The 227,814-nt window shown below is 67.6% G+C and carries 206 protein-coding genes and 4 tRNA genes (2 of these 210 only partly in view); 113 read left to right on the top strand and 97 right to left on the bottom strand.

What is annotated here, in order from left to right; translation table 11 throughout:
• The 3 genes from NPJ82_RS08235 to NPJ82_RS08225 form a co-directional block, all read left to right on the top strand.
• Nucleotides 1-310 carry the 3' portion of a MerR family DNA-binding transcriptional regulator gene (locus NPJ82_RS08235; protein WP_267348387.1) on the top strand. 104 nt of this gene lie to the left of the window's left edge, so the window shows 310 of its 414 coding nt (coding positions 105-414); the start codon falls outside the window, past its left edge; the stop codon is at nucleotides 308-310.
• Nucleotides 311-445: 135 nt separating this feature from the next.
• Nucleotides 446-1,300, top strand: a complete 855-nt coding sequence (locus tag NPJ82_RS08230; protein ID WP_164727753.1) for a manganese catalase family protein — start codon at nucleotides 446-448, stop codon at nucleotides 1,298-1,300.
• Nucleotides 1,301-1,344: 44 nt separating this feature from the next.
• Nucleotides 1,345-1,887: a DUF4142 domain-containing protein gene (locus NPJ82_RS08225; RefSeq protein ID WP_342656971.1), complete on the top strand. Its 543-nt coding sequence runs from the start codon at nucleotides 1,345-1,347 to the stop codon at nucleotides 1,885-1,887.
• Between the two features lie 42 nt (nucleotides 1,888-1,929).
• On the opposite strand, the gene NPJ82_RS08220 is transcribed toward NPJ82_RS08225, so the two are convergent.
• Nucleotides 1,930-3,327 carry a hypothetical protein gene (locus NPJ82_RS08220; RefSeq protein WP_342656970.1) on the bottom strand — a complete coding sequence of 466 codons (1,398 nt, stop codon included), beginning with the start codon at nucleotides 3,325-3,327 and terminating at the stop codon, nucleotides 1,930-1,932.
• A gap of 152 nt (nucleotides 3,328-3,479) precedes the next feature.
• Here NPJ82_RS08220 and glf point away from each other — a divergent pair, with 152 nt between their 5' ends.
• Complete coding sequence (gene glf / locus NPJ82_RS08215) at nucleotides 3,480-5,756, top strand: UDP-galactopyranose mutase (RefSeq protein ID WP_342656969.1); 2,277 nt, start codon at nucleotides 3,480-3,482, stop codon at nucleotides 5,754-5,756.
• Between the two features lie 4 nt (nucleotides 5,757-5,760).
• Here the strand turns inward: glf and NPJ82_RS08210 are convergent, their stop codons facing one another.
• Both NPJ82_RS08210 and NPJ82_RS08205 read right to left on the bottom strand, forming a co-directional pair.
• Nucleotides 5,761-7,263, bottom strand: coding sequence for a tryptophan halogenase family protein (locus NPJ82_RS08210; protein WP_342656968.1), 1,503 nt, complete (start codon nucleotides 7,261-7,263; stop codon nucleotides 5,761-5,763).
• Nucleotides 7,264-7,331: 68 nt separating this feature from the next.
• Nucleotides 7,332-10,409 (bottom strand): TonB-dependent receptor, encoded by a 3,078-nt coding sequence (locus tag NPJ82_RS08205; RefSeq protein WP_342656967.1) that lies wholly within the window; start codon nucleotides 10,407-10,409, stop codon nucleotides 7,332-7,334.
• 360 nt (nucleotides 10,410-10,769) lie between these two features.
• On the opposite strand from NPJ82_RS08205, the gene NPJ82_RS08200 reads away from it, so the two are divergent.
• The 3 genes from NPJ82_RS08200 (at nucleotide 10,770) to NPJ82_RS08190 (ending at nucleotide 12,946) form a co-directional block, all read left to right on the top strand.
• Entirely contained in the window at nucleotides 10,770-11,804 is a 1,035-nt protein-coding gene (locus NPJ82_RS08200; protein ID WP_342656966.1) for an AI-2E family transporter, read from the top strand.
• Nucleotides 11,801-12,589 (top strand): formate/nitrite transporter family protein, encoded by a 789-nt coding sequence (locus NPJ82_RS08195; RefSeq protein ID WP_342656965.1) that lies wholly within the window; start codon nucleotides 11,801-11,803, stop codon nucleotides 12,587-12,589. Before NPJ82_RS08200 ends, NPJ82_RS08195 begins: the two co-directional genes overlap by 4 nt.
• A 114-nt stretch (nucleotides 12,590-12,703) precedes the next feature.
• Nucleotides 12,704-12,946, top strand: coding sequence for a hypothetical protein (locus NPJ82_RS08190; protein WP_112383952.1), 243 nt, complete (start codon nucleotides 12,704-12,706; stop codon nucleotides 12,944-12,946).
• A gap of 42 nt (nucleotides 12,947-12,988) precedes the next feature.
• On the opposite strand, the gene NPJ82_RS08185 is transcribed toward NPJ82_RS08190, so the two are convergent.
• Nucleotides 12,989-14,014, bottom strand: coding sequence for a polysaccharide deacetylase family protein (locus tag NPJ82_RS08185; RefSeq protein ID WP_342656964.1), 1,026 nt, complete (start codon nucleotides 14,012-14,014; stop codon nucleotides 12,989-12,991).
• Between the two features lie 9 nt (nucleotides 14,015-14,023).
• Nucleotides 14,024-15,808, bottom strand: a complete 1,785-nt coding sequence (locus tag NPJ82_RS08180) for a hypothetical protein (RefSeq protein ID WP_342656963.1) — start codon at nucleotides 15,806-15,808, stop codon at nucleotides 14,024-14,026.
• Nucleotides 15,809-15,996: 188 nt separating this feature from the next.
• Between NPJ82_RS08180 and NPJ82_RS08175 the strand changes: the two genes are divergently transcribed.
• The gene (locus NPJ82_RS08175) at nucleotides 15,997-16,464 is read left to right on the top strand and encodes an Lrp/AsnC family transcriptional regulator (RefSeq protein WP_112383955.1); all 468 of its coding nucleotides are present in this window, start codon (nucleotides 15,997-15,999) and stop codon (nucleotides 16,462-16,464) included.
• A 444-nt stretch (nucleotides 16,465-16,908) separates the two neighbouring features.
• Here NPJ82_RS08175 and NPJ82_RS08170 read toward each other — a convergent pair whose 3' ends face one another.
• Nucleotides 16,909-18,204, bottom strand: coding sequence for a hypothetical protein (locus NPJ82_RS08170; RefSeq protein WP_112383956.1), 1,296 nt, complete (start codon nucleotides 18,202-18,204; stop codon nucleotides 16,909-16,911).
• Nucleotides 18,205-18,361: 157 nt separating this feature from the next.
• Between NPJ82_RS08170 and yaaA the strand changes: the two genes are divergently transcribed.
• From yaaA to NPJ82_RS08150, 4 genes are all read left to right on the top strand, one after another.
• On the top strand, nucleotides 18,362-19,102 hold the full coding sequence (yaaA, locus tag NPJ82_RS08165; RefSeq protein ID WP_342656962.1) for a peroxide stress protein YaaA: 741 nt from the start codon (nucleotides 18,362-18,364) through the stop codon (nucleotides 19,100-19,102).
• On the top strand, nucleotides 19,099-19,788 hold the full coding sequence (locus tag NPJ82_RS08160) for an SDR family NAD(P)-dependent oxidoreductase (RefSeq protein ID WP_342656961.1): 690 nt from the start codon (nucleotides 19,099-19,101) through the stop codon (nucleotides 19,786-19,788). The genes yaaA and NPJ82_RS08160 overlap by 4 nt, the downstream gene beginning before the upstream one ends.
• A 149-nt stretch (nucleotides 19,789-19,937) precedes the next feature.
• Nucleotides 19,938-22,688 carry a DNA gyrase subunit A gene (gyrA, locus tag NPJ82_RS08155; RefSeq protein WP_112383959.1) on the top strand — a complete coding sequence of 917 codons (2,751 nt, stop codon included), beginning with the start codon at nucleotides 19,938-19,940 and terminating at the stop codon, nucleotides 22,686-22,688.
• On the top strand, nucleotides 22,685-23,035 hold the full coding sequence (locus tag NPJ82_RS08150) for a DUF952 domain-containing protein (protein ID WP_342656960.1): 351 nt from the start codon (nucleotides 22,685-22,687) through the stop codon (nucleotides 23,033-23,035). Before gyrA ends, NPJ82_RS08150 begins: the two co-directional genes overlap by 4 nt.
• A 73-nt stretch (nucleotides 23,036-23,108) precedes the next feature.
• Here NPJ82_RS08150 and NPJ82_RS08145 read toward each other — a convergent pair whose 3' ends face one another.
• Nucleotides 23,109-25,526 carry a TonB-dependent receptor gene (locus tag NPJ82_RS08145; protein WP_342658986.1) on the bottom strand — a complete coding sequence of 806 codons (2,418 nt, stop codon included), beginning with the start codon at nucleotides 25,524-25,526 and terminating at the stop codon, nucleotides 23,109-23,111.
• 610 nt (nucleotides 25,527-26,136) lie between these two features.
• Complete coding sequence (locus NPJ82_RS08140; RefSeq protein WP_342656959.1) at nucleotides 26,137-27,312, bottom strand: 1,4-beta-xylanase; 1,176 nt, start codon at nucleotides 27,310-27,312, stop codon at nucleotides 26,137-26,139.
• A 164-nt stretch (nucleotides 27,313-27,476) separates the two neighbouring features.
• Between NPJ82_RS08140 and NPJ82_RS08135 the strand changes: the two genes are divergently transcribed.
• From NPJ82_RS08135 to NPJ82_RS08060, 16 genes are all read left to right on the top strand, one after another.
• The gene (locus NPJ82_RS08135) at nucleotides 27,477-30,356 is read left to right on the top strand and encodes a TonB-dependent receptor (RefSeq protein ID WP_342656958.1); all 2,880 of its coding nucleotides are present in this window, start codon (nucleotides 27,477-27,479) and stop codon (nucleotides 30,354-30,356) included.
• 21 nt (nucleotides 30,357-30,377) lie between these two features.
• Nucleotides 30,378-31,343 (top strand): family 43 glycosylhydrolase, encoded by a 966-nt coding sequence (locus tag NPJ82_RS08130; protein WP_342656957.1) that lies wholly within the window; start codon nucleotides 30,378-30,380, stop codon nucleotides 31,341-31,343.
• Between the two features lie 121 nt (nucleotides 31,344-31,464).
• On the top strand, nucleotides 31,465-31,749 hold the full coding sequence (locus NPJ82_RS08125; protein WP_211368606.1) for a DUF2934 domain-containing protein: 285 nt from the start codon (nucleotides 31,465-31,467) through the stop codon (nucleotides 31,747-31,749).
• Nucleotides 31,750-31,800: 51 nt separating this feature from the next.
• Entirely contained in the window at nucleotides 31,801-33,921 is a 2,121-nt protein-coding gene (glgX, locus tag NPJ82_RS08120) for a glycogen debranching protein GlgX (RefSeq protein WP_342656956.1), read from the top strand.
• Nucleotides 33,918-35,612, top strand: coding sequence for a malto-oligosyltrehalose trehalohydrolase (treZ, locus tag NPJ82_RS08115; protein WP_342656955.1), 1,695 nt, complete (start codon nucleotides 33,918-33,920; stop codon nucleotides 35,610-35,612). The genes glgX and treZ overlap by 4 nt, the downstream gene beginning before the upstream one ends.
• The gene (gene malQ / locus NPJ82_RS08110; protein WP_342656954.1) at nucleotides 35,609-37,489 is read left to right on the top strand and encodes a 4-alpha-glucanotransferase; all 1,881 of its coding nucleotides are present in this window, start codon (nucleotides 35,609-35,611) and stop codon (nucleotides 37,487-37,489) included. Before treZ ends, malQ begins: the two co-directional genes overlap by 4 nt.
• Nucleotides 37,486-39,873: a malto-oligosyltrehalose synthase gene (gene treY, locus NPJ82_RS08105; RefSeq protein ID WP_342658942.1), complete on the top strand. Its 2,388-nt coding sequence runs from the start codon at nucleotides 37,486-37,488 to the stop codon at nucleotides 39,871-39,873. Before malQ ends, treY begins: the two co-directional genes overlap by 4 nt.
• A 9-nt stretch (nucleotides 39,874-39,882) precedes the next feature.
• Nucleotides 39,883-40,845, top strand: coding sequence for an alpha/beta hydrolase (locus NPJ82_RS08100; protein WP_342658941.1), 963 nt, complete (start codon nucleotides 39,883-39,885; stop codon nucleotides 40,843-40,845).
• A gap of 10 nt (nucleotides 40,846-40,855) precedes the next feature.
• A complete protein-coding gene (gene pncB / locus NPJ82_RS08095; RefSeq protein ID WP_112383969.1) occupies nucleotides 40,856-42,160 on the top strand; it encodes a nicotinate phosphoribosyltransferase in 1,305 nt (434 codons plus the stop codon).
• Nucleotides 42,157-42,726 (top strand): DNA-3-methyladenine glycosylase, encoded by a 570-nt coding sequence (locus NPJ82_RS08090; protein ID WP_342658940.1) that lies wholly within the window; start codon nucleotides 42,157-42,159, stop codon nucleotides 42,724-42,726. Before pncB ends, NPJ82_RS08090 begins: the two co-directional genes overlap by 4 nt.
• 51 nt (nucleotides 42,727-42,777) lie before the next feature.
• Nucleotides 42,778-42,966, top strand: coding sequence for a hypothetical protein (locus NPJ82_RS08085; RefSeq protein WP_112383971.1), 189 nt, complete (start codon nucleotides 42,778-42,780; stop codon nucleotides 42,964-42,966).
• A gap of 141 nt (nucleotides 42,967-43,107) precedes the next feature.
• Nucleotides 43,108-43,737: a TIGR02281 family clan AA aspartic protease gene (locus NPJ82_RS08080; protein ID WP_112383977.1), complete on the top strand. Its 630-nt coding sequence runs from the start codon at nucleotides 43,108-43,110 to the stop codon at nucleotides 43,735-43,737.
• A gap of 45 nt (nucleotides 43,738-43,782) precedes the next feature.
• Nucleotides 43,783-46,857, top strand: coding sequence for a PAS domain-containing protein (locus tag NPJ82_RS08075; protein WP_342658939.1), 3,075 nt, complete (start codon nucleotides 43,783-43,785; stop codon nucleotides 46,855-46,857).
• 128 nt (nucleotides 46,858-46,985) lie between these two features.
• Nucleotides 46,986-47,840 (top strand): manganese catalase family protein, encoded by an 855-nt coding sequence (locus NPJ82_RS08070; RefSeq protein WP_342658938.1) that lies wholly within the window; start codon nucleotides 46,986-46,988, stop codon nucleotides 47,838-47,840.
• 116 nt (nucleotides 47,841-47,956) lie between these two features.
• The gene (locus tag NPJ82_RS08065) at nucleotides 47,957-48,694 is read left to right on the top strand and encodes a Crp/Fnr family transcriptional regulator (protein WP_112382307.1); all 738 of its coding nucleotides are present in this window, start codon (nucleotides 47,957-47,959) and stop codon (nucleotides 48,692-48,694) included.
• Nucleotides 48,687-49,985, top strand: coding sequence for a sensor histidine kinase (locus NPJ82_RS08060; protein ID WP_342658937.1), 1,299 nt, complete (start codon nucleotides 48,687-48,689; stop codon nucleotides 49,983-49,985). The genes NPJ82_RS08065 and NPJ82_RS08060 overlap by 8 nt, the downstream gene beginning before the upstream one ends.
• Here NPJ82_RS08060 and NPJ82_RS08055 read toward each other — a convergent pair.
• The 5 genes from NPJ82_RS08055 to NPJ82_RS08035 form a co-directional block, all read right to left on the bottom strand.
• A complete protein-coding gene (locus NPJ82_RS08055; RefSeq protein ID WP_342658936.1) occupies nucleotides 49,964-50,389 on the bottom strand; it encodes a response regulator in 426 nt (141 codons plus the stop codon). The genes NPJ82_RS08060 and NPJ82_RS08055 overlap by 22 nt on opposite strands.
• A 4-nt stretch (nucleotides 50,390-50,393) precedes the next feature.
• A complete protein-coding gene (locus tag NPJ82_RS08050; protein WP_342658935.1) occupies nucleotides 50,394-51,512 on the bottom strand; it encodes a histidine kinase dimerization/phosphoacceptor domain -containing protein in 1,119 nt (372 codons plus the stop codon).
• Nucleotides 51,513-51,669: 157 nt separating this feature from the next.
• A tRNA-Ala gene (locus NPJ82_RS08045) sits at nucleotides 51,670-51,745 on the bottom strand.
• 44 nt (nucleotides 51,746-51,789) lie between these two features.
• Nucleotides 51,790-51,865: transfer RNA gene (locus tag NPJ82_RS08040), tRNA-Ala, on the bottom strand.
• A gap of 114 nt (nucleotides 51,866-51,979) precedes the next feature.
• Entirely contained in the window at nucleotides 51,980-52,297 is a 318-nt protein-coding gene (locus NPJ82_RS08035) for a TIGR02300 family protein (protein WP_112382623.1), read from the bottom strand.
• 100 nt (nucleotides 52,298-52,397) lie between these two features.
• Between NPJ82_RS08035 and aroA the strand changes: the two genes are divergently transcribed.
• From aroA to NPJ82_RS08000, 7 genes are all read left to right on the top strand, one after another.
• Complete coding sequence (aroA, locus tag NPJ82_RS08030; protein ID WP_342658934.1) at nucleotides 52,398-53,732, top strand: 3-phosphoshikimate 1-carboxyvinyltransferase; 1,335 nt, start codon at nucleotides 52,398-52,400, stop codon at nucleotides 53,730-53,732.
• Nucleotides 53,729-54,367: a d(CMP) kinase gene (locus NPJ82_RS08025; protein ID WP_149681513.1), complete on the top strand. Its 639-nt coding sequence runs from the start codon at nucleotides 53,729-53,731 to the stop codon at nucleotides 54,365-54,367. Before aroA ends, NPJ82_RS08025 begins: the two co-directional genes overlap by 4 nt.
• A 426-nt stretch (nucleotides 54,368-54,793) precedes the next feature.
• Complete coding sequence (gene rpsA / locus NPJ82_RS08020) at nucleotides 54,794-56,503, top strand: 30S ribosomal protein S1 (RefSeq protein WP_112382313.1); 1,710 nt, start codon at nucleotides 54,794-54,796, stop codon at nucleotides 56,501-56,503.
• A gap of 136 nt (nucleotides 56,504-56,639) precedes the next feature.
• Nucleotides 56,640-56,918, top strand: coding sequence for an integration host factor subunit beta (locus tag NPJ82_RS08015; RefSeq protein ID WP_342658933.1), 279 nt, complete (start codon nucleotides 56,640-56,642; stop codon nucleotides 56,916-56,918).
• Between the two features lie 61 nt (nucleotides 56,919-56,979).
• A tRNA-Leu gene (locus NPJ82_RS08010) sits at nucleotides 56,980-57,063 on the top strand.
• Between the two features lie 59 nt (nucleotides 57,064-57,122).
• Entirely contained in the window at nucleotides 57,123-58,478 is a 1,356-nt protein-coding gene (locus NPJ82_RS08005) for an ABC transporter substrate-binding protein (RefSeq protein WP_342658932.1), read from the top strand.
• A 5-nt stretch (nucleotides 58,479-58,483) separates the two neighbouring features.
• Nucleotides 58,484-58,897, top strand: a complete 414-nt coding sequence (locus tag NPJ82_RS08000) for a DUF4112 domain-containing protein (RefSeq protein ID WP_342658931.1) — start codon at nucleotides 58,484-58,486, stop codon at nucleotides 58,895-58,897.
• Between the two features lie 9 nt (nucleotides 58,898-58,906).
• Here the strand turns inward: NPJ82_RS08000 and NPJ82_RS07995 are convergent, their stop codons facing one another.
• The 7 genes from NPJ82_RS07995 to rhmD form a co-directional block, all read right to left on the bottom strand.
• Complete coding sequence (locus tag NPJ82_RS07995; protein ID WP_267348405.1) at nucleotides 58,907-59,620, bottom strand: ribonuclease T; 714 nt, start codon at nucleotides 59,618-59,620, stop codon at nucleotides 58,907-58,909.
• A 2-nt stretch (nucleotides 59,621-59,622) separates the two neighbouring features.
• Nucleotides 59,623-60,015, bottom strand: a complete 393-nt coding sequence (locus NPJ82_RS07990; protein WP_112382316.1) for a hypothetical protein — start codon at nucleotides 60,013-60,015, stop codon at nucleotides 59,623-59,625.
• Nucleotides 60,016-60,076: 61 nt separating this feature from the next.
• Nucleotides 60,077-60,922 (bottom strand): carboxylating nicotinate-nucleotide diphosphorylase, encoded by an 846-nt coding sequence (gene nadC, locus NPJ82_RS07985; RefSeq protein ID WP_342658930.1) that lies wholly within the window; start codon nucleotides 60,920-60,922, stop codon nucleotides 60,077-60,079.
• A 69-nt stretch (nucleotides 60,923-60,991) separates the two neighbouring features.
• Nucleotides 60,992-61,897 (bottom strand): amidohydrolase family protein, encoded by a 906-nt coding sequence (locus NPJ82_RS07980; protein WP_342658929.1) that lies wholly within the window; start codon nucleotides 61,895-61,897, stop codon nucleotides 60,992-60,994.
• A gap of 11 nt (nucleotides 61,898-61,908) precedes the next feature.
• On the bottom strand, nucleotides 61,909-62,658 hold the full coding sequence (locus NPJ82_RS07975; RefSeq protein ID WP_342658928.1) for an SDR family NAD(P)-dependent oxidoreductase: 750 nt from the start codon (nucleotides 62,656-62,658) through the stop codon (nucleotides 61,909-61,911).
• Nucleotides 62,655-63,512: a fumarylacetoacetate hydrolase family protein gene (locus NPJ82_RS07970; RefSeq protein ID WP_342658927.1), complete on the bottom strand. Its 858-nt coding sequence runs from the start codon at nucleotides 63,510-63,512 to the stop codon at nucleotides 62,655-62,657. The genes NPJ82_RS07975 and NPJ82_RS07970 overlap by 4 nt, the downstream gene beginning before the upstream one ends.
• Before the next feature lie 17 nt (nucleotides 63,513-63,529).
• Nucleotides 63,530-64,723, bottom strand: coding sequence for an L-rhamnonate dehydratase (gene rhmD, locus NPJ82_RS07965; protein ID WP_342658926.1), 1,194 nt, complete (start codon nucleotides 64,721-64,723; stop codon nucleotides 63,530-63,532).
• Nucleotides 64,724-64,816: 93 nt separating this feature from the next.
• Between rhmD and NPJ82_RS07960 the strand changes: the two genes are divergently transcribed.
• The 7 genes from NPJ82_RS07960 to NPJ82_RS07930 are packed head-to-tail and all read left to right on the top strand — an operon-like array spanning nucleotide 64,817 to nucleotide 72,838.
• Complete coding sequence (locus tag NPJ82_RS07960; protein WP_342658925.1) at nucleotides 64,817-65,614, top strand: (Fe-S)-binding protein; 798 nt, start codon at nucleotides 64,817-64,819, stop codon at nucleotides 65,612-65,614.
• The gene (locus NPJ82_RS07955; protein WP_342658924.1) at nucleotides 65,611-67,005 is read left to right on the top strand and encodes a lactate utilization protein B; all 1,395 of its coding nucleotides are present in this window, start codon (nucleotides 65,611-65,613) and stop codon (nucleotides 67,003-67,005) included. The genes NPJ82_RS07960 and NPJ82_RS07955 overlap by 4 nt, the downstream gene beginning before the upstream one ends.
• The gene (locus tag NPJ82_RS07950) at nucleotides 67,005-67,622 is read left to right on the top strand and encodes an LUD domain-containing protein (protein WP_342658923.1); all 618 of its coding nucleotides are present in this window, start codon (nucleotides 67,005-67,007) and stop codon (nucleotides 67,620-67,622) included. The genes NPJ82_RS07955 and NPJ82_RS07950 overlap by 1 nt, the downstream gene beginning before the upstream one ends.
• 39 nt (nucleotides 67,623-67,661) lie before the next feature.
• Complete coding sequence (locus tag NPJ82_RS07945; RefSeq protein WP_342658922.1) at nucleotides 67,662-69,278, top strand: NAD(P)/FAD-dependent oxidoreductase; 1,617 nt, start codon at nucleotides 67,662-67,664, stop codon at nucleotides 69,276-69,278.
• Complete coding sequence (locus NPJ82_RS07940) at nucleotides 69,275-69,817, top strand: pseudouridine synthase (protein WP_342658921.1); 543 nt, start codon at nucleotides 69,275-69,277, stop codon at nucleotides 69,815-69,817. The genes NPJ82_RS07945 and NPJ82_RS07940 overlap by 4 nt, the downstream gene beginning before the upstream one ends.
• Entirely contained in the window at nucleotides 69,814-70,176 is a 363-nt protein-coding gene (locus tag NPJ82_RS07935) for a reverse transcriptase-like protein (RefSeq protein WP_342658920.1), read from the top strand. Before NPJ82_RS07940 ends, NPJ82_RS07935 begins: the two co-directional genes overlap by 4 nt.
• A 37-nt stretch (nucleotides 70,177-70,213) precedes the next feature.
• Entirely contained in the window at nucleotides 70,214-72,838 is a 2,625-nt protein-coding gene (locus NPJ82_RS07930) for a M1 family aminopeptidase (RefSeq protein WP_342658919.1), read from the top strand.
• 18 nt (nucleotides 72,839-72,856) lie between these two features.
• On the opposite strand, the gene NPJ82_RS07925 is transcribed toward NPJ82_RS07930, so the two are convergent.
• The gene (locus NPJ82_RS07925; RefSeq protein WP_162527073.1) at nucleotides 72,857-73,327 is read right to left on the bottom strand and encodes an Lrp/AsnC family transcriptional regulator; all 471 of its coding nucleotides are present in this window, start codon (nucleotides 73,325-73,327) and stop codon (nucleotides 72,857-72,859) included.
• A 94-nt stretch (nucleotides 73,328-73,421) separates the two neighbouring features.
• Between NPJ82_RS07925 and phhA the strand changes: the two genes are divergently transcribed.
• Nucleotides 73,422-74,279: a phenylalanine 4-monooxygenase gene (gene phhA, locus NPJ82_RS07920; protein WP_149681535.1), complete on the top strand. Its 858-nt coding sequence runs from the start codon at nucleotides 73,422-73,424 to the stop codon at nucleotides 74,277-74,279.
• A gap of 259 nt (nucleotides 74,280-74,538) precedes the next feature.
• On the opposite strand, the gene NPJ82_RS07915 is transcribed toward phhA, so the two are convergent.
• The 3 genes from NPJ82_RS07915 to NPJ82_RS07905 form a co-directional block, all read right to left on the bottom strand.
• Nucleotides 74,539-75,234 carry a carbonic anhydrase gene (locus NPJ82_RS07915; RefSeq protein WP_112382329.1) on the bottom strand — a complete coding sequence of 232 codons (696 nt, stop codon included), beginning with the start codon at nucleotides 75,232-75,234 and terminating at the stop codon, nucleotides 74,539-74,541.
• A gap of 68 nt (nucleotides 75,235-75,302) precedes the next feature.
• Complete coding sequence (locus NPJ82_RS07910) at nucleotides 75,303-76,640, bottom strand: ATP-binding protein (protein WP_112382330.1); 1,338 nt, start codon at nucleotides 76,638-76,640, stop codon at nucleotides 75,303-75,305.
• Nucleotides 76,637-77,347, bottom strand: a complete 711-nt coding sequence (locus NPJ82_RS07905) for a response regulator transcription factor (protein ID WP_112382331.1) — start codon at nucleotides 77,345-77,347, stop codon at nucleotides 76,637-76,639. The genes NPJ82_RS07910 and NPJ82_RS07905 overlap by 4 nt, the downstream gene beginning before the upstream one ends.
• A gap of 215 nt (nucleotides 77,348-77,562) precedes the next feature.
• Here NPJ82_RS07905 and NPJ82_RS07900 point away from each other — a divergent pair, with 215 nt between their 5' ends.
• Nucleotides 77,563-78,330, top strand: coding sequence for a class I SAM-dependent methyltransferase (locus tag NPJ82_RS07900; RefSeq protein ID WP_342658918.1), 768 nt, complete (start codon nucleotides 77,563-77,565; stop codon nucleotides 78,328-78,330).
• 9 nt (nucleotides 78,331-78,339) lie between these two features.
• On the opposite strand, the gene NPJ82_RS07895 is transcribed toward NPJ82_RS07900, so the two are convergent.
• Nucleotides 78,340-78,867 carry a gamma carbonic anhydrase family protein gene (locus NPJ82_RS07895; RefSeq protein ID WP_342658985.1) on the bottom strand — a complete coding sequence of 176 codons (528 nt, stop codon included), beginning with the start codon at nucleotides 78,865-78,867 and terminating at the stop codon, nucleotides 78,340-78,342.
• A 149-nt stretch (nucleotides 78,868-79,016) separates the two neighbouring features.
• Here NPJ82_RS07895 and NPJ82_RS07890 point away from each other — a divergent pair, with 149 nt between their 5' ends.
• Entirely contained in the window at nucleotides 79,017-79,946 is a 930-nt protein-coding gene (locus NPJ82_RS07890; RefSeq protein WP_342658917.1) for a DUF808 domain-containing protein, read from the top strand.
• 269 nt (nucleotides 79,947-80,215) lie between these two features.
• Entirely contained in the window at nucleotides 80,216-82,687 is a 2,472-nt protein-coding gene (locus NPJ82_RS07885; protein ID WP_342658916.1) for an EAL domain-containing protein, read from the top strand.
• Between the two features lie 4 nt (nucleotides 82,688-82,691).
• Here NPJ82_RS07885 and NPJ82_RS07880 read toward each other — a convergent pair whose 3' ends face one another.
• Together NPJ82_RS07880 and NPJ82_RS07875 are read right to left on the bottom strand one after the other, a co-directional pair.
• A complete protein-coding gene (locus NPJ82_RS07880; protein ID WP_342658915.1) occupies nucleotides 82,692-83,621 on the bottom strand; it encodes an AEC family transporter in 930 nt (309 codons plus the stop codon).
• A gap of 570 nt (nucleotides 83,622-84,191) precedes the next feature.
• Nucleotides 84,192-85,109 (bottom strand): FAD/NAD(P)-binding protein, encoded by a 918-nt coding sequence (locus NPJ82_RS07875; RefSeq protein ID WP_342658914.1) that lies wholly within the window; start codon nucleotides 85,107-85,109, stop codon nucleotides 84,192-84,194.
• 160 nt (nucleotides 85,110-85,269) lie between these two features.
• Between NPJ82_RS07875 and NPJ82_RS07870 the strand changes: the two genes are divergently transcribed.
• From NPJ82_RS07870 to NPJ82_RS07850, 5 genes are read left to right on the top strand one after another with little or no spacing between them, the layout of a single operon-like run.
• Entirely contained in the window at nucleotides 85,270-85,731 is a 462-nt protein-coding gene (locus NPJ82_RS07870) for a MarR family transcriptional regulator (protein WP_342658913.1), read from the top strand.
• Between the two features lie 3 nt (nucleotides 85,732-85,734).
• Complete coding sequence (locus NPJ82_RS07865; RefSeq protein WP_342658912.1) at nucleotides 85,735-87,657, top strand: FUSC family protein; 1,923 nt, start codon at nucleotides 85,735-85,737, stop codon at nucleotides 87,655-87,657.
• The gene (locus NPJ82_RS07860; protein WP_112382337.1) at nucleotides 87,654-87,887 is read left to right on the top strand and encodes a DUF1656 domain-containing protein; all 234 of its coding nucleotides are present in this window, start codon (nucleotides 87,654-87,656) and stop codon (nucleotides 87,885-87,887) included. Before NPJ82_RS07865 ends, NPJ82_RS07860 begins: the two co-directional genes overlap by 4 nt.
• A complete protein-coding gene (locus NPJ82_RS07855) occupies nucleotides 87,884-88,756 on the top strand; it encodes an HlyD family secretion protein (RefSeq protein WP_342658911.1) in 873 nt (290 codons plus the stop codon). The genes NPJ82_RS07860 and NPJ82_RS07855 overlap by 4 nt, the downstream gene beginning before the upstream one ends.
• Nucleotides 88,753-90,177, top strand: a complete 1,425-nt coding sequence (locus NPJ82_RS07850) for an efflux transporter outer membrane subunit (protein WP_342658910.1) — start codon at nucleotides 88,753-88,755, stop codon at nucleotides 90,175-90,177. The genes NPJ82_RS07855 and NPJ82_RS07850 overlap by 4 nt, the downstream gene beginning before the upstream one ends.
• Here the strand turns inward: NPJ82_RS07850 and NPJ82_RS07845 are convergent.
• Both NPJ82_RS07845 and NPJ82_RS07840 read right to left on the bottom strand, forming a co-directional pair.
• Complete coding sequence (locus tag NPJ82_RS07845; protein WP_342658909.1) at nucleotides 90,174-92,447, bottom strand: DPP IV N-terminal domain-containing protein; 2,274 nt, start codon at nucleotides 92,445-92,447, stop codon at nucleotides 90,174-90,176. The genes NPJ82_RS07850 and NPJ82_RS07845 overlap by 4 nt on opposite strands.
• Nucleotides 92,444-95,518, bottom strand: coding sequence for a glycoside hydrolase family 2 TIM barrel-domain containing protein (locus NPJ82_RS07840; protein ID WP_342658908.1), 3,075 nt, complete (start codon nucleotides 95,516-95,518; stop codon nucleotides 92,444-92,446). The genes NPJ82_RS07845 and NPJ82_RS07840 overlap by 4 nt, the downstream gene beginning before the upstream one ends.
• 138 nt (nucleotides 95,519-95,656) lie before the next feature.
• On the opposite strand from NPJ82_RS07840, the gene NPJ82_RS07835 reads away from it, so the two are divergent.
• Nucleotides 95,657-96,634 carry an alpha/beta hydrolase gene (locus NPJ82_RS07835; RefSeq protein ID WP_342658907.1) on the top strand — a complete coding sequence of 326 codons (978 nt, stop codon included), beginning with the start codon at nucleotides 95,657-95,659 and terminating at the stop codon, nucleotides 96,632-96,634.
• Nucleotides 96,635-96,636: 2 nt separating this feature from the next.
• Here the strand turns inward: NPJ82_RS07835 and NPJ82_RS07830 are convergent, their stop codons facing one another.
• On the bottom strand, nucleotides 96,637-98,505 hold the full coding sequence (locus NPJ82_RS07830) for a rhamnogalacturonan lyase (protein WP_342658984.1): 1,869 nt from the start codon (nucleotides 98,503-98,505) through the stop codon (nucleotides 96,637-96,639).
• A 173-nt stretch (nucleotides 98,506-98,678) separates the two neighbouring features.
• On the opposite strand from NPJ82_RS07830, the gene NPJ82_RS07825 reads away from it, so the two are divergent.
• The 8 genes from NPJ82_RS07825 (at nucleotide 98,679) to NPJ82_RS07790 (ending at nucleotide 108,848) form a co-directional block, all read left to right on the top strand.
• A complete protein-coding gene (locus NPJ82_RS07825) occupies nucleotides 98,679-99,464 on the top strand; it encodes an IclR family transcriptional regulator (RefSeq protein WP_342658906.1) in 786 nt (261 codons plus the stop codon).
• A 23-nt stretch (nucleotides 99,465-99,487) separates the two neighbouring features.
• Nucleotides 99,488-100,252 carry an SDR family NAD(P)-dependent oxidoreductase gene (locus NPJ82_RS07820; protein WP_342658983.1) on the top strand — a complete coding sequence of 255 codons (765 nt, stop codon included), beginning with the start codon at nucleotides 99,488-99,490 and terminating at the stop codon, nucleotides 100,250-100,252.
• A gap of 26 nt (nucleotides 100,253-100,278) precedes the next feature.
• Nucleotides 100,279-101,724: a right-handed parallel beta-helix repeat-containing protein gene (locus NPJ82_RS07815; RefSeq protein WP_342658905.1), complete on the top strand. Its 1,446-nt coding sequence runs from the start codon at nucleotides 100,279-100,281 to the stop codon at nucleotides 101,722-101,724.
• 75 nt (nucleotides 101,725-101,799) lie between these two features.
• Nucleotides 101,800-102,114, top strand: coding sequence for an L-rhamnose mutarotase (locus NPJ82_RS07810; RefSeq protein ID WP_342658904.1), 315 nt, complete (start codon nucleotides 101,800-101,802; stop codon nucleotides 102,112-102,114).
• A complete protein-coding gene (locus NPJ82_RS07805; protein WP_342658903.1) occupies nucleotides 102,107-105,121 on the top strand; it encodes a beta-galactosidase in 3,015 nt (1,004 codons plus the stop codon). Before NPJ82_RS07810 ends, NPJ82_RS07805 begins: the two co-directional genes overlap by 8 nt.
• A gap of 1 nt (nucleotide 105,122) precedes the next feature.
• The gene (locus tag NPJ82_RS07800; RefSeq protein ID WP_267350921.1) at nucleotides 105,123-106,235 is read left to right on the top strand and encodes a glycoside hydrolase family 88 protein; all 1,113 of its coding nucleotides are present in this window, start codon (nucleotides 105,123-105,125) and stop codon (nucleotides 106,233-106,235) included.
• 118 nt (nucleotides 106,236-106,353) lie between these two features.
• Nucleotides 106,354-107,889 (top strand): MFS transporter, encoded by a 1,536-nt coding sequence (locus NPJ82_RS07795; protein WP_267350923.1) that lies wholly within the window; start codon nucleotides 106,354-106,356, stop codon nucleotides 107,887-107,889.
• Complete coding sequence (locus NPJ82_RS07790; RefSeq protein WP_342658902.1) at nucleotides 107,886-108,848, top strand: glycoside hydrolase family 43; 963 nt, start codon at nucleotides 107,886-107,888, stop codon at nucleotides 108,846-108,848. Before NPJ82_RS07795 ends, NPJ82_RS07790 begins: the two co-directional genes overlap by 4 nt.
• 4 nt (nucleotides 108,849-108,852) lie before the next feature.
• On the opposite strand, the gene nadA is transcribed toward NPJ82_RS07790, so the two are convergent.
• The 9 genes from nadA to NPJ82_RS07745 all read right to left on the bottom strand — a co-directional run bounded on the left by nadA (nucleotide 108,853) and on the right by NPJ82_RS07745 (nucleotide 114,635).
• Entirely contained in the window at nucleotides 108,853-109,851 is a 999-nt protein-coding gene (gene nadA / locus NPJ82_RS07785) for a quinolinate synthase NadA (RefSeq protein ID WP_342658901.1), read from the bottom strand.
• The gene (locus NPJ82_RS07780; RefSeq protein ID WP_342658900.1) at nucleotides 109,848-110,576 is read right to left on the bottom strand and encodes a DUF4230 domain-containing protein; all 729 of its coding nucleotides are present in this window, start codon (nucleotides 110,574-110,576) and stop codon (nucleotides 109,848-109,850) included. Before NPJ82_RS07780 ends, nadA begins: the two co-directional genes overlap by 4 nt.
• A complete protein-coding gene (locus NPJ82_RS07775; protein ID WP_342658899.1) occupies nucleotides 110,558-111,415 on the bottom strand; it encodes an MBL fold metallo-hydrolase in 858 nt (285 codons plus the stop codon). Before NPJ82_RS07775 ends, NPJ82_RS07780 begins: the two co-directional genes overlap by 19 nt.
• 59 nt (nucleotides 111,416-111,474) lie before the next feature.
• Nucleotides 111,475-113,076, bottom strand: a complete 1,602-nt coding sequence (locus NPJ82_RS07770) for a M56 family metallopeptidase (protein ID WP_342658898.1) — start codon at nucleotides 113,074-113,076, stop codon at nucleotides 111,475-111,477.
• The gene (locus NPJ82_RS07765; RefSeq protein ID WP_112382351.1) at nucleotides 113,073-113,441 is read right to left on the bottom strand and encodes a BlaI/MecI/CopY family transcriptional regulator; all 369 of its coding nucleotides are present in this window, start codon (nucleotides 113,439-113,441) and stop codon (nucleotides 113,073-113,075) included. Before NPJ82_RS07765 ends, NPJ82_RS07770 begins: the two co-directional genes overlap by 4 nt.
• 97 nt (nucleotides 113,442-113,538) lie before the next feature.
• Nucleotides 113,539-113,685 carry a hypothetical protein gene (locus NPJ82_RS07760; protein ID WP_342658897.1) on the bottom strand — a complete coding sequence of 49 codons (147 nt, stop codon included), beginning with the start codon at nucleotides 113,683-113,685 and terminating at the stop codon, nucleotides 113,539-113,541.
• A 54-nt stretch (nucleotides 113,686-113,739) separates the two neighbouring features.
• Nucleotides 113,740-114,066 (bottom strand): Grx4 family monothiol glutaredoxin, encoded by a 327-nt coding sequence (gene grxD, locus NPJ82_RS07755; protein WP_112382636.1) that lies wholly within the window; start codon nucleotides 114,064-114,066, stop codon nucleotides 113,740-113,742.
• 5 nt (nucleotides 114,067-114,071) lie between these two features.
• Nucleotides 114,072-114,308, bottom strand: a complete 237-nt coding sequence (locus NPJ82_RS07750) for a BolA family transcriptional regulator (RefSeq protein WP_149681557.1) — start codon at nucleotides 114,306-114,308, stop codon at nucleotides 114,072-114,074.
• 3 nt (nucleotides 114,309-114,311) lie between these two features.
• Nucleotides 114,312-114,635: a DUF1476 domain-containing protein gene (locus NPJ82_RS07745; RefSeq protein ID WP_112382353.1), complete on the bottom strand. Its 324-nt coding sequence runs from the start codon at nucleotides 114,633-114,635 to the stop codon at nucleotides 114,312-114,314.
• Nucleotides 114,636-114,800: 165 nt separating this feature from the next.
• Here NPJ82_RS07745 and NPJ82_RS07740 point away from each other — a divergent pair, with 165 nt between their 5' ends.
• The gene (locus tag NPJ82_RS07740) at nucleotides 114,801-114,932 is read left to right on the top strand and encodes a hypothetical protein (RefSeq protein ID WP_342658896.1); all 132 of its coding nucleotides are present in this window, start codon (nucleotides 114,801-114,803) and stop codon (nucleotides 114,930-114,932) included.
• Between the two features lie 16 nt (nucleotides 114,933-114,948).
• Here the strand turns inward: NPJ82_RS07740 and NPJ82_RS07735 are convergent, their stop codons facing one another.
• From NPJ82_RS07735 to NPJ82_RS07710, 6 genes are all read right to left on the bottom strand, one after another.
• On the bottom strand, nucleotides 114,949-115,947 hold the full coding sequence (locus NPJ82_RS07735) for an NADPH:quinone oxidoreductase family protein (RefSeq protein ID WP_342658895.1): 999 nt from the start codon (nucleotides 115,945-115,947) through the stop codon (nucleotides 114,949-114,951).
• On the bottom strand, nucleotides 115,910-116,539 hold the full coding sequence (gene leuD / locus NPJ82_RS07730) for a 3-isopropylmalate dehydratase small subunit (protein ID WP_112382354.1): 630 nt from the start codon (nucleotides 116,537-116,539) through the stop codon (nucleotides 115,910-115,912). The genes NPJ82_RS07735 and leuD overlap by 38 nt, the downstream gene beginning before the upstream one ends.
• 110 nt (nucleotides 116,540-116,649) lie before the next feature.
• Nucleotides 116,650-118,086, bottom strand: a complete 1,437-nt coding sequence (gene leuC, locus NPJ82_RS07725) for a 3-isopropylmalate dehydratase large subunit (protein ID WP_342658894.1) — start codon at nucleotides 118,084-118,086, stop codon at nucleotides 116,650-116,652.
• Between the two features lie 98 nt (nucleotides 118,087-118,184).
• A complete protein-coding gene (locus tag NPJ82_RS07720) occupies nucleotides 118,185-118,832 on the bottom strand; it encodes a 3-oxoacid CoA-transferase subunit B (protein ID WP_149681559.1) in 648 nt (215 codons plus the stop codon).
• A gap of 1 nt (nucleotide 118,833) precedes the next feature.
• On the bottom strand, nucleotides 118,834-119,658 hold the full coding sequence (locus tag NPJ82_RS07715; protein WP_342658982.1) for an HAD family acid phosphatase: 825 nt from the start codon (nucleotides 119,656-119,658) through the stop codon (nucleotides 118,834-118,836).
• Between the two features lie 143 nt (nucleotides 119,659-119,801).
• The gene (locus NPJ82_RS07710) at nucleotides 119,802-120,509 is read right to left on the bottom strand and encodes a CoA transferase subunit A (RefSeq protein WP_342658893.1); all 708 of its coding nucleotides are present in this window, start codon (nucleotides 120,507-120,509) and stop codon (nucleotides 119,802-119,804) included.
• A 98-nt stretch (nucleotides 120,510-120,607) separates the two neighbouring features.
• Between NPJ82_RS07710 and NPJ82_RS07705 the strand changes: the two genes are divergently transcribed.
• Entirely contained in the window at nucleotides 120,608-122,260 is a 1,653-nt protein-coding gene (locus tag NPJ82_RS07705; protein WP_342658892.1) for a thiamine pyrophosphate-binding protein, read from the top strand.
• Here the strand turns inward: NPJ82_RS07705 and NPJ82_RS07700 are convergent.
• The 3 genes from NPJ82_RS07700 to thiS form a co-directional block, all read right to left on the bottom strand.
• The gene (locus tag NPJ82_RS07700) at nucleotides 122,238-122,936 is read right to left on the bottom strand and encodes an EAL domain-containing protein (RefSeq protein WP_342658981.1); all 699 of its coding nucleotides are present in this window, start codon (nucleotides 122,934-122,936) and stop codon (nucleotides 122,238-122,240) included. The two genes, NPJ82_RS07705 and NPJ82_RS07700, sit on opposite strands and share 23 nt — an antisense overlap.
• Before the next feature lie 243 nt (nucleotides 122,937-123,179).
• Entirely contained in the window at nucleotides 123,180-123,362 is a 183-nt protein-coding gene (locus NPJ82_RS07695; RefSeq protein ID WP_112382359.1) for a CsbD family protein, read from the bottom strand.
• Nucleotides 123,363-123,456: 94 nt separating this feature from the next.
• Nucleotides 123,457-124,464 carry a sulfur carrier protein ThiS gene (thiS, locus tag NPJ82_RS07690; protein ID WP_276589524.1) on the bottom strand — a complete coding sequence of 336 codons (1,008 nt, stop codon included), beginning with the start codon at nucleotides 124,462-124,464 and terminating at the stop codon, nucleotides 123,457-123,459.
• A gap of 90 nt (nucleotides 124,465-124,554) precedes the next feature.
• On the opposite strand from thiS, the gene aroQ reads away from it, so the two are divergent.
• The 6 genes from aroQ (at nucleotide 124,555) to glnA (ending at nucleotide 129,424) form a co-directional block, all read left to right on the top strand.
• Nucleotides 124,555-124,989: a type II 3-dehydroquinate dehydratase gene (gene aroQ / locus NPJ82_RS07685; RefSeq protein ID WP_149681563.1), complete on the top strand. Its 435-nt coding sequence runs from the start codon at nucleotides 124,555-124,557 to the stop codon at nucleotides 124,987-124,989.
• Nucleotides 124,990-125,003: 14 nt separating this feature from the next.
• Nucleotides 125,004-125,492, top strand: coding sequence for an acetyl-CoA carboxylase biotin carboxyl carrier protein (gene accB / locus NPJ82_RS07680; RefSeq protein ID WP_112382360.1), 489 nt, complete (start codon nucleotides 125,004-125,006; stop codon nucleotides 125,490-125,492).
• Between the two features lie 5 nt (nucleotides 125,493-125,497).
• Nucleotides 125,498-126,850, top strand: coding sequence for an acetyl-CoA carboxylase biotin carboxylase subunit (gene accC, locus NPJ82_RS07675; protein WP_112382361.1), 1,353 nt, complete (start codon nucleotides 125,498-125,500; stop codon nucleotides 126,848-126,850).
• Between the two features lie 241 nt (nucleotides 126,851-127,091).
• Complete coding sequence (arsC, locus tag NPJ82_RS07670; RefSeq protein WP_342658891.1) at nucleotides 127,092-127,427, top strand: arsenate reductase (glutaredoxin); 336 nt, start codon at nucleotides 127,092-127,094, stop codon at nucleotides 127,425-127,427.
• 160 nt (nucleotides 127,428-127,587) lie between these two features.
• Nucleotides 127,588-127,926, top strand: a complete 339-nt coding sequence (locus NPJ82_RS07665) for a P-II family nitrogen regulator (RefSeq protein ID WP_112382363.1) — start codon at nucleotides 127,588-127,590, stop codon at nucleotides 127,924-127,926.
• An 85-nt stretch (nucleotides 127,927-128,011) separates the two neighbouring features.
• Nucleotides 128,012-129,424 (top strand): type I glutamate--ammonia ligase, encoded by a 1,413-nt coding sequence (glnA, locus tag NPJ82_RS07660; RefSeq protein WP_112382364.1) that lies wholly within the window; start codon nucleotides 128,012-128,014, stop codon nucleotides 129,422-129,424.
• Between the two features lie 53 nt (nucleotides 129,425-129,477).
• Here the strand turns inward: glnA and NPJ82_RS07655 are convergent, their stop codons facing one another.
• Genes NPJ82_RS07655 through NPJ82_RS07645 form a run of 3 tightly spaced genes read right to left on the bottom strand, consistent with a single transcriptional unit; the run spans nucleotide 129,478 to nucleotide 136,596 of the window.
• On the bottom strand, nucleotides 129,478-130,452 hold the full coding sequence (locus NPJ82_RS07655; protein WP_342658980.1) for a quinone oxidoreductase: 975 nt from the start codon (nucleotides 130,450-130,452) through the stop codon (nucleotides 129,478-129,480).
• 19 nt (nucleotides 130,453-130,471) lie between these two features.
• Entirely contained in the window at nucleotides 130,472-134,641 is a 4,170-nt protein-coding gene (locus NPJ82_RS07650) for a translocation/assembly module TamB domain-containing protein (RefSeq protein WP_342658890.1), read from the bottom strand.
• Nucleotides 134,638-136,596, bottom strand: coding sequence for an autotransporter assembly complex family protein (locus NPJ82_RS07645; RefSeq protein ID WP_342658889.1), 1,959 nt, complete (start codon nucleotides 136,594-136,596; stop codon nucleotides 134,638-134,640). Before NPJ82_RS07645 ends, NPJ82_RS07650 begins: the two co-directional genes overlap by 4 nt.
• Nucleotides 136,597-136,707: 111 nt before the next feature.
• On the opposite strand from NPJ82_RS07645, the gene NPJ82_RS07640 reads away from it, so the two are divergent.
• Entirely contained in the window at nucleotides 136,708-136,884 is a 177-nt protein-coding gene (locus NPJ82_RS07640) for a hypothetical protein (RefSeq protein WP_162843993.1), read from the top strand.
• On the opposite strand, the gene NPJ82_RS07635 is transcribed toward NPJ82_RS07640, so the two are convergent.
• Nucleotides 136,881-137,501: a S24 family peptidase gene (locus NPJ82_RS07635; RefSeq protein ID WP_342658888.1), complete on the bottom strand. Its 621-nt coding sequence runs from the start codon at nucleotides 137,499-137,501 to the stop codon at nucleotides 136,881-136,883. The two genes, NPJ82_RS07640 and NPJ82_RS07635, sit on opposite strands and share 4 nt — an antisense overlap.
• An 89-nt stretch (nucleotides 137,502-137,590) precedes the next feature.
• On the opposite strand from NPJ82_RS07635, the gene NPJ82_RS07630 reads away from it, so the two are divergent.
• From NPJ82_RS07630 to NPJ82_RS07595, 8 genes are all read left to right on the top strand, one after another.
• On the top strand, nucleotides 137,591-137,767 hold the full coding sequence (locus NPJ82_RS07630; RefSeq protein WP_162843994.1) for a hypothetical protein: 177 nt from the start codon (nucleotides 137,591-137,593) through the stop codon (nucleotides 137,765-137,767).
• A gap of 423 nt (nucleotides 137,768-138,190) precedes the next feature.
• Nucleotides 138,191-140,359 carry a TonB-dependent receptor gene (locus NPJ82_RS07625; protein ID WP_342658887.1) on the top strand — a complete coding sequence of 723 codons (2,169 nt, stop codon included), beginning with the start codon at nucleotides 138,191-138,193 and terminating at the stop codon, nucleotides 140,357-140,359.
• A 98-nt stretch (nucleotides 140,360-140,457) separates the two neighbouring features.
• On the top strand, nucleotides 140,458-141,642 hold the full coding sequence (locus NPJ82_RS07620; RefSeq protein ID WP_342658886.1) for an acyl-CoA dehydrogenase: 1,185 nt from the start codon (nucleotides 140,458-140,460) through the stop codon (nucleotides 141,640-141,642).
• Between the two features lie 11 nt (nucleotides 141,643-141,653).
• Nucleotides 141,654-142,781 (top strand): CaiB/BaiF CoA-transferase family protein, encoded by a 1,128-nt coding sequence (locus tag NPJ82_RS07615; protein WP_342658885.1) that lies wholly within the window; start codon nucleotides 141,654-141,656, stop codon nucleotides 142,779-142,781.
• Between the two features lie 67 nt (nucleotides 142,782-142,848).
• Complete coding sequence (locus NPJ82_RS07610) at nucleotides 142,849-143,586, top strand: class II aldolase/adducin family protein (RefSeq protein WP_342658884.1); 738 nt, start codon at nucleotides 142,849-142,851, stop codon at nucleotides 143,584-143,586.
• 26 nt (nucleotides 143,587-143,612) lie between these two features.
• On the top strand, nucleotides 143,613-144,170 hold the full coding sequence (locus tag NPJ82_RS07605; protein WP_342658883.1) for a (2Fe-2S)-binding protein: 558 nt from the start codon (nucleotides 143,613-143,615) through the stop codon (nucleotides 144,168-144,170).
• A gap of 94 nt (nucleotides 144,171-144,264) precedes the next feature.
• Nucleotides 144,265-144,990, top strand: coding sequence for an RcnB family protein (locus NPJ82_RS07600; RefSeq protein ID WP_112382374.1), 726 nt, complete (start codon nucleotides 144,265-144,267; stop codon nucleotides 144,988-144,990).
• Nucleotides 144,991-145,046: 56 nt separating this feature from the next.
• On the top strand, nucleotides 145,047-145,724 hold the full coding sequence (locus NPJ82_RS07595; protein WP_112382375.1) for a 2OG-Fe(II) oxygenase: 678 nt from the start codon (nucleotides 145,047-145,049) through the stop codon (nucleotides 145,722-145,724).
• A gap of 52 nt (nucleotides 145,725-145,776) precedes the next feature.
• On the opposite strand, the gene NPJ82_RS07590 is transcribed toward NPJ82_RS07595, so the two are convergent.
• Entirely contained in the window at nucleotides 145,777-147,384 is a 1,608-nt protein-coding gene (locus tag NPJ82_RS07590) for a phosphoenolpyruvate carboxykinase (RefSeq protein ID WP_342658882.1), read from the bottom strand.
• A gap of 203 nt (nucleotides 147,385-147,587) precedes the next feature.
• On the opposite strand from NPJ82_RS07590, the gene NPJ82_RS07585 reads away from it, so the two are divergent.
• Genes NPJ82_RS07585 through NPJ82_RS07555 form a run of 7 tightly spaced genes read left to right on the top strand, consistent with a single transcriptional unit; the run spans nucleotide 147,588 to nucleotide 152,749 of the window.
• A complete protein-coding gene (locus NPJ82_RS07585; protein ID WP_342658881.1) occupies nucleotides 147,588-148,307 on the top strand; it encodes a response regulator transcription factor in 720 nt (239 codons plus the stop codon).
• Nucleotides 148,276-149,844, top strand: coding sequence for a stimulus-sensing domain-containing protein (locus NPJ82_RS07580; protein ID WP_342658880.1), 1,569 nt, complete (start codon nucleotides 148,276-148,278; stop codon nucleotides 149,842-149,844). The genes NPJ82_RS07585 and NPJ82_RS07580 overlap by 32 nt, the downstream gene beginning before the upstream one ends.
• A gap of 17 nt (nucleotides 149,845-149,861) precedes the next feature.
• Nucleotides 149,862-150,296: an HPr kinase/phosphatase C-terminal domain-containing protein gene (locus NPJ82_RS07575; protein ID WP_112382378.1), complete on the top strand. Its 435-nt coding sequence runs from the start codon at nucleotides 149,862-149,864 to the stop codon at nucleotides 150,294-150,296.
• On the top strand, nucleotides 150,293-151,219 hold the full coding sequence (rapZ, locus tag NPJ82_RS07570; protein ID WP_112382379.1) for an RNase adapter RapZ: 927 nt from the start codon (nucleotides 150,293-150,295) through the stop codon (nucleotides 151,217-151,219). Before NPJ82_RS07575 ends, rapZ begins: the two co-directional genes overlap by 4 nt.
• A 50-nt stretch (nucleotides 151,220-151,269) precedes the next feature.
• Nucleotides 151,270-151,677 (top strand): PTS sugar transporter subunit IIA, encoded by a 408-nt coding sequence (locus NPJ82_RS07565; RefSeq protein WP_112382380.1) that lies wholly within the window; start codon nucleotides 151,270-151,272, stop codon nucleotides 151,675-151,677.
• Complete coding sequence (locus NPJ82_RS07560) at nucleotides 151,674-151,949, top strand: HPr family phosphocarrier protein (RefSeq protein WP_149681582.1); 276 nt, start codon at nucleotides 151,674-151,676, stop codon at nucleotides 151,947-151,949. Before NPJ82_RS07565 ends, NPJ82_RS07560 begins: the two co-directional genes overlap by 4 nt.
• Nucleotides 151,949-152,749, top strand: a complete 801-nt coding sequence (locus NPJ82_RS07555; protein ID WP_342658879.1) for an RNA methyltransferase — start codon at nucleotides 151,949-151,951, stop codon at nucleotides 152,747-152,749. The genes NPJ82_RS07560 and NPJ82_RS07555 overlap by 1 nt, the downstream gene beginning before the upstream one ends.
• Before the next feature lie 190 nt (nucleotides 152,750-152,939).
• On the opposite strand, the gene NPJ82_RS07550 is transcribed toward NPJ82_RS07555, so the two are convergent.
• The 4 genes from NPJ82_RS07550 to recR all read right to left on the bottom strand — a co-directional run bounded on the left by NPJ82_RS07550 (nucleotide 152,940) and on the right by recR (nucleotide 156,412).
• On the bottom strand, nucleotides 152,940-153,704 hold the full coding sequence (locus NPJ82_RS07550; protein ID WP_342658878.1) for an AAA family ATPase: 765 nt from the start codon (nucleotides 153,702-153,704) through the stop codon (nucleotides 152,940-152,942).
• Nucleotides 153,705-153,706: 2 nt separating this feature from the next.
• Entirely contained in the window at nucleotides 153,707-155,149 is a 1,443-nt protein-coding gene (gene rmuC, locus NPJ82_RS07545; RefSeq protein WP_342658877.1) for a DNA recombination protein RmuC, read from the bottom strand.
• Between the two features lie 113 nt (nucleotides 155,150-155,262).
• Nucleotides 155,263-155,784 (bottom strand): peptide deformylase, encoded by a 522-nt coding sequence (def, locus tag NPJ82_RS07540; RefSeq protein WP_112382385.1) that lies wholly within the window; start codon nucleotides 155,782-155,784, stop codon nucleotides 155,263-155,265.
• Between the two features lie 31 nt (nucleotides 155,785-155,815).
• Nucleotides 155,816-156,412, bottom strand: a complete 597-nt coding sequence (gene recR / locus NPJ82_RS07535; protein WP_342658876.1) for a recombination mediator RecR — start codon at nucleotides 156,410-156,412, stop codon at nucleotides 155,816-155,818.
• 53 nt (nucleotides 156,413-156,465) lie between these two features.
• Here recR and fmt point away from each other — a divergent pair, with 53 nt between their 5' ends.
• Entirely contained in the window at nucleotides 156,466-157,374 is a 909-nt protein-coding gene (fmt, locus tag NPJ82_RS07530; RefSeq protein ID WP_342658875.1) for a methionyl-tRNA formyltransferase, read from the top strand.
• Complete coding sequence (truA, locus tag NPJ82_RS07525; RefSeq protein WP_342658874.1) at nucleotides 157,371-158,111, top strand: tRNA pseudouridine(38-40) synthase TruA; 741 nt, start codon at nucleotides 157,371-157,373, stop codon at nucleotides 158,109-158,111. Before fmt ends, truA begins: the two co-directional genes overlap by 4 nt.
• Before the next feature lie 9 nt (nucleotides 158,112-158,120).
• Here the strand turns inward: truA and NPJ82_RS07520 are convergent, their stop codons facing one another.
• The 11 genes from NPJ82_RS07520 to dapA all read right to left on the bottom strand — a co-directional run bounded on the left by NPJ82_RS07520 (nucleotide 158,121) and on the right by dapA (nucleotide 170,731).
• The gene (locus tag NPJ82_RS07520) at nucleotides 158,121-159,302 is read right to left on the bottom strand and encodes a class I SAM-dependent RNA methyltransferase (protein WP_342658873.1); all 1,182 of its coding nucleotides are present in this window, start codon (nucleotides 159,300-159,302) and stop codon (nucleotides 158,121-158,123) included.
• Nucleotides 159,303-159,307: 5 nt separating this feature from the next.
• On the bottom strand, nucleotides 159,308-160,708 hold the full coding sequence (locus NPJ82_RS07515) for an NAD(P)H-hydrate dehydratase (RefSeq protein ID WP_342658872.1): 1,401 nt from the start codon (nucleotides 160,706-160,708) through the stop codon (nucleotides 159,308-159,310).
• Entirely contained in the window at nucleotides 160,705-161,076 is a 372-nt protein-coding gene (locus NPJ82_RS07510; RefSeq protein WP_342658871.1) for a hypothetical protein, read from the bottom strand. Before NPJ82_RS07510 ends, NPJ82_RS07515 begins: the two co-directional genes overlap by 4 nt.
• Complete coding sequence (ilvD, locus tag NPJ82_RS07505; RefSeq protein ID WP_149681593.1) at nucleotides 161,057-162,778, bottom strand: dihydroxy-acid dehydratase; 1,722 nt, start codon at nucleotides 162,776-162,778, stop codon at nucleotides 161,057-161,059. The genes NPJ82_RS07510 and ilvD overlap by 20 nt, the downstream gene beginning before the upstream one ends.
• Before the next feature lie 207 nt (nucleotides 162,779-162,985).
• Nucleotides 162,986-163,336, bottom strand: a complete 351-nt coding sequence (locus NPJ82_RS07500; RefSeq protein ID WP_112382393.1) for a response regulator — start codon at nucleotides 163,334-163,336, stop codon at nucleotides 162,986-162,988.
• A 14-nt stretch (nucleotides 163,337-163,350) separates the two neighbouring features.
• Nucleotides 163,351-165,768 carry a response regulator gene (locus tag NPJ82_RS07495; protein WP_342658870.1) on the bottom strand — a complete coding sequence of 806 codons (2,418 nt, stop codon included), beginning with the start codon at nucleotides 165,766-165,768 and terminating at the stop codon, nucleotides 163,351-163,353.
• Nucleotides 165,769-165,920: 152 nt separating this feature from the next.
• Nucleotides 165,921-167,987 (bottom strand): M13-type metalloendopeptidase, encoded by a 2,067-nt coding sequence (locus tag NPJ82_RS07490; protein ID WP_342658869.1) that lies wholly within the window; start codon nucleotides 167,985-167,987, stop codon nucleotides 165,921-165,923.
• Nucleotides 167,988-168,079: 92 nt separating this feature from the next.
• Nucleotides 168,080-168,664, bottom strand: a complete 585-nt coding sequence (locus NPJ82_RS07485; protein WP_267349068.1) for a DUF2062 domain-containing protein — start codon at nucleotides 168,662-168,664, stop codon at nucleotides 168,080-168,082.
• Nucleotides 168,664-169,143 carry an SsrA-binding protein SmpB gene (smpB, locus tag NPJ82_RS07480; protein WP_112382396.1) on the bottom strand — a complete coding sequence of 160 codons (480 nt, stop codon included), beginning with the start codon at nucleotides 169,141-169,143 and terminating at the stop codon, nucleotides 168,664-168,666. Before smpB ends, NPJ82_RS07485 begins: the two co-directional genes overlap by 1 nt.
• A 62-nt stretch (nucleotides 169,144-169,205) precedes the next feature.
• Nucleotides 169,206-169,508 carry a hypothetical protein gene (locus NPJ82_RS07475; RefSeq protein ID WP_342658868.1) on the bottom strand — a complete coding sequence of 101 codons (303 nt, stop codon included), beginning with the start codon at nucleotides 169,506-169,508 and terminating at the stop codon, nucleotides 169,206-169,208.
• A gap of 323 nt (nucleotides 169,509-169,831) precedes the next feature.
• Nucleotides 169,832-170,731, bottom strand: coding sequence for a 4-hydroxy-tetrahydrodipicolinate synthase (gene dapA / locus NPJ82_RS07470; protein WP_342658867.1), 900 nt, complete (start codon nucleotides 170,729-170,731; stop codon nucleotides 169,832-169,834).
• 79 nt (nucleotides 170,732-170,810) lie between these two features.
• On the opposite strand from dapA, the gene NPJ82_RS07465 reads away from it, so the two are divergent.
• Genes NPJ82_RS07465 through NPJ82_RS07450 form a run of 4 tightly spaced genes read left to right on the top strand, consistent with a single transcriptional unit; the run spans nucleotide 170,811 to nucleotide 174,393 of the window.
• Entirely contained in the window at nucleotides 170,811-172,832 is a 2,022-nt protein-coding gene (locus NPJ82_RS07465; protein WP_342658866.1) for a lytic transglycosylase domain-containing protein, read from the top strand.
• Between the two features lie 11 nt (nucleotides 172,833-172,843).
• Complete coding sequence (greB, locus tag NPJ82_RS07460) at nucleotides 172,844-173,329, top strand: transcription elongation factor GreB (RefSeq protein WP_342658865.1); 486 nt, start codon at nucleotides 172,844-172,846, stop codon at nucleotides 173,327-173,329.
• A gap of 54 nt (nucleotides 173,330-173,383) precedes the next feature.
• A complete protein-coding gene (locus tag NPJ82_RS07455; protein WP_112382401.1) occupies nucleotides 173,384-173,623 on the top strand; it encodes a hypothetical protein in 240 nt (79 codons plus the stop codon).
• Between the two features lie 8 nt (nucleotides 173,624-173,631).
• On the top strand, nucleotides 173,632-174,393 hold the full coding sequence (locus NPJ82_RS07450) for an NYN domain-containing protein (RefSeq protein WP_342658864.1): 762 nt from the start codon (nucleotides 173,632-173,634) through the stop codon (nucleotides 174,391-174,393).
• Nucleotides 174,394-174,470: 77 nt separating this feature from the next.
• Here the strand turns inward: NPJ82_RS07450 and rpmE are convergent, their stop codons facing one another.
• The 10 genes from rpmE to pyrH form a co-directional block, all read right to left on the bottom strand.
• Nucleotides 174,471-174,701 carry a 50S ribosomal protein L31 gene (gene rpmE / locus NPJ82_RS07445; RefSeq protein ID WP_112382645.1) on the bottom strand — a complete coding sequence of 77 codons (231 nt, stop codon included), beginning with the start codon at nucleotides 174,699-174,701 and terminating at the stop codon, nucleotides 174,471-174,473.
• Between the two features lie 100 nt (nucleotides 174,702-174,801).
• The gene (gene fabZ / locus NPJ82_RS07440; RefSeq protein WP_342658979.1) at nucleotides 174,802-175,254 is read right to left on the bottom strand and encodes a 3-hydroxyacyl-ACP dehydratase FabZ; all 453 of its coding nucleotides are present in this window, start codon (nucleotides 175,252-175,254) and stop codon (nucleotides 174,802-174,804) included.
• A 32-nt stretch (nucleotides 175,255-175,286) separates the two neighbouring features.
• Nucleotides 175,287-175,949 (bottom strand): OmpH family outer membrane protein, encoded by a 663-nt coding sequence (locus NPJ82_RS07435; protein WP_342658863.1) that lies wholly within the window; start codon nucleotides 175,947-175,949, stop codon nucleotides 175,287-175,289.
• A complete protein-coding gene (gene bamA / locus NPJ82_RS07430; protein WP_342658862.1) occupies nucleotides 175,949-178,678 on the bottom strand; it encodes an outer membrane protein assembly factor BamA in 2,730 nt (909 codons plus the stop codon). Before bamA ends, NPJ82_RS07435 begins: the two co-directional genes overlap by 1 nt.
• A 68-nt stretch (nucleotides 178,679-178,746) precedes the next feature.
• The gene (gene rseP, locus NPJ82_RS07425) at nucleotides 178,747-179,880 is read right to left on the bottom strand and encodes an RIP metalloprotease RseP (protein WP_342658861.1); all 1,134 of its coding nucleotides are present in this window, start codon (nucleotides 179,878-179,880) and stop codon (nucleotides 178,747-178,749) included.
• Nucleotides 179,877-181,034 carry a 1-deoxy-D-xylulose-5-phosphate reductoisomerase gene (locus NPJ82_RS07420; protein ID WP_112382405.1) on the bottom strand — a complete coding sequence of 386 codons (1,158 nt, stop codon included), beginning with the start codon at nucleotides 181,032-181,034 and terminating at the stop codon, nucleotides 179,877-179,879. Before NPJ82_RS07420 ends, rseP begins: the two co-directional genes overlap by 4 nt.
• Nucleotides 181,034-181,801 (bottom strand): phosphatidate cytidylyltransferase, encoded by a 768-nt coding sequence (locus NPJ82_RS07415; protein ID WP_342658978.1) that lies wholly within the window; start codon nucleotides 181,799-181,801, stop codon nucleotides 181,034-181,036. Before NPJ82_RS07415 ends, NPJ82_RS07420 begins: the two co-directional genes overlap by 1 nt.
• A gap of 26 nt (nucleotides 181,802-181,827) precedes the next feature.
• Nucleotides 181,828-182,496: an isoprenyl transferase gene (locus tag NPJ82_RS07410; protein ID WP_205411606.1), complete on the bottom strand. Its 669-nt coding sequence runs from the start codon at nucleotides 182,494-182,496 to the stop codon at nucleotides 181,828-181,830.
• An 89-nt stretch (nucleotides 182,497-182,585) separates the two neighbouring features.
• Nucleotides 182,586-183,143: a ribosome recycling factor gene (gene frr / locus NPJ82_RS07405; RefSeq protein WP_112382407.1), complete on the bottom strand. Its 558-nt coding sequence runs from the start codon at nucleotides 183,141-183,143 to the stop codon at nucleotides 182,586-182,588.
• 3 nt (nucleotides 183,144-183,146) lie between these two features.
• Entirely contained in the window at nucleotides 183,147-183,869 is a 723-nt protein-coding gene (gene pyrH, locus NPJ82_RS07400) for a UMP kinase (protein ID WP_174236598.1), read from the bottom strand.
• Between the two features lie 235 nt (nucleotides 183,870-184,104).
• On the opposite strand from pyrH, the gene NPJ82_RS07395 reads away from it, so the two are divergent.
• The 3 genes from NPJ82_RS07395 to NPJ82_RS07385 are packed head-to-tail and all read left to right on the top strand — an operon-like array spanning nucleotide 184,105 to nucleotide 186,588.
• Nucleotides 184,105-184,662: a TadE/TadG family type IV pilus assembly protein gene (locus NPJ82_RS07395; RefSeq protein WP_342658860.1), complete on the top strand. Its 558-nt coding sequence runs from the start codon at nucleotides 184,105-184,107 to the stop codon at nucleotides 184,660-184,662.
• Nucleotides 184,663-184,670: 8 nt separating this feature from the next.
• A complete protein-coding gene (locus NPJ82_RS07390) occupies nucleotides 184,671-185,192 on the top strand; it encodes a TadE/TadG family type IV pilus assembly protein (protein WP_342658859.1) in 522 nt (173 codons plus the stop codon).
• Complete coding sequence (locus NPJ82_RS07385; protein ID WP_342658858.1) at nucleotides 185,179-186,588, top strand: vWA domain-containing protein; 1,410 nt, start codon at nucleotides 185,179-185,181, stop codon at nucleotides 186,586-186,588. Before NPJ82_RS07390 ends, NPJ82_RS07385 begins: the two co-directional genes overlap by 14 nt.
• 50 nt (nucleotides 186,589-186,638) lie before the next feature.
• On the opposite strand, the gene NPJ82_RS07380 is transcribed toward NPJ82_RS07385, so the two are convergent.
• The gene (locus NPJ82_RS07380) at nucleotides 186,639-189,221 is read right to left on the bottom strand and encodes a M1 family metallopeptidase (RefSeq protein ID WP_342658857.1); all 2,583 of its coding nucleotides are present in this window, start codon (nucleotides 189,219-189,221) and stop codon (nucleotides 186,639-186,641) included.
• Between the two features lie 321 nt (nucleotides 189,222-189,542).
• Here NPJ82_RS07380 and NPJ82_RS07375 point away from each other — a divergent pair, with 321 nt between their 5' ends.
• The gene (locus NPJ82_RS07375) at nucleotides 189,543-190,502 is read left to right on the top strand and encodes a nitronate monooxygenase family protein (protein ID WP_112382413.1); all 960 of its coding nucleotides are present in this window, start codon (nucleotides 189,543-189,545) and stop codon (nucleotides 190,500-190,502) included.
• A 24-nt stretch (nucleotides 190,503-190,526) separates the two neighbouring features.
• Here the strand turns inward: NPJ82_RS07375 and NPJ82_RS07370 are convergent, their stop codons facing one another.
• From NPJ82_RS07370 to NPJ82_RS07360, 3 genes are all read right to left on the bottom strand, one after another.
• Nucleotides 190,527-191,621, bottom strand: coding sequence for a zinc-binding dehydrogenase (locus NPJ82_RS07370; protein WP_342658856.1), 1,095 nt, complete (start codon nucleotides 191,619-191,621; stop codon nucleotides 190,527-190,529).
• A gap of 119 nt (nucleotides 191,622-191,740) precedes the next feature.
• On the bottom strand, nucleotides 191,741-192,193 hold the full coding sequence (locus tag NPJ82_RS07365; RefSeq protein WP_342658855.1) for a DUF1465 family protein: 453 nt from the start codon (nucleotides 192,191-192,193) through the stop codon (nucleotides 191,741-191,743).
• 105 nt (nucleotides 192,194-192,298) lie between these two features.
• Complete coding sequence (locus NPJ82_RS07360) at nucleotides 192,299-192,496, bottom strand: DUF465 domain-containing protein (RefSeq protein WP_112382650.1); 198 nt, start codon at nucleotides 192,494-192,496, stop codon at nucleotides 192,299-192,301.
• A 186-nt stretch (nucleotides 192,497-192,682) separates the two neighbouring features.
• On the opposite strand from NPJ82_RS07360, the gene NPJ82_RS07355 reads away from it, so the two are divergent.
• Nucleotides 192,683-192,838 (top strand): YdcH family protein, encoded by a 156-nt coding sequence (locus NPJ82_RS07355; protein WP_112382651.1) that lies wholly within the window; start codon nucleotides 192,683-192,685, stop codon nucleotides 192,836-192,838.
• A 92-nt stretch (nucleotides 192,839-192,930) separates the two neighbouring features.
• Here NPJ82_RS07355 and NPJ82_RS07350 read toward each other — a convergent pair whose 3' ends face one another.
• Entirely contained in the window at nucleotides 192,931-193,308 is a 378-nt protein-coding gene (locus NPJ82_RS07350) for a PilZ domain-containing protein (RefSeq protein WP_112382415.1), read from the bottom strand.
• 123 nt (nucleotides 193,309-193,431) lie between these two features.
• Nucleotides 193,432-193,893, bottom strand: a complete 462-nt coding sequence (dksA, locus tag NPJ82_RS07345) for an RNA polymerase-binding protein DksA (protein WP_112382416.1) — start codon at nucleotides 193,891-193,893, stop codon at nucleotides 193,432-193,434.
• A 415-nt stretch (nucleotides 193,894-194,308) separates the two neighbouring features.
• On the opposite strand from dksA, the gene NPJ82_RS07340 reads away from it, so the two are divergent.
• Entirely contained in the window at nucleotides 194,309-195,331 is a 1,023-nt protein-coding gene (locus NPJ82_RS07340) for a hypothetical protein (protein ID WP_342658854.1), read from the top strand.
• 92 nt (nucleotides 195,332-195,423) lie between these two features.
• On the opposite strand, the gene NPJ82_RS07335 is transcribed toward NPJ82_RS07340, so the two are convergent.
• Nucleotides 195,424-195,939 (bottom strand): host attachment family protein, encoded by a 516-nt coding sequence (locus NPJ82_RS07335; protein ID WP_112382417.1) that lies wholly within the window; start codon nucleotides 195,937-195,939, stop codon nucleotides 195,424-195,426.
• A gap of 112 nt (nucleotides 195,940-196,051) precedes the next feature.
• Here NPJ82_RS07335 and serS point away from each other — a divergent pair, with 112 nt between their 5' ends.
• From serS to NPJ82_RS07310, 5 genes are all read left to right on the top strand, one after another.
• Nucleotides 196,052-197,329 carry a serine--tRNA ligase gene (gene serS, locus NPJ82_RS07330; protein WP_342658853.1) on the top strand — a complete coding sequence of 426 codons (1,278 nt, stop codon included), beginning with the start codon at nucleotides 196,052-196,054 and terminating at the stop codon, nucleotides 197,327-197,329.
• Between the two features lie 3 nt (nucleotides 197,330-197,332).
• Nucleotides 197,333-198,097 (top strand): 5'/3'-nucleotidase SurE, encoded by a 765-nt coding sequence (surE, locus tag NPJ82_RS07325; protein WP_112382419.1) that lies wholly within the window; start codon nucleotides 197,333-197,335, stop codon nucleotides 198,095-198,097.
• A 16-nt stretch (nucleotides 198,098-198,113) separates the two neighbouring features.
• Entirely contained in the window at nucleotides 198,114-199,202 is a 1,089-nt protein-coding gene (locus NPJ82_RS07320) for a M23 family metallopeptidase (protein ID WP_342658852.1), read from the top strand.
• Nucleotides 199,203-199,258: 56 nt separating this feature from the next.
• Nucleotides 199,259-200,485: a tyrosine--tRNA ligase gene (gene tyrS, locus NPJ82_RS07315; RefSeq protein ID WP_342658851.1), complete on the top strand. Its 1,227-nt coding sequence runs from the start codon at nucleotides 199,259-199,261 to the stop codon at nucleotides 200,483-200,485.
• Between the two features lie 125 nt (nucleotides 200,486-200,610).
• Nucleotides 200,611-200,928 carry a PilZ domain-containing protein gene (locus NPJ82_RS07310; RefSeq protein WP_342658850.1) on the top strand — a complete coding sequence of 106 codons (318 nt, stop codon included), beginning with the start codon at nucleotides 200,611-200,613 and terminating at the stop codon, nucleotides 200,926-200,928.
• A 6-nt stretch (nucleotides 200,929-200,934) separates the two neighbouring features.
• Here NPJ82_RS07310 and recG read toward each other — a convergent pair whose 3' ends face one another.
• On the bottom strand, nucleotides 200,935-202,983 hold the full coding sequence (recG, locus tag NPJ82_RS07305) for an ATP-dependent DNA helicase RecG (RefSeq protein WP_342658849.1): 2,049 nt from the start codon (nucleotides 202,981-202,983) through the stop codon (nucleotides 200,935-200,937).
• Nucleotides 202,984-203,055: 72 nt separating this feature from the next.
• On the opposite strand from recG, the gene NPJ82_RS07300 reads away from it, so the two are divergent.
• Nucleotides 203,056-203,322 carry a succinate dehydrogenase assembly factor 2 gene (locus tag NPJ82_RS07300; RefSeq protein WP_342658848.1) on the top strand — a complete coding sequence of 89 codons (267 nt, stop codon included), beginning with the start codon at nucleotides 203,056-203,058 and terminating at the stop codon, nucleotides 203,320-203,322.
• Between the two features lie 146 nt (nucleotides 203,323-203,468).
• Nucleotides 203,469-206,930 carry a transcription-repair coupling factor gene (gene mfd, locus NPJ82_RS07295; RefSeq protein ID WP_342658847.1) on the top strand — a complete coding sequence of 1,154 codons (3,462 nt, stop codon included), beginning with the start codon at nucleotides 203,469-203,471 and terminating at the stop codon, nucleotides 206,928-206,930.
• Nucleotides 206,931-207,214: 284 nt separating this feature from the next.
• Here mfd and NPJ82_RS07290 read toward each other — a convergent pair whose 3' ends face one another.
• The gene (locus tag NPJ82_RS07290) at nucleotides 207,215-207,562 is read right to left on the bottom strand and encodes a nuclear transport factor 2 family protein (protein ID WP_342658846.1); all 348 of its coding nucleotides are present in this window, start codon (nucleotides 207,560-207,562) and stop codon (nucleotides 207,215-207,217) included.
• Nucleotides 207,559-209,223, bottom strand: a complete 1,665-nt coding sequence (locus NPJ82_RS07285) for a GGDEF domain-containing phosphodiesterase (protein ID WP_342658845.1) — start codon at nucleotides 209,221-209,223, stop codon at nucleotides 207,559-207,561. The genes NPJ82_RS07290 and NPJ82_RS07285 overlap by 4 nt, the downstream gene beginning before the upstream one ends.
• A gap of 101 nt (nucleotides 209,224-209,324) precedes the next feature.
• On the opposite strand from NPJ82_RS07285, the gene moaA reads away from it, so the two are divergent.
• The 6 genes from moaA (at nucleotide 209,325) to NPJ82_RS07255 (ending at nucleotide 212,742) form a co-directional block, all read left to right on the top strand.
• On the top strand, nucleotides 209,325-210,317 hold the full coding sequence (gene moaA, locus NPJ82_RS07280; protein ID WP_267349500.1) for a GTP 3',8-cyclase MoaA: 993 nt from the start codon (nucleotides 209,325-209,327) through the stop codon (nucleotides 210,315-210,317).
• Nucleotides 210,314-211,093: an NAD kinase gene (locus tag NPJ82_RS07275; RefSeq protein WP_112382426.1), complete on the top strand. Its 780-nt coding sequence runs from the start codon at nucleotides 210,314-210,316 to the stop codon at nucleotides 211,091-211,093. The genes moaA and NPJ82_RS07275 overlap by 4 nt, the downstream gene beginning before the upstream one ends.
• Nucleotides 211,094-211,164: 71 nt before the next feature.
• Nucleotides 211,165-211,239 (top strand) — tRNA-Asn (locus tag NPJ82_RS07270).
• Nucleotides 211,240-211,509: 270 nt separating this feature from the next.
• Nucleotides 211,510-211,920: a hypothetical protein gene (locus tag NPJ82_RS07265; protein WP_342658844.1), complete on the top strand. Its 411-nt coding sequence runs from the start codon at nucleotides 211,510-211,512 to the stop codon at nucleotides 211,918-211,920.
• Nucleotides 211,921-211,945: 25 nt separating this feature from the next.
• Nucleotides 211,946-212,320 (top strand): helix-turn-helix transcriptional regulator, encoded by a 375-nt coding sequence (locus NPJ82_RS07260; RefSeq protein WP_342658843.1) that lies wholly within the window; start codon nucleotides 211,946-211,948, stop codon nucleotides 212,318-212,320.
• 41 nt (nucleotides 212,321-212,361) lie between these two features.
• Entirely contained in the window at nucleotides 212,362-212,742 is a 381-nt protein-coding gene (locus tag NPJ82_RS07255; RefSeq protein ID WP_342658842.1) for a hypothetical protein, read from the top strand.
• Between the two features lie 41 nt (nucleotides 212,743-212,783).
• Here the strand turns inward: NPJ82_RS07255 and NPJ82_RS07250 are convergent, their stop codons facing one another.
• Nucleotides 212,784-213,041: a hypothetical protein gene (locus tag NPJ82_RS07250; protein WP_342658841.1), complete on the bottom strand. Its 258-nt coding sequence runs from the start codon at nucleotides 213,039-213,041 to the stop codon at nucleotides 212,784-212,786.
• On the opposite strand from NPJ82_RS07250, the gene NPJ82_RS07245 reads away from it, so the two are divergent.
• On the top strand, nucleotides 213,027-213,356 hold the full coding sequence (locus NPJ82_RS07245; protein ID WP_342658840.1) for a hypothetical protein: 330 nt from the start codon (nucleotides 213,027-213,029) through the stop codon (nucleotides 213,354-213,356). The genes NPJ82_RS07250 and NPJ82_RS07245 overlap by 15 nt on opposite strands.
• Before the next feature lie 465 nt (nucleotides 213,357-213,821).
• Here NPJ82_RS07245 and NPJ82_RS07240 read toward each other — a convergent pair whose 3' ends face one another.
• Nucleotides 213,822-214,199: a glycine zipper 2TM domain-containing protein gene (locus NPJ82_RS07240; protein WP_112382655.1), complete on the bottom strand. Its 378-nt coding sequence runs from the start codon at nucleotides 214,197-214,199 to the stop codon at nucleotides 213,822-213,824.
• A 91-nt stretch (nucleotides 214,200-214,290) separates the two neighbouring features.
• On the opposite strand from NPJ82_RS07240, the gene NPJ82_RS07235 reads away from it, so the two are divergent.
• A complete protein-coding gene (locus NPJ82_RS07235) occupies nucleotides 214,291-214,710 on the top strand; it encodes a secondary thiamine-phosphate synthase enzyme YjbQ (RefSeq protein WP_342658839.1) in 420 nt (139 codons plus the stop codon).
• 110 nt (nucleotides 214,711-214,820) lie between these two features.
• Nucleotides 214,821-215,408, top strand: coding sequence for a hypothetical protein (locus NPJ82_RS07230; RefSeq protein WP_112382428.1), 588 nt, complete (start codon nucleotides 214,821-214,823; stop codon nucleotides 215,406-215,408).
• A gap of 69 nt (nucleotides 215,409-215,477) precedes the next feature.
• Here NPJ82_RS07230 and secA read toward each other — a convergent pair whose 3' ends face one another.
• The 3 genes from secA to NPJ82_RS07215 all read right to left on the bottom strand — a co-directional run bounded on the left by secA (nucleotide 215,478) and on the right by NPJ82_RS07215 (nucleotide 219,057).
• Entirely contained in the window at nucleotides 215,478-218,222 is a 2,745-nt protein-coding gene (gene secA / locus NPJ82_RS07225; RefSeq protein ID WP_112382656.1) for a preprotein translocase subunit SecA, read from the bottom strand.
• Between the two features lie 104 nt (nucleotides 218,223-218,326).
• A complete protein-coding gene (locus NPJ82_RS07220; protein WP_342658838.1) occupies nucleotides 218,327-218,584 on the bottom strand; it encodes a hypothetical protein in 258 nt (85 codons plus the stop codon).
• Between the two features lie 38 nt (nucleotides 218,585-218,622).
• On the bottom strand, nucleotides 218,623-219,057 hold the full coding sequence (locus NPJ82_RS07215; RefSeq protein WP_342658837.1) for an energy transducer TonB: 435 nt from the start codon (nucleotides 219,055-219,057) through the stop codon (nucleotides 218,623-218,625).
• 157 nt (nucleotides 219,058-219,214) lie between these two features.
• On the opposite strand from NPJ82_RS07215, the gene argJ reads away from it, so the two are divergent.
• Nucleotides 219,215-220,435 (top strand): bifunctional glutamate N-acetyltransferase/amino-acid acetyltransferase ArgJ, encoded by a 1,221-nt coding sequence (gene argJ / locus NPJ82_RS07210; protein ID WP_342658836.1) that lies wholly within the window; start codon nucleotides 219,215-219,217, stop codon nucleotides 220,433-220,435.
• A 40-nt stretch (nucleotides 220,436-220,475) separates the two neighbouring features.
• Here the strand turns inward: argJ and trxA are convergent, their stop codons facing one another.
• The 4 genes in view from trxA to NPJ82_RS07190 are tightly spaced (at most 56 nt apart) and all read right to left on the bottom strand, a layout consistent with a single transcriptional unit that may run on beyond the window.
• Nucleotides 220,476-220,796: a thioredoxin gene (gene trxA / locus NPJ82_RS07205; protein ID WP_112382432.1), complete on the bottom strand. Its 321-nt coding sequence runs from the start codon at nucleotides 220,794-220,796 to the stop codon at nucleotides 220,476-220,478.
• Between the two features lie 56 nt (nucleotides 220,797-220,852).
• On the bottom strand, nucleotides 220,853-224,287 hold the full coding sequence (gene addA / locus NPJ82_RS07200) for a double-strand break repair helicase AddA (protein ID WP_342658835.1): 3,435 nt from the start codon (nucleotides 224,285-224,287) through the stop codon (nucleotides 220,853-220,855).
• On the bottom strand, nucleotides 224,271-227,213 hold the full coding sequence (locus NPJ82_RS07195) for a PD-(D/E)XK nuclease family protein (RefSeq protein ID WP_342658834.1): 2,943 nt from the start codon (nucleotides 227,211-227,213) through the stop codon (nucleotides 224,271-224,273). The genes addA and NPJ82_RS07195 overlap by 17 nt, the downstream gene beginning before the upstream one ends.
• On the bottom strand, nucleotides 227,206-227,814 hold the 3' portion of the coding sequence (locus NPJ82_RS07190) for a nucleotidyltransferase family protein (protein ID WP_267349508.1). The gene runs 147 nt beyond the window's last position; the window shows 609 of its 756 coding nt (coding positions 148-756); its start codon lies beyond the right edge, outside the window; its stop codon occupies nucleotides 227,206-227,208. Before NPJ82_RS07190 ends, NPJ82_RS07195 begins: the two co-directional genes overlap by 8 nt.

The following is a 227,814-nucleotide window of genomic DNA, read 5'->3' as shown; positions in this document are numbered from 1 at the left end:
CGAGCCGCGCCGGGTGGGCACCGCGCGCGTCTATACCCGGCGCGAGACCGGGCGGATGCAGTTGATCCTGCGCGGCAAGCGGCTGGGCTTCTCGCTGCGCGAGATCGAGGAGTTCCTCGACCTGTACGATGCCGATCCCCAGCATGTCGAACAGATGCGCGCGCTTGCCGAGCGCTGCCGCGAGCGGATCGAGGAGCTGAACCAGCAGAAGATCGCCATCGTCCAGACGCTGGCGGAGCTGGAGACGATCGAGCGCGAGGCGATGGAACGCGTCACCGCCGCCCTGACCGAAACACCGGCAGTTCCGTAACTTCTTTATCTACATCAATAGCTTATAACGTTCTGCCGCGTTCCCGCCACGCCGTGGCGACCGTTGCGGTGACGCAACAAACCTTGGTGGTCCTGTGACGTTCAGCCGGCGCCATTCACGCTGGGAGGACCACCCATGTATTATCACGACAAGCGGCTTCAGTACCCGGTCACCGTCGACAAGCCCGATCCCGCCTTTGCACGCATGCTGCAACAGGCGATCGGCGGCGTGGAGGGCGAGATCCGCGTGTGCATGCAGTATTTCTTCCAGGCCTGGGGCAACCGGGCGCCGACGCCGAAATATCGCGACATGCTGCTCCACACCGCGACCGAGGAGATCGGCCATATCGAGATGCTGGCGACCGCGGTCGCGCTCAACCTCGACAAGGCGCCTGCCTCGCTGCAGGAAGAGGGTGCCGCCGACGGCATCGTGGGCGCGGTGATGGGCGGCGGCAACGGCCGCCACGCGATCGAGGGCATGATCCACAAGAACCTGCTGTCGACCGGTCTTGCCGCAATGCCGGTGGACTCCGACGGCGTGCCCTTCAACATGAGCCACATCTATGCCAGCGGCAACATCGCCGCCGACATGTATTGCAACGTGGCGGCGGAAAGCACCGGGCGCGTGCTGGCGGTGCGCCTGTTCAACGCCGCGCATGACGAGGGCATGAAGAAGATGCTCCACTACATGATCGCGCGCGACACCATGCACCAGCAGCAGTGGCTGGCGGTGCTGGAGGAACTGGGCGGCCCCTCGGCCAACCTGCCCGTCCCCAACTCCTTCCCGCAAGGTATGGAGGATCAGGCGAACAACTACAACTTCTACGCCACCGCCGCCGACGGATCGGTGCCGGAGGGACGCTGGACCGATGGCCCGACCATCGATGGTCGCGGCGACTTCACCGTCTTCCAGAACAAGCCGCTGGGCGAGGAGCCCATTCTCGGCCCCGCCCGCCCCGACAGCGCGGCGCAAAGCCAGCAGATCGGGTGAGGCGAACGCCCGCCCCACCCCCTCACGCTTCGAAGGTTTCGAACATGACCAGATACATGCGCATCTCGATTGCGCTGCTGCTCGTCGGCACCTCCCTGTCCGCCGCGGCGCAGACGCCGCCCCCGCCGCCCCCGGCCGAGGCCAAGACGCAGGCCGAGCCCTATGTGACCGCGGCCGGGCGCAGCGACCTGTACGAGATCAACTCCAGCCAGGTCGTGCTGGAAAAGTCGCAAAATCCCGCGATCCGGCGTTACGCCGACATGATGATCAAGCATCATCAGAAGACTACCGCAGCGACGCTGGCCGCGGCTACCAAGGCCGGCCTGGCCCCGCCGCCCCCTGCGCTCGATCCGGGGGCGACCGCCTCTATCAACGAACTGCAACTGGCATCGGCCGGCGACGTCGACCGGCTGTACCTGGCGCAGCAGGTGCCCGCCCATCGCGCCGCGCTGGACCTGCACCAGGGGTACGGTTCGGGCGGCGATCAGGCGCCACTGCGCGCAACCGCCAAAAAGGCGGTGCCGATCGTCCGCCAGCATCTCGCCGAGGCCGAGCGGATGCAGCAGGGCGCCGGCGGCGGCATGTGACGGACCGGGGTCGGCCGCCACTCCCGGCGGCCGGCCCCGCCCTCAACCGATCCTGCGCACCGCAAAGGCCCGGTCACCGCACACCGCCTCCGCAGTGAAACGGAGCAACCCACCGGACGCGACATGCTCGGCGCTGGCGATCACCCGCCCCGCCTCGGTATCCCAGTCCGTCACCCGGTAGCGCCCGTTCGGCCTCGCGAGTTCCACCCTGGCCGGCTTTCCCGGCGCCCGGTCGACCCGCCCGTCCGGCAACAAGGCCCGCCGCCGCACGATCCAGGCGACCGCCTGGGCATCATCGCCGCATGCAAAGCCGTGATGGCCCCGCGCCGAAATCGCCACCGGCACCCGCCGCATGTGTCGCCAGTCGATCAGCGACAGGAACGCCGCCATCGCCCGCTGCGCCTGGCGCATCCCCGGCGTCAGCACATGGGGATGCCGGTTGGGCCAGCGCATCCCGCCGCCCACCCCGCCAGCCGCCAGATGCGCCCAGCTCATATGCCGGAAATACTCGTCGTCGAACGCTTCGGGCAGCGTCTGATGCTTGTCCTTGAAGCGGTGGATGGGACCGTGTTCGGTGTCCAGGAAGGGGCGGCCGTCGGTGATCTCCGCCAGGCATTGCTGCACCACCTCGCCCATCGCCAGCGCCGGCGCGACGGTGTCGCGCGGATCGTCGATCGCGCCGTGGCGATAGATGTGGATCGATGCGAAATCGAGATCGGGGTGGCGAAAGATCGGCTCGGCGATCGGCAGGTCGGGCCGGGTCCACCATTCCGGCCCGAACAGCGAGACGGTTTGCGGATGCGACCGGCCATAAAGCCGCTGTTCCAGCCGGCGGACATGCTGCGACAGGTCGGCGATGAACGCCCCGAAGCCGTCCGCCCTGCCCTGCGCCTGTGCGGGATGGATTTCGTTCCACAGGTCCCAGGCGAACAGCGCGCCCGATCCGCCCCAGCGCTCGACGATGAACGACAGCCGCGCCTTGATCGCGGCGCGGGTCTCTGGGCACAGCAACAGGCGCGACGGGTGATCCAGCGGCCCACCATGCGCCGCGTTCCACGGGTGGTGCCGCCAGTGCAGCCACATCCAGAACGTATCCACCGGGGTCAGCAGGATGCGCATCCCCACCCGCTCGCACATCGCGAACAGGTCGTCCCACAGCCGCACCATCGCGGGCACCGCGGTGCCGGCCGGCCGTTCGAAATAACGATGCCGCACCTGCGCATATTCGATCATCAGCCGCAGGCAGGTGACGCCGTGTTCGACCAGCCAGCGCAGATGCGCCTCCACCGCGGGCAGGTCGCGGCGCCGGAACAGCCCTGCGAGTTCGGGCCAGCTGATCGCGTCGTTCTGCCCGATCGGGGTCCAGTCGCCGCCGTCCCCGTCGATGAAATAGGGCGCGTCCGGGGCGACGGCGATCCACGACAGGCTGTTTTTCGACATAGCCGTGCTGTGCCAGCGCCGGACCGAGGGGCCAACGGCCAAGTTGTTGACATCGGTTAGCGTCTGTCGCCGCGGGACGCGCTACGCCCGGTACGGGCGGGGGCCCGGGAGATACAGATTTGCGCATTCCGCCTGTCGCTGACGACATGCCCATGGGTGGCCTTCCTACCGGCGGCGTCGCGCCGCTGCTGCTGTGCTTCTGCCACTTGCGCTGGGATTTCGTGTTCCAGCGTCCTCAACATCTGATGACGCGGTTTGCCGCCACCCACCGGGTGGTGGTGTGGGAAGAGCCGATCGTCGGTGGCGACGACGCGCCGCGTCTCGCCCTGCGTGCCGCCGGGCCGCTCCATGTCGTCACGCCGCATCTGCCCCACGGCCTGTCCGGCGAGGATGCGAACACCGCCCTGCGCCGCCTGCTCGACGACTTTCTGGCGCTGGAAGGTACCGTGGCGATCCGCTGGTACTACACACCGATGATGCTCAGCTTTTCGCGCCATGTCGGCTCGGCGTGCACCGTCTATGACTGCATGGACGAGCTATCCGCGTTCCGCTTCGCGCCGCCCGAACTGCTGGCGCTGGAAACCGAGCTGCTCGCCGCGGCCGATCTGGTCTTCACTGGCGGCTACAGCCTGTACGAGGCCAAGCGGGAGCGTCATCCGGATGTGCGCCCCTTCCCGTCCAGCGTCGACGTCGCCCATTTCGCCACCGCGCGCGATGTCGAACCGGGCCGGGCGCCGGCCGCGCGCTTCGGCTTCTACGGCGTGCTGGACGAACGCATGGACCTCGACCTGCTCGCCGAGCTGGCCGATGCCCGTCCCGACTGGACGATCGAGATGGTCGGCCCGGTCGTAAAGATCGACCCCGCCGACCTGCCGCAGCGGGCCAACATCGTCTATCCGGGCCAGCGCAGCTATGACGAGTTGCCCGCCACCATCGCCCGCTGGGACGTGGCGCTGATGCCGTTCGCGCTGAACGAGGCGACCCGCTTCATCAGCCCGACGAAAACGCCCGAATATCTCGCTGCCGGCCGCCCGGTCGTGTCCACCCCCATCGTCGATGTCGCGCGGCATTACGGCACGCTCGACGCGGTCAAGATCGCCGGCCGGGGTGCTCGCTTCATCCAGGCGTGCGAAGAGGCGCTGGCACTGGTTCGCGGCAACACTCGCGACTGGCGCGATGCCGCCGATACCGTCCTCGCCGCCACCTCCTGGGACGCGACAGCGGCCGAGATGATGGCGGCGATCGACGAGGCGACCGCCGCCAGCGCGCATCTGGCCGCGCAGGGGCAGCGCCCGCATTACGATTATCTGGTGGTCGGCGCGGGTTTTGCCGGCGCGGTGATGGCCGAGCGGCTCGCGGCGGACGGCGGCAAGCGCGTGCTGGTCGTCGATCGGCGCCCGCACATCGCCGGCAACGCCTATGACGTGGCGGATGCCGCCGGCATCCTGATCCACCAATATGGCCCGCACATCTTTCACACCAATTCGGATGAGGTGTTCGCCTATCTGTCGAACTTCACCCGGTGGCGCGCCTATGAGCACCGGGTGCTGGCCGATGTCGACGGCCGGCGCGTTCCCGTGCCGATCAACCGCACGACGCTGAACGCGCTCTACGATGCCGGGCTGGAAACCGATGCGGACGCCGCCGCCTTTCTTGCCGCCCGCGCCGAGCCGGTGGCGCAGGTGCGCACGTCGGAGGATGTGGTCGTCTCGGCGGTCGGGCATGAACTCTACCGCACCTTCTTTCGCGGCTATACCCGCAAGCAATGGGGGCTGGACCCGAGCGCGCTCGACAAATCGGTCACCGCGCGCGTGCCGACCCGCACCTCGACCGACGATCGCTATTTCACCGACCGGCATCAGGCGATGCCCGCCGCCGGCTTCACCGCGATGTTCGCCGCGATGCTGGATCATCCCAACATCACCGTGCTGACGGGCACCGACTTCGCCGAGGCGGCGGCGGCGGTGTCCTATGACCGGCTGGTCTATACCGGGCCGATCGACGAATATTTCGGCTATTGCCACGGCCGGCTGCCGTATCGCTCGCTTCGCTTCGAACACCGGACGCTGCCCGTCGAGCGGCATCAGGAGGTCGCCGTCGTCAACTATCCGGACGAGGCGGTGCCGCACACACGCATCACCGAATACAAGCACCTGACCGGGCAGCGCTCACCGGTCACCAGCATCACGATCGAATATCCGGCGGCCGAGGGCGATCCCTATTATCCGATCCCGCGGCCCGAAAACTATCAGCTTTACAAGCGGTACGAGGCGCTTGCCCTGGCCGTGCCCGACGTGATCTTCGTCGGCCGCCTCGCCACCTACCGTTACTACAACATGGACCAAGTGGTCGGACAGGCGCTCGCCACCTACCGCCGCCTGAAGACCGGGCACGCCGACATCGCCCCCGCCTCCGCCGCCCCCGCCTGACGCTTCAACCCGCCGCCACGCGCGCCAGAAACCGGTCATGCCGCTCCCCATGCGCCAGCACCCGCGCGATCGACGCGCGGATGCTGGCCAGGTGCCCCGACAGGGCCGGCATCGGATAAGCGTCGGCCAGCATGCTATGGTGCGCCGGCAACTGGTTCAGCCCGGCATAGAGGCTGAGCCAGCTCGGATCCTGGAAGCTTTCCCATTCATAGCGCACGAACTCGCCGCAGGCGCGCCAGCCGTCCAGCTTCATCCGCAGGTGGTCGGGTGGCTCGATCGCGCGCATCCGGTCCCAGAAGGGTTCGCCGATACGGCGGTTGAACATGTAGTGGATCAGCAGGAAATCGCGGATCCGCTCGAACTCCAGCACCGACTGCCGGTTGTAGACGGCCGCCAGACGGGGATCGATATCCCGCTGCGGCCAGAGCTGGACCAGGCGTTGCAGGCCGGACTGGACGAGCGAGATGCTGGTCGATTCCAGCGGTTCGAGGAACCCCGACGCCAGACCGACGCCGACGACATTGCGGTGCCACACCTCGGCGCGGTGGCCGGGGGTAAAGCGAAGCCGGTTGGCATTGCCGAGCGGCGCGCCCTCCAGCCGGTCGCGCAGCGTCTGCTCCGCCTCGTCGTCCGTCACATGGTCCGAACAATATACATACCCATTGCCGATCCGGTGCTGCAACGGGATATGCCACTGCCACCCCGCGGGCAGCGCCGTCGCGGTCGTGCGCGGATGCATCGTCGCACCCGCCGGCGCGCACGGCATCGCCACCGCGCGATCACAAGGCAACCATTCCCGCCAGTCGCGATACGGAACGCCCATCGCCTCGCCCAGCAACAGGCTGCGAAATCCCGAACAGTCGATCCATAGATCGCCTTGGACGACGGCTCCCGACTCCAGCCGCACGCCGCTTACGTCACCGCTTTCCGGATCACGCATCACCGCATCGATGCGGGCGGGGACATGGCGCACGCCATTGGCGATGGCCAGGCGGCTGAGCAGATGGGCAAAGCGCACCGCGTCGAAGTGCAGCGCAAAGTTGAAATGGCCCAGGTCGTTCTCGGGCCGGTCGGGCGGCGCGAGGAACAGGCCGTGGTCGGCAAGCTGCGTCGCCAGGCAATAGGCGTCGAGCGGCGTCGCGTCGCCCGCTGCCCGTGCACGCAACCAGTGATGATGGAAGGGCACGCCCCCGGCCGGCACCCCGTACAGGCCAAAGGGATGAAAGAAGGCATGCCCCTTCGTCCGCCAGTCGACGAAGCGGATGCCGTATTTGATCGTGCCCTCGGTTTCGCGCAGCACCTCCGGCTCGCCGAGTTCGACCGCGGCCAGGAAATCGCGGATCGCCGGCACCGTCGCCTCGCCGACGCCGACCGTGCCGATCGCCGGGCTCTCGATCACCGTGATGTCGGGGCGCAGATGCGACAGGCGCCGCGCCAGATAGGTGGCGGCCATCCATCCCGCGGTGCCCCCGCCGACGATGACGATGGAGCGTAACGGATCGCTCATGCACTGGGCTCCTGACGCCGGCTGTGCTGCCCGTCATAGACGAACGGCGCAGCCGGCCAAGGGGCGTTTCAGAAGCGTGCGCGCACGCCCGCGATGAAGCGACGCTCGTAGATGTTCTCGTTGAACACCTGGTCCTTCCACGTCAGGTAATAGCGCTCCGTCTCGCCGGTCAGGTTCGACGCCTGGCCATAGATCGTCAGATACGGCAGGATGTCGTAGCTGACCGAGGCATCGAGATAGTTGGTCGGCTGCTGATACTGGGCCAGCCCCGAGATGCCGCCGTAATCGGAAGAAACGAGACGCTTCGAGCGATAGTTATAGGCGACGCGCGCCTGGAAGCCATCTTGCTCGTACCAGAGCGCGGCGTTCACCTGATGCTTGGAATTGTCCTGGAAGGGCTGCTTGTTGCCCGCCAGATCGACCCGGCCCGTCTCGCCCAGCGACAGGGTATAGTTGGCATCCACGCCGAAGCCGCCGAACAGGCCGTTCACGCCGTAATCGGCCAGCGACTGCCGCGCCGAGACCTCGATGCCCTTCAGCGTACCGCCATCGCCCTGCACCGACGTGCTGACCGGCACCTCGCGGCGGATCACGCCGTCATTGTCGGGAATGTCGTTGCGGAACACGGTGGCGTGGGCGATGAAGCTGTCCACCGCGATGTGGAACGCGCCGATCGCGACCAGGCTGGAGCGGCCGGTATAATATTCCAGGCTCGCCTCGACATTGTCCGCACGCCACGGGTTGAGCTGCGGATTGCCGCCGAGCGAGGCCGACTGCGCCTCGAACCGCGACGGCGTGATCGAGGTGTTGATCGCATAGTTGACGTTCAGCGCGCCGCCCCACTGGTCGAAGTTCAGCAGCGTCATCGTCTTGGCATAGGAACCGCGCAGGCGCAGCTTCTCGGTCAGATCGAACGCGATGTTGAACGCCGGCAGGAAGTCGGTGAACTCACGCCGCGTCAGGATGTCGCCGGCGTCCTGCCCCGACACGCCGTAGGGCTGCGGCAGGCCGACGATGTTCTGGCGCACGGTGAAGCGCGTGTTGACGATGCGCAGGCCGCCATTAGCGCGGTAGGGCAGGCCCAGCAACTCGCCCTCGCCGCTCACCTCGGCATAGCCCGAGGCCTGGCGCAGATCGATGTCGAACGAGTTGGCCGGGTTCACATTCTCGCGCAGGCCCGGATAGAAGTTGCCGATGAACGCCGCGGGATTGTCCAGCGCCTTGGGATCGATCGTGTAGACCTGCGGCGCGCCGGAGGCGGGCAGGCTGACGCGCTTCAGGATTTCGGCGAAACGCGGGTCGTTGGCCTGCGCGGCGAAGCCCGCGGTGTAGGGCAGGCCGGCGGAATCGGCGACGCGGCATGCGCCATCGGCCAGGTTCACGTCGATCGCCAGCCACTTGACCAGGCAACCGCCGGCCGGGTTCGCCGGATTGTCGGTGTTGCCGGCATAAAGCGGCGCGACGCGCTCGAAATTATACTGCGACACGCTGCGCTCGCTGTAGCGGCCGCCGAACTTCACCTTGATCTGGTCGGTCGGGCTCCACTGCGCATCGGCACGCAACGCCCAGATGTCGCCCTGGCGCCGGAAGTTGTTTTCCGACGACATGGTCTTGAAGCCATAGCGCGACGGGTCCTCGACCTGCGACAGGAACGAGGCCGGATAGGTGAAGACCGGCTGGCCGCTGCTATAGTCGATCGTCGCCTGCTGGCTGTAGGCCTGATAGCCGCCGGGGTTGAACGCAACGTCGCCGGTCGGATAGTTGCCGATGCCGTTATAGCCCCATTGCGACCCGTTGCCGAGGACGAAGGTGGCATAGCCATTGTCGATGCGCTGCGTCGCCTTGCCATAGATGCCGCGAACGGTGGCGGAGAAGGAGTCGCTCGGCTTCCAGTCGAGTTGCAGATTGTAGTTCTGCGACTCGCCCACCGTCTTGCGGTTCTCCGAATAGGCTTCGACATTGGCGAGATCGTACAGATAGGTCTGCACGGTGTTGATGTTGTAGCCGTTGCGATCGACCGCACCCGTGTCGCGCGACCGCGTCGGCAGATAGGGCGACGACATCCAGTCGATCGCGTTGAACGCCAGGCCGGACAGCCGGTCATATTGCGTCTGCTTGGTATAGAAGCCATCGGCGGTCAGGCGCAGTGCGTCGTTGACCTCGAACTGCAGCGACGCGTTGGCGCCGAAGCGCTTGCGGCTGGTGATCCGGTTCCACGCGTTGTGGTTCTGCGGCGTGATGAAGGAGTCGTTGGCATCGCCGTCGCCGTTCACGTCGTAACCGGTGATCGCGCCCGCCGCATTGCGCACCGGCGTACCGCGGCTGACACCGTTGCGGCCGACTGCGAAGTCGCCCGGATTGGTGGCGCTGCCGCCTTCGTTGCGCAGCATCACGCCGAAATCCTGGATGCCGCGGAACGAGTTCGCCAGCGTCAGGTCGCTATAGGCGGCCGAGGCGAGCAGGCCGAAGCGACCCGAATTGTACGAGATCAGGCCATTGACCGATGGATTGAACTTCTCGGTCCGGTCGCCATACTGCGCCTCGGCCGCTGCCGCGACCGTCAGCCCCGGCTTCATGTCGAACGGCCGCCGGGTCAGCAGGTCGACCGTGCCCGACAACCCCGCCTGTTGCAGCGACGCCGTCGGCGTCTTGAACACGGTCGCGCCCGAGAAGAGCTGCGAGGGAATGTCGTTGAAGTTCGGCTGAACCGTGGTGACCGAGTTGGCGCCGAGGAATTCCTCGCCGTTGAACAGCGTCGTCACCTGCGGCAGGCCGCGGATGTTGATCGCGCCGCCCTCACCCGCTTCACGGCGGATCTGCACGCCGGGGATGCGCTGCAACGAGTCCGAGATGGTGACGTCGGGCAGCTTGCCGATATCCTGCGCGCTGATCGCCTCGACCACGCTGTCGGCGTTACGCTTCACCTCGATCGAGCGTGCCTGCGACGCACGAATGCCGGTGACGACGATGTCCGGTGCACTGTCGTCGGATTGGGTTGGCGCGGCGACCGGGTCCTGCGACGTGGTCGTCGCCTCGATCGTACCACCGGCGGTCTGTGCGGATGCCGATCCCAGCAATGCCGTCATCGCGATCGGCGAGGCCGCAGCCAGCATGACGAAGCGAAGCGGTGCCAACTTACTGGACATCAAGTCATCCTCCCTTTGGAACGTGATCGGTTCGACCATTATTATCGCGATTTGCTTTAATTAGCGGCCGTCAGAACTGTCAAGCGGCGGCGATCCCCCTAAAGGATGACAGCCACGTCGTTTTCACGTCCACGGAGGGTGCTAGGCTTCCCCGGTGTCAGGATGCCGCCCGAACCGCCTCAACCCTGCAGGCAACCAAGCGTACGAAGCGCGCGGGGGAACCGTTGCGGACCTTTCCGATCACCATTCGGTTGTATGAACTCCAGACACTGCAATCAACGCCATCCCGGCCCATGCAGGGGGCCTGCGCGACACCGGCAGACGTATGCACGTCACGCGACGGGAAGGTGAGAAGGGTTGATGAACATTCCCGACCGGCCGTCCCCACCATCCGATCGCAAGCAGATGGTTGCCGATTTTGCGTTACGGACCGTTGTGGCGATCGCCCTTGCGGCGTTGGCGTTGCTCCTGTGGTGGCTCCACGACATCGTGCTGCTGGTCTTCGCGGCCATTCTGGTCGCGGTCATCCTTCACGCCGCGGCAGCCGGCATCTGCCGCATCGTCCGTTTGCCGCGCAGTATTGCCCTGATCCTGGCAGGGCTGGTGATCGTCGCGGTGCTTGCCGGGGGCACCATGCTGTTCGGTCGGGAGATCGGCAGCCAGCTCGGCAAGCTGGGTGACAGCCTGCCGGCTGCGTGGCAGCGGTTCGCGCAGTGGATCGGCGAGGACCGGGTCAGGTCGGTGATGAACACCGCCATGCCAGACGGGTCCACCCTCGCCTCGATGGTGCAATCCGCGTTGGCCGTGGCATCCAGCGCGGTCTCCGGCCTGATCCTCGCCATTCTTGGCGGCATCTATCTGGCGGCCGACCCGGACAATTACCGGCGCGGCATGTTGGCGATGCTTCCGCACAGCGCGCAAGGCCCCGTGGGTGAGGCATCCGACGCTACCGCCAGGGCGCTGCGCAACTGGTTGCTGGGTCAACTGGTGTCGATGGCGGCGACCTTCACGGCCGTCCTGATCGGCCTCAGCGTTATCGGGGTGCCGTCCGCCCTGGCACTGGCGATCGTCGCCGGGCTGCTGGAATTCATCCCGCTGGTCGGTCCCTTTCTAGGCGCCATTCCGGCCTGTCTGCTTGCCCTGACCCTCGGGGTCGAGAGCTTTGCCTGGACGGTCGGCTTCTTCGTCGTCTGGCAACAGATCGAGGGCAACGCGATGGCGCCGCTGGTCATGCGATACGCGGTGTCGATCCCGCCGGCGGTAACGCTGTTTGCCTTGTTCATCGCCGGCGGCCTGTTCGGCGTGGTCGGCATCCTCCTCGGTGGTCCATTGACGGTCGCGGCTTGGGTGATGGTCAAGCATCTATGGGTGGATACGCGAAAGGCGAGCGCATGAACGATCCGACCGGCGCGAAGATCGCGCAAGCCGCGCCCGATGCCCTTGCCGACAAGGCGGAATTACCCTGGGCTCGGATGATGGTGCTGGCGATGCTGGCGGGAATGTTCATCGGCTTCGGCTCGATCGCCTTTCTGATCGTGCAGGCCAATGCGTATCCGATGACCAGCCCGGCCCAGCTTCTGTCCGGCGCCGCCTTTTCCGTCGGTCTGATCCTGGTGATGCTGACCGGTGCGGAGTTGTTCACCGGCAACACCATGTTCACCCTGCCCGCCGCCATGCATCGGCTGACCGGCCGGCGATTGTTCGCCGCCTGGATCGTCGCCTGGGCAGGCAATCTGGTCGGCAGTGTCGCGCTGGCGGCGCTGTTCACCGCAGCAGGCGGGCTGGAGGGATTGGAGGGCCATGTCGGCGAGGCGGCGGCCCGGGTGGCTCAGGACAAGCTCGATAAGGCGCCAGCCACGATCTTCGCCTCGGGTGTGCTGGCCAATATCCTCGTCTGTCTGGCGGTCTGGATGGCGATGTCCGCTGGCAGCATTCCGGCAAAGATACTGGCGATCATCGGGCCCGTGACGATCTTCGTGGCCGCTGGGTTCGAGCATTCGGTTGCCAACATGTCGCTGATCCCTATCGGCCTGATGGCCGGAACGAACGGCGGTGCTGTTTCGATCGGATCGAACCTCATTGTCAGCACGATCGGCAACATCGTCGGCGGCAGTCTGGTGTCACTCGCACTTGGCGTCGGTCACGGACAATCATTGTCAGGTGATGATCATGAAGAATAGGATTTGACGCCGATTCCGCATCCTGCGTTGTTTTTTTGATGATTTGCAGGAACACTGCGCGCGCTCGTCAGTTTACCGGGCGGGCGCGCACTGCGCAAAAAAGGGAGTTCCAGTATGAAGAAGCTTATCGGTTCGGCCATGGCTCTGTCGATGATCGCAACCCCGGTTGTCGCAGCCGCTGCTCCGGCCAACCCCGCTGCCAAGCTGTCGGTCGGCAAGGCACGTGCAGGCACTCCTTCGGCCAAGAGCAACAAGCTCGGCGGCGGCGGCATCCTCGCCGCGGTTCTGCTGGCTGGCATCGTTGCCATTCCGGTGATCGATATCGTCCGCAGCGACGACGATTCGGACAGCAACTAAGACCAATACGCCGGGCCGGAATGACTTCCGGCCCGGTTTGCCCTACCCCGTCACTGTCCGATCCGCCCCCGCCGGGCGTCGATCCAGCGACGCTAGAACGTCGTCCAGACTAGTCGGCACGGCACGCCTTCTTGCCAGATGATCCAAGATCATCTCCCACCATTCCCAAAACGCCGACAGGTCGCGCGCATCACGCACATAGGGTGTGTGTCCGGGGGCCAGCGACGGCGAATGGAATGAGAAGACCAGCAACTGCTCGCCCCCGGCAAGCAGGGCGTCGATTGCTGCAATAACCGCAGCCACCGGCATCCCCTCCGGGGTCAGTGCAACACGCGACATCATGCCGCTCCGCGCCATGCCTCCCCGAACGAGCGGCAAACGTGCGAGCTTCGGATAAATCCACGGCCCCTGACTGCGCGCCGCGCCGATGAATGCGGTGCTCAGCGGCAGTTCCAGCATGCCGTCGCGAACAAAGGCGGCAGGGCCGATCGCAGCGAAGTCCGGCCCATGGTGGTCACTGTAATCATGATAGGCGCGCACCGAACTGTCGATCCGGTATCCCCGCGCCGCCAGCATCCCCAGGGTGGATGGCCCCAGGCCATATCGACCGGAGCGAAAGGCAATGGGCGGCTGGCCAAACGCCTCGGTCAGCGCGTGGGTCAGATGATCGATCTTCGCCGCTTCCAGCGCGGGCGGCAGATTGCCGGCATAGCTGTTCCGCACACCGACCACTTCCTCGAACGGCGGCGTCACCCATCCATGAAGCTGCGCGCCGATCTTTGAGCGGCCGTCACCCGCCACGTCGCGCAGAATCGCGATGGCTCGGGGATCGGCCGCCATCGGCGCATCGACCATCATAGTCAGGGCCACGCCGGCGTCGGCAAATCGGCGATGTGCCGCCGGAAGGGCGCGGATGGCGGTCGTCGTATGGTCTGACCGGGTGAACGGCGCCGCCCAGTCGAACTCCTCCTCGACATCGACGAAGACCATGAACCGCCGGCCGAAATCGGCTGGCCAGCGCACCCGTTCGCCCCGCTCTACGGCCGGCATGCGAAAGGGGCCGCGCACCTGCGCCGCCTACAGCGTCGACGCCTGCTCCATCGGGCGCCCTGCCGCCGCGACCGGCAGACGCAGCGTCAACCGGTGCGTCCCGATCATCAGCCCGCCCCCCATCTCCGCCGCCAGCTTCTGCGCCAGACGCAGCGCGAAACCGGTACCCAGCAACGGCCCGCCCTCGCCCTCGCTCTCCTCCGGTGCCGCATCGAGCGACAGCAGCGACGCATCACCGTCGACCGGCAGCGCGATCGGCCGGTCGATCGTGATCGCTACCGCCCCGTCGCCCGCATCCGCCGCCACGATCCCGATCCGCTCCCCGATCACGCACGCGGACACCAGCGCCGCCATCAGACGCGCCACCAACCGCTCCACCGCCCGATCATCCGCCGCGACCGCCAGTCGAGCATCCGCCCCGTCCAGCACCACCTCACAATGCCGCAACCCCGCCAAAGGCGCCAGATCAGCCATGATCCGGTTCAGCAAAGGATACACCGGAACGACGCTAGGCCGCAGGTCCAGCGCATGCCCCTCGATCCGTGCGGCCGTGTCCAGATCCTCGACCGCCGCCAGCAGATCGCCGGCCAGTTGCCGGATCTCGGCTGCACGCGCGCGGTAGACGGCCGACACCGGACCCAGCAATTCGCTTTCGATCAACTCGGCGAAGCCGGCGACGGCGTTGGTGGGGGTGCGGAGTTCGTGGACGAGTTGGCGCAGGGAGTCTGAGGCAGTGGCCGGGGATGTGGGCGCGGTGCATTCGTCGGGGCGGGGGCGGCGGGCGGTGCCCTGGAGGCCGAGGAAGCGTCCGGTGAGGGGGTCGAAGGAGGGGACGCCCGAGACGCGCCAGGAGCCGGCGGCGTCGGAGCGGCCGCCAACCTGTAACCGCGCGTCGCGAAAGGCGGAACGCCGCCGGAACGCACCCGTGGCGACGCCGTCGAACTGCACATGGCCCTGCGCACTGGCGAGCGCGAAGCTGGCACCGACCAGGGCCGCGCGGGCGACGCCGTCGACCCAGCGGATGACGCCCTGCGCATCGGTTTCGAACCGGAAACGATCCTGCTCGGGTTCTTCGGAAAGCGGCGGCGGCGACACGCGCGGCTCCGCTTCGCGCTGACGGTTGAACGCGTCGATGCGGGCGACAAGATCGGCAATCTCGAAGCGTTGCGGCGGCCCCGCCGGCTCGGGCAACGGATCGGCACCGAGCGGCGCCTGCGTATCGGCGTGGAGCCGGGCGCGGGCGATAAGCGGCAGATCGCGGGCAACATCGCCGAGCGCCACGAACGAACTGTCCGAACGGGGGGTGGCGGGATCCGGGAACGGAGCGGATACAGCCGCCGGAGCAGGAGCCGTGGCCGCGGCGGCCACGGGCGCCTCCACCGGCTGATAGGGCAGGACGAAGTCGGTCGGCCCGAAGCTTTCCAGCCCGCGGCGCACCGCCTGCGACAGGTCGCGGCGGTGGCGCAGGACCGAGCGGCCTGCCGGCGTCAGCCGGGGCAGCAGGGCAAGCCAGTCCCCGTCATCCAGCGTTACGGTGCGCAACACGGGGCCGGTGATGGCGGGCAGGTCCTGTGCGAAGAAGGCGACCAGGGCAATCGGGGGCGTCGTCAGGGCCAGGGCGCGTGCGCTGGCGGCCCGCACCGCATCGGGCACATGCGGGCGCAGCGCGCGCAGACGCTCAATCGCGGCATCGTCGGCGGGAACGCGGCCACGGCCGATCAGGTCGACCAACTGGCGCCATGACGACTGCGCGCCGAATCCGGTCGCCGTTTCGGCGGAAAGAACCGTCTTCAGGCTGTCGTCGAACCGCACGTGCTAACCCCTTGGCCGGACTGCCGAGCGCAGCACCGATACTTCCGTCCTTACGCACGTCCGGTGCCGGGTGCAAAGGCTCAAAATAAGCACGTCGCAATGTGGGACAATTGCGTTTGTCCGCAATTTTCTTATGTATCGACGTTCCTATGGATTGGGAATGACGAGTATATGTGGAGTTTCGCGTAATGGCCTTTGATCGCATCGACCGGCAAATCCTGGCTTTGCTGCAAGATGACGGGCGGATGACCAATGTCGACCTGGCCGAACGCGTCGGACTGACCGCCCCGCCCTGCCTGCGCCGGGTTCGCGCGCTGGAGGAAGCCGGGGCGATCCGCGGCTATCATGCCGATCTGGATGCGGCACGACTGGGCTTCCCGATTACCGTCTTCGCGATGGTGTCGCTGCGCAGCCAGGCCGAGCATGATCTGGCCGCGTTCGAGAATCACGTCGCGGGCATCCCCGAGGTTCGCGAATGTCACATGCTGAACGGTGAAATCGACTTCATTCTGAAGATCGTCGCGTCGGACCTGAAGAGCTTCCAGGAAATCCTGACGACGCACCTGACGCCGGCCCCCAATGTGGCGAGCGTCAAGACGTCGCTGACGATCCGTACCGCCAAGCAGGTTTCGGGGATTCCGGTCACGGTGGATTGAGGCGCGGGGGCCTGTCTCTCGATACGATGAACAGGTCGGATCGCCCCCCGGACGATCCTGAACATGCTGGGAGCATGTTCACCTGTTCATCTCGGTACGCAGCTTTGCTGCTACTCGACAGCTACTCGAGACGAACGGACTTAAGGGCGCTTGTCACGCGATTGATCGACGCCTGGGTGAGCCGCGGGGGATGTGCTTCGACTTCGCTCAGCACGAACGGATCAGAGTGGATTTCGATCGCCTTCGGTCACCCTCACCCTTCCGCGGCTGCGCCGCTCCCTCCAGCATCGGGAGAGGGAAAAGACGCTGAAGGCGGCGAAGGGTGAGCGCAACTACATCTGATCGAATTCGACCCTAGATGTGTGAGGCATCGCCTCACCACACTCCAGAAGCAAAAAGGGGCGGCCCGCGAGGACCGCCCCTTCTTCGTTGCCGGCTGCCTGATCAGGCGGCCTGCGAGTCCAGCCAGGTCGTCCAGAAGCCGGCCAGGTCGGCGCGGGGCGCCCCCTTGACGTTGGCGAAGGCGGCCTTGGCTTCGGCCTTGTTGCCCTGTGCTGCCAGCGCGATGCCGAGGCGGGTGTTGACCTCGTCGGCGTTCACGCCCCCCTTTTGCAGCGCGGCGCGGTACAGCTCGACCGCCTTGGCGTAGTTGCCCTGCCCGTAATAGGCCTCACCGGTGACTGCGGCGAGCTTGCCGTCGGCCGCGGCCAGGGCCTTCTTCTCGGTCGGGGCCAGCGATCCTTCCGCCTTGGCCTTGGCCGCGGAGTCCGCCAGCATCGCCTTCGCTGCGCTGTTGCCGGCCGGGATCTTGCCCGAGGCGGTGCCTTCGCGCAGCACGGCCTCCGCCTCTGCCGGCAGGCCCTTTTCCGACACGTTCTGGGCATATTCCAGATAGTCGTTCTGGTCGGCGAGCGACTTGGAGGTGCGCATCAGGCGGAACAGGTCGATCTTCTGGTTCTTGTCCAGCGTGGCGAGCGAGCCGGGCTGGAGACCATAGATCACCAGCGCGTCACGCCAGTTCTTCGAGGTCGGATAGGCAGCGATCCACTTGCGCATCCAGCCAAGCGTTTCCGGTACCATCTTGCGCTGGTTCGAACGCGCGATGGCGTAGCGGTAATAATCCTCCGGCGCCTTCTGGCCCGACGCGTTGATCTGCTGGATCGCGGCATCCAGATCGGCATTGGCACCCGCCACATCGCCGGTTTCCATCTTGGCCTTGACCATCAGGAGCGGCATTTGCGGATCGTTGTAGCCGAGCTGCTTGGCCTGCTGGAACATCTGCAAGGCGACCGGATACTGCTTGCCGTTATAGGCGAGCGCACCGCGACGGAACGCATAGCGCGCCTTGTCGGCCGGCGGGGTCGAGGCGTTGGCGATCAGCGTGTCGAGCGGCTTGGCCAGCACCGTTTCGTCGAGCGGCGCGTTAGGATTGGCGGCCTGCGCGCCGTACAGCTTGCCCGATTCCAGATCGTAGCGGAGCGCGGCGGCGATATACTTGTCGTCCTCGGTCTTGGCCGCGGCCTCGACGGCGGCGACCGCCGGCTCTGCCGCGGCATAGTCCTTGGCCTGGAGCAGCGGCTGCGCGGTCTGCGCGGCCTTCAGGGCATCCGGGCTCAGCTTCAGGCCGCCGGCTTCTTCCTTCTTGTTCTTCTGAGCAGCGGCCACCGGTGCCGTGACGGCAATCGTGCTGACGCCCGTGGCAAGCACCGCCATCAGTGCCAGCTTCGAGAACATCTTCATGCGGAATCTCTCCTGTTGAGCATCTTGCGCGTGGAAAAGGGTTAGGGCGCTTCTAGAGGCAGCCGCCCACCCATTCAAGCGAACCACCCCCTTTTGCCGATCGAACGCTGAACGCGGATTGAATAGCGAAGCTCCCGCCTGTAGCGCCGCTTTCACCATGATTGCCGTTATTTCGCCCGCCAAGACGCTCGATTACGACACCCCGCTGCCCGTCGATACCCGCACCCATCCGCGCCTTGCCGGGGACGCACAGACACTGGCCGCTGCTGCCGCAAAGCTGGGGGCCGAGGCGCTGGGCAGCCTGATGCGGATCTCCCCGGCGCTGGCGACGCTGAACGCGGAGCGCTTTCGCGACTTTGCCGATGCGCCCGAGCGGCCGGCGATGTTCGCCTTTGCCGGCGACGTCTATTCGGGGCTCGATGCCTATACGCTGGACGAGGCGCAGGTGGCGTTCGCACAGGATCATCTGCGGATGCTGTCGGGCCTGTACGGCCTGCTGCGCCCATTGGATGCGATGCGCCCCTACCGGCTGGAAATGGGAACGCGCTGGGCACCGGGGGGCACGAAGCTGACCGAATGGTGGGGGGACCGGATCGCGACCCTGCTGGAAGAGGATGTGGCGGCGGAAGGATCGGGAACGGTGCTGAATCTGGCGAGCCAGGAATATTGGCATGCGGTCAAGGGCCGCCTGCCCGCCGACATCCGCGTGATCGCGGTGGATTTCCGCGAAGGCGACCGTTTCGTCAGCTTCCACGCCAAGAAGGCGCGCGGGCTGATGGCACGCTGGCTGGTCGAGCACCGGGTGACCGACACGGACGCGATGCGCGGCTTCGATGCCGATGGCTATGCCTATGACGCGGCCGCGAGCAGCGCCGACCAGTGGACCTTCCGGCGATGAGCGCGAAACAGGCCGTGGTAATCGGCGCATCCGGCGGGATCGGTGCGGCGCTGGTCGAGGCGCTTCGCGACGAGGATATCGCAACCCGCGGCTTTGCGCGGTCCTTTGCCGGCGCGGATCATATCGACCTGGAGGACGAGGCCAGCATCGCGGCAGCGGCGGCTTCGCTCTCCAGCGCGCCCGATCTGGTGATCGTCGCGACCGGCCTGCTGCACGCGAGCGATCGGGGTCCCGAGAAGAGCATCGCGCACCTCGATCCCGCCTGGCTGCACCGGCAATTCGCGGTCAACGCGATCGGCCCCGCGCTGGTCGCCAAGCATTTCCTGCCGCTGATGCCGCGGGCCGGGCGCACCGTGTTTGCCGCCCTCTCCGCCCGCGTCGGCTCGATCTCCGACAACCGGCTCGGCGGATGGTATGGATACCGCGCCTCCAAGGCGGCGCTGAACCAGTTGGTGCGGACCGCCTCTGTCGAGGAGAAGCGACGCAACGACCGCTCCATCGTGGTCGCGCTGCACCCCGGCACGGTCGATACCGCATTGTCCAGGCCCTTTCAGGCCAATGTCCAGGCCGGGCGGCTGTTCGACGCCGGGCGCGCGGCGGTGCAGTTGCTGGACGTGATCGACGGGTTGCGGGTGATCGACAGCGGCAAGCTGTTCGACTGGGAGGGAAAAGAGGTTTCACCCTGACGGTGGCGGGGGCCTTGCGACAGTGTTTGCAACGACTTGGCCCCTGCCCCGCCCCCTCGCGCAGGCGCGCGTGCGCGGGGGTGGTCAGGCGCCTTCGGAGCGGCTAGGGATGTCGTTTCCCAACTGACACAAGCCTGAAAGTAGCTGCTTTGGCCGACGAGACGATGCTCGCGGAACCCTCCGACATTTCGACGATCTCGATCGTCGACGAAATGAAGTCGAGCTATCTCGACTATGCGATGAGCGTCATCGTGGCGCGTGCGCTGCCCGACGTGCGCGACGGCCTGAAGCCGGTGCATCGTCGCATCCTCTATTCGGCCGCGGAAAGCGGCTTCGTCGCCGGGCGCCCCTACCGCAAGTCCGCCCGCATCGTCGGCGACGTGATGGGTAAATACCACCCGCACGGCGACAGCGCGATCTATGACGCCCTGGCGCGCATGGCGCAGGACTGGTCGATGCGGGTGCCGTTGATCGACGGCCAGGGCAATTTCGGATCGATGGACCCCGATCCGCCCGCCGCGATGCGCTACACCGAGGCGCGCCTCGCCAAGGTCGCCAACACGCTGCTGGACGATCTGGACAAGGACACGGTCGACTTCCAGCCCAACTATGACGGGTCGGAGCGCGAGCCGCAGGTGTTGCCGGCGCAGTTCCCCAACCTGCTGGTCAACGGCGCGGGCGGCATTGCGGTCGGCATGGCGACCAACATCCCGCCGCACAATCTGGGCGAGGTGGTGAACGCCTGCCTCGCCTATATCGACAATGGCGCGATCACGATCGAGGAACTGATCGACATCGTCCCCGGCCCCGACTTCCCGACGGGCGCGGTGATCCTGGGGCGGGCCGGCGCGCGGTCGGCCTACAATACCGGGCGCGGCTCGGTCATCGTGCGCTCGCGCTACGAGATCGAGGAAGGGCGCGGCGACCGCCGCTCGATCGTGCTGACCGAGATCCCCTACCAGCAGGGCAAGAACGCGCTGGTCGAGAAGATCGCCGAGGCCGCCAAGGAAAAGCGGATCGAGGGCATCAGCGACATTCGCGACGAGTCGAACCGCGAAGGCGTGCGCATCGTCATCGACCTGAAGCGCGACGCGACGCCGGAGGTGGTGCTGAACCAGCTCTGGCGGCACACGCCTGCGCAATCGAGCTTTGCCGCCAACATGCTGGCGATCCGCGGCGGCCGCCCCGAGCTGCTCAACCTGCGCGACATCATCCAGGCTTTCGTGCAGTTCCGCGAGCAGGTGATCACCCGCCGCTCCAAATACGAGCTGAACAAGGCGCGCGAGCGGGCGCATATCTTGCTGGGTCTGGTCATCGCGGTGACCAATCTGGACGAGATGGTGCGGATCATCCGCGGATCGTCCTCGCCCGCCGCCGCGCGCGAGGCGCTGCTGGCGCGCGAATGGCCGATCGCCGAGATCGCGCCCTATATCCGGCTGGTCGAGGCGGTCGACGTCGAGGTGACGGGCGACAGCTACCGCCTGTCGGACACGCAGGTGCGTGCGATCCTCGACCTGCGCCTCCACCGCCTGACTGCGCTGGGCCGCGACGAGATCGGCGAGGAACTGCAGGCGCTGGCCGCCTCGATCGCCGAGCTGCTGGAAATCCTGGCGAACCGGGCCAAGCTGTACGAGGTGATGCGCGGCGAGCTGGTGGCGGTGCGCGACCAGTTCGCGACGCCGCGCCGCTCCGAGATCGCCGCGGCCGCCGACGGCATCGATGACGAGGATCTGATCGAGCGCGAGGACATGGTCGTGACCGTGACCATGCAGGGCTATATCAAGCGCACCTCGCTCGACAGCTTCCGCGCGCAGAACCGCGGCGGCAAGGGCCGCTCGGGCATGGCGACCAAGGACGAGGATGTCGTCACGCAGTTGTTCGTGACCTCGACGCATACGCCGGTGCTGTTCTTCTCCACCCACGGCAAGGTCTATCGCTACAAGGTCTGGCGCCTGCCCGAGGGCGGCCCCGCGACGCGCGGGCGGCCAATGGTCAACCTCCTGCCGCTGGCGCCGGGCGAGACGATCTCGACGGTGCTGCCGCTGCCCGAGGACGAGGCGGAATGGGGTGCGCTGCACGTCATGTTCGCCACCGCCCGGGGCGCGGTGCGGCGCAACTCGATGGACGCGTTCACCAACGTGCCCTCGAACGGCAAGATCGCGATGCGGTTCGAGGAGGAGAGCGAGGACCGGCTGATCGGCGTCGCGCTGCTGGGGGCGGGCGACGACGTGCTGCTCGCCACCCGCTGCGGCAAGGCGATCCGCTTCGCCGCCGACGATGTGCGCGAGTTCCAGAGCCGTACCGCGACGGGCGTGCGCGGCATCGCGCTGAAGGGCGAGGACGAGGTGATCTCGCTGTCCGTCCTCCACCGGGTCGGCACCACCTCCGAGGAGCGCGAGGCGTATCTGCGCTTCGCCCCCTGGAAGGGGGAGAAGGAAGGCGAGCCGGAGCTGCCGCCCGAGCGGTACGAGGAACTGCGCGCCGCCGAGCAGTTCATCCTGACGGTGTGCACCAACGGCTATGGCAAGCTCAGCTCGGCCTATGAATATCGCCGCACCGGCCGCGGCGGCCAGGGGATCACCAACATCGACAACATCGCCCGCAACGGCGATGTCGTCGCCAGCTTCCCGGCGACCAAGGGGCACCAGTTGATGCTGGTGACCGACCAGGCCAAGCTGATCCGCATGTCGCTGGCATCCCTGCGGGTCATCGGTCGCGGCTCGGCGGGCCTGCGCCTGTTCAACGTGGCGGCGGACGAGCATGTCGTGTCGGCGGCGCGGATCGAGGAAACCGAGGACGAGGCGGAGGCCAATCTGGCCGATGAGACCCCGGTGATCGATGCACAGGACGATGCAACGGTCGGCGACGACCTGAGCCAGGGCCCGGAGGATGGCGAATGACGCACCCGACCACTGCATACAAGGTGCTGACCGCCGAGCAGATGGCGGCGCTGGAGACCGACGGGGTGTTCACCGGCGCACCCGTCGATCGGCAGGACGGCTACATCCACCTGTCCACCGCCGCGCAACTGACGGAGACGGTGGACAAGCATTTCGCCGGGCAGAGCGACCTGCACGTCGCGGCCGTCGATCTGGAGGCGATGGGCGACGCGGTACGATGGGAGGAAAGCCGCGGCGGACAGCTGTTCCCGCATCTTTATGCCGATCTGCCGCTGAATGCGGTCGTCGCCTACAGCCCGCTGAAGCGCGACGACGACGGCACCGCGCGCCTGCCGGTTACCGGATAAGTCGTCCCGGCAGCAGGAAACACGCGAAGCGCGCGACACTTGGCCGGTGTCGCGCACTTCGTCGTTTCGGCGATTACCAGTTCAGGCCCAGCCGTGCGTAAAGATACCGCCCGTTGAAGCCGAAGGGCGAATAATAGGGGAAGCCGAGCACGCCGCTGGGATTGTTGGCGAGCGGCGTTTCACGCGGATAGACGTCGAACAGGTTGCTGACGCCCAGGCCGATCTGCGCGCCCTTGGTCGCGGCATAGCGCAGTTCCAGGTCGGTGATCGCGCGGTTGCCGGTGAACACGTCCGCCGCCGGGGTGGTGCCCGCCTGATTGACGTTGCCGTAATAGGTGACGCGGGCGAGCGCCCCCAGCCGGTTCAGCGACCAGTCGACGGTGCCCGTCACCTTCTGCTGCGGGGTGCCGTCCTCCAGCGTCAGGATGCGACTGCGCGCGAACAGCGTCGGCGCGGGGTTCAGCGTCGCGGTGCTGGTCGGCACGCGCGTCACCTTCACATCGTTGATGTTGCCCGCCAGCGTGAAGTCGAACGCGCCCGCCGCCGCGGTCCGCCAGCGATAATGCGCGACCACGTCGATGCCCTTGGTCGTGGTCGCCAGCCCGTTGATGAAGAAGCGCGCCGCCGACACGCCGAAGGGTTGCAGCAGGCCGGCGACCGCCGGGCTGAACGACGCCTGGATGTTTTCCGACAGGCCGATCTGGTTGCGGATATGGATGCGATAGGCGTCCACCGTCAGGTCGAACCCGCCCGAGCGGATCACCGTGCCGACCGACAGGTTGGTCGACTTTTCCGGCTCCAGCGGCAGGCCGCCGAGTGCGGTGCCGACCGCGCTGACCGACGGATAGGTGCCGGTCTGGATCGGCACGCCGTTCTGCACCACCTGCGCGATCTGGGTGAAATATTGCTGCTGTAGCGACGGCGCACGGAAGCCGGTGGAGGCGGTGCCGCGCAGCGCAAACCAGTCGGCCACGTCGTAGCGCAGCGACAGCTTGCCGTTCACCGTGCTGCCGAAGTCGGAATAGTCCTCGACGCGGCCCGCAAGCCCGGCAAGGAACTTGTCGGTCACCTGTGCCTCGATATCGACATAGGCGCTGACGTTGCGGCGGCTGCGCTCGGTTTCGTTGAGCGGCGAGAAGCCGCCGAACCCTTGCGCACCGGGCGCCGCATTGGCCGCGGCCCCCGTCACCGTCCCCGCGGGCGGATAGCCATAGGAGGCCTGCTCGCCCGCCTGGATCTTGTATCCCTCGCGGCGGCCTTCCAGACCGAAGGCGACGTTGAGCGACTGGAACACGTCGAAGCGGCGCGTCGCATCCAGCCCGACGATATACTGGTCGTAGATCAGCGCCCCGTCGCTGAAATCGCGCGGCGTCGCGCTGCCATAGGCGTAGTTGGCCGAGTTGAGCGTGCGGAAGCCGATCTTGTTCCGGCCATAGCTGAACGACAGGTCGACATCGAACCCGCCGAGATTGCCGCGCAGACCCGCGGCCGAGTTCAGGTCCTGCACCTTGGTATTGATGATCGGCAGGAAGCCGTTGGGATACCCCGCCAGAGCGGTCGTCGCACTGGCCAGCCGCGGGAAGGCCGCGCTGCGCGTATCGCGGTCCTGATAACCGCCGAACGCGTACAGGCTCCAGTCGTCGGTCAGCGAGGTGCCCGCGTTGACGAAGCCGGTATACTGCTCGACTTCCGGGTCGCCGTAACGACCGGTGATGCGGTTGGGCGTCACGCGCCGGTCGAAGTCCGCACGGTTGGTCGGGCTGCGCTTCAGATATTCGCCGGAGACGGTCAGGAAACCGTCTTCGCCGAACCCGATCCCCTGCCACAGCGAGGCGGTGACCGCGTTCTCGCCCGTCACCGAGCGTCGGCCGTTCGCGGTGTCCACGTCGGTGTTGTAGAAGCCGTAATTGACCTGTGCACCGCCGCCCGACCGGGCTTCGCGCAGACGCAGGTTGACGACGCCGGCGATCGCGTCCGAGCCATATTGCGCGGAGGCGCCGTCGCGCAGCACCTCGATCCGGTCGAGTGCCACGGTCGGAATGGTGTTGAGGTCGACCGCCGCCGATCCCCGACCCACGGTGCCGTTGGTGTTGAGCAGGGCCGAGGTATGGCCGCGGATGCCGTTGATCAGCACCAGGGTCTGGTCCGGCGACAGGCCGCGCAGCGTCGCCGGGCGGATCGCGTCGGTGCCGTCATTGGCGGCAGGCCGCGGGAAATCGATCGACGGGGCGACCGCCGACAGCGCGGTGGCCAGCTCGGTCGTGCCCTGTCGCTGCAGGCTGGCGCCGCTCAGCACATCGACGGGCGAGGCGCTGTCCAGCCGGGTGCGCCCCTCGGCACGCGTACCGGTGACGACGATGACGTCGCCCTCCTCTTCCGGCGTCGCGGCATCGGCGACGGGTGCGGCCTGCGCTTCCTGCGCAGGCGGCGCCGCCTGTGCGGCAAGGGCGAGCGCGGAACTGGTGGCGAGCAGCGATGTGCAGAAAAGCAGCACTATCAACCCCTTGTTTTTCTTGTTTGGTGGGACGGTCCCTGACCGGTGCCATAATCCATCAAAGCGGGGGATGATCCGTAGAAATTCTTGGGGGTGCCCTTTGGATAAAAATTGCCTCCGACATCAGTGACAAGGGGGTCAGCCCGGATGGAAGGGCGATGATTTGGCCATGCGCTTTTCTTCGATGGTGAGCCCGATCTGGTCCGTTGGGAATTTCAGAGGCACCGATCACCACCGCGCGCAACGCCGATCGACATGCGGGTGCACGGAGCCGACGGCCACACGCTGTCCGGAACGACCATCCACGTCCTCGCGATGGGCGGGAGTTGGGAGGCGTGCGTCTCAGGATGCGGTGGGACATCGCCTTCACGGCCCGGACGATGAACGTGCCAGTCTGCGCGGTTCACCGATCAGCACCCTGTACGCGCCTGCGCACATTCCTTTTGTCTCAGCAGGCGCGAAGGCCGGCCGATGCCGGTCCCGCTTCCCCCGCCGCGTCAGGCAGCCCCGCCGGGCGAGGCGGCGACGTGTCGTTCGATACATCGCCGCGATAGGAACGAGGGGTGGTCAACCCGGGGTCATCCGGATCGAGCCCCCCTCGCCCCGATCACCGGCGCGCGCGCCGCGGCGGCGGTGCATCTGCGCCAGCAGCCGCCGGCACCACGCCCTTGGGCGCCGCGCTCAGCCGCCGGATCAGGTCCGTCTCCGCCGCCCGGTACGGCGTGCCATCGCCGCGGAACACCTCGTGGAACCAGATGGTCGGCTCGTCCTGCGTATAGGGCTTCTTCCAACTGTCCCAGGGCAGGCGCGTCTGCGTCTTGCCGTCGACAAAGCCCCAGTTCATCATCGCGACATTGTAGCGCTTGCCGATCGGCAGGCTGTTGTCGAAGGTCGATCCGTTCCCCCGCGCCATATATTCGGTGCACAGCAGCGGCCGATTATAGGGCAGCAATTGCCGCACCCGCCGCTCGAACGTTTCCGGCCAGCTGTAATCGTGGAACGAGATGACGTCGGACTGCCCCAGTTGCAGCTTTTCCATCGGCGAGCCGCGCCCGCCCGGCGTCCAGTCGTCGCCGATCCACACGCCCGACGTCAGCGGCTGCGACGGCTCGGCCGCGCGCGCCCAGTCGAACACCTGCGCCAATAGCGCGCGGACCAGCGGCTCCTTGCCCTCCTGCCCCTTATACTGGTCGGCGCCGTTGTCGGGCTCGTTCCACAGGTCCCAGCCCAGCACGCGAGGATCGTTGGCAAAGGCGCCGATCACCCCTTGCACATAGGCCTTGTAGCGCGGCCAGCCGGCACGGTCGCGCAGGCCCGCCATGCCAGGCGACTGGACCCAACCGGAATTGTGCACGCCCGGTATCGGCGGATGCTGCGGCCCCGCCACCGGGTTCGGATCCCAGCAACTGTCGAACAGCACGAACAGCGGCTTGATATTGTGCCGCTGCGCGATGGTCAGGAACGCGTCGATGCGCTGGCGGAATCCCTCCGGGTCCTTGGTCCATAGCTGATCGTGCAGGAACACGCGCATCGTGTTCATGCCGATGCCCTGTGCCAGCCCCAGTTCGTAATCGATCCGCTTGGGGTCCCAGGTTTCGGCCTGCCACATCTCGAACTGGTTGATCGCATTGGCGGGTGCGAAATTGGCACCGACCAGCCAGGGCTGTTTCGCGTACCAGGCGTTCGCCTGCGCCTCCGTCCACCGGCCCCGCGCCTCGGCGGGCACAGCGACCAGCAACGCACTGGTGGCAAGCCCCGTCATCATCGTGACGATCAGCTTCATCGATCCTCTCCTGCTTTTGCTCTCTGCCGCCGGTCTAGCCCCATCCCGAATTGTCTTACAAGCGGACGCGCTATTTTTATCCCGTGGTCCGTTTGGCTTACCGTTCAAATCTCACTTGTCACCTCCGACAAATGCGGTAATTGCCTGTGATCCAAGGCGCAAAGATGCCGGGCACGAAACAGGGGTTGGATATCATGAAGGACAAGGCGCTGCTCCGCGCATCGACCGCGATGCTTGTCGGACTTTTCGCTGCCATGCCGGCACACGCTCAGGTGGCGCAGGAAACCCCCAAGCCCGACACGCCCAGCGACCTGTCCGCCAATCCCAGCGTCCCGGCCCCCTCCAGCCAGCAGGGCCCCGCCGACGATGGCGAGATCGTCGTCACCGGCCTGCGTCGCAGCCTGGAGTCGGCGCAGGCGCTCAAGCGCAACTCGGACGGCATCGTCGATGCCATCGTCGCGGAGGATATCGGCAAGCTGCCCGACACCTTCGCCTCGGCCGCCCTCGCCCGCGTCTCGGGCGTGCAGGTGACGCGCGGCGCCGGCGAGGCGGCGGGCGTGCAGATCCGCGGCCTGCCCGACATCAGCACCACCTATAACGGCCGCGAGATCTTCACCGCCGAGGGCCGCTTCGTCGCGATCCAGGACTTTCCCGCCGGCACCGTCGCCGCGCTGGAGGTGTACAAGAACGGCACCGCCAATCTGATCGAAGGCGGCATCGGCGGGCAGGTCAACGTCCGCGGTCGTCGCCCGTTCGACTTCAACGGGTTCGAAGTTTCGGGTTCGCTCAACGGCGTTCACTGGGAGCAATCGGGCAAGCCGACATGGAACGGCAATTTGCTCGTCAGCGACCGGTGGGATACCGGCATCGGTGAGATGGGCCTGCTGGTCAACGCCTCCTATGTCGGCCTCAACTATCTTGATGCGACCCGTGAACAATCGGTCGTGATCGGCACCACCACGGCCGAAAGCGCGCCCGGTGCCGGCGCCGGCATCCGCTACCCGGATGCGCAGGGACGCTTTACCAGCAACGGCAACCGCTTCCGCCCCTCGGCCAACGCCGCATTCCAGTGGCGTCCCAGCCCCGAACTGGAGGTCTATGTCGACGGGCTCTACCAGGGGTATCGCAGCCACGACGAAAACCAGTGGATGTTCGTCCCGATCTTCGGCGGCCCCGACTTCCAGTTGCAGAATCTGACGACGCGGCCCGGCGCGGCCAATGTGGCGCAGGGCGCCACCGTCGTCGGCGGCAGCATACCCGATGGTTATTACACGTCGGCATCCGGCCGTACCAATACCTACCAGATCGGTGGCGGCATGGTATGGCAAAGGGATCGGCTGCAATGGTCGGTCGACGGCGCCTACACGCGCTCGACCTATGATTTCAAACTCTACAATATCGACTATCTCTTCGCCCGTTCGCCGACGCGCACGGTGTTGTTCGACGGGCCGGATGGCGGACCGACGTTCAACTTCGTCGATTTCGATCCCAGCGACCCGAACAATTTCAATGTCCGCGGTTTCTTCCAGGAACATCTGAAGGTCGGCGGCAAGGACATCCAGCTTCGCGGCGACACCCAATATGATTTCGACGAGGGCAGCTTCATCAAGCGGATCCAGGCGGGTCTGCGCTACAATGATCGCGATGCCAATCGTGATCGCGGTGCCCCCTATATCGATCGTTTGAACAACGATCCCGCCAACGCGCTGTATCGCGATCTGAACATCCCGATTTCCGCGCTGCCGGCGACCGTCCGGCAGACGCGGCCCGCCTTCAGCTTCAACAATAATTTCCCGGTCTATTCGTTCGCCGGGCTTTCCGAGGAAAGCATCCGCAACAATATCGATCAGCTGCGCGCCTATTTCGGCGCCCCGGAAGGATTGCCCGCATTCAATCCGACCGAAAACTTCCAGGCCAACGAGCGTGCGCTCGCCGCCTATGCGCAGGTGAAGTACGGCGCCGATCTGAACGACAGCATTTCGGTCGACGGCTTGCTCGGCATCCGGGCGATCCGGACCAAGGTCAGCATCAGCGGGTTCGTGCGGGACGAGACCTCCGGCGCGGCAACGCCGACATTCGACCCGATCACGGCCAGGAACGAATATACCGACTATCTGCCCAATGCGAGCGCCCGCTTCCGCTTTGGCGATGAGCTGCAACTGCGGCTGAACTACAATCAGACCCGCACCCGCCCCAACTTCTTTGACCTGAACCCGACGCTGACGGTAGGCCCGCCGCCCACCATCTCGCCCGAATGCCAGGCCGACCCGTCGCTGCCGCAGTGCATCAACAGCAATCTGCGTAACATCAGCGGCGGCAATCCGAACCTCAATCCGCTGACGTCGAACAACTACGACATCAGCCTGGAATGGTATTTTTCGCGTGCGGGGTCGATGACCGCGGCCTTGTTCCGGCGCGATGCACAGGGCTTTATCTCGCGCGTCAATCGCGAGGGCGTCGATGTCGGCTTCGGCCCGTCGCGGCTGAACCTGCCCGAAAATACCGGCCAGACGCGTTTCCAGGGTGCCGAGGTGCAGTTCACCAGCTTCCTCGACATAGACGGGCTACCCGACTGGGCGAAAGGCTTCGGCGTCCAGGCCAACGCGACCTATGTCGATTCGGAGGGCGACCTGGCCAGCGATCTGGGCAGCAACCCGAACGTCGCCGGGCGTGGGCTGCGCTTCACCGGCGTTTCGAAATGGTCGGGCAACCTTGTCGGGTTGTACGAACGTCCCTTCTTCTCGGCACGACTGGCGTATAACTACCGCTCGAACTTCGTGTTCGAATATGGCCAGGTCAATCTGGACGTCGATGCCAACGGCGCGCCGCGCACCGGGGCGATCGTGGAAAAGGGCCGCGGCCAGCTCGATTTCTCGACCACGGTCACGCCGATGCCCAACATCACCGTCGCGTTCGATATCGTGAACCTGCTCGGCAACCCGCTGCGTCGTTACCGCGAGTTCAACGATGCGGGCGACCAGTATGCGCGGCAGATCGTCTATCTGGAACGGACCTATTCGCTGGGCATCCGGTTCCGCTTCTGAACGGCCATTGGGGATATGCTGATGAAGAAAAGGCACTGGTTTGCCGCCGCCATGGCGCTCACCCTGGCGGGCGGCGCACTGGCGGACAATCCGCAGTTCCAGGGCGCCGATCCGCACGCGATGATGATCGACGGCGAATTGTGGGTCTTCCCGACCGGCGGCCCCGGCGGAAGCTGGGCTGCGGACCGCTTCGGCGCTTTCTCGTCCAAGGACCTGAAGACCTGGCGCAACCGCGGCGAGTTGATCCGCCGCGACCAGATCCGCTGGATCGGCGATGACGGCGCGCCCGAGCATTTCCTCTGGGCCCCCGGCGTCGCCACCCGCGACGGCAAGTGGTTCCTTTATTACTCGGTCGGCCCGCAAAACCCGACCCCCAGCCGCATCGGCGTCGCGGTCGCCGACCGGCCGGAGGGACCGTACCGCGACAGCGGCGCCCCGCTCGTCACCGGCGGACAGGGATTCGAGGCGATCGACCCGATGGTGTTCGTCGACCCGAAGGACAACAAGGCCTATCTTTATGCCGGCGGCAGCGCGGGATCGCGGCTGCGCGTCTGGGAGATGGCGCCGGACATGATCCATGTCGCGCGCGAGGTGCCGGTCGACAACCCGCCCGAGTTCACCGAAGGCGCCTTCATGCACGAGCGTGACGGCATCTATTACCTGTCGTACAGTCATGGCCGCTTCAACGGTCCGGACTATTCGGTGCACTATGCCACCGCATCGTCGCCGACCGGTCCCTGGAAGTATCGCGGCGCGATCCTGACCAGCGACAAGCACCGCAAGGGGCCGGGCCACCACAGCATCGTGCAGGCGCCCGATGGCCGCTGGCTGATCGTCTATCACCGCTGGGAGCGGCCGGGCAGCCCACCGCCGTTCCGCGGCGAACGACAGGTCGCGATCGACCGCCTGGACTATGCCCCGGATGGCACGATCCGCCGCGTGACGATGACCGACGCCCGCGCACCACTGTTGCAACCCGCGCACTGACCGGGGGCACGGCCCCCTCCCCCCAAAGAATTTCGGATCGTCGCGGAGCCGAAACGGCCGATCACCGTTTCGTCTTCCGTGGCGCACCATTTCGTGTGCCCGGCAAGAGGGAGACGTCAGGGTGGCCGAACGCGAGAACAAGGTCCGCGACCGCGCATATGCTTTGTGGCAGGCCGAAGGTGAGCCGCATGGCCGCGACCGGGATCACTGGACCCAGGCCGAACTCGAATTGGGCGACGACGATGCCGCCGCCGCCGAACCCGCCGATTCCCCGGCCGCCGATACGCCCCTGACCGATACGCAGGACACGGCCCCCGCGGCCGAGCCCGCCGACTCGCCCGCCGCGCCCAAGCCGCGCGCCACCCCCGCCCGCAAGCCGCGCAAGCCCCGCGCCAAGCAGGCCTGATCCAGCACAATCACCGAATCCCCGCGACACTAAACGCCGGAGACCCATTCTTTGCACGCACTCCCCGACCGGCTCGAGGCCGGATCGCCTTACCCGCTCGGCGCGACGTTCGACGGGGAGGGCGTGAACTTTGCCGTCTTCTCCGCAAACGCGGACGCGATCGAACTCTGCATCTTCGACCCCCAGGGCAAGCGTGAGCTGAAGCGTTTCGCGCTGCCCGAGTGCACGGACGAGGTGTGGCATGGCTATCTGCCGGACGTCGGCCCCGGCCTTCTCTACGGCTACCGCGCGCACGGCCGTTACGAGCCGGAGGCGGGACACCGCTTCAACCCGCACAAGCTGCTGCTCGACCCCTATGCGCGCAAGCTGCACGGCACGATCAAGTGGACCGATGCGCTGCACGGCTATCAGATCCGCTCGAAAAAGGAGGATCTGAGCTTCGACAAGCGCGACAGCGCGCCCGCCATGCCGAAATGCGTCGTGGTCGACGATCATTTCGACTGGTCACGCGACAAGCGGCCGAACACCCCCTGGTCCGAGACGGTGATCTATGAGGCGCACGTCAAGGGCCTGACCAAGCTGATGGAACTGGTGCCGCCGCGCGAACGCGGCACCTATGCCGGGCTCGGCCACCCCGCCGTCATCAAGCATCTGAAGCGCATCGGCGTGACCGCGATCGAGCTGCTGCCGATCCACAGCTTCACCCAAGACCGGTTCCTTCAGGAAAAGGGCCTGCGCAACTATTGGGGCTACAACACGCTCGGCTTCTTCGCGCCGGAACAGGCCTATTTTTCCAGCGACAGCCAGGACGAACTGCGCCGCGCCGTCCACCGCCTGCACAAGGCGGGGATCGAGGTGATCCTAGACGTGGTCTACAACCACACCTGCGAAGGGTCGGAAAAGGGGCCGACGCTGTCTTGGCGCGGGCTGGACAATGCCAGCTATTACCGGCTGGTGCAGGATAACCCGCGCTACACGATCAACGACACCGGCACCGGCAACACGCTGAACATGTCGAAGGCGCGGGTCATCCAGATGGTGGCGGACAGCCTGCGCTACTGGGCGACCAGCTTCGGCGTCGACGGCTTCCGCTTCGATCTCGGCCTGACGCTGGGGCGCGAGGCGGATGGCTTCGACCCCGGCTCCGCCTTTTTCGACGTGCTGCGCCAGGACCCGGTGCTGGGCCGGCTGAAGCTCATCACTGAGCCCTGGGATGTCGGCCCCGGCGGCTATCAACTGGGCAACTTCCCGCCCGGTTTCGCCGAATGGAACGACAAGTACCGCGACACGGTGCGCGAATATTGGAAGGGCGAACCCGGCAAACGCGGCGATCTGGCCGCGCGCCTGTCCGGCTCGGGCGACCTGTTCGATCGCCGGGCGCGCCGCCCCTGGGCCAGCGTCAACCTGCTCGCCGCGCATGACGGCTTCACGCTCGCCGATACCGTAATGTACGAGGAACGGCATAACGAGGCCAATGGCGAGGATAACCGCGACGGCCATTCGCACAACGCATCGTGCAACTGGGGTGTCGAAGGGCCGACCGACGATGCATCGGTCAACGACGCGCGCGGCCGCGTCATGCGGTCGATGCTGACCACGCTGATGTCCTCGCTCGGCACGCCGATGCTGGTCGCGGGCGACGAGTTCGGGCGGACGCAGGGCGGCAACAACAACGCCTATTGCCAGGATAACGAGATAAGCTGGCTCGACTGGAAGGCGGCCGACACGCCCGAGGGTCAGGCGCTGATCGACTTCACCGGCCGGCTGGCGGCGTTGCGCCGCCGCTATCCGGTGCTGCGCTCGAATACCTTCCTCTACGGACAGGATACGCCCGGCCACGGCATCAACGACATCGAATGGTGGGACGAACAGGGCAAGCAGTTGAGTTCGGAGGATTGGGACAATCCCGAGGGCCGCGCGCTGATGATGCGCCGCGCCAGCCGGACGGAGGACGGCCAGGTCGAGGCGGTGTCGCTGCTGCTCAATGCTTCGGGCGATCCGATCACCTTCCAGCTTCCGCCGCCCCATGCCCAGCGCATGGTGCTGGTCGACAGTGCGAAGCCGGATCAGGGCGAGATCGAGATCGGCGACAGCTACGAGGTCGCACCGCAGGGTGCGGTTCTGCTGACCTGGCTCAGCACTTTCGAGCAATCGGAGCCGGACGAGCAATGAGCGCCTGGGGACCGACGCCGACGGAGGGCGGTCGCGCCGCCTTCCGCCTCTGGGCACCCGACCGGGACACGGTGACGCTGGAAATCGATGGCGGCGATGCCACCCCGATGCAGCGGCATGACGATGGCTGGTTCACCGCCGAGGCTCAGGCCCCGGCGGGCACCCGCTACCGGTTCCGGCTGGGCCCGGACCTTGCGGTCCCCGATCCCGCCTCCCGTCTCCAGGATGGCGGCGTGCACGGCTGGAGCGTGGTCGTCGACCCCGCCCATGGCTGGCGGCATCCTGACTGGCGCGGCCGGCCATGGGCCGAAACCGTCGTCATGGAGCTGCATGCCGGCGTCCTTGGTGGCTTTGCCGGCGTGATGGAACGCCTGCCCGAATTTGCCGCGCTCGGCGTCACCGCGATCCAGTTGATGCCGGTGAACGCGTTCGGCGGCACCCGCAACTGGGGCTATGACGGCGTGCTGCCTTATGCGCCGGCGGAGGCCTATGGCACGCCCGCCGAATTGAAGGCGCTGGTCGATGCCGCGCATGGCCACGGCCTGTCCGTGTTCCTCGACGTGGTGTATAATCACTTCGGCCCCGACGGGAATTACCTGGGCGCCTATGCCGGCGCCTTCTTCCATCAGGATGTCGATACGCCGTGGGGCGGCGCGGTCGCGGTCGATGCCGATCCCGTTCACCGCTTCTTTGTCGACAATGCGCTGATGTGGCTGGACGAATACCGGTTCGACGGCCTTCGCTTCGATGCCGTCCACGCCATCGCCAACGATGGGTTCCTCGACCGGATGGCGCGGGAAATCCGTGCCGCCCTGCCCAACCGCCATGTCCATCTGGTCTTGGAAAACGAGAATAACGATGCCGACCGATTGGCGGACGGCGTGTATGACGCGCAGTGGAACGACGACTTCCACAACGTCCTCCACGTCCTGCTGACCGGCGAGACCAGCGCCTATTACAGCGACTTCGCCGACAAGCCGGCACAGCGCCTCGCCCGCTGCCTGCATCAAGGCTTCATCTATCAGGGTGAGGGGTCGCCCAATCATGACGGCAAGCCGCGCGGCAAGCCCTCCGGCCATCTGCCCGCCACCCGGTTCGTGTCCTTCCTCCAGAATCACGACCAGATCGGCAACCGTGCGATGGGCGAGCGCCTGACCCTGCTCACCAGCTCCGACAAGCTGCGCGCCGCCACCGCGCTGTTGCTGCTCTGCCCGCAAATCCCGCTGCTGTTCATGGGCGACGAGACGGGCAGCGAGGCACCCTTCCTGTTCTTCACCGATTTCCACGACGAACTGGCCGATGCGGTGCGCGAAGGCCGGCGCAAGGAATTCGCCAAGTTCGACGCCTTTGCCGATCCCGAGGCACGCAAGCGTATTCCCGATCCCAATGCGCAGGATAGCTTCCGCCGCTCCGCCCCCACGCCCGGCCCGGACGCAGGCACCTGGCGCGATCTTTACACGCGGCTGCTCGCCCTGCGCCGCGACCGCATCGTCCCGCGCCTGTCCGGTGCGAAGGGCATCGCCGCGCAGGCGCTGGGCGATGCGCGGGTTGAGGCACAGTGGCGCCTCGCCGACGGTGCAACGCTCACCATCGTCATCGACCTTGCCGATACGCCCGAGCCGCTGCCCGATCATCCCGGCGAGCGCTTGCATGCCGAGGGCAACCGTTTCGGCGCGTGGCTCAGCGCATGACCGACCTCACCGCCCGCGCCGAGGCCGCGGGATTGTGCGTCGAATGGGAAGACGCGGACGGCCGCCAGCAGCGTGTTTCGGACGCGGTGCTGGAAGCGATCCTCGCCTGCCTTCGCACGAATGGCGATGCCGCGCCCTTCGTCACGGCGGATGTCGGTCGGCCCATCGCATTGCCCGCGCATCTGGCGGGGCTGACAGGCGAACTCGATCTGGAAGACGGCACCCGCCGCAGCGTGGCGATCGGCGGGGACGGCGCCCTGCCCCCGATCGCCGAGCCCGGCTATCATCGGTTGCTCGCCGGGGGAGAGACCTGGACGATCGCCGTCGCCCCGCTGCGCTGCCCCGCCGTTCCGGGGGAGGCGCTATGGGCCACCGCGATGCAGCTGCCCTCGCTCCGCGGCGACACCCCCGGCGCTTTCGGCGACTTCGGCACGCTGGCGCAGGCGATGCGCGCGTTCGGCGAAGCTGGCGCCGCTGCCGTCGCGATCAGCCCGACGCACGCGCTCTTTCCCGCCGATGCCACCCGCTACAGCCCCTATGCACCGTCCAGCCGGCTGTATCGCAACGTGCTGTTCGCCCCTGCCGGTGCCGCTGTACCCTTGGGTGGCGACGACCTGATCGACTGGTCGGCGGCGATCCCCGATCGGTTGCGGGACCTGCGCATCGACTATGACCGGCGCTCGCAGGAGGACCGCGCGGCGGTTGCCGCCTTCCGCACGCCCGAACGCCACGCGCACGCCACCTTTGATGCGCTTCACAGCTATTTCCACCAGCGCGACCGTGCCACAGGCTGGCGCGACTGGCCGGAGGCGTTTCACGATGCGGGCGGCCCCGCCGTCGCGCGCTTCGTCGCCGATCATGCCGATGCGATCGACTTCTATCTCTACCTGCAATGGCGTGCCGAAACCGCGCTCGCCGCCGCGGGGGAGGCCGGTCGCGCGGCCGGCATGCCGATCGGCCTCATCGCCGATCTCGCCATCGGCGTATCAGGCGACGGCAGCGACGGCTGGAGCCGCCGCGACGAGCTGCTGACCGGGCTCAGCATCGGTGCACCGCCCGATCCGCTGGGGCCGGACGGGCAGAATTGGGGCATCACCGCGCTTTGCCCCTTTGCGCTGCGCCGCACCGGCTTTGCTCCCTTCATCGCCACCCTGCGCAGCGCCTTTGCCCATGCCGGTGGCCTGCGCATCGACCATGCCCTCGGCCTCAAGCGCCTGTGGGTGATCCCGGAGGGCGAAAGCGCGGACAAGGGCGCCTATCTCCAGATGCCGTTCGAGGATCTGTTGCGCATCCTGAAGATCGAGGCGCACCGCGCCGGCGCGATCGTCATCGGCGAGGATCTGGGCACCGTTCCGCCCGGTTTCCGCGATACCATGGCAGAGGCCGGTCTGCTCGGCATGCGGGTGCTGCCGTTCGAGCGCGACGAGGATGGCGGCTTCGTGCCGCCGGCGGAATGGGACCGCGAGGCCGTGGCGATGACCGGCACGCATGATATCGCCACCGTCGCCGGCTGGTGGCTGGGCCGCGACATTGCGTGGCGGGCAAGGATCGCCGACCGCTCGCCCGAACCCGATATGGCGCTGCGCGTGGACGATCGTACCGCTTTGTGGCGCGCCTGTGCGGGCGACGCGCCGGAGCCCACCGATCCGCAACTGGTGGTCGACGCCGCGATCGCGCGCGTCGCCGCCACCCCCTGCCCGGTCGCGCTGATCCCGGTCGAGGATCTGCTGGGGCTTGAGGAACAACCCAATCTGCCCGGCACCATCGATGAACACCCCAACTGGCGCCGCCGCCTGCCCGACACCACCCCCGCCCTGCTAGCCAGACCGGCTGTGGCCGCCCGTATCCACACCCTAAACCACCGGACCCCCGCATGACCCCCCGCGCCACCTATCGCCTCCAGTTCCACGAAGGGTTCGGCTTCCAGGATGCGGAGGCGCTGGTTCCGTATCTCGACCGGCTCGGCATCAGCCACGTCTACGCCTCGCCGATCACCGTCGCGGCCAAGGGTTCGACCCACGGCTATGACGTGATTGATCCCACCCGGATCAATCCCGAACTGGGCGGCGAGGAGGCGTTCCGGTCGCTTGTCGCGGCACTGCGCGCGCGCGGCATGGGCGTCATCATCGACATCGTCCCCAACCATATGGGCGTCGCGGGCGGCGGCAATGCGTGGTGGAACGACGTGCTGGCGAGGGGACAGGGCAGCCGCTACGCCCGGTTCTTCGACATCGACTGGTCGCACCGCCTCGTCTTGCCGATCCTGGGCGCCCCGCTTGCCGAGGTATTGGCGGACGACCAGATCGCGGTGGAAAGCCATGACGGCCGCGCCTGCCTGGTCGCCTATGGCGAACACCGCCTGCCCATCCGCGACGACGACCAGGCCGCCGCACGGACGCTCCCCCTCCCCGAGCTCCTCGCCCGCCAACACTACCGCCTCGCCTCCTGGCGCACCGCCAACGACGAACTCAACTGGCGCCGCTTCTTCACGATCAGCGAGCTTGCCGGCCTGCGCATCGAAGACCCGGCCGTGTTCGAGGAAACGCATGCGCTCTACTTCCGCCTGTACGAAGAGGGCATGATCGACGGCGTCCGCATCGACCATGTCGACGGCCTGACCGACCCTGCCGGCTATTGCCGTATGCTGCGCGAACGGCTCGACGCGCTGCCGCGCGCAGCGGACGCTCCGGCCGGCCCCGCCTATATCGTGGTGGAAAAGATACTCGCCGCCGACGAGCCGATGCCCACCGACTGGGGCGTTGACGGCACCAGCGGATATGACTTCATGGAGGAGGTCGCCGCGCTGCTCCATGACCCGGACGGCGCGGAGCCCCTCGGTACGCTATGGTCCGAGATCAGCGGCGGCAGCGAGGATTTCGCGCCGGAGGAACTGCGCGCGCGACAGGACATGCTCGCCTGGCAATTCTCCGGGCAACTGGACGGATGCGTCGCTGCGTTCGTAAAGCTCGCCGGCACCGCGGCCGAAACCTCCGCGCACACGCCCGCCATGTGGCGCCGCGCCATCGAACGGTTGCTCTGGGTCTTTCCGGTGTACCGCACCTATGGCCCCGATGCGCCGGCAACCGACAAAGCCATCCGGGCCGAGGCCCGTCGGCGCGTCCAGCGCTTCATCCCGCCCGGCGAGACCGCCATTCTCGAACAGGTGCTGGAGTGGCTGTCCGGCGAGGGCCCCGGCGATCCCGCATTGAAGGTGGAGGCGGTGCGTCGCTTCCAGCAACTCTCCGCCCCGATCGCCGCCAAGTCGGTCGAGGATACCGCCTTCTACCGCTACGGCCGGCTGCTTTCGCGCAACGACGTCGGCTTCGATGCCGCGCGTATGGCGCTCGATATCGCTACGTTCCACGACCGGATGCAGGGCCGCGCCGAACAGTTCCCCTGCGCGATGCTGACCACCGCCACGCATGATCATAAACGCGGCGAGGATGTCCGCGCCCACCTGTCGGTGGTGAGCGCGGTGCCGCACCTGTGGCGCGATCAGGTACAGCAATGGCGCGACCTCACCCGGCAGGATGCCGAGGGTGTCGACCCGGCCGACTGGTACATGCTGATCCAGACGCTGTTCGGTGCATGGCCCGATGACGACGACCTCGCCACCTTTGCGGAACGCGTACAGGGTTGGCAGGAGAAAGCGTTGCGCGAGGCCAAGCTGCGTTCGTCCTGGGAGGCACCGGACGAAGCCTATGAAGCACGTGCGCAAAAGCTGGTGGAGGCGCTGCTCACCGAACCGGCCGGTGCCGAGTTCCGCCGATCGATGGCCGAGTTCGTCCAGCGGCTCGCCCCCGCCGCCGATGCGACGGCTCTGGCACAGGCGGCACTGCGCTGCACGGTGCCCGGTGTCCCGGACTGCTATCAGGGCAGCGAGGATCGCGACCTGAGCCTTGTCGATCCCGACAACCGCCGCCCCGTCGATTACGCCCGGTTGCAGCGTCTGCTGGATACCCGCGGCAGCGCCAAGCAGGCACTGATCGCCGATCTGCTCGACCTGCGTCGCGAACAGGCGTTCGAGGGGTATCAGCCGCTTTCCGTCACCGGCACCTGGCAGGACCGGGTGATCGCCTTCACCCGGACGCTCGGCGGCCGCCGCTTCGTCTGCGCCATCGCGGTCCGCCATGCCGAGGCGCTGATCGATGGCGGGCGACCCGACTGGTGGGGCGATACCGCGGTCATGCTGGACGGCGAGGCCTTGTCGGCCATCACCCTGTTCGCCGACGGCCCCGTCTGGCACCGGGTCGAAGGGTAAGGCGCCGATATGATCCGAAACCGTCCCTTGATCACCGGCGGCTTCGCCGCATCGCTCGGTATGGCGGGACTGGCGGCCTATTCGCGCCGTGTCGGTCGTGTCGCCGAAGCGCTCGTCCCACCGGATGGCGATTTCGCCGAGGTCGAGGGCGCGCGCCTCCATTACGTCGACAAGGGGCCTCGGGGCGCCCAGGCCCCTGTTATCGTGCTGATCCACGGCCTTGCCGGCCAGATGCGCAACTTCAACTATGAGGTTGCCGACCGGCTGGCCGAAACCCACCGCGTCATCCTTGTCGATCGCCCAGGGTCGGGGCATTCGCTGGCCGCCCCCGGCACGCATCCCGGGCTCCGCGCGCAGGGGGCTCTGATTGCGGCGTTTCTCGATCGGATGGAGATCGAACGCCCGTTGCTGGTTGGTCATTCGATGGGCGGTGCCGTGTCGCTGGCGGCCGCGCTGGCAGCACCCGGCCGGATTGGCGGCCTGGCGTTGCTTGCTCCGCTCACCCAGCCACAGCCCTTCGGGTCGGCTGCGGTGCAGGAGTTCTTCCGCGGTGGCGCCCCGCTTCGCCGCCTTGTCGCACACACCATCGCGGTTCCGATCCTTCAGTTGCGCAGTCGTCGTGCCGTGCGCCGGGCATTCATGCCCGAACACGCGCCGGACGATTTCGCCATCCGTGGCGGCGGCATATTGTTGCTGCGACCAGAGACGATCGACATCGCCGCCACCGAACTGGTCCATGCCAATCCGGACCTGAGCGAGATGGCCACGCTCTACCCGACCCTGGACCTGCCGAGTGCGATCCTGTTCGGTGCGCAGGACGCGGTGCTGGACCCGGAAAGGGATGGCGCACCCACCGCCGCGGTGATCCCCGGCTGTCGATACGAGGTGATCGAGGGGGGCCACATGATCCCGGCAACCCAGCCGGATCGCATTGTGCGATTCATTCTGGACACGGCCGCCCGCATCCGCTGACAGGAATCTCATGGCGTTCACCGATATCGCGACCCGCGTCTGGGACCATGGCTGGCGGCTGGACCCCATCGTCCGCAGCCTGCTCGACACCGATTTCTACAAGCTCCTGATGCTGCAGATGATCCGGCAGCGTCATCCGGACGTACGCGCCACCTTCTCGCTCATCAACCGCACCACGCGCATCCGGCTGGCCGACGATATCGACATCGCCGAACTGCGCGCGCAACTCGATCATGCGCGCACGCTGCGCTTCTCGCACAAGGAATTGATCTGGCTGGCCGGCAACAGCTTCTATGGTCAGAACCGCATGTTCGCGCCCGACTTTCTCGCGTGGCTCGCCCGCTTCCGCCTGCCCGAATATGATCTGCGCGTCGTCGATGGCCAGTTCGAGCTGCATTTCGAGGGGCTGTGGTGCGAAACCACGATGTGGGAGATCCCCGCACTCGCCATCGTCAACGAACTGCGCTCCCGCGCAGCGATGGCGGACAAGGGACGTTTCGCGCTCGACGTGCTTTATGCCCGCGCCAAGGCCAAGCTGTGGGACAAGGTGGAACGGCTGCGCGAACTACCCGACCTCGCCATCTCCGATTTCGGTACGCGGCGGCGGCATGGGTTTTTGTGGCAGCGTTGGTGCGTGGAGGCGTTGAAGGAGGGGCTGGGGGACCGTCTGATCGGGACGTCGAACGTCCTGCTCGCCATGGACAATGATCTGGAGGCGATCGGCACCAACGCGCATGAATTGCCGATGGTCGCTGCGGCCCTGGCGGACAGCGACGAGGAACTGGCGCAGACCCCCTACCGCGTCCTGCGCGAATGGCAGGAGCTGTATCAGGGCAATCTGCTGATCGTCCTGCCCGATGCGTTCGGCACCGCCGCCTTCCTCCGCGATGCGCCGCCCTGGGTGGCGGACTGGACCGGGTTTCGCCCCGACAGCGCGCCGCCGATCGAGGGGGGCGAGGCGATACTCGACTGGTGGCGCGCGCAAGGCCGCGACGCCCGCCAGAAGCTGCTGATCTTTTCCGACGGCATGGACGTCGACAGCATCGAGCAGGTCTATCGCCATTTCCATGGCCGGGTGCGGATGAGCTTCGGCTGGGGCACCAACCTGACCAACGACTTTCGCGGCTGCGATCCCGACGGCGACGACGGTCTTTCCCCCATCTCTCTGGTCGCCAAGGTCATCAGCGCCAATGGCCGCCCGGCGGTCAAGCTGTCCGACAATCCGGCCAAGGCAACCGGCGCGCCCGAGGAAATCGCGCGCTATCTGCGCGTTTTCGGCGATGACGGGCGGCAGGCGCGCACCCCCGAGATATGACGCTGCCGGCCGATTTCTTCGCACGCGACGTGGTCACCGTCGCGCGCGCATTGATCGGCGTCACGCTGCTGGTGGACGGGGTCGGCGGCCCCATCGTCGAGACCGAGGCCTATGCCGCGCACGAACCCGCCTCGCACAGCTTCCGCGGCCCCTCCCCCCGCAATGCCGCCATGTTCGGCCCCGTGGGCCACGCCTATGTCTATCGCATCTACGGGCTGCACTGGTGCCTGAACACGGTATGCGGCGCCCCCGGCAGCGCCGTGCTGATCCGTGCGATCGAGCCGGTGCACGGCATCGAACGGATGACCGCGCGACGCGGCGACATGCCGCTGCGCCAGCTTTGCGCCGGGCCGGGCCGGCTGTGCCAGGCCCTGGGCATCGGCGGTGCGCTGGACGGCCACAGGCTCGACGCCGCGCCCTTCGATCTGGTTGATGCGCCATTGACGCCGGACCTGCACATCGGCCCGCGCATCGGCATCACCAAGGCCGCCGAACTGCCCTGGCGTTTCGGCCTAGCCGGCTCCCCGTTTCTCAGCCGTCCATTCCCTCGCGAACAAGCGTCTTGATCTTTTCGAAGCGACGCGGGAAGCTGTTCGAATAATAATAAGGAAGCGAACATGGAGTGGATCAAGATTCTGGCGCTCGCCGCCATGGTCTATGGCGTGTGGGCGACGTACAAGGCGCTGGGGACGCCGGTCCGGTATCAGGGCCATCGCTACTTCCCCCAATCCGACGGCACCTTCAAGCGCTGGTATGGCGGGCGACGTTTCGCTCCCAGCGAGATCGGGATGGCCGATCCGGGCTGATCGCGCCCGATCCACGAACGATTTCGGCCGTCGACGGTCTCTACGCTCTGCCAAGGGCTGGCATTTGCGGGGCGCATCGCCATCTGTTGATGGACGCTGCAGCCGCCGCCTTGCCGTAGGATAGCCGATCCCGTGTTCGTGATGCCCGATCTGGGTCCCTATGGCCCCTTGTACCTGCTGCTCGCGGCCGTCCTGCTGGCCGGGGTGATCGTGCGGCGGGTGCCGATCCTGCGCACGATCGTCAACCTCGCCAGTTGGGGACTGGTCGCGCTCGTGCTCTTTATCGCGATCGACCAGCGCGGCCGTTTCGATCCCTATTTCCAGCGCATCACCGAGCGGATCTTCCCCGACCAGCAACAGGTGGTCGGGGACGAGGTCCGCATCCGCATGTCGCCGGACGGACATTTCTGGGCGCGGGCCACTGTCGACGGGGTGGAACGCCGTATGTTGATCGACAGCGGCGCGACGCTGACCGCCCTGTCGGAGGATACCGCCGCGGCCGCCGGGCTGGAGCCGCGCGACGAACTCGTCCCCGTGCTGCTCAACACCGCCAACGGCACGATCCGCGCCAAGACCGCGACCGTCGCCCGGCTTCAGCTTGGCGCCATCCGTGCAGGGGGACTGCCCGTCGTCGTCTCTCCCGCATTCGGGCGGACCGACATCCTCGGCATGAATTTCCTGTCCCGGTTGAAATCCTGGCGCGTGGAGGATCGCACGCTGATCCTGGTGCCGCATCATCCCCGGCCCGTCGCATCATCGACCCCGGCCTGACCGGTTACATTGACACGTTTTCTCGGGTTTAGCATGCGATCCTCCATGACAGTCCGCCCTTCGCACACCATCACCCTTTCACCCGATACGGCCCGGCTGCTCGATGCCGCGATTGCGGGCGGCCAGTATGATGGGGTGGATGCGGCCATCGCCGCGGCACTCGCCAGGCTCGGCCGGGCCACGCCCGTGCCGCAGGACTGGCTGCCGGGCGGCGGCGAATGCGGCGACCTGATCCGCGCGCGCGACTGGAGCGCGACGTCGCTCGGCCCGCGCGAGCACTGGCACCCGGCGCTGCGCTCCACCGTGTCCAACATCATCAACTCGCCGATCGCGAAGGTGCTGATGTGGGGGCCCGACCACATCATGCTGTATAACGACAGCTATCGCGAGATCGCCGGGGCCCGTCACCCCCAGGCGCTGGGCGGCACGGTGCCCGGCATCTGGCCCGAGATCTGGGATTGGAACCGTCAGGTCCTCGCCGCCGGCTTCCAGGGCGAGGTCCTGTCCTATCGCGACCAGCGCATGGTCCTGACCCGCAACGGCATGGCGGAGGAGGTCGTGTTCGACCTGTTCTATACGCCCATCTATCAGGACGGCGCGGTCGCCGGCGTCATGTGCACCGTGCTGGACAATACGCCGCGCATCGTGGCCGAACGACGGCTGGCGGACAGCGAGGCCGAGTTGCGGATCATCACCGACTCGCTGCCGGTGCTGGTCGCCTTTGTAGACCGCGACGGCGTGTACCGCTTCGCCAACAGCTTCTATCAGGACTTTCTCGGCATCGCGCCCGAGCAGGTGGTGGGGCGCACCATCGCGCAGGTGCTGGGCGAGGAAAGTCATGCCGTCCGCCAGCCGCTGATCGCCCGCGCGCTGGCCGGAGAGACGGTGGTCGCCGACGTGTCGATCCGCCACCGCGACGGTGGCATCCGCCGGGCCGAGACCCGTTACCTGCCCCGTCGCGGCGACGATGGCGAGGTTCTCGGCTTCCACGTCCTGGTCTTCGACGTCGACGAGCGCATTCGCCATGCCGCGGCGCTGGAACAGAGCAACGGCCGTTTCCGCGCGGCGATGGATGCGGTGCACGGCGTGCTGTGGACCAACAGCGCCGATGGCCAGATGCTGGGCGAGCAGCCCGGATGGGCGGCGCTGACCGGACAGGCCTTTGAGGAATATCAGGGCTTCGGCTGGGCGCAGGCGGTCCATCCCGACGACATGGCCGCCACCGTCGCCGCCTGGCGGACCGCGGTCGCCGAGCGGTCGATGTTCGTCCATGAACACCGCGTCTGCCGGCATGACAAGATCTGGCGCACCTATGCCATCCGCGCGCTGCCCATCTTCGGGGCGGACGGCGCCTTGGTCGAGTGGGTCGGCGTCCACACCGACATCACCGAGCAGCGCGAGGCGGAGCAGGCGCTGCGCGATCAGGCCTCGATCCTGGCGCGGCAGGTCCGTCACCGCGAACGCGCCGAGGCCCAGTTGCGGCAATTGAACGAGACGCTGGAGGCGCGCGTCATCGCCGAGATCGCCGAGCGCCGGCAGGCGGAGGTGGCGCTCGCCCAGGCGCAGAAGATGGAGACGATCGGCAAGCTGACCGGCGGCGTCGCCCATGACTTCAACAATCTGTTGCAGGTCGTGTCGGGCAATCTCCAGCTTCTCGCCACCGACGTGCACGGCAACGAGCGTGCCGAGCGCCGCATCACCAATGCCATGGCCGGCGTCACGCGCGGATCGAAGCTGGCGGCGCAACTGCTCGCCTTCGGTCGGCGTCAGGCGCTCGAACCCAAGGTCGTCAACGTCACCCGCTTCGTGCAGGGGATGGACGACATGCTGCGCCGTGCGATCGGCGAGGGGATCGAGATCGAGACGGTCGTCGGCGGCGGGCTGTGGAACACCTTTATCGATCCGACGCAGGTCGAGAATGCGTTGCTCAACCTGGCGATCAACGCGCGCGATGCGATGGAGGGTACCGGCCGGCTGACCATCGAACTCGGCAATGCCCATCTCGATGACGACTATGCCCGCACCCATGACGAGGTGGTCCCCGGCCAATATGTCATGCTCGCCGTGTCCGATACGGGCAGCGGAATGAGCGCCGAGGTGATGGCCAGGGTGTTCGAGCCCTTCTTCTCGACCAAGAGCGAGGGCAAGGGCTCCGGGCTTGGCCTGTCGATGGTCTACGGCTTCGTCAAACAGTCCGGCGGCCATGTGAAGATTTATTCCGAGATCGGGCACGGCACCACGATCAAGCTGTACCTGCCGCGTGCGATGGAAGCCGAGGATGTCGAGGTCGCGGTCGATACCGGCCCGATCGCGGGCGGCACCGAAACGGTGCTGGTGGTCGAGGACGACGATGCGGTGCGCGCCACCGTGGTCGAGCTGTTGTCCGAACTCGGCTACCGCGTGCTGAAGGCGGTGGATGCGCAAAGTGCGCTGAGCGTGATCGAAAGCGGCATTCCGATCGACATGCTGTTCACCGACGTGGTGATGCCCGGCACGCTGAAAAGCCCCGAGCTGGCGCGCAAGGCGCAGGAGCGGCTGCCCGACATCGCGGTGCTGTTCACCTCCGGCTATACTGAAAACTCGATCGTCCATGGCGGCCGGCTCGACAAGGGGGTCGAGCTGTTGTCCAAGCCCTACACGCGCGAGGCGCTGGCGCGGAAGTTCCGCCACGTTCTCGCCAATCAGAGCCAGCGTCGCCTGGCCGAGCGCCCGCGCATGCCCGCCACCGCGACACCGCTGGCGGACGGCCTCACCATCCTGCTGGTCGAGGATGACGAATTGATCCGGACCAGCACGGCCGAGGCGCTGCAGGCGGGCGGCTTCGTCGTGGTCGAGGCGGGCAGCGCGGAGGAAGCGCTGACCGCGCTACAGACCGCGCCGATCGAGGTGCTGGTCACCGACATCAACCTGCCCACCATGTCCGGGATCGAACTGGCGCAGCGGGCACGCGCGGTGCGGCCGCTGGCGGGGATCGTCTTTGCCACCGGCGATGCCGCCGCCGTTCGCGACGCCATGCCGCCCGAGGCGATGCTGCTCACCAAACCCTATGGCGCGGACCGGATGATCGAGGCGATCCGCAGCGTCGCGGCGCGGCGCGAACGCACCGGCGCGACCGTCTGAACATCTTCCACATCATCTTAGATCAATGACCTACGTTACTGATAAATAACGCAGTCGCGCTGCGACTTCGCTTGGCGTGGACGGTTTATCCTTCGCACGGACGTGTGAAACGTTGCGGAGGACCATCCATGTATTATCACGACAAGCGGCTTCAGTATCCGGTCACCGTCGACAAGCCCGATCCCGCCTTTGCACGCATGCTGCAACAGGCGATCGGCGGCGTGGAGGGCGAGATCCGCGTGTGCATGCAGTATTTCTTCCAGGCCTGGGGCAACCGGGCGCCGACGCCGAAATACCGCGACATGCTGCTCCACACCGCGACCGAGGAGATCGGCCATATCGAGATGCTGGCGACCGCGGTCGCGCTCAACCTCGACAAGGCGCCTGCCTCGCTGCAGGAAGAGGGTGCCGCCGACGGCATCGTGGGCGCGGTGATGGGCGGCGGCAACGGCCGCCACGCGATCGAGGGCATGATCCACAAGAACCTGCTGTCGACCGGTCTTGCCGCAATGCCGGTGGACTCCGACGGCGTGCCCTTCAACATGAGCCACATCTATGCCAGCGGCAACATCGCCGCCGACATGTATTGCAACGTGGCGGCGGAGAGCACCGGGCGCGTGCTGGCGGTGCGCCTGTTCAACGCCGCGCATGACGAGGGCATGAAGAAGATGCTCCACTACATGATCGCGCGCGACACCATGCACCAGCAGCAGTGGCTGGCGGTGCTGGAGGAACTGGGCGGCCCCTCGGCCAACCTGCCCGTCCCCAACTCCTTCCCGCAGGAGATGGAGGATCAGGCGAACAACTACAACTTCTACGCCACCGCCGCCGACGGATCGGTGCCGGAGGGACGCTGGACCGACGGGCCGACCATCGATGGTCGCGGCGACTTCACCGTCTTCCAGAACAAGCCGCTGGGCGAGGAGCCCATCCTCGGCCCCGCCCGCCCCGACAGCGCGGCGCAAAGCCAGCAGATCGGGTGAGGTTGTGCGCGGCCCCCATCATCGGGGCCGCGCATTTCAGTTCATTCCCAAGCCATTAACCTATGTACGAGCGGCAGTTTCTGTGCCCTTCATGATCGATCGTGAAGGGACCCACCATGAATAACCCACTGATCCGGAAGCTGGAACAGTTCACGCGACTGTCCGGCTCGGACCGCACGATACTCGACGAATTGGCCAGCACCGGCATCCGCCGGCTCTCGGCCCGTCGCGACCTGGTTCGCGAAGGCGAAAAACCACGCGCGATCAACCTGATGCTCGACGGCTGGGCGTTCCGTTACAAGATGCTGGAGGATGGCCGGCGGCAGATCATCTCGTTCTTCCTGCCCGGCGACCTGTGCGACCTGAACATCTATCTGCTGCGCGAGATGGACCATTCCATCGCCGCGCTCACCCCGCTGACCTTCTGCGAAATCCCGCGCGATACCTTCGAACAGGTGACCGAGCGCCCGCGCATCGTGCAGGCGCTGTGGTGGGATTCGCTCGTCGCCGCCGCGATCCAGCGCGAATGGACGGTCAATCTCGGCCAGCGCAACGCGCTGGAGCGGATCTCGCACCTGATCTGCGAACTCTTTTTCCGCATCCGCGGCGTCGGCCTGAACGACGACACCAGCTTCTTCTGCCCGATCACCCAGAACGACCTGGCGGAAGCGACCGGCATGACCTCCGTCCACGTCAACCGCACCTTGCAGGAACTGCGCGGGCGCGGCCTCGTCCATTGGAAGGGCAAGCAGGTGGAGATACCGGACCTCGGGGCCTTGTGCCAACTGGCTCTCTTCAACCAGAACTACCTCCATCTCGACCGCGAAGGAGCGCATCTGGACGCCAATGACTGAAACGCTGCGCCTCCAGCCCGGTCCATCCCCCGAAGCCAGGACATGGCGCGTGCTGGCGCGTGCCGAGGCGGAGGGCGCGGATCTCTGGCAGGTGCTGTCCGATCAGATCGCCCGGTCGGGACTGGCGGAGTCGGTTGCGGTGGCGGCGAACAGACCTGAGCCGGGGTGGGTTGCCCATGCCGGCCCATGGCGCCCGGCGGACGGCGTCGCCCCGCCGCGCCTGCCCAACCAATGCGGCCTGCTGGCCGCCGAAGCGGCGGAACCGGCAGCTTTCCGGCCCGACGGATCGATCGACCGCGCCATATTGGTGGTTTCGCCTGAGGCCGCGTCGCAAACGGTCTGGCTGTTTGCGGATACCTTTACGCCCGCCGCTACCGCGCTCATCGTGCGGCTGGTCGAGGGGGTCGCGGATGGCGATGATCCCCGCTGCGTGGTCGGTTACGGCGTCGACGGCATCCCTGTGGTGCGTGAGGTCAATGCCGCCTTCTGCCGCCGCACCGGTCTGGCCGTCTGGCCGGGAACGCCGCTGTCCGGCGTATCGCCCCGCTTCCTCCAGATGGGCATGCGCAATCCGCTCACCGTGATGGTGGAGGGCTGGCCACAACCCTTCCGCCTGTTCGCCTGTCCCGTCGCCGGCGATCCCGAGCCTCTGGTGGCACTGGTTCCCGCACCATGCTGGGGAACATCGCCGACGCACGCCACCACCATCGCGACGCCGCAACCGCGCGTCGATCATCAGCATCACGTCCGCAACATGCTGGCCGTCGTCCGCTCGATCGCGCGGCGGACGCGCAGCAGCGACGGCGAGGCCTGGGACCATCTGGACGGGCGCCTGAACGCCTTTACCCGTATCCAGGCGCTGATGACCTATGGCACCGACGACGCCATCGACCTGCACGCGATCGTCGACGACGAACTGCGCGTGCAACCCGGCGACCGGGTCAGCGTCAGCGGTCCCAGGGTCTGCCTGCCGCCGCGCATCGCGGAACGCCTCGGCCTCGCCATCCATGAATTGACCACCAATGCCGTGAAGTTCGGCGCGATGGGACAGGACGGCGGGCGGTTGTCGGTGCGCTGGACGGCCGGCGAGATGCTGACGCTGCACTGGCAGGAAAGCGTGATCGACCCCCTGCCCCCGCCCGGACCGCCGGGGTTCGGCACCGAACTGATCGAGGAACTGCTACCCTATGAGTTGCAGGCCGAATGCACGCTGGACCTGCATGCGCGCGGCCTTTCCTGCACGATCACCATACCCCTGCCGCAGGGCGCTCAGGCGGGCAGTTCGCGATAAAGCCGCAAGGCGGCGGGCACCTGTTCCGGCGTCTCACCGCGTGCGATGGCGTAGGCGGCCTGCACGGCCGCGCCCAGGCTGCCGGTATGGAACGGCTTGGCGACGCAGCCGATGATCAGCGGATGGCCCCCATCCGCTGGACAATTGCCGCTGAGGAATATGCACGGCACGCCGCGATCGGCCAGCGCCGTGGCCGCCGTAATCCCGCTGTCGCCATCGGCCAGCTTCACGTCGCACACCACCAGATCGGGCCGATCCTGTTCGGCCAGGTCGAGCGCGCTGGCAACGGTATCGGCGATGCCGACCACCCGATGCCCGTGCAGCGTCAACGCATCCTCGACCAGCATCGCGACCAGCGCCTCGTCTTCGATCACCAACAGGTCGAGCGTCCGCGCTTCGGTCATCAGATCAGCCGCGATCGGCATAGGGCATCACGACGACCAGCCGGTCGTCCCCTTCGGCATGAACGTCGGCGCGCACCTGATGCCGCAAGCCGGCGAACATCCGGGCGTCCGCACCGGACAAGGTATCTAGCCCCCACATAGCGCCGTCAAACGACAGGCGCATGGCTTCGTTCCCGCTGGGGCCGACGCTTATCCGTGGTTTGTCGCCATGCCGCTTCAACAGCGCGTGGAAAAGCAGCGCAGCCGCCGCGGCCTGTTCCACCGGCGCCTCGAACCGCCCGGCCACGGCGATGCCCGCCTCCGCGCCATGCACCTGCTGGAATACCCCGGTGAACAGCGCCGCCAGATCGACCTCGCCCAGCCCCACCGTGTCGTAGAGCGGGCGATGGGCGCTCGCCAGCACCTGCAGCCGCTCGGTCGCCCGGTCGAGCGCCGCTCGCGCCGGCTGGTCGGCCTGGGCGCGTGCATCGACCGCCACCAGCCCGATCGCCACCTGCAGCGCGTTGCGTACCCGGTGGTTCAGCTCCTCCAGCAACCGCGCCTGCGTCTCGATACCCGCCCGCAACGCTTCCTCGATGCGCAGGCGATGCTTCGCCAGGGCAACATAGTGGCAGATCGTGTGGAGGAACCGCAGTTCGTCCTCGGTGAACCGGTCCGCCCAGCGCCGGCCGAAGCCCAGCGTACCCAGCAGGTCGCTGCCATGGATAAGCGGCGCACAGGCATAGGCATCCAGTCCCAGGTTGCGCACGAAGTCATAGAGCGAGTCGCTCGATCGCTGCACGCCGACCGCGTGAATGGCCTTTCGCGTGCTGGCCGCACAGCCGCACACCGCCTGCCCCAAGGCCAGTTCGCGGCCGTGATCGGCCTCCTGCGCCGTCAGCCCGCCATGCGCCTCCAGGACTAGGCGATCACCCTCCAACCGATAGTTGAAGAAGACGTCCAGTCGCAATTCGGTACGGATCAGCTCGAAGAGGTCGTCGATCATCCGGGCGGGATCGTCCGCGCCCATCAATCGGTCGGTCACCTCTGCGATCAGCGTCAGATATCGCCGCGGAAGCGAGGGGTCGATCGCTGCATCGTCAGTCGGCGTAGCGGTGGTGTCGTTCCACACAGGTCCAGCCATGGACGTGCGGATAATCCGATCGGGTCATGCTGCGCAACCGTTTCGACGAGAATAATTGTCGAGCTATTGCAGCAGCTTGCACGCATCTCGGCGGACAGCCGCCGTGCGGCATCAGCGTCATGGGTCGGCGCGCGGCCGGATCGGGTCAGGATTGGAATGGTGGAGCCGAGGGGGATCGAACCCCTGACCTTCGCAATGCCATTGCGACGCTCTCCCAGCTGAGCTACGGCCCCGGTTTCGCGCGGAACCACGCGAAGATATGGTCGGACGGTCGGGATGGTGGAGCCGAGGGGGATCGAACCCCTGACCTTCGCAATGCCATTGCGACGCTCTCCCAGCTGAGCTACGGCCCCTTATCCGTCCGGGAGGCAGCCCAGTAGCGGGGCCGCCCGATCTTGGCAAGCGCCCTTTCGGGGCGCCTGCCAAGTTATCCACAATTATCGCGGATCAACCGCGATATCGGTCGATCAATGCTCGTCGTCTTCCTTGGACGCCTCGACGCCCAGATCGTCGTCACCGCCCAGATCGACCTCGTCGTCGGCCGAGGGCTCTTCGTCCTCACCGGTGATGTCCAGATCCTCGTCGTCCCCGCCCAGATCGGAATCGGGCTTGGCATCGGGCTTGGCCTGCTCGAAGGGCAGCGGCTGCTTGGACTTCAGGATCGGCTCCGGCTCCCACTGCGTGCCGCAGTTGATGCAGGTGACGGGATCGTCCTTTTCGAGGTCGTAGAAACGCGTCGCGCATTTCGGGCACGTACGCTTCGTGCCCCATTCCGGCTTGATCATGCCGTTCAACACCTTTCGGATTGGGATTTCGCGGGAGGTTCCCCCACGAACTGGTGCGCGCCTTGCCATAGCGCAAGGCGGCTGTCAAAAGCCCGCGCCCATGGCGCATTCTTCTTCGCAACCCCGCACGATCGCATCCCGCGGCCCCTTGAACGGCACCGTCGCGGTACCCGGCGACAAGTCGATCAGCCATCGCTCGCTCATGCTGTCCGCGCTGGCGATCGGTGAAAGCCGCGTCGACGGCCTGCTGGAGGGCGAGGATGTGCTTGCCACCGCCGCCGCGATGCGGGCAATGGGGGCGGACATCGTGCGCGAGGACAGCGGCACCTGGCGCATCTACGGCGTCGGCGTCGGCGGGCTGCTCCAGCCGGCGGGCGCCCTCGACATGGGCAATTCCGGCACCTCGACCCGGCTGCTGATGGGACTGGTCGCCTCCCATCCGATCACCGCCACCTTTGTTGGCGACGCTTCGCTCTCCGCGCGCCCGATGGGCCGGGTGATCGAGCCGCTGGCCGCGATGGGCGCCAGCTTCTCGGACACGCCGGGCGGGCGCCTGCCGCTGATGGTGCGCGGCATCGCACCGGCGGTGCCGATCCGGTACACGCTGCCCGTCGCCTCCGCTCAGGTGAAGTCGGCCATCCTGCTCGCCGGGCTCAACACGCCCGGCGTGACCGAGGTGATCGAGCCGATCGCGACGCGCGATCATAGCGAGCGCATGCTGCGCGGCTTCGGCGCGGACCTGACCGTGGAGGATATGCCGGAGGGCAAGCGCATCGCGATCCGCGGGCAGGCGGAACTGCGTCCGCAGGCGATCACCGTGCCCGGCGATCCCTCGTCCGCCGCATTCTGGCTCGTCGCCGGCTCGGTCGTGCCGGGATCGGACATCACCATCACCAATGTCGGCATGAACCCGACGCGCACCGGTATCATCACCGCGCTGAGGATGATGGGCGCCGACATCACCGAGATCGCGCCGCGCACCGTCGGCGGCGAGCCGGTGGCCGATCTGCGCGTCCGCCATGCGAGCCTGACCGCGATCGAGGTGCCGCCCGAACTGACGCCGAGCATGATCGACGAATATCCCGTGCTGTTCGTCGCCGCCGCCTTTGCGACCGGCACCACCGTGGCGCGCGGCGCGCACGAACTGCGCGTCAAGGAGTCGGACCGCATCGCCACCATGGCCGCCGCCCTGAACGCCTGCGGGGTCACCACGCGCGAGTTCGAGGATGGCCTTGCCGTCGACGGATCGGGCGGCGATCCCCTGCCCGGCGGCGCGACCATCGCCACCAGGCTCGACCACCGCATCGCAATGAGCATGACGGTCGCGGCGCTTCATGCGCGAGCGGCGATCACGCTGGACGATGCCGCGCCGGTCGGCACCAGCTACCCGATCTTCTTCGCCACCCTCGATCGCCTGATGGGAACGGACGCATGATCATTGCCGTCGATGGACCCGCCGCCAGCGGCAAGGGAACGATCGCCAAGGCGCTCGCCCGCCATTTCGGCTTGCCGCATCTGGATACCGGGCTGCTCTACCGGGCGGTCGCCGCCACCGTTCGCCGGCTCGACCTTGACCCCTCGCGCGAGGCGGATGCGGTTGCCGCCTGCGATTTCGACGAACTGACGCTGGCCGATCCGTCCCTGCGCGATGACGAGACCGGGCAACTCGCCTCGATCGTGTCGGCGCATCCGCTGGTCCGCGCGGCCCTTCTCCAGCGGCAGAAGCGGTTCGCGCATCAGCCCGGCGGCGCGATCCTCGACGGGCGCGACATCGGCACCGTCATCGCGCCCGACGCCGATGCCAAGCTGTTCGTGAAGGCCAGTCCCCAGGTGCGCGCCCGCCGCCGCCACGCCGAACTTACCGGCCGCGGCAGCGAGGCGAGCTTCGACCAGGTGCTTGCCGACATCCGGGCCCGCGACGCCCGCGACAGCGCCCGCGCCACCGCCCCCCTCACCCAGGCCGCCGACGCCGCCGCGCTCGACACCAGCAACCTGACGATCGACGCCTCCGTCGCCCGCGCCATCGCCCTGGTCGAGGCCCGCCTCGCCGCCCGCGCCGCCGACGCCTGAGAGGCTGCTTGGAAATTGGCGAAAGAGCCAATTTCGGGCGGTGCCGGCCCGCTCCCCCACCCGACCTCCCATCAAGGATACTCTGTGGGAGGTCGGGTGGGGGAGCGGGCTGGCACCGCGAAATGCGCCCACAGCGCATTTCCAAACGGACTCTGAGTCCACGCCGGGGCCGACCTTGCCCCAGGCTCCGATTTGACGTATATCAATGGCATCCTGCGGGCTCGGACTCGCGGAGGCAGGCGCGTCGGGCATGGCCCCACGCGCCATTTTCGCATTGATGACCGAATGATCGTCGGTGCGGGCCTTTGCGGGAAAACGGTCCGTATGGATGCCGCATCGGCATGGGGCCGGCGCGGCAGTTTGTGGCCAAGACCAGCGGAACCAACCGCTTGGCCGGAAACGACCAACCAGGAACGTTAAACCCTTATGGCAACCCAGGTACAGCCCACCCGCGACGATTTCGCGGCGATGCTCGATGACATGTTCGGCGGCGCCGACAGCTTCGAGGGTCGCGTCGTGCACGGCACCGTGACCGCGATCGAAAACGACCTCGCCGTCATCGACGTCGGCTTGAAGTCCGAAGGCCGCGTGCCGCTCCGCGAGTTCGCCGCCCCCGGCCAGAAGGCCGATCTGAAGGTCGGTGACGAAGTCGAAGTCTATGTCGACCGCGTCGAGAACATGCATGGCGAAGCGATGCTCAGCCGCGATCGCGCCCGCCGCGAAGCCGCATGGGACAAGCTGGAACTCGAATTCTCGAAGTCGGCCCGTGTCGAGGGCGTGATCTTCGGCCGCGTGAAGGGCGGCTTCACCGTCGACCTGAACGGCGCGGTGGCCTTCCTCCCCGGCAGCCAGGTCGACATCCGCCCCGTGCGCGACGTCACCCCGCTGATGGACATTCCGCAGCCCTTCCAGATCCTGAAGATGGACCGCAAGCGCGGCAACATCGTCGTGTCGCGTCGCGCCGTTCTCGAAGAAACCCGCGCCGAGCAGCGTTCGGGCCTCATCCAGAGCCTCGCCGAGGGTCAGATCATCGAGGGCGTCGTCAAGAACATCACCGATTACGGTGCGTTCGTTGATCTCGGCGGCATCGACGGCCTGCTGCACGTCACCGACCTCAGCTACAAGCGCGTCAATCACCCGTCCGAGATGATCAACATCGGCGACACGGTGAAGGTGCAGATCATCCGCATCAACAAGGACACGCAGCGCATCTCGCTGGGCATGAAGCAGCTCGAGAGCGATCCGTGGGACGGCGCGAGCGCGAAGTACCCGGTCGGCGCCAAGCTGTCGGGCCGCGTCACGAACATCACCGAATATGGTGCCTTCGTCGAGCTGGAGCCGGGCATCGAGGGCCTGGTCCACGTGTCGGAAATGTCCTGGACCAAGAAGAACGTCCATCCGGGCAAGATCGTGTCGACTTCGCAGGAAGTGGACGTGGTGGTGCTCGAGGTCGATCAGGACAAGCGCCGCATCTCGCTGGGCCTGAAGCAGGCACAGGCCAATCCGTGGGAGGCGTTCGCCGCCGCCCATCCGATCGGCTCGACCGTCGAGGGCGAAGTCAAGAACGCGACCGAGTTCGGCCTGTTCATCGGCCTGGACAACGATGTCGACGGCATGGTCCACATGTCCGACATCGCGTGGGGCGTCTCTGGTGAGGACGCGCTGGCGCTGCACCGCAAGGGTGAGAGCGTCCAGGCGATCGTGCTCGACATCGATCCGGAGAAGGAGCGCATCTCGCTCGGCATGAAGCAGCTCGAGCGTGGCGGCCCCGTCGTCGGCAGCCCGGCAGCCGCCGGCGACCGCCTCGGCAAGAACCAGGTCATCACCGTCACCGTGCTCGAAGTCCGCGACGCGGGCCTCGAAGTGCAGGCGGGCGACGATGGTTCGACCGGCTTCATCAAGCGTACCGATCTGGGTCGCGACCGTGACGAGCAGCGCCCCGAGCGCTTCCAGGTCGGCCAGAAGTTCGACGCGATGGTGACCGGCTTCGACCGCTCCAAGAAGCCGACTTTCTCGGTCAAGGCGATGCAGATCGCCGAAGAGAAGCAGGCTGTGGCGCAGTACGGCTCGTCCGACTCGGGCGCGTCGCTGGGCGACATTCTGGGTGAAGCACTGAAGGCCCGCGGCCAGAAGTAATTTACCTCAAGGCAGGCGCCTTGTGCTTTTATGGCACAGGGCGCCTGCTTTTTTTGCATGCGAAGACATTTTCACAGAGCAAATTATTCATTATAACGTTTGCATAGGGGGATGATAATCGGAGGGGATGTTGTCGATGATCCGGTCGGAATTGGTGCAAAAGATCGCGGGCGAAAATCCGGAACTCACGCCGAGCGAAGTTGAGTTGATCGTGACGACGTTTTTCGACTCGATCACTGGGCGTTTGAGCGAGAATGGTCGCGTGGAACTGCGCGGCTTCGGCGCCTTCTCCACCCGCCCCCGCGATGCCCGCACCGGTCGGAACCCGCGCACCGGCGAACAGGTCGCCGTCGATGCCAAGCGCGTACCCTATTTCAAACCCGGCAAGGAAATGCGCGCACGCCTGAACGTGTGACGGATGGATGTCGATCACGGCTTGACGCGCGCGTCGCGCTCGTCTTGGTCAGACATCGTGTGCGGGCGTGGCGGAATCGGTAGACGCTGCCGACTTAAAATCGGCTTCCCATGGAGTGCGGGTTCGAGTCCCGCCGTCCGCACCATTGCGGTCGCGCTGGCTCTTTTGTCCTCCGGCTGCGAACGCCGCCGTGACAGCGGCCCGGTGATCGTCAGTGCCATCGGGCAGCCGCCGGCTGCCGATCACCGCGATTGGCCGCAGCGACTGCTGGTCGATGCCACCGCCCAGGGTCTGGTGCGCTTCGATGCCGCCGGGCAGATCGAGCCCGGGCTGGCCGAGCGCTGGATCGTCACCGACAATGGTGGCTCCTACATCTTCCGCCTGCGCGAGGCGAGCTGGGCGGATAGTCGCCCGGTGACCGCCGAACAGGTGGTGGATATCCTGCAGGGTCGTCTGCGCGCCGCGGCCGATCATGCGCTGCTGCCGTTCCTGACCGCGATCGATGAGGTTGTGGTGATGACGCCGCAGGTGATCGAGGTCCGCCTCGCGCGTCCGCGCCCCGATCTGCTCAAGCTGTTCGCGCAACCCGAACTCGCCATCATCCGCTCGCGTGCCGGTGGCGGCACCGGCCCGATGCGCGTCTCCGCGCTACGCTCCGCCGCCCCCCTCCTCCGCCCCATTCCCGACCCCACCCGCGCCGAACCCGAAGACAGCCCCACACCCACGCCGGAGGAAGAGGTCAGGCTGATCGGCGAGCGGGCGTCGCTGGCGTTGGTGCGGTTCGGGCGGCGGGAGTCGGATCTGGTGAGCGGGGGCACGATCGCCGACTGGCCGCTCGTCGCGCTGAGCGGAGCGCCGCCGGCGACGGTGCGGCTCGATCCGGCGGCCGGTCTGTTCGGGCTGGCGGTGGTGCGGCGCGAAGGCTTTCTGGCCGATGCGGCGAACCGTCAGGCGCTGTCGCAGGCGTTCGACAGGGCGACGCTGGTGGCGAGCCTGGCGCGCGGGTGGGAGCCAATGGACAGGCTGCTGCCCGAGGCGCTGGACTCGGGCGCGCCGCCGCAAGTGCCGGGCTGGTCGCTGCAAACGCTTGATCAGCGCCGCGCCGATGCGCGCACGCGGGTCGCCGGCTGGGGCAGCCCGGTGCGGCTGGCGATCGCCCTTCCCGACGCGCCGGGCACCCGGCTGCTTTATGCGCAGATCGCCGCGACCTTGCAGGCGATCGGCATCGGCAGCGTCCGGGTCAAACCCACCGAGCCGGCCGATTTGCGACTGGTGGATGCGGTGGCGCCGTATGACAGCGCGCGCTGGTATCTCGCCACCGCCTGCCGCCCGTGCAGCGAGGCGGCGCAAGCGGCGCTGGAACAGGCGCGGCTGGCCCCGACGCTTGGCGATCGGGCACAGGCGCTTGCTGCTGCCGATATCGCGATGAACCAGGACACGGCCTTTATCCCGCTGGCACGCCCACTGCGCTGGTCGCTGGTGGCATCGCGGCTGCGGCAATGGCAACCCAATGCGCGGGCCTGGCATCCATTGAACCGGCTGCGTGCCGACACCAATTGATCGTCATGACCGCACGCATCGATCCCCGCATCTTCGACAGCCTTCCTATGGGTCGCGACGTGGCTTCGGTCCGGCGCCGGATCGAGGCGCTGGAGGCCGTGCTGGAGCGGATGTTCGTCATTCCTGGCATCAACCGTCCGGTCGGGCTCGACGTGCTCGTCGGCCTGATCCCGGTGGTCGGCGACGTCATCGCGGCGGCCATGGGAAGCTGGCTGGTCTGGGAAGCGCGCAACCTGGGGTTGTCCAGGTTCCAGATGGCGCGGATGATGGGCAATGTCGGCTTCGACGCCGTGCTGGGCCTAATGCCGTTCGTCGGCGATGCGGCCGACATCTATTTCCGGTCGAACACCCGTAACCTGCGCATCATCAGGCGCCATCTGGACAAGCATCACCCCGCCGGCGTCGTGCTGGAGGGGTGAGCCGGTCGGTCAGCGTCCGCCGCGCCAGATCCTGAGCGACGACGAGGGGCTGACCCCGCCCTGATGCGCCGGGCAGCGCGTGTAGCGGAACGCGGTGTCGAGGCAGATCCACAGTTCGTCCAGCCAGCCGTCGCGGGTGGCGGTGACCCGCATCATGTCCGCCCGCAGGCCCGGATTGGCCCGCGCCATCGCCTGCGCAAAGCCCCCCGCGGTCAGGTCGCGCCGCGACAGCGCCTCCATGTCGGGATAGCGCAGCCGCCCGTAAAGCGCGTTGGATTGACGGAAGTAGCGCGCCGGGCTGTACCCGCTCATGCAGGTGCCATGCTTGGCCCATTCATGCTGCATCAACTGCGCCGATGGGGTCGCACAGATATGCCGGCGAACCACCGCAGCGGGGATCAGCCCGGTGGGGCGGCAATATTGCGGCCACGTTGCCCCCTTGCCGTCGGGCCAAAGCCCATGCAGCGTGAAGCCGAAACGATTGGCCGAGCCGCATTGAAACGACCCGCCATCGCCATGATCCCGGCAATATTGCGGGCTCCAGGTGATCGCCAGCGTATAGCTGCCGATGGGAACCACACGGCGCGGCTGCTTGTCGGTGGGCAGGTCGGGCCGGATACGCTGCGGCGCCTGCGGCGCGGAGCAGCTATAGGCCTGCGCCTGCGCCGCGACCGGCGACAGCAGCGCGGCAGCCGCCAGCCCGCGCAGGATCATATGCTTCATCGTCATGCCACAGCCTCCGCCCGGGCCCGGAACCAGGCGCGCGCATTGGGCCGGAACAGCAGCACCAGCCCGGCAAAGGTCAACAGCCCCTGCACCGTGTTGAGCACGCCGAGCAGGCCGATCGCCAGCACACCGGTGGCGACCTGGTACAGCAGCGACACCAGCCCCAGCACGGTGAGCGCCGCAAGCAGCCCCAGCGCCACCCGGCTGCCGCCCCGCGTCGTGCACAGGATCAGCAGGATATACAGACCGACCAGAAAGGCGGTGATGCCCGCGGTCAGCCCCGCACCGTACAGCGCCACCATCTCGCTCCACGCCATCGCCGATGTTATGATCAGCAGCAGCGTCGCGGCGAGGTACAGCCACTCCGCCGATATGATTGCCTTGGGACGCACCCGGATAGTCTCCCTTGATTGATGGCGGACGATAGCGCCGCCGGACCGGAGCACGCAATCGTCAGAGCGCGGCGAAATCCAGTCCGATGTCGGAGGCCGGCGCGGACTGGGTCAGGCGACCGACGCTGACATAGGTGACACCCGCCGCCCCGATCGCGCCGATCGTCTCCAGCCGGACACCGCCCGAGGCCTCGGTCGGCACGCGGCCATCCACCACTGCCACCGCCTCGCGCAGCGTCGCGGGGTCCATATTGTCGAGCAGCAGGTGGGTGGCACCGGCGGCGATCGCCGGCTCGATCTGGTCGATCCGGTCGACCTCCACGATGATGCGGGCGATGCCCGCGGCGCGCGCCCGCTCCACCGCCGGTGCGACGCCGCCTGCGACCGCGACATGGTTGTCCTTGATCATCGCCGCATCCCACAGTCCCATGCGGTGGTTCTGCGCGCCGCCGGTCCGGGTGGCGTATTTTTCCAGCAGGCGCAGGCCGGGGATCGTCTTGCGGGTGTCGAGCAGGATCGCACCTGTGCCAACCAGCGCATCCACATAGGTCGCGGTCATGGTGGCGATGCCCGAGAGATGCTGCACCGTGTTGAGCGCGGAGCGCTCCGCGGTCAGCATCGCGCGCGCGCGCCCCTTCAGCCGGAGCAGCGGCGTGCCGGGTTCGACGCGGGCACCGTCCTCCGCCAGCCGCGTGATGGCGACCTCCGGATCGAGATGGCGAAAGAACGCCTCGGCCAGCCAGAGCCCGGCAACGACAATCGCATCGCGGCTCGCCATCGTGCCGACGAACCGCGCATCGGCTGGGATGACCGCGGTGGAGGTGATATCCCCCGCCGGCCCCATATCCTCGGCCAGCGTGGCGGCGACGAATGCGTCCCGGTCGAATCCGGGCAGGTCGGGGGTCATGGCAGCGGGCACCTATTGCAACTCTCGGGCCGTGCCGATGCCACGCGCGGACGGCCTGCGCCAGTCAGATCATAGCGCCAGCCCGGCCCGGTAGATGCGATTGGCATTGCGACCGAACAGGTCGCGCCGTTCGTCGTCGCCGAAATCCGACAGGATGGCGTGAAGCGTGTCCATGTAGCGATCGATGGGCGCGAACAGCATGTCGGTGGGCGCGTCGCTGGCGACCATGCAACGCTGTGTCCCGAACAGGTCGATGGCCTGGCAGACGAACGGGCGGACCTGTTCCTGCGTCCAGTCGCGCGCGATGAAGCCGAGGCCCGACAGCTTGATCGACACCTGCGGCAAGGTCGCAAGGGCGGCGAGGCCGGCGCGCCATGTCGCGATACCGTCCGGATCGGACAGCACCGGCATGCCCAGATGATTGACGATGACGGGCACCCGGGGGTTGTCGGCGAACAGGGGCACCAGCCCCGCCATCTGCCCGGGATAGCATTGCAGGTCGAACGACAGGCCATGATCCGCCAGCTTCCCGAAGCCCGCGCGCCAGCCATCGTCCCGCGTCAGGTCGCGGGGCGTGTAGCTGCGCCCGGCATCGGGGTGCCAGTTGACGATGTGCCGGATGCCGCGCACGCGAGGGTGCCGAGCCTGTGCGGCCAAATGCCCGTCGATCGCGGGATCATCCAGCGCGGCAAAGGCGACGATCGCGTCGGGCAGGCCCGACGCCCCGGCCATCTCCTCCAGCCATGCCGTCTCCGCCAGCGCGTCGCCGGGGTCGGCCCCCGCATCGACATGCACCGCACCGACGACCTGCCACCGCGCCAGCGCCGCGCGGTAGTCGGCGGCGCCGAAATCCTGCGCGATCGCGGCCACGCTGCCGTTCGGCCCGTCCTCGGCAAAGGGCGGGGTCAGCCATGGATAGCGCAGGCGTGACAGATCCCACAGATGGATATGCGCATCGAGAAAGGGAACCGTCATGCCCCGCGCCCTCAGAAGGTGGTTCGCCCGCCCGACGTGTCAAAGGTCGACGCCGTGGTGAAGCTGCATTCCTCCGACGCCATGAAACACACCATCGCGGCGGACTCATGCACTTCGCCCAACCGGCCCATCGGGATCTTGCCGCGCATGTAATCGACCTGGCTTTGCGGCAGTTGCGCCAGGATCGGGCTTTCGAAGGTGGCCGGGGTCAGCGCATTGGCGATCACCCCCTTGCCCGCCAGTTCCTTGCCCAGCGACTTGGTCAGGCCGATCACCGCGGCCTTGCTGGCGGAATAGGCGGACGCGTTCGGGTTGCCCTCCTTGCCGGCCACCGAGGCGACGTTGACGATCCGGCCATAGCCATGGTCCAGCATCAGCGGCACCACCGCGCGACAGCAATAGAACAGGCCGTTGACGTTGATGTCGATCACCCGCCGCCAGCTGTCCAGCGGATATTCGTGGACCGGTCCGGTCGCCCCGGTGATCGCCGCCGAGCAGACCAGGATGTCGACCCGGCCCAGCGCCTCCGCGCTCGCCGCCGCCGCCGCAGCCACCGCATCCGCGTCGGTCACGTCGAGGGCCACGACATGGGTGGCGCCCGTCTCGGCCTGCGCCTCGGCCAGCCTGTCGGTATCGACATCCCACAAGGCGGCCGTTCCACCCTCTGCGATGATGCGGCGGGCGACTTCCTTGCCCAGCCCCGACGCACCGCCGGTGACGATCGCGGCGCGCCCCGTGAAGCGCCCGGGAAACAGGCTCATGCCGGCACCCCCTCGCCCAGGTCGCGCCAGGCGATCACGTCCTGCCGCTGCGTGCCGAGGCCCGCTATCCCCAGTTCCATGACGTCGCCCGCCTTCAGATACACGGCCTGCGGCTTCTTGCCCTCGCCGACGCCGGGCGGGGTGCCGGTGATCAGCAGGTCGCCGGGATACAGCGTGATGTAGCGGCTGACATAGGCGATCAGCTGGCGGATGGTGAAGATCATCGTCCGGGTGTTGCCGGTCTGCATCCGCTGGCCGTTCACGTCCAGGTGCATGTCCAGGTCCTGCGGATTGCCCACCTCGTCGGGCGTCACCAGCCATGGACCGACGGGGCAGAAGGTGTCATGGCCCTTGCCCTTCGACCACTGCGTGCCCCGCTGCTTCTGGTTGAAGCGTTCGGACACGTCGTTGGCGAGGACATAGCCGGCAACGCGGTCCAGCGCCTCGGCCTCGGAGACATAGCGGCAGGTGCGCCCGATGATGACGCCCAGTTCCACCTCCCAGTCGCCATGGGAGGCGTCCTGCGGCAGCATCACGGGATCGTTGGGCCCGTTCAGGCTCGACACCGCCTTCATGAACATCATCGGCTCGGTCGGGATCGGCAGATTGGATTCGATCGCGTGATCCTCGTAGTTCAGCCCGATCGCGACGATCTTGCCGATGCCGTTCACCGGCACGCCGTAGCGCGGGGTGCCCTCCACCACCGGCAGCGTCGCCGGATCGGCGACGCGCGTGCGTGCCAGCGTTTCCACGGTGATGTCGTCGACCACGCCGGACAGGTCGCGGATCGTGCCGTCCTCGCTGACGAGGCCGGGCTTTTCCTGGCCGGGCTGGCCAAAGCGGCAAAGCTTCATGGCAATGTCTTTCGCAATCAGTGGGTGTAGGGGCGATGCATGGCGATGTCGCGGTTCAGCTCGACGCCGAAGCCGGGCGCATCCAGTGCGGAGGCGCGCAGGCGCCCGTTCTCCGGCACCGGCTCGCCCAGCAGTTGCGGCGCGAACATCGGCACCACCTCGGTCGGGCCCGGATGCATCATCAGGAACTCGGCAAAGGGCGAGTTGTGGCGCGTCACCACGAAATGATAGCTGTAGACCGACGATCCGTGCGGCACGACCATCTTGCCATGCGCATCGGCCAGCGCGCTGATCTTCAGCAGCTCGGTGACGCCGCCGCACCAGCCGACATCGGGCTGGATGATGTCGCAGGCGTCCATCTCCAGCAGCATGCGAAAGCCCCAGCGCGTCGCCTCATGCTCGCCGGTGGTGACCAGCATGCCCTTGGGCACGTTGCGCTTGAGCTGTTGATAGCCCCAATAGTCGTCGGGGCTGATCGCCTCCTCGATCCATTTCAGGCCATGTTCGTGCGCGGCGATGGCGAGACGGGTGGCATAGTCCACGTCCAGCGCCATCCAGCAGTCCCACATCAGCCAGAAGTCCGGGCCGACCCGCGCGCGCATCTCGGCCAGCTCGGCGATGTTCTTCTTCAACCCCTCGATCCCCTCGGCGGGGCCGTGATGGAGCGGCATCTTGCCGCCGATGAAGCCCAGGTCCCTGGCGATGTCCGGCCGCGCGCCGGTGGCGTAGAATTGCAGCTCGTCGCGCACCGCACCGCCCAGCAGATGATAGACCGGCTCCTGCCGGAGCTTGCCGAGCAGGTCCCAAAGTGCCAGATCGACGCCGGAAATGGCGTTCACCACCAACCCCTTGCGACCATAATATTGGGTCGAGAAATACATCTGGTCCCAGATCTTCTCGTAATCGGTGGGCGCCCGCCCCTCCAGGAACCGCGCAAGATGCTTCTCGACGATATAGGCCGCCGGCTCGCCCCCCGTCGTCACCGCAAAGCCGATCGTGCCGTCCTCCGCCTCGATCTCCACCACCAGCGTGCCCAGCACGTTGATGCCGAAGCTTTGCCGGGACTGGCGGTATTCCGGATAGCGGCTCATGGGGGTGGCGATATGGTCGTCGATCCAGTGTCCGGCGCCCTGGTCATGGTAATCCGCGCCGCCACCGCGCACGGTGAACGCACGAACATGCTTGATCTTGGGCAATTGCGCGATCGGCACGCTATGAACCTCCCCGTTTACGGATCGGGCCGCGAATGCGACCCTGACCTTGGAACTGGCTATTTCTCATTTTGTGGAATAGAGATTTAATTGATGGAAACTGCCACGTCAAACCCCGACATGGGCTCGCGCGTCGAAAAACCGACGGTGGCGCTGTTCGTTACCTGCCTGGTCGATGCGATGCGCCCGCAGATCGGCTTTGCCGCGCTGCGTACGCTGGCGGCGGCGGGCTGCGAGGTGGTGGTGCCGCGCGCGCAGACCTGTTGCGGGCAGCCGGCGCTCAATTCCGGCGACCGCGCCACCGCGATCGACCTGGCGCGGCGGACGATCGCCGCGCTGGAGGGCTATGACCATGTCGTCATCCCGTCGGGCTCCTGCGCCGCGACGATCCGGGTGCATTACCCCGAAATCCTGCACGACGATCCCTTATGGTCGCCGCGCGCCGAAGCACTGGCCGCGCGAACCTGGGAAATTCTCGCCTATCTGGACGAGGTGCGCGGCTGGCGGCCCGACGCGGTATCCCTGCCCGCCACCGCTACCTATCACGACAGCTGCTCGGGGCTTCGCGAGCTGGGCGTCAAGCGCCAGCCGCGCCGCCTGCTCGGCGCGGTCGCCGGGCTCTCGCTCAAGCCGCTCACCGGCGAGGAAAGCTGCTGCGGCTTCGGCGGCACCTTCTGCGTCAAATATCCCGCCATCTCGAACGCGATCGTCGGCGAGAAGGCGGCGGCAATCGATGCCACCGGCGCGGACCTGCTGCTGGCGGGCGACCTTGGCTGCCTGATGAACATGGCCGGCAAGCTCCACCGCGAGGGCTCGGCCGTGCGCGCCTTCCACACCGTCGAGATACTGGCGGGCATGGGCGGCGGCCCGGCCATCGGGGAAGAGGCATGACCGGCTTCAAGACGCGCACCGCCGCCGCGCTGGCCGACCCGCTGCTGAAGGTCGCGGTGGAGCGCACCGCCGGCACCGCCGAGGCCAAGCGCGCGCTGGCCGTCGATGCCTTTGCCGGGTTCGAGGATGCCCGTACCCGCGCCGCGGCGATCAAGGATCATGTGATCGCCAATCTCGACACCTATCTGGAACGGTTCGAGGCGAACGCGACCGCCGCCGGCGCCACCGTCCACTGGGCGCGCACCGCGGACGAGGCCTGCGCGATCGTGGTCGACCTGTGCCGCCGCGCCGGGGCAAGGACCGTCGCCCGCTCCAAATCGATGCTGGGCGAGGAGATCGGCCTGCCCCATGCACTGGCCGAGGCGGGCATCCACCGGATCGAGACCGACCTGGCCGAACACATCATCCAGCTGGCCGACGAGCGTCCCTCGCACATCATCTGGCCGGCGATGCACAAGACGCGCGAGCAGGTCTCCGCCCTGTTCACGCAGCACCACCGCGCCCCCCATATCGAGGAAACCGTGGCCGCGATGGCGGAAAGCGCCCGGCGCGAACTGCGCAGCGGCATGCTGGGCGCCGATGTCGGCATATCGGGCGCCAACTTCCTTGTCGCCGATACCGGCGCGATCTGCACCGTCACCAACGAGGGCAATGCCGAACTGTCGCTGGTGCCCCCGCGCATGCATATCGTGACGGCGGGGATCGAGAAGATCGTCCCCTCCATGGCGCATGCCACCCATATGCTGCGCCTGTTGTCGCGCTCTGCCACCGGTGCGGCGATGAGCCAATATACCACCTTCTATGCCGGGCCGCGGCGCGCAGGGGATCGCGACGGGCCGGAGGAAATGCACATCGTGCTGGTCGATAACGGCCGCAGCCGGATGCGGGACGAAGGGCTGGCGGAGATGCTGCGTTGCATCCGCTGCGGCGCGTGCATGAACCACTGCGTGGTCTTTCGCCAGATCGGCGGCCATGCCTATGGCAGCACCTATCCCGGCCCGATGGGCGCGGTCCTGACCCCGGCGCTGGACGGGCTGAAGGGCAATCAGGACCTCGCCAGCGCCTGCACGCTCAACGGCAAGTGCCAGGAGGTCTGCCCGGTCAAGATCCCGCTACCGACGCTGCTGCGCGGCTGGCGCGAGCGAAGCTGGCGCGAGGGGCTGGAGCCGATGAGCGTGCGGCGGGGCATCGCCGCCTGGGCCTGGGTCGCGCGGCGCCCCGCCTTGTACCGGCTGGCGGTGGGCAGCGCGCTGCGGGCGATGCGGCTGACGGCGGGCGCAGGCGGCTGGGCGAGGCGCCTGCCGCTTGCCGGCGGCTGGACCGACCACCGCGACTTCCCCAAGCCGGCGGCAAAAAGCTTCATGGATCGCTACGGTGCGGGAGAACGCTGATGACCGCACGTGAGGCCATTCTCGGCGCCCTGCGCGGCGCGCCCGTCGATCCCGCACGGCTGGATGCGGAGGCTGCGGCGCTCGTCGCCCGGGTCGAGCGGCCCGCGGTCGATCCGGGCGCGCTGTTGCCCGCCTTTCTCGATCGGCTGGCGCAGCCGGGCCTCGGCGCGACGGTGGCGCCGATCACCGGTTTCGACGCGCTCCCCGCTGCGGTTGCCGCCTATATGGCCGAACATGGCCTGCCGCGTGCGCTCTACCTGCCGCCCGATCCGCGGCTGACGGCCGTGGACTGGCGCGACTTCGACCTGCGCCCGTCCTCCGCGCCCGACGAGGCGGTGGTGGTCGCCGTCGCGCGCTGCGGCGTGGCCGAAACCGGCTCGCTGGTCATGGAAACCGCGCCCGCCGCGCCGATGCTGCCCAACTTCCTCGGCCTGCATCATCTGGTCGTCGTGCCACGCATCGTCGCCCATCTGGAGGATGCGTTACGCTCCGTTCCAACACCGCGCGCGCATTACTGGATCACCGGCGTATCCGGCACGACCGATATCGAGGGCAGCTATGTCCGCGGCGCGCATGGCCCGCGCTTCCTTCACGTCCTGCCACTGGATGGTGCCTGACCGATGGAAAGCCGCTCCGTCACGCGGTAAGGCGCGGCGATGATCCGCGTCACCGAACTGAAACTGCCGCTCCACCACCCCGACGAGGCGCTGGCCGCCGCGATCCGCCAGCGGCTGCGCATCACGCCGCGCGACATGATCCGCTTTGCGGTCGCGCGCCGCGCCCATGACGCGCGGGACAAGACCAACATCCTGCTCGTCTACTCGGTCGACGTCACGCTGAAGAACGAGGCGGCGGTGCTGGCCCGCTTCCGCAAGGACCGCAACGTGCAGGTGACTCCGGACACGCGCTACCGCCCGGTCGGCACCGCCGCACCCGACGCACAGCGCCCGGTGGTGATCGGCGCCGGCCCCTGCGGCCTCTTCGCCGGGCTGATCCTGGCACAGATGGGATACCGCCCGATCATCCTCGATCGCGGCAAGGTGGTGCGCGAACGCACGCAGGACACCTGGGGCCTGTGGCGGCGCAGCAAGCTGAACCCGGAATCGAACGTGCAGTTCGGCGAGGGCGGCGCCGGCACCTTTTCCGACGGCAAGCTCTACAGCCGGATCAAGGACAACCGCCATCTCGACCGCAAGGTGCTGACCGAGTTCGTGAAGGCCGGCGCACCGCCTGAGATTTTGACGGAGGCGCATCCGCATATCGGCACCTTCCGCCTGGTGAAGATGGTCGAGAATCTGCGGCAGACGATCGAGGATCTGGGCGGCGAATATCGCTTCTCGACGCGCGTCGACGGGCTGGACGTGGAAACCGACGGCACGGGCCAGCGCCATGTCCGCGGGCTGCACCTGCATGACGGCGGCTATCTGGCGGCATCCCGGGTCGTTCTCGCCATCGGCCACAGTGCGCGCGACACCTTCGCCATGCTCCACGAAGCGGGCGTCTTCGTCGAGCCCAAGCCCTTCTCGATCGGCGTGCGGATCGAACATCCGCAAAGCTGGATCGACCGCTCGCGCTTCGGCGCCGATGCGGGCCACCCCATACTCGGGGCGGCGGAATATCACATCTCGCATCACTGCTCGAACGGGCGCACCGTCTACAGCTTCTGCATGTGCCCGGGCGGCACCGTGGTCGCCGCCACCTCCGAAGAGGGCCGCGTCGCCACCAACGGGATGAGCCAATATTCGCGCAACGAGCGCAACGCCAATTCCGGTTTCGTCGTCGCGATCGACCCGGCGCGCGACTATCCCGGCGATCCGCTCGCCGGCATCGCGCTGCAACGCGACCTGGAACAGCGCGCCTTCGTCGCCGGCGGGTCGAACTACAAGGCGCCGGCGCAGCGTCTCGGCGACTTTCTCGCCGGGCGTCCCTCGATCACGCTCGGCTCGGTCGTGCCCTCCTACCGGCCCGGCGTGACGCCGACCGACCTCGCCGAATGCCTGCCCGACTTTGCGGTGGCGGCGATGCGCGAGGCACTGCCCGTGTTCGGTCGCCAGATCGAGGGGTATGACCATCCCGACGTGGTGATGACGGGCGTGGAGACGCGCACCTCCTCCCCCGTCCGCTTCACCCGCAACGAAGGCTTGCAGAGCCTCAACACCGCCGGCCTGTTCCCCGCCGGCGAGGGCGCGGGCTATGCCGGCGGCATCCTGTCCGCCGCGGTGGACGGCATCAAGGTCGCCGAGGCGGTCGCGCGCAGCATGGCGGCGGCATGAGCCGGGTCATCCTGTTCAACAAGCCCTATGACGTACTGAGCCAGTTCACCGACCGGAGCAGCCCCAGCCCGCGCGCCACGCTGTCGGACTATGTGCAGGTGCCGCACGTCTACCCCGCTGGCCGGCTGGACCGTGACAGCGAGGGGCTGTTGCTGCTCACCGACGACGGCCGCCTTCAGGCCCGCATCGCCGACCCGAAGTTCAAGGCGCCCAAGACCTATCTCGTCCAGGTGGAGGGTATCCCGGATGACAATGCGTTGGCGGCTCTTCGCGGCGGCGTGTCGCTGAAGGACGGCCCGACCCGCCCCGCCGAGGTCGAGCGCATCGACGACCCCGCGCTGTGGCCGCGCGATCCGCCGATCCGCGTCCGCCTCAGCATCCCCGACAGCTGGCTGCGCCTGACGATCCGCGAGGGCCGCAACCGGCAGGTCCGCCGGATGACCGCCGCGCTCGGCCACCCGACGCTGCGCCTGATCCGCTGGCGCATCGCCGACTGGACGCTGGCCGACATCGCGCCGGGCAGCTGGCGCGACGCATGAAGCTGTTCTTCGACGGTGGCCTGCGCCCGCATGGCATGGAGCTGGCCGTGGTCGTCGGCGGGCACAGCATCGTCCAGCAGGGTCTCGGCCCCGGCACCAGCATGGACGCCGAATGGCTGGCCCTGATCCATGCGGTGCGCACCGCCCATCGGATGAAGCTGGCCGGCGCCGTCCTGCTCGGCGACGCCGCCGCCGTGATCGCGCAGGCGAACGGGACGCAGCGTATTCCCGCATCCTGCGTCGCCCACCACCATCTGTTCCAGACGATGGAAAAGCCCGGCGGCCGCCTGCGCATCCGCTACATCAAGCGTACGCAGAACCTCGCCGGCATCGCGCTTGCCCGGTTGCACGAACGCTGAATTTGCCGATTGCCGCATCTGCCGCCATGAAGCGGCCATGCATCTCGTCACCGACCGCCGCCGCCTGATCACTACCGGGCTCCTGCTGTCCTCCTCCGGCTGGGCCGGCGCGGCGTCGGCGCCGTCGCTCGCCGGCCCCGGCATCGCGCTGGCCCTCGCCCGCGCCCGCGCCGCGGCAATCTCGGACATCCGCTACGACCTCGCGCTCGACGTCACCGCCGCCGACCGCGCGACGGGCACCGTCACCACCAGTTTCCAGCGCCACGCGAACAGCGGCGACCTGGTGCTCGATTTCCGCGGCCCCCTGCTCGGCGACGTCATGGTCAACGGCCGTCCCCTTGCTGCCGACACCCGCCGCGACGGTCATCTGGTCCTGCCGCAGCGCCTGTTGCGCACCGGCCGCAACACGCTGTCCGCCCGGTTCGAGACGCCGATCGCCGCCGCGGGTGCGGCCATCATCCGCTTCCACGACGATACCGACGACCGGACCTATCTCTACACGCTGCTCGTGCCGTCCGACGCCAACCTGCTCTTTCCCTGTTTCGACCAGCCGGACCTGAAGGCCCGTTTCCGCTGGCACCTGACCACCCCCGCCGACTGGACCGGGATCGCCAACGGCGCGCTGGAGACGAAGACCACCACCGGCTCCGTAACCCGCTGGCAGTTCGCGGAAACCCAGCCCATCTCCACCTATCTCGCCGCCTTCTCCGCCGGCCCCTGGACGCACTGGACCTCCGCCCCCCCGAACGAACAGCCGATCACCCTCTACGCCCGCGCCTCCCGCCGTGCCGAGGTCGATGCCGAGGCCCAGATCGCCACCAACCGCGCCGCCGTAGACTGGCTCGCCGCCTGGTTCGCCGTACCCTTCCCCTTCGCCAAGCTCGACCTCCTGCTCGCTCCCGCCTTCCCCTTCGGCGGCATGGAACATGTCGGCGCCGTCTTCTACAACGAGGACCGCTTCGTCTTTCGCGAGCCGCCGACGCTGCCCCAGCGCCTCGGCCGCGACCAGACCATCTATCACGAGATCTGCCACCAATGGTTCGGCGATCTCGTCACCATGCGCTGGTTCGACGATCTGTGGCTGAAGGAGGGCTTCTCCACCTTCATGGCCGCACGTCTTCAGGCCGAGTTGCAGCCGGACAGCGACGCCTGGACCACCTTTTTCCTGTCGGTAAAGACGCAGGCCTATCGCGCGGACCAGACCAGCGGCACCTCTCCCCTGTGGCAATCGCTGGACAATCTCGACGCTGCCAAGAGCAATTACGGCCCGATCGTCTATTTCAAGGCGCCCGGCATCATCAAGCAACTGGCGTTCCTCGTCGGTGAGGACGGCTTTCGCCGCGGCCTCCACCTTTTTCTCCAGCGTCACGCCTATGCCAATGCGACGTGGCAGGATCTGCTCGGCGCGGTGGGCGAGGCATCGGGCATGTCGCTGGAGGCGTTCGGCCGCCAATATGTGCTGCGCGCCGGCATGCCGCGCATCGACACGCGCCTTGCGCTCGACGGCGCACGCATCGCCTCGCTGCGGCTGGTCCAGCGCCCGGTCAGGGCATTGCCGGGCGATCCCGGCGGGACATGGCCGATGAAGGTTCGCGTGCGCCTCGGCTATCATGACCGCGACGACGTGATCCTCGATGTGCAGTTCAGCGGCACCACCGCCGATGTCGCGGCCGCCGCCGGCCTGCCTGCCCCCGATTATGTCTGGGCCAATGACGGCGACCATGGCTACGGCCTGTTCCTGCCCGATGCGCGCACCACCGAATGGATTGCGGCGCATGTCGGCACCGTCACCGACACCCTGCTGCGCGCGATGCTGTGGGCCGCGCTCTGGGACGTGGTGCGCGAGGCGGCGCTGCCCCCGGCCCGCTACCTGACGATCCTGCTCGATGCGCTGCCGGCCGAGCATGACGAGCAATTGTCGCGCACCATCCTGCTGCGCGGGGCCGCCGCGCTCGACATCTACCTGCCCGAGGCAAAGGCCGCGCCGCTCCACCCCCGGTGGGAGGCGGCGCTGATCGCGCGCATGGACGATCCCGCGCTCGGCTATGGACTGCGCAAGGATGCGATGGACCGGCTGATCGCCACCGCCCGCACGCCGCTCGCCATGGACCGCCTGCGTGCGCTGCTCGCCGGCCGTGCCACCCTGATGGACAAGCCGGTCCGCCAGCCGACCCGCTGGGCGATCGTCCGCCGCCTGATCGCGATCGGCGCGACAGGTGCCGATGCGCTGTTCGCCGAGGAGCAGCGCCACGATCAGTCGTCGGAGGCGATGAAGGACGCCTTTGTCACCCGCGCCGCCACGCCGGCCCCGGCAGTGAAGGCCGAGTATTTCCGCCGCTACTTCGACGATCCCGCCCTCAACGAAGCCTGGGTCAGCGAAAGCCTGGGCGCGTTCAACACGGTCGAACAGGCGGCATCGACGCTGCCCTTCCTCCGCCCGGCGCTGGAGCGGCTGGAATGGATACGCCGGAACCGCCGCATCTTCTTCCTGCCCGGCTGGATCGACGCGTTCATCGGCGGACAGGTCAGCCGCGAGGCGCTGGCTACGGTCGACGCCTTCCTGTCCGCGCAAAGGGCGCTGCCCATCGATGTCCGCCGCAAGATCCTGCTCGCCCGCGACGAGCTGGACCGGACGGTGCGGATCCGGGAGGCGGCGCAATAAGTCGGCGCGCCGCCACCCCTACAGGGGCAGGGCCGTCGTATATTTCGTCATCGACAGCGCAAAGTGCGACGACGCGCCTGCGACCGACGGGTGCCCCAGCAAGGTCTGCATCAGAAAGCCGTTATAATCCGCCACATCGGCCACGACGATGCGGAGCAGATAATCCCATTCGCCCGACATCGAGAAGCATTCCACCACCTCCGGCCGTGCATCGACGAAGCGTTCGAACTCCTGCCGCGCGTCCATCGAATGGCTGCGGATGCGGACGTTGCACAGCACGTTGACGCCGCGCCCCACCGCCGCCGGATCGACCAGCCGCACCGTCGCACCCAGCAGCCCGCTCGTCTCCAGCGCCCGCACCCGTCGCCAGCACGAGGCCGCGGAGGCACCGACCCGCTCCGCCAGATCGGCATTGGTCAGCGTCGCATCCGCCTGCAACAGCGCCACGATGCGCCGGTCGATCGCATCCAGCGTGCGAGCCTCGTTCACGAACGGCACCCCATCCGAAATATCCTCTCACGAAACCGGCTTAAACTTGCCAGAATGATAGGCATTCATCGCGGATTTCTGCAACGATCCCGTCATGGCCGACGCAGAACTCATCCGCCCGGAGGGCACCGCCGCCGACTGGACCATCCCGCAAGGCTGGGACCGGTACACGCCCGAGGAACATGCCACCTGGGACACGCTGTTCGAGCGACAGGCCAGGATGCTGCCCGGCCGCGTCACGCCTGAATTCATCGCCGGCCTCGACGTGCTGCGCCTGTCCCGCCCCGGCATTCCCGATTTCGAGGAACTGTCCGAACGGCTGACCAGGGCGACCGGGTGGAGCGTCGTCGCCGTGCCCGGTCTGGTCCCCGACGACGTGTTCTTCGACCATCTCGCCAATCGCCGCTTCGTCGCGGGCAACTTCATCCGCCGCCCGGACCAGCTCGATTATCTTCAGGAACCGGACGTCTTTCATGACGTGTTCGGCCATGTGCCCCTGCTCGCCAATCCGGTCTTTGCCGATTACATGCAGGCTTATGGCCAGGGTGGGCAGCGCGCGGGTGCGATGGGCGCGATCCAGCGCTTGTCGCGGCTCTACTGGTACACGGTCGAGTTCGGGCTGGTCCGCTCCGGCGGCGACCTGAAGCTGTACGGGGCCGGAATCGTCTCGTCCTTCACCGAATCGGTCTTCGCACTGGAAGACCCTTCGCCCAACCGGCTGGGCTTCGATCTGAAGCGGGTGATGCGCACCAAGTACCGGATCGACGATTTCCAGCAGAATTATTTCGTGATCGACAGCTTCGAGGATCTGCTCGACCAGACGCTGAATACCGACTTCGCCCCACTTTACGCGGAGATGGCGAACGAACCGGATATCGAGATCGAGACGATCCTGCCGGAGGACACCGTCATCACCCGCGGCACGCAGGCCTATGCGCGGGGGCAAGGATAAGGCGTGGCCCTCTCCCTGTCGGGGAGAGGGCCACGCCCAAAAAAAAAAGGGCCGCCTCGCGGCGGCCCCAATAGGCGGGGGCTGTTATTCGGGCCGGTACGGGGAGGAATCCGCCCGGCCTCCTCTCCTATCTGGCTTTCCACCCTTCCAGTGCGGCAAACGCGATGATCACGGCCAGCACCAGCAGGGCACCTTGCAATTCAAGCGATGTCAAATCGAACTCCATCGATCGCATAAGTGTCTCCTGATCGTTCGAGGGTTATTCCGCGGCGTCCTGATACAGGAAGTCCGCCGCGAGACGGGGGGTAGCGGCAAGCGCGACGGGCAGCGGGCGATCCTCCCGCAGCGTCACGAAGCGACCGGTTTCGCCGTCCAGGCCCAGCACGCTGCCGGCATGGATGTCGATGAACCAGCCGTGGAGCGCGATGTCGCCGCGTGCGATCCCGGCCGCCACCGACGGATGGGTGCGCAGATGCTGCAACTGCAACGCCACATTTTCCAGGCTGGCCGCGCGGACCGCATCCCCTTCCGACATTTCCGGATAGGATGCGTGCACCACGCTGTGCGCCGCATGGCTGTGACGCAGCCACGAGGCGACGTTGGGCACGCCGGCCAGCGTTTCGGGCTTCATCAGCGCCTTCATCGCGCCGCAGTCCGAATGGCCACACACGATGATGTCGCGCACGCCCAGCACCGCCACGGCATATTCGACGGTCGCCGTCACGCCGCCATTGGCCTGTGCGAAAGGGGGCACGATGTTGCCCGCGTTGCGGCAGACGAACAGGTCGCCCGGATCCGCCTGCATCACATGCTCGGGCACCACGCGGCTGTCCGCGCAGGAGATCATCAGCGCTTTGGGGCTCTGCCCCTGGGTCGTCAGCTTGTTGTACAGTGCGCTCTGGTTAGGAAACACCTGCTTTTCAAAGCTGAAAACCCGACCGATCACCTCGTTCATACCATACGCTCCTGTGCTCGTCGCATCAGGATATACGCACCGGACTTTGCTGCCGTGCAGCGGCTGCGTTACAAATTGTTGCTGCGCTGCGCCCTGGCGACGGGCAGGCAGATTTCGGCGCACAGCCCCCCTTCCGGCCGGTTCGCCAGGGTCAGCCGCCCTCCTTCGGCCTGCACCGTGCGCGTCACGATCGACAGGCCGAGGCCGAAGCCCACCGTGTCCCGCCGCCGTGCCGTGTCCAGCCGCACGAACGGCTCCAGCACCAGCGCCAGCGATTCCTCGGGAATGCCGGGGCCGTCGTCCTCCACCCGGATAAAGGTCGCCTTGGCCGTCGGCTCCAGCGTGATCGTCACCCGTTCGCCGTAATGCAGCGCATTCTCGACCAAGTTGGTTAGCGCGCGCTTCATGCCAAACCGGCGCAGCCGCATGTCGAAATGATCCGGCCCCGCATAGGATACGTCGCGCCCGCGATCGGCGGCATCGTCGGCCAGGTTGGCGCACAGGATCGCCAGATCGGCCAGCACCGGCTCCTCGGCCTCTTCCTCGCCGCCCAGGAACGCCAGCATCGACCCGACCATCGCCTCCATCTCGACGATGTCGTCGCGGATCGCGTCGCGCACCTCGGGCTCGGCCACCCCGTCCGCGCGCAGCCGCAGCCGGGCGAGCGGCGTGCGCAGATCGTGGCCGACCGCGGCCAGCGAGCGGGTGCGCTCGTCCATCAGCCGGGTGATGCGCGCCTGCATCCGGTTGAACGCTGCGGTCACCCGCCGCACCTCGCCCGGGCCGCGTTCGGGCACCGGTTGCGGCGCGCCCGGCCCGATCTCGTCGGCGGCGCGCGCCAGCAGGCGCAGGGGTTGCAGGATGCGCCCGATCAGCGCGCCGCTGACCAGCATCAGCGCGATCGCCGGCACCAGCGCCAGCAGCACGCGGCCCAGTGCCAGGTCCCAGGTCTGGAGCGGCTCGCGCATTCGGAACAGCAGACGGGTGTCGTCATCCAGCCGCAGGTCGCCCCCGATCATCGACCGCCGGCCGAGCGACCCCAGCCGCAGGTGCAGGTCGGTCGCCGCCAGGGTCGGCTCCCATTCGACGATCTGCTCGCGCATGCCGTCCAGCTCGGGCGAGATCGGCGCGCGCTCAGGGATCTCGACCGACCAGCGCACCGTATAGCGATCGGTCGTCAGCTCGTCCGCCACCTCGTCCCGCTCGGCCGCCGGCCGCTCGTTCAGCACGCGCCTCGCCACCACCAGATGCTCCGCCAGCCGCCGCGCCTCGTCATCGCGCACCGACACCTGGCTCGCCTGCTCGTACAGAAAGGTGGACACCGCAAACTCGATCGTCACCGCCAGCAGCAGGATCGCCACGATCCGGCCCAGCACCCCCACCGACGGGCGCAGGAAGCGTGTCACTGCCGCTCGACCGGCACGTTCAGCATGTAGCCGACGCCGCGCACCGTCACGATCGGCGCCGCGCCGCCCGCACCGGACAGCTTGCGCCGCAAACGGCTGACCAGCACGTCGATGCTGCGGTCCGAACTGTCGCCGATCCGCGCCCGCGACAGCTCGATCAGCCGCTCGCGCGCGACGATGCGCTGCGCATTGTCGAGGAACGCGATCAGCAGGTCGAACTCGGCACCGGTCAGTTCGACCAGCGCGCCGGTGGGCGAGATCAACTCGCGCCGCGCGATATTGGCGGTCCACCCGTCGAAGCGCAGGATACCCGCCTCGCGCGCCGTCGCCTCCTGATCCAGCGTACCCCGGCGCAGCACCGCGCGGATACGCGCGACCAGCTCGCGCGTGCCGAAAGGCTTGGGCAGATAATCGTCCGCGCCCAGCTCCAGCCCGACCACCCGGTCCATCTCGCTGCCCTTGGCGCTGATGAAGATGATCGGCACGTGATTGCGCTGGCGTATCTGGCGGCACAGGTCGATGCCGCTGGTGCCCGGCAGCATGATGTCGAGCAGGACCAGGTCGACCGTGCCGGTATCCAGTGCCTGCCACATTTCGGGCGCGGCATTGGCCAGGCGGACGGCAAAGCCGTTCTCCTGCAGGGCGCGCGCGGTCAGGGTCCGGAGGGCGGGGTCGTCCTCGACGATCAGGATGGTGGGTGCGGTCACGCATCCACCGCTATTCACGCGGTTAACACAGGTCAACGGGCGGCGCGGCGGGATCGCCCATCCGGCCGATCGACGGCATCCTTTCGCGTCGATGGCGAGGAGGGCGGGGTACTCCATCTGCCGATCTCGTCCCCCGGCATGCGACGGGCGATAACCGGTGCCGGGCCGACGGGGGTGGGCCGCGACCGGATGCGATCCGGTGAAAAGGTGCAGGGATGATGCAGACGATCGGCACGGGCACGGGGTCGCTCCGGACCTTCGGCGACTGGGCGTTGCGACAGATGGGGATCAGGGATTCGGTCGGTGCGGCGCATGTGGCGCTGCGTCGCTGGGGGCTGGCACCCTGGCGTCCGCTGGTGCCTGAGGAGAGCTTCGCCACCTGCATCGATGCCGCGCTCGACCGGCTCGTCGCGGCCGATCGGGATCATCAATTCGGCGATTACCTCGAATTCGGGGTCAGCCGGGGTACGTCGATGGCGGCCGTGTTCCACGTCCTGCGTCGCCGCGGCATCGACCAGAACCGCCTGATCGGCTTCGACTCCTTTGCCGGCATGCCGACGGGGTCGGAGGAGGAAGGCTGGGACGCCGGTGCCTTTGCCTCGCCGCTGCGCCTCACCCGCCGCCACCTGCGCGCCAAGGGGGTCGACCTGTCCGCGATCACGCTGGTCAAGGGCTGGTATTCGGACACCCTGACCGCCGCCACCCGCGCGAACCTGACCATGTCGAAGGCGTCGCTGATAATGGTCGATTGCGACACCTATTCGGCCTCTGCCCTGGCGCTCCGCTTTGCCGCGCCGCTTATCCGCGACCGTGCGGTGGTCGTGCTGGACGATTGGGGCTGGCGCGCCGCCGATGGCCAGCCGGGCCAGCGCGAGGCGTTTGTCGAGTTCCTGACCGACAACCCTACCCTGCGCGCCGCCCCCCTGCCCGCCTATTTCGAACATGCGCGCGTCTTTCTGGTCGAGCGGTACGAGCCGCACTGACGCAGCCGGTTAGCGCGTCACCTCTTCCAGTTCGGCGGCATAATGCGCGCCTCGCGCCGCATAATGCTCCGCCGACAGCCGCAGGCGGGCGATCGCGCCATCGTCCAGCGTGCGGACCGCGCGGGCCGGGCTGCCGACGATCAGGCTGCCGGCGGCAAACGCCTTGCCCTCCGTCACCAGCGCGCCTGCCCCGATCAGGCAGTTCGCGCCGATCACCGCGCCGTTCAGCACCGTTGCCCCCATGCCCACCAGCACGCCGTCGCCGATCGTGCAGCCATGCAGGATGGCATGATGCCCGACCGTGCAGCCCGCCCCGATCGTCAGCGGACTGCCCGGATCGGAATGCAGCATCGCGCCTTCCTGGATATTGGTATTCGCGCCGATCCGGATCGGCGTGTTGTCGGCGCGGATCACCGCGCGGAACCACACGCTGGCCCCCTCCGCCAGATGCGCGTCGCCGATGATGTCGGCGCCGGGCGCGATCCACACGCTCGGGTGCAGCGTCGGGCGGCGTCCGGCAATGGCGTAAAGCGGCATATCGCGGCGATCCTCGTCCCTGGCCCCGGCCCCTTGGCCGGTACGCCGGTATAGCCCCTTGCGCACCCCGCGCCACCGTTCCCGCATTTCGCGTGCAAGCCGCGTGGTTTGGCGATAGCGCAGCGGCTCCAACTATCAGGGGATGTTGAATGGCAGGGGGTCTGGTCGCGCTGCTCGACGATGTGGCGATGATTGCAAAGCTGGCAGCGGCATCGCTGGACGATGTCGCGGGTGCCGCCGGCCGCGCGGGGGCCAAGGCGGCGGGCGTGGTGATCGACGATACCGCTGTCACGCCCACCTATGTCGTCGGCCTGTCGCCCGAACGCGAATTGCCGATCATCCGCAAGATCGCGATCGGATCGCTGCGCAACAAGCTGATCTTCCTGCTGCCCGGCGCCCTGCTGCTCAGCGCGTTCGCACCCTGGGCGATCACGCCGCTCCTGATGCTGGGCGGCGCCTATCTGTGTTTCGAGGCGGCCGAGAAGATCTACGAGGCGCTGTCCGGCCATGGCCATGCCGAGGAAGTCAGCGAGATCACCGATCCCAAGGAGCTGGAGGACCGGCAGGTTTCCGGTGCGATCCGCACCGACCTGATCCTGTCCGCCGAAATCATGGCGATCGCGCTGGGCGAACTGCCCGACCTGTCGATCCCGCTACAGGCGATCGCGCTGGCACTGGTCGGCATCGCGATCACGGTGGGCGTGTACGGCGCGGTCGCGATCATCGTGAAGATGGACGATATCGGCCTCCATCTGGTCAAGACCGGCGGCAGCGCCGCGCAGGGCATCGGGCGCGGCCTGGTGAAGGCCATGCCCGTGCTGTTGCGCGCACTGTCGGTAATCGGCACCGCCGCGATGGTGTGGGTCGGCGGCGGCATCATCGTTCACGGTCTGGAGACGTTCGGGCTCGGCGCGATCGCCCACACGCTGCACGACGCGGCGGAGGCGGCGGGCCATGCCCTGCCCTTCGTCCATGGCATCGTCGCCTGGGTGGTCAACGCGCTCGGCTCGGCGGTGGTCGGCCTCGTCGTCGGCGGCATCATCGTGTTCGGCCTGCACCTGATCCCGCGCAAGCATTGAGGGGTGGGATGGCGCCGGTCGGTGCCATCCTCGTAAAAGATTGCCGGAAATGGCCGCCGTCCGGATCGTCCATCCGCCGGCGGCCCTGTGCTTGTGCGCCGTCCGCCTGCGGTTCGATATCTTTCCCGGCCGCGCAGGCTGCACCGCCGCACGATCGATGGTGCACCGCAACCGGGCACCATTCATTTGTTAGGGGTTTCCGGTTAAAGATCGAACCGGAACGGGTAGACGGATATCCGCAAAGGTAAAGCGTGCGACTGGCGATCTTGATGTTGATGGTTCTGCTCCTCGCATTGGGGGCGACACCGGTCGCCGCCCGTGCGCCGGTGGTGGACCTGCATCGCGGCCTGTGCACCGCGACCCTGCCCGATGGCGCGTCGAACGCGGCGGTGGTGGCCGCGCCTTATGCCTGCGGGGCCGACGCGCCGCAGGACAGTCCGGAATGGCTATGGCTGCGGCTGGACGCCTCGCGCCTGCACGACCTGCCCCCCGGCTGGCACCTGCTGGTCGATCAGACCCGCTTCGACCGTATCGCCGTGGTTGCAGGCGGCCCGAAGGGCATGGGCCGCATCGAGCTTTCGGCCCGTCAGCTGGCCGGCCACGGCGCCCCCGGCGGCGTGCTGCGCTTCACCATCCCCCCGGCCGGGCGCGACATCGACCGCCTGTATCTCGGCTATCGCCGCATCGATCACCTGTCGCTGATGCGCAAGCTTAAGGGGATCCCGGCGGAGGAACAGCCGCGCGAGGATGCCCCGTGGCTGGCGCTGATGGGCCTGTTCGCCGGCGCACTGTTGTCCGCCCTTGCCTATAATTCGGTCATCAACGCCGGACAGCGTCAGAGCTTCCAGCGCTGGTACGTGCTGTGGGTCGCCAGTGCCTTCGCCTATGGCATGGTCTGGACGAACATGGCGGGCTATGTCTTTCCCGGTCTGGTCGGGCCGATCGCGGTGCGCATCGATTACGCGCTGGTCGGCTTCATGATCGGCGCGGGCAACATGTTCTTCTTCACCGTGGTGGAGGATGGCTGCATCCCCCGCCGGTTCATCAGGGCCGGTCGCGCGCTGGCCGTGGCCGGTGCCCTGTCCGGCTGCATCGCCGCGGCCGATACGATATTTCCCGTCATGCCCACCGACCGGGCGCTGAACTATGTCATCGCCGCCACCGCGGTCCTTCTGGCCATATCCTGTGGCATCGCGATCCGGCGCGGCAGCCGCGTCGTCTGGTTCTATCTGGTCGGGTGGGGGCCGGTGATCGGCATGTTCCTGGCCCGGCTGGCGCGCAATCTCGGCATGGTGCCGCAAAACGATCTGGTCGACTTCTCCTCCTTCGGCGCGCTCGCCTTCGAGGCGCTGGTGCTGTCGCTCGCCATCGCCGATCGCTTCCGCCATCTGCGCCAGGCCCTGGCGATGGAAACGCAGCAGCGCGAGATCCAGCTCGTCGAGACCAAGGCGCTGCGCCAGGCCGCGCAGACCGACTTCCTGACCGGCCTCGGCAACCGCGCCGCCTTCCAGGACGCCACCCGCGCGCTGATCCACGAGGGCGCGCCCTTCGCGCTGTACCTGATCGACGTCGATTATCTGAAGGACGCCAACGACCGGCTGGGCCATGCCGGTGGCGATGCCATGCTGCAACGCATCGCCACCGCGCTGGTCGAGATCGCCGCCACCGTGCCCGGTGCGCATGTGTCGCGCATCGGCGGCGACGAGTTCGCGCTGCTCTTTCCCGGCTCGGCGGAGGTGGACGCAGCGATGGCGGAACGCTTGACCGATCTTCAGGGTCGGCCATGGACCTATCTCGGCCAGACCCGCCCCATCTCGCTTAGCATCGGCTCGGCCCGCGCGCCCGATGACGCCACCGCCCCCGACCTGCTCTACCAGAATTCCGATCTGGCGCTCTACCATGCCAAGCGGCGCGGGCGCGGGCATCAATATCGCTACGATCCGCTGCTCCGCATCCTGCGCGACCTGCAGGTCGAGTTCACCCGCGATGCCGAGGCGGCGCTCACCCGCGGCGAGTTCCGCCTCGACCTGCAGCCGATCGTCCTGCTCCCCTCGGGTGCATGCTGCGGTTACGAGGCGCTGCTCCGCTGGAACCACCCCGATCACGGACTGATGCTGCCCGATCGCTTCGCCGACGTGCTGGTCGCCGAGAAGATCGGCGCGCGCATCCAGGATCATGTGCTGGACCTCGCCATGGGCTGGCTGCGCGACCGGCCGGACGAGATCCGCATGCTCAGCGTCAACTTCACCTCTGCCCAACTCGCCGGCCCCCGCGCCGCGCGGCAGGTGCTCGACCGGCTGGCGGCGTACGGCGTGCCCCCGTCGTCCCTGTGCATCGAGGTGACCGAGCGGGTGATGCTCGACCGCGCCGCCGACACGATCCTGGAAACGCTGCGCACGCTGCACCGCGCCGGCATCCAGATCGCGCTCGACGATTTCGGCACCGGTTTTGCCAGCCTCGTCCATCTGCGCGACATGCCGGTCGACCGGATCAAGATCGACCGCTCCTTTGTCGCCGGGCTGGACGAGGTCGGCGGCGGCACGCTGGCGATCGTTCGCGCGATCATCGGGCTCGGCCGGGGCCTCGGCAAGATCGTGGTGGCCGAGGGGATCGAGACCCCGGCCCAGGCCGAGCGGCTCGTCGCACTCGGCTGCCATCTGGGTCAGGGCTTCCTCTACGGTCGTGCCGAGCCGCACCCGCTGCCCGCAAACGCGCCGACGTACCGGACGGTGCAGGCGTAGCGGCTCACCCGGTCAGCATCCCGCCCGCGACCCCCACCACCGCCGCGACCAGGATCAGCGACACCGCGCTCGACGCCCCGATCAGGATCGCCGCCTCGCGCTTGTTCTTATCGATCAGCGTGGCGAAAACGGTGATGTTCGCCGCGATCGGGAACAGCGCGACCAGACCGACGATGATCCGGTCCTGCCGGTCCAGCGTGCCCACCGCCAGCGCCTCGATGCCGAGCGCCAGCGCCAGCAGCACCGCCGCGCTCACCTGTCGCAGCGCCAGGATCTTGGCCAGCAATCGGGGCTCGGTCCGGCCTTCGCCCGCCTGCCCCAGTCCCAGCCCGACGACGCCCATGCCCAGCACCGACACCGCCAGCGACACGCCCGGCTGCACCGTGTCCATCACGGCGGGCAAGGGCACCTCCCATACCCGCAGCACGATGGCCGCGACCATTGCATAGACGAGCGGCACGCGCAGCGCCTGCGTCGCGGCACGCTTGCCGCCCACCTTGCTGCGCGCGATCAGATAATAGCCGATCGTGTCGCCATAAAGCGCGCTGCCCATATAGGCGCACACCACCGTCGATATCTCCGCCTCGCCGAACAGCGCCTTGACCACCGGGATGCCGAAAAACGCGACGTTGAAGAAGGAAAAGGACGCCGACAGCAGCCGGGGATCGAAATCCTCGCCGATCCGCTTCGACAGCCACCATGCCGGCAGGCTCATCGCGGCGGCGACCGCGAACATCAGCGGCGTGATGATCGCGATCTGCGCCACCTCCGCCTGTTGCACATTGCCCAGCACCAACACCGGGATCAGCGCATAGACGAGCAGCCCGGATATCCAGCGCGCCAGACCGCCGGTATGCTTGCCGATCGCCCATCCGAACAGCAACACACCGTATAGCGGCAGCACATGGCTCGCGATCGCGCCCAGGGGGTTCATCGATCGGCCCTCATCAGCGCAGGTGCAGGATGTCGTCCACCGCCCGTGCGGCGGTCTCGACGTTGAACCACACCGAATTGGTGTCGCGCAGTTCGCCGTTCAGCAACTGCCCGACGCCGTAGAGCCGGGGTGATGCCGGATCGCGCGTCATGATACGCCCCGATCCCCGATGCGCGCGCGCCCCGCCGACCGGATGCGGCATCAGCCATTCGCGGCGCAGCAGGTCCGCGATCAGCGGCTCGCGCATTTCCTCCAGCGCCATCGCGGTGCCCGTCGCGTTCACCACCACCGGCGCGTCATGATCCCCGCCATTTTCGAAGGTGGTGCGAAACCCGCCCCCGTCGCACGCGCTGGTATCCACCACGCCGCCGCGCACCTGCAACTGCCCGCGGTCGAACGCCGCGCGGATACGCTCGGCATTCACCATCGGCATCACGAAGCGCATCGTCGCGAAATGCGGCCCCACCCATTTGCCGAACCGCTTGCGATCCAGCGGCCGCAACAGGTTCCAGATCGCGGTGGCGTCGTGCCGGGCGGCGGTCAGGATGCGCTGGAACGGCTCGTCCCCGCTCAGCGCCGCGTTGATATCCTCTCGCAGCCCCGCCGCCGCATCGCCGCCGCGCCGATCCACCGCACGCCAGTCGACCGCATGGCCGACCAGATCCTCCACCTCGCGCCGGAACAGCCGCACCAGATCGACCACCGAGAAGCAGCGCCCCGCGTCCGCAACCGCCGGTGGATCGCCTCCAGCGTCAGGTGGCGACGCTCATACCCGTTTTCCGGCGACGGTATCTCCACGCGCGGCAACATGCCGTCGCGCGACGCCATCAGGACGGGGCCCTCATGCCCCTCGTCCAGCAGCGTCATCAGCGTGTCGATCGCGCTCAGCGAACTGCCCAGGATCGTCACCGACGCATCCCGCGCTATGCCCTTGGCCAGCCGCTCGGACGGCCAGGGAAAGTCGAAATAGCCGGGCTTGCCGTCCAGGTCGCCGAAGCGTTCCGCCTGCGGCGTGCCGATCGCCAGCAGCACGACGTTGGTCGCCACCTGCCCACCGCCCGCCAGCGCGACAGTCGCCCGCGCCGGATTGCCGTCGATCCGCACCGCCTCGTCCCGGTGCTGCGTCACCGCGATCCCGGCGTCCTGCGCATCGGCCAGCGCACGGTCCAGCACATGGTTCAGATACCGGCGGTACTCGCTGCGCCGCGCGTAGACGACGCTGTCGGGCTCCAGTGCCTCGCGCGCCTCCAGCCAGCGGCGATAATCCCCGGCTTCATGGTCATATAATCCCATCAGCCGGGATTCGGTGTTCAACCGGTGCCCCGGCTGGTCGGTGCCGAACGCCAGCCCGCGCGCCGGATCGTCCCGCTCAATCAGCTGGAACGACACCCGCGTGTCCCGCTCATAGCGCAGCCGGGCCACCGCCTCGGCGAATGCCGCCACGCCGCACGCGCCCATGCCGACGATCGTCACGTCCAGGGTCCGCAAATCCGCCACTCCTTCGCCGATCGCCCGAACACGAACATGGCCACGTCCGGTGATCGAGGGCGAAGGGGTTCCGCCCACCTCGGCCCTAACTCACATTAGCGGCCAAACGATCCGGCCCTGTCGAAATGGCCGACTTGAAGCGACTGCCAAGAATAGATAGATGGCTATCTATATGGTTTCCTCCGCCTTCATGGAGCGCCAGTTCACGGCGCTGCTCATGCCGCTCGCGCGCACCTATCGCCGCCACGTCGATCGCGGACTGGCGGCGATGTCGCTGTCCCACTCCACCGCGCTTGCGGTGATGCTGCTCGGCCGGCTCGGCGACGGGGTGCGTCAGGGGACACTCGCCGAGGAACTGGGCGTGGAGGCGCCTTCGGTGGTGCCTATGCTCGATGCGATGCAGCGCGACGGCCTGGTCGAGCGGCGTGTCGATCCGCAGGACAAGCGCGCCCGCACGCTGCACCTTTCCCCCGCCGGCAAGGCGCTGGCCGCCAAGGCGGAGGTGGAATCCGCCGCGATCCGGGCGCGTCTGTTCGCCGGTATCGCGGCGGAGGATGTCACGACGGCCGTGTGTGTGCTGGAACGGCTCTCGCGTGCCATCGCGGCGACGGACCAGGGCTGATCCATGCCGCTCGGCCGTCGTGAACTGATCTTTTCGGTCAACTGCTTCGCTGCCGCGATGCTGGCGTTGTTCGCCTCCTTCGCGCTCGGGCTGGAACGCCCGTTCTGGGCGATGATGACGGTCTACATCACCAGCCAGCCGCTCAGCGGCGCCGTCCGGTCCAAGGCGGTGTTCCGGCTCGCCGGCACCATCGTCGGCGCTGCCGCCACCGTCATCCTGATGCCGCCGCTGGCGAACAGCCCGGTGCTGCTTTCGCTTGCCCTCGCCGCTTGGGTCGGCCTGTGCCAGTTCGTCTCGCTGCTCGACCGCACGCCGCGCTCCTATCTCTTCCTGCTCGCCGGCTACACCGCCGCGCTGATCGGTTTTCCCAGCGTGTCGCACCCTGAAACCGTGTTTGACACCGCGGTCCTGCGCGCCGAAGAGATCGGCATCGGCGTCATCTGCGCCGCCCTGGTCCACGCCGTCGTCTTTCCGCGCAGCGTCACGCCGCTGCTCGCCGCTCGCGCAGCCACGCTGCTGGCCGAGGCGGAAAGCTGGATCGCCGACGCGCTTTCGCTCCATCCCCCCGCCCGCACCGCGCGCGAACGCCGCCGCATGGCCGCCGACGTCACCGAACTGCACGTTATGGCGACGCACATCCCCTTCGACACCGCCGCGCGCCGCCCGACCCGCGCGCTCCTCGCCGCGCTGCGCCAGCGCTTTGCGCTCATGCTCCCCCTCGTCTCCGCGATCGAGGACCGGATGCGCAGCCTGGGCACCACCGACGGCATCGCCGACGAACTCGCCGCCGTCCGCACCCTCGCTGCGGGCGAGGGCGACGCTGCCGACATCCGCGCCCGCTGCCTCTCGCGCGCAGAGGCGCTCCCGCTTGCCGGCTGGGACGATCTCGTCCGCCTCAACCTGCTCCACCGCCTCGCCGAACTGGTCGACGCGCTTCAGGACGCACGCGCGCTCACCCGTTCGCTCGACAATCCCTCCGCATACAAGATCACCGCCGCCCCCGTTACCGCCGCGCTCCACCGCGACGTCGGCCTTGCCGGCCTTTCCGCGCTCGCCACGCTCGTCGCGACGCTCGGCTGCTGCGCGCTCTGGATCGCCACCGCCTGGCCCGAGGGTGCCGTGGCCGCCATGATCGCCGCGGTTGTCTGCTGCCTCTTCTCGACGATGGACGACCCCATCCCGGCGCAGCGCAGCTTCCTGATCTGGACGATCGTGTCGCTGCCCGTCGCCGCCCTCTACCTGTTCGCCATCCTGCCGCGCGTCACCGATCCCATGCTGCTCGTCCTGGTTCTTGCCCCCGTCATGCTGCCGATCGGCGCGTTCATGGCGCTGCCCCGCTGGTACGGGCGCGCGTTGCCGCTGGCGATCGGGCTGGTCGGCGGGCTGGCGCTCACCAACCGCTTCGCCGCCGACTTTGCCGGCTTCGTCAACGGCAGCATCGCGCAGCTCGTCGGGGTCGCCGCCGCCATGGCCGCGACGCGGCTGTTCCGCAGCCTGGGCGCCGGGGCGATGGTCCGCCGCCTGCGCGCCGCCGGCCGCCGCGACTTTGCCGCCTTGCGCGACCAGCATTCGCCGGCCGCACTCGCCCGCTGGATCGCCCGCATGCTCGACCGGGTGGGCCTGATCGCCGCGCGCCTCGGCGACGTCACCGACGACGGCCGTGACGAGGCGGCCGCCACCTTGCGCGAACTCCGCCTCGGCGTCACCCTCGCGCAACTGGAGGATGGCGCCACCGGCAGCCTGCGCGCCGACATTGCCGCCCATGTCGCGGGCCGCCGCGACGCCGCCCCGCTGCTCGCCCGCCTCGACGATGCGATCGACACCGCGTGGCGCGACCATGCCCGCCCGCTGCTCGCCGCGCTGACCGGCCTGCGCCGCAACGCCTTCCCCGACGCCGCCGCCTGGGTACCGGGCCACGCCGCATGACCGGGGAGATCGCCATCGCCGGGGTGCTCGTCCACCCGCTGCTTATCGCCGCCGTTCTCGCCTTTGCCGCGGCCGAGCTTGCCGGCTGGGCGCTCGGCCGCCTCGGCCTCTACCGCTTCGTCTGGCACCGCGGCCTCTTCGACGTCGCCCTTACCGTCATCCTGTGGGCCGGCCTCGCTGCCATCCTCACCCACACCCCCCTCCCCACCGCCTTCGGCCTGTCATCATGAAAATGCTTCCCATTGTCCGTATCCTCGTCACGCTCGGCGTGGTCGTGCTCGCCGCGATCGGCGGCCAGCGGCTGTGGCGCCATTACGAGGAAGATCCCTGGACCCGCGACGGCCGCATCCGTGGCGACGTGGTGCAGGTCGCGCCCGACGTGTCCGGCCTCGTCACCGAGGTGCTGGTGCGCGACAACCAGCCGGTCGCGGCCGGCGCCCCGCTCTTCATCGTCGATCGCCCGCGCTACCGCCTGGCCGTGGCGCAGGCGCAGGCGGCGTTGACCGCGCAGCAGGTCCAGCTTGCCCAGGCCCGGCGCGAAGCGCAGCGCAACCGCACGCTCGGCGACCTCGTCGCGGGCGAGGTGCGCGAACAGGGCGATGCCCGCGTCGCGCAACTCGCCGCCGCCCTGGCGCAGGCGCGCGTCGCGCTCGACACCGCCCAGCTCAACCTCGCGCGCACCACCGTCCGCGCCAGCGTCGCGGGTACCGTGTCGAACCTCGGCATGCGCCCCGGCGACTATGCCACGGCCGGGCGGCCGATGTTTGCGATCATCGACCGCAGCTCGCTCCACATCGTCGGCTATTTCGAGGAAACGAAGCTGCCCCGCATCCATGTCGGCGATCCTGTGGCGGTCCGCCTGATGGGCGACGACCGGCCGATCCGCGGGCATGTGCAAAGCCTTGCCGCCGGGATCGAGGATCGCGACCGCAGCGCCGGCGGCACCCTGCTCCCCAACGTCAACCCGACCTTCAGCTGGGTCCGCCTCGCGCAGCGCGTGCCGGTGCGCATCGCGATCGATGCGGTGCCGCAGGGCACCTCCCTCGTCGTCGGCCGCACCGCCACGGTCGAGGTACAGCCGCAGGGTAACCGCGCATGACCCTCCGCGCCGTCCTCCCCGCACTCGCCGCCGCGCTGCTCGCCGCCTGCACCACCGCCGGCCCCGATTATCATCGCCCGCCCGACGCCATCGCCGATAGGCCCCAGGCCCGTCAGGACTTCGTCAGCGGCGACGCCGCCGCCTTCCGCCCCGCCCCCGTCCCCGACCGCTGGTGGCAACTCTACCGCGACCCCGCGCTCGACCGCCTGATCGCCGACGCCCTCGCCCACAACACCGACCTGCGCATCGCCGCCGCCAACATCGCCCGCGCCCAGGCCGCCCGCGATCTAGCCCGGGCCGATCGCCAGCCGCAGACCGCGCTGCAGGGCGCCGGCGCCTATGGACAGCGCTCCGCCGAGGAAGAACTGCTGCCCGGCGCCGCCCTGCCGGCCAACTTCGTCTATTCGGGCGGCGCCGCCGTCTCCTACCAGATCGACCTCGTCGGCCAGATCGCCCGCGCGGTGGAGGCCGCGGATGCCGATCTCGCCACGACCCAGGCCGCCCGCGACGGGGTCCGCGTGGTCGTCGCGGCGGATACGACGCGCGCCTATCTGGCCGCCTGCTCCGCCGCGCGCGAGATCGCGGTGGCGGAGCGCGCGCTCGCCCTGCAACGCCGCACCACCGACCTTACCCGCCGCCTCGTGCGCGCCGGCCGCGGCATCTCGCTCGACACCACCCGTTCCGCCGCGCAGGAGGCACAGGTCCGCGCCACTCTCCCCGGCCTGCTCGCCGCCCGTCAGGTCGCCTTGTTCCGCCTCGCCACCCTCACCGGCCACCCGCCCGCACAGATCGACACCGCCGCCGCCGCCTGCACGGCCGAGCCGACGCTCGACCGCCCGATCCCCATCGGCGACGGCGCCGCCCTCATCGCCCGCCGCCCCGATATCCGACAGGCGGAATGGCGCCTCCACGCCTCCACCGCCCGGCTGGGCGTCGCCACCGCCAACCTCTACCCGCGCGTCTCGCTCGGCGCCTCGCTCGGCTCGGTCGGCCTCGCCCGGAACCTCTTCGCCGGCGACACCTTCAAATTCTCCCTCGGCCCCCTCATCAACTGGGAGTTCCCCAACCGCACCCGCGTGCGCGCCCGCATCGCCGCGACACAGGCGGAGATCGACGCGGATTACGCCCGCTTCGACGGCACGGTGCTGGAGGCGCTGCGCGAAACCGAAAGCGCGCTCACCATCTACGCCCGCGACCTCGACCGTGCCGCGGCCCTGCGCGACGCCCGCGCACAGGCGGACCGCGCCGCGCGCGACGCCGAAACACTGTTTCGTGCCGGGCGCAGCGGCTTCCTCCCCGTGCTCGATGCGCAGCGCACCGCGATCACCGCCGAACAGACGCTGGCCGCCGCCGAAAGCCGCCTCGCCGCCGATCAGGTCCAGCTCTTCCTGGCACTGGGCGGCGGCTGGCAGCAGGGTTAGCGCGCGTTCCGGTTCGGCGTCTGCTCGCCCAGCAGCGTGCGGCGGAAGAAGTCATATTGTCGCCGCTGCGCATAGCGGACCGGCCCGGTCGTCCGCCCCGCCGCATGCTCGCCATTGGGCACCACCAGCAGCTCGAAATCCTTGTCCGCCCGGATCAGCGCATCGACCACCTGCATCGTCGAGGCGGGGTCGACGTTCGAATCCTGCTCGCCCACCACCATCAGCAACCGGCCCTGCAACCGGGCGGCATGCACCACCCCCGATGCGTCCAGATAGCTCTGGTCCACCGGCCAGCCCAGCCACTGTTCGTTCCACTCGATCTTGTCCATCCGGTTGTCGAAACACCCGGCATAGGCGACACCCACCTTGTAGAAGTCGGGATGGAACAACAGCGCGTTCAGCGTACTCTGCCCGCCCGCCGATCCGCCATAGATGCCGACCCGCGTGATATCGACCGCCCGGTCCTTCGATGCCAACGCCTTGATCCACGCGATCCGGTCGGGAAAACCGGAATCGTCCAGGTTCTTCCACGCCACGTCGTGAAACGCCTTGGAGCGGTTCGCCGTCCCCATCCCGTCGATCATCACCACGACGAAACCCAGATCGGCGATCTGCTGCATCCCCATCGCCTTGTCGCCGCCGGAAAAGCCGCCGAATGGCCAGAAGCCCTTGGGCACAAAGCTGTCATGCGGGCCGGCATAGATGTTCTCGATCACCGGATAGCGCCTGGCGGGATCATAATCGCGCGGGCGCACCACCAGTCCCCAGATATCGGTGCGGCCGTCGCGCCCCTTGGCGACGAACGTCTCGGGCGGGCGAAAACCCGCCGCGGTCAGCGCGCTGGCATCGCCGCGCTCCAGCACCGCGAGCACCCGGCCGGTATCACCATCGCGAAGCTCGGCCACCTCCGGCCGGTCGGTACGCGAGTGCACATCGACGAAGCGCGTCCCGTCGGGCGAAAAACTCGCCTCGTGCATCTCGTCACCGTCCGTCAGGCGAACGAGGTTGCGCCCGTCGAAATCCACCCGGAACCAATGCTTGTGATACGGGTCCTCGCCCGGCGTCACCCCGCTTGCCGAAAACCAGATGCGGCGCTTCGCATCGTCGACATGCGCGATATCGCGCACCACCCAGTCGCCTTTGGTGATCTGCCGCTTCACCCGCCCGGTCGTGCCGTCGATCAGGTACAGGTGCCGCCACCCGTCGCGCTCGGACGCCCAGATCAGCTCGCGCCCGGCATCGTTCACATCATGCAGGAAGCGCCGCTCGGCATGGACGAAGGTCTTCGTATCCTCCGTCACCGCGGCATGCGCCACGCCGCTATCCGCATCGACCGCGATTACCTTGGCCTGATCGAAGCCGCGCCGGAGATAGTCGAAGGCCACGCTGCGCCCGTCCTTGCGCCAGCGTAGATTAGACAGGGTATAGGCATTGGGGAACAGCGTATCGGCCACTTCCGTCCGCCGCCCGCTTGCGGTGTCGAAGATCACCGGCCGCTCCCGGTCCACCGCATCGCCGGGTTTGGGATAAAGCTGCTCGGCCAGCACCGGCTGCACCCGGCCCGGCGGCGCGGCGACGACGCGCGTCACGATCCGGCGATAGCCCGGCTGTATCCGGTACGCTGCGACATGGCGGCCATCCGGCGCCCAGGCGATGCTTTCGGGATCGTAGAAGTCGCCCGCGCTGCCATCGGCGCTGCGCCAATGCTCACGCCCGCCGCCCGCGTCGCGCACGACCAGATTATCGTCGATGACCAGCGCCTCCAGCCTCCCGTCGGGCGAGGCTTGCGGATCGTTCAGCGCCGGCACGCTCAGGTCGCGCACCACGCCGAAGCCGCGCGGCCGGTGTCGATCCACCAGCTTTTCGCACTGCGGCGCCACCAGCGTGCAGCGATAGGGTTGGTAGTCGATCATCGCGACGATCGCGCCCCGCCCGTCCTGATACGCGAAATGCTCGAACGGCAGGCGCAGCGGATCGACCGGCCGGTCCAGCACGCGGGCGAGCGCCGGCGCCAGTGCGGCGGCGTCGAACGCCGGCCGCCTGGCTTGCATCGTTGCATCGACATCGACGAAGGCGAAGCCGCCCGCCACCGTCTTGCGATAATGGAAATGTCGCCCGTCGCCGTCCCATTCCGCCGGAAAGGCGATGTCGCGGGTCAGCCACTGCCACCTGTCGCGCAGGCCGATCGAACGCTCGGTCGCGTCCTGTGCCCCGTCCGACACCGGCGCCGCCGCCTGCATCAGCGACAGTGCGATCAGCATCGCCTTCATCGTGCCGCCCCCAGCGTGAACGACCAGCGTATCGGCTTCAGCGGCACCCGGTATTGCATGTGCGCGCGCCCATCCAGGCTCCACCCGGTATCGCCGCCGACACCCGCTTGCGCGGCATCGACCAGCAGCGTGCCGTCGCCATGCGGGCGGATGTCCGAGCTATGCGCCTTGCCGGCCGGCTGCATGGCCAGGTCGGCATAGGGAAACGCCAGCGCATTCACCGCCAGCGGCTGCCCGCCGGTCAGCTTCAGCCCTCGGCCGCCCTCGTCCTCCAGCACGATCCAGCGCACATCCTGCTTCGTCCCGCTCTCCTGCGGCCGGGCATAGCCGTGATATTGCTCGGCCAGCGTGCCGCCCCACTGGGCGATCAGCCCGCTCGTCCGGCGGTCGACATAGGTTTCATGCGGCCCCCGGCCATACCAGCGCACCCGGTCCAGCGCCGGCGGTGTCCGGAACTGCAACCCCACGCGCAGCGGATCGGGCAAGTCGTCGCGGATCGGCGTGAACGTCACGTCCCCGCGCGCGGTGCCGTCCGCCGCCATCGTCCACCGCGTCTCCATCTTCACCGATCCCACGCCCATGTCGTGCATCACGACAATGGCATCGCCCTCGCTCCGCACCGCATCGACCCGCCGGTGCTCGCTGAACTGCTTCCACATCGCATGGCTGGTCGGGACGTTCGCGCCGATGTCGTTGTCGGTCGGCGCCCGCCAGAAATCGGGCGCGCCACCGGTCAGCAGCATCCGCCCGCCGCGCGCATAGCCGCGCAGCAGCCCGCTGACCTTGTCCACCTCCAGCACCGCGCCGCCCGCCGCCAGCCGCAGCACCGCGCCCCCGTCGACCGGCGCCACGCCCTGCGCGACCGCCGGCAGCTCCCGCGGCCCGGTCAGCGCGAACTGTTCCCAGCCGACCACATGTCCCGTATCGACCAGCGGGATCGCCCCCGCCTTCGCCCGCGCGCGCAGCACCAGTCGCCGTTCCGCAGACGGATCGCGCGCCGCAGGCGGCGTCAGTTGCAGCGGGGCACGTCCCCCCGGTGCCACCACGGGCACCGGGATATTCCCTCGCGCCACCTCGACCCCGTCCTCCAGCATCGCCCAGTCGAGCGTGTAGCCGGACAGGTCGACATGATCGTGCCGGTTCACCACGACATAGCCCGGCGCCATCCGCTCGAACCCGATCGGCGCATAGACCTTGGCCATTTCATGATATTCCGGGTCGGGCGTGCGATCGGACCGGATCACCCCGTCGCCCACCGGACTGTCGTCGCCGCCCTTGTTGTCGAAGTCCGGCCCTTGCGCCCAATAGTCGCGGCCCGCCGCGTCCTTGCGGATCAGCGTCTGGTCCACCCAGTCCCAGATAAAGCCGCCCTGAAGCTTGCGGTGGGCGCGGATCGTGTCCCAATAATCCTGGAAGTTGCCCAGGCTGTTGCCCATCGCATGGGCATATTCGCACAGGATCAGCGGCTGCTTGAATTCGGGCCGCACCGCATAATCGGCGATCTTCTCGATATCGTCGTACATGGGCGCGAAGATGTCGACATAGTCGTTCACCGGATGCCGCCAGCCGCTCATGCTGTGCCCCAGAAAGCTGACGAGCCGCGACGGGTCGCGCGCCTTCACCCACTTGGCCGCCGCCTCGAAATTTGGCCCCGTCCCCGTCTCATTGCCGAGCGACCAGAAGATGACCGACGGGTGGTTCTTGTCCCGCTCCACCATGCGCTGCACCCGGTCGAGATGTGCGGCCTTCCATTCCGGCCTGTGGCCCAACAGCACGCTTTCGTCCCCCGTCTGCTGGAACAGGCTGAGATAGCCGTGACTCTCGATATCGGCCTCGTCCATCAGGTACAGGCCGACCTCGTCCGCCAGCGCATAGATGCGCTCGTCATTGGGATAATGCGACAATCGCAAGGCGTTGACGTTGCCCGCCTTCATCAGTTCCAGATCGCGGCGCAGCGTGGCATCGGACATGATCCGAATCGTGTGGGGGTCATGTTCGTGCCGGTTGACGCCGCGGATCATGATCCGCCGGCCGTTCACCCGCACCTCGCCGCCTGCGATCTCGACGGTGCGGAACCCGATGCGCCGGCTCGTCGCCTCGATCACCCGCCCCCGCGCATCGAGCAGTTCGACCAGCAGCGTGTAGAGCGACGGCGCCTCCGCGCTCCATGCCCGCACCCCTGCGATGTCGCCCGCCAGCGTCACCATGCGCTGCGCATCCGGCGCCCCTTCGCGCACCAGCACCGCGCGCTTGCCGTCCAGCACCGTGGCGCGCACCCGCACGCCTCCCGCCGCCCCGCCGACCGCGACACCCAGCTTCAGCCGCCCGTCGCGATAGCCGGCGTCCAGCCCCGCCGACACGTCCAGGTCCCGGATATGCGTGGCCGGCGCGGCATAGAGCGACACGCTCCGCTCGATCCCGTTCACCCGCCAGAAATCCTGGTCCTCCAGATAGCTGCCATCGGCATAGCGATAGAGTTCGATCGCCACCGTATTGCGCCCGACATGCATCTGGCGGGTGACGTCGAACTCCGCCGGCAGCTTGGAGTCCTCCGAATAGCCGACCCGCTGCCCGTTGACCCACAGATAATAGGCCGCACCCGCCGCCCCGATGGTCAACAGCATTCGGCGCCCGGCGAAATGCGCCGGCACCACCACGTCGCGCCGATAGGACGCGACCTCGTTTACGGAATGATCGATCAGCGGCTGGTTGCGCGGGAAAGGATAGCCGCTGCCGACGAACACCGGCCCGCCATGGCCCTCGGCCTGCAAAATCCCCGGCACGCGCATCGTGCCCCAGCCGGACACGTCATATCCCGGCTGCTCGAACCCCTTGGGGCGTGCTTCCGGATCGGGGGCCAGCTTCATCCGCCAGTCGCCGTCCAGCGACAGATGATAGCGCGAGCGGCGGACATCGCCCCGGAGCGCGGCCTGCTTCGTCTCGAACCCGGCAAAGGTCGCGTGCATCGGCTCCGCACCTTCACGGATCACCTCTGGCCGTTCCCACTCAGCCTGCTGCGCCGCCACGGGTGCGGCAACCAGCGCGACCAACAGCGATAAGCGTACCGACATCATCACTCCAACCGGTATTTCGTATACCGTAACAGTGATTTGCGATCGATCAATCCCCGATGACCGCGGCCCGGCCCGCATGCGGTTGCAATGCCGGTCAACGCATTGCACGATCAAACGATAAGAGCCGAAGGTAGAATGCGGATGAACAGGGACGGGACGTCACGCCGCATGCTGCTTGCCGCCGGAATGGGCGGTCTTCTTCCCCTGACCGTTGCCGCTGCGCCCCCGCTTCGTGTCGAGCGCCTCCCGCTATGGCCGGGCCGGCCGCCCGGCGGCGAGGGGGTGGACGTGACCGACCAAAGCGTGTTCCGCTCACCCGAAAACAAGCCCGACGACATTGCCTGGCCGCATGTCGCCACGCCCATGCTCACCGTCGTCCATCCCGAGCGGCCCAATGGTGCGGCGGTGCTGATCTGTCCCGGCGGCGGCTATGCCCGCGTGGCGACCGGCCGCACCGGCGGAGACGTGGCGCGCCGGCTGGCCGCCATCGGCATCACCGCCTTTGAACTGCTCTACCGCCTGCCGCATGACGGCTGGGCCGCGGGTCCGGACACCCCGCTCCAGGATGCGCAGCGCGCGATGCGGCTCATCCGCGGCCAGGCGGGCAAGCGCTGGACGGTGGACCCCGCCCGCGTCGCCGTCACCGGCTTTTCCGCCGGCGGCCACCTCGCCGCCCGCCTCGCCACCCAGGCCGCGACGCAGACCTATGCGCCGGTCGACGCCAACGACGCGCTGTCCGCCAGACCCCTGGTCGCCGGCCTGTTCTACCCGGTCGTCACCATGGGCGACGACGGCGTCCACGCCGCGTCCCGCGAACGCCTGCTCGGCTCCCACGCCGCCGATCCCGCGTGGCAGCAACGCTACTCCACCGAACGAAACCTCCCCGCCGACACGCCCCCGACCTTCATCACCGGCAACGCCGACGATCCCGTCGTCCCGATCCGCAACAGCCTGCTGCTATGGGAAGCGCTACGCTCTGCGCGCATCCCCACCGAACTGCTGATCTTCGAACATGGCGGCCATGGTCCGCCGGCCAACCGGCGGAACGGTGCGGCCGTGCCCTGGCTGGACCTGTTCCTTGGCTGGGCCAGCGATCACCGCTGGCCCGCCTGACGTCATTCCGCCGTGCCCGCCGGCTTCGGGAAGTAGCTGAGATGCGGTGGCTGGTTGTACGCGACGTTCTGCCACGCCACCCCCATCCGGTATACCGGGTCGTGCATCAGCGTGACCAGCCGGTGGTCGGTCGGATAGGGCGTGACATAGATGCGCAGCGACCGGTTGTCCGCCGCGCGCCAGATCACCTCTTCGCGCCAGTCGCCCAATATGTCGGCCTGCAGCGTGGGATTGGCCTTGGTCCCGTTGTTCGATGCGACATCGGCGGGATGCAGCAGCGGGGTCTCGGTCGCCGTGGTCCAGTTCCACTTGCTGATCGTCGTTCCATCCAGCAACTCGCGCAGCAGGTCGCCGTCCCACCAGATCGCGAAATTGGCGACCCTCGGCGCCGGACCGATCCGGCGTCCCGCGACATCGAACAGGTCGCGGCTGTTCGATCCCCAGAACTCGGCGCCCGGATGGCGCGGGTCGATATCGACGGCCAGCCCGCGCCCGGTATCCTCCTGCGCCGGCTTGCTCCACAGGATCTCGCCGGTACGCGCATCGAGCAGCGCCGATCCGATGCCGCCATTGCTCTTCACCTGTTCATGCACCCCCCATTTCTCCAGTCCGGGGCGGGCGGGGTCGAGATCGCCGACATGCATGGCATCGCCGTGATAGAGCGGCACCGTCCACAAGCCGCGGCCGGTATCGTCGATCGCCATTGATCCATAGATCACCTCGTCGCGGCCATCGGCATCGACATCGGCGATGCTCAACTGGTGGTTGCCGCGGTCGGCATAATCCTGCTGCCCTGGCGCCGCACTGTCGAACAGCCAGCGCTTGGCAAGCTTGCCGTCGCGAAAATCCCATGCCGCCACCGCGGTGCGCGCATAATAGCCGCGGCCGAAAATCATGCTGGGCCGCTTGCCGTCCAGATAGGCGACGCCCGCCAGGAAACGGTCGGCACGATTGGCATAGCCGTCGCCCCAGGTCGCGGTCATCGTCGCCACGTCGGAGGGTCCGCGCGGTGGATCATAGGGGGCGGTGTCCAGCGCCCGCCCCGTCCGCCCGTCGAACACGGTCAGATATTCCGGCCCGTTCAGGATACGCCCGGTCAGCACCGCCACCTTGCGCCCGTCGGGCAGGGTTTTCGCACCGGTGCGGTCCGCCTGCGGCACCTCGCCGGCATGGGACCGCCAGTCCGCCGCCGCATCGCCGATCACCACGCCCGTGCCATCGACGGTACCGTCCGCCGTCTTGCACGCCAGTTCGGCGCGGCCGTCCCCGTCGAAATCATAGACCAGGAACTGCGTATAATGCGCCCCGGCGCGAATGTTGCGCCCTAGGTCGATCCGCCACAGGCGCCGCCCCTCCAGTGTATAGGCGTCTAGGATGACATTGCCGGTATAGCCCGCCTGGCTGTTGTCGTGGCTGTTCGTCTGGTCCCACTTCAGCACGATCTCGTAGCGCCCGTCGCCGTCCAGATCGCCGACGCTGGCGTCGTTGGCGGTATAGTCATAGCGTTGCCCGTCGGGCGTCGTTCCCCCCGGCGGCGGCGTCAGCGCGATGGACAGATAGCCTTGGGGCAGCATCAGCGCCGGCCCGCTCATCGCACCCGACACTGGCTTGACCGTATAGCGCGCCTGCGGCGAACCCGCCGGATCGACGAACGCGGTCGCCTTGGCGAGCGGCTGTTTCGTGATCCGCCGTCCGTCCCGGTAGACATGAAAGCGTATGTCCGCCGGGTCGCTGCCGAGCAGCCGCCAGCTGACCAGCCATCCGCCGCCCGCGGTGCCCGCCACCACCGGCGTCGCCACCACGCCGCGATCCAGCCGCTCCGCCACGCGCGAAGGCTGTGCCGAAGCCGCCGTCGCCATGCTGCCGATCATCAGCACCAGTCCGTACCACCGCGTCATCGTCGATCAGCCTCGTCCTCTGCCCATCCCAAAAGGAATGATGACCGCATTTTTCGGAACTGTCATTCACTATATGAGATTGACAGCATGCCATGAACGTTGCCAGCATTCAGGAACCCGTTCTATAGAGTGGGCGAGAGGACGGCATGGCGACAATGGACAAGACGGACGGCGGATCGATCGGCGCGGGCAGCCAGACGCTGATGCGCGGCCTCGACCTGATCGAGGCGGTCAGCCACGAGGTGCTGACGCTCAGCGAGCTGGCGCAGCGGCTGGACCTTACCAAGAGCACGACGCACCGGCTGCTGTCCGCGCTGGTCGATCGCGGCTACCTCGCCTTCACCCCCCGCTCCGGCTACCGCCTCGGCCCCAAGCTCCTCCTGCTCGGCACCCTCGCCCAGACCCAGGCCGATCTCGTCCAGGTCGCCCGCCCCTATCTGGAAACGCTCGCCGCCTCGACCGAGGATACCGTGCATCTGGGCATCCTCGACGGCGATTCCGCGCTGTATCTGGACAAGGTGCCCGGACGCCGCCGCATCAACATTTCCAGCCGGGTTGGCGATCGCCATCCGCTGAGTTCGACCGGTCTCGGCAAGGCGCTGATGCTCGATCATTCGCCCACCTACTGGATGGAGCGTTTCGCGGCCGAGCAGGAGGCGGGCGCCCCCCCGGCGGAGCCGGAGCAGTGGCGCTCGCGGATGCAGGGCTATGCGCAGTGCGGCAACGCGTTCGACCTTGAGGAGAACGAAGACCAGATACGCTGCGTCTCCGCCCCCATCCGCAACGCGTCGCGCCAGATCATCGGCGCGATCAGCGTGTCGAGTGCGGCGCAATATATGAGCGACGAGCGTATGGCGGAACTGGCGGAGGAAGTGCGCGGTACCGCAGGCGCGATCAGTGCCGAACTGGGTTACGAAGCCGCCGCGGACTGAGCGGACGGCGACAAGGGAGACGGATAATGCTGCTCGAAGGCAAGGTCGTGCTGGTCACCGGCGCGTCCGCAGGGATCGGCCGTGCGGTCGCGATCGGGTGCGCCGAACACGGTGCCGACGTCGCGCTCAACTTTTCGCGTGATCAGGCGGGTGCCGACGGCGCGGTGGCGGCGATCGAGGCACTGGGCCGCCGCGCGGTGGCCATACAGGGCGATGTCGCCGATCCGCAGACCGCACGGGACTTCATCGACCGCGCAGTCGACGCGCTCGGCCGGATCGACGCCTTCGTCAACAATGCGGGCATCTGCCCGTTCCACGCCTTTCTCGACATGCCGGTCGAAACGTTCGAGCGCACCATGCGCGTAAATCTGCACGGCGCCTATTTCATGGTGCAGGCGGCCGCAAACCGCATGGTCGAGCAAGGGGATGGCGGATCGATCATCGCCATGTCGTCCATCTCCGCGCTTGTCGGCGGCGAGTATCAGACGCATTACACCCCCACCAAGGCGGGGCTTCATTCGCTGATGCAATCGGCCGCCATTGCACTGGGCCGGCACAATATCCGCTGCAACTCGCTGTTCCCCGGCACCATCCTGACCGACATCAACAAGGACGACCTCGCCGACGAGAACAAGCGCCGGTCGATGGAGGGGCGCGTGCCGCTCGGCCGCCTGGGCCAGCCCGCGGATCTGGTCGGCCCCACCGTGTTCCTTGCCTCCGACCTCGCCCGCTACGTCACCGGCGCCTCGCTGCTGGTCGATGGCGGCCTGTACGTGAACCTCCAATAGCACCGCTGCCCTTCCCCGCGCACGCCGTGCGGATCGCCGACGTCCGCGCGCACGGCGCCCGCGGCGACGGGGTGGCGATCGACAGTCCCGCCATTGCCGCGGCCATCGCCGCGATGGCGGGCGGGGGCACCGTGCTGATCCCGCCGGGTCGGTATCTGTGTTTTTCGATGCGGCTGCACGGTGGGGTGACGATCCTTTTGCAGGCGGGCGCGGTGATCGTCGCCGCCGACCCGGCGCGCCATCCGGGCCGCTATGACGATCCGGAGGATCGCGGGGCACAGCTCTATCAGGATTTCGGCCACAGCCATTGGCGCAACAGCCTGTTCTGGGGCGAGGATGTCCGGCAGGTCGCGATCATCGGCCCCGGCCTGATCGATGGCGAGGGGCTGACCCGCGACGGTCCCGGCGCGCGCTGGTCCGCGCAGGTCGGCGAACGGCCGGTGTCGATGGACGGCATGACCACCGCGCAGATCGCCGCGCTGGAGCCGGAGGCGGCCGCGATGCGCGGGCAGGGCAACAAGGCGATCGCGCTGCGCGGCGGGCGCGACATCCGTCTGTCCGGCTTTTCCATGGCCCGCTGCGGCCATTTCGCGATCCTCGCCACCGGCACGCACGGCCTGCACATCGACCATCTGACGATCGACACGGACCGCGACGGCATCGATCTGGACGGGGTGTCTGACACGCTGGTCGAACATTGCCGCGTCAACACCCCCAATGACGACGCGATCGTGGTGAAGACCAGCCTCGCGCTGGGCAGCGTCCGCCCCGCGCAGGACATCACCATCCGCCATTGCACCGTCTCGGGCTACGACCCCGGCACCCTGCTCGACGGCACCTGTCGCACCACCCTGCAACTGGCGCCCGACCGGGACCGGCCGACCGGCCGCATCAAGCTGGGCACCGAGAGTAACGGCGCGTTCCGCCGCATCCGTATCCAGCATTGCCGCTTCCATCACTGCCGCGGCCTTGCGCTGGAGGTGGTGGACGGCGGCAGCATCGAGGATGTGGTGGCCGAAGACCTGTGGATGGACGACGTGACCACCGCCCCCCTCTTCCTCCGCCTCGGCGACCGGCGCCGCGGCCCGCCCGGTACCGGCATCGGCACCTTGCGCTGCGTCACCATCCGCCGCGTCGTCGCCACCGGCATCGACCCCCGCTTCGCCGCCACCATCGCCGGGCTGGCCGGCCACCCCGTCGACGACATCCGCCTCCACGACATCCGCCTGACCTACGCCGGTGGCGGCACCCCCGCCGATGCCGCGCGCCGCCCGCCGGAGATGGCGCGCGCCTATCCGGAGCCCAGCATGTTCGGCATCCTGCCCGCCTGGGGCCTGTGGGTGCGCCATGCACGCGGCCTGAGCATCGACGACCTGCACCTGGCGGTCGCCACCCACGATGCCCGCCCCCCGATCGTCACCGAGCATGTGCGCGACGTCGCCATCCGGCGAACGCCCCTCTGGCACGGTTAGGGTTTGACGGCACCGCCAAAGCCATATACCATTTGGTGCATAATAGTTCCAGATAATGGTTCATCGGGAGGTGGCATGACGATCCACGCGTTCAGGATGCGGCTGAAGCCGGGCGTGGTCGACGAGTATCGCCGCCGTCATGACGCCATCTGGCCCGAGCTTTCCGCGCTGCTGACCGAAAGCGGCATCCACGATTATTCGATCTTTCTGGACGAGGAGACGCTGTCGCTGTTCGCCGTGCTGAAGCTGGCCGACGGCAACACGCGCGACACGCTGCCCGATCATCCGGTGATGCAGCGCTGGTGGGCGTACATGGCGCCGCTGATGGAGGTGGAGTCCGACAACCGGCCAAAGGAATGGCCCCTGCCGCTGATCTTCCACCATGCATAAGGCGGCCACCGCCGCGCTGCTCGTCGCGACGATGGCGACGGGAGCGATGCCCGCCCCGGCACAGGTCGCGCAAGCCACCGCCAACCTGCAGGCGCCGGTGCAACGCTTCGGCCGGGTATCGTTCGACGCCCGATCGCTGATGATCGACAACACGCGCCGCATCATCTGGTCCAGCGAGTTCCACCCGTTCCGCCTGCCCAGCCCCGATCTCTGGCGCGACGTGCTGCAAAAGATGAAGGCCAGCGGCTTCAACACCGTCGCCCTGTATTTCGACTGGGGTTATCACAGCCCCAAACAGGGTGTGTACGACTTCACCGGCATCCGCGATGTCGAACGCGTGCTGACCATGGCGGAGGAAGAGGGCCTGTGGGTCATCACCCGCGCCGGTCCCTATGTGAATGCCGAACTGTCGCGCGGCGGCTTTCCGGGCTGGCTGGTCAACCAGCGCGGCCGCGCCCGCACTGACGACCCCACCTATCTCGCCGCCGCCGATGAATGGCTGACGCAGGTCAACGCGATCATCGCCCGGCATCAGGTAAACCCGGACGCGCAGGGACGGAGCGGCAGCGTCATCCTGCACCAGATCGAAAACGAACTGGCGCTGACCACCCCGGCGCAGGCGCGCTACATGGACCATCTGTTCGCCAAGGCGCGGGCGGACGGCATCACCGTGCCGATCTTTCACAACGATCAGGGTCGGAACGGCTACTGGACGCCCGCGACTTCGCCGGTCGACAAGGTGGTGAAGGGCCCGGTCGATCTCTACGCCTTCGACGGCTATCCGGGCGGCACCTGTACCGTGCAGGGCCGGCCGACGCGCAGCGTCGCGGCACCCGACTGGGGCTATTACGGCCTCGGCGGCGCTAAAGGCGGCGCCTCCGCCTCACCGAACACGCCCGGCTTTCTCGCCGAATTCGGTGGTGGCTGGTTCGACTATTGGGGCTCCAACGGCGGCTATGAGTGCAACGCCGTCCAGCGCGGCAAGCGGTTCCAGCGCGTTTTCTACGGCACCAATCTCGCCAACGGCATCGGTATCCAGAGCTTCTACATGGGCTATGGCGGCACCAGTTGGGGCTGGTTGCCCGCACCCGTCGTCTTCACCAGCTATGATTACGGCGCCGCCATTTCCGAAGCGCGCGAGCTTCGCCCCAAGGCGGAGGAGCTGAAGCAGCTCGGCGGCCTGATCGCCACCGTGCCCGATCTGGCCGGCATGGTGCCCGCGGGTGCCGTGACCGTGTCGTCGCCGAACGTGCAGGCCTATCACAACCGCAATCCCGAAACCGACGCACGCTTCCTGATGGTCGCGCACAAGCCATCGAACGGCCAGACCGACGACCGTTTCACGATCACCGCCGACTTGCCCGATGGTCGCTACACCTTTCCCGCCGGAGCCCCGATGCGGCTGAACGGCTTTGACGCCAAATGGCTGGTGGCGGGGGTGAATGTCTGCAGGCAGCGGCTGGTCTATTCCACCTCTGAGCTACAGGCCGCACTGACCATGGACGGCGCCGACCTGATGCTGCTCTACGGCCGCGCGGGCGAACAGGGCGAGACGGTGCTGCGCTACTTCACCGCGCCGCAGGTCCGCGTGCTGGAGGGCACCGTGTCGAGCCGCTTCGACGCGACCAGGGGCGACCTGCTGCTCGACTATCCGCATGACGGTCGGGCGATCGTCCGCATCGACGGAGGCGGCCGCCCGCCCCTGATGTTGATCCTCACCGATGAGGCGGAGGCGGTACGCTATTGGCGGCAAGGCCCCGCCCTTGTCCGTGGACCTGCGCTTGTGCGCAGCGCGGAGGCGAGGGGCAGCCGGCTGGTCCTCACCGGCGACACCCGCGAGGCGACCCCGCTGGAAATCTGGGCGCCCGCCGCAATCCGCTCGGCAAGCTGGAACGGCACCGGCGTGGCGCTGCGCGCGACGCCGAACGGCAGCCGCGTCGCCACCCGCCCCCTGCCCGCCCCCGCGCCCGTCTCGCTGCCGACGCTCGCATGGCGGAGCGCGGATGGCACACCGGAGGCGCAACCCGGCTTCGACGACGGGGCATGGCAGGTCGCCGGCGACAAGCCCTATGCCAGCATCACCGCGCGACCCGATGGCCAGCCGAACCTGTTGATGGACGCCTACGGCTTTCACGACGGCGATGTCTGGTATCGCGGCCGCTTCACCGGCACGCCCGATGCGCGCCAACTGGCGCTGTTCTACGGCGCGGGCGGATCGGGCATGGTACAGGTCTGGATGGACGGCCGGTTCGTCGGCCAGCACGAATTGCCCGCCGGCCTTCCCCGCCCGATCACCACCGGGGTCGCGCAGTTCGACCTGCCCGCCGCCGCGCAGGAGGCACGCGAGCATGTCATCAGCATCATGGTCCGCAACAACGGCCACAACTGGGATCTGGACAGCGACGACTTCCACAAGGAAGCGCGCGGCCTGATCTCCGCCTCGCTTCAGGCACCCGGCGGGCTCAGCTTCGGCGTGCCGATCGCGTGGAAGATCCAGGGCAAGGCCGGTGGCGAGGACCTGCCCGACCCCGCGCGCGGCCCCGCCAACAATGGCGGCCAATATGGCGAGCGACGCGGCTGGCACCTGCCGGGCTTCGACGATGCGGGCTGGCGCGGGGATGCGGCGCAGGCCCCCGGCACCACCTGGCATCGTGCCCGGTTCGACCTCGCCGTACCCAAAGGGCAGGACGCCACCATCGGCATCGCGTTCGGCGACACCGCCAGCCCCCGTTCCGTCGCGCGCTACCGTGCTCTGATCTTCGTCAACGGCTGGAACATGGGCCAGTTCATCGCGCATGTCGGGCCGCAGCGCGTGTTTCCGATCCCGGAAGGCATCCTCAACCACCACGGCGCGAACACCATCGCGCTTGCCGTCACCAGCGACGGCGTCCCCGGCAACGCGCTGGAGCCGGTGAAGCTCGTCACCATGCGCAACGTGCGCGGCGGCATCGTCGTGCGCCCCGTCGCCGCCCCCATGCGCCCCGCCGACATCCTGCAGGAGAAATAGATTGGCCGCCCTTACCCACGACATTCCCCGGCAGACGATCACCGAGGCGATCGGCAAGCTGATGAACAATCTCGTCAACATCAAGGACGAGACCGGTGCCTTCCTGCTCCATCTGGAGGATGGCCGCATCATCGACACCAAGGGCTGGGCCGGCTGGGAATGGACCCACGGCGTCGGCCTGTTCGGCATGTGGCGCTATTACGAGCAGACCGGCGACAAGGCCGCGCTCGCCATCATCAAGCAGTGGTTCGAGGATCGCTTCGCCGAGGGCACGCCCACCAAGAACATCAACACGGTGGCCCCGTTCATCACGCTCGCCTATCTCTACGAACACGAACCCGATCCGCGCTATATCCCCTATCTGGATACCTGGGCGGAATGGCTGATGGCCGCCGACGGCCTGCCCAAGACCGAGGATGGCGGGTTTCAGCACATCGTCTACAACGACGAAAATCCCGGCGAGCTGTGGGACGACACGCTGATGATGTCGGTGCTCCCGCTCGCCAAGATCGGGCTGCTGCTCAACCGGCCGCATTATATCGAGGAAGCCAAGCGACAGTTCCTCGTCCATATCAAATACCTGTTCGACAAGAAGACCGGGCTGTGGTTCCACGGTTGGGATTTCGGCGGCCGGCATAACTTCGCCGAGGCCTTATGGGCGCGCGGCAATTGCTGGGTGACGATCGCCATTCCAGAAATCATCGAGATCCTCGATCTGCCGCAAGGCGATGCGCTGCGCCTGTTCCTGATCGACACGCTGGCCGCACAGGTGAAGACGCTGGCCGAGACGCAGGACGACAGCGGCCTGTGGCACACGCTGGTGATGGACCCGACCAGCTATCTGGAGGCATCGGCCACCGCCGGCTTCGCCTATGGTATCCTGAAATCCGTGCGAAAGGGCTATCTGCCGCGCCATTACGAGGCGGTGGGCATCCGGGCGATCCGCGGCGTACTGGCCAACATCGATGACGCCGGCGAGCTGAAACAGGTCAGCTTCGGCACCGCGATGGGCGACACGCAGCAATTCTACAAGGACATCGCCCTCACCTCGATGCCCTATGGTCAGAGCCTCGCGATGGTCGCCCTCGCCGAGTTCCTGCGCACCTATATCTGACGACCCCGCCCTCATCCTGCCCAACCGGCCGCGCCGCTCGGCTCCCTTCCGCATTACCGGGCAGGGAGGCGCCAAGGCGCTGCAAGGGTGAGGGCGACGGCAAAAGCGAGTAATCGAGATGGCCACCGATCCCATCGCCGCCCGGCCGATCCTGCCCACCGCCCCCACCCGCCCGGTACGCTGGTACACGCTGCTTACCTACGGCGCGAACGACGTTATGGGCGCCGGCTCGATGGCGGTCATCTCCACCTGGATCCTGATCTTCTATACCAGCTTTTGCGGCCTGTCCGCGGCGCAGGCGACGATCATCTTCGGCGTCGCGCGCGTGCTGGATGCGTTCACCAGCCCGCTGATCGGCCATGTCTCCGACAATATCGGTCGCACTTGGCTCGGCCGGCGCTTCGGCCGCCGCCGCTTCTTCATCCTGGCCGCTATCCCGCTCCTGCCTTCCTTCGCGATCATGTGGGTCGCGGGGCAAAGCTTCTGGTATTATCTCGTTACCTACGTCCTGTTCGAGATGGTCTATGCGATGGAGATCATCCCCTACGAGACGCTCGCCAGCGAGATGGCGACCGATTACCGGACCAAGGCGAAGTTCGCCGGCGCGCGTATCCTGTGCGGGCAATGCTCCGCCATCGCCGCCGCCTTTCTGCCGGCCTGGCTGATCGGCTGGCTGGGGCCAGATTCGCCCGACACCTATCTCTACATGGGCATCATCTTTTCGGTGCTGTTCATGATCGCCGCCGGCCTTCTCTACACCTTCAGCTGGGAACGGCAGCGCCCGCCCGAACTCGCCGCCGCCGAGGAGCGCGACCGGCCGACGCTCGGTGCGGCCTTCGCCGCGCTCTACCGCAACCTGTTCTCCACGCTGCGCATCCGCGCCTTCCGGCTGCATCTCGGCATGTATCTGGGCGGCTATATCAGCCAGGATATCTACAACGCGGCCTTTACCTATTTCGTGATCTTCGCGCTTGCGGGCTCGACCGCGATCGTCGGGCAACTGGTCGGCGTGACCTATATCGTCCAGCTCGTCGCCGTCGTCATCGCGATCAACTTCGCGCTGCGCCTGTCGCCCGCCGCCGCCTACCGCTTCGCCACGCTCAGCTTTGCGATCGGCGTGCTGATCTTCCTCGGCATGTATATGGCAGGCTATACCGCGACCTCGGCGCTGTTCTGGCTGCCCGTCGTCTTTGCCGGCCTCGGCCGCGGGGCGCTCAACTACATCCCCTGGGCGACGTACAACTACATGGCCGATGTCGACGAGATCGTCACCGGCCGCCGGCGCGAGGGCGCCTTTGCCGGCGTCATGACCTTTGTGCGCAAGATGAGCCAGGCCGCCGCCGTCATCCTCGTCGGCCAGGTCATGCAGGCATCGGGCTTCGTGTCGAAGGCCAGCGTGCAGAGCCCCACCGCGATCGCCGCCATCGTTGGCGTCCTTGGCCTGGGCACCATCGCGATGCTCGTCTTCGGCGCGCTCGTCTCCACCCGGTTCCGCCTGACGCCCGCCACCCATGCCGTTCTGCTTGACGAGATCGAACGGCTGCGCGCCGGCGGCACCCGCCCTGCGACCCCCGATACCGGCCGTATCGTCGAGGATCTGTCCGGCTGGCGCTATGACCAGCTTTGGGGCCGCAACCCGGTCGCGGCGAAATGATCGCGCTCGCCCTTGCCCTTCTCGGCAGCGCCCCCGTCGCCCCCAGGCCCCTCTACCGCGATCCCGTCCACGACGGCGCCGCCGACGCCTCCACGACATACGACCCCAGGACCAAAGAATGGGTGATGTTCTACACCAACCGCCGCGCGACCCTGCCGCTGGCGGACGAGCAGGATGTGCGTTGGGTCCACGGCACCGCGATCGGCATCGCGCGGTCAAGGGACGGCGCGCATTGGCGCTACGCCGGCACCGCGGCGATCCCCCGCGCGTGCACGGGCGAGACGCTGTGGGCCCCCGAAGTGCACCGGATCGACGGACGCTGGCACATGTGGGTCACGGTCGTCCCCGGCATCTTCCGCGACTGGAACCACCCCCGCTTCATCCAGCATCTGACCAGCGACGATCTGGCGCGCTGGACCTGTGCCGACCGGCTCGACCTCGGCTCGGACCGGGTGATCGACGCCAGCGTCCTGCCGCTTCCCACCGGCGGCTATCGCCTGTGGTTCAACGACGAGCGCGGCAACAAGGCGATCCGCTATGCCGACAGTGCGGACCTGACCCACTGGACGGTCCGCGACACAGTCGTCGACACGCCCGGCGAGGGGCCCAAGGCGTTCCGCTGGAAGAACCGCTGGTGGCTGATCTCGGACGCGTGGCAGGGCCTGCTCGTCCTGCGCTCCGACGACGGCGTGCACTGGACCCGGCAGCCCGGCCATATCCTCGGCGATCCCGGCACCGCCCCCACCGACCGCGCCAAGGGGCAGCATCCGGACGTGATCGTGTCCGGCGACCGCGCCTATCTGATCTACTTCGTCCACCAGTCCGGCGAGGCGGAGGCGCGGGGAAACCCCGACTGGGGCCGCCGCACCGTGTTGCAGATCGCCGAGATCCGGGAACGGGACGGGCAGCTGTCGGTGAACCGCGACGCGCCCACCCGCGTGCGGCTCGCCCGCCCCTGACGCATCAGTCGCCGGTCACCTTGGCCGGGCCCAGATCGCCCAGCCCCACCGTCCCGCTCGCCAGGCTCAGCATCGCGTCCAGGCTCTTCTTGGCATTCAGCCGCAGCCCTTCCTCGATCTCGATCCGCGGCTCCAGGTCGCGCAGCGCGATGTAGAGCTTCTCCATCGTGTTCAGCGCCATGTACGGGCAGATGTTGCAGTTGCAGTTGCCGTCCGCCCCCGGCGCGCCGATGAAGCGCTTGCCGGGCATCGCCTTTTCCATCTGGTGGATGATGTGCGGCTCGGTCGCGACGATCAGCGTGTCGCCGGTCACGGTGGCGGCATATTCCAGGATGCCGCGCGTCGACCCGACATAATCAGCATGGTCGAGGATCACCGCCGGGCATTCGGGGTGCGCGGCGATCGGCGCGGTCGGGTACTGCGCCTTCAGCTTCAGCAACTCGGTTTCGCTGAACGCCTCGTGCACGATGCACACCCCCGGCCACAGCAGCAGATCACGCCCCGTCTTGCGCGCCAGATAGCCGCCCAGATTGCGGTCCGGCCCGAAGATGATCTTCTGCGCCGGATCGATCTTCGCCAGAATCGTCTCGGCCGACGACGACGTGACGATCACGTCCGACAGCGCCTTCACCGCCGCCGAGCAGTTGATGTAGGTCAGCGCGATGTGATCGGGATGCTGCGCGCGGAACTCCGCGAACTGCTCGGGCGGACAGCTATCCTCCAGGCTGCACCCGGCATCCATGTCGGGCAGGATCACCACCTTGTCGGGGCTCAGGATCTTGGCCGTCTCCGCCATGAAGCGCACCCCGCAGAATGCGATCACGTCCGCATCCGTCGCCTGCGCCTTGCGGCTGAGATCGAGGCTGTCGCCGACGAAATCGGCAATGTCCTGGATTTCGGGCTTCTGGTAATAATGCGCCAGGATCACGGCGTTACGCTCGCGACGGAGGCGGTCGATCTCGGCGCGGAGGTCCAGGCCGGTCAGATTCGTCTGAATGGTCATGATGCGTTCCCTAGCACCTCTTCCACGGAACGCGAGGTGTCCCAGCGTTCGGTCGACGGCGTGGGCTCGTCGGCGAAGCGCACCTTCACCTGCGCATCGACGCCGGCCGCGCGCAGTGGCATCGCAAAGCTGCGCTCCACCGCCCGCCGCGTCGAGTCCCGCGCCAGCCGCATCGGCGTCGCGTCGCGCGCCTGCCGCACCAGTTCGGCCAGCCCCGCCTTGCGGTTCGCCGCGTCCAGCCGCTTCTCGGCGTCGGTAAAGGTGGTGAGCAGGCCCCCCGATCCATACTCCTTGATCGCGCCCAGCTCGACCTGCGGCCCGTCGATCTCGACCGGCGGCAGCGTCACCGACAGGGTGCGCGTATTCGCGTCCCACGCCACATCGCGCTGCTGCAACTTGCCCAGATCGACCTCGTAGCGGACGGTGCCCGGCATGATCAGCGTCTTTTCCGTCGAAAAGCCATATTGCGCCTGTTGCGAGGTCACCACCGCGACATAGCGCGCGGCAAAGGCGGACAGCCGGTTCTGCTCGCGCATCCCCTCCAGACTGGCCCGCGCGATCGTCACCGGATCGGGGGTCAGCCGCTCGGTCACGTAACGCTGGATGCACCACATCGCGATCAGCACCGCCAGCACCAGGATTACGACCACGCCCGCCGCCTTGGCCAGAAACGCGGCAATGCCCCCGCCCCGCGCCGGGGTCGCACTCACGCTGCGATCGTCCACGTCTCGCCTTCCTCCCTTACCAGTCCGCGGCCTCGCAGGTCGTATAGATGCGCCAGCACCGAACGCGCCGCCGCCGGCCACAGCTTGCGGTCCAGCCCTGCATACATCCGCGCGACCATCGCTGGCACCTCATGCCCTTCGGCGCGCAACAGCCGCAATATCTGCCCCTCGCGCGCCCGGCGATGGCCCAGCATGCCGCGGACCAGCCGCCGCGGATTTTCCACCGCCTCGCCGTGCCCCGGATAATAGATGCGGTCGCCCCGCTCCATCAGCTTTTCCAGGCTGGCCATATAGGCGGTCATGTCGCCATCGGGGGGCGAGACGATGGTGGTCGACCATCCCATGACGTGATCGCCCGAAAACAACGCGCCTGTCTCGATCAGGGCGAATGCCAGATGGTTGGAGGTGTGCCCCGGCGTCGCTACCGCCTCCAGCGTCCATCCGGTGCCGGCGACCCGCTCGCCCTCACCCAGCACCCGGTCGGGCACATAGTCCGCATCGAAAGCCGCATCCGATCGTGCGCCGGCATCGCTCGGCCCGAAGGGGGCCGCGCCAACGATCGGGGCGCCGGTGATCGCCGCCAGGGGTCGGCTCGCCGGGCTATGGTCGCGGTGGTGGTGGGTGATGACGATCGCCACCACCCGTCGCCCGCCGATCGCCGCTACCAGCGCAGCCAGATGTTCGGGATCGTCCGGGCCGGGATCGATCACCGCCAGATCCTCGCTGCCGACGAGATGCACCTGCGTGCCCGTATGCGTGAAGGCGGACGGATTGGGCGCCAATATGCGCGTGACCAGCGGCTCGAGCTGGATCGGGAGGCCGGTCGGATGCTCTGCCATGCCCGGCGATGTGGCAAGCGGAGGCGCCGGACGCAAGCCCGCCGCCTCCGGTGCCGCGCTCACTCGTCGTCGGACGCCATCTCGCTGCGCATCTCGACCATCGCCTCGTCGATCCCGGCGAGCGCCGCACGCCGCTGCTCGCTGCTCATGTCGCGCTGGGCACGGATGCTGGCGCGCGCGGTGTCCAGGCTGGCGAGCGCACTGGCCATGGCCTGGGCACGGATCGCCTTGCTCTTGGCGGCAACCCGCGCCCCCTCGGCGGCGGCCGCCTCGATGCGGTTGGTGCAGACTACCATGGTGCGCTTGCCGCCCTTGGACGACTGGATCACCATCTCGCGGCGCGATCCGCCCATGCCTGGGCCGCAGTTCCGCTCGACCACCTGGGGAACGTTCGGCATCGGCGGCATCGCGGGCATTGGCGGCATCGGCGGGTTTGCCAGATGGGCCATGGATGGCGTGGTCGGCACGGCCGGCACCGCTGGCATGACGGCAATGGCCGGCGGCACGGGCGGGATCGGGGCCGGATGCTTTGCCAGATAGTCTTCGGCCGCCTTGCCCTCATATTCGGTGCGCTTGCCGTCCTTGACGATCACGACATGCGTCCGGCCCTGCTTGACCGCGGGAACCGGCGGCGGGGTCGGCACCGTTGCCGGCGCGGCGATCGCGGGTGCACGGTCGATCGTCGTCAGCGTGACGCCCGTCGCCGCCTCGATCCGGCGGGTCACGGCGGCCGCGGCCTGCGTCCCCGATGCGGTCACAAACAACCCGGTGGTGACGACGCCCACCACCGCCGCGGCCCCCGTCATCAACCGCGTGCGCGACAGCCGCGTGTTCGACAGCATCTTCAGCCGCCCCTTCAGGTCGCTGATCGTATGCAGGTGGCATGCCGCCGAGATCGCACCGCCATGCGCCGCCTTCACAATGGCACAGGCATAGATGTGGCGATCCGCGCGGCTGCGCCCGGCCAGCACGAGTGCGTCGTTGGCCAGTTCCTGGTCGCAGCGAAAGGCGCGAAAAGCCCGCCACGCCAGCGGGTTGAACCAGTGCATGGCCAGCACGCCCAGCGCGACCCAGTTCGCCGCCAGATCGCCGCGCTGATGATGGCCCAGTTCGTGCGCCAGCGCCAGTTCGCGCTCATCGGCGTCGTAGCGCTCGGCAAAATCGCGCGGGAACGCCACGAAGCGGCGCCCGACCCCGAACGCCAGCGGCCCGGAGGCGCCCGCGCTTTCGATCACGCGCACGCCGTCCACCTCGTCCACCATCCGCGCATCGCCCAGCAGGCGGCGGCAGAAGCGGCGATGCCGCATCAGGTGCACCAGGAAGAACGCCGCCGCACCCAGCGCCCAGCCGCCCCACAGGATCAGCGTCCACGGCACGGCCGCCGCCTCGGGCGCGCTGATCGCCGCCGTCGCGGCCGGCGTCGCCTCGCTGACCGGCAGCACCAGTCCGCTCACCGCCTCGCTCGCGCGGCTGATCGGCATGGCGACATGACTGCGCCATTCGGCGGGCAATGGCGGCAGCATCAGCCGCAGCGCGGGCAGCGCCCACAGCGCATAGGCGATCTGCGGCCCGAATACGCGGCGCACCGGGCGACGCACCATCAACACCATCGCCATCAACAGGGTGGAGGCGATCAGGGCTTCGACGATCCAGGCGATCATGACTTCAGCTCCTTCAACAGGGCTTCGATCTCGGCGATGTCATCCGCGCTCAGTGCGTCGCGCTCGGCCAGATGCGCGACCAGCGGGGTCAGGCGGCCGCCGAACAGCCGGTCGATCAGCCGCCGCGACTCGCCCTCGACATAGTCGCCACGCGCCACCGCTGGCCGATACAGGTAACGGCGACCATCCTCCTCATGGACGATCGCCTTCTTGGCGAGCAGCCGGCCGAGCAGCGTCTTGACGGTGTTGGCGCTCCAGCCACGGTCGGGGTCCACCCGTTCGGCCACGTCCTGCGCGGTGAGCGGCGCATCGTCCCACAGCACCTCCATCACCGCATGTTCGGCATCGCTGATGCGCTCGGCCACGACTCGCTCCTCTTATCGACTACGCATGTAATCACATCGATTACGAGCGTAGTCAATGCCGGGCGGCGGCCACAGCCCGGATGCTCCTTTCGCTATCCTATCGTAGGATACGGCACTCCTTGCCGCGGTTCCGCCAGGCGTCCAGCGCCTTGCGATCGTCACGCACCGCGCGCAGTGCCCCCAGCAGCGCTTCGCGCGCGCGGCGGTCGTCCTCGCCCGCGGGCCGGGGTGGAAGCTCGGTCATCCTTTGCCCCCGAAAGCAAAGGGCGGATGCTATCGGCACCCGCCCCGTTCATCGTCAGTTCGCGGCGTCGGAGCCTTCGAACAACTGCGCCAACTCGCCGCTCTCGTACATCTCCATCATGATGTCCGATCCGCCGACGAACTCGCCGTTGACGTAAAGCTGCGGGATGGTCGGCCAATCCGAATAGGTCTTGATCCCCTGCCGGATGCCCTGGTCCTGCAACACGTCGACGCTTTCGAATTCGACGTTCAGGTGGTTGAGGATCGCGATCGCGCGGCTGGAAAATCCGCACTGCGGAAACAGCGGGCTGCCCTTCATGAACAGCACCACGGGGTTCTGCTTGACCAGCGCGTCGATGCGGGCCTGGGTGTCGTCGGTCATGTCGATCATCCTTGGGGAAGTGCAGTGGTAAGTTGAAGCGCGTGGAGTTCGCCGCCCATGCGGTCGCCCAGCGCGGCATAGACCGCGCGGGTACGCTGGACGCGGTTCATGCCTGCAAAGCTGGCCGCGGTCACCCGCGCGGCATAATGATCGCCGTCACCGGCCAGGTCGGTGATCTCCACCTCGGCATCGGGAATGCCGGCGCGGATCAGCGTGGCGATATCGTCTGCGGCCATCGGCATGGTTCAGCGGCTTTCCATTAATTGGCGGCGGGCTTCCACCGCCTGTTCTTCCAGCGCGCGGCGCACGGTGGGCTCGTCGGCTTCCACCCCCGCCGCGGTCAGGTCGCCGACCAGCTTGCGGATCACGTCCTCGTCGCCGGCTTCCTCGAAATCGGCCTGCACGACCGCCTTGGCATAGGCGTCGGTTTCCGCCGGGGTCAGTTGCATCTGCTTCGCCGCCCATTGCGCGACCAGGCGATTGCGGCGGGCGGTAATGCGGAACAGCATTTCCTGATCCCGCGCGAACTTCGCCTCCTCGGCGCGCTCACGGTCGTCGAACATGGTCATGCGGCAGTCCCCTTTTCATTCTACCGGCGAGATAGGGGGCACGGGGGCCGGACGCAACGCCTGCCATGCGCGGGCGAGGGCGATGCGACGAAGGGTGGAACCAAGGTCCATTTCACAGGTATGTTAGATACGGGATGTCCACAACGACACCAAAGGAGAGAGACCATGACCCGCCATTTCGGCCCCGCGCCCGCGCTCAACCACTCGCCGCCGGTCATGGTGGGCTTTGCCTTCGGCGCGCTGATCTCGCTGGCACTTTGGGCCACGATCGTCGCCCTGGTACTTGCCGTCGCCTGAGCCGCTTGCGGCCGCGTCAGGCCAGTTCGACGACCAGCTTTCCCGTCGCGCCACGCGCCGCCAACCGGGCGATCGCCCGCCCGCCATCCTCCAGCGCGAACCGCTCGGTCACCCGCGGCGCGATTCTACCTTCCGCCCATAATGCCATCAACGTCGCCACATGCGACCGATTGGCCTCCGGATCGCGCGCCGCGAATGCGCCCCAGAACACGCCGCACACGTCACAGCTTTTCAGCAGCGTCAGGTTCAGCGGCAGGCGCGGAATACCCGCCGGGAAGCCGACCACCAGATAGCGCCCTTCCCAAGCGATCCCACGCAGCGCCGGCTCGGCATAATCGCCGCCGACCGGGTCTAGGATCACATCCGCGCCGTGTCCGCCCGTCGCCGCCTTGAACGCATCGGCCAGTGCGCGCGACTGGTCCTTGTCGAACGGCGCTTGGCCATAGACCAGCGTGTCGTCCGCGCCTGCCGACCGGGCCACCCGGGCCTTTTCCTCCGAAGACACCGCGGCGATCACCCGCGCCCCCAGTGCCTTGCCCAATTCGATCGCCGCCAGCCCGACGCCACCGGCCGCACCCAGCACCAGCAAGGTCTGCCCCTCGCGCAGCCGTCCGCGATCGACCAGCGCATGGATGACGGTGGCATAGGTCAGCAGCAGCGCCGCGCCCTCCGCGAAATCGCGCTCCGCCGGCAGCGCGAACAGCCGCGGCGCATCCACCACCACCCGCTCCGCCAGACCGCCGAACCCGGTCACCGCCAGCACCCGGTCGCCGACCGTCCAGCCCTCGACGCCCTCGCCAACCGCCTCGATCACACCGGAAATCTCGCCACCCGGCGCGAAGGGGCGCGGCGGCTTGATCTGGTACCTGTCCTCGATGATCAGGACATCCGGGTAGTTGATCGCGCAGGCATGGACACGCACCACCACCTGGCCGCGCCCGGCCACCGGGTCGGGCAGGTCCGCCAGATCCAGCGTGTCAGGTCCGCCGATACTCCGCGACAGCAACGCCCGCATAGCCACTCCTCCCGGCGATCCACGGGCGATGATCGTCCATCGTCCCTTCGAACCGGCCAATGGCTTCATCCTGTGCCAGCGTCAGCCCGATCTCGTCCAGTCCTTCCATCAGGCACCGGCGCCGGAACGCATCCAGTTCGAAGGGGAAGCGATCCTGGAACGGCGTGGTCACCGTCATCGATTCCAGGTCGACGGTGATCGGCTGCTCGCGCGCCACCTCGACCAGCCGGTCGATCGCCGCCTGCGGCAGGACGACGGGCACGATGCCGTTCTTGAACGCGTTGCCCGAGAAGATGTCCGAAAAGGACGGCGCGATCACCGCCCGCACGCCCATGTCCGCCAATGCCCAGGCGGCATGTTCGCGGCTCGACCCGCACCCGAAATTGTCACCGGCGATCAGGATCGGCGCGCCGGCATAGCGCGGATCGTCGAAGATGTTGCCCGGCTGCGCGCGCACCGTCTCGAACGCGCCGCGGCCCAGGCCCGCGCGGGTGATCGTCTTCAGCCAGTGTGCCGGGATGATGACGTCGGTGTCGATGTTCTTGGCACCCCAGGGATAGGCGGTGCCCGACACGGCAGTGACCGGTTCCATGGCTCAGCGCTTCGCGGCGACGCTCGCCGAGGGTCGTGCCACGCCGGCGGTATAGGCGGCCACGCCGCTGGCCACGGCACCGGCGACCAGCAGAACAAGAACGCGCTTCATCACACTTCTCCCATCAATTCACGGACGTCGGCAAGGCGTCCGGTGACGGCCGCGGCGGCGGCCATCGCGGGCGATACCAGATGCGTGCGCGCACCGGGACCCTGCCGACCGACAAAATTGCGGTTGGAGGTGGAGGCACAGCGCTCGCCCGGCGGCACCTTGTCCGGGTTCATCGCCAGGCACATCGAACAGCCCGGCTCGCGCCATTCGAACCCGGCCTGCACGAAGATGCGGTCCAGCCCCTCGGCCTCCGCCTGTCGCTTGACCAGCCCCGAGCCGGGCACCACCAGCGCCCGCACCCCGTCCGCCACGTGCCGCCCGTTCGCCACCGAGGCGGCGGCGCGCAGATCCTCGATCCGGCTGTTGGTGCAACTGCCGATAAAGACATGCTGCACGCCGATGTCCTGCATCGCGGTGCCGGGTGTCAGCCCCATATATTCCAGCGACTTGCGCGCCGCCGCCTGTTTGGACGGATCGGCAAAGCTGTCGGGATCGGGCACGGCGCCGGTGATCGGCACCACATCCTCCGGGCTCGTCCCCCAGGTCAGCGCCGGGGCGATATCGGTCGCGTCTAATACCACGCTGCGGTCATAGCGCGCGCCCGCATCGCTCGGCAGCGTGCGCCACCAATCGACCGCACGCTCCCAGTCCGCGCCCTTGGGCGCCATCGGCCGCCCCTTGAGGTAGGCAAAGGTCGTCTCGTCCGGCGCGATCAGGCCGGCGCGCGCGCCCCCCTCGATCGACATGTTGGCGATCGTCAGCCGCCCCTCGACCGACAGGTTGCGGATCACGCTGCCGGTGAATTCGATGACATGGCCGGTGCCGCCCGCCGCCCCGATCCGCCCGATGATCGCCAGGATCACGTCCTTGGCCGACACGCCAAAGCCCAGCGTACCCTCGACGCGCACTTCCATGGTCTTCGACGGCGACAGCAGCAGCGTCTGCGTGGCGAGCACATGCTCCACCTCCGACGTGCCGATCCCGAAGGCGAGCGCGCCCAGCGCCCCATGCGCGGAGGTATGGCTGTCCCCGCACACCAGTGTCGTGCCCGGCAGGGTGAAGCCCAGTTCCGGCCCGACGACATGGACGATGCCCTGCTCGGCGGCGGTCGCGTCGATATAGTCGATGCCGAATTCGGCGGTGTTCCGGCGCAGCGCATCCAGTTGCTGCGCGCTTTCCGGATCCGCGATCGGCAGCAGGCGCCCGGCGGCATCGGTGCGCGGCGTCGTCGGCAGGTTGTGGTCCGGCACCGCCAGCGTCAGTTCGGGCCGCCGCACCCGGCGTCCGGCGGCGCGCAGCCCCTCGAACGCCTGCGGGCTCGTCACCTCATGGACGAGGTGACGGTCGATATAGAGCAGGCAGGTGCCGTCGTCGCGCCGTTCCACGACATGCGACGCCCAGATCTTTTCGTACAGGGTCTGCGGATTGGTGGCCATGATGGCCGCCCGTTAACGCAAATCGCGCGCCGAACCAAGGGGCGGCGCAAGTATGTTGCGGAAATCGCCGCCCATGTTGCGCGCCCCCCCAATCCCGCTCAGGCCGCGATCGCCACCTCATAGGCCGCCGTGGTCTTCGCCGCGACCTCCTCCTGCGTCACGCCCGGCGCCAGCTCGATCAACCGGAACGCGCTGTCATGATCGGGGCGCTGGAACACCGCCAGATCGGTGACGATCATGTCCACCACGTTGCGCCCGGTCAGCGGCAGGGTGCAGGCGGGGATGAACTTCGCGCTGCCGTCCTTGGCGTTATGCTCCATCACCACGATGATCTTCTTGACGCCCGCCACCAGGTCCATGGCGCCGCCCATCCCCTTGATCATCTTGCCCGGGATCATCCAGTTGGCGATGTCGCCATTTTCCGCGACCTCCATCGCACCCAGCACCGTCAGGTCGATATGCCCGCCGCGGATCATCGCAAAGCTCTGCTCGGACCCGAAATAGGCGCTTTGCGGCAGCTCGCTGATCGTCTGCTTGCCGGCGTTGATCAGGTCGGGGTCGACCGCGTCGTCATAGGGAAACGGGCCGATGCCCAGCATGCCGTTTTCGGACTGCAACGTCACCTCGACCCCGTCGGGGATATGGTTGGCGACCAGGGTCGGAATGCCGATGCCCAGATTGACGTAGAAGCCGTCGCGGAGTTCCCTGGCCGCGCGCGCGGCCATCTGGTTGCGATCCCATGCCATGTCATTGCTCCCCTGCGGGTGTCCAGCGAACCGCTGGCGGAAAGATGTCGTCGACGCCGCCCTTCAGCGCCGATCCGTAGACGGGGTTGGGCAGCACGAACCACCCCGCGCCCCAGCGACCGGCGATCGGCGCGGCCATCACGGCCGCCCGGCGCTGCACCGGGGTCAGCCCGGCGTTGAACAGGTCGGAAAAGTCGGTTAACTGGTCGCCACCCATCGCGATCACGCAGTAGCGCCGCGCGATGGTCGCGCGCCGACCATCCTTTTTCGACCCGTCGGCATCGTCGCCCGCCAGGAACAGCGTTTCCCCGTGTCGCGCCGGACCCAGCCCCACGCCCTCGATCGCTGCTTTGGTCTGTGCGGCATTGCCCACCGCGCGGTTGGTGTTGAACACCACCGTCACGCCCATCGCGCGCAGTGCGTCCAGCCCCATCTTCGCACCCGGCACCGCCGCCACCTGAGTCGCGCCCGTCCGCTCCCACGCATCCCAGCGCTTCTGGTCGAAGGCACGCCCGCCGACCGCATCATATTCGAAGCCCAGGTTCAGCAGCACCGTCTCGTCCACGTCGAACACGGCGGCATAGGGCTTGGCCCCACAGGCCACATAGCGAGGATCGGAAAGCGTCGCGCCCGGCGCCAGTACCACGCTGTCCGCCGGCCGCGCCTTCACCGTATCGCGCGCATAGCGGACCAGATCGTTCCACGCCTGCACGCTGATCGCGGCACCCTCGCCGGACCCGTAGAGATACTGGAACTGTGCCGGCGCGCCCGCCGGCGCCACCGGAGCCGCTACCGCGGCACCGGCGGGCGAGGGCAGCGCGGTCATCCCGGTGATCGTCAGCGTCTGCCCGTCGACCTGATAGGTCTGTCCCGGCTTGGGCAGCGCCGCCACCGGCTCGGCGCGCCGCGACGCACAGCCGGCGAGCAGCACCGCCGCAGCGGCGCCGATCGCGATCCGCGCCTTGCCTGTCACGCCGCCGGCCGCTCGCGCACGGTGCGGAACTCGATCTTCTTGTCGTACGGGCTGCCGACGATCATCCGCTTCACATAGATGCCCGGCAGGTGCACCTGATCGGGGTCCAGCGTGCCCACCGGCACCACTTCCTCCACCTCGGCGACGCAGATCTTGCCCGCGGTCGCCATCGGCTGGTTGAAGTTGCGCGCGGTCTTGCGAAAGATCAGGTTGCCCGCCTCGTCCGCCTTCCACCCTTTGATGATCGACAGGTCGGCGCGGATACCGCGCTCCAGGATGTAATCCCCTCCATCGAAGCTCTTCACTTCCTTGCCCTCGGCCACCAGCGTGCCGACGCCCGTCTTGGTGTAGAAGCCCGGAATGCCCGCGCCCCCCGCCCGGCACCGCTCGGCAAGCGTGCCTTGCGGACAAAATTCCACCTCCAGCTCGCCACTCAGATATTGCCGCTCGAACTCCTTGTTCTCGCCGACATAGCTGGAGATCATCTTCTTGACCTGACGGGTACGGAGCAGCTTGCCCAGCCCCTCGCCATCGATGCCGGCATTGTTGCTGGCGATGGTCAGCCCGGTGGTGCCCGCCGCCTGGATCGCGTCGATCAGCCGTTCCGGAATACCGCACAGGCCGAACCCGCCCGCGCAGATCGTCATGCCGTCGAACAGCAATCCGTCTAGCGCTGCGGCCGCATCGGGATAGAGTTTGCGCATGCTGGTCCCTCTCGTTTGTGCCCGCGTTAGGCGGCGGGCCTGATCCCGGTCAACCCATCGCTTGGCAGCGGCCCGGCTGCCGCGCTAGGCTGCCTGTCATGACCAAGCGTACCGGTGGCCGCATCCTCGTCGACTCGCTTCTGGCGCAAGGATGCGACCGCATCTTTACGGTGCCGGGCGAAAGCTTCCTCGCGGTGCTGGACGCGCTGCACGATACGCCCGCGATCGATCTCGTCACCTGCCGGCAGGAGGGTGGCGTGACCTTCATGGCCTGTGCGGACGGCACGCTCACCGGCCGCCCCGGCATCGCCTTCGTCACGCGTGGTCCCGGCGCCACCAACGCATCGATCGGCGTTCATGTCGCGCGGCAGGATTCGCAGCCGATGATCCTGTTCATCGGTGATGTCGACCGCGGCACCCGCGACCGCGAGGCCTTTCAGGAAATCGACTTCCAGGCGATGTTCACGCCCATCGCCAAATGGGCGGCACGGATCGACGATGCCCGCCGCATCCCCGAATATGTTGCCAGGGCCTATGCCACCGCGATGAACGGGCGCCCCGGTCCGGTGGTTCTCGCCCTGCCCGAGGATATGCTGTGCGACATGGTCGAGGCGACGGATCGGCTCCACGTCGAACGCTGCGACCAGTTTCCCCCATCCGTCGCGCCGGTGCTGGAGCAGCTGCGCGCCGCCCGCAACCCGCTCGCCATCATCGGCGGCGCCGGTTGGAACAGTGCAGCCAGTGCCGCCTTTGCCGGGTTCGCCCGCAACTGGGGCCTGCCCGTCGCTGCCGCCTTCCGCCGTCAGGACGCGATCGACAACATGGCACCGGTCTGGGCCGGCAATCTCGGCTACGGTCCCAACCCCCGGCTGGTGGAGCGTGTCCGCGCCGCCGATCTGCTGCTGGTCGTCGGCCCCCGGCTCGGGGAGGCGACCACCGATGGCTACACCCTCGTCACCCCCGACCATCCCGGCCAGACGCTGATCCACGTCCATCCCGATCCCGCCGAACTGAACAGCGCCTACCGCGCCGACATCGCGGTCTGTGCGGGCATGCAGGAATTCGCCGACGCACTCGCCGCGGCCGAACCGCCGATCGAACCCTCCCCTGCCGCGGCGGAGGCGCATGCCGAATGGCAACGCTGGTCTACGCCTGCCCCGCGCGAGGGCGTCGCCATGGACCTCGGCCCCTGCGTCGCCGCGATGCGCGAGGCGCTTCCCGCCGACACGATCATCTGCAACGGCGCCGGCAATTACTCGGGCTGGTGGCATCGCTACTGGCCCTATGCCGGCCCCGGGTCGCAGCTTGCGCCGACCGCCGGCGCGATGGGCTACGGCGTCCCCGCCGCGGTCGCCGCCGCGCTGCGCCACCCCAAACGCATGGTGGTCGCACTCGCCGGCGATGGCTGCTTCCTGATGAACGGGCAGGAACTCGCCACCGCGGTCCAGCATGATGCGCAGATGCTGGTCATCATCGTCGACAACGGCGCCTATGGCACGATCCGCATGCATCAGGAGCGGGAATATCCCGGCCGCGTCGCTGCCACCCGCCTCGCCAATCCCGACTTCGCCGCCCTTGCGCGCGCCTATGGCTGCTGGGCGGAAACCGTGGAGCGGACGAAGGACTTCGCCCCTGCGCTGGCGCGTGCACAGCGGGAACGCGGCGTCCGCCTCCTCCACTGCCGGACGGATGTGGAGGCGATCACCCCCGCCGCCACGCTGGCCGCGATCAGGCGGCGACCGGCAGGGTGACGCCCGGCAGCGCCTCGAACGCGGGGCTTGCCAGCAGATAGCCCTGTACCAGGTCGATCCCCAGCGAACGGACCGCATCCAGTTCGCCGCGCGTCTCGATCCCCTCGGCGATCACCGTCACGCCCAGCCTGGCGCACAGCCCCACCATCGCCTCCACGATCATCCGGCGCGGCGCGCTGCTGTCGATGCCGCGCAGCAACTCCATGTCCAGCTTGATGAAATCGGGGCGGAAGCGGGCGAGCAGGCCAAGTCCGGCATGGCCCGCGCCGAAATCATCGAGCGCGGTCACGAAGCCCATCGCCTGATAGGTGTCGATGATGTTTTGCACATGCGCGGCATCGGCCATGCGCTCGGTTTCGGTGAATTCGAACATCAGCCGGTCGATCGGCAGGTGGTTCGCCGCGGCCGTCTTCAGGGTCAGCTGGATGCAGGCCTTTGGCGAATATACCGCATTGGGCAGGAAGTTGATCGACAGCTTTGCGCCATCCGCCAGCAGGCCCGCCGCCACGGCGCGTTCGATCGCCGCCACCCGGCATTGCTGGTCGAAAGCATAGCGATTCGCGTCGGTGACGCGCCCCAGCACCTCGGCCGCCCCCGCGCCGTCACGCCCCCGAACCAGCGCCTCATAGGCCCAGGTCCGCTCCGTGCGCATGTCTACGATCGGTTGAAAGGCCATCGACAGCGCGAAATCAGGCGCGTCGCCGGATCGACAGGCGACACAGGCGCCGACCCGGTCGAAGGTGTGCGACATTTCCATGGCGCCACCGTTAGCGGCGAAATGCTTAACATCATCCTGACCAACCGATCGCGTCATCGCCGCCCCCCCGCCATCCCTGCGCACAAGACACCCGCGCATAACAAAACGGCCGCCCCGGCATATCCGGGACGGCCGCTCCGTCAACTGTTCAACAGTCGGGGCTTAGATGTCGTCGCCAAGCGCACCCTTGACCTTGCCCTTGAACTGCTCGCCCTTGCCTTCGACCTGCTGGCCCTGGCCCTCGGCCTTCAGTTCCGGGTTGTTCTGGTGATCGCCGATCGCTTCCTTCACCTTGCCGACGGCTTCGTTGATGTTACCCTTGATCTTGTCGGTCAGCTCGCCCATTCCTGCCTCCATTATGCGGCGACACCGACATGGTGTCGCAAAACTCGTGACAGGAAAACGGATCGACCCCGATACGGTTCCGTGATGGCTTGATTCAGATCAGGCCGGCCAGCGGGCTCGACGGGTCGGCATAGCGGCGCTGTCCCATCCGTCCCGCGCGGTACGACAGGCGCCCCGCCTCCACCGCCGCCCGCATCGCCGATGCCATCATGATCGGGTCCTTCGCTTCGGCGATCGCCGTGTTCATCAGCACGCCGTCGCACCCCAGCTCCATCGCCACCGCCGCATCCGACGCGGTCCCAACGCCCGCATCGACCAGCACCGGCACGTTCGCCCCTTCCACGATCAGCCGGATCGTCACCCGGTTCTGTATCCCCAGCCCCGACCCGATCGGCGCGCCCAGCGGCATGATCGCCACCGCCCCCGCATCCTCCAGCCGCTTCGCCGCGATCGGATCGTCGACGCAGTAGACCATCGGCTGGAAACCCTCCTTGGCCAGGATCTCGGTCGCGCGGATCGTCTCCACCATGTCCGGATACAGCGTCTTGGCCTCGCCCAGCACCTCCAGCTTGACGAGGTCCCAGCCCCCCGCCTCCCGCGCCAGCCGCAGCGTGCGGATCGCATCCTCCGCGGTGAAGCAGCCCGCGGTGTTGGGCAGGTAGGTGATCCGCTTGGGATCGATATAGTCGGTCAGCATCGGCGCATTGCGGTCGGACACGTTCACCCGGCGCACCGCCACCGTCACGATCTCCGCCCCGCTCGCCTCCACGGCCGCGGCGTTCTGCGCGAAGTCCTTATACTTGCCGGTGCCGACGATCAGCCGCGAGCGGAAGGTGCGTCCCGCCACGCTCCAGCTGTCCTCGGTCACCGGCGCCACGTGATCGCCACCGCCGACGAAATGCACGATCTCGATATCGTCGCCATCCTCGACGCAGACATCCTTCAGGGTCGAGCGCGGCACCACCTCCATGTTCCGCTCTACCGCCACCTTTTCCGGTACCAGCCCCAGCTCGCTCGCCAGATCGGCGAGGCTGAGCCCGGCCGCCACACGCTTGTGCTCGCCATTCACGCTGATGGTCACGGTTCCGTCGGTATGGGGCATCATGGTTCCAATCTTGGGGCCGGCCTTGGCGGCGCGTTCATCCCCATATAGGTAGCGGATCAGCAATCAGGCAACGTGAAGGACCCGCCCTTGGCCGACATCGTCTATGTCCTCAACGGCCCCAACCTCAACCTGCTCGGCCTGCGCGAGCCCGAAATCTATGGCCGCGACACGCTGGACGACATTGCCGGCATGCTGGAGGATCGCGCCCGCGAACTGGGGCTGGAGATCGACCTGCGCCAGTCGAACCATGAGGGGCATCTGGTCGACTGGCTGCACGAGGCGCAAGCCCATCAGGCGCGCGCCGTGCTGCTGAACGCCGGCGGCTTCACCCACACCTCGGTCGCGATCCACGATGCGATCAAGTCGGTCACGACTCCGGTGATCGAGGTCCACCTCTCCAACCCGCACGCGCGGGAGGAATTTCGTCATCACAGCTTTGTCGGGCGTGCCGCAAAAGGCACAATCGCCGGTTTCGGCGCGCTTTCCTACCTGCTGGCGCTTGAAGCCGCCGCCCGCTTCTGACAGGAGCCGCCGCCATGACCGAACAGACTGAACAGGCCATGAAGGTCGATGTCGACCTTGTCCGCCAGCTCGCCGAACTCCTCGATGCCACCGCCCTGACCGAGATCGAGGTCGAGCATGGCGATCGCAAGATCCGCGTCGCGCGCAAGGCCGCTCCCATCGCCGCCGCCCATGCGCATTACGCGCCGGCCCCCGCGCCGCTCGCGGTGCAACCGGCACCGGCCGCGCCCGTCGCCGCCGAGATCGGCGCCTCGGCGCCTGCGACCAGCGCGAACGCGGTCCGCTCGCCGATGGTCGGCACCTGCTACCTTTCGGCCGAACCGGGCGCCAAGCCGTTCGCCAGCATCGGGCAGAAGGTCGCCGCCGGCGACACGCTGCTGATCGTGGAAGCGATGAAGGTGATGAACCCGATCACCGCGCCCCAGGCCGGCACCGTCACCGCCGTGCTGGTCGAGAACGGCCAGCCGGTCGAGTTCGACCAGCCGCTGATCGTCGTCGAGTAAGCCTCGTGCGCTCGATCAAGAAGCTCCTGATCGCCAATCGCGGCGAGATTGCGTTGCGCATCCACCGCGCCTGCCATGAAATGGGCATCAAGACGGTGGCGGTGCATTCCACCGCGGACGCCGATGCGATGCACGTCCGCTTGGCGGACGAGGCGATCTGCATCGGGCCGCCGGCCGCCGGCGACAGCTACCTCAACATCCCCAACATCATCTCCGCGGCCGAGATCTCCGGCGCGGACGCGATCCACCCCGGCTATGGCTTCCTGTCGGAAAACGCCAAGTTCGCCGAGATCGTGGAGGCGCATAACCTCATCTTCGTCGGCCCCAAGCCCGAACATATCCGTATCATGGGCGACAAGGTGGAGGCCAAGCGCACCGCCGGCGCGCTCGGCCTGCCGCTCGTCCCCGGCTCCGACGGCGCGATCACCGATGTCGAGGAGGCCAAGGCGCTCGCTGCCGAGATCGGCTATCCCGTGCTCATCAAGGCGGCATCGGGCGGCGGCGGCCGCGGCATGAAGGTCGTGCCGTCCGAAGACCAGCTTGAAACGCTGATGCAGCAGGCCGGCTCGGAGGCGAAGGCCGCGTTCGGCGACGCCACCGTCTACATGGAAAAATATCTGGGCAACCCCCGGCATATCGAATTCCAGGTCTTCGGCGACGGCAACGGCAAGGCGATCCACCTGGGCGAGCGCGACTGCTCGCTCCAGCGCCGGCACCAGAAGGTGCTGGAGGAGGCGCCCTCGCCGATCATCACCGCCGAGGAGCGCGAGCGGATGGGCGGCGTCGTCGCCAGGGCGATGGCCGATATGGGCTATCGCGGCGCCGGCACGATCGAATTCCTGTGGGAAGACGGCGAGTTCTATTTCATCGAAATGAACACCCGCCTTCAGGTCGAACATCCCGTCACCGAGATGATCACCGGCCTCGATCTGGTGCGCGAGCAGATCCAGATCGCCGAGGGGCGCCCGCTGACCTTCGAGCAGCAGGATGTCGAGTTCCGCGGTCACGCGATCGAATGCCGCATCAATGCCGAGGACCCGCGCACCTTCGCGCCGTCGCCCGGCACGGTAAAGGTCTATCACGCACCGGGCGGCATGCACGTCCGCGTCGATAGCGGCCTCTATCAGGGCTACAAGGTGCCGCCCTATTACGACAGCATGGTCGCCAAGCTGATCGTCTACGGCGCCACCCGCAACGGCGCACTCCGCCGCCTGCGCCGCGCGTTGGAGGAGTTCGTGATCGAGGGGATGAAGACCACCATCCCGCTCCACCAGGCGCTGCTCGACGATCCCGAGTTCCAGGACGGCCAGTACACGATCAAGTGGCTGGAGGAATGGCTGGCGAAACAAGACGCCTGACCTCTTAACCCTCTCCCCTCCGGGGAGAGGGGTAGCAGGCCAAACAAATCATCCCGTCGATCGCTCGCCAAGCAGGCCTAAAACCCTCTCCCCCCCCCCGGGGAGAGGGGGGCACCGCGGCGAAGCCGTGGGGGGTGAGGGGCAGACCAACAGTGCGGCGCTGCTTGGCTACCCCTCACCCGCCCACCCACCAAAACAAACCCCTCCACAAAGCGCCCCGATCCTGCCAAAAGGCCGATCGATGAAGGCAACGATCTACCACAATCCGCGCTGCTCCAAATCGCGCGAGGCGCTTGCCCTGCTGCGCGAAGCCGGCGCCGAGGTGGAGATCGTCGAATATCTAAAATCGCCGCCCACCGTGGAAACGCTGCACCGCCTCTATGCGCGCGCCGGTCTTTCCCCGCGCGAAGGCCTGCGCCGTGCCGAGCCGGAGGCCAAGGCACTCGCCGAGGCGGACGAGTTCGCGATCCTTGAGGCGATGGCGATCAATCCCATCCTGATCGAGCGGCCGCTGGTCGAAACCGCGCGCGGCGTCGTGCTCGGCCGCCCGCCCGAGCGTGTGCGGGACATTCTCTGAGCATTGCCGCTCTTTCGGGCACATGCTGCCCGTCTGCCCGTTTAATGGGCAGCGATCGGCGGCATTCGATTGCCTCGCCCAAGGGGCGAGCATCTGGCACATCCTGTGCAAGGCGCCCTGACGGGCGAGGGTTCAAACGCGTTTGGGGGCATCCGGTCTCGTGAAAAAGATTGAGGCGATCATCAAGCCGTTCAAGCTGGATGAGGTAAAGGAAGCGCTGCACGAAATCGGCGTGTCGGGCATCACGGTGACCGAGGCGAAGGGTTTCGGGCGACAGAAGGGGCACACCGAGCTTTATCGGGGTGCCGAATATGTCGTCGACTTCCTGCCCAAGGTGAAGCTGGAGGTTGTCGTCGAGGACGCACTGGCCGAACGCGTGGTGGAGGCGATCGCCGCCGCTGCGCAGACCGGCCGGATCGGCGACGGCAAGATCTTCGTGATCCCGGTCGAAACCGCTTTGCGCATCCGTACCGGAGAGCGCGACGACGCGGCGATCTGATCCCGCTTTTCCCCTTCCCGACCCATCCCGGACACCTCCGGCCTCATCGGCCGGGGTATAACGACGACAAGAGGAACGACGTATCATGGCGATGACGGCCACCGACATCCTGAACAAGATCAAGGAAGAAGAGATCGAGTGGGTCGATCTGCGCTTCACCGACCCCAAGGGCAAGTGGCAGCACCTGACCATGGTCGCCTCGATCATGGGCGAGGACGAGTTCACCGACGGCCTGATGTTCGACGGCTCCTCGATCGAGGGCTGGAAGGTCATCAACGAGTCGGACATGGTGCTGAAGCCCGATCTCGACGCCGTCTATACCGATCCCTTCTCGGCGACGCCGATGCTGATCGTGTTCTGCGACGTGGTCGAGCCCTCGACCGGCGAGCTTTATGCGCGTGACCCGCGCTCGACCGCCAAGCGCGCCGAGGCGTATCTGACCACCACCGGCATCGGCGACACCGTCTATGTCGGTCCGGAAGCCGAATTCTTCATGTTCGACGACGTGAAGTTCGACACCAACTATGCCGGTTCCTACTTCAAGATCGACGATATCGAGCTGCCGACCAACACCGGCCGCGATTACGAGACCGGCAATCTCGGTCACCGTCCGCGCGCCAAGGGCGGCTATTTCCCCGTGGCCCCGGTCGACTCCGCGGTCGACATCCGCGGCGAGATGGTCACCACCATGCTCGAAATGGGCCTGCCCTGCGACAAGCACCATCACGAGGTCGCCGCCGCGCAGCACGAACTGGGCATGACCTTCGGCACGCTGACCCAGACTGCCGATCGCATGCAGATCTACAAGTATGTCGTGCACCAGGTCGCCCATGCCTATGGCAAGACCGCGACCTTCATGCCCAAGCCGATCAAGGAAGATAACGGCTCGGGCATGCACACCCACTTCTCGATCTGGAACGGCAAGGATCCGCTGTTCGCGGGCAACGGCTATGCCGGCCTGTCCGACATGTGCCTTTATTTCATCGGCGGCATCATCAAGCATGCCAAGGCGGTGAACGCCTTCACCAACCCGACGACCAACTCGTACAAGCGTCTGGTCCCGGGTTATGAGGCGCCCGTGCTGCTCGCCTATTCGGCGCGCAACCGCTCGGCATCGTGCCGCATCCCCTACGGCACCGGTCCCAAGGCGAAGCGCGTCGAAGTCCGCTTCCCCGACGCGCTCGCCAACCCCTATCTCGCCTATGCGGCGCTGATGATGGCGGGCCTGGACGGCATCCAGAACAAGATCCATCCGGGCGAGGCGATGGACAAGAACCTGTACGACCTGCCGCCGGCAGAGCTCGCCCAGGTCCCGACCGTCTGCGCCTCGCTGCGCGAGGCGCTGGAAAGCCTGGCGGCGGACCACGACTTCCTCCTGAAGGGCGACGTCTTCTCCAAGGAGCAGATCGAGTCCTATATCGAGCTGAAGTATCACGAGGTCGCGCGCTGGGAGATGACCCCGTCGCCGGTCGAATACGACATGTATTATTCGGGCTGATCCCCACCGATCGCCATGGGAAGGGGAGCCGGCAACGGCTCCCCTTTTTCATGTCAGGGCACCAGCACACTGCTCCCGAACGTCTCCCCCGCCTCGATCGCCCGGTGCGCCTGCGCCGCATCCTCCAGCGCGTACCGCTGCCCGATCTCCGGCACGATCGCCCCCCGCGCCAGCATCGCAAACACCCGCGCCATCAGCGCCCGCTTCTCCGCTGCGGTCACCGCATAGTCGAACAGCGTCGGCCGCGTCACGAACAGCGACCCCTTCGACGCCAGTACGCCCAGGTTGACGCCCTCCACCGCCCCCGACGCATTGCCGAAGCTGGCGATCAGCCCGCGCCTCGCGGCACTGTCGAGCGAGGCATTCCACGTCGCCTTGCCCACCCCGTCCAGCACCACCGGCACACCGGCCCCGTCCGTAATCGCGCGCACCCGCGCCGCCACGTCCTCCTGCCGGTTCAGGATCACATGATCCGCCCCCGCCGCCCGCGCCCGCGCGGCCTTTTCCTCGCTCCCCACCGTCCCGATCACCACCGCGCCGATCGCCTTCAGCCAGCCGACCAGCAGATGCCCGACGCCGCCCGCCGCGGCATGGACCAGCACCGTCTGCCCCGCCTGCACGCGCGCGCAGTCTTCAACAAGGAACGCCGCCGTCCCGCCCTTCAGCATGATCGCCGCCGCGGTGTCGTCGTCGACCGCGTCCGGCAACGGGACGAGCAGGTCGGCGGCAACGTTGCGCGCGGTGGCGTAGGCGCCGCGCGCCGGCCCGAACACGCCCACCCGGTCGCCGACCGCGAAGTCCGTCACGCCCTCGCCCACCGCCTCCACGACGCCCGCCGCTTCCGATCCCAGCCCGCCCGGCAGGTCGATCGGGTACAGCCCGCTGCGATGATAGGTGTCGATATAGTTCAGCCCGACCGCACGGTGGCGCATCCGCACCTCGCCCGCCGCGGGCGCAGCCAGCGCGACATCGTGCCAGCCGATCACCTCGGGTCCGCCCGTCCGCTCGATCCGCGCGATCCGTTCCATCATTTCGGTCCTTCGCTGTTCAAAAATCCCGGGAAACCCGCACGTTCGCGCTCTGCCGCCCCAGTGTCGAGATGCTGGACAGCAGCGACAGCCAGCGTGTCACCTGAAACTCCACCCGCGTCGCGGAATATCCCTGACCATCGGTCACGATCTCCGCATAGAAGCGGCGGGTGATGAACTTGCCCGCGGCGACTGAAGTGCCCTGACCCGTCTGCGGATCGGCGGGCAGGACGCGCAACCGGTCCAGCCCGGCTGCGCGACGCACGGCGTTGATCGGGTTCAGCCCGTTGCCGCCATCCTGCAACGCCGCCACCGCCGCTGCCAGTTGCAACGCCTCGGGCGCGGACAGTTGGGTGATCGACGTCCCGAACAGCAGCCGCGACAGCAATTCGTCCTCGGGCAGGGCCGGCGTGCTGGAAAAACCGATTTCGGGCTTCAACCCCGTTCCCGTCACGCGGATCGATGCGGTCAGCCCGGTGACGTTGGCGTTGGCGACGATATCCAGCGCCGGATTGGCCGGCACCTCGCCGTTGAAGCGGATCACGCCGCGATCCAGATTGAACTCGCGCCCTGCAAATTCATAATCGCCGCGGATCAGCGTCGCCTGTCCGGTGATCGCGGGATTGGTCGGCTCGCCACCGATCTGCAGATCCGCCGACCATTCGCTGCTAAGGCCCAGCCCGGAGACCATGAGCTGCCCCGGCGCCCGCGCCTTCACCGCCAGCGTCCAGGGTTTGGCCGGCACCTCGTCCTCCGCGCCGCCGCCCGGCACGTTGATCTCGCGCACCGCCAGCTTGGGCACCGCCGTCGCGGCACTTGCCTGCCCCAGCCGGTATCGGCTGCGGTTCAGCACCACGTCGCCGGTAATCTGCCCGCCCGACCCGTTCGACACGAAGGAGAGCGGCCCGCTCACCGTCGCGCCGATATCGTCGCGCGCGATCATCACCGCGCGGTCCGCCTGCAGCGACAGGTTCATGCCGATGCCGCCGCGCGCCGCGAAGTCGAATGCGCCGCTGCCCGTCACCCGCCCGCCGCGCCCGGCATCGGCGCCGAAGCGGTCGATCACCAGCCGCGATCCGTCGAAGCGGCCGTTCGCCTGGACGTTGGTCAGCACCGTGCCGGTCGTGCCGCTCTCGATCCGCGCGCCATTGGCCTGCAGCGCCCCGCGGATCACCGGCGCCGCCAGTTGCCCGCTCACATCCGCACCGATCGCGACCGGGCCCGACAGGTCGAACATCTCGATCCCGGTCAGCCGCCACAGCGTGTCCGCCGGCCCGGCATAGCGCAACTGCCCGAACAGCTTCGCGTGCAGCAACCGTTCGCTCAAGGATCCGCTGCCCAGCGGTTGCAGCAGGGCCTGCCCCCGCCCGATCGTCCGCCCGCCCGACGCCATCACCGCGCGCAGCCCCAGCCGGTCGGCCGAAAGAACACCCGCCAGCCCCATGTCGATCGGCCGCGACGACAGCACCAGCCCCGATCGCGTCAGGCCGCGCACCGTCAGGTCCACGCGCCCCGTCGGCGCCGCGCCAGCATGCGTCGCCACCCGTATCGTGCCCGATGCGTTGCCGCCCAGGCCCAGCCCCGGATAGCCGATATCCAGCACCGTCAGCGGCATCCGGGTCAGGCTCGCCTCCAGCGCGCCCTCGCTGCCGCCGAACCGGCCGGACATCTCCACCGTGCCGCCCGAAAAGCTCAATTGCGTCTGCGCCAGCCGCCAGCCCTCGCCATCGCGCGTGATCGTCGCCGGGGTCAGCAGGCGCAGCGGCCGCCGGTCCAGCGTGCCTTGCGCCGACACGACATAGCGGTCGGGCGATACGCCGATCACGGTCTGGATATCGAAGGCACGTCCCCGCGATCCCGCGATCGACGCGCGAACTTCGCCCGCCCCGTCGGTCAGCTTCGCCGTCGCGGCGAACCGCCCCAGGCTCAACCGACCCCGGCGCAGCCCCTGTCCGCTGGCGCTTCCCTCGATCGTCACGCCCGCCGGATCGAGCATCATCGCAAAGTCCGCGCGTCCCTGGCGAAGCACGGCACCGCCCCCCAGTTGCACGCCGCTCGCACGCAACTGCCCCTCGATCCGCTGAATATCGCCCACCGGCCGGAAGGTCAGCGCGCCGCTCCAGCCACCGCCGGTCACGTCCAGCCGACCGTCAAAGCCGCCATCGACGATGTTCAGCCGTCCCGTTCCGCGCGCGCCGCTGACGTCCAGCGCATCGACCATGATCGCGGCCTGCCCCCCGCGCGGCAACAGGATCGCGCCCGATGCCCGGAACGGCCCGCCGCGCGACCCGCCCTCGGCGGTGTAGGCAAAGCCCTGCGGCGTCGGCTCCAGATGCGCGCGCACGTCGCGCAGGCCCAGCGCCGCATTGGGGCTCGCCAGCAACAGGTTCACGCGCGGCCGGGCGATGTCGCCGTCCAGCACCAGTTGCACCGGGCCATAGGTCGATTGCTGTCCCCCGCCCTCGAAATGGAAGCTGCCGTCGCGCCGGCGATAGCCTTGCCCGCGCAGGCGCAGCGACGGCGCGATCAGCACCAGATCGGCAAAGTGCAGCACCCCGTCCGGCGTCCGCTCCAGCCGCGCGGTCAGCCGCGGCAGGCCACCGGCAAGGCTGCGGAAAAAGGCGTTGTCCAGCCGCAGCACGCGTGCCGCGCCCTGCCCCACCACCCGCGTGCCGTTCCCGCCCGGCCCCGGCACCACGTTCAGTCGGGACGTCACCTCCACCAGCCCCAGACCGGGGATCAGATACCGCCCCAGCCGCCCGTTCAGCCCCACCTCGTACCGGCCGGTCGCCAGATCCACCGACAGCGCCATCGTTCCCGACAGCTTGTCGGACCGCAGCCGCAGCGCGTCGGCGCTGAGCGTACCGGGCGTCAGGCGCAGCGCCCCGTCGATCGACAGGTTGCGCAATATGCCCCCCGCGACATTGCCGACCCCGCCCACCGCCGCGGCGGTGAACCGCACCGGCACCGTCACCGGCCAGCGCGACCACCGCCCCCGCCCGGCCGCCCGCGGCCGCACGATCACCGTCCGGTCGAACGCCAGCGCCTTGGCGAACAGGCGATATTCATAGGCGGCACTGGCGAACGGCCCGTCGAGCAACAGGCGCAGTTCCACGTCCTCGCCCCGCATCGTGCGCAACACGGCGGAGGGACGAAGCAGACGCACCCTGGTCTTCAGGTTGCGGAACGCATTCTGGCCCAGATCGACCATGCCCTGCGTCTCGATCGCCAGCGCGCCGCTCCGCAGCGCCAGCGTGCCGTCCAGCCGCCGCTCGGCAAAGCGACCGCGGCCGCGTACCCGCACCCCCGGCAGGGTCAGTTGCTGCAACCGCCCTTTCAGCAGCGGGGCCGGCGCCACGCTGCCGTCGAGCGCATAGCGGCCCGCATCCGCCGACAGGCGCAACGTCATCGCCTGAGCCGGCCCGATCTGTCCCGTCGCGCGGCCGCGCCACCGTGCCCAGCGCCCGTCGCCCGTCACGTCCAGCGCCACGCCTTGCCGCGCGCCCACCATCCGCGCCAGCACGCCGCGCGCCGCACCGCGCGCGACCACGTCGATATCGAACCGGTCACGATCCGGCTCGGCATCGATGTTGAGCCGCAACCGGTCGCTGCCCTCCACCACCGCATCCAGCGCGACCAGCGCACGGCCCCGTCGAATATCGGCACGGCCCTGCAACCGTCCGGTGCGGCGCTGGCCCAGCACGGCGGGTGCCAGCACCAGCCGGTCGACCGACAGCGCGCCGATCGCGATATCGAATTCGGGGAGGATCGGCCCGCGCCGCCCGGTCGGGCGGGTACGCGGCACGTGCAGCAGCTGCGCCTCCGGCACCGCCAGCCGCCTTATGTCCAGCCGGTTGCCGATCCACCGCCATGGCCGCCAGTCCAGCGTGACGCGCGGCGCGTGGAACACCAGCCCGTCCAGGTCATAGACGCGCACATCCGCCAGCCGCGCCTCTCGATAGATCGACCCGTCGATCCGCCCGACCGCGAAGCGCAGGCCGTTTGCCGTGCGCACCCGCCCGATCTGGTCCGCGACCCAGCGATGCCCGACCTGCGTATCGACCGCGGCCAGCGCGGCGAGCAGGATGGCGACGATCCCCAACACGATGCCCGCCAGCCACCGCCACCAGTGCCGCCGGTGCCGCGGCGACGCGGGCGCGGTTTCGGGCCTGTCGTCCGTCTCGGTCAAAACGCCTGCCCCAGCGAGACATAGACCGCGATCCGGCTGTCGCCCGGTTGCGGATTGATCGGCGTGCCGACATCGACGCGGATCGGACCGAAGTTCGAATAATAGCGCACGCCGAGGCCAGTGCCGAACCGCATGCCGGTCAGGCGCGGCAGCGGCGAGGTGTAGATGTTGCCCGCATCCAGGAACGGCACGACGCCGAAATTGCCGAACGCCTTCACCCGCGCCTCGATCGAGAACTCGGCCAGACTGCGCCCGCCGATCGGGTCGTTGTTCGCATCGCGCGGCCCGATCGACTGAAACCCATAACCGCGGACCGAGGCACCGCCGCCCGCATAGAAGCGCCGCGACGGCGCGATCTGATCGCGCGGCGCCCCCAGGATCGTCCCCAGCCGGGTACGCGCGGCCAGCACCACGCCGTCCCGTACCGGGCGGTAGATGCTGGCATCCACCTGCGTGCGGGTATAGCCGAACACGGCGCCCTGCAGCGACAGTTCGGGGCTCGCCCGCCCGCCCAGCCGGAACCCGCGTGTCGGGTTCAACAGGTCGTCCGACCCGTCATAGTTGAGGCTCGTCGGCAGCGCGCCGATGAAGAAGGTACGCCGCCGGTCGACCCCGGTCGATGCGATCACGTCGCGCTCGTCCGACGCCAGCAGCTCGGCCCCCAGCGACCATGTCCAGGTCTTCTGGAAAAAGATGTTGGTCTGCCGCTCCAGGCTGCCCGACAGGGACAGGGTCTGCGCCTCGAATGCGTCGCGGTTGATGTGCGTGGCGGCGAACTGCGCGGTCAGTACCCGGTCGCGCCCGTTGAAATTGTTGCGACGATAGACGACCGCGCCCAGTTGCTCGCGCGTGCCCAGCACCGATCGCAGCGTCAGCGCCCCTTCGGGCGGGAACAGGTTGCGGTGCGTCCAGCTCAGTTCGGCGCGCGCGCCCTCGCCAGTGCCATAACCCAGCTCGCCCGCCACTGTCCGCGGCGGCGCCGGTGCGGTCGCCACGCGGATGTCGACGGTGTCCGGGGTCGCGCCCGGCACCGGCTCCACCTTCACCGACGACACCAGGCTGGTCTGCACCAGCGCCCGGCGCAGGTCGTCGAGCGATCCGGAGTCGTACGGCTGGCCGGGTCGGAAGCGGGCGATGTCGGCGATATGGTCCGCCTCGAACACCGGTTTGCGTGCACCCTGTTCCGCAACCGCCACGATCCGTCCGAACCGCCGCGCGGTGCCGGGCTCCACCGACAGGTCCAGCGTCGCGGTGCGGGCGGCGCGGTCGACCACGATCTGCGGCTCGCCGACCTTGGCAAAGGGAAAGCCCTCGCGCCCGATCGCGGTTTCAAGCCGCGCCTGCCCGGCGACGATCGCGTCGGCGTCCACCGGGTCCTGCGCCTTCACGCCGAAGGCGGTGCGCAGGTCGCCCGCCTTGTTGCCCGCCAGCGCCAGTCCGTCGATCGTCACGCCGGCAAAGCGGTACAGGGCGCCCGGCACCGCCTCCAGCACGACGTTCGGCGTCGCGCCCGGTTCGATCCGGGTGGCGACGCTGGCGTCATAATATCCCTCGCCGCGCAGCAGCGTGGTCAGCAGATCGGCATCCTCGCGCGCGCGCCGGTCCAGCTGCGCGGCATTGGCGGGCTCGTTATCATGCGCATTCAGCGTCGATAACTGGTCGAACCGCTCGCGCAGCAGCGCGCCTGCCCCGTCCACGCCCTCGACCGCCCAGCGATACCGCCGCTCGGCCGCAGCATCGGTCGTCGTCAACGCCTCCACCAGATCCGCCCCCGGCGCCGCCTCCAGATCCGGCCAGTCGACCCCTATCCCAGGCAAAGCCGCCAACGGCGCATTGGGATCCAGCGGCACGGGTTCGGCGGCGGGTGGCACCGTCTGTGCCCCCGCACTCGCGCTGACCAGCAGGATGGACGCCGCGGCCGCGCATCGGCCGGACCGTCGAACGCGGAACACCATGACCGCTCCCTAACCGCACCGCCGCGCATTCCATAGCCCCACCCACAGGAAAAACGACGGCGCGACGCCGGATCGCTGGCGTAGCGCGGCCGGTCATGGCAGGCAGCGGCGATGACGACGTCTTCCTCACGCCCGCCCGCCGCCGGCGGCGTGCTGATCGCGCTGGGTGCCATCATCGGCACGGCGATCGGCCTGCCTTTTGGCGAAACCACGCTGGGCTTTCTCGCCGGCCTTGCTCTCGGCATCGCGGCTGCGCTCGTCATCTGGCGGCGCGACCGCCGCCGTTAGGACGGCGCACGCATCTGCCACACCACCCGGCCGATCACCGTCGGTCGGCCGCCCGGCACCGGCGGCGCGGCGGGATTGTCGCTGGTCACGACCAGCGCCCCTGCCTCGGCCCGCGCCCGCTTCACCAGCACGGCGTCGCCGATCCGCAAGACATAGATGCCGCCGCGCGAGCCGGGCACCCGGTCGTCCTCGTTGACCAGCAGATAGTCGCCATCGGCAAGTCCCGGCGCCATCGAGTCGCCCCGCACCCGCACCATCGACGACGCCCCCTCCCGCAGGCCTAGCTGCCGCGCCAGCCGCGCGTCGATCGTCGCGATCCCCAACGCCGGATCATCCTCCACCACCGCGCCCGGCCCCGCGGACACCGCAACGTCGCGCCGCACCACCGTTACCCGCGGCGCTCCCAAGGACGCCGCCCCGCCCAACCGCTCCTCCCCCACCCCGAAAAACTCGGCCAACCGTCGCCGATCCTCCTCATGCAACCGCCGGGGGCTGCCCCGGCCGACAAATTGCTGAAGATAGGCGGCGTTACGGCCCAGCATCCGCGACAGCGCGGCGAGACTGACACCTGCCGCCACCGCCAGCCCGTTCAGCGCCTGTCTGGGATCATCCTGCATGCCCCAATCTAGTCACAGGAAATTTCCTAGACAAGTTGGAAATAGAACAGAACAAGAACGTGGAAGGAGATTCGCGATGGGAGATGTTCATGGGGCTGATGATCAGGATCGACCGGTTCCTGCGGAGTACGGCCATGCCGGAGACGCGGTTCGGGCGACTGGCGGTCAACGATCCGCGGCTGGTCGGCGACCTTCGCCGTGGGCGGCAATTGCGGCGGCGGACGGTCCAGCGGATCGAAGCGTTCCTGGCCGCACGCGATGGCTGAACCGCCAGCGGGCCGGCCGTTCGGAGGGACCGGGCTCCGCCCTGTGCCGTGCTCTCGTCACCGACGCCGCGCGACTTGGCCTGACCCTGTCGGCCCATGTCCGGCACGAGCAGGACTGGTGTTCGGCCACCTTCACCGGCACGCGCCTGACGGTTCAGGTCGACGCGCGGCCGCATCCTGCCTGGACCGGCATTCTCGCCACCTGGCTTGCCGCCTTGCCCGACCGGGACCTGCCCATGGCCCGGCACCTGGTGGCCGACCTGGGCGCGGCGCCGCCCACGGTCATCGACGCCGAGATCACGATCCAGCTTGAGGCGCTGCTGCTCGATCGCCCGCCGACCGGAACATGACGAGCATTTAACTTGATATGCTGTATCATCACGCTACGAGGGCAGCGTTTCGCCTTTTCTGTTGGAGCCCGTCTTGGCAAAAGCCTTGTTCCTGTCCGGTCTGTCCGCCCTCGCCCTGGCCACCCCCGTTCTGGCGCAAACGGCTCCCCCGACCGATCCCGCGCCGGCACGCGATCGCGGCCGGGACATCGTCATCACCGCACCGATCCGCCAGTCGGAGGCGGACGTGCTGTCGGGCACCTCGATCCTCGCCGGCGAGGAACTCAGCCGCGCGATCCGGCCGACGATCGGCGAGACACTTGCCCGCCTGCCCGGCGTCTCGGCCACCTCGTTCGGCCCCAATGCATCGCGCCCGGTGCTGCGTGGCTTCCAGGGCGAGCGCATCCGCGTCCTGTCCGACGGCATCGGCTCCATCGATGCGTCCAACACCAGCGTCGACCATGCGGTCGCGATCAACCCGCTGCTCGCCGACCGGGTCGAGGTGCTGCGCGGCCCCTCTGCGCTGCTGTTCGGATCGTCGGCGGTCGGCGGTGTCGTCAACGTCGTCGACACGCGTATCCCGCGCACCGTCCCGGAAAACGGCTATCGGTTGTCCGGTATCGCCACCTACGGCTCGGCGGCCGACGAACGCTCGATCTCGTCTGCGGCCGACGTCGCGGTCGGCGGCGGCCTGGTGCTGCATGCCGACGGGTCCTATCTGCGCACCGGCAACCTGCGCATTCCGGGTTACGCCCTGTCCCCGGTTCAGCGTGCGCGCGCGCTTGCCTCTGCCGGCCTGCCGGTCGAGGACGATCATGACCACGGCGATGACGATCATGGCCATGATCACGGCGACGAGATCGATTTCGCCGCCAATGCCGGCATCCGCAAGCGGCTGCCCAACACGGCGTCGGAAACGTGGAACGCCGGCGTCGGCGCTTCGCTGATCCGCGATGGTGGCAGCCTGGGCATCTCGTACAGCCATTATGACAGCCTTTACGGCCTGCCCGTCCGCTATGCGGTCGCCCCCGGCCAGGAGCAGGAAAGCCCGCGTATCTCGCTGAAGCAGGACCGTTTCGACCTGCGCGGCGAGATCGAGGCGGGGGGATCGTTCATTGATCGCATCCGCGTCCGCGCCGCGACCGCCGATTACACCCATGCCGAACTCGGGCCGGATGGCGACATCCACACCCGCTTCGACACGCAGGGGATCGAGGGCCGGGCCGAACTGGTGCAGGCGAACCGCGGTGGCTGGCTGGGCGCATCGGGCGTGCAATATTTCCACCGCCGCTTCGACGTCGCGGGCGAGGAAGCCTTTCTCCCGCGCAACGACACGTCGCAGGTCGGCCTGTTCACCCTGCAACAGTTCAACATGGGCCCCTTCCGCGCAGAGGCCGGCGCACGGTACGAGAATACGTCGGTGGAGGCACGGCCCGGCCTTGCCAACACGCGCTTCTTCAACGGCCGGCGGACGTTCGACGCGGTGTCCGGGTCGCTCGGCGCCTCCTACGAGGTTGCGCCCGACATCCGCATCGGCCTGAACGGCTCGCGTACCGAGCGCGCACCGGCCGCCGAGGAGCTTTATGCCAATGGCCCGCACGCCGGCACCCAGGCCTATGAGCTCGGCAACCCCAACTTCCGGCTGGAGAAAAGCTGGGGGCTGGAGGCGACGCTGCACGCCCACCGCGACGCGTGGAGCTTTGACGCGTCGGCCTATTACAACTGGTTCTCCAACTATATTTACGAGAACCAGGTTGCGGCCGCCGCCTGCGCTGCCGCCGCACCGGGCGAGGATATCGACCTGCCCTGCTTCCAGTTCGCACAGGCCGATGCGCGCTATTACGGGCTGGAGGCGCAAGGATCGCTACGCCTGGCAACGGTCGGTGGCTACCGGATCAATGCGGATCTGCTCGGCGACTGGGTGCATGCCCGCGTCGTGAACCAGGGCCCGGTGCCGCGCATTCCGCCGCTGCGCCTGCTCGGCGGGCTTGAGGCGCAGGGCGACACGGCCAGCGCGCGCGTCGAGGTGGAGCACAGCTTCGAACAGGACCGTGTGACAACCTTCGAAACGCCGACCGACGGCTTCACGCTGGTCAACGCCTCGGTCTCGCTTCACCCGTTCGGTGCCGCCAATCCGACGACGCTGATCCTGAGCGGCAACAATCTGTTCGATGTGACCGCCCGACGCCACGCCAGCGTCCTGAAGGATTTCGCGCCGCTGGCCGGACGTGATCTTCGCGCGACGCTCAGCTTCCGGCTGTGATCGCCCGGCATCTGGTGCGTGGGGACGGCTTTTGTCCCTACGGACTGGACAAGCCATACTGTTTCTTCGAAACCGGCCCGGTGAAAAGGAGAGACGCGATGGCCGGCATGGGCAGTTTCGACTGGGCGGACCCGTTCCTGCTCGATGAGCAGTTGAGCGATGACGAACGGATGATCCGCGACACCGCGCACGCCTATGCGCAGGATCGCCTTGCCCCGCGTATCGTCGAGGCTTTCGCCAACGAGCATACCGATCCCGACATCTTTCGCGAGATGGGTGAACTCGGCCTGCTCGGCCCCACCATTCCGGAGGAGTATGGTGGCGTCGGCGCCGGCTATGTCGCCTATGGGCTGGTCGCGCGCGAGGTGGAGCGCATCGACTCCGGCTATCGCTCGATGATGAGCGTGCAGTCCAGCCTCGTCATGTATCCCATCCACGCCTATGGATCGGAGGATCAGAAGCGCCGGTACCTGCCCAAACTGGCGCGCGGCGAGTGGATTGGCTGTTTCGGCCTGACCGAACCCGATGCCGGCTCCGACCCCGGCGGCATGCGCACCACCGCGCGCAAGGTGGACGGCGGCTATCTGCTGTCGGGTGCCAAGACCTGGATCTCCAACAGCCCGATCGCCGACGTCTTCGTCATCTGGGCCAAGTCGGACGCGCATGGCGGCGCCATCCGCGGCTTCGTGTTGGAAAAGGGCATGAAGGGGCTGAGCGCGCCCAAGATCGACAACAAGCTGTCGCTCCGCGCGTCGATCACGGGCATGGTGATGATGGACGATGTCGAGGTTGGCGAGGATGCGCTCCTGCCCGATGTGCAGGGGCTGAAAGGCCCGTTCGGCTGCCTCAACCGCGCGCGCTACGGCATCAGCTGGGGCGCGCTGGGCGCCGCCGAGTTCTGTTTCCACGCCGCGCGCCAATATGGCCTGGATCGCCAGCAATTCGGCACCCCGCTCGCCGGGCGGCAGCTTTACCAGAAGAAGCTGGCGGATATGCAGACCGAGATCGCGCTGGGTCTGCAGGCTTCGCTGCGCGTCGGCCGCCTGATGGACGAAGGCCGGTTCGCGCCCGAGATGGTCTCGATCGTCAAGCGCAACAATGTCGGCAAGGCGCTGGATATCGCCCGCATGGCGCGCGACATGCACGGCGGCAACGGTATTTCCGGCGAGTATCAGGTGATGCGCCACATGATGAACCTGGAAACGGTGAATACCTATGAGGGCGCGCACGACGTCCATGCGCTGATCCTGGGGCGGGCGATCACCGGCATCGCCGCCTTCTGAACACCGCCGCGATGACCGCCACCCCGCTCGCCGGCCTGAAGGTGGTCGAGCTTGCCCGCATCCTCGCCGGCCCCTGGGCGGGGCAGGTCCTCGCCGATCTGGGCGCGGAGGTGGTCAAGGTCGAAAGCCCGGCGGGCGACGACACCCGCCGCTGGGGCCCACCCTTCGTCGCCAATCCGGACGGCACCGAGGATGCCGCCTATTTCCATGCCGCCAACCGCAACAAGCGTTCGGTCGTCGCCGATTTCACCACGCCGCAGGGCCAGGCGATCGTCCGCGACCTAGTCGCCGATGCCGACATCCTGATCGAGAATTTCAAGGTCGGCGGCCTGACGCGCTACGGCCTCGATTATGCCAGCCTGTCCGCGCTCAACCCGCGGCTGGTCTATTGCTCGATCACCGGCTTTGGCCAGGACGGCCCCTATGCCCACCGCGCCGGCTACGACTTCATCGTGCAGGGGATGAGCGGCATCATGGACCTGACCGGCGAGCCGGACGGGGCGCCGCAAAAGATCGGCGTGGCCTTTGCCGACATCATGACCGGCTTGTACGCGGTGATCGCGATCCAGGCGGCACTGCACATGCGCGCGCGCACCGGCCACGGCCAGCATATCGACATGGCGCTGTTCGACACGATGACCGGCGTGCTCGCCAATCAGGCAATGAACTGGTTCGCCAGCGGCGTCTCCCCGACCCGGCTCGGCAATGCCCATCCTAATATCGTGCCCTATGCGGTGTTTCCGGTGCGCGACGGCTGGTTCATCCTGGCCGTTGGCAACGACGCGCAATATCGCCGCTTCTGCACGATCGTCGGTCTCGATCCCGATGACCCGCGCCACGCCACCAACGCGCTGCGCCTTGCCCGCCGCGACACGCTGATCCCGCTGATCGAGGCGGCGACCCGCCGCTTCGACCGCGACGACCTTCTGGCGCGTCTGGAGGCGGCGGGCGTTCCGGCCGGCCCGATCAACAGCGTCGCACAGGCGTTCGCCGATCCCCAGATCCTCGCCCGCGGCCTTGCGATCGATGCGGCGCGGGCAGATGGCGGCACCGTGCCGGGCATACGCACCCCGATCCGTTTCTCGGATGCGTCCCTTGCCGATCCGCTGGCCGCACCGATGCTGGGCAAGGGCGACTGACCCGATTGCATCCGCCCGCATCCGTGGCATACCCTTCTTCTGAAAAGAAAACGGAGGAGAGGTTGTCATGGCCCCCAGCGCTGCCGAATGGGAGGCGCGCCAGCAGCTCGCCGCCTGCTACCGCGTGTTCGACATGCTCGGTTGGTCCGAGATGATCTACAACCACATCACCCTGAAGGTGCCGGACGAGGACGGCGCGTTCCTCATCAACCCCTTCGGCCTGCATTTTTCCGAGGTCACCGCCTCCAGCCTCGTGAAGATCGATATCGACGGCAACAAGCTGGCGGACAGTCTCTATCCCGTGAACCTTGCCGGCTTCACCCAGCACGCCGTCTTCCACCGCCACCTGCCCGATGCGCATTGCATCATGCACACCCACACCACCGCCGGTGCCGCGGTCAGTTCGGTCGAGGGCGGGCTGCGCCCCACCAACTTCTACGCCTGCGGCTTTGCCGGCCAGATCGCCTATCATGATTTCGAAGGCGTCACCGTCCGCTCCGAGGAAGGCGAGCGCCTGATCGCCAATCTCGGCGACAGGCGCGTCATGTTCCTGCGCAACCACGGCATCCTTGTCATGGGCCGCACCCTGCCCGAGGCGTTTCTGAAACACTGGTCGCTCCAGCGCGCCTGCGAGATCCAGATCGCCACCGCCACCATGGGCCGCGCGCTGGAGGTGCCACCGGAGGTCATTGCCGTCCACCAGCGCGACTTGTCCAAGGTCCAGATCCCCGGCGGCCCCGGCAGGGCGGATTTCGCCGCCATGGTTCGCCTCGTCGACCGCATCGACCGGACATGGCGGGATTAGGCGCGATCCGCTAGGACGACGCCGCCATGAGCCGCCTGACCGTCAACAACCAGCCCGTCCAGTATCGCCTCGACCCTGAAACGCCGCTGCTCTGGGCGTTGCGCGACGCATCGAACCTGACAGGCACCAAATATGGCTGCGGCACCGGGCACTGCGGCGCCTGCACCGTGGACGTCGACGGCCGGGCGGTGCGCAGTTGCCAGACGACGATCGGTGCGCTCGAAGGCAGCTTCGTCACCACGATCGAGGGTCTGTCGCGCGATCGCTCGCATCCGCTGCAACTGGCGCTTCTGGCCGACAATGTCGTGCAATGCGGCTTCTGCATTCCCGGCATCGTCATGGCGGCATCGGTCCTGCTGAAGAAGGACGCCGACCCGTCCGAGGCGACGATCCGCGCCACGATCGACAATCTGTGCCGCTGCGGCATCTATCCCCGTCTGGTGGAAAGCATTCAGCGCGCCGCCCGCAATGCGCGGGGCGAGGAGGTCATCGCCGCCGCCCCGCGCCCCGGCACCGACCCCGCCGATGCCGCGCGCACCGTGCCCGCCCTTGTCGCGCCATCCGCCAAGCTGTCGGATCGCTGACCAGGCGATTAAGCTTGCCCTCACCCGGCCTCCATTATCACGATCCCATGATCGGGCCGGCGCGCCCTTGCGCCGGCGATGAAGGATGGCTTGCATGACCAACAGGTGGATCGCCGCGCTGCTCGCCGCCGGAGCGCTGATACCCGGCGCGGCACAGGCGCAGCAGGAGATGCAGAACCGCGGCACGGATCGCGGCTGGCAACGTCGCGGCGACGGCGGCGAGCGGGTGGGTGTCGTCCCCCGCCCGGAAAACCGCCCGCTCTACAATCGGCGCGAGGACTTCCCCGAGAACCGCCCCCAGGCCACCCGCCCCGACCGTCCGGAGGCCCGCCACACCCTCAACTGGGAAAACCGCGACCGTCCCGACCGTGACCGTGGCGACCGCGAGCGCCAACGCCGCGACCGCCAGCGGAATTGGGACCGCGAGCGCGGCTGGGACCGCAGCGACGCCGACTGGCGCGATTTCGGCGGCGACCAGTGGCGCTCGGCCGAGCGGCGCGACTGGGGCAGCCGCTGGAATCGTGGCTGGCGCGAGGATGGCCGCTACGACTGGTCGCGCTGGCGTTCGGCCAATCGCAACCTGTACCGCCTGCCGCGCTATTACTCGCCCTATGGCGGCGCCGGCTATCGTCGCTTCGGGCCGGGCGCGGCGCTCGACCCCATCTTCTTCGGCCAGAACTATTGGCTGTCGGACCCCTTCGTCTATCGCCTGCCGCCGACCTACGCCCCTTATCGCTGGGTGCGCTATTACAACGACGCGCTGCTCGTCGACATCCGCCAGGGCCTGGTGGTCGACATGGTGTACGACATCTTCTGGTAACCGGGGGCCCGCCCGCCCCCTTGCCTTTGTGCCCACGCCGGAGCAATTCCCGTCCCATGTCGATCTTCGCCCGGAAGCCCAAGACCACCTCCAAGCTGCGCGAGGCCGCCGGTACCCACACCGCGCGCGCGCTCGACGCCAATCCCGCAGTCACCCGTGTCGGGGTGGAAACCGCGCAGATCTATTACCATGCCGGCTTCCTCTCGCCGGAACAGTGCGACGGGCTGATCGCGCTGATCGATGCCAACAACCGTCCCTCCACGCTGTTGTCGGATCGACCGGACGTCGGCTTTCGCACCTCGCACAGTTGCGACATGAACCGCTATGATCCCGCGGTGCAACCGATCGACGAGGCGATCGCCCGCCTGCTCGACATCGCGCCCGAACGCGGCGAGACGATGCAGGGCCAGCGCTACGCCCCGGGCCAGCAATTCCGCGCCCATCACGATTATTTCCACGAAAGCGAAAGCTATTGGGAAAAGGTGAAGGTGCATGGCGGCCAGCGCACCTGGACCGCGATGATCTACCTCAACGACGTGGAGGATGGCGGCGCCACCTGGTTCCCCCATGCCGGCATCAAGGTCGCTCCCCGGCGCGGCATGCTGCTCGCCTGGAACAACATGAAGCCCGATGGCAGCCCCAACGAAATCACCCTCCACGAAGGAATGCCCGTCGTGGAGGGTGTGAAGTACATCATCACCAAATGGTTCCGCGAGGGCAACTGGGTCAACTGACCCCGCCCGGCGGCGAACGGGGCTCCCGGTCTAACCGGGACGCCCCCGCCCCTCACGCGATCTGCCGCGCCCTAGGCGCCGCCTGACGCACCTCTTCATCGACATGGTCGGCGAACTTCGCGAAATTGTCGACGAACAGGTCGACCAGCTTCGCCGCCGTCGCGTCATAGGCGGCCTTGTCCGCCCATGTCTCGCGCGGGTCCAGCATCGCAGGGTCGACACCCGTGACCGCCACCGGCACCCGGAAGCCAAAATAGGGATCGGTGCGGAAGGTCGCGTCGTTCAGGCTGCCGTCCAGCGCCGCGTTCAACAGCGCGCGCGTCACCTTGATCGGCATGCGCTGCCCGACGCCGTACTTGCCCCCGGTCCAGCCGGTGTTGACCAGCCAGCAATCGACCTGCCCCTTGGCGATCCGCTCCTTCAGCAGATTGCCGTAGACCGACGGATGGCGCGGCATGAACGGCGCCCCGAAACAGGTGGAGAAGGTCGCGTCGGGCTCGGTCACGCCGATCTCGGTACCCGCGACGCGCGCGGTATAGCCCGACAGGAAATGATACATCGCCTGTTCGGGCGTCAGCTTGGCGATCGGCGGCAGCACACCGTAGGCGTCCGCGGTCAGCATGACGATATTGCGCGGCACGCCGCCCATATTGTCGGCCGAAGCGTTGGGGATGAAGTCGATCGGATAGGCCCCGCGGCTGTTCTCGGCCAGGCTGTTGTCGTCCAGGTCGAGCTGGCGCGTCATCGGGTCCATCACCACATTTTCCAGAACGGTGCCGAACCGCTTGGTGGTGGCGAAGATTTCCGGCTCCGCATCGCGCGACAGGCGGATCATCTTGGCGTAGCAGCCGCCCTCAAAATTGAACACTGCGGTGTCCGACCAGCCATGCTCGTCATCGCCGATCAGCGTGCGCGCCGGGTCCGCCGACAGCGTCGTCTTGCCCGTGCCCGACAGGCCGAAGAACACCGCGGTCGACCCGTCCGCGCCCATGTTCGCCGAACAGTGCATCGGCATCACGCCCGTCGGCGGCAACAGATAGTTGAGGATGCCGAACACCGACTTCTTCATTTCGCCGGCATATTTGGTGCCACCGATCAGGACCAGCTTCTCGGTCATGTTGACCGCGATCACCGTTTCCGAACGGCAGCCATGGCGCGACGGGTCGGCCCGGAAGCTCGGCAGGTCGATGATCGTGTATTCGGCGGCGAAATCGCGCAATTCGCTTTGCGCAGGGCGCACCAGCATCGTGCGGATGAACAGGTTGTGCCACGCCAGCTCGGTCACCACCCGCACGCTGACGCGGTGCTCGGGCTGCGATCCGCCGTACAGGTCCTGGACGAACAGCTCGTCCTTGTCCTCCAGCGCGCTGAAGAAATCCGCCTTCAGCGCCGCGAAGTGCGCCGGCTCCATCGCCGCGTTCGACTTGCCCCACCATACCGTGTCGCGCGTCTCGTCATCCTTGACGATGAACTTGTCCTGCGCGGACCGGCCGGTATGCCGCCCCGTTTCCACCACCAGCGGACCGTCGGCGGACAATTTGCCCTCGCCGCGCGCCACCGCCATCTCGGTCAGCTGCGCCGTCACCCGGTTCCAGTGCAGCGTCGCGCGGGTTTCGATCCCCTGGGCTTCCAGACCGATGTTCGGAATGCGCTCACTCATCACGTTCTCCATAGCCCGGCGTCGATGGACGCCAGCACCTGATTGCCCCGTCGATCAGCGTCATAGCGCGGCTGCGTTTAACACGTCAAACATTCTGTTGAACACGTCAAACAAACGCGCCCGGAATAGCGAGGCGGTTGAGCGGCGGATCGGTTTGGCCTAATCCCGGGGCCAGCCATGCGGATCGAAAGGCACCCTGCACGATGACGGCCACGATCGCGCTCGTCGACGACGACCGGAACATCCTCACCTCGGTGTCGATCGCGCTGCAGGCGGAGGGGTTTCTGACGCGCATCTACGCCGATGGCGAAACCGCGTTGAAGGCGTTGATCGACAATCCCGCCGACCTCGGCATCTTTGACGTGAAGATGCCGCGCATGGACGGCCTGGAACTACTCCGCCGCCTGCGCGAGAAAAGCCAGATCCCGGTCATCTTCCTCACCAGCAAGGATGACGAGCTGGACGAGGCGCTGGGGCTGGCGATGGGTGCGGACGATTATATCGCCAAGCCCTTTTCGCAGCGCCTGCTCATTGCCCGCGTCCGCGCCATCCTGCGCCGCTCCGAAATCACCCAGCCGGGCGCCGCCACCACGGCCGGCGGCGCGGCGGAGGCGCCCACCGGCCCCCTGGTCCGCGGCCGCCTGACCATGGACCCGGCGCGTCACCGCACCACCTGGAACGGCGAGGCGGTGACGCTTACCGTCACCGAATTCCTAATCCTCGAAACGCTGGCGCAGCGGCCGGGCATCGTGCGGACCCGCAACCAGTTGATGGATGCCGCCTATCAGGACGACATCTATGTCGACGATCGCACGATCGACAGCCATATCAAGCGACTGCGCCGCAAGTTCCGGCAGGTCGATCCCGAATTCGACTCCATCGAAACGCTGTATGGCGCCGGCTACCGATTCTCCGAGGAGTGAGACCTCAGACCTTGCGCTGCGCTGGTCGGGGCAGATCTCGCTCACCCGGCGCATCCTGGCGGTCAACATCTTCGCGCTGCTGCTGCTCGCGGGTGGCTTCTTCTATCTCGATTCCTATCGCAGCCGTATCATGGACAGCCGCGTCGCGCAGGCCGGGCGCGAGGCGCGGCTGGTGGCGGAGGCGATCGGCACCGTCGTGCAGGACCAGCGCGACCGGCTGATCCTGCGCCTCGCCGCCGATACCGATACCCGCATCCGCCTCTACGATCCCGCCGGCGCGCTGGTCGCCGACAGCCGGGTGCTGGGCCTGCGCAACGTCGTGCTGCGCGATCCCGACAAGCAGGGCTGGCGCGCCGCCAGCGCGCGCCTGCTCGATGCCGTGATCGATACCGTGGCCGGCGCCGCCCGCGCGCCGCTCTACCGCGAGCAACGCGACGGACGCGGCTGGCCCGACGTGGTCGCGGCGCAGGCGCGCGGCGTGATCGCCACCAGCGTCTGGCGCGCTCCCGATCGCACGCCCGTCATCACCGCCGCGGCGCCGGTTCGCGGCGGCGGCACCGTGATGACCACGATCAACGCGCGCGGCATTACGAAGACGGTGCGCAGCGAACGCTTCCGCCTCAGTGTGGTGCTGGGCGTCGTCACGCTAATTTCGGTGCTGTTGTCGCTGTTCCTCGCCCGCACCATTGTCCGCCCCTTGCGCCGCCTCGCCCGCGCCGCCGTCCGCGTCCGCCTCGGCCGCGCGCGCGAGGTCGTCGTGCCACGCCTGCCCGATCGCCGCGACGAACTCGGCATGCTGGCCCGCGCGCTGTCCGACATGAGCCTGGCGCTCCGCGACCGCATCGACGCGACCGAGGCCTTTGCCGCCGACGTCACCCACGAACTCAAGAACCCCCTTGCCTCGCTCCGCTCCGCCGTCGAAAGCCTCGACCGGATCAAGGACCCGGCGCTTCAGCAACAGCTTCTCGCCATCGTGCGCGACGACGTTCACCGGCTCGACCGCCTCATCACCGATATTTCCGACGCTTCCCGCCTCGATGCGCAGCTCAGCCGCGCCAAGTTCGAGCCCGTCGACATCGTCGCCCTCATCCGCGCTCTGCTCGACCAACGCATTGCCCGCGGGGTGGAACGCGACATCCGCCTGCGCCTCGATGCGGTCGGCCCCGCCGACTGGATCGTCCAGGGCGAGGGCGCGCGGCTGGAGCGTGTGTTCGAGAACCTGATCGAAAACGCCATCTCCTTTTCGCCGAACGGCGGCACCGTCGCGATCGGCATTGCGCCCGACGGCGGCACGCTGGTCGTGCGGGTCGAGGATGAAGGCCCCGGCGTGCCGGAAGAGGCGCGCGAGGCGATTTTCCGCCGCTTCCATTCGGATCGCCCGGAAGGCGAGGAATTCGGCCGGCATTCCGGTCTCGGCCTCGCCATTGCGCGAACGATCGTGGAGGCGCATCAGGGCAGCATAATCGTCGAATCGCGAGAGGACCGGATCAGGGGTGCGCGTTTCGTCGTGCGCATGCCTCTGGCCCCGTCTCGCTGACACGGAGCGCGAACACCCTGGCGATACCATCTTCCGAAACGCTGCACGCCAGTTGCGTCGCGATCGGCGACCATGCGGTGCTGATCGAGGGGCGCTCGGGTGCGGGCAAGTCCGACCTGGCGCTGCGCCTGATCGATCGTGGCGCGCGGCTGGTCAGCGACGATTACACGCTGCTGGTCCGTGACCGCGACCGGCTGCTCGCCCGCGCGCCCGCCACCATCGCCGGCCGGATCGAGGTGCGCGGCCTCGGCATCGTGGCCATGCCCCATGTCGAACATGTGCCGGTCGCGCTGATCGTGCGGCTCGACGAGACACCCGCCCGCCTGCCGGAGCGTCGCACCCGCCGCGTCGCGGGGGTCGCGATCCGCGAACTCGCACTCGATCCCATTCCCGCATCCGCGCCGATCAAGGTCGAACTGGCCCTGGCGCATCCCGAGGCGACACCCGAATGATCCCCAAACGCATCCTGCTCGTGACCGGCATGTCCGGGGCGGGCACCTCCACCGTTCTCAAGACGCTGGAGGATCTGGGCTGGGAAGTCGTCGACAACCTCCCCCTGGACCTGCTCGACGCGCTGCTCGACTCGCCGCCCCCGGCGGGGGCCTCGCCCGAGCTCCGCCCCCTGGCGGTCGGCCTGGGCGTGCGCACCCGCGGCTTTGCGCCAACCGCCTTCATGGAGCGCAGCGAGCAGCTGCACGAGCGATCCGATCTCGCAGTCGAAACGCTCTTTCTGACCTGTGGTTCGGCCGAACTGAAGCGCCGCTATTCGGAAACCCGCCGTCGCCATCCGCTCGCGCTCGACCGCCCTGCGCAGGACGGGATCAGCGAAGAGGGCGCGCTGCTCGGTCCGCTTCGCGAACGCGCCGACCGCCTGGTCGAGACGACCAACATGAACGCGCATGACTTGGGCCAATGGGTGCGCGCCGCCTATCCGGTCGCCGGGCTGAGCGCGCCCGTCCTGTCCGTCACGTCCTTCGGCTTTTCCCGTGGGTTGCCCCGCAATGCCGACCTCGTCTTCGACATGCGCTTCCTCCGCAACCCGCACTGGGTCCCCACCCTGCGCCCCGGCACCGGCCTCGACGCCGACGTCGCCACCTACGTCCAATCCGACCCCGCCTACGAACCCGTCCTCGCCCAGATCGAAGCTCTGCTCATCACCCTCCTCCCCCGCTACCAGGCAGAAGGAAAATCCTACGTCACCATCGCCATCGGCTGTACCGGAGGGAGACACCGCTCCGTCCATGTCGCCGAACGGATCGGCGCACGGTTGCGCGAAGCCGGATTTTCGCCCACGGTGGCTCACCGCGATCTCGGGGCGGTGCCCAAGGACTCGCTGGAAGGGCGCCGCCCGGCGGCCCCTGCTGAAATGCCGTGATGCCCAAGAACAATGCTGGCAAAGATTTGTGATGGATGTACGTGTCTGACATGATCGGTCTGGTTCTTGTGACGCATGGTCGGCTCGCCGATGAGTTTGTGACCGCGATGGTGCACGTCGTCGGCCCGCAGGAACGCGTGGCGACGATCGCCATCGGGCCGGAGGATGACATGGAAACGCGCCGCGCCGACATCGCCGCCGCCATCGGCCAGGTCGATGCCGGCCGCGGCGTCATTGTCCTGACCGACCTGTTCGGCGGCACCCCCTCCAATCTCGCCATCTCGTTGATGGAACGCGGCCGGGTGGAAGTCATCGCGGGGATGAACCTGCCGATGCTGATCCGCCTCGGTTCGGCGCGCAAGTCGATGAAGGTGGTCGACGCGGTCGCCGCCGCGCGGGAGGCGGGGCGGAAATATATCTCCGTCGCCTCCGAAGTGCTGGGCGAGGCCGCGGCATGAGCGGCCTGTCGCGCACGGTGCAGATCACCAACCGGCGTGGCCTTCACGCCCGCGCCAGCGCCAAGTTCGTGACGCTCGCTTCCTCCCAGCCCTGCGAGGTGCAGGTTGCCAAGGATGGCAGCGGAGCGGTCACGGGCACGTCGATCATGGGCCTGATGATGCTGGGCGCGGCGATGGGTGACGAGATCACGATCAGTGCGAACGGACTGGGCGCGGAGGATGCGATCGCGACCCTTGCGGCCCTTGTCGAAGGCAAGTTCGGCGAAGACTGATGCCGCGCGAGATTACCGCTTATTCCAACCCACTGGTGAAGCGCGTCCGCGATCTGCGGGACAAGCGCCACCGTCGTGAGGCACGCCAGTTCCTGGCCGAGGGCCTGCGCATCCTGACCGAAGCCCGCGAGACGGGGCGCCTGCCGCGCCTGCTGTTCTTTGCCCGGCCCAGCGCGCAGCATCCGCTCGTCCGCGACCTCGTTGCCGCCGTCGAGCAGAATGGCGGCGAGGCGATCGAGACCACGCCGGACATTCTGTCCAAGCTTTCCGGCAAGGATAATCCCCAGGCGGTGGTCGGTGTGTTCGACGAGTTCGGCACCACCCTGGATGCGCTGGACCGGACCTCCGCCGGCATCTGGCTGGTCGCGGAACGGCTGCGCGATCCCGGCAATCTCGGCACGATCCTGCGCACGGGCGACGCGGTCGGCGCCGGCGGGCTGATCCTGATCGGCGAATGCGTCGATCCATTCTCGGTCGAGGCGGTTCGCGCCAGCATGGGCGCGCTCTTCACCGTGCCCGTCGTCCAGACGGGCTGGGACTATTTCCTCAACTGGCTGCGGCAGGGGCCTGGGCAACTGGTCGGTCTCAGCCTGGATACTGACCATGATTACCGAGGCGTGCGCTATGCCGCGCCGACCTTCCTGCTGACTGGCAACGAAGCGCACGGAATGCCCGCGGAGTACGCCGCCGCATGCGATACGCTGGTGAAGATCCCGATGCTCGGCAAGGCGGACAGTCTGAACGCCGCAGTGGCGACGGCGGTCATGGCGTATGAGGTACTCGCTCAACAGCGTGGGTAGGACAAGCCGATATCGCATCGGCATCTAGGGTCGAATTCAATCACACGTGGCCGCCCTCACCCTTCGCCGCCTTCGGCGTCTTTTCTCTCTCCCGACGCTGGAGGGAGCGGCGCAGCCGCGGAAGGGTGAGGGTGACCGAAAGGCGATCGGATTCCGCTCTAAGTCTTCGTCATCGAAACGCCCCCCAATTTCAGTCGGCCAGCATCGCTTCCATGGTCCCGGCGGGATCGAGCATGAATTCGCGGTACAGGCGGAAATGTGCCGTCTCCCCCAGCGCGACGGGATCGAGACCGCCGCGCGTCATGGCCAACAGACGGGCATCGGGTAGCGCCATGAGGATGGGCGAATGCGTCGCCATGATCACCTGAGCCTGCCGCCGCTCCTGGATCATGCGCAGCACTTTCAGGAACTCGAACTGACGGCGAGGTGACAGCGCCGACTCGGGCTCGTCGAAGAAGAAGATGCCGGGCCGGCCGCAGCGCTCCGCGAAAAAGCGCAGGAAGCCCTCACCATGCGAATGCGACAGAAAGTCCGGTGGGGCCGCCCATGCCTCGCGCGCAGCCTGGTCGAGATAGCGGGCGACCGAGAAGAAGCTCTCGGCCCGGAAGAACCAGCCCTGCCCGATCTTCGGCAACCAACTCGCCCGCAGCACGCTGGCAAGGAAGTCGCCGTCTCGCTCCACCGCCTGGCTGTGATCCATCGGTCGATAACCGGGGCCTCCGCCGGCGGGATCGAACCCCGCAAGCGCCGCGATACCCTCGATCAGCGTGGATTTGCCGACGCCATTCTCGCCGACGATGATCGTCACCGCCCGGTCGAAATGCAACTCGAATTCGCCGCCACGGAACATCGGCAGGTTGAAGGGATAGCTATGTTCGTCGCTCACCCGGTCGGGGTCGAACCAGACGCGCTTCAGATAGGGCGGCGGCAGCGTCGTGGACCGGCGCCGCGCCACGCTTATTCTGCCGCGTCGGGCAGGACGGCCAGTTTGGTCAGGGGGCGCACGGTCTCTTCGCCGACAGGTAGCGTGTCGATCGCCTTGCCCCCGGTGTCGATATTCAACGCCTCGAACCGCCGCGCGCTGGTCAGCACATTGCTCTCCAGGCTGCCGACGAACGCATTATAGGCGCCCATCGCGGTATCCAGGTTCTTGCCCAGCTTGGCGACATGGCCGCCCATCACCGCAAGCCGCTGGTACAGCTCCTTGCCCAGCGTACCGATCTCCTGCGCCTGCTTGGCCAGCTTCTCCTGCCGCCACACCGCATCGATCGTGCGCGCGATCGCGATCAGGTTGGTCGGCGTCGCCAGCAGCACCCGCTTCTCGAACGCGAAGTCCCACAGGCCCGGATCATGCTCCAGCGCCGCCGACAGGAAATGCTCGCCCGGCACGAACATGACGACATATTCGGGCGCATCGTCGAACTGTGCCCAATAGGCCTTGTTGCCCAGCCCGTTGATGTGGGTGCGCATCGACTGCGCGTGCGCCGCCAGACCGATATGCCGTTCGGCCTCGTCCACCGCTCCGAACGCGTCCTGATAGGCGTTGAGCGATACCTTGGCGTCGATGATCAGCGACTTGCCACCCGGCACGCGCACGATCGCATCGGGGCGCAGGCGTCCGCCCTCTCCGTCCGCCACGCTGACTTCCATCTGGAAATCGGTATGTTCGGACAGTCCACAGCTTTCCAGCACGTTGCGCAACTGCTGCTCGCCCCAGCGTCCGCGTGCCTTGGGCGCGTTGCGCAGCGCGTTGACCAGCTTGGCCGCCTCGCCCGACACACGCTCCTGCCCGATCCGCATCGCGTCGATCTGCCCGCGCAACTCGCTAAAGGCGTCGCGGCGTTCCAGTTCGACCTTGGCGACGCCTTCCTCATAGCGTTGCAGCCGTTCGGTCACCGGTTGCAGCAGTGCCTTCAGCGACTGCCCCGACGCTTCTTCCGACTGCCGGAACCGTGCCTCGGCCCGCTCCAGGAACTGCCGCTGCGCCGTCTCCAGCGCCTTCGCCGCCGTATCCCCGAACTGCACCCCGATCTGCTCGCGCGCCGCCTTCAACTGCTCCAACGCCACCGCATGCGCCGCCTCACGCTCATCCGCCCGCGCCCGAAGCTCGGCCAGCATCGCATTCGCCTCATTGCGCTCGGCATGAGCGGTGGCGAGCGCCGTGCGCAGGGGCTCCAGTTCGGCAGCACGGCCTCGCAATTCGGCCAGATTCTGCATCGCTTCGTTCCGCTCGCGCTCCACCGCATCGCGCGCGGTACGCACAAGGTCGAAATCGGCGGCACGCGCCTGCGCGGTTGCCAGATCCGCCGCCAGGCGTTGTGCGGCACGGCTGGCGACGAGCCAGCCGATGAGCAGGCCGAGCCCCAGGGCGAGGCAGGCGACGATGATCAGTTCGGGCATCGGCGCGCCCCCGGCTCGATAATCAACGGCAACATGCGCGGGAACATAGATCGAACGGGGAGGGTCCGACAACGGTTAAATGCGCACCCGCCCCGCAGTACTGGGCGAAAGGCTCAGCCGCGACGAAGCTTGGCCAGCTTCTTCATCAGCATGTCGCGCTTCAGGCGGCTGACATGATCGGTGAACAGCACCCCGTTCAGATGATCGATCTCATGCTGCATGCAGGTCGACAGCAATCCGTCCAACTCCTGCTCGTGCGAGGCACCATTTTCGTCCTGCCAACGGACGCGGCAGCGAACCGGGCGCTTCACCTCGGCATATTGCTCCGGGATCGACAGACAGCCTTCGTTGTAGCTCGAAACCTCGTCGGACACCGACAGGATTTCGGGGTTGATATAGGCGGCCGGCTTGCGGACCGGCTTGCCCTCCTCATCCTCTTCGTCCTGCAGGTCGATGACCAGGATGCGCTTGTCGACGCCCACCTGGATCGCCGCCAGCCCGATGCCGCGCGCGTCATACATCGTGTCGTACATGTCTGCGACGAAGGCGCGCACATCGTCGTCTATCGTCTCAACAGGCTTGGAGACGAGGCGCAGGCGCGGATCGGGAACTTCGACGATGGGAAGAATAGCCATGGCTGTCAGCTAGGCAACGTCCCCCACGCCGTCAAGCGACCGGCCGCCGCGCGCGCAGGGCCTGCGCCAGGGTGCCCTCGTCCAGATAGTCGAGCTCGCCGCCGACGGGCAGGCCATGCGCCAACTGGGTGATACGGACGGGAAAACGCTCGATCCGCTCGGCGATGTAATGCGCCGTGGTCTGCCCCTCCAGCGTGGCATTCATCGCCAGCACGACCTCGTCGACGCCCCCCGCCTCGACCCGGCGGACGAGATGGTCGATCGACAGATCCTCCGGCCGCACACCCTCCAGTGCGGACAGGCGCCCGCCCAGCACATGAAACCGTCCCGGAAACAGCCGCGAGCGTTCCAGCGCCCAAAGATCGGCGACTTCCTCGACCACGCACAATGCCCGGTCGTCCCGCCGGCCATCGGCACAGATCGCGCACGGATTGGCGGTATCGATGTTGCCACAGGTGGCGCACGTCACCAGCCGATCCTCCACGGCCGCAAGCGCGCTCAAAAGCGGCTCAAGCGCGGCTTCCCGCTTTTTCAGCAGGTGGAGGACGGCGCGGCGGGCGGAGCGGGGGCCGAGGCCGGGGAGGCGGGCGAGCGCCTGGGTCAGCGCCTCGATCTCTGGGGATGCCATGGAGAACAGATAGGGGGTTGCGCGCCGCGCCGCCAGCGGGGAGACGGGCAGACATGCGGATCGTCTTCATGGGAACGCCGGGCTTTGCGGTGCCGGTGCTGGATGCGGTGGTGGCGGCAGGCCACGATGTGGTGGCGAGCTACAGCCAGCCGGCGCGCCCGGGCGGACGGCGCGGGCGGCAACTGGTGCCCTCCCCGGTTCAGGCGCGAGCCGAGGAACTCGGCATTCCCGTACGCACACCCGTGTCGCTGAAGGGCGCGCACGAACAGGCTGCGTTCACCGATCTGCGCGCCGATGTCGCGGTGGTCGCGGCCTATGGGTTGATCCTGCCACGGGCCATACTCAGTGCCCCGGTGCATGGCTGCCTGAACGTGCACGGATCGCTGTTGCCACGATGGCGTGGCGCAGCGCCGATCCAGCGCGCCATCTTGGCGGGTGATACGGAAACCGGCGTCGGCATCATGCAGATGGAGGCCGGCCTGGATACGGGCCCGGTCCGGCTGGAAGGACGGACCCCGGTCGACGGCAAGACGACGGGCATGTTGACGCAGGAACTGGCAGCCCTGGGCGCCGCCCTCATGACGCAGGTGCTGGGCGATCTCGACGGCTACCCGCCGGTGCCACAGCAGCAAGACGGCGTGACCTACGCCGCCAAGATCGAAAAGGCGGAGACGCGCATCGACTTCGAGCGCCACGCGATCGAGGTCGAGCGGCTGGTGCGCGCGATGAACCCGGCGCCGGGCGCATGGTGCGAGATTGCCGGCGAGCGGGTGAAGATCCTGGCGGCGGAGCTGTTGCCCTTCAGCTTCTACGGGGCGGGCGAGACGGTGGACGACCAGTTGACGATCGCGTGCGGCGACGGGGCGATCCGCCCGACGCTGGTGCAGCGCGCCGGCAAGAGCGTGACCAGCACCGCAGAGATGCTGCGCGGCTTCCCCGTCCCCTCGGGAACCCGGCTTTGACGCGCTTTGCCTTGCTGGTGGAATATGACGGCCGCCCCTTCATGGGATGGCAGCGGCAGGCACATGGGCCAAGCGTGCAGCAGGCGCTGGAAGAGGCCGTGTTCGCGATCACCGGTGAAACGGCGGCGGTGCACGCATCGGGCCGCACCGACGCGGGCGTGCACGCGCTGGGCATGCGCGCCCATGTCGACATCGCCAAGCCGATCACCCCGTTCCGCCTGATGGAAGCCCTGAACGCGCGCGTGCGGCCGGCGCCGGTCGCGGTCCTGACGTGCGAGGTGGTGGCGGACGACTGGCATGCACGCTTTTCGTGCATCGGCCGCTCGTACGAATATCGCATCGTCAACCGCCGCGCGACACTCACCCATGAAAAGGGACTGGCGTGGCAGGTCGCCCATCCGCTGGACACGGATGCGATGGCGGCCGGCGCGGCGCAGCTGCTGGGCCGGCACGACTTCACCACCTTTCGATCGGCGCACTGCCAGGCGGACAGCCCGGTGCGGACGCTGGACCGACTGGAGGTGGCCCGCATCGGCGACCGGGTAACGGTGCGGGCGGCGGCGCGGTCTTTCCTGCATCATCAGGTCCGGTCGATGGTCGGATGCCTGGTGCATGTCGGCATGGGACGGTGGACGCCCGACGATGTCGGCGCCGCCCTCGCCGCGCAGGATCGCCAGCGGTTGGCGCTCAACGCGCCGCCGGACGGCCTGTTCTTCGTCTCGGCGGCGTATCCGTAACCACCTCTGCTACCGGACGAACCGCGCCGCCAGCTCGACATGGGTCGACCAGCGGAACTGACCGACCGGCTGCACCCAGTCGATCCGCCAGCCATAATCCGCCAGCATCTTGGCATCGCGCGCAAAGCTGGCCGGATTGCAGGACACATAGGCGATCGCCGACACGTCCGCCTGCGCCAGTGCCTCCGCCTGATCGCGTGCGCCCGCGCGGGGCGGATCGAGGACGATGGCGTCAAACCGGTCGAGCTCGGGCTTGGTGAGCGGCCGGCGGTACAGGTCGCGATGCTCGGCGAACACCTGCCTGCCCGCGCCATTGGCGGCCGCCTTCAGCGACAGGAGGGCATCGCGCGCGCCCTCCGCCGCATAGACGCGTGCCGGCAGCGCGAGGGCAAAGGTGCCGAGGCCGGTGAACAGGTCCGCCACCGTTCCCGCCTTGCCGACCGCGTCGCCGACGGCGGCGACCAGCGCCGCCTCGCCGTCCTCGGTCGCCTGGAGGAACGCACCGGGGGGCAGCGGCACGGGGACGCCGCCCAGGGTGATGGTGACGGGCTCGGGCTCCCACCGCGTCTCCGGCCCCATGCCGTCATCGACGCTGAGCCGGGCGACCTTGTGCCGCTCGCAAAAGGCGATGATCGCCTCCGCCGCGTCGAGCCCTTCCGGCGCAAAGCCGGTGATGGTGATGTCCGGCCCCTGATCCGCCATGGCGAGGTGGATGTCGCAGCGCCGCTTGAACCCCAGCCGCTGGAGAAAGCCGCGCAAGGGCGCGACCAGCGCGAACAGTTCGGGCCGCAGGATGTGGCATTCGGCGATATCGACGATCGCGTGGCTTTTCTCTTCCGAAAAGCCCAGCCGGATGCGCCCACCCTTCGCCTCGGCATGCAGGGTCGCGCGGCGGCGCGTGTTGGGCGGCGAGACATGGGGAACACGTATCGGCGCGGTCAGCCCCTGCCCGTCGAGGGCGGAGGCGACCCGGTCGGTGACAAAGGCGGCATAGCTGTCATCGTCGAGATGCTGGAGCTGGCACCCGCCGCAGGTGGGAAAGTGACGGCAAGGCGGCACCTGATGATGGGGCCCGTGGCTCAGCGTGCCATCGGCGTTCAGGATATCGCCGGGCGCGGCGAACGCGGCGTGACGGCCATCGGCGGTGACGCCGTCGCCGCGAGCCGCGACACGGATAATGGTATCGGTCATGGCGATCAGCCTCTGACGGCGGAGAGCGCGTCTGCCAAGTCGTCGGCGATAAAGGCCGGTCCCAATCGCCGCGCCGCGGCACCATGGAGCCACACCCCGCCCCCCGCTGCGGCAAAGGGATCGAGCCCGGCGGCGCGCATCGCCCCGATCGCCCCGGCCAGCACGTCGCCCGTGCCGGCGGTGGAAAGCCAGGGACTTGCCCCACCCGCGACCATGACCCGTCCATCGGGTGCGGCGATCACCGTGTCCGGCCCCTTGTGGACGATGACGGCACCGGTCTGCGCCGCGGCACGGCGGGTGCGGGTGATCTTGTCGCCCTCCTGCCCGAACAGATGGGCAAATTCGCCGGCATGCGGGGTCAGGATGCTGCCCGCGGGGATCGTCGTGGCATCGATCAGGCGCAATGCGTCGCCATCGATGATGAGCGGGCGACGCGCGGCAAGGCTGGCGTCCAGCATGCGGCGCGCGGCATCGTCGCGACCGAGGCCGGGACCAATGACGATCGCGCCGATACGCGCATCCTGCAAGGCCTCGGCGGAGAAGGGCTTGCGGACCAGCGCGTGCGGGGCACCCTGCCCTTCGCCCAGATGGAGGACGTAGCCGGCACCGGCGCGCATCGCGGCGATACTCGCCAGTTCGGAGGCGCCCGCCATGCCGCCGGCGACGATGGCGACCATGCCGCGGGTGTATTTGTGCGAATTGGGGCCGGGGGTGGGAAGGGTAATGGAAGGCGCTACGCAAGCCATGTCCCTCTCCCCCTCGGGAAGAGGGCTTGAAAGAATGTGGACGTGACTGATTGTCGGAATGCCCAGCATCAGCAATCGCACCGTGCCGCAGGCTTGCGCCGCAGGCTGCAGCAGATGCGCAGGCTTGGCCGCCCCTATCGCCAGCGTGATGTCGCAGGTCGGCGCGCCCAGCATCGCGCCGTCATCGCTGCCGACCCCGCTCGGCACGTCCACCGCAATCCGCAACCGCGCGGCATGGGCAAGGCGGTGGAGCGGTGCGGCGACCTCGTCGGCCAGCGGCCGCGACAGACCCGTGCCGAACAGCGCATCGACCAGGATGGTGGCGGGTTCCGCCTGTGCCAGCGCCTCGACCGGGCCGTGCCACCGGGCGGCCGCACGGACCGCGGCGGGACTTGCCGGCGCGCCGGACGCGGCGACGCGCACCGCCGCGCCCATGCGGTGCAGCGCAGCGGCGGCGACATAGCCGTCACCGCCATTATTGCCGGGGCCGCACAGGATCAGGATGTCCGCCCCCGCCGCCAGACGGTGCACGGCGAGCGCGACACCCTCGCCCGCCCGCTGCATCAGCGTATCGACGCTGGTTCCGGCCGCTATCGCCGCCTCCTCGGCAGCGCGCATCTCCCCCGCGGTCAGGATCGGCTGGCCGTCCAGCGGGATCATGCGCCCTTGATCGTCGCGGGCAGGCGGTAGCGGTCCTGACCGATCGACACGTCGATCCCGTCGGCGCCCACCACCGTGACGCGCGCCGGCTCGGCGCCATCGGCGGCGACCACGCCGCGACCGTCATTCGTTACGCGCAGGCGATGGAAGCCGCCATCGCCGTGACGCACGATCAGCACCAGCCCCTCGCCGTCCACCATCCGCTCGACGGTACAACTCGGCTCCAGAGGCGCTTTGCCGCGGGCGCAGGGGATGCGGTCCGCATCCGCCGCCGGGATCGCCTCGCCGGACGGCGTCTCGCCGGACGAACATCCGGCGAGCGCGAGCAGAAGCAGGGCAGACGCCCGGTCAGATATCCGCGTAGACATGGGTTTCGGCGCTCGCTCCCGGATGGGTGACCGCCCCCTTATAGGCCGGCCCCACGGTACGCGCATAGCGCCACAGCACGCCCGACTGATAATCATTCTGCCGCATGGTCCAGCGGGCGCGACGATCGGCCAGCACGGCATCGTCGACCAGCAGGTCGATCGTGCCGGCCTCTGCATCGATACGGATGGCATCGCCATTCTCGACCAGCGCGATCGGGCCGCCGTCCGCCGCCTCCGGCCCGACATGGCCGATGCAGAAGCCGCGGGTCGCACCCGAAAAGCGGCCATCGGTGATGAGCGCAACCTTCTCGCCCATGCCCAGGCCATAGAGCGCGGCGGTGGTCGACAGCATCTCGCGCATGCCTGGGCCGCCCTTGGGCCCCTCATAGCGGATCACCACGACTTCGCCGTCCTCGATCATCCGCGCCTCGACCGCGGCAAAGGCGTCCTCCTCGCAGTCGAAGACGCGCGCTGGTCCTTCGAACTGCAGGCGCTTCATGCCGGCGACCTTCACGATCGCGCCCTCGGGTGCCAGCGATCCGCGAAGACCGACGACGCCGCCGGTCGGGGTGATCGGCGCCTTGACGTCGTAAATGACCTTCTGGTCGGGGTTCCAGGTGACCTCGTCGATATTCTCGGCCAGCGTCTTGCCGGTCACGGTCATGCAGTCGCCGTGCAGGTAACCACCGGCCAGCAGCGTCTTCATCAGCATATAGACGCCGCCCGCCTCGTACATGTCCTTGGCGACATATTTGCCGCCGGGCTTCAGGTCGGCGATGTAGGGCGTGGTCTTGAACGTCTCGGCCACGTCGTGCAGGTCGAAGTCGATCCCCGCTTCGTTCGCCATCGCCGGCAGGTGCAGCGCGGCATTGGTCGATCCGCCGGTGGCTGCGACGACGCGGGCGGCATTTTCGAACGCTTCGCGGGTGCAGATGTCGCGCGGGCGGATGTTCTTCGCGACCAGGGCCATCACCTGCTCGCCCGCTGCCTCGGCGATGCCGTGGCGGTCGAGAAAGGGTGCGGGCATCATGTTCGAATTGGGCAGCGACAGGCCGATCGCCTCACCCACACAGGCCATGGTGTTGGCGGTGAACTGTCCGCCGCACGCGCCGTGGCCGGGGCAGGCGACCTTTTCCAGCTCGATCAACTGCTGGAGCGGGCAATTGCCCGCGGCGTGCTGGCCCACCGCCTCGAACACGTCGACCACGGTCACGTCCTTGTCGTGGAAGCGGCCGGGCAGGATCGATCCGCCATAGACGAAGATGGACGGGATGTTCAGGCGCAGCATCGCCATCATCATGCCGGGCAGCGACTTGTCGCACCCCGCAAAGCCGACCAGCGCGTCATAGCAGTGGCCACGCACGGACAGCTCGACCGAGTCGGCGATGACCTCGCGACTGACCAGCGAGGCCTTCATGCCCTGATGGCCCATGGCGATGCCGTCGGTCACGGTGATCGTGTTGAAACGACGCGGCATGCCGCCGCCGCGGATCACGCCGCCCTGCGCGGCATCGGCCTGCGCATCCAGCGTCGTATTGCACGGCGCGGAGTTATTGCCCGCCGACGCCAGCGCCACGAACGGCTTGGCGATATCCTCCTCGGTGATGCCCATCGCATAATAATAGCTGCGATGCGGAGCGCGCTCGGGACCGACGGAGACATGGCGCGACGGCAGGCGGGATTTATCGAACTGGTGGGTCATGGCGTAGCCCTATGTCGCGCAAGGACCCCCAAACGCAAGCTTGTTTCACACAAGCCGGCTGGAACAGCGCTCCTACAAAGCCACGGAGCGCCGAAGATGATGCCGTTCGCGCAGATGCGCCGATCGCAGCGTGCAACGAGGCACCGAGCCTCCGTCACGGAGAGGCGCTTGCGAGATACAGGACGCCGGAAATCCGGCGATGGCGGCTTACAGCTCGCCAAGCGCCTTTGCGACGCCGTCCATCGTGAACGGCTTCTGCAAACGGGGGCGGTCGCGGAAACGTTCGTCCACCGAATCGTCGCTGCCGCCGGTGGCGAAGACGAAGGGGACGCCGCGCTCGGCCAGCAGTTCGGCGACCGGGGTGCTCTTTTCACCGCCGCGCAGGTTGACGTCCAGGATCGCAGCGTCAATGCCGCCCGCCTCCACCCGCGCGATCGCGTCCTCGACGCTGTCGGCGGTGCCCGCGACCTGCTTGTCGAGGATGTCGAGGAAATCCTCGAGCATCATGGCGATCAGGGGCTCGTCCTCGACGATGAGGATCTGGACAGGGTCGTTCATCGTGCCTGCCCTTATCACGGATTTGCAGAACCGCCAGTGCCTTGTTGCAACAGCACGGCGCGCGTCGCCTCGGCAAGTTGCTGGACGGAGAAGGGCTTGGGCAGGAATGCGACATTGTCGATGTCGATCGAACGGCGCAGTTGCTCCTCGGCATAGCCCGACATGAACAGCACCGGCAGGTCGGGATAACGCTGGCGCACCTGGCGGACCATGGTGGGGCCGTCCATTGTCGGCATCACCACGTCGGAGATCAGCAGGTCGGGCTTGTCCATCGCGGCCAGCATTTCCAGCGCGGCCTCGCCATGCTCGGCGGCCTTTACCGTATAGCCCTGCCGGGTCAGGGCACGCTCGGCGACTGCGCGAACCATGTCCTCGTCCTCGACGAGAAGCACGGTGCCGGTTCCCCACAGGTCGGCCGGGCGGGTGGGCGCACGCGAACTCAGCGGCTTGGGTTGCGGTGCTGCGGGCGCGGCATGGATCGGCAGATAGATGGAGAAGGTCGCCCCCTGCCCCGGCCGGGAATCCGCAAAGATCCAGCCGCCCGATTGTTTGACGATGCCGTAGACGGTCGAGAGGCCGAGCCCGGTCCCCTTGCCCAGTTCCTTGGTGGTGAAGAACGGCTCGAAGATCTTGGGCAGCACATCGGCGGGAATACCGGCGCCCGTGTCGCTGACGATCAGCGCGGTATAGTCGCCGACCGGCAGGATGTCGGAGGCCATCGCGCGGACATCGTCGGCGGATATGCTGCGCGTCTGGATAGTCAGGGTGCCGCCCGAAGGCCCGTTCGCCTGCACGATCGCGTCGCGTGCATTGACCGCCAGGTTGACGATCACCTGTTCCAATTGTCCCGGATCGGCACGTACCGGCCCCAGGTTGCGGCCATGGCTGACGTCCAGCCGCACTGTCTCGCCCATCAGGCGCTTCAGGAGGTTCGACACCTCCGACACCACGTCCGGCAGTTGCAGCACCTGCGGCCTGAGCGTCTGCTGGCGGGAAAAGGCGAGCAACTGGCGGGTCAGCGCGGCGGCGCGGTTGGAGTTGGAGCGGATCTGCTGGATGTCGTCATAATCGCTGTCGCCGGGCGAGTGGCGCATCATCATCAGGTCGCAGTGGCCGATGATCGCGGTCAGGATGTTGTTGAAGTCGTGCGCGACACCGCCGGCGAGCTGGCCCACCGCCTGCATCTTCGTCGCCTGTGCCACCTCGCGCTTCAGGCGGCTTTCCTCCGAATTGTCCTTCAGGCTGAGCAGCACGGACGCGTCGCCCAGCCCTCGTGCGCCGGCGATGGTCAGCGCCACGGGCTCGTCGGGATGGTCCTTCAGGCGCACCGCCATGTCGGCGGAATGCGTCGCCCCCCCGGCAAAGCGCCGGATCGCATCGGCAACCGCGCCCTTGTCCTCGCGCACCACCAGATCGCCCGGATAGAGCGGCGGCGCCGCGGCATTCACCCCGGCTGCGCGCATGAAGGCATCGTTCATCTGCAGAAAGCGGCCGTCGCGATCGACCAGCGCCATGCCGAACGGCATCAGCGCGACCAGCGTGCGGACGTGCTGCGTCGCGCTTGCGCCGATGGCGGGGGCGGCATCCTCCTCCTCGTCGATCAGCGCGACAAGCATCGGCGCACCGTCCCCTTCCACAAAGGGCACCTGGATCAGCCGCAGCGGCGAGCCGTCCAGCCCCTCGCGCTCGAAGCGCAGCAGGCCGCGGCTGTCGGTGATCAGGAAGCGCGCGAAGTCGCGACCGGCGATGCTGTCCTCGGCCCGCCCCAGGGCGCGCGCGGCCAGCACGCGGTTGGCGGCGCGCACCCGCCCATCGGGGCCGACGACCGCCGCCATGATCCCCGCCGCGCCGAACCGGTCGCCGTCCTTGCCCGCGATCAGCGCCTCGACCATCTGCGCCAGATCCTGCTCGACCGCGACCACGAAGCGCCAGACGAGCATGTCCGCCTCGTCCCCCGCCCGTGTCACCAGCGTCGATACCCGCACCCCGTTCGCCAGCAGGCGATCGGCGCGCCCCAGCCCATCGCGCCACGCCACCCGGCCGGCCTGGGTCAGCGCGGCGACGCCCTCGCCATCGAGCGGCAGGCCCGGTGGGGTCGGCGAGCCGGGAAACAGCGCCTCATAGGCATCGTTGGCGCAGACCAGTCGACCGGCTCGGTCGGTGACCGCAATCGCATCGTCACTGGTATCGGCGACCACGCGGGTGAAATCCCAGTCGAGCGCGCGGCGCTCCGTGGCTTGCGCGGGCGACAACAGCCGCCACGCCACCACGCCGCCGCCGACCACCAGCCCGGTTCCCAGAAAACCGGCGGCAAACGGCCAGCTGCCGACCACCGCGAAGACGAGGATCGCCGCCAGCAGCCCCGTCCCGATCGTGACGAGCAAGGCGGTCTGGATGGGGGAAAGCGTTCGGGTGGGGGCCAGCGTCGCCATGGATCATGTCTTCCGATGGCGAAGGATGCCGGTCAAGCGCGAACGGCATGGAGACAAAGGGCCGGAAGAGGCCGGGGCGGCCCCGCCGCGCTTGGCGCCGCCGGGCAGCCCCGCCGGTCACCCCCCTCCCCGAAGGGAGAGGGGTGCGGGCATTACCAGATGCGGACGCGCTGTTCGGGCGTCAGGAACAGCGCCGTGCCCGGCTTCACGTCGAACGAGGCATACCACGGGTCCAGGTTGCGCACGGTCAGCACGCGCTGATGGCCCGGTGCATGCGGGTCGGAGAGCAGCGCCTGGCGCAGCGCGGGCTCGCGGAACTTGGTGCGCCATACCTGCGCCCAGCCATAATAGAAGCGCTGGTCGCCCGTCGTGCCGTCGATCACCGGCGCCGGCTTGCCGCCCAGCGACTTGTGATACGCATCCAGCGCCACGGTCAGGCCGGCGAGATCGGCGATATTCTCGCCCAGCGTCAGCCCGCCCTGCACATGCTGGCCGGGGATCGGCTCATAGGCGTCATATTGCGCGACCAGCTTGTCCGTGAAGCTCTTGAAGCGCTCCACATCCTGCGGCGTCCACCAGTCGGTGAGCTTGCCGGTCGCGTCGTACTTGCGGCCCTGATCGTCGAAATGATGGCTGATTTCGTGACCGATCACCGCGCCGATGCCGCCGTAATTCACCGCCGGGTCCGCCTTCGGATCGAAGAAGGGGGGCTGGAGGATCGCGGCCGGGAAGACGATCTCGTTCATCGTCGGATTGGCATAGGCGTTGATGGTCATCGGCGTCATGAACCATTCGGCCCGATCGATCGGCTTGCCGAGCTTGTTCAGGTCGCGCTGATATTCGAACGCGTTGGAGCGCGCGACATTGCCGACCAGATCGTCGCGGCGGATCTGCAGCGCCGAATAATCGCGCCAATGGTCGGGATAGCCGATCTTGGGCGTGAAGGCGGCGAGCTTGGCCAGCGCCTTCGTCTTGGTCTCGGGGGCCATCCATTCCAAATTGCGCAGCCGCTCACCCATCGCGGCGATGACGTTCTTCACCAGATCGTCGGCCGCCGCCTTCGATTCCGGCGGGAAATACTTCGCCACATATTGCTGGCCGATCGCCTCGCCCATGCCGCCCGACACCAGGCTGACGCCGCGCTTCCAGCGGACCTGCTGCTCGGGCGTGCCCGACAAGGTGGTGCCGTAGAAAGCGAAGTTCGCCTTGTCGAAATTGGTCGACAGATAGGGCGCATAGGCGCGCAGCACCTTCAGCGTCGCAAAGTCCTTGAGGACCGGCAGCGGCGCATCGGAAAACGCCTTCGCCTCGCCGGTGATCGCACTGGGTTGCGCCACCAGATAGGCCGGGCGGTTGGCGGTGCCGAGCGCGGTCATATACTGCGCCCAGGGGAAGCCCGGCGCCTTGGCGGCGAAATCGGCCGCGGTCCACTTGTTATAGGTCTTGTCCGCGTCGCGGCTCTCGATGCGCGTCCAGTGCGCTGTCGCGATCGCCTTTTCCAGGTTGAACACGGCGGCGGCGCGTGCCTGCGCGTTCGGCTCGCCCGCCAGCGTCAGCATCTGCGCCAGATAGGCCTGGTACGCGGTGCGGATCGCCGCCAGCTTGGCATCGTCCTTCAGATAATAGTCGCGGTCGGGCAGGCCGAGGCCCGACTGGCCGAAGCTGACGATATAGGTGTCGGGCGCCTTGTCGTCCTGGCCGACATAGGTGCCGAACAGACCGCCGACCCCCTGCCGCTGGAGTGCGGCCATCGCCTGCACCAGCGCGGTCTTGTCCTTGGCGCCGGCCAGCGTGGCGATCATCGGCTTGACGGGGGCGACGCCCTTTGCGTTCACCGCCGCCTCGTCCATGAAGCTGGTGTAGAAATCACCGACCTTGTCGCCCGGACGCTTGGCCGCTTCGTCGAGGATGGTCCGCGTCCGCTCCAGCGACAGGTCCTGGAGAACGTGGAACATGCCGTAGGACGAGCGATCCGCGGGGATCTCGGTCGCCTTGTACCAGGTGCCGCTGGAATGATCGAAGAAGTCGGTGCCCGGCTTCACGCTCAGGTCACGGCCGGCCATGTCGAAGCCGAAGTCGCCGATCTGCGGCTTGTTCGCGCTGGCAGGGGCGACCGGGCCGGTCGCTGCCTTGCCCACGGTGCGGGTCTGGTTGGTCTGGCTTTGCGCGAATGCGGCGGTAGAGGCGAGCAGGCAGGCGACGAGAATCGACGTACGCATCAACGGTCCTTTTACATGAAGGCGCTTCGATGCTGCGTGTTCTAACCGGGTAGCACGGCCGGTCCAATAGATTTACGGCAAGGCTTGCGACCTTATTTTTCGCAGCGATGGCCCAGACGGTGGCGCACCCGCCATTTGTGCGCGATCCACAGACGCCAGCCAAGCGCGGTGCCGGCATAGCCCAGTATCGCGCACGCCGCGGTCAGCACGCACAGCCCCAAGCCGAAGGCAGGCCCCTGCTCCCACAGCCAGTGGAACGCGCCGGTCGCCCATTGCAGCCAGCCGGTCGCGGTTTCCGCCACCGGCTGCGCGATCAGCGGGGTGTCGGTGCGAAGCAGCCAATGCCCGATCTGATAGGCGATGTACCACAGGATCGGCGTGGTCAGCGGATTGGTAATAAAGGTGGTCAGCGCCGCGACCGGCACATTCGCGCGTGCCGGCAGCGCGAATAGGGCGGCGATGGCGATCTGTGCGACCGGGAACAGGAACCCCGCCACCATGCCCAGCGCCACGCCGCGCGGCACCGACCGGCGGGTGAAGCGCCACAGTTCGGGCGCCAGCACGCGGTGGGCGACAGGGCGGAGCAGGCGGCTCTGCTCCATGCTGTCGCGCGTCGGCATGTTGCGCCGCATCCACGCGACGGTGCGGGACCACATGGTGGGCGCCGCGCTGGCCATCAGCCCCGGTCGCGCAGGATACGGCCCTGCTCGCGCTTCCAGTCGCGCTCCTTGATCGTTTCGCGCTTGTCGTGCGCCTTCTTGCCCTTGGCCAGTGCCAGTTCCACCTTCGCGCGTCCTTGCGAATTGAAATATACGGTCAGCGGCACCAGGGTCATCCCCTCGCGCGCGACCGCCCCGTGGAGCTTGTTGATCTCCCGCTCGTGAAGGAGGAGTTTACGCGGGCGCTTCGCTTCATGATTGAAGCGGTTGCCATGGCTGAATTCGGGCACGTTGCTGTTGATCAGCCACACCTCGCTGCCCTTCACCTCGGCATAGGACTCCGCGATCGAGCCTTCGCCGAACCGGAGCGACTTCACCTCCGTACCGGTCAGGGCGATGCCTGCCTCGTACGTCGTGTCGATGGCATAATCGAAGCGGGCGCGCCGGTTCTCGGCAACGATCTTCTTCTTGTCGAAAGTACGGGGTTTGGGACGCATGGGACCGGGGATGTAGGCGGTCGCAGGCCCCGTGAAAAGCGGGCGCGCAACACGGGGTGGGATCAGAACGGGATTTTCAGCCGCATCATCGCCCGGTTGCTGGGAAAACCGCCAACGCCGGCCTGTTCGGTTTCGGCGGACAGCCTGGCATTGCCGAACACGCGGACCTCCGCCTTGGGGATGGTCGGCTCGGTGTAGCGCTCGGGCACCGGTCTCAGGCGATCGGGCTGATCGGTGCGGGCGCACACGACGACCTCGTCCCCGTCCGCCGATCGGTCGCAGCCCGGCGCGGCGCGCAGAACTTTCGGCACGGGCAGCACCGGGCCGGACACCGCTTGCAGACCGAACAGCAGCGTGGGCAACATCGCATGGGTCTCCCGTCCCTGTGATGTTGCGCAGGCTGCGCCATGATTTGGGCGGGATGATGGCGCGTTCGTAGAAGTTTTGTTCACGCGAAGACGCGAAGCCACGAAGAAGATGTGTTCACGCGGAGGCGCGGAGGCGCGGAGAATATCTCGAGCCGAAGGCTTCCGATCCTCGTCGACGTCCGCGATCGTCTCCCGATCGAGAGGACACGCCGCGGGGCCGCTAGTGCTACTCTCCGCGTCTCCGCGTCTCCGCGTGAACTCATAACTTCTTCTTCGCGTCTTCGCGGCTTCGCGGCTTCGCGTGAACCAACAATCCTGCCTTACACCAACCCCGCATGCGCCAGCGCGGAATCAACCGCCGCACGCGCCGCGTCGGACGGCCAGGTCATAGGCAAACGCAGGCCCATCGGCATGTCAGGCCACACGCGCGACAATGCGTACTTCACCGGCCCCGGCGAGGCATCGGTGAACATCGCGTCGTGCAGCGGGAACAGCTTGTCATGCAGCGCCAGGGCCCGCGCCCCGTCTCCGGCTGCGCAGGCCGCCTGGAAATCCGCGCACAGACGCGGCGCGACATTGGCGGTGACCGAGATGCACCCCACCCCGCCCATCGCGTTGAACGCCAGCGCCAGATCGTCGTTGCCCGACAGCTGGCAGAAGCCCTCGCCCAGGCCGGCGCGGTGTTGCGACACGCGGGCGAGCACGCCGCTGGCGTCCTTCACGCCGACGAAGATCTCCGGTGCGGCGGATACGATGCGGACAAGCGTCGCCGGCTGGATATCGGTCACGGTGCGGCCGGGCACGTTATAGAGCACGATCGGCAGCGGCGACCGCTCGGCGAGCACCGCGAAATGGCGTGCGATCCCCTCCTGGCTCGGCCGGTTGTAATAAGGCGGCACCATCAGCGCGGCGTCCGCTCCTGCGTCCTTGGCCGCCTGGAGATTGGCCGCCGCCACGCCCGTGTCGTTCGAACCGGCGCCCGCGATCACCGGCACCCGCCCCGCCGCCTGCTCGACACAGGCCCGCACCACCCGGAAATGCTCGTCCTTGGGCATGGTCGCCGCCTCGCCCGTCGTCCCGCACGCGACCAGCGCGGTCGACCCCTGCTCGATCTGCCACTCGACAAAGGCCCGAAACGCCCCCTCGTCAAACGCGCCACCAACATGGTCGCCCGTGTCCGCGAACGGCGTCACCAGTGCGGGAATCGATCCTGAGAACATGGAAGAAAATGTGCTCCTGCTGCACTGATGGGCCAATTTGTTCAGGACATGTACGGGTCGGGGCCTTATTCTGTCCAGCATGGTGACTGCTTTGAAACCCGTGATGATGCTGGCGGCCTTTGCCGGCGTGGCCCTTCCTCCCCAACAGAACAGCCAGTCGCAGGATCAGCTCGACCGCTACCGCACGCAGATGGCGAACATGCCGCCCAGTGCCCAGACCGCCAGCGCGATGCCCGCCGATGGCACGATCGCCGCGGCACTCGCGCAATGGCGCGCGCTGCAACAGACCGATTCGCTGCCCTTCGACAGCTATGCCGGCTTCCTGATGGCGCATCCCGGCTGGCCGGGCGAGACGAGCAACCGGCGCGCAGCAGAGCGGCAGGCGGCGAACTTTACCGCGGCGCCCGCCAATATCGTCGCCTATTTCCGGCGCTTTCCGCCACAAAGTGCCGCCGGTGGCGTCGCCTTCGCACGCGCATTGCAGGCAACCGGCGCCACTGCGGAGGCAGCGCAGGCCGCCCGCACCGCATGGCGCCGTGGTCCGCTGACGCCAACCGACGAGGCCCTGGTCCTGTCCAGCTTCGGCAGCGCGCTGACGCCCGACGATCACGACCAGCGGATGGATGCGCTGCTGTGGCAGGGCGCGACAAGCGTTGCCGCCCGCCAGATCGGCTTCACCAGCACGGCCAAGCGCCCGATCTTCGAGGCGCGGCTGGCGTTTCGTACCAATGCCACCAACGCGTCCGACCTGTCGGCCTCGACACAGGCACTCTACGCCAATGATCCCGGCTACATCGCGGACCGCGCGACATGGTTGCGCAACAGCGGCGCCAGCCCCACTGCCCGCGGCTGGCTTGCCCGCCCGCGCACGCTCGCCAGCCGGCCGGGCAATGTCGAGAAATGGTATGAGGCACTGCTCGTCAACGCGCGCGCCGCCGCCGCGGACAACCAGTTGCAGACCGCCTATGACATCGCGCGGCAGGTGGACGACGCCTATCCCGCCGGCACCGACGTCTCGACCAAGCCCTATGGCGAGCGCGACGATTATACCAGCCTGGTATGGCTGGGTGGGCAGACGGCGATGAAGCTGAACCGTCCCGCCGACGCGATGGTGCTGTTCGAACGCTATGGCCGGGGCAGCCAGTCGCCGCAGACCCGCGCCAAGGGCTTTTACTGGGCGGGTCGCGCGGCCGAGGCCGCCGGTCGCACCAGCGAAGCCACGGCGTTCTACGCGCAGGCAGCCGGTTATCGCGATCAGTTCTACGGCCAGCTATCGCTGGAGCGCACCGGTCAGCCCTTGACGGCGCCGCCGGCCATCGCTGCGCCGGCCATTGCCCCCGCGGTCCAACAAGCCTTCGCCAATCGCGAGGTGGTGCGCGCGGCCCGCTTCCTGGGCCAGATCGGCCAGTATCAGGATCAAAGCGCATTCGTCCGCCAGATCGCAGCCGATGCGACGACGGAAACCGATCACTGGCTCGCCGCCGACCTGTCGCGGCGGATCGGGAGGCCGGACCTGGCCGTCATGGTCGGACGCAGCGCGATGCAGAACGGCCTGACCGATTATTCCGCTGCCGGCTTCCCCACCGTACCGGTGCCGCAGGGCTATGAAGGCAACTGGACGCTGATCCACGCCATCGCGCGCCAGGAAAGCCAGTTCGATCGTGCCGCGGTCAGCCATGCCGGTGCGCGCGGGCTGATGCAGTTGATGCCCGCCACCGCCGCCGAACAGTCGGGCAAGATCGGCCTGTCCTACTCCCCCGCGGCGCTGACCACCGACCCTAGTCTGTCGATCCAGCTCGGCTCCAGCTATTTCGAGCGGATTTTCGGCAATTACGGCAGCTATCCGCTGGCGATCGCGGCCTATAATGCCGGCGGCGGCAATGTGAACAAGTGGCTGCGCCAGAACGGTGACCCGCGCACCGGAGCAATCGACATCGTCGATTGGATCGAGCAGATTCCGTATATGGAAACGCGCAATTACGTGCAGCGCGTGCTGGAAAACGCGGTGGTGTACGATCTGATGAACCCGGCGCGCGCCAAGAGCCGGGGCACGAAGACGCCGCTGAGCTGGTATCTGGGCAAGTCCGGGCGGCCGGGCTGATCGCACAAGCCGTGACGGACAGACCCAACTACATCACGCCAGCCGGATACGCCGCGCTTCGCGTCGAATATGAGCAACTGTTCGGCACCGAGCGGCCGCGGCTGGTCGATACCATCGCCTGGGCGGCGGGCAATGGCGATCGATCGGAGAATGGCGACTATATCTATGGTCGCAAAAGGCTGCGCGAGATCGATCGGCGGCTCGGCTGGCTGTCGAAGCGGATGAAGGCTGCCAAGGTGGTGGACCCGGTCCGTCAGGAGGATCGGACGCGCATCTGGTTCGGTGCAACCGCCACCATCGTCGACGAGGACGATCAGGAACGCATCCTCACGCTGGTCGGCGACGACGAGGCGGAAGCGGGCCAGGGCCGCATCGGATGGAACGCGCCGATCGCCCGAGCACTGCGAGGTGCCGCAATCGGCGATCTGCGCCGGGTCCATCTGCCCGCAGGCGAGCGGGAATATGAGGTCATCGCCATCACCTACCCGGCGGCCTGAGGAACGGGGCCGTCCCACCGCCGGTTATCTCCCTGCAACGACAGGAGAGAGACGATGGAAAATCCCCGCACGACCAGCGCGCGTGATCATGACGACAGCGCGATCATCGACGCCGCCGATCGTTCGCCGGATGCAGTCGGCCATGCGGGCGGCCGGCTTGCGACGGACGTCGGGACGCAGAACGACCTGACCCGCGAGGTCGAAGACCCCGAAGCACATGACCGCGTTACAAAGGAAAGCGCGATTGCTAACAACACGGCCTATCCCTCCGATCGGCGGGGCGGAAACGAATAAGGACGGCCATGGCGGACGACGTACCGGCGCGTAACATCGCGCTTCTGATCGATGCGGACAACGCCACGCCGTCCGCGCTTGATCCGGTACTGACGGTGCTGGCCGAGCTTGGCACCGTCAACGTCCGCCGGGCCTATGGCAACTGGTCCAAGCCCGGCCTGAAGGGCTGGCGCGACATGTCGGTCAAGCATGGTATCGAGCCGCAACAGCAGTTCGACCTGACCAAGGGCAAGAAAGCCACCGACATGAAGATGACGATCGACGCGATGGACCTGCTGTTCCGCGGCCGGGTTCAGGGGTTCGGCATCATGTCCTCGGACAGCGACTTCATGCCGCTGGCGATGCGCATCCGCCAGGATGGCATCCCCGTCTACGGCTTCGGCAGTTCGCGCACGCCCGAGGCATTCCGACAGGCCTGCACCCGCTTCATCGACGTGACCGCACTGGCCGAGCGGCCCAAGCCCTCCCCCGCCGATGTGCCGCTGTCCGAGTCGCTGCCGCCTCCGATCGAGGCACGAACGACCGAGAGCGCGGTCCGCCCGGTGGACGAGGATCTGTTGAAGCTGTTGATCGACGCCTATACCTCGGTCAAGCGCGACGACCGGGGCTTTGTCAGCCTCTCTGCAATGGGCCAGCTAGCCGGGAACCGCTCCAGCTTCGACGCGCGCAACTACGGATTTCGCCAGCTTTCCGATCTCATCAAGGCCGTACCCAATTTCCAGACCGAGCGTCGCCCGGACGGCCGCCTGTTCGTGAAACGGGTACGCTGACCGATCCGCCTGCAAGCAAAAATGGCCCGGCTTCCTCGTGGAAGCCGGGCCATTCCCGAAGCGTAGGACCTTGGCGCTTACTTGCGCAGCGTCAGGCCACCACCGAAACGCTTGTTGAAGCGTGCGACCTGGCCGCCCGCGTCCAGCATCTGGCCACGGCCACCGGTCCAGGCGGGGTGCGCCAGCGGGTCGATGTCGAGCTGCATCGTGTCGCCTTCCTTGCCCCAGGTGGAGCGGGTTTCGAACACGGTGCCGTCGGTCATCTGGACCTTGATCATGTGGTAGTCGGGATGGGTATCGGTCTTCATGGTGGTAGCTCCTGCGTGGCTGGTTCCGACCAGCCGGGAATGCGAAGCGGCGCCCATAGCGAACGGGCGCCGCACGGTCAAACGCCGTATCGAACGAGGATCAGCCGGCCTTCGGCGGATCGGCGATCATCGCGGTGAAGTTCGCCTCGGCCACGACCTTTCCGTCGACCTTGGCGACACCGGCGAACTTGCAGACGGTGGCCCGCTTCTGGACGAACGTCGCCTCCAGTTGCAGCAGCACGCCGGGTTCGACCGGCTTGCGGAACTTGGCACCGTCGATCGCCATGAAATAGACGAGCTTGCCCGATCCGGCGAGGCCCAGGCTTTCCACCGCCAGAACACCAGCGGCCTGTGCCAGCGCCTCGACGATCAGCACGCCCGGCATGATCGGGCGGCCGGGGAAGTGCCCCTGGAAGAAGCCTTCGTTGATCGTCACCGCCTTGATCGCCGTGATCGACGTGTCGGGCACGAGGCTTTCGACACGGTCGATCAACAGCATGGGATAGCGGTGCGGAATCGCCGCCATGACCCGCCCGATATCGAACGGACCCATGGCGGATTTCACCTCATCAGTCACCGCGTCGCTCACCGGCCGCTGTTGCGGCGGTTACCGGTGGCGGCCGGAGCCGGCGTCGCGGCGGGCGCGGAACCGGCCGGTGCAGCACCGGCGGCCTGACCGCCCTGACCGGGCTGCCAGTTGGCCGGCGGCGTGGTGTTGACGGTGGGGACCAGACGGTCGAGCTCGGCCGTCACGGCCGCAGTGATGTCGGCGGTCGGCTGCATGAACAGCACCGCCTGCGGCGAGACAAGCAGGCTGACATTCTTGGCGCGGACGGCGCTCTGCACCGCTTCGCCCAGACGGTTCTGGATCTGCTCGATGGCATAGGCCTGCGCACGCTGTGCCGGCTGGGTCAGGCGCTGAAGCTCCTGGTTCGCAGCGGTTTCACGCGTCTGGATCTGCTGCGCCTGGGTCTGCAGCGCCTGCTGGTTGGCGTTGGGCGCCGAACGGGCGGTGTTGAACTGCTGGATCAGCGGCTGCAACTCGGTCGACAGGGCCTGGCGGCGTGCTTCGGCCTGATCGAGCTGCGCCTTGTAGGTCGTCTCGATCTGGGTGCGGGCAGCGGTCCAGGCGCGTGAGTTGGCGATCGCACCCTGCGGATCGGCGACGGCGACACCACCGACCTGCGCGGCGGCCGGAGCCGCAGCAAGGACGCCAGCGGCGAGGAGGAGAGTCGTGAACGTCTTCATCAGAACTGTGTCCCTACGTTGAAGGTGATGAGCTTGGGGTCGTCGCCCGCCTGGGTGACCAGCGCCTTGGCGAGATCGATACGCAGCGGGCCGAACGGAGAATTCCAGTTTACGCCGACGCCGACCGACACGCGGGGTGTCCAACGTCCGCCGAAGTAATTCTCCACGAACGGCGTATTGCGTACCAGCGTGTTTACCGTCGTGCCGGTGCAGACGCCGTTCGTCAGCGTACCGGTGGCGCACGTCGTAGTCAGCCCGGTGTCGGGCGTGGAATATAGAGGATTACCAGCAGCATCGCGCTGGATGTTGCCAATCAACGTAGGCGATCCATCGCTGTTGAAGCGCAGATTGCCACTGGCATCGCGCAACTGTTCGAAGGGCGGGTCAGCGGTCGGACGCGGACGGGTCAGGTCAAACAACGAACCGGCCTGCACGTAGATGGACGGCCGCAGCCCCATCTCGCGGGCACCGGAGCCGAGCGGCAGTTCGAGTTCGAGACGCGTCAGGTAATAGGCCTTGCCGCCCAGTGCGTCATCCACAAGCTGATTACGGTCGGTAATCAGCACCTGTGTGCCATCGGCTGCATTGCCAGTGAAGAAACGACGCTGAACGCGCGGACCCACGCCGCGGATGTCGAACCCGCGGAACTGCGGCTCGCCCAGATAGAAGCGGTCCGTGATGCGCACGGGATCGATGCCGGGGCCGCGGCTGCTTTCCAGCGAGTGGATGTAACCGCCTTCGCCCAGCCACGACAGCACGAAGCCGCTGCCCAGCCCCTTGAACTTCGAGCCCTCGGCGCGGGTACGGATATATTTCACGTCACCGCCGAGACCGGCAAAGTCCTGGCTGAACGAGAAGCGATGGCCCGCGGTCGGGCGCAGGCGGCTGTTCAGGCTGTCATAGATCAGCGAGTAGCCGACCGACGAGGTCCAGCGATTGCCGAGCTGCTCGCACAGATACCGGCCGGCAATGGTGACGTCGCATTCGCCCGCGGCGTTGAAGAAGGAGTTGGCGAGCCCCACCTCGTCATAGGTCAGGCCGTAGCGCCCCGACAGCGACCAATATTCGGTCAGCGGCACGCCCGCGCGCACCTGGAAACCGGTCGACACCTGGCTGTAGGTGGTCTGGCGGTTGGTGCCGACGAAGTTGAACGCGTTGAAGTCGCGGCGGAAGATATCGACGCCCATCGCGATGTTCTTGTCGAACACGTATGGCTCGGTGAAGCCGAGTTCGACCGACTTGGAATAGGCCGAATAATTCACGCCGGCACGCAATTCCTGGCCCTTGCCGCGGAAATTGCGCTGCGTGATGTTGGCCTGGATGATGAAGCGTTCGAGCGACGAATAACCGGCGGACAGCTGCAACTCGCCGGTCGAGCGCTCCTCGACATTCGTCTCCAGCACCAGTCGATCGGGGGCGGAACCGGGGTTCTGCTTGATCTCCAGCTTGTCCTGGAAATAGCCGAGCGAATTGATGCGGTCCTGCGAACGGCGCACCTGGAAGCTGTTGAACGCGTCGCCCTCGGCCAGACGGATTTCACGCCGCACGACCTTGTCCTGCGTCTGCGTGTTGCCGTTGATCTCGATGCGCTCGACATAGGTGCGCTTGGCTTCGGCGATGTTGAACGTGACCGACATGGTCAGCGCCTCGCGGTCGCGCTGGAACTCCGGGTTCACATCGGTGAAGGCATAGCCGAACAGGCCGGCGGTCTGGCTCAGGCTTTCGACCGAGTCCTCGACCAGCTTGGCATTGTACCAGTCGTCCTTCTTCATCGGCAGCGACGCGGCAAGCTTCGTATTGTCGAAATCGCGGATCTGGCTGTCGACCGCCACGTCCCCGAACTTATAGCGCGGCCCTTCCTCCACCACATAGGTGATGATGAAGTCCTGCTTGTCCGGGGTCAGCTCGGCCACCGCGCTGGTCACGCGGAAATCCGCATAGCCCTCGGTCAGGTAGAACTGGCGCAGCTTCTGCTGGTCATAGGCCAGCCGGTCCTGGTCGTAGGAGGTGTTGGACGACAGCAGGCGGAACCAGCGCGACTGCTTGGTCGCCATCTCGCCACGCAACTGGTCGTCGGAGAATTTTTCATTGCCCAGAATGTTGATCTGGCGAACCTTGGATTTCGGGCCCTCGCTGATCTCGAACACCACGTCGACGCGGTTCTGGTCGAGGCTGACCATCTTCGGTTCGACCACCGCGCCGAACCGGCCCTGACGGCGATACAGCTCGACAATGCGCGCCACGTCCTGACGGACCGCGGTACGCGTGAAGATCTGGCGCGGGGCCAGCCGGATTTCCTTGGTGATCTTGTCGTTCTTGAGGCGCTTGTTGCCCTCAAGGATCACGCGGTTGATGATCGGGTTCTCCCGCACGCGCAGCACGATGTCGCCCGTCTCGACGCCGGCGATCGAGAAATCGGCGAACAGTTCGCTGGCCTGCAGGTCCTTGAGCGCCTGATCCAGCGTTTCCGGCGTGTAGGGAATGCCGACGCGCAGCTTGGTATAGGACAGCACCGTCTCGGGTTCGATGCGCTGCGCCCCCTCGACTCGCAACGTCTTGATGGTGCGAACCGGTGCCGGTGCCACGCTCGGCACCGCGGCGGGCGCCTGCGCGGGGGCAGCGGCGGCGCCCGGCCTTGCCGGCGCGGTCTGCGCAAGGGCAGGAACGCCCGACAGCGCCGTACCCGCCAGCAGCACAGCGCCCGCGCGCACGAACTTCATACCAGTCATCGCTGTCACCAAACCCACCCCAGAAAAGTCGAACCGACCCCTGCGTTCGCCGCCCTGCCCCAGCTTGCTCACCCGATCAAGCCAGCGAGATTCTTCCACAGGCCCAGATTACCCAGATCGTTGAACGTCACGAACAGCATCAGCGCCAGGATCGCCAGCATTCCGCCACGAAAGGCCCATTCCTGCGCATCGGGGCCGAGCGGTCGCCGCCGCACCGCCTCGATCGCGTAGAACAGCAGATGACCGCCATCGAGCATCGGCACTGGCAGCAAATTGATGAACCCCAGATTGATGGACACCAGCGCGATCAGGAACACGAAGGCGTCGAGCCCAAGCGCCATTTGCTCGCCGGAAACCTTGGCGATCGACAACGGCCCGCCCAACTCCTTGACCGAGCGGCGGCCGGTAATGACCTGGCCCAGCGTTTCCACCATCATCGACACGATCTGGCCGGTGCGCTGCACCGCCACGACGGGCGCGCGCAACAGGCCCACCGGCTGTATTTCGGGCTTCGGGCCGAGCAGGCCCAGGCGACCGATGCGATACTCGTTGCCGAAGCGATCGCGTTGCAGATCGGTGGCGATCACCGCCTGCACCGAGGTCGGCTGGCCATCGCGGACGAGATCGACGCGCACCCGCTCGCCGGCGCGAATCTGGATAAAGCGCACCATGTCGGCAAAATCGTCGATCGGCCGACCATCGAGTGCGGTGACCCGGTCGCCTGCGCGAAGCCCCGCCGCGGCCGCGGCGCTGTTCGGTGCGACGGCCCCTGCCACCGGCGGCATCACCGCCTCGCCATATGCCAGCGCGAAGCCCGCCAGGATCAGGATCGCCGCGGCGAAGTTGATCGCCGGGCCTGCCGCGACGATGATCGCGCGTTGCCATACGGGCTTGGCCTGAAAGGTGCGCTGCCGCTCCTCGGCCGGCATCGACAGCCATTCGGCGCTGGGCTGGCTGGCCGGGTTCATGTCGCCCGAAAACTTGACGTAACCGCCCAGCGGCAGCCAGCCGATCTTCCAGCGGGTGCCGCGCTTGTCAGTGAAACCCGCCACCTCGCGACCGAAGCCGATGGAGAAGGCGTCCGCCTTCACCCCGAACCACCGGCCGGCAAGATAATGGCCCATTTCGTGAACGAACACGAGCGGGCCGATGACGAGCACGAAGGCGAGAATGGTCAACAGGAAACCGGGAGTCTCGATCAAACGACGCAATCCTCTACGCGTTCGCCCGCCAATACCCTCGCATGCGCATCGATTGCGAGTACCGCATCAAGCGTATCCGGCGGGGCCGGGTCGTAACGCTCCAGTATATCCTCGACGATTGCGGCAATTTCGAGGAAGCCGATGCGACGGGCCAGGAAGGCCGCGACCGCAACCTCGTTCGCGGCGTTCAGGATCGCCGGCCGGGCACCACCCGCGATCAGCGCCTCGCGCGCCAGCCGCAACGCAGGGAAGCGCACCGGATCGGGCGCCGCGAAATCGAGCCGGCCGAGCGCGACCAGATCAAGCGGCGCCATCGGCGTCGCCATCCGGTCCGGCCAGGCCAAGCAATGCGCGATCGGCACCCGCATGTCCGACGGGCCCAGCTGCGCCAGCATCGATCCATCGATATAGTCGACGGCGGAGTGGATGACCGATTGCGGATGGACGACGATCTCGATCCGGTCTTCGGGCACGGGGAACAGGCGCGCCGCCTCGATCAGTTCCAGCCCCTTGTTCATCATCGTCGCCGAATCGATCGAGATCTTGGCGCCCATCGACCAGTTGGGGTGCGCGACCGCCTGTTCGGGCGTCATGCGCGCCATCTCTTCACGCGTCCTGTCGCGGAACGGGCCGCCGCTCGCCGTCAAAATGATGCGCCGAACGCGCTCGGGCCGCGCGAAATCGAAGCATTGATAGATGGCATTATGCTCGCTGTCCGCCGGCAGCAGCGTCGCACCGCTGCGCGCCGCCGCGGCCAGGATCAGCTCGCCCGCGGATACCAGCGGCTCCTTGTTGGCCAGCACCACCGTGCCGCCCCGCTCGATCGCGGCCATGGCGGGCTTCATGCCTGCACAGCCGACGATCGCGCCCATCGTCCAATCCGCGCCCAGAGCCGCTGCGTCGCACACCGCCTGCGCCCCCCCAGCCACCTGCGTTGCGGTACCAGCCAATGCGTCGCGCAGTGCCAGCACGCAGCTTTCGTCCGCGACCACCGCCAGTTCCGCGTTGGTGCGCCGCGCGGCCGCCGCGAGCTTCGCGACATCGCAATTGGCGGTCAGCGCCCGCACGCGGAACTTGTCGGGCTCGCGTTCGATCAGGTCGAGCGTCGAGGTCCCGACCGATCCGGTCGCGCCAAGGATGGTGACGGTGCGCATCAGATCAGCCGCGGTGCGATCACGAGAAGCGCCGCGATCGGCGCCACCGGTACGACGCCGTCCAGCCGGTCCAGCACCCCGCCATGACCGGGCAGGACATTGCCCGAGTCCTTCACGCCGGCTCGCCGCTTCAGCGCGCTTTCGAACAGGTCGCCACCTTGTGCCAGCACGGCCAGGAACGGCGTGGCAATGGTCAGGCGCAGCGGCAGGTCGTAGAAGGCCTCCATCACGGCCGCCAGCAGGGTCGCAAGGACAACGCCGCCAAGAAGACCGGACCAGGTCTTTGCAGGGCTCATCGACGGGGCGAGCTTGGGACCGCCAAAGGTGCGGCCGGTAAAGAAGGCGCCGCTATCGCATGCCCAGACCAGCGCCATCGCCCATAGCGCCAGCACAAGCCCATTGGGCTGTTCGCGGATCAGCAGCAGCGAGAAGACCGGCAGGCCGACATAAAGAACGCCCGCGCCCAGCGCCGGCCGCCGCGAGACGATGGTGACGAAGAAGAATGCGCCGGCAATCAGGCCGAGCGCAAAGAAGCCCGGACCAGCCGCCAGTTCCGGTGCCATGATCGCCAGCGGCACGGACAGCGCAAACTGCGCCATCCGCTTTGCCTTGGCATCGGCCTGATGCAGGTCCGACCATTCCGCCATCATGAACAAGGCGACGACAACGGCGAGCAGCCAGAAGAGCAGCCCGCCCGCAACCAGACACAGGCTGGCGACCGCGATCATGACGAGGCTCGCCAGGATGCGCTTGGTCATGTTCGACATGCCGGACGGCATCGGCGCGGGGTCGGTCACAAGCCTCCGAAACGTCGCTGGCGGCGGCCAAACGCTGCCACCGCCTCACCAAGCGCTGCCTCGTCGAAATCGGGCCACAGCGTGTCGACGAACAGCAATTCGGCATAGGCCGCCTGCCACAGCAGGAAGTTGGACAGCCGCTGCTCGCCCGAGGTGCGGATCACCAGATCGAGGGGCGGGAGACCGTGGGTGTCCAGTTCGGCCTCGATCGCCTCCGCCGTGATCGCCTCCGGCGCGATCTCGCCAGCCGCAGCGCGCGCCGCCAGCCGCTGTGCGGCCGCCACCAGTTCAGCCTGCGCGCCGTAGTTGAGCGCGATCACCAGGATAGGACCGGTATTGGATGCGGTGCGCGCGACCGCATCGTCGATCAGCGCGACGAGATCCGCGGAGAAACGGCGATAATCGCCGATGATGCGGAGCCTTACATTGTCCGCCACCAGTTCGGCCAGATCGTTGCGAATGAACAGGCGGAGCAGACCCATAAGGTCGCTCACCTCCGCCTCCGGCCGCCGCCAGTTCTCCGACGAGAAGGCATAAAGCGTCAGCGCCTCGATCCCCAGCGCGCGCGCGGCCCGGGTAATGCGGCGTACCGTGTCCACCCCGGCCTTGTGCCCGGCGAAGCGCGGCAACAGCCGACGCTTCGCCCAGCGGCCGTTGCCGTCCATGATGATGGCGACGTGCCGCGGCACCGCGCCCGTATCAGGCACGGCGGCAAGCGATCCCAGGGCGACCTGCGCCGAGGCGGCCGGCGGGCTCACTTGCCCAGGATTTCCTTTTCCTTGGCCGCCGCCGCCGCATCGACATCGGCGATCGTCGCGTCGGTCAGCTTCTGCACCTCGGTTTCGTGGCGCTTGCGATCATCCTCGCCGAACACGCCCTTCTTTTCGTCGGTCTTCAGGCTGTCCATACCGTCGCGACGCACGTTGCGGACCGCGATGCGCGCCTTTTCGGCATATTGCCCGGCCAGCTTGGCGAGTTCCTTGCGGCGCTCCTCGGTCAGGTCGGGGATCGGCAGGCGCAGGGTCTGGCCGTCGTTGATCGGATTGAGGCCGAGGCCGGCCGAGCGAATCGCCTTTTCGACGGGACCGACATTCGACTTGTCCCATACCTGTACCGACAGCATGCGCGGCTCCGGCGCGGAGACGGTCGCCACCTGGTTCAATGGCATGTGGCTGCCATAGACCTCGACGGTAACCGGATCGAGCAGCGCGGTGGAGGCGCGGCCCGTACGCAGGCCACCCAGATCATGCTTCAACGACTCGACCGCACCGGCCATGCGGCGTTCGAGATCGGATTTAACGTAGGCGGGCATCGATTACTCCTGATTCTGCACGATCGTCGAGACGCCGTCACCGGCGAGCACGGCACCGAAATTGCCATGCTCGCGGATGTTGAAGACGACGATCGGGATATTGTTGTCGCGGCACAGCGCGATGGCAGAGGCATCCATGACCTTCAGGTCGTCGGACAATACGCGCGAATAGCTGACGGTTTCATAGCGCGTGGCCGTCGGCACCTTTTTGGGATCGGCATCGTACACACCGTCGACGCTGGTGCCCTTGAACAGCGCGTCACACTTCATCTCGGCCGCGCGCAGCGCCGCACCGGAATCGGTGGTGAAGAAGGGCGAGCCGACACCGGCGGCAAAGATCACCACCCGGCCCTTTTCCAGGTGTCGCTCGGCACGGCGACGGATAAAGGGTTCGCACACGCTGGACATCGGGATCGCCGACTGGACGCGGGTGTCGACGCCGATCTGTTCCAAGGCGTTCTGCACGGCCAGCGCGTTCATCACCGTGGCCAGCATGCCCATATAATCGGCCGTTGCCCGCTCGATCCCCTTGGCCGCAGCCGAGAGGCCACGGAAGATGTTGCCGCCGCCGACCACCACGCACAGTTCATAGCCCTGGTTGCGCACATCGGCGATCTCACCGGCGACGCGCGCGGTGATGACGGGGTCGATGGCAAGACCGCCCTCGCCCATCAGGACCTCACCCGAGAGTTTCAACAGGATGCGTTTGAAGCGTGGCGCGGTCATCAGATCTCGGAAGCTGGTTGGGGGGAGCGGCGCGGACCTTAGGCGCGGCGGCGCGCCGGGGCAACCTCGGCGACGTGCAGGATCGATCGTGATTTCATGCAGGTCGCGGCGGCATGTGAGAGCAACGCCGACAAAGATTATCCATCGATATCAAACACGTCGCAAAGCTGTACCATTTTGGGTGATGTTTCACAGATAAGCTATTTTTTACGTTCTGTTGCTAACGATTGCGGCCATGACCATGCGCTGCGCCAGCATTGTTCCAGAGCCGTCATCGACATCCCGACCGCTTTGGCGTTCGACGCGCGGCGTCGTGCTGGTCGAGTTCGCGATGATCACGCTTCCGTTTTTCGCCGTTCTGCTCGCCGCATTGATGACCAGCCTCGTCTTCTTTGCCCAGCAGACGCTGGAAAGCGTCACCGCCCGTTCGGGCCGGCTGCTGCTGACCGGGAGCGACAAGGCGGCGGTTGCCAGCAAGGCCGCGTTCAAGACACGTATCTGCAATGATCTTCCCGCCTATCTGCACTGCGAGAACCTGTTGCTGACGGCGGCGAAGCCGGACACCTTTACCGCTGCGGATTTCACGCAACCCACGATCCGGTTCGACGCAAGGGGCAAGCCGATCGACGATCTGCCCTTCACCATCGGTGAGCCCGGCAAGATCACGGTCCTGCGGGTCCTGTACGTATGGAACCTGCCGACGGTATCGCTGGGCTACGACATTTCCAATCTGCCGGGCGGGCGTCGGCTGCTGGTCGGCACGGCGATCGCACGTGCGGAATTGTACAAGTGAGGCCGCTGATGACGCTGGGTCGGGATCGCCGCGGCGTTGCCCTGATCGAATTCGCCTTTACCTTCCCCATCCTGCTGCTGCTGTTCCTGGGCGGCTATCAGCTGGCCGATGCGGTGGCGTGCCAGCGTAAGGTCGGGCTGGCGGATCGCACCATCGTCGATCTGGCGAGCACACCCAAGACGCTGACCAAGGCCGATCTGCAAACCATCCTGGAATCCTCGACCGCGATGCTGGCGCCCTATTCGCGCGCCGGTGCCACGGTTCGGGTGCTGCAGATCGTCTTCGATGCCGCAGGTACGCCGTCCATCAACTGGAGCCGGGCGATCAATACTACGCCGCGCACCGCTATTTCCACGGACGACATACCGGCCCGCCTGCGGGTGGCGAATACCGCGCTGATCATGGGCGAGGTCACCTACGCCTATGATCCGGGCGTGGCCTATCGGTCGGTCGGCAAGCTGAACTTCTCCGACCGCTTTTTTATGAATCCCCGCAACTCCAATATGGTCGTTTGCAATGACTGTCGCTGACCTGATCGCCGCCGCATCCCGGGGGGCTCGCCGGCTGCACGAGGATCGCCGGGGCAATGTGTTGATGCTGACCGCGTTCGCGTTGCTGCCCATCACCTTTGCCACCGGGATGGGCATCGATTACAGTCGCGCCAAACGGACCGAAAGCAAGCTGGACGCGGTCGCCGATGCCGCCAGCCTCGCCGCGGTGACCCAGGTGACGATGGAGAAGCCTGTCGGTGCAGCCTGCGCCGCGGCGCGCAACACGTTCGTGTCCCAAACGGGAGGGCTGGACGGTCTGTCACTCGACGTCAGCCAACCCAGCGGCTTGCAGATCGTCATTACCGACACCTATGCCTCCGGCACGGCGGCACCCTATACCTGCCCGACGAACCCCAACGCGAACGCACCTGGCGAGCGGCCGCTGACCCGCAAGGCGGTCGTCACCTATGGCGGCACATCGGCCAACAGCTTCGCCGGCGTGCTGGGCGTCGCGACACTTGCCGTGGCCGGCACCAGCACGTCGCAGACGATCAAGGCGCCGTATATGGACGTCTATCTGGCGCTCGACACGTCGCAGTCGATGGGGTTGGCGGCATCCGATGAGGATGCAAAGAGGTTGTGGACGCTCACCTACGATCTGAACAGCGACGTCAAAAAGAACAAGCGGGGGTGTCAGTTCGGCTGCCACGTAGCTGGCAGGCTGGCGGATGGTTCGTGGGAGAAATACTCAAACGAAGCGATCGCCAACAAATACGGCATCAAGATGCGAGTGGATATCGAGCGCATTGCTGCGCTGGACATGATCAACACGGCACTGAACAGCCAGAACAAGGACCGTTTCTACCGGTTCGGGGTGTATGAGTTCGGCACCGATATGCGACGAATACAAGCGCTGACCGACGACCTGAGCAGCGTGAAGAATACCGTGTCCAAATTGACCCTTGGCCCCAATGACGGAAATGTCGGCTATGGCGACACCAATCTGGCCGCAGTGATGAACGGCATGGCTACTCAAATTCCGGCGAGCGGCGATGGCACCACGCAAGCCGATGCCCGCAAATTTCTGTTCATCGTCACCGACGGCGTACAGGACCTGTGCGGCGGTAGCCATTGCATGGCGTTGATGGATCCGGCCAAATGCGAGACACTGAAGCGGGATAAGAAGGTCACGATCGGGATCGTCTATACGACCTACCTGCCGGTCAAGAAATTCCCGGCCGACGAGAAAAGCACAGAATTTGCCTTTGAGTACAATTGGTTGATCGCACCCCTGCCGCCCTCGAAAATCCGCCCGAGGCTGGAGGAATGCGCGTCGCCGGGGTGGCTGCTGGAAGCATCGGACGGCGACGGCATTCATGCCGCGATGCTGAAGCTGTTCACCCAGGCGACGCAGGCGCCGACGATCATTCACTAACAGACCAAGCCCTCGTGCCGCCCAAGGTCGGGCGGCACGAGGTGCGGAGGTTACTTGCCCAGCCAGCGGGTGACGGCAGGTTGCAACTGCGTGGCCGTGCCCTTGCGGACGCCGATCTGCGAGATGGCGCGGGTGGCGCCGCCACGCGAGCCGGCGGGCAGATACTGGTCGGCAAAGGCCGTGATCTTGCCCGGCATGGCGGGATCGCTGGAGCCCGCGCCCAGCCCGACGATGAAGCCCGAACGCGTGCTTTCCTCCAGGAAGCTGTCGACCAGCGTGCGATTGGCGACCGCCCAGTCGAAGGCGAGATCGGGGTGGGTGCCGGCGATCGAGCGGAGCAGCGCGGCGCGCTGCGGGGGCGTGAAGGTGTCGGTCTTCAGCAACTCCAGCGCGCGCGCCGCGATGGCCGGATCGTCGGCATAGCCGAGCAGCGTGACGTAGCGGTTCTTGGCGACCGGGCTGCGCTCCGCCTTGGTCAAGGCCAGCAACTGGTCCCACTCCGCCGCGGTGGCATTGCTGGCATAGGTGGCCAAGATCGGCGCGCGGATGGCGGCGGGGATCGCGCCCGGATCGGTGCGGAGCGCGGCGACATAGGTGCGGGCGCGGGCCGCGACATCGGCATCGCCGTCACCACCCAGCTGGCCGATCAACTGTTCGCGCAGGTTGCTGATCAGCGCCGACTCGCCCGGCTTCGCATCAAGCCCGATCCGGGCGAGTACCGGCTTCAGCACGGCGGCGCTGCGCTGGCGGAGCGACGCCTCCAGCGGCGCGCCGCGATACAGCCGCTCCAGCGTGCCGAGCTTGCCCGCGACGGTGCCCCATTCCAGCGGGTCGGCATTCGCCCCGACCTGCGCCATCACCGCGAACCAGCGCGACAGATCCTGATAGCCACCCGCCGCCAGCGCGAAGTCGTCGCCCAGCGTGCCCAGCCGGTCGTCCAGTGCCATCTTGTTGAAATCACGCACGATCGCGGCATGACCCGCCTCGTCGTACATGACACGGGTGTAGCTGCCCTTGCCATGGTTCAGCACCAAGGTGCCGCATCCGGGCACCTTGACCGGGGTCGCGGTGGCACCGAAGACGGTGGCGCGTGCCTCGCCGCCGCCGATCGTGGCCAAGCGGATGGGCACATGCCAGGTCTGCGGCGTCTTCGACGCGGCATCCAGGCCGAAGCGCCCTTGCGTCAGCGTGGCGACGGTCGCCCCGCCCTCGCAGCGCGTGCCGGTCAGCGTGACCAGCGGCACGCCGCCCTGCAACGTGAAGTCCTTGGCGATGGTCGCGATCGGCTGGCCCGAGGCGGTGGACAGCTCCGCCCAGAGCTGGTCGGTGACGGTGTTGCCGTACTTGTACTTGGCCATGTAGCGGCGGATGCCTTCACGGAACGGCGCCTCGCCCAGCGTCGCCTCCAGCATGCCGATGACCGACTGGCCCTTTAGATAGGTGATGCTGTCGAACGCCTCGCCGATCTGGTCCACCGTCTCCACCTTGCGGATGATCGGATGGGTGGCGGAGGTCGCATCGATCGCCATCGCGCTTTCGCGGGCGCCGACCACCTCGGCCTCGCGCGCCTTCCATGCGGGATTGAGATCGGCGGACGCCTTGTTCTCCATCCAGGAGGCAAAGCCCTCGTTCAGCCAGAGATCGTCCCACCACGCCATGGTGACGAGGTCGCCGAACCACTGGTGCGCCATTTCATGCGCGACAACGGTGTGGATGCGCTGGCGATTGCTTTCCGTCGCGATCTTGGGATCGAACAGCAGTTCGGATTCAAAATAGAAGATCGCGCCCCAGTTTTCCATCGCGCCGAAGAACTGGCTGGAACCGGGGCCGGCGATCATGTCCATCTTGGGCAGCGGGTAGCGCTGGCCGAAATAGTTGTTGAAGTATGGCAGCAGCTTCGACGCCGCGCCGAGCGCATAGTCGCCCTGATCGACCACGCCCTTGCGGCTGATGATGCCGATTTCCACGCCGTCCGCGCGCGCCGTCTTGCGTTCGACATCGCCCATGCCGAGGAAGAGCAGATAGCTCGACATCACCGGCGTTTCGCCGAACTTGTAAAGCTTGCTGCCGTCCGCTGCCTGCGTGATCGTCGCGGGCATGTTGGAATAGGCGGTCTGGCCGGCCGGCGCGGTGGAGGACAGGCGAAACTTCGCCTTGAACGCGGGCTCGTCCCACATCGGCGCGAAGCGGCGGGCATCGGGCGCCTCGAACTGGGTCGCCAGCATCCGGGCCTGGCTGCCATCGGTGTTGGTATAGTCGATCGCGAACAGGCCGGAGGCGGCGCGATTGATCGTGCCGGTCCAGGCGAAACCGACCGTATGGCGCCCGGCCTTTACCGCCTGCGGCAGCGTCAGCGTCAGCGTCTGCGCTTCGTTGTCGAGCGCGTAGCGGATCGGCTTTCCGTCCAGCGTCGCACGGGTGATCGCCAGATCGGCGGCGTTGAGGACGATGGTGCGCGTCGGGGTCTTCACATCGACCGTCACCGTCTCCTCGCCGGAGAAGGTCAGCTTCTGCGCGTCGGGGCGCACCGTGATGTCGTACAGCACCGGCACGACCGTGCGCGGCAACTGCCCGGCGGCAAGCGCGGGCGCAGAGACGGTAAGGGACAGAAGCGCGGCAACGGCGAGTTTCATGAACGGGACCCTGTGATATGCTGTTACATCGGCGGTGTACGCTGTTGCGCGAACAAGGCAACATGAGGGTTGCGCGCGATGGGGCGATTCGCGGGTAACGCGGCGTCCCGCCGGCGCGATTTGTGCCCACGGACTGGAAGTGGACACTACACCCCCCTGTCCGTGTCCACTTACCTTTTCTGCAATCGTCCCGCCGCGCAAAGGACCGGTAGGACGAGGACGTCAGCATGGCGGTGAGCCTAGCGGAAAGCGACGCTGTAGGACAGCGGCGCCCTACTGCCGCATACTGGACATGCTTGCCGTTTACGTTATCGTAAAGCGATGACCCTGCCCGCCCTGTTCGACCGCCTGCGCCTGCCTGTGATCGGGTCGCCGCTGTTCATCATCTCCGGTCCCGAACTGGTGATCGCACAGTGCAAGGCGGGGATCGTCGGATCATTCCCCGCGCTCAACGCACGACCGGCGGCGATGCTCGACGAATGGCTGCACCGGATCACCGAGGAACTGGCCGCGCATAATCGCGACCATCCGGACCGGCCGGCCGCACCTTTTGCCGTCAACCAGATCGTCCACCGGTCGAACGACCGGCTGGAGGCGGATCTGGCGACCTGTGCCAAATGGCAGGTCCCGATCGTTATCACCTCGCTTGGCGCGCGCGAGGACCTGAACCAGGCGGTGCATGGCTGGGGCGGGATCACGCTGCACGACGTGATCGACGACCGCTTCGCCCGCAAGGCGGTGGAAAAGGGCGCGGATGGGCTGATCGCGGTCGCGGCGGGCGCGGGCGGCCATGCCGGACGGCTGTCCCCCTTCGCGCTGGTGCAGGAAATCCGGCAATGGTTCGATGGGCCGCTGGCGCTGTCCGGATCGATCGCGACCGGCGGCGCGATCCTGGCGGCGCAGGCGATGGGGGCCGACGTCGCCTATATCGGCTCGCCCTTCATCGCCACGACCGAGGCCAATGCGGTCGACGGCTACAAGCAGGCGATCGTCGAGGGGCGCGCGTCGGACATCGTCTATTCCAACCTGTTCACCGGGGTACACGGCAATTACCTGCGCGGCTCGATCGCCGCCGCCGGCCTCGACCCCGACGCGCTGCCCGAAGGCGACCTGAAGACGATGGACTTCGGCACCGGCAACGGCGCCAAGGCCAAGGCATGGCGCGACATCTGGGGATCGGGCCAGGGCATCGGCGCGGTGGATGCGGTAGAGCCGGTCGCGGACCGGGTGGCGCGGCTGGAGCGCGAATATCGTGCCGCACGGGTGCGGATCGGGGGGTAGGGTCCGCCCCCGATCCAGGCTGCTTCAGATCTCCAGCGCGACAAAGATCGCCCTGGTCTTCTCCTTGTCCAGCGCGACCTCGAACGCGTCGTTGATCGCATCCAGCGGAAAGCGGTGGGTGATGAGTTCCTGGGTGCGCAGCTTGCCGCGCGCGACCAGATCGAGCACCTCGGCCTGTTCGGGGTAGATGTCGTGGACGGCGAAGCTGGCACTGGGGATCAGTGCGATCTCCGACATCTGGATACGCTGCCATTCCAGCGCGATCTCGGTCTCGCCCCCGTCGAAGCCGCCGACCAGGACGATCCGGCCGCCGCGTCGCGCCAATTTGGTCGCCAGCGGCAGCGTGGTCGGCATCGACGTGCCGCCGGCGCATTCGAACACCACGTCCGCACCGCGACCTTGCGTAAACGCCATCAGCTGTTCGACCGGGTCCTGCTGCTCCGGATCGACCGTCACGTCGGCGCCCAGTTGCCGCGCCACCTCCAGCGAATGCGCCACGGTGTCGATGATCAGCACATCGGCGCCGCTCGCCTTGGCCAGCATCGCCTGCCCCAGCCCGATCGGGCCGGCGCCGATGATCGCGACGCGCGCGTTGATGGTCAGCCCCGACAGATGCTGCGCGTGCAGGCATACCGCATAGGTATCGAGCAGTGCTGCATCGTCGAAGCCGACATGATCGGGCAGTTTGTAGAATTTGTGCTGTGGCCCGACGACGAACTCGGCATAGGCACGCGACACGCTGGCGCGGCGGGTGGGATAAAGGTCGGGGCAGCGATTATACTGGCGCACCCGGCACCATTCGCAATGTCCGCAACCCAGCACCGATTCGACCAGCACGCGGTCGCCGATCGCGACATGGGTGACATCCGCCCCGATCTCCACCACCTCGCCCGCCATCTCATGACCCATGATGCAGCAGCGCAGTTCGGGGTCGGGCTTCTTCCAGTGGCGCAAGTCGGTGCCGCAGATGCCGGCGACGCGCACCCGCGCTTTTACCCAGTCCGCGGCGGGCAGTGCGGGCTCCTCCACCTCCGCGATGCGGAAGCGGCCATCCTCGGTTTTCAGGGCGGCCTTCATGGTGCGGCCGGTGCTGGCGGGGTCCCTGGTCTCTGCCGTCATCGATCGCCCTGTCCCTTGTGGTGGACAGCGGGAGGTGACGCAACTTTCAAGTGATTGAAATAACGTGATTTAACCTCGGGCGGCGGCGGTCGCGCATCGCGAACCGCCTGCCGCAGCCCTTAGAAAGCGGCGACCAGCCGATCGTGCAGCGAGTGCGCCGGATTGGGCATGTCGTCGGCCACGGTCCGGTCCAGCCGGGCGACGCGCCGGTGGAGGTCGATGCTCGTCGCCACCAGTCCGCGCGCGCGCGGCGGCATGGTCGCCAGCATGTCGCGATCGGTGACCGGTGCATCGCCCAACCGCCGGGTCGGTGCGCAGGCATCGGCGGCGCTCAGCTCGCCCGCGTCCACCGCGCGCTGGGTGAGCAGCCAGGCGATGACATGCATGAGGCGGGTGGTCAGCTTCAGCGCCTCGCAGGAAAAGGCGACCCGCTGGACCGGCGCCAGACCGTCGCGATCGCCGCGCCCGCCCAGATCGAAATAGCTGCGTGCCTCATCGGCCAGCAGCATCGCCTCACTATACAGCCCCTCGGTCAGGCGCCGGCGCAAATCGGGATCGGTCCGTCCATCCATGATGCATGCGGCTCGCACAATCCCGGCACGTCGCACAGAGGCTGCGACGATGCCGTCGTCCCGAAACGGAGCAGGCGGCCCTGCCCCCGTGCTGCCAGAAAGGCGTCAGGCGATGATGTCGGGTATCAGGCGATCCTCGACGGCGGCGATCTCATCACGCAGGCGCAACTTGCGCTTCTTCAGCCGGGCCATCTGCAACTGGTCGGGCACCGGCACGGCCGCCAGGGCGCCGATCGCGGCGTCCAGATCGCGATGCTCGACCCGCAACACGTCCAGCCGCCCCCGCCATTCCGCATCGTCCATCGCATATCCCCCGGCCATCGCTGCCGCTCCCTTACGATGGGACGGGCGGCGGCGCGAGCGGGCAGATGCAGGTCGTCGCGCCTTTCACCACCATTTGTCGATTTCCGACCAAGGGATCGGGACATTGCGGTCGATCGGTGCTTTAATCCCTTTCCCCCAACGCGAATGCTCAGGAGGTTTACCGCCATGCAGTCAACGCATCATCAGGCCCTGGAGACGAAGCATGCGACGCTGGATCGTCGCATCCATGCAGAAACGCAGCGCCCGTTACCCGATGCGACCATCCTGGCCGACCTCAAGAAACAGAAGCTGCGACTGAAAGAGGAAATGAGCAGCCTTTAACGGCAGATCGTGGGTCTCGGACGCATCGGCGTCCGGGGCCCTTTTGCCGCCCGGCGGTCGCGAGCCATGCCGCTACCCGCCGCCGCCACCCGTCAGGGTTTCGAGGATTTCACCCGGACATTGGGGATCGACCGCGCATAGGTCGGCGTCGTCGTGCCACCGGTCACCGGCTTGCGCGCCAGTTGCGGATCGATGCTGTTGTCGAAGGCGACGCCGACGCGCCCCTGCGTGCACCAGGCGATCTTGCCGTGCACCTCGCCGATGCCGCGCAGCACCAGCATGACCGGGGTGCCCGGTTCCAGGATGCGGGGGAATTCGGCCATCAACCCGCCCTCGGACAGATTGCGCACGCGCACTTCATGGCGCTGCCCGGCGACCTCGAACTGCGCCATCAGGAACAGACTGTCGCGTGGCGCACGCCGCTCCGCGTCTGCCACTGCCTGGTTCGTGCTGCGATCGTCGCCGTTCATATATCCATTCCGCGCGGGCCCCTGACTTGAACCGGGGACACTATCGGTTGCCCGCCCCCATCCCAAGGGGATATGACGCAATGGGTAAACGAAACAATAACCCATTGCATCATTCGCGGTCGATCAGTCGTCGCGCGACACCTTCTCGTTACGCTCGTGACGCTCCTGCGCCTCCACCGTCATCGTGGCGATCGGCCGCGCCTCCAGCCGGCCCAGGCTGATCGGTTCGCCCGACACCTCGCAATAGCCATATTCGCCGTCGTCGATACGGCGCAGCGCCGCATCGATCTTGGCGATCAGCTTGCGCTGCCGGTCGCGGGTGCGCAGCTCGATCGACCAGTCGGTCTCGCTGGAGGCGCGGTCGGTCAGATCCGATTCGCGCAGCGAGTCGAGCTGCAACTGCGACAGCGTGCCCAGCGAATCACGCTGGATCGCTTCCTTCCACTGATTGAGTTTACGGCGGAAATAGTCCTGCTGACGCAGGCTCATGAACGGTTCGTCCGCCGAAGGGCGATAGCCGTCGTCCAGGTCGTTCGCAGCCGCCGGGCTGCTGGAGTCGTCCACGCGATTAAACACCGTCGCCATACCACTCTCCCTCGGGCCCGTCGGCGCTTTTCGCTCCGCGTCCTCAGGGCCGCCCCCCATGGTGTCAGCGCCTATAGTCGGAGAAACCGGGCGCGGCAAGCGACTGCCGTTTCAGATGCTTACCTATTTACGCAGCTTTGTTGCAAACATCTGCACCCTAGTGCAGCGCAGCATTGTCGCATCCGGCCTCCGTTGCAGCATTGCTGCACCGGCAAGCGGGAAATTTCCGCACGATCCTGAGCGAAAATCATGGTTTCGCAAGCGCACGCTCCCGCGAGTCCCGTTCTTGCACGACCGCACGCGCGGGAGAGGCCTTGCACTTAAGTGTTTCTTGGTTTCTGTCGAAGTATCGGGCGCGGAGCGTCAACAGGGTTGATCCCCGGCCGGCTTGGGCGGGCGATGTGAGAGGTAAGCGATGTCGGTCCGGATGGCCTTGGCGAAACTTAGCGCATGTGCGGCGGGCGGTGCCGTGATCGGCGGCGGCGCCGTGCATATCGCGGAAAGCCCGAAGCGGCCGGCGATCACCCAGCAGACCAAGATCAAGAAGGCGCCGCGCCGCCATTATGCCAAGGTCGGCAAGGTCCGCCGCGTGGTGACCAAGACCACGACCACCGCCTGCGCCCCGGCGGTGGTGACCGTATCGACGCAGGCGCCACCGGTGCCGCTGCCGCTGCCCGCCGATCCGGTACTGGCCGGCGGTGGTGGCGGCTTTGCGCCCGCGGTGATCGGCGGCGGCTGGGGCTCGCCCGGTTTCGGCGGCGGCTTTGGCGGCGGCTTCGGCTTCGGTGGCGGCGCCGGCTCCAGCGGCAGCGTCGTCATCTCGTCCACCTCTTCGGGCGGATCGACCTCGACGGGCGGCTCCTCGACCTCGACCGGCGGGTCGTCCACGGGCGGGTCATCGACCTCCACCGGTGGCTCCTCGACCTCGACCGGCGGGTCTTCGACGTCGACGGGCGGGTCCTCCACCTCGACGGGCGGCTCGTCCACCTCGACCGGAGGATCTTCGACCTCGACGGGCGGGTCCTCGACGTCCACCGGCGGCTCCTCCACCTCCAGCGCGTCGTCGGCGTCCAGCGCCTCCAGCGCGTCGTCCGCCTCTTCGGCGAGCGGGAGCAGCAGCTATGGATCGAGCAGCAAGGGCTGGTCGTCCAATGGCGGATGGTCCTCGAACGGCGGCTGGTCGTCGAACGGATCGAGCGCAAGCGGCTCCAGCGCCAGCGGGTCGTCGGCCAGCGGCGCCTCGGGCAGCACCGGATCGAGCGCGAGCAGCGCGTCCTCGGCATCGTCAGCCAGTTCGGCCTCGTCCTCGGGCAGCAGCGGATCGAATGGCGGACCGCCGACGCCGGTGCCCGCACCGCCGATGATGCTGCTGTTCGGGGCTGCCGCCGCCGCACTGGTCGCCCGCCACCGGTTCGCGAAGCGCACCGCCCAAGGCTGATCCGCAAGCTTAGCGGCCAAGGAAAAAAGGGGCCCGCCGATCCCCTCGGCGGGCCCCTTCCTGCGTGTGCGGGAGGGGTGTCCCCTCGCGCGTCAGGCGTTCTTCAACGCCGTCTCGATATCGGGCACCGGCATGTTGGTCAGGTCCTTGGCCAGTTCGCCCGTCAGCCGGTTGCTCACCTCCTTGTGGTAATGCTTGCGGAGTTCGCCCAGCGTCTGCGGCGGCGCGACGATGATCAGCGACTCGAACTCATTGGCCAGCGCACGGCGCTTCAGCATGTCGGCGATCTCGACCGCGAAGCGGTCCTCCTCCTGCTGGTGATAGTCGGTCTCGCCAAGCGTCCCGCGCGAGGGGGCGAATTGCGCCCCCTGCCCGCCGCCACCGGCCTGGTTCGATCCGCCCTGCGCGATCGGCGGGGCGCCCTGGCCACTCTGCGTCGAGCGGGCCGCACCGGCTGCATCGGTTTTCTGGTCGCGATCGCGCGGGTTGGGATGCTCCTCGGCATGTTCGACCTTGAGGTTGGGGAACTCGGCATCGCCATCGTTGCGGAAGAACAGGCTCTTGCGCCCGTCGGCCACCAGCACGAATGCATTGTGCGGCACCAGCATCGCGTATCTCCTTGCAGTGTCGGTTCTATTCGGGACAACGCGCGTGCCGCCGCCGTGGTTGCGCCGGTGGCCGGCTTGCAAGCCCGCGTTCACCCCGCCATAGCCACGGCCCATGCACGACATCCGCCTGATCCGCGACGATCCCGCCGCCTTCGATGCCGCCCTGACCAAGCGTGGCGGCGAACCGCAGTCGGCCGCCCTGCTCGCGCTGGACGAGCGTCGCCGTACCACGATCGCGGCCGCACAGGACGCACAGACCCGCCGCAACGACCTGTCCAAGCAGATCGGGCAGGCCAAGGCGGCAAAGGACGAAGCCCGCGCACAAAGCCTGATGGCCGAGGTCGCCGACCTGAAGGCAAAGCTGCCCGAGCTGGAAGAACAGGAACGCGCGATCGGCGCGGAGCTGGACGCGGCCCTTGCCGCCATTCCCAACCTGCCCGCCGCCGATGTGCCGCCGGGCGCGGACGAGGCCGACAATGCGCTGGTCCACACACGCGGCCAACGCCCCGAATTCGCCTTCCCGCCCGCCGAGCACGACGCGATCGGCCCGGCGCTGGGACTGGATTTCGAAACCGGCGTCGCGCTGTCGGGTGCGCGCTTCACGCTGCTCCGCGGGGACGCGGCCCGGCTGTCGCGGGCACTGGGGCAGTTCATGCTCGACCGGCTGACGCAGGAACATGGCTTCGAACTCGTCCAGCCGCCGCTGATGGTACGTGACGAGGCGGCGTTCGGCACCGGGCAATTGCCCAAATTCGCCGAGGACCTGTTCCGCACCACCGATGGTCGCTGGCTGATCCCCACGGCCGAGGTGTCGCTGACCAACATCGTGCGCGAAGCGATCCTGGCGGAGGAGGAACTGCCGCTGCGCTTCACCGCGCTCACCCCCTGTTTCCGGTCGGAAGCAGGCGCGGCGGGCCGCGACACGCGCGGGCTGATCCGCCAGCACCAGTTCGACAAGGTCGAGATGGTGTCGATCGTCCATCCCGACCGGTCGGACGAAGAGCATGAGCGGATGACGGCCTGTGCCGAGGGGGTGCTCGACGCGCTCGGCCTCGCCTATCGCCGGATGCTGCTGTGCACCGGCGACATGGGCTTCTCCGCCGCGCGCACCTATGACCTGGAAGTGTGGTTGCCCGGGCAGGACCGGTATCGCGAGATTTCGAGCTGCTCGACCTGCACCGATTTCCAGGCGCGCCGGATGAACGCGCGCTTCCGCCCCGCCGAGGGCAAGGGGAACCGCTTCGTCCACACGCTGAACGGCTCGGGGCTGGCCGTCGGCCGCACGCTCGTCGCGGTGATCGAGAATTACCAGCAACAGGACGGATCGGTGGCGGTACCGGCGGTGCTGCAACCCTATTTGGGCGGCGCCACGGTGCTGGGCGCACGCTGAGCCATGCGCATCCTCCTCACCAATGACGATGGCTATCATGCCCCCGGCCTGAAGGTTCTGGAGGAGATCGCCGCGCGGTTTTCCGACGATGTCTGGGTGGTGGCACCGGCGGAGGAGCAGTCTGGGACCAGCCGGTCGCTGACCCTGACCCGGCCGTTGCGCGTCCGCCGCTTCGATGAGCGGCGTTTCGCGGTGGCGGGCACGCCCACCGATGCGGTGATGATGGCGCTTGGCGAGATCATGGCGGACGGCAAGCCCGACCTGATCCTGTCCGGCGTCAACCGCGGCGCCAATCTGGGCGAGGACGTGTTCTATTCGGGCACGGTGTCCGCCGCGATGGAGGGCGCGCTCGCGGGCATCCGCTCGGTCGCGCTCAGCCAGCGTTACGCGCAGCACGGGATGGGCGATGCGGTCAGCTTCGATACCGCGCGCGCCTGGGGCGAGCGGGCGTTGCGCCCGCTGCTGGGTCTCGACTTTGCGCCGCGCACGCTGATGAACGTCAACTTCCCGCCGGTGGCGCCGGATGCGGTGCAGGGCATCCGCGTCGCGCGGCAGGGCATTCGCGATTACGGCCGGGTGCGGATGGACAAGCGCACCGATCCGCGCGGCTATGACTATTATTGGCTGGCGCTCGGTCGCATGCCGCACACGCCGGCGCACGATACCGATCTGGACGCGGTGCATGACGGCCATATTGCGGTCACCCCGCTGCATCTGGACCTGACGCACGGCGCCTCGCTCGCCATGCTGAACGCGGCCTATAGCTGAAGCGGAGGGTGGCGGCATGCGGAAGCTGGCGATGATGCTGGGCGCGACGATGCTGGCGGGGTGCATCCCCAGCCTGGACGATGCCACCCCCACTGCGCCGCCACCGCCACCCCCGCGCGCAGAGGAACGGCCCGCCCCGCCGGCGATGCAGGGCGACCTGTCTCCGCCGGCCACCGACGCGGTATCCACGCTGCCGGCGCCGCGCCCGTCCTGGGAAACACGGCCCGTCACGCCCGACGCACGCGAAATCCCCGCCTCCACCTATGTCGTGCAGCCGGGCGACAGCCTGCGCCGGGTGGCGGATCGCACCGGTTCGGGGTCGGAGGCGATCGCGCGGGCCAACGGCCTTCAGCCTCCCTTCGTCATCCGGGTCGGGCAGCGGCTCTCGATCCCGGCGGGGCGCTACCACCTGGTCCGCTCCGGCGAGACGGGGATCGCGATCGCGCGCGCCTACGGCGTCGAATGGTCGCGGATCGTCGACGCCAATGCGCTGGAGGAGCCCTATGTGCTGCGCGCCGGCCAGCGCGTCATCATTCCCGGCCCGGCGAGCGGCGAGCATACGCCCTCGCTGGCCGATCGCGCCGCAGCGTTCAGCCTGGACGTGGACGACATCCTGACCGGCGGCGAGCCAGCGCTCGCCAGCAACCAGGCGCCCGCCAGGCCCGCCGCGACGCCGAAGCGCGTGCTGCCCCCCACCGCGGTCGTCGCCGCCCCGGCACGCCTGCGCTCCGGCTTCGTCTGGCCGGTCGACGGCCGCGTCGTGCGCCGCTTCGGTCCCGGTGCCAGCGGCGAGCGCAATGACGGCATCAAGATCGCGGTGCCGCTGGCCACGCCGGTCAAGGCCGCGGCGGACGGCGTGGTCGCCTATGTCGGCGACGGCATCGCCGCGCTGGGCGGGCTGGTCATCGTCAAGCATGGCGACAACTGGACCAGCGTCTATGGCCATGCCTCCAAGCTGCTCGTCCAGCGCGGGCAGAGCGTGAAGCGCGGGCAGACGATCGCGCTGTCCGGCGATACCGGCTTTGCTGACCGGCCGGAGGTGCATTTCGAACTGCGTCGCGGCCGTACCCCGGTCGATCCGCAAAGCCAGTTGCCGCGCAAGTGAGGCCGCCCAACTGAAGGGTGACGGCGGCTGCGCGCATGTGTAACGACACACCCACTATGACCTACCAGTCCGACCTGCTTCGCACGCTGTCTGCCCGCGGCTATATCCACCAGATGACCGATGCCGCGGCATTGGACACGCTGGCCGTCCGGGAGATCGTGCCCGGCTATATCGGCTTCGACCCGACCGCGCCGTCGCTGCACGTCGGCAGCCTGGTGCAGATCATGCTGCTGCGTCGCCTGCAACAGACGGGGCACAAGCCGATCGTGCTGATGGGCGGCGGCACTGGCAAGATCGGCGATCCCAGCTTCAAGGACGAGGCCCGCAAGCTGCTGGCCGAGGATGGCATCCAGGCCAATGTCGCCTCGATCAAGCGCATCTTCGAACGCTTCCTGACCTTTGGCGAGGGGCCGACCGATGCGGTGATGGTCGACAATGCCGAATGGCTCGACCGGCTGGAATATATCCCCTTCCTGCGCGAGGTGGGGCAGCATTTCTCGGTCAACCGGATGCTCAGCTTCGACTCGGTGAAGCTGCGGCTGGACCGCGAACAGTCGCTCAGCTTCCTCGAATTCAACTACATGATCCTGCAGGCCTATGACTTCCGCGAACTGGCGCTGCGCCGCGGCTGCCGGCTCCAGATGGGCGGCAGCGACCAGTGGGGCAACATCGTCAACGGCATCGAACTGGCGCGTCGGATGGACGGCACCGACGTGTTCGGCGTGACCACCCCGCTCATCACCACCGCGGACGGCGGCAAGATGGGCAAAACGATGGCCGGCGCGGTCTGGCTGCACGAGGACCAGCTGCCGCATTTCGATTACTGGCAGTTCTGGCGCAACACCGACGACCGCGATGTCGGCCGCTTCCTGCGCCTGTTCACCGACGTGGCCGAGGACGAGATCGCCCGGCTGGAAGCGCTGGAAGGCGCGGAAATCAACGAGGCCAAGAAGATCCTCGCCAACGCCGCGACCGCGATGTGCCGCGGGGCTGCGGCGGCCGAGGAAGCAGCGGAAACCGCGCGCCGGACCTTCGAGGAGGGGTCGGCCGGCGGCACGCTGCCGACGCTGGCGGTCGCAGGCGGCAGCATCGGCATCGTCGATGCGCTGGTCGGCCTGGGGTTCGCCAAGTCGAAGGGCGAGGCGCGTCGTCTGATCGCGGGCGGCGGCGCGCGCGTCGAGGGCGAGAAGATCGACAGCGACACCGCGATCATCGCGGTCGATGCGGAAACCGTGCGAATTTCCGCCGGCAAGAAGCACCATGGGTTGCTGGCAAGGGAATGACCTTGCTGCAATGCAGCATAAGATCTTGATCTACATCATACTGATTTGCCAAATAAAATTCTGATCTGGATCCTTTTTCAACCATTGCGGGTTTAACCGCGTCGGTGTGAAGCGGGGGTCCGGGGATGAATTGGGCAGCAACGGCAAACAACCATGAAGATCGCGGCGAGCCGCGGCACGAGGTGTTTTATCGCACCAGTGCCGTCGCCGCCGACGGCAGCAGGATCGCGATCGTGATCGTCAACGTCTCCGGCGGCGGCCTGATGGCGCGGTGCATCGACACGCTGAACGTCGGGGACCGGATCGACGTCCAGTTGCCGGTTCTGGGCAGCGCCACGGCCGAGATACGCTGGGCGCTCGGCGGCCGGATCGGTTGCCAGTTCGACCGGCCGGTGCCCACCCATTCCTATTTCCCGTTCCTGTCCGCGCTGCGCGGTAGCTGATCCCGCTCAGCCCGAGCGAAGCAGCGCCACGCCCGTCTCGCGTTCGAACAGGTATAATGCCGTCCGCGCCGCCTGCCCGCGCGGCCCCTGCAACCCGCCGTCGCGGTCGATCAGCAACCGGGCATCGTCCTGGGCGCACTGGATCAGGTCGTTCAGCATCTCCGGCGCGACCAGCCTGAACGCCAACTCGCCCGACTGACGCTTGCCGAGCAGGTCGCCGGCCCCGCGCAGCCGCAGATCCTCCTCCGCGATCCGGAATCCGTCATTGGTTTCGCGCATCAGCGCAAGCCGCGCACGCGACGTCTCCGACAGCGCATTGCCCCGCAGCAGCAGACAGCGCGACAGCCCCCCGCCCCGCCCGACGCGCCCCCGCAACTGATGAAGCTGCGCTAGTCCGAACCGGTCGGCATGCTCGATCACGATCAGCCGCGCATTGGGTACGTCGACGCCGACCTCGATCACGGTGGTGGCGACCAGCACGCCCAGCCGGTTACCCGCGAACGCCTCCATCACCGCGTCCTTTTCCGCCGGCTTCATCTTGCCGTGGATCAGGCCGACCCGGTCGCCGAACAGCGCGCGCAGCGATTCCGCCCGCATCTCCGCGGCGGCGAGGTCGGACTTCTCGCTTTCCTCGACCAGCGGGCACACCCAGTAGGCCTGCCCGCCATCCGCCAGATGCCGGCCCAGTCCGGCGGCGACTTCGTCCAGCCGCTCCTCGGATACGACCCGCGTCTCGATCGGCTCGCGCCCGGGCGGCATCTCGTCCAGCCGGCTGACATCCATCTCGCCATAATTGGCGAGCGTCAGCGTGCGCGGGATCGGCGTCGCCGTCATCGCCAGGACGTGCGGACTGCGCCCCTTTTCCTGCAGCATCATGCGCTGCTGCACGCCGAAGCGATGCTGTTCGTCCACCACCACCAGGCTGAGGTCGCGGTAGGTGACGCCTTCCTGGAAGATGGCATGCGTACCGACGAGTATGTCGATCTCGCCGGCCGCCAGCGCCATCAGTGTCGCCTCGCGCGCCCGTCCCTTGTCACGGCCGGTCAGCACCCCGATCTGCACCGGCAGGCCCGCCAGCGTCCGGCGCAGCGTTTCGTAATGCTGACGCGCCAGGATCTCGGTCGGCGCCAGCATCGCGCCTTGCGTCCCCGCCTCCACCGCGATCAGCAGCGCCATCGCAGCGACCAGCGTCTTGCCCGCGCCCACATCGCCCTGCAACAGCCGCAGCATCGGCGCCTCCTGCGCCAGATCGCCTTCGATCTCGCGCACCGTGCGGTCCTGCGCCCCCGTCAATCGATATGGCAACCGCAGCATGTCGCGCAGGCGCCCGTCCCCCTTCAGCGCCCGGCCCCGCCGCCGCCGCGAATCGGCGCGCACCAACGTCATCGCTAGCTGGTTGGCGAACACCTCATCATAGCCCAGCCGCTCGCGCGCCTTGGCGTCGGTGGGGTCGGCATGGATCCGCGCCAGCGCGTCGCGCCAGTCGGGCCATCCGCGCGCGGCCTTCAGCCCCGGCTCGATCCATTCGGGCAAGGCCGGCGCCCGCTCGATCGCCTGCGCGGCGAACCCCGCGATCCGGCGCGAGGTCAGCCCCTCGGACAGCGGATAGATCGCCTCGCGCATCGCAAAGGCCTCGTCATCCTCGCCGACCTCGGGATGGACGATCTGGAGCGTGTCGCCATAAAGATCGAGCCGCCCGGACACGCGGCGCGGCTCGCCCACCGGCAACTGCCGCTTCGCCCAGCCGGCCGATCCGCCGAAATAGACCAGCGCAACGGTATTGCCGCGCGCATCCTCGGCGATCACCCGCGCCGGCCCGCGCCCGGCCGGGCTGCGATGCTCGCGCGGGGTCAGCGTGATCGCGATCACCCGTCCCGCATCCGACGTCATCAGCTCGTCGCGCGGCAACCGGTCGATATGCCCGGTCGGCAGGTGGAAGGCGACATCGACGACGCGACGAAGGTCCAGCCGGTCCAGCGGCTTGGCAAGGCCGGGCCCCACGCCTTTCAGCGCGGTCACCTCGGCGAACAGCGGATTGAGGATATCGGGACGCATGACTACATGCCGCCTATACCGCACCCGACGGCCGCCGCCAGCGTCCGCCGGGCACCATTTGTTGGGAGCCCCATGGACCACGCCATCCGTCTGAAACGCCTGCGCTTTCGCAGCTGGCACCGCGGCACCAAGGAGGCCGACCTGATGATCGGCGGCTTTTTCGACCGGCATCACCAGGACTGGACGCCCGAGCAGACCGACTGGTTCGAGGCGCTGCTGGAGGAACAGGACGTGGATATCATGGCCTGGGCGATCGGCACCCAACCCTGTCCGCCACGTTGGGAAGGCCCGATGATGCAGACGATGCGCGAACTGGACTTCGTGCCGATCGCGAAGTGACCTTTGCCCCCTCTCCCCCGGGGAGAGGGTCGGGGTGAGGGGGTGCCACAGGCGGAAACGCTGCCTGGCACCCCCTCACCCTCCCCACGGCTGCGCCGCGGGTCCCCTCCCTCTCCCCGTCGGGGCGAGGGCCTAGTGGAAATATCATGCCCGACCTGAAGACGATCCTGTCCGCCACCACCCCGCTTACCCTGTCCGGCGTGCCCGCAGGGTTCCAGCCCTCGCTGCTCGCCGATCTGGCGCGTGCGGCGGGACGCGTCGTCTTTATCGCCAGCGACGATGCGCAGATGCGCGCGATCGCCGGCACCGCGCCTTATTTCGCACCCGAGCTGGAGGTCGTCCAGATCCCCGCCTGGGACTGCCTGCCCTATGACCGCGCCTCGCCGACGCTGCGCATCATGGCGGAGCGGATCGCCGGCCTGCACCGGTTGCAGGCCAAGGCCAAGGCGCCGCAACTCGTGCTGACCACCGCCAATGCCGCGACGCAGCGGGTGCTGACCCCGTTCCGCATCCGCCAGCTCGTCGCCAAGCTGGCGCCCGGCGAGCGGATCGACCTCGACCGGCTGGCGGCGCTGCTGCAGGCGAACGGCTATGTCCGGACTGAGACGGTGCACGACCAGGGCGAATATGCGGTGCGCGGGGGCCTGGTCGACCTGTTCCCCAGCGGGGCGGAACAGGCGCTGCGCCTCGACTTCTTCGGCGACGAGATCGAAAGCGTCCGTACCTTCGATCCCGGCGACCAGCGGACCACCGGGCGGATCGAAGGCTTCACCCTGCTGCCTGCGTCCGAAGCGCTGCTCGACGAAGAATCGATCAAGCGGTTCCGCACCCGTTATCGCGAGACGTTCGGTGCGACCGCGACCGGCGACCCGCTCTACCAGGCGATCTCCGACGGGCGGCGGCTGGCCGGCATGGAGCATTGGCTCCCCTTGTTCGAGGACAAGCTGGCGACGCTCTTCGACCATCTGGGCGATGCGGTCGTGGTCCGCGACGCCGGCGTCGCCCAGGCGGCGGAAGGCCGGTTCGAGGCGGTCGCCGACTATTATGAGAACCGCAAGCGGGCCGAGGGCGCGCAGCCGGGCAGCTATCGCCCCCTGCCCGCCAAGGCACTGTATCTGGCGCCCAAGGAATGGGCCCCCGCGCTGGAGGCGGCGACCGCACATTTGACCACGCCCTTCCACGAGCCGGAAAGCCGGACCGTGCTCGACTTCGGCGTCGACAATGCCCGCGACTTCGCGCCCGAGCGGGCCAACCAGGCGAATGTCTACGAGGCAGTCGTCGCGCATATCGCGGCCTTGCGCAAACAGGGGCGCAAGCCCGTCCTCGCCAGCTATTCGGTCGGTGCGCGCGAGCGGCTGACCAGCCTGCTCAAGGACCATGGGCTGAAGGGCGCGAAGGCGGCGGATGGCTGGCAGGAGGCGCTGGGCATCGCCGATACGGGCAAGAGCTTCGGCGTCGCGATGATCGTGCTGCCGCTCGACCATGGCTTCACCGCGCCCGACATGTCGGTGCTGACCGAACAGGACATGCTCGGCGACCGGCTCGTCCGCCGTGCGAAGCGCCGCAAATCGGCGGACGCGTTCCTTGCCGAACTCGCTACGCTGTCGCCCGGCGATCTCGTGGTCCATGCCGATCACGGCATCGCACGCTACGAGGGGCTGACCTCGGTTCCGGTCGGCAAGAGCCCGCACGACTGCGTCGCGCTGTCCTATGCCGGCGGCGACAAGCTGTACGTGCCGGTCGAGAATCTGGAGGTTCTGACCCGCTACGGATCGGGCGAGGACGGCGCCACCCTCGACCGGCTGGGTGGCGAGGCGTGGCAGCGGCGCAAGTCGAAGATGAAGGAGCGCATCCGCGAGATTGCGGGTGAGCTGATCGCCACCGCTGCCGAGCGCGCGCTACGCCCCGGCGAGCTGGCGGAGCCGGATACCGCCGGCTATCCCAGCTTCGTCGATCGCTTCCCCTACGAGGAAACCGACGATCAGGACCGCGCGATCCAGGATGTGCTGGCCGACCTTGCCGCGGGCAAGCCGATGGACCGGCTGATCGTCGGCGATGTCGGCTTCGGCAAGACCGAGGTGGCGCTGCGCGCCGCCTTTGTCGCGGCGATGGCGGGGATGCAGGTCGCGGTGGTCTGTCCCACGACCCTGCTCGCGCGCCAGCATTACAACAACTTCGTCCAGCGGTTCGAAGGCTTCCCGATCAAGATCGGGCGGCTGTCGCGCCTCGTCACCGCCGCGGAGTCGAAGAAGGTGAAGGAAGGCGCCGCATCGGGCGACCTCGACATCGTCGTCGGCACGCACGCGCTGCTGGCCAAGAATGTCGAGTTCAAGCGCCTCGGCCTCGTCGTGGTCGACGAGGAACAGCGCTTCGGCGTGACGCACAAGGAACGGCTGAAGGCGCTGAAGGCCGACGTCCACATGCTGACGCTGACCGCCACGCCGATCCCGCGCACGCTGCAGATGGCGATGTCGGGTCTGCGCGAGCTGTCCGTCATCCAGACCCCGCCGGTCGATCGCCTGGCGGTGCGCACCTATGTCATGCCATGGGATCCGGTGGTGCTGCGCGAAGCCCTGCTGCGCGAGCATTATCGCGGCGGCCAGAGCTTCCTTGTCACCCCCCGCGTCGCCGATCTGCCCGATCTGGAGGAGTTCCTGCGCAACGAGGTGCCCGAGGTCCGCTACGTCGTCGCGCACGGCCAGATGTCCGCCACCGAGGTGGAGGAGCGCATGTCGGCCTTTTACGACAAGAAGTTCGAGGTGCTGGTCTCCACCACCATCATCGAAAGCGGGATCGACATCGCGTCCGCCAACACGATGATCGTCAACCGCGCCGACCGCTTCGGCCTGGCGCAACTCTACCAGCTTCGCGGGCGCGTCGGTCGCGCCAAGACGCGCGCCTATGCCTACCTCGTCACCCCGCCCGAGCGGCAGATGACCGATGCCGCGGAAAAGCGGTTGAAGGTGCTGTCCGACCTCGACTCGCTGGGCGCCGGCTTCCAGCTTGCCAGCCACGATCTCGACATTCGCGGTGCGGGCAATCTGCTGGGCGACGAACAGTCGGGGCATATCAAGGAAGTCGGCTACGAACTCTACCAGTCGATGCTGGAGGAGGCGATCCTGGAGGCCAAATCCGGCGGCGCGTTCGAGCGTCCGCGCGACTTCAGCCCCCAGATCACGGTCGATGCGCCGATCCTGATCCCGGACGATTACGTCCCCGACCTCGACCTGCGCATGGGACTGTACCGCCGCCTGAACGACCTCGAAAAGCATGCCGAGATCGAATCCTTCGCGGCCGAGATGATCGATCGCTTCGGCCCGCTGCCCGATGCGACCGACAACCTCATTCAGGTGATCAAGATCAAGCTGAACGCCAAGAAGGCCTGCGTGTCGAAGATGGATGTGGGGCCGAAAGGCGTGCTGGTGTCGTTCCACGACAACAAGCCCGCCGATGTCGACGGCCTGTTCGCCTATGTCGACCGGCTGAAGGATGTCGCCAAGCTGCGCCCCGACGGCAAGCTGGTCGTCAACCGCGCCTGGCCCGACGCCAAGGCCCGCCTCCACGGCGCGCTGCAACTATCCAAGGGGCTGGCGAAGGCGGCGGGGTGAGCATGGGCGCCTCGCCCGCCTTGCATCGGGATAACTTTCCCCGATCCGTTCGTGCCGAGTAGAGATCGAGTAGCGGCGAAGCCGCGTATCGAGAGCGCGTATCGAGGCACCGCCCCGCGCGACCAACTCTCTCGATACACCGTCTCGATACGCGGCTTCGCCGCTACTCGACGGCTACTCGAGACGAACGGCTGAATGGTTCAAGCCGGCGTCGTGCCACCCTTAGCTGCTATGATCCGCCACGATCTTCCAGCCACCCGCCTGGCGTTCGAACACCAGCGTCGTCATCCCGCTTTCCTCGCCATTGCCCCGCGCAGGTGCCAGCGGGCGAAGACCATCCGCCGCTCGCCGATTGGCCGGATCAGCAGATATTCGAACGACAGCCGTCCGCGGCTGTTCGCGCCCCCGGCAAAGCTGGCGCGGTAGCTGTCGGCGATCGCCGCCTTGCCGCGCACCAGCCCACGCGCACCGACATACACCGCATCGGGCGCATAGATGCCCATGAACCGGTCGAGATTGCCTGCGTCCCATCCGGCCGCACTCGCCGTCATCGCCGCGCGGATGCCCGCCTCGGCCGGATCGCCCGCCTGTGCCGCGACCAGCGCGATCCCGATCGCCATCATGCCCATCATTCGCTCTCCATGATCGCCACCAGTTGCGCCTCGCCCAGTGCCCCTGCCCGCAGAAAGCCCTGGTAGTAATTGCACCCCTCCGCCGCGAGCAGCGCCAGTTGCGCGGAGGTTTCCACCCCTTCTGCAATCACCGCCAGCCCCAGCGACTGCGCCATCGCGATCACCCCGCGCACCACCACCCGGTCGCGCGGCGAGCCCTCGATATCCTGCGTGATCGCCCGGTCGATCTTGAGATAGTCGAGCGGCAGCGCTTTCAGATAGGCGAGGCTGGAATAGCCGGTCCCGAAATCGTCGATTGCCACGCGGCACCCCGCCCCGCGCAAGTGGGCGAGCAGCGCCGCGGCGGCGTCGAGATTCTCGATCATCCCCGTCTCGGTGATCTCCACGGTCAGGCGCCCACGCGGAAAGCCGCTGGCATCGACCCGCTTCAGGAACATCTCGGCGAAGCCGGCGCGCGCGATGTCCGCCGCGGTCAGGTTGATCGACAGCCTTACCCCGTCCAGCGCCTGCGGCCAGCGGGTGGCGCGCGCCAGCGAGATGCGCTGGATGTGATCGGACAGCGCAATGCCCAGGTCGGCGCGCTCGGCCGCGGCGAACAGCGGCTCGGCCCCCAGCGGCCCCAGCGTCGGGTGATACCAGCGCGCCAGCGCCTCGACGCCGACGATCCGCCCCGTCGCGATCTCCACCTGCGGCTGGAACAGCACGTCGATCTCGCCGCGCTCGATCGCATGGTGCAGGTCCACGCCCAGCACGTCCAGCGGCGCCACCCCTTGCGGATGCGCCACGCGCAGCACCGCGCCGTCGCTCGCCTTGGCCTCGGCCAGCGCCTCGCTCGCCCGGCGCAGCAATGCGGCGGCATCGTCGCCCATTTCGCTGCGCGCCAGTCCCAGCCGCGTGCCCAGCAGCACCGGCGATCCCGCCGCCAGCACCGGCCGCGCCAGCGCCCCCTCCAGCGCGGCGGCGATCGCGGCGGCCTCCCCGGCCCCGCCCATGCCCGCCACCACGAAGTTCGACCCGCTCAGCCGCGCGGTGATCGTCGCTTCCCCGAACACCTCCGCCGCCGCCGCCCGGATGCGCGAATCGATCGCGCGCAGCAGCATCGTCCCCGCCGGCCGCCCATGCGCCGCGTTCACCAGGTCCAGCCGCGACAGCGACACCATGACCACCACACATGGTCGCCCATGCCCGATCGCCCGTTCGATCCATCCCCCGACGCCCCCCGCCATCTCCGCGTCCCGCGCGCCCCGCCGGTCGCCCGCCATGCGCTCCACATGCCGCGCCGCCAGCGCCAGACCGGCGGGCAGCGCCGCAATGTCCGAACAGTGATGCGTCGCCCCGGCGTCGCTTGCCCGCATCGCCAGTGCCGGCGCGCTCAGCACCAGCAAGGCGCCACCGACCGCCTCCACGCCGGGCGCGAGCCGCTCCGCCGCCGCCAGCATGATGTCGGGGGCATCGCGCGCATCGATCAGCGCGATGCGCGCCGCACCCGCCGCAAAGCGATTCGCGCTCGCATCCTCCGGCTGGACGACCACCGGCTGCCGCCCCGTCTGCGCCACCGCGTCGACCAGGGCGCTGTCGGGCACGGGGCTGGGCCGGAACGAAATCAGGACGATGCCCGTTGCCACTACATCCTCGCGCGAATGGATCGTCCCCTGCTTCATCCAACCAGCCTAGCCGCCGTCTCTTTTCCCGCCAATGCGAAACGGACTTGCCGCTCAGGTGCCAAGGTCCTAGCCAAGTGAGCATGGCTCCGGACGTATTTGTGGGTCAGCCCCTGGCCGACCAGCATGGTCGCGTGATCCGCTATCTGCGGATCTCGGTGACCGACCGCTGCGACCTGCGATGCCGCTATTGCATGGCGGAAAACATGACGTTCCTGCCGCGTGCCAAGCTTTTGAGCCTGGAAGAGATCGCCGTCATCGCGGAGCGCTTCATCGCGCGCGGCGTGACCAAGATCCGCCTGTCGGGTGGCGAACCGCTCGTCCGCCGCGATGTCGGCGACCTCGTCCGGCGCCTCGGCCGCCATGTCGGTACCGGGCTGGACGAGCTGACCATGACCACAAATGGGACACGTCTGGCACAATATGCGCCCGAAATGGTCGAAGCCGGCATGGCCCGCGTCAATGTCAGCCTCGACAGCCGCGATCCCGACCGCTTCCGCTTTATCACCCGTCATGGCGACGTGGACGGCGTGCTCCGCGGCATCCTCGCCGCGCGCGATGCCGGTCTTGCCGTCAAGATCAACATGGTCGCACTGAAAGGGCTGAACGAGGACGAGATCGCCCCGATGCTGCAATGGTGCATCGACGAAGGGCTGGACCTGTCGCTGATCGAAACCATGCCGCTCGGCGCCATCGACGAGGACCGGGTCGATCGCTTCCTGCCGCTGACTGCCGTGTTCGACGATTTGTCCGCCCGCTTCCCGCTGGCCCGTGCGGCGCATCGCACCGGTGGCCCGGCGCGCTATTGGCGGGTCGAGGGCACGCAGACGCGCCTCGGCCTGATCTCGCCCCTGACCGCCAATTTCTGCGATGGCTGCAACCGCGTCCGGCTGACCACGGAGGGCAAGCTGTTCATGTGCCTGGGCCATGAGGATCAGGTGGACCTGAAGGCCGCATTGCGGGCCGGCGGGCTGCCCGCGCTCGACGCCGCGATCGATGCCGGGCTGGCGATCAAGCCGGCGCGCCATGATTTCCGCATCGAAAGCGGTGCCGCCCCCGCCGTGTCGCGACACATGAGCGTCACCGGCGGATGAGCGAGTATGAACGGCGGGCGCTGGTCGCCTCGCCGACACCGCCTGCGCAGCAAGCGGCGGCCGAGCTTCGCGACATGGCCGACTGGGTCGATGCCGATGACGCCGATGTCGTCATCGCGCTCGGCGGCGACGGGTTCATGCTCCAGACGCTGCACGGCATGCTGGAGCGCCGCAAGCCGCCGGTGCCCGTGTTCGGCATGAACCTGGGCACGGTCGGCTTCCTGATGAACGAATGGCGCAGCTACGGGCTGGAGGAGCGGCTGATGCGGGTACGCCCGTTCAAGGTCACGCCGCTGCAGGCGACGGTCACTGCCGTCGATGGCCGCGTGCACACGCTGCCGGCGATCAACGAGGTCTCGTTGCTGCGCGAAACCCGCCAGACTGCCAACCTGGAAATCAGCGTCAACGACCGCATCGTCATGCCCGAACTCGCCTGCGACGGGATCCTGGTGGCCACGCCCGCCGGGTCCACCGCCTACAACCTGTCGGCGCAGGGACCGATCCTGCCGCTCGGATCGGGCATGCTGGCGCTCACCCCGATCAGCCCGTTTCGCCCGCGGCGCTGGCGCGGTGCGATCCTGACCGACCGGGCCCGCTTCTCGATCCGCATCCTCGATTCCTCCAAGCGCCCCGTCTCGGCGGTGGCCGACCAGCGCGAAGTGCGCGATGTCGCCCGCGTCGACATCTGCATGGACCGTTCGCGCGAGCTGACGCTGCTGTTCGACCCCGAACATGCGCTCGACGACCGCATCACCATGGAGCAATTCGCCTCCTGACGCGCATCCGCAAAAAAGAGGCTTGCAAGCTTTTTCGAGCCGTTTATAGAGCCCCCCACAGCGCCGGACATTCCCTGATAGCTCAGCGGTAGAGCTCTCGACTGTTAATCGAGCGGCCGTAGGTTCGAATCCTACTCAGGGAGCCACCGGCGCTGTAGGTTTTCCGCCATTTTTTGCTTGAGCTAATTGCTCGCACCCGGCGGCATTATTACACCCGTTATAACATTCGCCTTATGTTCAGGCTGTTTCAGTGTCATCGTTTGGCCTGTTCGGCGTGCAGCAATGCAACGATGAGCGGTGACATCGCGTTGATTCGCCATCTCTAAACCTGTTGCGGGTGATAGCTCCTCGCAGTAGCTATTTTGCATGCGCCCTTCTCATATGGACACCATTTACTTACATATCGGATGCGATATATGAGCAGCGTGGAACGGCGCTTCCGGTTGCTGGTTCACGCTGATGTAGATCGCGACATTGAGGACCTCGAGGATCATGATCCGGATCAGGCAGCGGCCGTCATTCAGCTCATCGAGGAACTGGAGGAAGATAGGCAGCTTTGCGAGAAGCTCGTTGATGTCAGTTATGACGACCATCAGATTCAATCAGTAACAGAATTTTGGGCCGTTCAAAACAAAGGCTACAACGTTTATCGTGTACGCCTATGGGAGGTTGATGATTGGCGCGTGTTAACAGCCGTCGACCACCGCCAAAATTTGATCGGCATCCTCTACATAATGAAGCGGGATGAAAACTACGATGCAACCGTCCAGGATCGGGTCATCAAGGCCTACGAAGACTTGGGCTTCACAAAACTGGGGCGGCACTAGCCGCCGCGGCCGGCAAACCGCAACGGTGCCCGTCCGGCAGCAGATTTTGGTTGAGAAGTTTTCGCAGGCTACGCCGACAAATTTTATTTCTGCGTCTGAAGTGGTTGCCAAGCATATTGCAAAGCCCGGCATGGCGGATCGCGTTGCTGAAGCGCGTCGCAAACGTGCAGAGGCTAAAATTGCAGCAACCGGTGGTGAACGCACCCTTGCGCATCTTCGCTTATTGGCAGGACTGTCTCAGCGGCACGTTGCCGAAGCGATCGGGACGACACAGCCGGCGTTCTCATTGAACGAATCGGGAGAGCGAGAACTGAGCTTACGATACGTGAAGCCGCTCGCTGACGTTCTTGGTGTGACGATCGACGCAGTCGTCAACGCCGCCATGGTGAAGCGCAAGTGACATCTGTTCAGCAATCTCTGATGTTTTGCGAAGATTTTCGCATGGAGATTGGCGGCAAGCCAATGCTATTGGGGGTGCTCGCACCAGTAATTTTTGGAGATTTTACAGAACCAGAGATCGGCGATCTCTGGATTGTTACTACAATCACGGCGACCTCAGATGTCGAGGCGATACAGGCCACGCTTACGGTAACGAAAAGGTCGCCCAAATCTGAAGATCAGGTCATATCATTTTCAAAGAAGCTTACGCGTATCGAGTCGATGGTTGCGAGTGGCGTATGGAGTGCGATCATGCCGGCAACCATTGAGGATATCCTATATGTGGATCAATCGGTAGTTGACGCAGAATTGGTGACCGATTTTGGCACATCAAAGATTACGCTCCTTATGCAGCACGAAGAGCCTAATGAAGACGCCGCTTAGGCAGATCGTTCCGATATTTGCTTTGATATGCGAACGACCAGTCACAACTCTTGAAGCAAGCTGCCTTCCTTCGCCGAAGTGACAAAGGCGATATGCTCACGCCGTCGCGCTGCAATCCTCTTTGCCTTCTCCCGGTTCGCCTTGTTGTAAATTTGGGTTGCCTCAAGCGTGGTGTGGCCGGAGACGGCGCGCACATCGTCGGTGTCGCTGTCGCAGATGCCACCATGCCGGAAGCTGGTGAATCTGAGGTCAGCCGTTAGCTTCGCTCGATCGCGGATGCGACGGTGCAACTTGTTCATGTAATCCTTGGTGTACGCCTCCCCGGTCCGCTCATCGCGGACGATCAGATCGGCCGGCTCGGCGCGGTCTATCCCGCGCAGGTCGCCAGCTATCAGGCGGCCCGCGCCGGGTGGCAGAAGGCGACGGATGCGTATTCCAAGGATCTGCCGTTGTGGGAGGCCGCGCACGAGAAGGCTCGTCAATGCACCGACCGCATCGCCTTCTGCGGACAGGTGCCGGCGAACGTCTCGGGTGATTTCGAGGTGGGCGATTACATCATCGCCGCGGCGTCGGGTGCCGGGATCAAGGCCGTGGCCGTGAAGGCCGACACATGACCCTGCCGCAATACATGCGCCGCATCAGCAAAGTCTGGGCGATCCGCAACGGTCGCGCCGGGATCGACGTGCAGCAGGGCTGAGGGGATATCCTACCGCGAACAGAAACGAAAAAGGTCAGAAGGTAGCACGGAAATCTGCCGTTTCCGCTCGACTGTTAATCGAGCGGCCGTAGGTTCGAATCCTACTCAGGGAGCCACCGGCGCTGTAGATCTTCCGCCAACATCTGCTTGAGCCGACAGCTCGCACCCGGCGGTTTCCTTACCTTCGTTATCACAACCATTATAACAGCCGCTATCGAGCGTGCGTGTCGCGGCGATCAAGGCTGGACGACGACCGCTCCGTCATGACGGACGAGGGTGGTCGCGCATTTCCCCCGTGCTCGTCCCCTGGCGGCCACCCTCACCCCAAAAAGAACGCCGGCGGGTTTCCCCACCGGCGCCTCCACGCATCGCTGCGGATCGGTCAGCGGCAGCGAACCTTGCCGCGATCGACCTGACGGCCGAGCAGCGCACCACCACCGGCACCCAGCAGCGTGCCGAGCGTACCGCCGCCCACCAGGTTGCCCAGCACGCCGCCGCCGACCGCGCCAATCACCAGACCGGTCGTGCCATCGTTACGGCGGCAATAGGTGCGGCCGTCCTGGCCACGATAGATCTGGTCGTTCCGGCTCAGGCGCCGCTCACGGTAATTGCCGCGGCGATAGTCGCGCGACGGCTCCCAGTTGCGGTCGTCGCCGTGCCAGCGATAGTCACGGTCGCGGCGCTGCGCCTCGACGGGGGCGACGGTCACCGGCACGGCAAGCGTGGCCACCGCCAGGGCTGCAAGCAGGTTCGACTTCATCATGCGTCTCCTCGAGAAGTGCCGGGCTAACGCATGTGCGGGCATGTAGGTCCATTTGAGGCCGTTTGCGCCGCCGAAGCATTGAGACGCCATGCGCCAGGCCACCACGCTTCTTTCCGTCGACACGCCCGGACAGGGCCTTTTCGATATCACCCGCCGCGTCACCAGCTGGGTCGACCAGCAGGATATTGCGGAGGGGTTGCTGACCGTGTTCTGCCGGCACACCTCCGCCTCGCTGCTGATCCAGGAAAACGCATCGCCGGAGGTACAGGTCGATCTGCTCGCCTATTTCGCCCGCATCGCGCCCGAGGATGCGCGGGCCTATACGCATGACGATGAGGGGGCGGACGATATGCCCGCACACCTCCGCACCGCCCTCACCGGCGTCAATCTGGCGATACCGGTCCTCGACCACCGGCTGGCACTCGGCACATGGCAGTCGCTCTACCTGTTCGAACACCGCCGTCGGCCCCACCGGCGATCGATTGCATTGCATCTGATCGGGGCATGATCCCCAACAATTCGTCGCGGGAGCAAACCCGTTCATCGAACGTTCTGGGTTGAACGGGTACGAGCGAACAGGTTCGCCGTCGATGCGGTGGACGGAGAAGGAAAGAGTCCATGCAAATTGGTCGCAAGGCACTGATAGCCGCCCTGACGGCGGGTACTCTGCTCGTCGCGGGCTGCGCGACGGAAACTACGTATCGCCCTGCCACGGGTTCGGGCTTCTATGCCACGGGATACTCGGATCGCCAGATCGAGCCCAACCGCTTCCTGGTGAGCTTTGCCGGTAACACCGTTACCGCGCGCGACACGGTCGAGCGGTATCTGCTGTTCCGCGCGGCGGAACTGACGCTTGCCAACGGTTATGATTATTTCGTGATGGCCGACCGCGATACGCAGTTGCGGTCGCGCACCTATTCGAACCCGACCGCCTTTGGCGGTGGTTTCGGCGGGTTCGGCGGCGGCCTGTGGGGTCCGATGTGGCGCTTCCACGGCGCCGGGTTCGGCTGGCGGTCGTGGGATCCCTTCTGGGGTGGCCCATGGGGCGGCGGCGTCGATATCCGCACCGTCGACCGGTACGAGGCGACGGCCGAGGTGGTGATGCGCAAGGGTCCGATCCCGCGCGACAATCTGCGTGCGTTCGATGCCCGTGCGGTGGTCAATTCGATCGGCCCGACGGTGGTGTTGCCCAAGCCGAAGCGCTGATCGTCACACGATCCGGCAAGCGGTCGTGAAAAATGGCCGGCGGGGTTTCCCTCGCCGGCCCTTTTCGTATCAGGCGGTCACCGCACCGTGGCAGTGCTTGTATTTGCGCCCCGATCCGCACGGGCACGGCGCGTTGCGGTTGACGCGGCCTTCCCATTCCGCCGGATCGTCGCCGAACGTCTGCGGCTCGGGCTGCGGCGACTGGAGCGGCGGCAACTGCGTCTGGATCAGGCCCAGCGTGCCGGCGTCGATATCGCGGGTATCGTCCTCGCCGGTGAACGGGTCGAAATGCGACGTGATGAAGTCGGGCAGTTCAGGCAGTTCCGGCGGCGCCTGGAACTGGAACTGCGCGTGCGCAATGGTGCGCGTCACGTCCTCGCGGATCACGTCCAGCATGCGCTGGAACAGCGAGAACGCCTCCTGCTTATACTCGTTGATCGGCGTCTTCTGCGCATAGGCGCGCAGGTGCACCACCTGGCGCAGCGCATCCAGCGTCGCCAGATGCTCCTTCCAGTGATGGTCCAGGTTCTGGAGCAGGATCGACTTTTCGACCTGCACCCAGGTGTCGGGCTCCAGCTCCTTGGACTTTGCCTCCACCATCGCATCGGCCTCTGCCGTCACCCGCTCCAGCACGATCTCCGGATCGATCGCCTCTTCGGTCAGCCAGTCGTCGATCGGCGGCTCGATGTTGAGCAGTTCCTTCAACTGCGTCTTCATCCCGGCCACATCCCACTGCTCGGGATAGGAATTGGGCGGGCAGGCACCGCCGACGATCGTGTTCACCGTTTCGGTGCGCATGTCGGCGACCATCTCGCCCACCGTCTCGGCATCCATGATGTCGGCGCGCTGTTCGTAGATGACCTTGCGCTGGTCGTTCATCACGTCGTCATATTCGACGACCTGCTTGCGCACGTCGTAGTTGCGCGCCTCCACCTTCTTCTGCGCGGTCTCGATCGCCTTGGTCAGCCACTTGCTGCCGATCGCCTCGCCATCCTCTATGTTGGAGCGCATCATCTTGGCGAACAGTGTGTCGGGTCCGAAGATGCGGAGCAGATCGTCGTCCAGGCTGAGATAGAAGCGCGACAGGCCGGGGTCGCCCTGACGACCGGAACGGCCGCGCAACTGGTTGTCGATGCGGCGGCTTTCGTGGCGTTCGGTGCCCAGCACGAACAGGCCGCCGGCCGCCAGCACCGCCTTCTTCTCGGCGGCGATCTCGGCACGGACGCGCTCGGCGATCGCCTCATATTCCGGCGTGCCCTCGATGAAGTCGGCATGCTCGTCCGACATGCGGAATTCCAGGTTGCCGCCAAGCTGGATGTCGGTGCCGCGGCCCGCCATGTTCGTCGCGATGGTCACCGCGCCCAGCCGGCCCGCCTGCGCCACGATATGCGCCTCCATCTCGTGATAGCGCGCGTTCAGCACCTTGTGCTGCACCCCCTCCTGCATCAAGAATTCCGACAGCAGTTCCGACTTCTCGATCGACACGGTGCCGACCAGCACCGGCTGCCCCTTGGCCGCATGCTCCCCGATCTTGCGCGCGATCGCCCGGAACTTGTCCTGTGTGTTCTTGTAGAACTCGTCTTCCTCGTCGACGCGGGAAATCGGCAGGTTGGTCGGGATGGTGACGACGTTCAGCTTGTAGATGTCGTAGAATTCGGCCGCTTCGGTGGCGGCGGTGCCGGTCATGCCGCCGATCTTGGGATACATGCGGAAATAATTCTGGAAGGTGATCGAGGCCATGGTCTGGTTCTCGGGCTCGATATTGACGCCCTCCTTGGCCTCCACCGCCTGGTGCAGCCCTTCCGACCAACGGCGCCCGTCCATCATGCGGCCGGTGAACTCGTCGATGATGACGACCTTGCCGTCCTTGACGATATAGTCGGTGTCGCGCTTGAACATCATGTTCGCACGCAGCGCCTGGTTCAGGTGGTGGACCACCTGCGTGTTCTCGAAATCGTACAGGTTCGCGCCCTGCAGCAGCCCGGCATTCTCCAGCAGCCGCTCGGCCCGCTCGGTGCCCTCCTCGGTCAGGATGATCGAGCGCTGCTTCTCGTCCTTCTCGTAATCGGCCGGCTCCAGCTGCTTCACGATCGCGTCGACGCTGATGTAGAGTTCGGACTTGTCGTCAGTCGGGCCCGAGATGATCAGCGGGGTACGCGCCTCGTCGATCAGAATGGAGTCGACCTCGTCCACGATCGCGAAGTTGAACGCACGCTGCACCATGCCGGTGCGCTCATACTTCATGTTGTCGCGCAGATAGTCGAAGCCGAATTCGTTGTTCGTGCCGTAGGTGATGTCCGCGGCATAGGCGTCGCGCCGCTGCTCGTCGGTCAGGTTCGGGATGATCACGCCGGTGGTGAGCCCCAGGAAACCATAAACGCGCGCCATCCAGCGCCCGTCGCGATTCGCCAGATAGTCATTGACGGTGACGACATGCACGCCCTTGCCGGGCAGGGCGTTGAGGTAGGTGGCGAGGGTCGCGACCAGCGTCTTGCCCTCACCGGTGCGCATTTCAGCGATCTCGCCGCGGTGAAGCACGATGCCGCCGATCATCTGCACGTCGTAATGCCGTTGGCCGAGCACGCGCTTGGCCGCCTCGCGCACCGTCGCGAACGCCTCGGGCAGCAGGCTGTCGAGCGTGGCGCCGTTCGCCAGTTGCTCGCGGAACTTCACCGTCTGGCCGGCAAGCTCGGCGTCCGACATCGCCTGCAGCGCGGGTTCGAAGCCGGCAATCTTGGCCAGGATCGGGTTGAGCGACTTGACATATCGGTCGTTGGACGAACCGAAGAAGGACTTGGCGAGGCCGCCGAACATGGGCATTTCCTGTTATCTGAAGGATGCGGGCGCAGCCGCATAGGGGCGCGCCACGCGTGGGTCGTGATGGAGAGATGGGTCCGGCCGCGGCCGGCGCCAAGGCGTTATTCGCGCCGGCGGCCTGCATAGGGTGGGACGATCGCGCGCGGCATGGGCGCAACGAAGATCGCCAGATGCCGAATATCGAACAGGCGGGGCAGAAATTGCGCGGGTCGACTGCTCACTGCCGGCGCGCGTGCAGCCTGCACCTGCGCCACAGCAGCCTGCCCGGCGACGACCTGCTGCACACCCGTCCCGCGCGTCACCCCGACCGCGCCGGTAAGCGCAGACAGCAGGGCCGACAGGAGCAGAAGCAGGTTCATCGGCCACGGTCTTAAGACAGTGGAGGAACGCCGTCCACCTACTCTGACGGCAAACGCCACCGTAAGGCACTTAGATCGACCCTGGCAGGAATAGGAGCGCCGCTCCTGTCTCGAGCGGGTGCGTAGCGCGCATGGCGCACCGCGGCGCGGCACGTCGCGCGGTCGAGAAGCCGGTGATGGCTGCTCTCCATCACCTCGCACGCAGATGGCCGGCCGTCTGCATCGATGAGCAGCGCGACGCGCACGCGCCCCTCCTCGTTCCTGCGGATCGCCTGCGCAGGATAATCGTCCGGCCCGAACCAGGTCGCGACATCATTCAACGGTCGGGGCGGCTGCGCAGGCACAGGCAGGTCGCGCGGCAGGCGGGTAGGAACCGGCGCGCGCAGATATCGGAATGCGGTGCCGGCCGTGACGATGCCGATCGCCAGCAACAACAGCGCCAACACCGCGATCAGCGCCAGCACGCCGATCATCAGTCCACGTCCCGAGCCGGTAAGTCGCGAACCGGCCGCGCCAGGTAACTCGCTCGACCTCAACTACGTGTCCCCCGCTCCAATGCACTTCATCCTGCAAGACACGTCAAGTATCCCCCCGTCTTGCCCGCTGCGCGGCACGGCGTATGTAGGCACCATGAACGCGTCCCCCCTCGCCCGCCCCTTCCCCGCCATGCCCGCCATTGCGGGCGTCGGCCTGCGCGTCGCGCGGGCGCGGTACAAGGCGTGGGACCGGTGCGACCTGACGTTCGTGACGCTGGCGGATGGGACGAGCGTCGCGGGGGTGCTGACCAACAGCCGGTGCCCGTCGCCGGAGGTGGAATGGTGCCGGCAGGCGCTGGTGCTGGGGCAGGCGCGCGCGCTGGTGGTGAATGCGGGGAACTCCAACGCGTTCACCGGGCATCGCGGGCGCGCGGCGGTGGAGGCGATCGCGGCGCGTACGGCGTCGGCGATCGGGTGCGTGCCGTCGGACGTGTTCGTCGCATCGACCGGGGTGATCGGCGTGCCACTGCCGATCGACAAGGCCGAGGCCGGGCTCGACGCCGCTTTCGCGGCCGAGCCGTGCGGGTGGGAGGATGCCGCCGCGACGATCATGACCACCGACACCTTCGCCAAGGGCGCGGTGACGACGGCGGTAGTGGACGGGCGCACCGTGACGCTGGCCGGGATCATCAAGGGTTCGGGGATGATCGCGCCCGACATGGCGACGATGCTGGGCTTCATCTTCACCGACGCCGCGGTCGATCCGGCGTTCCTGCAACGCGCGATGACGGGCGCCAACGCGCGAAGCTTTTCCTGCATCACGGTGGACGGCGATACCTCGACCAGCGACACGGTGCTGGCCTTTGCCACCGGCGCGGCGGGCAATGCGCCCCTGGTCGACGACGACAGCGACGGGGCGGACGCGTTCCGCGCTGCGCTGGCCGATCTGTGCCACCAGCTGGCGGTGCTGGTGGTGCGCGACGGCGAGGGCGCGACCAAGCTGATCGAGGTTCAGGTGACGGGCGCCGACAGCGACCGGTCCGCACACCGTATCGCGATGTCGATCGCCAACTCGCCGCTGGTGAAGACCGCGGTGGCGGGCGAGGATGCGAATTGGGGACGGGTCGTGATGGCGGTCGGCAAGGCGGGCGAGCCGGCGGAGCGCGACCGATTGTCGATCCGCTTCGGCAACACGCTGGTCGCGCGCGAGGGGCTGGCGGTCGAGGGCTATGACGAAGCGCCCGTGACGGCGCATCTGAAGGGCCAGGAGGTCGAGATCGGCGTCGACCTGGGGATCGGCGAGGGTGAGGCCACGGTTTGGACGTGCGACCTGACCCATGGTTACATCAGCATCAACGCCGATTATCGAAGCTGACGAAAAGGCCCTCTCCCGCCGGGGGAGAGGGCGTGACCGATCAGAGCGCGCCTTCCAGCCAGGCCTTGATCCGGCCCTTGGGCTCGGCGCCGACCTTGGTCGCGGCGGGGGTGCCGGCCTTGAACAGGATCATCGTCGGAATGCCGCGCACGCCGTAGCGGCCGGGGGCATCGGGATTGTCGTCGATGTTCAGCTTGGCGATCGTCACCTGCTCGCCCAGCTCTTCGGACAGTTCCTCCAGCGACGGGCCGATCATCTTGCACGGGCCGCACCATTCCGCCCAGAAATCCACCAGCACCGGCTTGTCGGAATTCAACACGTCCGCGTCGAAGCTGGCGTCGGTGATCTGCTTGGTTGCCATGTCGTAATCTCCTTGGATGTGGCCGATCTAGGGTCAGGCCCTCAACCGCTCAACCGCTAGCTTTGCTCCGCCGCCACAAAGCGCGGCTTGTTCGCCTCCAGCACGGCCGGCGGGATCACGATCATTCGCGGCCCTGCGGTGTAGAGCAAGGCGACCTCGATCGCGCGTCCCGGAAAGATGACGCGCAGCGCCGCGGCATAGGCGCCCATCTGTTGCAGATGGTAATCCGGCACCTCCTCCAGCGTCGCCGGGGCGCGGCGGCCGGTCTTGTAATCGACCAGCGACACACGGTCCGCCTCCACCAGCAAGCGGTCGACCTGCCCCGATATGACATGCCCGCTGGGCAGGGTCGCAGCGATCGGCGCCTCGGCCAGCGAATTGGGGCCGAACAGCGCCGCGTGTGCCGGATCGTCCAGGATCGCGCGCACCGTGGCGGACAGCGCCGCCCGCTGCGCGGCATCCTCGACATGACCGGCCGTGGCGAGCCAGCGGTCGGCGGCGCCCGCGCGCTGTGCCGGGGCAACCGCCGGCAGGCGCTCCAGCAGGCAGTGGATCAGCCGTCCACGCTCCGCCGCGGCGCGCATCGCGGGCGTCGGTGGCGGATCGGCGACGCGGTCCTCGCCCAGCGCGGACGGCGCCAGTGGGCGCGGCGGGCGCGACTCGACGGGTGCCGGCGCATGCGCCCAATCGGGCAGTGCGACGCGCGCCATCGGCGCCGCCACTCCGCCCCGTGCGCGCAAGGGTACCGGCGGCTGTGGTTCGCGGCCGGTGAAGACGCGCTCACCCTCCCCTTCCGGCACACCCAGTGCGGTCAGCGCGCGCGCACAGGCGGCGTACCAGCTGTCGCGCGGCGGCTCGCCCGCGGCGCGCTTGCCGAGCGCACCGGCGATGACGAGCTGTTCCTCGGCCCGCGTCGCCGCGACGTAGAAAAGCCGCCAATGCTCGGCGAGTTCGCGCGCCGCCAGTTCGTCGGCCACCACGTCCAGCGGGCCGCCCCGCTCGTCCCCGCGCGGTGAAAATACGGGAATGGGCTGCTCGCCGGGTTCGGGCGCCCAGCGCAGGATCGATCGCGGAGAGGCGGTCGGGTCGATCGCCGCATCGGCAAGGATGACGAGCGGCGCCTGCAACCCCTTGGACCCATGCGCCGTCATCACCCGCACCGCGTCGAGCGGAGCCGAGGGGTCGCGCACGATCTCGACATCGCCCCGGTCGAACCAGTCGAGAAAACGTTGCAGCGACGGCGTGGTCGTACTCTCGAAGGTCAGCGCGGCGTTCAGCAGTTCCTCGATCGGATCGCGTGCCTCGGTGCCCAGCCGCCGGATCAGCTTGCGCCGCCCGTCCAGCGGCCCGGACAGCAATTCCTCAAGGAACTGATAGGGCGTGGCGATGTCGGCGCGGGCCAGCATGCCGCGAAGGGGCCCCAGCGCATTCGGGGTCTGGGTGCGCACGAGATGCGCCCACAGGCTGCCATGATCGCGCGGTGCGGCCGCCATCAACTGGTCCTGCGTCCAGCCGACCAGCGGCGAGACGAGCAGCGACGCCAGCGACAGGTCGTCATCGGGTTGCAGCACGAAGCGGATCGCGGCGAGCAGGTCCTGCACCGCCAGCGGCGCGTTCAGCCGGAGGCGATCGACGCCGGCGACCGGCACCCCTTCCGCATAAAGCCGCGCGACGATCAGCGAGGCGAGGTCGCCGCGCCGCTTCACCAAGATCATCACGTCCTGCGGCTCCAGCGGACGCCCCTTGCTTTCCAGCATCACGCCGGCGTCCAGCCAGCGGCGGACGGCACGCGCGACGTCGGTGGCGACCTTGCGCACCGCATCGTCGATCCAGCCTTCCTCGTCCTCCTCGCTGCCGCCCGCATTGACCGGCGGCCACAGCGTGACGCGGCCGGGGCCGGGCACCTCGCTGGCATGTTCCTCGATCGCGGCCATGACGCCCAGCCCGGCATCGCCGACCGCATCGATCGCGGCATCGACGAATTCCAGCACGGGGCGCGTGGTGCGGAAGCTGTGGGTCAGCGACAATTGGTTGAACGGCAGGCCGCGCTCGTCGTCGGGCAGGCTCTCGTCCCCTGCGACCAGCGATGCCTTGCCGCTGAAATGCCGCTCGGCCGCGGCAAAGTTGATCGGGTCCGTTCCCTGAAAGCCGAAGATCGCCTGCTTGTAGTCGCCCACCGTGAACAGGGTGCGCACCGACGGCGCATAAACGCCGCGGCCGACGAAGAACTCGTCGGACAGCGCCCGGACGATGCGCCACTGGTTCAGGTTCGTGTCCTGCGCCTCGTCGATCAGGACATGCTCGGTCACCTGATCCAGCTTGTAGCGCACCCAGTCGCCGATGCCCGGCTGTTCCAGCAGGCCGACGGTGGTACGGATCAGATCGTCGAAATCGACCGCCCCCACCTGCCGCTTCGCCTCCACATAGGCGCGGGCATAATCGCGCCCGACAGTCAGCGCATCGGCGAGCAGGTCGGCATAGCGCGCACGCGCCGCCAGCCCCAGCAACCGGCGGCATTCGCTGCCCAGTTCCAGTGCGATCTCTTCGTAATCGGGCTCGGCATCGGTCAGCTTCTTGGATGCCTTGCGCGGCTCGCCCTTGGCGGTGAAGACGGTGCCCATCAACTCGGCAAGGCTTGCCGCCTGCTCCGCCGGGGGCGCGTCCATCCACGCCTCGATCGTCGCGACCACCTTCTGGCCGGTCGCAGTGCCCCAGGCGCGGTTCGCCCCCGCAATCCGCGCGATCGCGTCACGGTCCAGACAGTCGCAACCTTCCGCGATCGCCTCGTCGATATCGCCCGCGGGCAGGTCCAGCGCGCGGCGCAGCCATGGCTGGATACCGGTCGGCAGGGCCTCCAGCGCCCCCGGCGCGCGGGCACAGGCGGCGAGGAACGCCTCCGCCCCGCCCTCGCCCAGCCGCAGCGACAATCGGCCGACCGTCGCGATCGGCCCTTCGCGCCCTTCCGTCTCGGCGCGCTCCAGCATCATCGCCAGCGCCTCGCGCGCCAGCCCCGCCTCCTCGCGCGCCTCCAGCGGACGGAAACCGGGGGTCAGCCCCGCCTCCACCGGGAAGGCGGCAAGCAGGCCCTGGCAGAAGCCATGGATGGTCTGGATACGCAGCCCCCCGCCCGGCGCATCCAGCACGCGGGCGAACAGCGTGCGGGCATGCGCGCGCAGCTCCGGCGTCACCCGCTCGCCCAGGGCGATCAGGTCGGCGCCCAGTTCGGTATCGGGCATGCGCACCCAGGCGGCGAGGCGGCCGTTGATCCGCTGCGCCATTTCCGCGGCGCCCGCCTTCGTAAAGGTCAGGCACAGGATCGCATCGGGCGAAACGCCGCGCAGCAACAGGCGAAACACGCGCGCGGCCAGCACCTGCGTCTTGCCGGTCCCCGCCGACGCCGACAGCCAGACATGCGCCTCCGGATTGCTGGCGTCGGCCTGTGCGCCCTTCAACCGGGGCAGCTGCCCCATCACGTTACCGGTCCCGGCCATACCATTCGTCCCGGCGCATCAGTTGGTCATATTCGGCATAAGGGGCATATTCGGGCACCAGCTTGGCGGTGAACGGCGCGGTGCCGGTCAGCCATGCCGCGGCGGCATCGGCGAAATTGCTGGCGGCGATGCCGACGAAATCATTGGTGGGAATACGCTCGCGCTTGCCGTCCGGGTCGACCGGCGTGGCGATATAGCCCAGGCCCTCGCGACCCCGGCCCATCGACCAATATTCGAACGCCCCCGCCTTGCCCCGCACGCCATCGAACCCGCCGCGCTCGGCGATCAGGCCGAGCAGCCCCAATTGCAGGCTGTACCCGTCGCGCACCGCCGCGGTGGAGGGGGGCTTGCCGGTCTTGTAGTCGATGATCGCCACCCCGCCATCGGCCAGCCGGTCGATCCGGTCGTACCGCCCCGACAGGGTGACGCCGGCATGGACGACCTGCCCCTGCCCCTCGGCGCTCAGCACCGATCGCCCGGCGGCAGCCTGCTCGGCGACGGTGCGCGCGATCCAGTCGATCGCCTCCTCCAGCCGCGGCCACCACAGCGCGCGCATCATCGGGTGGACGCGCTGGTCCTTCATCATCGCGGCGGCGCGCCCGCGCAGCGCATCGGGCGCACAGCGGTCCTCCTTCCACCACGCCTCCAGGATGTCGTGCACCGCGGTCCCCCGCCACGCCGCACTGGGGTCCGCATCCACCGGCTCCAGCGGCATCAGCCGCAGCACGCGGCGCGCGTAGAAGGCGAACGGGTCCGCCTTCAACCGGTCCACCTCGGTGACCGAGATGGCACGCGGGCGCAACGCGGCGGGCGGCATCGGCGCAGGGCGCTCGGCGGGCACATGGTCCGCCGGCTGATCCAGCACCCGCGTCCAGTCCTCCAGCGCCAGATCGCGCTCGAACCGCTCGCCCGCCATCGCCTGAAGCCGCAGCCAGAAGCGCGAGGCGAGCGTCGGCGAACTGGCATCGCGCCGGCTGCGCGTCAGCAGCGCGGCGGGCGCGCCCATCGCCTCGGCCAGGTCATGCGCGGCGATGCCGATGCGCCGTTCCAGCCCCTGCAGGCCCAGCTCGGCGCGGATGCGCGGCGCCAGCCACGGATCGGGCGCGGGGCGGCCGGGCCAGACGCCCTCGTTCAACCCGCCGGCGATCATCAGGTCGGCGGTCTGCAACCGCGCTTCGATCAGGCCGTAGATGGCGAGCCGCGGGTGGTTGCTCCCCCGCTGCGGGCGCACCGCGACCTCGTCGAGCAGGGTGCGGAGCAGCGCGGGCACATCCTGCGGGCTGACGCGCGGGGGCCCTGCATGCGCCTCGGCCTCCAGCGCGCTCAGGAACTCGGCGGCGGCCCGCCCGGCCGGCCCTTCCCACAACACGTCGCCGCACAGCGACTGCGCACATTCGCGCAAACAGGCGACCAGCCCGTGCAGGCTCTGCGGCCCGTCGCCAAAGGTCCGCCCCACCGGTTCCAGCGCGGGGCAGGCCTGTGCCCAGAATTCGGCGGCGGTGCCCTTCTTCAGATGCGCCGCGATGCCGTCCAGCCCCGGCGCCGGGCGCGGTCCACGCAGCGCCCGGTCGAGCGCGCGCACCCCGTCCAGCCAGGCGATACGCTCGCTCTGACGGACCAGCGGGTGCTTGAGCAGCGCAAGCAGCGCCAGCGGATTGAAATGCTGCGATGCCGCCTCGACCAGCGCGAGCAGAAAGGTGCCCGGTGGCAGGATGGAGAGCGGGCGGCCGGCCGAATCGTCGATCTCGATCCCCCAGCGGCGGCAATGCACGGCGACGCGGCGGGCCAGCGCGCGATCGGGGGTGACGAGCGCTGCGGTACTGCCCGGCGTTTCCAGCACGCCGCGCAGGGCGAGCGCGATCGCCTGCGCTTCCTCGGCCGGGGTGGCGAGGTCGATCGAGGACACGCCGCGCAGGCGCCGGTCCTCGGCAGGCAGGTCGGTCCATTTGCCGGTGAAGTCGGCGGGCGCCAGCGCGTTGGCGATGGCGCGTCCGCGCGCGGCGCCGGCATCATATTCGGTGCCGCCGCGCCACGTCTTCACCTCGCCCCGGCCGACGCCCATGCGGTCCAGCATCAGCTTGGGAACGAATTGCGGATGCGTCTCGATCGATCGGCGACGGCGCCCGGTGACGGGATCGGGCCGGTGCGGGCCCAGCGCGTCCCATTCCTCGATCGGCATCGCCAGATCGAGCCCGGCGAAGACGACCGATCCACGCGGCATCTCCGACACGCAGCGGAGCAGGCGCGCGACGGCGGGCGCGGTGTCGGTGATGCCGGCCGCACAGACGAAGCCCGCGGGCGGCGTGGCGGTCCAGCGTTCGGTCAGCCGGTCGAGCAGCCGGGTGCGGCGGTCGGCCGCATCGATCATGCCGGCACGCGCCAGCTCGGCGGGCCAGCGATCCAGCACCACGTTGAACGTCGCCAGTGCGCGCTGCCAATGCGCGTTCAGGTCGCCCAGATCGATGTCGCGCAGCGCTGTCGGCGGCACCTGTTCGACCAGCAACTGGTCGAGCGTGCGGGCGAGATCGCCGGCAAGGCGCACCGCCTCCGCCGCATTGATCGGCTGGCCGGCGCGCGCGCGTTCCTCCGCGACCAGTCGGGCCAGGATCATGCGGCGGGCATAGGGTGCGATGGCGGGCGGCGGCGGTGCGGCGGCATCCGCCGGGTCGAGCGCGGCGCCGGCGGTCTCGCCCGCCTCCGGGTCGCCCAGCGCCACCATGCGCGGCAGGATCAGACCGGCGCCGCTCGCCCGCACGAACGCATCCGTCACCGCCCGCACCGCCCGGTTGTTCGGCAGCAGGATCGCCCCTTGCGCCAGCGCCAGCGGATCGTCCCCTGCCCGCCGCTTCAGCCCGGCGACGAGCGCATCGGCAAAACCGCGATGCGCCGGAATGGTGTAAAGTCGCGGCCCCCGAAGCTCAGCCATCGGCGAGCAGCATTTCCGTGCGGCGGATCGCGCCGGGCGTGCCGACATCGAACCACAGGCCCTGGTGCACCTGACCGTAAGCGCGGCCGGCCGCCATGGCGCGGTCCCAGAACAGGTTGGTGGAGAACGGCCCCTCCGGCCAGTCGGCGATTAGCCGCGGATGCAGCATCTGGATACCGGTATAACAGAAGGGGGCGACCGTGCCCGCCCGCCGCCGCCGGGTGATGCGGCCATCGGCGGCAAGGTGGAAATCCCCCTGCCCGCCATGGTTGTGCGCGCGCGCCAGCGGCACCATCAGCAGCAGCGCATCCATCGCCGCATCGTCCCAGCGCGAGGCGAGCAGCCGGATCGCGTCGATCGGCCCGTCGAGCCACAGATTGTCGCTGTTGACGACCAGCACGGGTTCGTCACCGAGCAGACCGCGCGCCTGTACCAGCCCGCCGCCGGTTTCCATCAAGCGCCCACGCTCGTCGGAGATGACGATCTCCATGTCCGGATAGCGATCCGCCAGATGCGCCTCCAGCGTGTCCGCCAGATAATGGACGTTGACCACCGCGCGGCCGATGCCGGCGGCACGCAGCCTGTCGAAGACGTGATCGAT

The sequence above is a fragment of the Sphingomonas sp. NY01 genome (assembly GCF_038809135.1).
In the GTDB taxonomy this organism is placed as follows: domain Bacteria; phylum Pseudomonadota; class Alphaproteobacteria; order Sphingomonadales; family Sphingomonadaceae; genus Sphingomonas; species Sphingomonas carotinifaciens.
This window is presented reverse-complemented; position numbering and strand designations above follow the sequence as displayed.

Excerpts from the sequence above, each read along its gene's own strand:
- NPJ82_RS08230 (WP_164727753.1), top strand. The coding sequence starts at position 446 with ATGTATTATCACGACAAGCGGCTTCAGTACCCGGTCACCGTCGACAAG.
- NPJ82_RS08225 (WP_342656971.1), top strand. The coding sequence starts at position 1,345 with ATGACCAGATACATGCGCATCTCGATTGCGCTGCTGCTCGTCGGCACC.
- NPJ82_RS08220 (WP_342656970.1), bottom strand. The coding sequence starts at position 3,327 with ATGTCGAAAAACAGCCTGTCGTGGATCGCCGTCGCCCCGGACGCGCCC.
- glf (WP_342656969.1), top strand. The coding sequence starts at position 3,480 with ATGGGTGGCCTTCCTACCGGCGGCGTCGCGCCGCTGCTGCTGTGCTTC.
- NPJ82_RS08210 (WP_342656968.1), bottom strand. The coding sequence starts at position 7,263 with ATGAGCGATCCGTTACGCTCCATCGTCATCGTCGGCGGGGGCACCGCG.
- NPJ82_RS08205 (WP_342656967.1), bottom strand. The coding sequence starts at position 10,409 with ATGTCCAGTAAGTTGGCACCGCTTCGCTTCGTCATGCTGGCTGCGGCC.
- NPJ82_RS08200 (WP_342656966.1), top strand. The coding sequence starts at position 10,770 with ATGAACATTCCCGACCGGCCGTCCCCACCATCCGATCGCAAGCAGATG.
- NPJ82_RS08195 (WP_342656965.1), top strand. The coding sequence starts at position 11,801 with ATGAACGATCCGACCGGCGCGAAGATCGCGCAAGCCGCGCCCGATGCC.
- NPJ82_RS08190 (WP_112383952.1), top strand. The coding sequence starts at position 12,704 with ATGAAGAAGCTTATCGGTTCGGCCATGGCTCTGTCGATGATCGCAACC.
- NPJ82_RS08175 (WP_112383955.1), top strand. The coding sequence starts at position 15,997 with ATGGCCTTTGATCGCATCGACCGGCAAATCCTGGCTTTGCTGCAAGAT.
- NPJ82_RS08170 (WP_112383956.1), bottom strand. The coding sequence starts at position 18,204 with ATGAAGATGTTCTCGAAGCTGGCACTGATGGCGGTGCTTGCCACGGGC.
- yaaA (WP_342656962.1), top strand. The coding sequence starts at position 18,362 with ATGATTGCCGTTATTTCGCCCGCCAAGACGCTCGATTACGACACCCCG.
- NPJ82_RS08160 (WP_342656961.1), top strand. The coding sequence starts at position 19,099 with ATGAGCGCGAAACAGGCCGTGGTAATCGGCGCATCCGGCGGGATCGGT.
- NPJ82_RS08150 (WP_342656960.1), top strand. The coding sequence starts at position 22,685 with ATGACGCACCCGACCACTGCATACAAGGTGCTGACCGCCGAGCAGATG.
- NPJ82_RS08140 (WP_342656959.1), bottom strand. The coding sequence starts at position 27,312 with ATGAAGCTGATCGTCACGATGATGACGGGGCTTGCCACCAGTGCGTTG.
- NPJ82_RS08135 (WP_342656958.1), top strand. The coding sequence starts at position 27,477 with ATGCCGGGCACGAAACAGGGGTTGGATATCATGAAGGACAAGGCGCTG.
- NPJ82_RS08130 (WP_342656957.1), top strand. The coding sequence starts at position 30,378 with ATGAAGAAAAGGCACTGGTTTGCCGCCGCCATGGCGCTCACCCTGGCG.
- treZ (WP_342656955.1), top strand. The coding sequence starts at position 33,918 with ATGAGCGCCTGGGGACCGACGCCGACGGAGGGCGGTCGCGCCGCCTTC.
- malQ (WP_342656954.1), top strand. The coding sequence starts at position 35,609 with ATGACCGACCTCACCGCCCGCGCCGAGGCCGCGGGATTGTGCGTCGAA.
- treY (WP_342658942.1), top strand. The coding sequence starts at position 37,486 with ATGACCCCCCGCGCCACCTATCGCCTCCAGTTCCACGAAGGGTTCGGC.
- NPJ82_RS08100 (WP_342658941.1), top strand. The coding sequence starts at position 39,883 with ATGATCCGAAACCGTCCCTTGATCACCGGCGGCTTCGCCGCATCGCTC.
- pncB (WP_112383969.1), top strand. The coding sequence starts at position 40,856 with ATGGCGTTCACCGATATCGCGACCCGCGTCTGGGACCATGGCTGGCGG.
- NPJ82_RS08090 (WP_342658940.1), top strand. The coding sequence starts at position 42,157 with ATGACGCTGCCGGCCGATTTCTTCGCACGCGACGTGGTCACCGTCGCG.
- NPJ82_RS08085 (WP_112383971.1), top strand. The coding sequence starts at position 42,778 with ATGGAGTGGATCAAGATTCTGGCGCTCGCCGCCATGGTCTATGGCGTG.
- NPJ82_RS08080 (WP_112383977.1), top strand. The coding sequence starts at position 43,108 with ATGCCCGATCTGGGTCCCTATGGCCCCTTGTACCTGCTGCTCGCGGCC.
- NPJ82_RS08075 (WP_342658939.1), top strand. The coding sequence starts at position 43,783 with ATGACAGTCCGCCCTTCGCACACCATCACCCTTTCACCCGATACGGCC.
- NPJ82_RS08070 (WP_342658938.1), top strand. The coding sequence starts at position 46,986 with ATGTATTATCACGACAAGCGGCTTCAGTATCCGGTCACCGTCGACAAG.
- NPJ82_RS08065 (WP_112382307.1), top strand. The coding sequence starts at position 47,957 with ATGAATAACCCACTGATCCGGAAGCTGGAACAGTTCACGCGACTGTCC.
- NPJ82_RS08060 (WP_342658937.1), top strand. The coding sequence starts at position 48,687 with ATGACTGAAACGCTGCGCCTCCAGCCCGGTCCATCCCCCGAAGCCAGG.
- NPJ82_RS08055 (WP_342658936.1), bottom strand. The coding sequence starts at position 50,389 with ATGACCGAAGCGCGGACGCTCGACCTGTTGGTGATCGAAGACGAGGCG.
- NPJ82_RS08050 (WP_342658935.1), bottom strand. The coding sequence starts at position 51,512 with ATGGCTGGACCTGTGTGGAACGACACCACCGCTACGCCGACTGACGAT.
- NPJ82_RS08035 (WP_112382623.1), bottom strand. The coding sequence starts at position 52,297 with ATGATCAAGCCGGAATGGGGCACGAAGCGTACGTGCCCGAAATGCGCG.
- aroA (WP_342658934.1), top strand. The coding sequence starts at position 52,398 with ATGGCGCATTCTTCTTCGCAACCCCGCACGATCGCATCCCGCGGCCCC.
- NPJ82_RS08025 (WP_149681513.1), top strand. The coding sequence starts at position 53,729 with ATGATCATTGCCGTCGATGGACCCGCCGCCAGCGGCAAGGGAACGATC.
- rpsA (WP_112382313.1), top strand. The coding sequence starts at position 54,794 with ATGGCAACCCAGGTACAGCCCACCCGCGACGATTTCGCGGCGATGCTC.
- NPJ82_RS08015 (WP_342658933.1), top strand. The coding sequence starts at position 56,640 with ATGATCCGGTCGGAATTGGTGCAAAAGATCGCGGGCGAAAATCCGGAA.
- NPJ82_RS08000 (WP_342658931.1), top strand. The coding sequence starts at position 58,484 with ATGACCGCACGCATCGATCCCCGCATCTTCGACAGCCTTCCTATGGGT.
- NPJ82_RS07995 (WP_267348405.1), bottom strand. The coding sequence starts at position 59,620 with ATGAAGCATATGATCCTGCGCGGGCTGGCGGCTGCCGCGCTGCTGTCG.
- nadC (WP_342658930.1), bottom strand. The coding sequence starts at position 60,922 with ATGACCCCCGACCTGCCCGGATTCGACCGGGACGCATTCGTCGCCGCC.
- NPJ82_RS07980 (WP_342658929.1), bottom strand. The coding sequence starts at position 61,897 with ATGACGGTTCCCTTTCTCGATGCGCATATCCATCTGTGGGATCTGTCA.
- NPJ82_RS07975 (WP_342658928.1), bottom strand. The coding sequence starts at position 62,658 with ATGAGCCTGTTTCCCGGGCGCTTCACGGGGCGCGCCGCGATCGTCACC.
- NPJ82_RS07970 (WP_342658927.1), bottom strand. The coding sequence starts at position 63,512 with ATGAAGCTTTGCCGCTTTGGCCAGCCCGGCCAGGAAAAGCCCGGCCTC.
- NPJ82_RS07960 (WP_342658925.1), top strand. The coding sequence starts at position 64,817 with ATGGAAACTGCCACGTCAAACCCCGACATGGGCTCGCGCGTCGAAAAA.
- NPJ82_RS07955 (WP_342658924.1), top strand. The coding sequence starts at position 65,611 with ATGACCGGCTTCAAGACGCGCACCGCCGCCGCGCTGGCCGACCCGCTG.
- NPJ82_RS07950 (WP_342658923.1), top strand. The coding sequence starts at position 67,005 with ATGACCGCACGTGAGGCCATTCTCGGCGCCCTGCGCGGCGCGCCCGTC.
- NPJ82_RS07945 (WP_342658922.1), top strand. The coding sequence starts at position 67,662 with ATGATCCGCGTCACCGAACTGAAACTGCCGCTCCACCACCCCGACGAG.
- NPJ82_RS07940 (WP_342658921.1), top strand. The coding sequence starts at position 69,275 with ATGAGCCGGGTCATCCTGTTCAACAAGCCCTATGACGTACTGAGCCAG.
- NPJ82_RS07935 (WP_342658920.1), top strand. The coding sequence starts at position 69,814 with ATGAAGCTGTTCTTCGACGGTGGCCTGCGCCCGCATGGCATGGAGCTG.
- NPJ82_RS07930 (WP_342658919.1), top strand. The coding sequence starts at position 70,214 with ATGCATCTCGTCACCGACCGCCGCCGCCTGATCACTACCGGGCTCCTG.
- phhA (WP_149681535.1), top strand. The coding sequence starts at position 73,422 with ATGGCCGACGCAGAACTCATCCGCCCGGAGGGCACCGCCGCCGACTGG.
- NPJ82_RS07915 (WP_112382329.1), bottom strand. The coding sequence starts at position 75,234 with ATGAACGAGGTGATCGGTCGGGTTTTCAGCTTTGAAAAGCAGGTGTTT.
- NPJ82_RS07900 (WP_342658918.1), top strand. The coding sequence starts at position 77,563 with ATGATGCAGACGATCGGCACGGGCACGGGGTCGCTCCGGACCTTCGGC.
- NPJ82_RS07895 (WP_342658985.1), bottom strand. The coding sequence starts at position 78,867 with ATGCCGCTTTACGCCATTGCCGGACGCCGCCCGACGCTGCACCCGAGC.
- NPJ82_RS07890 (WP_342658917.1), top strand. The coding sequence starts at position 79,017 with ATGGCAGGGGGTCTGGTCGCGCTGCTCGACGATGTGGCGATGATTGCA.
- NPJ82_RS07885 (WP_342658916.1), top strand. The coding sequence starts at position 80,216 with ATGTTGATGGTTCTGCTCCTCGCATTGGGGGCGACACCGGTCGCCGCC.
- NPJ82_RS07880 (WP_342658915.1), bottom strand. The coding sequence starts at position 83,621 with ATGAACCCCCTGGGCGCGATCGCGAGCCATGTGCTGCCGCTATACGGT.
- NPJ82_RS07870 (WP_342658913.1), top strand. The coding sequence starts at position 85,270 with ATGGCTATCTATATGGTTTCCTCCGCCTTCATGGAGCGCCAGTTCACG.
- NPJ82_RS07865 (WP_342658912.1), top strand. The coding sequence starts at position 85,735 with ATGCCGCTCGGCCGTCGTGAACTGATCTTTTCGGTCAACTGCTTCGCT.
- NPJ82_RS07860 (WP_112382337.1), top strand. The coding sequence starts at position 87,654 with ATGACCGGGGAGATCGCCATCGCCGGGGTGCTCGTCCACCCGCTGCTT.
- NPJ82_RS07855 (WP_342658911.1), top strand. The coding sequence starts at position 87,884 with ATGAAAATGCTTCCCATTGTCCGTATCCTCGTCACGCTCGGCGTGGTC.
- NPJ82_RS07850 (WP_342658910.1), top strand. The coding sequence starts at position 88,753 with ATGACCCTCCGCGCCGTCCTCCCCGCACTCGCCGCCGCGCTGCTCGCC.
- NPJ82_RS07845 (WP_342658909.1), bottom strand. The coding sequence starts at position 92,447 with ATGAAGGCGATGCTGATCGCACTGTCGCTGATGCAGGCGGCGGCGCCG.
- NPJ82_RS07840 (WP_342658908.1), bottom strand. The coding sequence starts at position 95,518 with ATGTCGGTACGCTTATCGCTGTTGGTCGCGCTGGTTGCCGCACCCGTG.
- NPJ82_RS07835 (WP_342658907.1), top strand. The coding sequence starts at position 95,657 with ATGCGGATGAACAGGGACGGGACGTCACGCCGCATGCTGCTTGCCGCC.
- NPJ82_RS07830 (WP_342658984.1), bottom strand. The coding sequence starts at position 98,505 with ATGATCGGCAGCATGGCGACGGCGGCTTCGGCACAGCCTTCGCGCGTG.
- NPJ82_RS07825 (WP_342658906.1), top strand. The coding sequence starts at position 98,679 with ATGGCGACAATGGACAAGACGGACGGCGGATCGATCGGCGCGGGCAGC.
- NPJ82_RS07810 (WP_342658904.1), top strand. The coding sequence starts at position 101,800 with ATGACGATCCACGCGTTCAGGATGCGGCTGAAGCCGGGCGTGGTCGAC.
- NPJ82_RS07805 (WP_342658903.1), top strand. The coding sequence starts at position 102,107 with ATGCATAAGGCGGCCACCGCCGCGCTGCTCGTCGCGACGATGGCGACG.
- NPJ82_RS07795 (WP_267350923.1), top strand. The coding sequence starts at position 106,354 with ATGGCCACCGATCCCATCGCCGCCCGGCCGATCCTGCCCACCGCCCCC.
- NPJ82_RS07790 (WP_342658902.1), top strand. The coding sequence starts at position 107,886 with ATGATCGCGCTCGCCCTTGCCCTTCTCGGCAGCGCCCCCGTCGCCCCC.
- nadA (WP_342658901.1), bottom strand. The coding sequence starts at position 109,851 with ATGACCATTCAGACGAATCTGACCGGCCTGGACCTCCGCGCCGAGATC.
- NPJ82_RS07775 (WP_342658899.1), bottom strand. The coding sequence starts at position 111,415 with ATGGCAGAGCATCCGACCGGCCTCCCGATCCAGCTCGAGCCGCTGGTC.
- NPJ82_RS07770 (WP_342658898.1), bottom strand. The coding sequence starts at position 113,076 with ATGATCGCCTGGATCGTCGAAGCCCTGATCGCCTCCACCCTGTTGATG.
- NPJ82_RS07760 (WP_342658897.1), bottom strand. The coding sequence starts at position 113,685 with ATGACCGAGCTTCCACCCCGGCCCGCGGGCGAGGACGACCGCCGCGCG.
- grxD (WP_112382636.1), bottom strand. The coding sequence starts at position 114,066 with ATGACCGACGACACCCAGGCCCGCATCGACGCGCTGGTCAAGCAGAAC.
- NPJ82_RS07750 (WP_149681557.1), bottom strand. The coding sequence starts at position 114,308 with ATGCCGATGGCCGCAGACGATATCGCCACGCTGATCCGCGCCGGCATT.
- NPJ82_RS07745 (WP_112382353.1), bottom strand. The coding sequence starts at position 114,635 with ATGACCATGTTCGACGACCGTGAGCGCGCCGAGGAGGCGAAGTTCGCG.
- NPJ82_RS07740 (WP_342658896.1), top strand. The coding sequence starts at position 114,801 with ATGACCCGCCATTTCGGCCCCGCGCCCGCGCTCAACCACTCGCCGCCG.
- NPJ82_RS07735 (WP_342658895.1), bottom strand. The coding sequence starts at position 115,947 with ATGCGGGCGTTGCTGTCGCGGAGTATCGGCGGACCTGACACGCTGGAT.
- leuD (WP_112382354.1), bottom strand. The coding sequence starts at position 116,539 with ATGGAACCGGTCACTGCCGTGTCGGGCACCGCCTATCCCTGGGGTGCC.
- leuC (WP_342658894.1), bottom strand. The coding sequence starts at position 118,086 with ATGGCCACCAATCCGCAGACCCTGTACGAAAAGATCTGGGCGTCGCAT.
- NPJ82_RS07720 (WP_149681559.1), bottom strand. The coding sequence starts at position 118,832 with ATGGCATGGGATCGCAACCAGATGGCCGCGCGCGCGGCCAGGGAACTC.
- NPJ82_RS07715 (WP_342658982.1), bottom strand. The coding sequence starts at position 119,658 with ATGACCGCGCTGCCCTCGCCCGCCGGTGCCGCGGTAGCGGCTCCGGTG.
- NPJ82_RS07710 (WP_342658893.1), bottom strand. The coding sequence starts at position 120,509 with ATGCGCAAACTCTATCCCGATGCGGCCGCAGCGCTAGACGGATTGCTG.
- NPJ82_RS07705 (WP_342658892.1), top strand. The coding sequence starts at position 120,608 with ATGACCAAGCGTACCGGTGGCCGCATCCTCGTCGACTCGCTTCTGGCG.
- NPJ82_RS07700 (WP_342658981.1), bottom strand. The coding sequence starts at position 122,936 with ATGGCCTTTCAACCGATCGTAGACATGCGCACGGAGCGGACCTGGGCC.
- NPJ82_RS07695 (WP_112382359.1), bottom strand. The coding sequence starts at position 123,362 with ATGGGCGAGCTGACCGACAAGATCAAGGGTAACATCAACGAAGCCGTC.
- thiS (WP_276589524.1), bottom strand. The coding sequence starts at position 124,464 with ATGCCCCATACCGACGGAACCGTGACCATCAGCGTGAATGGCGAGCAC.
- accB (WP_112382360.1), top strand. The coding sequence starts at position 125,004 with ATGACCGAACAGACTGAACAGGCCATGAAGGTCGATGTCGACCTTGTC.
- arsC (WP_342658891.1), top strand. The coding sequence starts at position 127,092 with ATGAAGGCAACGATCTACCACAATCCGCGCTGCTCCAAATCGCGCGAG.
- glnA (WP_112382364.1), top strand. The coding sequence starts at position 128,012 with ATGGCGATGACGGCCACCGACATCCTGAACAAGATCAAGGAAGAAGAG.
- NPJ82_RS07655 (WP_342658980.1), bottom strand. The coding sequence starts at position 130,452 with ATGGAACGGATCGCGCGGATCGAGCGGACGGGCGGACCCGAGGTGATC.
- NPJ82_RS07645 (WP_342658889.1), bottom strand. The coding sequence starts at position 136,596 with ATGGTGTTCCGCGTTCGACGGTCCGGCCGATGCGCGGCCGCGGCGTCC.
- NPJ82_RS07640 (WP_162843993.1), top strand. The coding sequence starts at position 136,708 with ATGACGACGTCTTCCTCACGCCCGCCCGCCGCCGGCGGCGTGCTGATC.
- NPJ82_RS07635 (WP_342658888.1), bottom strand. The coding sequence starts at position 137,501 with ATGCAGGATGATCCCAGACAGGCGCTGAACGGGCTGGCGGTGGCGGCA.
- NPJ82_RS07630 (WP_162843994.1), top strand. The coding sequence starts at position 137,591 with ATGGGGCTGATGATCAGGATCGACCGGTTCCTGCGGAGTACGGCCATG.
- NPJ82_RS07620 (WP_342658886.1), top strand. The coding sequence starts at position 140,458 with ATGGCCGGCATGGGCAGTTTCGACTGGGCGGACCCGTTCCTGCTCGAT.
- NPJ82_RS07615 (WP_342658885.1), top strand. The coding sequence starts at position 141,654 with ATGACCGCCACCCCGCTCGCCGGCCTGAAGGTGGTCGAGCTTGCCCGC.
- NPJ82_RS07610 (WP_342658884.1), top strand. The coding sequence starts at position 142,849 with ATGGCCCCCAGCGCTGCCGAATGGGAGGCGCGCCAGCAGCTCGCCGCC.
- NPJ82_RS07605 (WP_342658883.1), top strand. The coding sequence starts at position 143,613 with ATGAGCCGCCTGACCGTCAACAACCAGCCCGTCCAGTATCGCCTCGAC.
- NPJ82_RS07600 (WP_112382374.1), top strand. The coding sequence starts at position 144,265 with ATGACCAACAGGTGGATCGCCGCGCTGCTCGCCGCCGGAGCGCTGATA.
- NPJ82_RS07595 (WP_112382375.1), top strand. The coding sequence starts at position 145,047 with ATGTCGATCTTCGCCCGGAAGCCCAAGACCACCTCCAAGCTGCGCGAG.
- NPJ82_RS07590 (WP_342658882.1), bottom strand. The coding sequence starts at position 147,384 with ATGAGTGAGCGCATTCCGAACATCGGTCTGGAAGCCCAGGGGATCGAA.
- NPJ82_RS07585 (WP_342658881.1), top strand. The coding sequence starts at position 147,588 with ATGACGGCCACGATCGCGCTCGTCGACGACGACCGGAACATCCTCACC.
- NPJ82_RS07580 (WP_342658880.1), top strand. The coding sequence starts at position 148,276 with ATGGCGCCGGCTACCGATTCTCCGAGGAGTGAGACCTCAGACCTTGCG.
- rapZ (WP_112382379.1), top strand. The coding sequence starts at position 150,293 with ATGATCCCCAAACGCATCCTGCTCGTGACCGGCATGTCCGGGGCGGGC.
- NPJ82_RS07565 (WP_112382380.1), top strand. The coding sequence starts at position 151,270 with ATGATCGGTCTGGTTCTTGTGACGCATGGTCGGCTCGCCGATGAGTTT.
- NPJ82_RS07560 (WP_149681582.1), top strand. The coding sequence starts at position 151,674 with ATGAGCGGCCTGTCGCGCACGGTGCAGATCACCAACCGGCGTGGCCTT.
- NPJ82_RS07555 (WP_342658879.1), top strand. The coding sequence starts at position 151,949 with ATGCCGCGCGAGATTACCGCTTATTCCAACCCACTGGTGAAGCGCGTC.
- rmuC (WP_342658877.1), bottom strand. The coding sequence starts at position 155,149 with ATGCCCGAACTGATCATCGTCGCCTGCCTCGCCCTGGGGCTCGGCCTG.
- def (WP_112382385.1), bottom strand. The coding sequence starts at position 155,784 with ATGGCTATTCTTCCCATCGTCGAAGTTCCCGATCCGCGCCTGCGCCTC.
- recR (WP_342658876.1), bottom strand. The coding sequence starts at position 156,412 with ATGGCATCCCCAGAGATCGAGGCGCTGACCCAGGCGCTCGCCCGCCTC.
- fmt (WP_342658875.1), top strand. The coding sequence starts at position 156,466 with ATGCGGATCGTCTTCATGGGAACGCCGGGCTTTGCGGTGCCGGTGCTG.
- NPJ82_RS07520 (WP_342658873.1), bottom strand. The coding sequence starts at position 159,302 with ATGACCGATACCATTATCCGTGTCGCGGCTCGCGGCGACGGCGTCACC.
- NPJ82_RS07515 (WP_342658872.1), bottom strand. The coding sequence starts at position 160,708 with ATGATCCCGCTGGACGGCCAGCCGATCCTGACCGCGGGGGAGATGCGC.
- NPJ82_RS07510 (WP_342658871.1), bottom strand. The coding sequence starts at position 161,076 with ATGTCTACGCGGATATCTGACCGGGCGTCTGCCCTGCTTCTGCTCGCG.
- ilvD (WP_149681593.1), bottom strand. The coding sequence starts at position 162,778 with ATGACCCACCAGTTCGATAAATCCCGCCTGCCGTCGCGCCATGTCTCC.
- NPJ82_RS07500 (WP_112382393.1), bottom strand. The coding sequence starts at position 163,336 with ATGAACGACCCTGTCCAGATCCTCATCGTCGAGGACGAGCCCCTGATC.
- NPJ82_RS07495 (WP_342658870.1), bottom strand. The coding sequence starts at position 165,768 with ATGGCGACGCTGGCCCCCACCCGAACGCTTTCCCCCATCCAGACCGCC.
- NPJ82_RS07490 (WP_342658869.1), bottom strand. The coding sequence starts at position 167,987 with ATGCGTACGTCGATTCTCGTCGCCTGCCTGCTCGCCTCTACCGCCGCA.
- NPJ82_RS07485 (WP_267349068.1), bottom strand. The coding sequence starts at position 168,664 with ATGGCCAGCGCGGCGCCCACCATGTGGTCCCGCACCGTCGCGTGGATG.
- smpB (WP_112382396.1), bottom strand. The coding sequence starts at position 169,143 with ATGCGTCCCAAACCCCGTACTTTCGACAAGAAGAAGATCGTTGCCGAG.
- NPJ82_RS07475 (WP_342658868.1), bottom strand. The coding sequence starts at position 169,508 with ATGTTGCCCACGCTGCTGTTCGGTCTGCAAGCGGTGTCCGGCCCGGTG.
- dapA (WP_342658867.1), bottom strand. The coding sequence starts at position 170,731 with ATGTTCTCAGGATCGATTCCCGCACTGGTGACGCCGTTCGCGGACACG.
- NPJ82_RS07465 (WP_342658866.1), top strand. The coding sequence starts at position 170,811 with ATGGTGACTGCTTTGAAACCCGTGATGATGCTGGCGGCCTTTGCCGGC.
- NPJ82_RS07455 (WP_112382401.1), top strand. The coding sequence starts at position 173,384 with ATGGAAAATCCCCGCACGACCAGCGCGCGTGATCATGACGACAGCGCG.
- NPJ82_RS07450 (WP_342658864.1), top strand. The coding sequence starts at position 173,632 with ATGGCGGACGACGTACCGGCGCGTAACATCGCGCTTCTGATCGATGCG.
- rpmE (WP_112382645.1), bottom strand. The coding sequence starts at position 174,701 with ATGAAGACCGATACCCATCCCGACTACCACATGATCAAGGTCCAGATG.
- fabZ (WP_342658979.1), bottom strand. The coding sequence starts at position 175,254 with ATGGGTCCGTTCGATATCGGGCGGGTCATGGCGGCGATTCCGCACCGC.
- NPJ82_RS07435 (WP_342658863.1), bottom strand. The coding sequence starts at position 175,949 with ATGAAGACGTTCACGACTCTCCTCCTCGCCGCTGGCGTCCTTGCTGCG.
- bamA (WP_342658862.1), bottom strand. The coding sequence starts at position 178,678 with ATGACTGGTATGAAGTTCGTGCGCGCGGGCGCTGTGCTGCTGGCGGGT.
- NPJ82_RS07420 (WP_112382405.1), bottom strand. The coding sequence starts at position 181,034 with ATGCGCACCGTCACCATCCTTGGCGCGACCGGATCGGTCGGGACCTCG.
- NPJ82_RS07415 (WP_342658978.1), bottom strand. The coding sequence starts at position 181,801 with ATGTCGAACATGACCAAGCGCATCCTGGCGAGCCTCGTCATGATCGCG.
- NPJ82_RS07410 (WP_205411606.1), bottom strand. The coding sequence starts at position 182,496 with ATGGACGGCAACGGCCGCTGGGCGAAGCGTCGGCTGTTGCCGCGCTTC.
- frr (WP_112382407.1), bottom strand. The coding sequence starts at position 183,143 with ATGCCCGCCTACGTTAAATCCGATCTCGAACGCCGCATGGCCGGTGCG.
- pyrH (WP_174236598.1), bottom strand. The coding sequence starts at position 183,869 with ATGACCGCGCCACGCTTCAAACGCATCCTGTTGAAACTCTCGGGTGAG.
- NPJ82_RS07395 (WP_342658860.1), top strand. The coding sequence starts at position 184,105 with ATGACCATGCGCTGCGCCAGCATTGTTCCAGAGCCGTCATCGACATCC.
- NPJ82_RS07390 (WP_342658859.1), top strand. The coding sequence starts at position 184,671 with ATGACGCTGGGTCGGGATCGCCGCGGCGTTGCCCTGATCGAATTCGCC.
- NPJ82_RS07385 (WP_342658858.1), top strand. The coding sequence starts at position 185,179 with ATGACTGTCGCTGACCTGATCGCCGCCGCATCCCGGGGGGCTCGCCGG.
- NPJ82_RS07380 (WP_342658857.1), bottom strand. The coding sequence starts at position 189,221 with ATGAAACTCGCCGTTGCCGCGCTTCTGTCCCTTACCGTCTCTGCGCCC.
- NPJ82_RS07375 (WP_112382413.1), top strand. The coding sequence starts at position 189,543 with ATGACCCTGCCCGCCCTGTTCGACCGCCTGCGCCTGCCTGTGATCGGG.
- NPJ82_RS07370 (WP_342658856.1), bottom strand. The coding sequence starts at position 191,621 with ATGACGGCAGAGACCAGGGACCCCGCCAGCACCGGCCGCACCATGAAG.
- NPJ82_RS07365 (WP_342658855.1), bottom strand. The coding sequence starts at position 192,193 with ATGGATGGACGGACCGATCCCGATTTGCGCCGGCGCCTGACCGAGGGG.
- NPJ82_RS07360 (WP_112382650.1), bottom strand. The coding sequence starts at position 192,496 with ATGGACGATGCGGAATGGCGGGGGCGGCTGGACGTGTTGCGGGTCGAG.
- NPJ82_RS07355 (WP_112382651.1), top strand. The coding sequence starts at position 192,683 with ATGCAGTCAACGCATCATCAGGCCCTGGAGACGAAGCATGCGACGCTG.
- NPJ82_RS07350 (WP_112382415.1), bottom strand. The coding sequence starts at position 193,308 with ATGAACGGCGACGATCGCAGCACGAACCAGGCAGTGGCAGACGCGGAG.
- dksA (WP_112382416.1), bottom strand. The coding sequence starts at position 193,893 with ATGGCGACGGTGTTTAATCGCGTGGACGACTCCAGCAGCCCGGCGGCT.
- NPJ82_RS07340 (WP_342658854.1), top strand. The coding sequence starts at position 194,309 with ATGTCGGTCCGGATGGCCTTGGCGAAACTTAGCGCATGTGCGGCGGGC.
- NPJ82_RS07335 (WP_112382417.1), bottom strand. The coding sequence starts at position 195,939 with ATGCTGGTGCCGCACAATGCATTCGTGCTGGTGGCCGACGGGCGCAAG.
- serS (WP_342658853.1), top strand. The coding sequence starts at position 196,052 with ATGCACGACATCCGCCTGATCCGCGACGATCCCGCCGCCTTCGATGCC.
- surE (WP_112382419.1), top strand. The coding sequence starts at position 197,333 with ATGCGCATCCTCCTCACCAATGACGATGGCTATCATGCCCCCGGCCTG.
- NPJ82_RS07320 (WP_342658852.1), top strand. The coding sequence starts at position 198,114 with ATGCGGAAGCTGGCGATGATGCTGGGCGCGACGATGCTGGCGGGGTGC.
- tyrS (WP_342658851.1), top strand. The coding sequence starts at position 199,259 with ATGACCTACCAGTCCGACCTGCTTCGCACGCTGTCTGCCCGCGGCTAT.
- NPJ82_RS07310 (WP_342658850.1), top strand. The coding sequence starts at position 200,611 with ATGAATTGGGCAGCAACGGCAAACAACCATGAAGATCGCGGCGAGCCG.
- recG (WP_342658849.1), bottom strand. The coding sequence starts at position 202,983 with ATGCGTCCCGATATCCTCAATCCGCTGTTCGCCGAGGTGACCGCGCTG.
- NPJ82_RS07300 (WP_342658848.1), top strand. The coding sequence starts at position 203,056 with ATGGACCACGCCATCCGTCTGAAACGCCTGCGCTTTCGCAGCTGGCAC.
- mfd (WP_342658847.1), top strand. The coding sequence starts at position 203,469 with ATGCCCGACCTGAAGACGATCCTGTCCGCCACCACCCCGCTTACCCTG.
- NPJ82_RS07290 (WP_342658846.1), bottom strand. The coding sequence starts at position 207,562 with ATGATGGGCATGATGGCGATCGGGATCGCGCTGGTCGCGGCACAGGCG.
- NPJ82_RS07285 (WP_342658845.1), bottom strand. The coding sequence starts at position 209,223 with ATGAAGCAGGGGACGATCCATTCGCGCGAGGATGTAGTGGCAACGGGC.
- NPJ82_RS07275 (WP_112382426.1), top strand. The coding sequence starts at position 210,314 with ATGAGCGAGTATGAACGGCGGGCGCTGGTCGCCTCGCCGACACCGCCT.
- NPJ82_RS07265 (WP_342658844.1), top strand. The coding sequence starts at position 211,510 with ATGAGCAGCGTGGAACGGCGCTTCCGGTTGCTGGTTCACGCTGATGTA.
- NPJ82_RS07255 (WP_342658842.1), top strand. The coding sequence starts at position 212,362 with ATGGAGATTGGCGGCAAGCCAATGCTATTGGGGGTGCTCGCACCAGTA.
- NPJ82_RS07250 (WP_342658841.1), bottom strand. The coding sequence starts at position 213,041 with ATGAACAAGTTGCACCGTCGCATCCGCGATCGAGCGAAGCTAACGGCT.
- NPJ82_RS07240 (WP_112382655.1), bottom strand. The coding sequence starts at position 214,199 with ATGAAGTCGAACCTGCTTGCAGCCCTGGCGGTGGCCACGCTTGCCGTG.
- NPJ82_RS07235 (WP_342658839.1), top strand. The coding sequence starts at position 214,291 with ATGCGCCAGGCCACCACGCTTCTTTCCGTCGACACGCCCGGACAGGGC.
- NPJ82_RS07230 (WP_112382428.1), top strand. The coding sequence starts at position 214,821 with ATGCAAATTGGTCGCAAGGCACTGATAGCCGCCCTGACGGCGGGTACT.
- secA (WP_112382656.1), bottom strand. The coding sequence starts at position 218,222 with ATGTTCGGCGGCCTCGCCAAGTCCTTCTTCGGTTCGTCCAACGACCGA.
- NPJ82_RS07220 (WP_342658838.1), bottom strand. The coding sequence starts at position 218,584 with ATGAACCTGCTTCTGCTCCTGTCGGCCCTGCTGTCTGCGCTTACCGGC.
- NPJ82_RS07215 (WP_342658837.1), bottom strand. The coding sequence starts at position 219,057 with ATGATCGGCGTGCTGGCGCTGATCGCGGTGTTGGCGCTGTTGTTGCTG.
- argJ (WP_342658836.1), top strand. The coding sequence starts at position 219,215 with ATGAACGCGTCCCCCCTCGCCCGCCCCTTCCCCGCCATGCCCGCCATT.
- trxA (WP_112382432.1), bottom strand. The coding sequence starts at position 220,796 with ATGGCAACCAAGCAGATCACCGACGCCAGCTTCGACGCGGACGTGTTG.
- addA (WP_342658835.1), bottom strand. The coding sequence starts at position 224,287 with ATGGCCGGGACCGGTAACGTGATGGGGCAGCTGCCCCGGTTGAAGGGC.
- NPJ82_RS07195 (WP_342658834.1), bottom strand. The coding sequence starts at position 227,213 with ATGGCTGAGCTTCGGGGGCCGCGACTTTACACCATTCCGGCGCATCGC.